Annotated in this window: 204 protein-coding genes, 1 tRNA gene and 2 riboswitches (1 of these 207 cut by a window edge); of the genes, 72 read left to right on the plus strand and 133 right to left on the minus strand. The window is 69.3% G+C overall.

Features of this window, described 5'->3' with window-relative positions; genetic code table 11:
* Positions 1-210, minus strand: the 5' portion of a protein-coding gene (locus LDO27_RS14065) for a rhodanese-like domain-containing protein (protein WP_224042306.1). It extends 204 nt beyond the left edge of the window; 210 of the gene's 414 nt are visible here — the first part of the coding sequence; its start codon is at positions 208-210; the stop codon falls past the left edge of the window.
* A 228-nt stretch (positions 211-438) separates the two neighbouring features.
* Here LDO27_RS14065 and gpmA point away from each other — a divergent pair, with 228 nt between their 5' ends.
* The 3 genes from gpmA (at position 439) to LDO27_RS14080 (ending at position 3,723) form a co-directional block, all read left to right on the plus strand.
* Entirely contained in the window at positions 439-1,185 is a 747-nt protein-coding gene (gpmA, locus tag LDO27_RS14070; RefSeq protein ID WP_222202443.1) for a 2,3-diphosphoglycerate-dependent phosphoglycerate mutase, read from the plus strand.
* Between the two features lie 140 nt (positions 1,186-1,325).
* Complete coding sequence (locus LDO27_RS14075; RefSeq protein WP_222202445.1) at positions 1,326-2,906, plus strand: S41 family peptidase; 1,581 nt, start codon at positions 1,326-1,328, stop codon at positions 2,904-2,906.
* A gap of 64 nt (positions 2,907-2,970) precedes the next feature.
* On the plus strand, positions 2,971-3,723 hold the full coding sequence (locus LDO27_RS14080) for a HesA/MoeB/ThiF family protein (protein WP_224042307.1): 753 nt from the start codon (positions 2,971-2,973) through the stop codon (positions 3,721-3,723).
* A 31-nt stretch (positions 3,724-3,754) separates the two neighbouring features.
* On the opposite strand, the gene mnmH is transcribed toward LDO27_RS14080, so the two are convergent.
* The 12 genes from mnmH to LDO27_RS14140 form a co-directional block, all read right to left on the minus strand.
* Positions 3,755-4,879 carry a tRNA 2-selenouridine(34) synthase MnmH gene (mnmH, locus tag LDO27_RS14085; protein WP_224042308.1) on the minus strand — a complete coding sequence of 375 codons (1,125 nt, stop codon included), beginning with the start codon at positions 4,877-4,879 and terminating at the stop codon, positions 3,755-3,757.
* Positions 4,879-5,925, minus strand: coding sequence for a selenide, water dikinase SelD (gene selD / locus LDO27_RS14090; RefSeq protein ID WP_224042309.1), 1,047 nt, complete (start codon positions 5,923-5,925; stop codon positions 4,879-4,881). Before selD ends, mnmH begins: the two co-directional genes overlap by 1 nt.
* Positions 5,926-6,096: 171 nt before the next feature.
* Positions 6,097-6,576: a bacterioferritin gene (gene bfr / locus LDO27_RS14095; protein ID WP_222202454.1), complete on the minus strand. Its 480-nt coding sequence runs from the start codon at positions 6,574-6,576 to the stop codon at positions 6,097-6,099.
* Between the two features lie 183 nt (positions 6,577-6,759).
* Complete coding sequence (locus LDO27_RS14100) at positions 6,760-7,065, minus strand: (2Fe-2S)-binding protein (RefSeq protein WP_222202456.1); 306 nt, start codon at positions 7,063-7,065, stop codon at positions 6,760-6,762.
* Between the two features lie 213 nt (positions 7,066-7,278).
* On the minus strand, positions 7,279-9,066 hold the full coding sequence (gene ptsP, locus LDO27_RS14105) for a phosphoenolpyruvate--protein phosphotransferase (RefSeq protein WP_222202458.1): 1,788 nt from the start codon (positions 9,064-9,066) through the stop codon (positions 7,279-7,281).
* 50 nt (positions 9,067-9,116) lie between these two features.
* Positions 9,117-9,386, minus strand: a complete 270-nt coding sequence (locus LDO27_RS14110) for an HPr family phosphocarrier protein (protein ID WP_222202460.1) — start codon at positions 9,384-9,386, stop codon at positions 9,117-9,119.
* Positions 9,355-9,810, minus strand: coding sequence for a PTS sugar transporter subunit IIA (locus LDO27_RS14115; protein WP_222202462.1), 456 nt, complete (start codon positions 9,808-9,810; stop codon positions 9,355-9,357). Before LDO27_RS14115 ends, LDO27_RS14110 begins: the two co-directional genes overlap by 32 nt.
* A gap of 53 nt (positions 9,811-9,863) precedes the next feature.
* Complete coding sequence (gene gshB / locus LDO27_RS14120; protein WP_224042310.1) at positions 9,864-10,817, minus strand: glutathione synthase; 954 nt, start codon at positions 10,815-10,817, stop codon at positions 9,864-9,866.
* Positions 10,818-10,895: 78 nt separating this feature from the next.
* The gene (gene gshA / locus LDO27_RS14125; RefSeq protein ID WP_222202464.1) at positions 10,896-12,191 is read right to left on the minus strand and encodes a glutamate--cysteine ligase; all 1,296 of its coding nucleotides are present in this window, start codon (positions 12,189-12,191) and stop codon (positions 10,896-10,898) included.
* 495 nt (positions 12,192-12,686) lie between these two features.
* Positions 12,687-14,183: an ammonium transporter gene (gene amt / locus LDO27_RS14130; protein WP_224042311.1), complete on the minus strand. Its 1,497-nt coding sequence runs from the start codon at positions 14,181-14,183 to the stop codon at positions 12,687-12,689.
* A 41-nt stretch (positions 14,184-14,224) separates the two neighbouring features.
* Complete coding sequence (locus LDO27_RS14135) at positions 14,225-14,563, minus strand: P-II family nitrogen regulator (RefSeq protein WP_017225134.1); 339 nt, start codon at positions 14,561-14,563, stop codon at positions 14,225-14,227.
* A 60-nt stretch (positions 14,564-14,623) separates the two neighbouring features.
* Positions 14,624-15,394 (minus strand): TorF family putative porin, encoded by a 771-nt coding sequence (locus LDO27_RS14140; protein WP_222202466.1) that lies wholly within the window; start codon positions 15,392-15,394, stop codon positions 14,624-14,626.
* Between the two features lie 379 nt (positions 15,395-15,773).
* Here LDO27_RS14140 and LDO27_RS14145 point away from each other — a divergent pair, with 379 nt between their 5' ends.
* On the plus strand, positions 15,774-16,082 hold the full coding sequence (locus LDO27_RS14145; protein ID WP_224042312.1) for an accessory factor UbiK family protein: 309 nt from the start codon (positions 15,774-15,776) through the stop codon (positions 16,080-16,082).
* 119 nt (positions 16,083-16,201) lie between these two features.
* Positions 16,202-17,731 carry a YifB family Mg chelatase-like AAA ATPase gene (locus tag LDO27_RS14150; protein ID WP_224042313.1) on the plus strand — a complete coding sequence of 510 codons (1,530 nt, stop codon included), beginning with the start codon at positions 16,202-16,204 and terminating at the stop codon, positions 17,729-17,731.
* Between the two features lie 25 nt (positions 17,732-17,756).
* Here the strand turns inward: LDO27_RS14150 and LDO27_RS14155 are convergent, their stop codons facing one another.
* The 4 genes from LDO27_RS14155 to LDO27_RS14170 all read right to left on the minus strand — a co-directional run bounded on the left by LDO27_RS14155 (position 17,757) and on the right by LDO27_RS14170 (position 20,626).
* On the minus strand, positions 17,757-17,933 hold the full coding sequence (locus tag LDO27_RS14155; RefSeq protein ID WP_224042314.1) for a hypothetical protein: 177 nt from the start codon (positions 17,931-17,933) through the stop codon (positions 17,757-17,759).
* Positions 17,934-18,014: 81 nt separating this feature from the next.
* Positions 18,015-18,653 (minus strand): LysE family transporter, encoded by a 639-nt coding sequence (locus LDO27_RS14160; protein ID WP_224042315.1) that lies wholly within the window; start codon positions 18,651-18,653, stop codon positions 18,015-18,017.
* Between the two features lie 63 nt (positions 18,654-18,716).
* Positions 18,717-20,018, minus strand: a complete 1,302-nt coding sequence (locus LDO27_RS14165) for an MFS transporter (protein ID WP_224042316.1) — start codon at positions 20,016-20,018, stop codon at positions 18,717-18,719.
* Between the two features lie 11 nt (positions 20,019-20,029).
* Entirely contained in the window at positions 20,030-20,626 is a 597-nt protein-coding gene (locus LDO27_RS14170) for a hypothetical protein (RefSeq protein ID WP_222202477.1), read from the minus strand.
* Between the two features lie 203 nt (positions 20,627-20,829).
* Between LDO27_RS14170 and LDO27_RS14175 the strand changes: the two genes are divergently transcribed.
* The 8 genes from LDO27_RS14175 (at position 20,830) to LDO27_RS14210 (ending at position 28,511) form a co-directional block, all read left to right on the plus strand.
* Positions 20,830-21,369: a thioredoxin fold domain-containing protein gene (locus tag LDO27_RS14175; RefSeq protein ID WP_224042317.1), complete on the plus strand. Its 540-nt coding sequence runs from the start codon at positions 20,830-20,832 to the stop codon at positions 21,367-21,369.
* An 88-nt stretch (positions 21,370-21,457) separates the two neighbouring features.
* Positions 21,458-22,006, plus strand: coding sequence for a TlpA disulfide reductase family protein (locus tag LDO27_RS14180; RefSeq protein WP_222202480.1), 549 nt, complete (start codon positions 21,458-21,460; stop codon positions 22,004-22,006).
* A 169-nt stretch (positions 22,007-22,175) separates the two neighbouring features.
* The gene (locus LDO27_RS14185) at positions 22,176-24,293 is read left to right on the plus strand and encodes an ATP-dependent helicase (RefSeq protein ID WP_224042318.1); all 2,118 of its coding nucleotides are present in this window, start codon (positions 22,176-22,178) and stop codon (positions 24,291-24,293) included.
* 234 nt (positions 24,294-24,527) lie between these two features.
* On the plus strand, positions 24,528-24,848 hold the full coding sequence (locus LDO27_RS14190; RefSeq protein ID WP_222202482.1) for a (2Fe-2S) ferredoxin domain-containing protein: 321 nt from the start codon (positions 24,528-24,530) through the stop codon (positions 24,846-24,848).
* A gap of 124 nt (positions 24,849-24,972) precedes the next feature.
* Positions 24,973-25,626, plus strand: coding sequence for an alpha/beta hydrolase (locus LDO27_RS14195; RefSeq protein WP_224042320.1), 654 nt, complete (start codon positions 24,973-24,975; stop codon positions 25,624-25,626).
* Between the two features lie 88 nt (positions 25,627-25,714).
* A complete protein-coding gene (locus LDO27_RS14200; protein WP_224042321.1) occupies positions 25,715-26,932 on the plus strand; it encodes a D-alanyl-D-alanine carboxypeptidase family protein in 1,218 nt (405 codons plus the stop codon).
* Positions 26,933-26,947: 15 nt separating this feature from the next.
* Complete coding sequence (locus LDO27_RS14205) at positions 26,948-27,247, plus strand: DUF493 family protein (RefSeq protein ID WP_222202485.1); 300 nt, start codon at positions 26,948-26,950, stop codon at positions 27,245-27,247.
* 70 nt (positions 27,248-27,317) lie between these two features.
* Entirely contained in the window at positions 27,318-28,511 is a 1,194-nt protein-coding gene (locus tag LDO27_RS14210; RefSeq protein ID WP_224042323.1) for a class I SAM-dependent rRNA methyltransferase, read from the plus strand.
* 209 nt (positions 28,512-28,720) lie between these two features.
* On the opposite strand, the gene LDO27_RS14215 is transcribed toward LDO27_RS14210, so the two are convergent.
* Positions 28,721-29,683, minus strand: coding sequence for an Rpn family recombination-promoting nuclease/putative transposase (locus LDO27_RS14215; RefSeq protein WP_224042325.1), 963 nt, complete (start codon positions 29,681-29,683; stop codon positions 28,721-28,723).
* A gap of 320 nt (positions 29,684-30,003) precedes the next feature.
* Between LDO27_RS14215 and LDO27_RS14220 the strand changes: the two genes are divergently transcribed.
* Positions 30,004-30,981: an NAD(P)H-dependent flavin oxidoreductase gene (locus LDO27_RS14220; RefSeq protein WP_224042326.1), complete on the plus strand. Its 978-nt coding sequence runs from the start codon at positions 30,004-30,006 to the stop codon at positions 30,979-30,981.
* Positions 30,982-31,061: 80 nt separating this feature from the next.
* Entirely contained in the window at positions 31,062-31,529 is a 468-nt protein-coding gene (locus LDO27_RS14225) for a YbaN family protein (protein ID WP_224042328.1), read from the plus strand.
* Here LDO27_RS14225 and LDO27_RS14230 read toward each other — a convergent pair.
* The 7 genes from LDO27_RS14230 to LDO27_RS14260 all read right to left on the minus strand — a co-directional run bounded on the left by LDO27_RS14230 (position 31,520) and on the right by LDO27_RS14260 (position 40,251).
* On the minus strand, positions 31,520-32,767 hold the full coding sequence (locus tag LDO27_RS14230) for a phenylacetate--CoA ligase family protein (RefSeq protein WP_224042330.1): 1,248 nt from the start codon (positions 32,765-32,767) through the stop codon (positions 31,520-31,522). The two genes, LDO27_RS14225 and LDO27_RS14230, sit on opposite strands and share 10 nt — an antisense overlap.
* A 51-nt stretch (positions 32,768-32,818) precedes the next feature.
* On the minus strand, positions 32,819-33,634 hold the full coding sequence (locus tag LDO27_RS14235; protein WP_222202492.1) for an ABC transporter ATP-binding protein: 816 nt from the start codon (positions 33,632-33,634) through the stop codon (positions 32,819-32,821).
* A gap of 181 nt (positions 33,635-33,815) precedes the next feature.
* Positions 33,816-35,153, minus strand: a complete 1,338-nt coding sequence (locus LDO27_RS14240) for an ABC transporter substrate-binding protein (protein WP_222202495.1) — start codon at positions 35,151-35,153, stop codon at positions 33,816-33,818.
* Between the two features lie 87 nt (positions 35,154-35,240).
* Positions 35,241-36,317, minus strand: coding sequence for a branched-chain amino acid ABC transporter permease (locus LDO27_RS14245; RefSeq protein ID WP_222202497.1), 1,077 nt, complete (start codon positions 36,315-36,317; stop codon positions 35,241-35,243).
* 33 nt (positions 36,318-36,350) lie between these two features.
* A complete protein-coding gene (locus LDO27_RS14250; protein WP_222202499.1) occupies positions 36,351-37,265 on the minus strand; it encodes a branched-chain amino acid ABC transporter permease in 915 nt (304 codons plus the stop codon).
* 76 nt (positions 37,266-37,341) lie between these two features.
* The gene (locus tag LDO27_RS14255; protein ID WP_377747196.1) at positions 37,342-38,268 is read right to left on the minus strand and encodes an ABC transporter ATP-binding protein; all 927 of its coding nucleotides are present in this window, start codon (positions 38,266-38,268) and stop codon (positions 37,342-37,344) included.
* Between the two features lie 15 nt (positions 38,269-38,283).
* On the minus strand, positions 38,284-40,251 hold the full coding sequence (locus LDO27_RS14260; RefSeq protein ID WP_224042333.1) for an AMP-dependent synthetase/ligase: 1,968 nt from the start codon (positions 40,249-40,251) through the stop codon (positions 38,284-38,286).
* 245 nt (positions 40,252-40,496) lie between these two features.
* Here LDO27_RS14260 and LDO27_RS14265 point away from each other — a divergent pair, with 245 nt between their 5' ends.
* Complete coding sequence (locus LDO27_RS14265) at positions 40,497-41,165, plus strand: Crp/Fnr family transcriptional regulator (RefSeq protein WP_222202503.1); 669 nt, start codon at positions 40,497-40,499, stop codon at positions 41,163-41,165.
* Between the two features lie 61 nt (positions 41,166-41,226).
* On the opposite strand, the gene LDO27_RS14270 is transcribed toward LDO27_RS14265, so the two are convergent.
* From LDO27_RS14270 to icmF, 5 genes are all read right to left on the minus strand, one after another.
* Positions 41,227-42,966 (minus strand): leucine-rich repeat domain-containing protein, encoded by a 1,740-nt coding sequence (locus tag LDO27_RS14270; protein ID WP_224042334.1) that lies wholly within the window; start codon positions 42,964-42,966, stop codon positions 41,227-41,229.
* A gap of 91 nt (positions 42,967-43,057) precedes the next feature.
* Positions 43,058-46,039, minus strand: a complete 2,982-nt coding sequence (locus LDO27_RS14275) for a hypothetical protein (protein WP_224042337.1) — start codon at positions 46,037-46,039, stop codon at positions 43,058-43,060.
* 184 nt (positions 46,040-46,223) lie between these two features.
* Entirely contained in the window at positions 46,224-47,078 is an 855-nt protein-coding gene (locus tag LDO27_RS14280) for a 3-hydroxybutyryl-CoA dehydrogenase (RefSeq protein ID WP_224042338.1), read from the minus strand.
* A 64-nt stretch (positions 47,079-47,142) separates the two neighbouring features.
* On the minus strand, positions 47,143-47,568 hold the full coding sequence (locus LDO27_RS14285) for an HIT family protein (RefSeq protein ID WP_224042339.1): 426 nt from the start codon (positions 47,566-47,568) through the stop codon (positions 47,143-47,145).
* 245 nt (positions 47,569-47,813) lie between these two features.
* Positions 47,814-51,149, minus strand: coding sequence for a fused isobutyryl-CoA mutase/GTPase IcmF (gene icmF, locus LDO27_RS14290; RefSeq protein ID WP_224042341.1), 3,336 nt, complete (start codon positions 51,147-51,149; stop codon positions 47,814-47,816).
* 262 nt (positions 51,150-51,411) lie between these two features.
* On the opposite strand from icmF, the gene LDO27_RS14295 reads away from it, so the two are divergent.
* The gene (locus tag LDO27_RS14295; protein ID WP_224042342.1) at positions 51,412-52,467 is read left to right on the plus strand and encodes a hypothetical protein; all 1,056 of its coding nucleotides are present in this window, start codon (positions 51,412-51,414) and stop codon (positions 52,465-52,467) included.
* Between the two features lie 26 nt (positions 52,468-52,493).
* Here the strand turns inward: LDO27_RS14295 and LDO27_RS14300 are convergent, their stop codons facing one another.
* Positions 52,494-52,832 carry a DUF2917 domain-containing protein gene (locus LDO27_RS14300; RefSeq protein WP_224042344.1) on the minus strand — a complete coding sequence of 113 codons (339 nt, stop codon included), beginning with the start codon at positions 52,830-52,832 and terminating at the stop codon, positions 52,494-52,496.
* 156 nt (positions 52,833-52,988) lie between these two features.
* Between LDO27_RS14300 and LDO27_RS14305 the strand changes: the two genes are divergently transcribed.
* The gene (locus tag LDO27_RS14305; RefSeq protein ID WP_222202524.1) at positions 52,989-54,389 is read left to right on the plus strand and encodes an aminotransferase-like domain-containing protein; all 1,401 of its coding nucleotides are present in this window, start codon (positions 52,989-52,991) and stop codon (positions 54,387-54,389) included.
* A gap of 21 nt (positions 54,390-54,410) precedes the next feature.
* Here the strand turns inward: LDO27_RS14305 and LDO27_RS14310 are convergent, their stop codons facing one another.
* Positions 54,411-55,799: an amino acid permease gene (locus LDO27_RS14310; protein WP_222202525.1), complete on the minus strand. Its 1,389-nt coding sequence runs from the start codon at positions 55,797-55,799 to the stop codon at positions 54,411-54,413.
* A gap of 341 nt (positions 55,800-56,140) precedes the next feature.
* Here LDO27_RS14310 and LDO27_RS14315 point away from each other — a divergent pair, with 341 nt between their 5' ends.
* From LDO27_RS14315 to LDO27_RS14330, 4 genes are all read left to right on the plus strand, one after another.
* Positions 56,141-56,821: a response regulator transcription factor gene (locus LDO27_RS14315; protein WP_222202531.1), complete on the plus strand. Its 681-nt coding sequence runs from the start codon at positions 56,141-56,143 to the stop codon at positions 56,819-56,821.
* Positions 56,814-58,052 carry a sensor histidine kinase gene (locus LDO27_RS14320; protein WP_222202533.1) on the plus strand — a complete coding sequence of 413 codons (1,239 nt, stop codon included), beginning with the start codon at positions 56,814-56,816 and terminating at the stop codon, positions 58,050-58,052. The genes LDO27_RS14315 and LDO27_RS14320 overlap by 8 nt, the downstream gene beginning before the upstream one ends.
* A gap of 111 nt (positions 58,053-58,163) precedes the next feature.
* Complete coding sequence (locus tag LDO27_RS14325) at positions 58,164-59,870, plus strand: phosphoethanolamine transferase (protein ID WP_224042345.1); 1,707 nt, start codon at positions 58,164-58,166, stop codon at positions 59,868-59,870.
* A gap of 3 nt (positions 59,871-59,873) precedes the next feature.
* On the plus strand, positions 59,874-60,581 hold the full coding sequence (locus tag LDO27_RS14330) for a phosphatase PAP2 family protein (RefSeq protein ID WP_222202537.1): 708 nt from the start codon (positions 59,874-59,876) through the stop codon (positions 60,579-60,581).
* A 55-nt stretch (positions 60,582-60,636) separates the two neighbouring features.
* Here the strand turns inward: LDO27_RS14330 and LDO27_RS14335 are convergent, their stop codons facing one another.
* Both LDO27_RS14335 and LDO27_RS14340 read right to left on the minus strand, forming a co-directional pair.
* Positions 60,637-62,154, minus strand: a complete 1,518-nt coding sequence (locus tag LDO27_RS14335) for a CoA-acylating methylmalonate-semialdehyde dehydrogenase (protein WP_222202539.1) — start codon at positions 62,152-62,154, stop codon at positions 60,637-60,639.
* Positions 62,155-62,211: 57 nt separating this feature from the next.
* Positions 62,212-63,543 carry an aspartate aminotransferase family protein gene (locus LDO27_RS14340; protein WP_224042347.1) on the minus strand — a complete coding sequence of 444 codons (1,332 nt, stop codon included), beginning with the start codon at positions 63,541-63,543 and terminating at the stop codon, positions 62,212-62,214.
* 338 nt (positions 63,544-63,881) lie between these two features.
* On the opposite strand from LDO27_RS14340, the gene LDO27_RS14345 reads away from it, so the two are divergent.
* Positions 63,882-65,339: an aminotransferase-like domain-containing protein gene (locus tag LDO27_RS14345; protein ID WP_224042349.1), complete on the plus strand. Its 1,458-nt coding sequence runs from the start codon at positions 63,882-63,884 to the stop codon at positions 65,337-65,339.
* A 27-nt stretch (positions 65,340-65,366) separates the two neighbouring features.
* Here LDO27_RS14345 and LDO27_RS14350 read toward each other — a convergent pair whose 3' ends face one another.
* The 6 genes from LDO27_RS14350 to LDO27_RS14375 all read right to left on the minus strand — a co-directional run bounded on the left by LDO27_RS14350 (position 65,367) and on the right by LDO27_RS14375 (position 72,277).
* Entirely contained in the window at positions 65,367-65,945 is a 579-nt protein-coding gene (locus LDO27_RS14350; RefSeq protein WP_222202544.1) for an acyloxyacyl hydrolase, read from the minus strand.
* A gap of 368 nt (positions 65,946-66,313) precedes the next feature.
* On the minus strand, positions 66,314-68,059 hold the full coding sequence (locus tag LDO27_RS14355; RefSeq protein ID WP_224042351.1) for a putative bifunctional diguanylate cyclase/phosphodiesterase: 1,746 nt from the start codon (positions 68,057-68,059) through the stop codon (positions 66,314-66,316).
* A gap of 157 nt (positions 68,060-68,216) precedes the next feature.
* A complete protein-coding gene (locus LDO27_RS14360; protein ID WP_224042566.1) occupies positions 68,217-69,098 on the minus strand; it encodes an alpha/beta fold hydrolase in 882 nt (293 codons plus the stop codon).
* A gap of 14 nt (positions 69,099-69,112) precedes the next feature.
* On the minus strand, positions 69,113-69,790 hold the full coding sequence (gene leuD, locus LDO27_RS14365) for a 3-isopropylmalate dehydratase small subunit (protein ID WP_224042353.1): 678 nt from the start codon (positions 69,788-69,790) through the stop codon (positions 69,113-69,115).
* Positions 69,783-71,216, minus strand: a complete 1,434-nt coding sequence (leuC, locus tag LDO27_RS14370; RefSeq protein ID WP_224042354.1) for a 3-isopropylmalate dehydratase large subunit — start codon at positions 71,214-71,216, stop codon at positions 69,783-69,785. The genes leuD and leuC overlap by 8 nt, the downstream gene beginning before the upstream one ends.
* Before the next feature lie 29 nt (positions 71,217-71,245).
* The gene (locus LDO27_RS14375; protein WP_224042356.1) at positions 71,246-72,277 is read right to left on the minus strand and encodes a tripartite tricarboxylate transporter substrate binding protein; all 1,032 of its coding nucleotides are present in this window, start codon (positions 72,275-72,277) and stop codon (positions 71,246-71,248) included.
* A 148-nt stretch (positions 72,278-72,425) separates the two neighbouring features.
* Between LDO27_RS14375 and LDO27_RS14380 the strand changes: the two genes are divergently transcribed.
* Complete coding sequence (locus LDO27_RS14380) at positions 72,426-73,343, plus strand: LysR family transcriptional regulator (protein ID WP_222202550.1); 918 nt, start codon at positions 72,426-72,428, stop codon at positions 73,341-73,343.
* A gap of 51 nt (positions 73,344-73,394) precedes the next feature.
* On the opposite strand, the gene chrA is transcribed toward LDO27_RS14380, so the two are convergent.
* Entirely contained in the window at positions 73,395-74,771 is a 1,377-nt protein-coding gene (gene chrA / locus LDO27_RS14385) for a chromate efflux transporter (RefSeq protein WP_224042357.1), read from the minus strand.
* 179 nt (positions 74,772-74,950) lie between these two features.
* On the opposite strand from chrA, the gene dmeF reads away from it, so the two are divergent.
* Complete coding sequence (dmeF, locus tag LDO27_RS14390) at positions 74,951-75,943, plus strand: CDF family Co(II)/Ni(II) efflux transporter DmeF (RefSeq protein WP_224042359.1); 993 nt, start codon at positions 74,951-74,953, stop codon at positions 75,941-75,943.
* 33 nt (positions 75,944-75,976) lie between these two features.
* On the opposite strand, the gene LDO27_RS14395 is transcribed toward dmeF, so the two are convergent.
* From LDO27_RS14395 to LDO27_RS14405, 3 genes are read right to left on the minus strand one after another with little or no spacing between them, the layout of a single operon-like run.
* Entirely contained in the window at positions 75,977-76,621 is a 645-nt protein-coding gene (locus tag LDO27_RS14395; RefSeq protein WP_222202556.1) for a flavin reductase family protein, read from the minus strand.
* A gap of 35 nt (positions 76,622-76,656) precedes the next feature.
* Complete coding sequence (locus tag LDO27_RS14400; RefSeq protein ID WP_224042360.1) at positions 76,657-77,529, minus strand: GntR family transcriptional regulator; 873 nt, start codon at positions 77,527-77,529, stop codon at positions 76,657-76,659.
* Positions 77,530-77,533: 4 nt separating this feature from the next.
* Positions 77,534-78,565 (minus strand): polysaccharide deacetylase family protein, encoded by a 1,032-nt coding sequence (locus LDO27_RS14405; RefSeq protein WP_224042362.1) that lies wholly within the window; start codon positions 78,563-78,565, stop codon positions 77,534-77,536.
* A 270-nt stretch (positions 78,566-78,835) separates the two neighbouring features.
* Between LDO27_RS14405 and LDO27_RS14410 the strand changes: the two genes are divergently transcribed.
* The 3 genes from LDO27_RS14410 to LDO27_RS14420 all read left to right on the plus strand — a co-directional run bounded on the left by LDO27_RS14410 (position 78,836) and on the right by LDO27_RS14420 (position 83,713).
* The gene (locus LDO27_RS14410; RefSeq protein WP_224042363.1) at positions 78,836-80,023 is read left to right on the plus strand and encodes an ABC transporter substrate-binding protein; all 1,188 of its coding nucleotides are present in this window, start codon (positions 78,836-78,838) and stop codon (positions 80,021-80,023) included.
* Between the two features lie 205 nt (positions 80,024-80,228).
* On the plus strand, positions 80,229-81,107 hold the full coding sequence (locus LDO27_RS14415; protein WP_224042365.1) for a branched-chain amino acid ABC transporter permease: 879 nt from the start codon (positions 80,229-80,231) through the stop codon (positions 81,105-81,107).
* Complete coding sequence (locus LDO27_RS14420) at positions 81,104-83,713, plus strand: branched-chain amino acid ABC transporter ATP-binding protein/permease (protein ID WP_224042367.1); 2,610 nt, start codon at positions 81,104-81,106, stop codon at positions 83,711-83,713. Before LDO27_RS14415 ends, LDO27_RS14420 begins: the two co-directional genes overlap by 4 nt.
* Positions 83,714-83,782: 69 nt before the next feature.
* On the opposite strand, the gene LDO27_RS14425 is transcribed toward LDO27_RS14420, so the two are convergent.
* A tRNA-Cys gene (locus LDO27_RS14425) sits at positions 83,783-83,857 on the minus strand.
* Between the two features lie 167 nt (positions 83,858-84,024).
* Between LDO27_RS14425 and LDO27_RS14430 the strand changes: the two genes are divergently transcribed.
* The 4 genes from LDO27_RS14430 to LDO27_RS14445 all read left to right on the plus strand — a co-directional run bounded on the left by LDO27_RS14430 (position 84,025) and on the right by LDO27_RS14445 (position 91,798).
* The gene (locus LDO27_RS14430; RefSeq protein WP_224042369.1) at positions 84,025-85,263 is read left to right on the plus strand and encodes an exonuclease SbcCD subunit D C-terminal domain-containing protein; all 1,239 of its coding nucleotides are present in this window, start codon (positions 84,025-84,027) and stop codon (positions 85,261-85,263) included.
* Complete coding sequence (locus LDO27_RS14435) at positions 85,260-89,102, plus strand: AAA family ATPase (protein WP_224042371.1); 3,843 nt, start codon at positions 85,260-85,262, stop codon at positions 89,100-89,102. Before LDO27_RS14430 ends, LDO27_RS14435 begins: the two co-directional genes overlap by 4 nt.
* A gap of 305 nt (positions 89,103-89,407) precedes the next feature.
* On the plus strand, positions 89,408-90,742 hold the full coding sequence (locus LDO27_RS14440; RefSeq protein ID WP_222202577.1) for an MFS family transporter: 1,335 nt from the start codon (positions 89,408-89,410) through the stop codon (positions 90,740-90,742).
* 129 nt (positions 90,743-90,871) lie between these two features.
* On the plus strand, positions 90,872-91,798 hold the full coding sequence (locus LDO27_RS14445) for a YihY/virulence factor BrkB family protein (protein ID WP_222202578.1): 927 nt from the start codon (positions 90,872-90,874) through the stop codon (positions 91,796-91,798).
* Positions 91,799-91,810: 12 nt separating this feature from the next.
* Here the strand turns inward: LDO27_RS14445 and LDO27_RS14450 are convergent, their stop codons facing one another.
* Entirely contained in the window at positions 91,811-92,635 is an 825-nt protein-coding gene (locus LDO27_RS14450) for a FadR/GntR family transcriptional regulator (protein ID WP_222202583.1), read from the minus strand.
* Between the two features lie 346 nt (positions 92,636-92,981).
* Here LDO27_RS14450 and LDO27_RS14455 point away from each other — a divergent pair, with 346 nt between their 5' ends.
* The 7 genes from LDO27_RS14455 (at position 92,982) to LDO27_RS14485 (ending at position 100,563) form a co-directional block, all read left to right on the plus strand.
* Positions 92,982-94,184: an ABC transporter substrate-binding protein gene (locus LDO27_RS14455; protein WP_222202586.1), complete on the plus strand. Its 1,203-nt coding sequence runs from the start codon at positions 92,982-92,984 to the stop codon at positions 94,182-94,184.
* A gap of 112 nt (positions 94,185-94,296) precedes the next feature.
* The gene (locus tag LDO27_RS14460; RefSeq protein WP_222202588.1) at positions 94,297-95,154 is read left to right on the plus strand and encodes a branched-chain amino acid ABC transporter permease; all 858 of its coding nucleotides are present in this window, start codon (positions 94,297-94,299) and stop codon (positions 95,152-95,154) included.
* A gap of 17 nt (positions 95,155-95,171) precedes the next feature.
* On the plus strand, positions 95,172-96,194 hold the full coding sequence (locus LDO27_RS14465) for a branched-chain amino acid ABC transporter permease (RefSeq protein WP_224042373.1): 1,023 nt from the start codon (positions 95,172-95,174) through the stop codon (positions 96,192-96,194).
* Positions 96,191-96,970: an ABC transporter ATP-binding protein gene (locus tag LDO27_RS14470; protein ID WP_224042374.1), complete on the plus strand. Its 780-nt coding sequence runs from the start codon at positions 96,191-96,193 to the stop codon at positions 96,968-96,970. Before LDO27_RS14465 ends, LDO27_RS14470 begins: the two co-directional genes overlap by 4 nt.
* Positions 96,967-97,671 (plus strand): ABC transporter ATP-binding protein, encoded by a 705-nt coding sequence (locus LDO27_RS14475; protein ID WP_224042376.1) that lies wholly within the window; start codon positions 96,967-96,969, stop codon positions 97,669-97,671. Before LDO27_RS14470 ends, LDO27_RS14475 begins: the two co-directional genes overlap by 4 nt.
* Before the next feature lie 46 nt (positions 97,672-97,717).
* The gene (locus tag LDO27_RS14480) at positions 97,718-99,007 is read left to right on the plus strand and encodes a Zn-dependent hydrolase (RefSeq protein ID WP_224042377.1); all 1,290 of its coding nucleotides are present in this window, start codon (positions 97,718-97,720) and stop codon (positions 99,005-99,007) included.
* Positions 99,008-99,057: 50 nt separating this feature from the next.
* Positions 99,058-100,563: a M81 family metallopeptidase gene (locus LDO27_RS14485; protein ID WP_224042379.1), complete on the plus strand. Its 1,506-nt coding sequence runs from the start codon at positions 99,058-99,060 to the stop codon at positions 100,561-100,563.
* Here LDO27_RS14485 and LDO27_RS14490 read toward each other — a convergent pair.
* Positions 100,558-102,192 carry a TerC family protein gene (locus LDO27_RS14490; RefSeq protein WP_224042381.1) on the minus strand — a complete coding sequence of 545 codons (1,635 nt, stop codon included), beginning with the start codon at positions 102,190-102,192 and terminating at the stop codon, positions 100,558-100,560. The two genes, LDO27_RS14485 and LDO27_RS14490, sit on opposite strands and share 6 nt — an antisense overlap.
* Positions 102,193-102,447: 255 nt before the next feature.
* Here LDO27_RS14490 and LDO27_RS14495 point away from each other — a divergent pair, with 255 nt between their 5' ends.
* On the plus strand, positions 102,448-103,962 hold the full coding sequence (locus LDO27_RS14495; RefSeq protein WP_224042382.1) for a J domain-containing protein: 1,515 nt from the start codon (positions 102,448-102,450) through the stop codon (positions 103,960-103,962).
* 76 nt (positions 103,963-104,038) lie between these two features.
* Here the strand turns inward: LDO27_RS14495 and glmS are convergent, their stop codons facing one another.
* Both glmS and glmU read right to left on the minus strand, forming a co-directional pair.
* Positions 104,039-105,877, minus strand: a complete 1,839-nt coding sequence (gene glmS, locus LDO27_RS14500) for a glutamine--fructose-6-phosphate transaminase (isomerizing) (RefSeq protein WP_222202600.1) — start codon at positions 105,875-105,877, stop codon at positions 104,039-104,041.
* A gap of 116 nt (positions 105,878-105,993) precedes the next feature.
* Positions 105,994-107,361, minus strand: a complete 1,368-nt coding sequence (glmU, locus tag LDO27_RS14505) for a bifunctional UDP-N-acetylglucosamine diphosphorylase/glucosamine-1-phosphate N-acetyltransferase GlmU (protein ID WP_222202606.1) — start codon at positions 107,359-107,361, stop codon at positions 105,994-105,996.
* Between the two features lie 263 nt (positions 107,362-107,624).
* On the opposite strand from glmU, the gene LDO27_RS14510 reads away from it, so the two are divergent.
* Positions 107,625-108,512: a DUF6279 family lipoprotein gene (locus tag LDO27_RS14510; RefSeq protein WP_224042384.1), complete on the plus strand. Its 888-nt coding sequence runs from the start codon at positions 107,625-107,627 to the stop codon at positions 108,510-108,512.
* A gap of 80 nt (positions 108,513-108,592) precedes the next feature.
* Here LDO27_RS14510 and ttcA read toward each other — a convergent pair whose 3' ends face one another.
* The 3 genes from ttcA to LDO27_RS14525 form a co-directional block, all read right to left on the minus strand.
* Positions 108,593-109,537, minus strand: a complete 945-nt coding sequence (gene ttcA, locus LDO27_RS14515) for a tRNA 2-thiocytidine(32) synthetase TtcA (RefSeq protein ID WP_222203268.1) — start codon at positions 109,535-109,537, stop codon at positions 108,593-108,595.
* Between the two features lie 206 nt (positions 109,538-109,743).
* The gene (locus LDO27_RS14520) at positions 109,744-110,139 is read right to left on the minus strand and encodes a dihydroneopterin aldolase (RefSeq protein ID WP_222202610.1); all 396 of its coding nucleotides are present in this window, start codon (positions 110,137-110,139) and stop codon (positions 109,744-109,746) included.
* A gap of 60 nt (positions 110,140-110,199) precedes the next feature.
* A complete protein-coding gene (locus LDO27_RS14525) occupies positions 110,200-111,045 on the minus strand; it encodes an SDR family oxidoreductase (RefSeq protein WP_224042385.1) in 846 nt (281 codons plus the stop codon).
* Positions 111,046-111,060: 15 nt separating this feature from the next.
* Here LDO27_RS14525 and LDO27_RS14530 point away from each other — a divergent pair, with 15 nt between their 5' ends.
* Together LDO27_RS14530 and LDO27_RS14535 are read left to right on the plus strand one after the other, a co-directional pair.
* On the plus strand, positions 111,061-112,236 hold the full coding sequence (locus LDO27_RS14530; RefSeq protein WP_224042386.1) for a class I SAM-dependent methyltransferase: 1,176 nt from the start codon (positions 111,061-111,063) through the stop codon (positions 112,234-112,236).
* A gap of 19 nt (positions 112,237-112,255) precedes the next feature.
* The gene (locus tag LDO27_RS14535) at positions 112,256-112,450 is read left to right on the plus strand and encodes a DUF2905 domain-containing protein (RefSeq protein WP_222202618.1); all 195 of its coding nucleotides are present in this window, start codon (positions 112,256-112,258) and stop codon (positions 112,448-112,450) included.
* A gap of 66 nt (positions 112,451-112,516) precedes the next feature.
* Here LDO27_RS14535 and LDO27_RS14540 read toward each other — a convergent pair whose 3' ends face one another.
* From LDO27_RS14540 to LDO27_RS14560, 5 genes are all read right to left on the minus strand, one after another.
* Positions 112,517-114,700 carry an RAD23 family protein gene (locus tag LDO27_RS14540; protein WP_224042388.1) on the minus strand — a complete coding sequence of 728 codons (2,184 nt, stop codon included), beginning with the start codon at positions 114,698-114,700 and terminating at the stop codon, positions 112,517-112,519.
* Positions 114,701-114,875: 175 nt separating this feature from the next.
* Entirely contained in the window at positions 114,876-116,126 is a 1,251-nt protein-coding gene (locus tag LDO27_RS14545) for a multifunctional CCA addition/repair protein (RefSeq protein WP_224042390.1), read from the minus strand.
* An 8-nt stretch (positions 116,127-116,134) separates the two neighbouring features.
* Positions 116,135-116,824, minus strand: coding sequence for a glutathione S-transferase family protein (locus tag LDO27_RS14550; RefSeq protein WP_224042391.1), 690 nt, complete (start codon positions 116,822-116,824; stop codon positions 116,135-116,137).
* Positions 116,825-117,012: 188 nt separating this feature from the next.
* Entirely contained in the window at positions 117,013-118,035 is a 1,023-nt protein-coding gene (locus tag LDO27_RS14555; protein WP_224042393.1) for a complex I NDUFA9 subunit family protein, read from the minus strand.
* 73 nt (positions 118,036-118,108) lie between these two features.
* Positions 118,109-120,055, minus strand: a complete 1,947-nt coding sequence (locus tag LDO27_RS14560) for a lytic transglycosylase domain-containing protein (RefSeq protein ID WP_224042395.1) — start codon at positions 120,053-120,055, stop codon at positions 118,109-118,111.
* A 109-nt stretch (positions 120,056-120,164) separates the two neighbouring features.
* Between LDO27_RS14560 and LDO27_RS14565 the strand changes: the two genes are divergently transcribed.
* Positions 120,165-120,800, plus strand: coding sequence for a 5-formyltetrahydrofolate cyclo-ligase (locus LDO27_RS14565; protein WP_224042397.1), 636 nt, complete (start codon positions 120,165-120,167; stop codon positions 120,798-120,800).
* A gap of 21 nt (positions 120,801-120,821) precedes the next feature.
* Here LDO27_RS14565 and LDO27_RS14570 read toward each other — a convergent pair whose 3' ends face one another.
* From LDO27_RS14570 to ahcY, 4 genes are all read right to left on the minus strand, one after another.
* A complete protein-coding gene (locus tag LDO27_RS14570) occupies positions 120,822-121,577 on the minus strand; it encodes a Mut7-C ubiquitin/RNAse domain-containing protein (RefSeq protein ID WP_224042399.1) in 756 nt (251 codons plus the stop codon).
* A gap of 64 nt (positions 121,578-121,641) precedes the next feature.
* Positions 121,642-122,472 (minus strand): methylenetetrahydrofolate reductase [NAD(P)H], encoded by an 831-nt coding sequence (gene metF, locus LDO27_RS14575; RefSeq protein ID WP_222202634.1) that lies wholly within the window; start codon positions 122,470-122,472, stop codon positions 121,642-121,644.
* Positions 122,473-122,533: 61 nt separating this feature from the next.
* Positions 122,534-122,887 (minus strand): phage holin family protein, encoded by a 354-nt coding sequence (locus tag LDO27_RS14580; RefSeq protein WP_222202635.1) that lies wholly within the window; start codon positions 122,885-122,887, stop codon positions 122,534-122,536.
* 207 nt (positions 122,888-123,094) lie between these two features.
* Positions 123,095-124,513 (minus strand): adenosylhomocysteinase, encoded by a 1,419-nt coding sequence (gene ahcY, locus LDO27_RS14585; protein WP_222202636.1) that lies wholly within the window; start codon positions 124,511-124,513, stop codon positions 123,095-123,097.
* Between the two features lie 145 nt (positions 124,514-124,658).
* A riboswitch (S-adenosyl-L-homocysteine riboswitch) is annotated at positions 124,659-124,793 on the minus strand.
* 138 nt (positions 124,794-124,931) lie between these two features.
* On the opposite strand from ahcY, the gene thiD reads away from it, so the two are divergent.
* Positions 124,932-125,747 carry a bifunctional hydroxymethylpyrimidine kinase/phosphomethylpyrimidine kinase gene (gene thiD, locus LDO27_RS14590; RefSeq protein ID WP_224042400.1) on the plus strand — a complete coding sequence of 272 codons (816 nt, stop codon included), beginning with the start codon at positions 124,932-124,934 and terminating at the stop codon, positions 125,745-125,747.
* A gap of 25 nt (positions 125,748-125,772) precedes the next feature.
* On the opposite strand, the gene LDO27_RS14595 is transcribed toward thiD, so the two are convergent.
* From LDO27_RS14595 to LDO27_RS14620, 6 genes are all read right to left on the minus strand, one after another.
* Entirely contained in the window at positions 125,773-126,231 is a 459-nt protein-coding gene (locus LDO27_RS14595) for a PaaI family thioesterase (RefSeq protein WP_222202641.1), read from the minus strand.
* 22 nt (positions 126,232-126,253) lie between these two features.
* The gene (locus LDO27_RS14600; RefSeq protein WP_222202643.1) at positions 126,254-126,466 is read right to left on the minus strand and encodes an acetyl-CoA carboxylase biotin carboxyl carrier protein subunit; all 213 of its coding nucleotides are present in this window, start codon (positions 126,464-126,466) and stop codon (positions 126,254-126,256) included.
* Complete coding sequence (locus LDO27_RS14605; protein WP_224042402.1) at positions 126,466-127,887, minus strand: acetyl-CoA carboxylase biotin carboxylase subunit; 1,422 nt, start codon at positions 127,885-127,887, stop codon at positions 126,466-126,468. The genes LDO27_RS14600 and LDO27_RS14605 overlap by 1 nt, the downstream gene beginning before the upstream one ends.
* Positions 127,884-129,983, minus strand: a complete 2,100-nt coding sequence (locus LDO27_RS14610) for an acetate--CoA ligase family protein (protein ID WP_224042403.1) — start codon at positions 129,981-129,983, stop codon at positions 127,884-127,886. The genes LDO27_RS14605 and LDO27_RS14610 overlap by 4 nt, the downstream gene beginning before the upstream one ends.
* A gap of 13 nt (positions 129,984-129,996) precedes the next feature.
* The gene (locus LDO27_RS14615; protein ID WP_224042405.1) at positions 129,997-131,007 is read right to left on the minus strand and encodes a tripartite tricarboxylate transporter substrate binding protein; all 1,011 of its coding nucleotides are present in this window, start codon (positions 131,005-131,007) and stop codon (positions 129,997-129,999) included.
* Between the two features lie 65 nt (positions 131,008-131,072).
* Complete coding sequence (locus LDO27_RS14620) at positions 131,073-132,620, minus strand: acyl-CoA carboxylase subunit beta (protein WP_224042407.1); 1,548 nt, start codon at positions 132,618-132,620, stop codon at positions 131,073-131,075.
* A gap of 173 nt (positions 132,621-132,793) precedes the next feature.
* Between LDO27_RS14620 and LDO27_RS14625 the strand changes: the two genes are divergently transcribed.
* Positions 132,794-134,527: a sigma-54 interaction domain-containing protein gene (locus tag LDO27_RS14625; protein ID WP_222202650.1), complete on the plus strand. Its 1,734-nt coding sequence runs from the start codon at positions 132,794-132,796 to the stop codon at positions 134,525-134,527.
* A gap of 176 nt (positions 134,528-134,703) precedes the next feature.
* On the opposite strand, the gene LDO27_RS14630 is transcribed toward LDO27_RS14625, so the two are convergent.
* The 5 genes from LDO27_RS14630 to thiC form a co-directional block, all read right to left on the minus strand.
* Positions 134,704-135,852, minus strand: a complete 1,149-nt coding sequence (locus LDO27_RS14630; protein WP_224042409.1) for a thiamine phosphate synthase — start codon at positions 135,850-135,852, stop codon at positions 134,704-134,706.
* The gene (locus LDO27_RS14635; RefSeq protein WP_224042410.1) at positions 135,849-136,685 is read right to left on the minus strand and encodes a thiazole synthase; all 837 of its coding nucleotides are present in this window, start codon (positions 136,683-136,685) and stop codon (positions 135,849-135,851) included. The genes LDO27_RS14630 and LDO27_RS14635 overlap by 4 nt, the downstream gene beginning before the upstream one ends.
* Before the next feature lie 4 nt (positions 136,686-136,689).
* A complete protein-coding gene (thiS, locus tag LDO27_RS14640) occupies positions 136,690-136,887 on the minus strand; it encodes a sulfur carrier protein ThiS (protein ID WP_222203269.1) in 198 nt (65 codons plus the stop codon).
* Between the two features lie 16 nt (positions 136,888-136,903).
* Positions 136,904-138,088, minus strand: coding sequence for an FAD-dependent oxidoreductase (locus tag LDO27_RS14645; RefSeq protein WP_222202665.1), 1,185 nt, complete (start codon positions 138,086-138,088; stop codon positions 136,904-136,906).
* 117 nt (positions 138,089-138,205) lie between these two features.
* A complete protein-coding gene (gene thiC / locus LDO27_RS14650) occupies positions 138,206-140,098 on the minus strand; it encodes a phosphomethylpyrimidine synthase ThiC (RefSeq protein ID WP_224042411.1) in 1,893 nt (630 codons plus the stop codon).
* Between the two features lie 124 nt (positions 140,099-140,222).
* A riboswitch (TPP riboswitch) is annotated at positions 140,223-140,324 on the minus strand.
* A gap of 232 nt (positions 140,325-140,556) precedes the next feature.
* On the opposite strand from thiC, the gene LDO27_RS14655 reads away from it, so the two are divergent.
* Complete coding sequence (locus tag LDO27_RS14655) at positions 140,557-142,254, plus strand: acyl-CoA dehydrogenase family protein (RefSeq protein WP_224042413.1); 1,698 nt, start codon at positions 140,557-140,559, stop codon at positions 142,252-142,254.
* A gap of 67 nt (positions 142,255-142,321) precedes the next feature.
* Here LDO27_RS14655 and LDO27_RS14660 read toward each other — a convergent pair whose 3' ends face one another.
* Complete coding sequence (locus tag LDO27_RS14660) at positions 142,322-144,001, minus strand: GMC family oxidoreductase (protein WP_224042414.1); 1,680 nt, start codon at positions 143,999-144,001, stop codon at positions 142,322-142,324.
* A 184-nt stretch (positions 144,002-144,185) separates the two neighbouring features.
* The gene (locus LDO27_RS14665; protein WP_222202671.1) at positions 144,186-145,169 is read right to left on the minus strand and encodes a Kdo hydroxylase family protein; all 984 of its coding nucleotides are present in this window, start codon (positions 145,167-145,169) and stop codon (positions 144,186-144,188) included.
* Positions 145,170-145,449: 280 nt separating this feature from the next.
* On the opposite strand from LDO27_RS14665, the gene LDO27_RS14670 reads away from it, so the two are divergent.
* On the plus strand, positions 145,450-145,965 hold the full coding sequence (locus tag LDO27_RS14670; RefSeq protein ID WP_222202673.1) for an Hsp20/alpha crystallin family protein: 516 nt from the start codon (positions 145,450-145,452) through the stop codon (positions 145,963-145,965).
* Positions 145,966-146,046: 81 nt separating this feature from the next.
* Positions 146,047-146,454: an Hsp20/alpha crystallin family protein gene (locus tag LDO27_RS14675; RefSeq protein WP_222202676.1), complete on the plus strand. Its 408-nt coding sequence runs from the start codon at positions 146,047-146,049 to the stop codon at positions 146,452-146,454.
* A 110-nt stretch (positions 146,455-146,564) separates the two neighbouring features.
* Here the strand turns inward: LDO27_RS14675 and LDO27_RS14680 are convergent, their stop codons facing one another.
* Complete coding sequence (locus LDO27_RS14680) at positions 146,565-147,338, minus strand: TorF family putative porin (protein ID WP_224042416.1); 774 nt, start codon at positions 147,336-147,338, stop codon at positions 146,565-146,567.
* Between the two features lie 211 nt (positions 147,339-147,549).
* The gene (gene metK, locus LDO27_RS14685; protein WP_222202678.1) at positions 147,550-148,713 is read right to left on the minus strand and encodes a methionine adenosyltransferase; all 1,164 of its coding nucleotides are present in this window, start codon (positions 148,711-148,713) and stop codon (positions 147,550-147,552) included.
* A gap of 267 nt (positions 148,714-148,980) precedes the next feature.
* Here metK and LDO27_RS14690 point away from each other — a divergent pair, with 267 nt between their 5' ends.
* The 4 genes from LDO27_RS14690 to LDO27_RS14705 are packed head-to-tail and all read left to right on the plus strand — an operon-like array spanning position 148,981 to position 152,525.
* Positions 148,981-149,862, plus strand: a complete 882-nt coding sequence (locus LDO27_RS14690) for a lysophospholipid acyltransferase family protein (protein WP_224042417.1) — start codon at positions 148,981-148,983, stop codon at positions 149,860-149,862.
* Positions 149,859-150,752: a lipid A biosynthesis lauroyl acyltransferase gene (locus tag LDO27_RS14695; RefSeq protein ID WP_224042419.1), complete on the plus strand. Its 894-nt coding sequence runs from the start codon at positions 149,859-149,861 to the stop codon at positions 150,750-150,752. Before LDO27_RS14690 ends, LDO27_RS14695 begins: the two co-directional genes overlap by 4 nt.
* Positions 150,753-150,801: 49 nt before the next feature.
* Positions 150,802-151,668, plus strand: a complete 867-nt coding sequence (gene dapF / locus LDO27_RS14700) for a diaminopimelate epimerase (protein ID WP_222202685.1) — start codon at positions 150,802-150,804, stop codon at positions 151,666-151,668.
* A 47-nt stretch (positions 151,669-151,715) separates the two neighbouring features.
* A complete protein-coding gene (locus LDO27_RS14705; RefSeq protein WP_224042420.1) occupies positions 151,716-152,525 on the plus strand; it encodes a polyphosphate kinase 2 family protein in 810 nt (269 codons plus the stop codon).
* An 8-nt stretch (positions 152,526-152,533) separates the two neighbouring features.
* On the opposite strand, the gene pyrE is transcribed toward LDO27_RS14705, so the two are convergent.
* Complete coding sequence (gene pyrE / locus LDO27_RS14710) at positions 152,534-153,211, minus strand: orotate phosphoribosyltransferase (protein ID WP_222202689.1); 678 nt, start codon at positions 153,209-153,211, stop codon at positions 152,534-152,536.
* 29 nt (positions 153,212-153,240) lie between these two features.
* On the opposite strand from pyrE, the gene LDO27_RS14715 reads away from it, so the two are divergent.
* From LDO27_RS14715 to LDO27_RS14725, 3 genes are all read left to right on the plus strand, one after another.
* Positions 153,241-154,017: an exodeoxyribonuclease III gene (locus LDO27_RS14715; RefSeq protein WP_222202692.1), complete on the plus strand. Its 777-nt coding sequence runs from the start codon at positions 153,241-153,243 to the stop codon at positions 154,015-154,017.
* A gap of 159 nt (positions 154,018-154,176) precedes the next feature.
* On the plus strand, positions 154,177-155,124 hold the full coding sequence (gene argC, locus LDO27_RS14720) for an N-acetyl-gamma-glutamyl-phosphate reductase (RefSeq protein ID WP_222202693.1): 948 nt from the start codon (positions 154,177-154,179) through the stop codon (positions 155,122-155,124).
* A 157-nt stretch (positions 155,125-155,281) separates the two neighbouring features.
* Positions 155,282-156,319 (plus strand): alpha/beta fold hydrolase, encoded by a 1,038-nt coding sequence (locus tag LDO27_RS14725; protein ID WP_224042421.1) that lies wholly within the window; start codon positions 155,282-155,284, stop codon positions 156,317-156,319.
* 7 nt (positions 156,320-156,326) lie between these two features.
* On the opposite strand, the gene LDO27_RS14730 is transcribed toward LDO27_RS14725, so the two are convergent.
* Positions 156,327-157,247 carry a M48 family metallopeptidase gene (locus tag LDO27_RS14730; protein ID WP_222203271.1) on the minus strand — a complete coding sequence of 307 codons (921 nt, stop codon included), beginning with the start codon at positions 157,245-157,247 and terminating at the stop codon, positions 156,327-156,329.
* A gap of 161 nt (positions 157,248-157,408) precedes the next feature.
* Here LDO27_RS14730 and LDO27_RS14735 point away from each other — a divergent pair, with 161 nt between their 5' ends.
* Positions 157,409-158,665, plus strand: coding sequence for a muropeptide transporter (locus tag LDO27_RS14735; protein ID WP_224042422.1), 1,257 nt, complete (start codon positions 157,409-157,411; stop codon positions 158,663-158,665).
* Positions 158,666-158,687: 22 nt separating this feature from the next.
* On the opposite strand, the gene LDO27_RS14740 is transcribed toward LDO27_RS14735, so the two are convergent.
* The 6 genes from LDO27_RS14740 to argB form a co-directional block, all read right to left on the minus strand.
* Positions 158,688-159,509, minus strand: coding sequence for an acyl-CoA thioesterase (locus tag LDO27_RS14740; RefSeq protein WP_224042423.1), 822 nt, complete (start codon positions 159,507-159,509; stop codon positions 158,688-158,690).
* A 108-nt stretch (positions 159,510-159,617) separates the two neighbouring features.
* Positions 159,618-160,241: a methionine biosynthesis protein MetW gene (gene metW, locus LDO27_RS14745; RefSeq protein ID WP_377747199.1), complete on the minus strand. Its 624-nt coding sequence runs from the start codon at positions 160,239-160,241 to the stop codon at positions 159,618-159,620.
* Positions 160,238-161,407 carry a homoserine O-succinyltransferase MetX gene (gene metX, locus LDO27_RS14750; RefSeq protein ID WP_224042424.1) on the minus strand — a complete coding sequence of 390 codons (1,170 nt, stop codon included), beginning with the start codon at positions 161,405-161,407 and terminating at the stop codon, positions 160,238-160,240. The genes metW and metX overlap by 4 nt, the downstream gene beginning before the upstream one ends.
* Positions 161,408-161,750: 343 nt before the next feature.
* The gene (gene slmA, locus LDO27_RS14755; RefSeq protein ID WP_222202700.1) at positions 161,751-162,416 is read right to left on the minus strand and encodes a nucleoid occlusion factor SlmA; all 666 of its coding nucleotides are present in this window, start codon (positions 162,414-162,416) and stop codon (positions 161,751-161,753) included.
* The gene (locus tag LDO27_RS14760; RefSeq protein WP_377747200.1) at positions 162,413-163,384 is read right to left on the minus strand and encodes a pyrimidine 5'-nucleotidase; all 972 of its coding nucleotides are present in this window, start codon (positions 163,382-163,384) and stop codon (positions 162,413-162,415) included. Before LDO27_RS14760 ends, slmA begins: the two co-directional genes overlap by 4 nt.
* Positions 163,385-163,428: 44 nt before the next feature.
* Positions 163,429-164,346 (minus strand): acetylglutamate kinase, encoded by a 918-nt coding sequence (argB, locus tag LDO27_RS14765; RefSeq protein WP_222202703.1) that lies wholly within the window; start codon positions 164,344-164,346, stop codon positions 163,429-163,431.
* Between the two features lie 262 nt (positions 164,347-164,608).
* Between argB and LDO27_RS14770 the strand changes: the two genes are divergently transcribed.
* Together LDO27_RS14770 and LDO27_RS14775 are read left to right on the plus strand one after the other, a co-directional pair.
* Positions 164,609-164,830 (plus strand): cysteine-rich CWC family protein, encoded by a 222-nt coding sequence (locus tag LDO27_RS14770; protein WP_224042425.1) that lies wholly within the window; start codon positions 164,609-164,611, stop codon positions 164,828-164,830.
* 72 nt (positions 164,831-164,902) lie between these two features.
* Positions 164,903-165,838, plus strand: coding sequence for a LysR family transcriptional regulator (locus LDO27_RS14775; protein WP_224042426.1), 936 nt, complete (start codon positions 164,903-164,905; stop codon positions 165,836-165,838).
* Here LDO27_RS14775 and LDO27_RS14780 read toward each other — a convergent pair.
* On the minus strand, positions 165,802-166,029 hold the full coding sequence (locus tag LDO27_RS14780; RefSeq protein ID WP_222202709.1) for a hypothetical protein: 228 nt from the start codon (positions 166,027-166,029) through the stop codon (positions 165,802-165,804). The genes LDO27_RS14775 and LDO27_RS14780 overlap by 37 nt on opposite strands.
* A 47-nt stretch (positions 166,030-166,076) precedes the next feature.
* Entirely contained in the window at positions 166,077-166,577 is a 501-nt protein-coding gene (locus LDO27_RS14785; protein ID WP_222202711.1) for a copper chaperone PCu(A)C, read from the minus strand.
* Between the two features lie 292 nt (positions 166,578-166,869).
* On the opposite strand from LDO27_RS14785, the gene LDO27_RS14790 reads away from it, so the two are divergent.
* Both LDO27_RS14790 and LDO27_RS14795 read left to right on the plus strand, forming a co-directional pair.
* Positions 166,870-168,177 carry a sensor histidine kinase gene (locus tag LDO27_RS14790; protein WP_222203274.1) on the plus strand — a complete coding sequence of 436 codons (1,308 nt, stop codon included), beginning with the start codon at positions 166,870-166,872 and terminating at the stop codon, positions 168,175-168,177.
* 14 nt (positions 168,178-168,191) lie between these two features.
* Positions 168,192-168,800, plus strand: coding sequence for a response regulator transcription factor (locus LDO27_RS14795; RefSeq protein ID WP_224042569.1), 609 nt, complete (start codon positions 168,192-168,194; stop codon positions 168,798-168,800).
* 18 nt (positions 168,801-168,818) lie between these two features.
* Here the strand turns inward: LDO27_RS14795 and LDO27_RS14800 are convergent, their stop codons facing one another.
* From LDO27_RS14800 to LDO27_RS14830, 7 genes are all read right to left on the minus strand, one after another.
* Entirely contained in the window at positions 168,819-169,073 is a 255-nt protein-coding gene (locus tag LDO27_RS14800; RefSeq protein ID WP_222202712.1) for a hypothetical protein, read from the minus strand.
* 298 nt (positions 169,074-169,371) lie between these two features.
* Positions 169,372-169,575, minus strand: coding sequence for a CsbD family protein (locus tag LDO27_RS14805; protein WP_222202715.1), 204 nt, complete (start codon positions 169,573-169,575; stop codon positions 169,372-169,374).
* Positions 169,576-169,707: 132 nt separating this feature from the next.
* Positions 169,708-170,292 carry a hypothetical protein gene (locus LDO27_RS14810; RefSeq protein ID WP_222202718.1) on the minus strand — a complete coding sequence of 195 codons (585 nt, stop codon included), beginning with the start codon at positions 170,290-170,292 and terminating at the stop codon, positions 169,708-169,710.
* Between the two features lie 263 nt (positions 170,293-170,555).
* The gene (gene hslU, locus LDO27_RS14815; RefSeq protein WP_222202720.1) at positions 170,556-171,887 is read right to left on the minus strand and encodes an ATP-dependent protease ATPase subunit HslU; all 1,332 of its coding nucleotides are present in this window, start codon (positions 171,885-171,887) and stop codon (positions 170,556-170,558) included.
* An 89-nt stretch (positions 171,888-171,976) separates the two neighbouring features.
* Positions 171,977-172,513 carry an ATP-dependent protease subunit HslV gene (gene hslV / locus LDO27_RS14820; RefSeq protein WP_222202722.1) on the minus strand — a complete coding sequence of 179 codons (537 nt, stop codon included), beginning with the start codon at positions 172,511-172,513 and terminating at the stop codon, positions 171,977-171,979.
* 223 nt (positions 172,514-172,736) lie between these two features.
* Positions 172,737-173,726 (minus strand): tripartite tricarboxylate transporter substrate-binding protein, encoded by a 990-nt coding sequence (locus tag LDO27_RS14825; RefSeq protein WP_222202724.1) that lies wholly within the window; start codon positions 173,724-173,726, stop codon positions 172,737-172,739.
* Between the two features lie 295 nt (positions 173,727-174,021).
* Positions 174,022-174,921 (minus strand): alpha/beta fold hydrolase, encoded by a 900-nt coding sequence (locus LDO27_RS14830; RefSeq protein ID WP_224042427.1) that lies wholly within the window; start codon positions 174,919-174,921, stop codon positions 174,022-174,024.
* A 129-nt stretch (positions 174,922-175,050) separates the two neighbouring features.
* On the opposite strand from LDO27_RS14830, the gene LDO27_RS14835 reads away from it, so the two are divergent.
* From LDO27_RS14835 to LDO27_RS14860, 6 genes are all read left to right on the plus strand, one after another.
* Positions 175,051-175,554 carry a Fur family transcriptional regulator gene (locus tag LDO27_RS14835; RefSeq protein ID WP_222202728.1) on the plus strand — a complete coding sequence of 168 codons (504 nt, stop codon included), beginning with the start codon at positions 175,051-175,053 and terminating at the stop codon, positions 175,552-175,554.
* Positions 175,555-175,641: 87 nt separating this feature from the next.
* Complete coding sequence (locus LDO27_RS14840) at positions 175,642-176,715, plus strand: CobW family GTP-binding protein (RefSeq protein WP_224042428.1); 1,074 nt, start codon at positions 175,642-175,644, stop codon at positions 176,713-176,715.
* 610 nt (positions 176,716-177,325) lie between these two features.
* Positions 177,326-177,745, plus strand: a complete 420-nt coding sequence (dksA, locus tag LDO27_RS14845; protein WP_222203275.1) for an RNA polymerase-binding protein DksA — start codon at positions 177,326-177,328, stop codon at positions 177,743-177,745.
* 194 nt (positions 177,746-177,939) lie between these two features.
* Positions 177,940-179,235 carry a zinc metallochaperone GTPase ZigA gene (gene zigA / locus LDO27_RS14850; RefSeq protein ID WP_224042430.1) on the plus strand — a complete coding sequence of 432 codons (1,296 nt, stop codon included), beginning with the start codon at positions 177,940-177,942 and terminating at the stop codon, positions 179,233-179,235.
* Positions 179,225-179,635, plus strand: a complete 411-nt coding sequence (locus LDO27_RS14855) for a hypothetical protein (protein ID WP_224042431.1) — start codon at positions 179,225-179,227, stop codon at positions 179,633-179,635. Before zigA ends, LDO27_RS14855 begins: the two co-directional genes overlap by 11 nt.
* Positions 179,636-179,775: 140 nt before the next feature.
* Positions 179,776-181,905, plus strand: coding sequence for a TonB-dependent receptor (locus tag LDO27_RS14860; protein ID WP_224042432.1), 2,130 nt, complete (start codon positions 179,776-179,778; stop codon positions 181,903-181,905).
* Between the two features lie 24 nt (positions 181,906-181,929).
* On the opposite strand, the gene LDO27_RS14865 is transcribed toward LDO27_RS14860, so the two are convergent.
* A complete protein-coding gene (locus LDO27_RS14865; RefSeq protein WP_224042434.1) occupies positions 181,930-182,895 on the minus strand; it encodes an SOS response-associated peptidase family protein in 966 nt (321 codons plus the stop codon).
* A gap of 213 nt (positions 182,896-183,108) precedes the next feature.
* Between LDO27_RS14865 and gdhA the strand changes: the two genes are divergently transcribed.
* Both gdhA and LDO27_RS14875 read left to right on the plus strand, forming a co-directional pair.
* On the plus strand, positions 183,109-184,452 hold the full coding sequence (gdhA, locus tag LDO27_RS14870) for an NADP-specific glutamate dehydrogenase (protein ID WP_222202741.1): 1,344 nt from the start codon (positions 183,109-183,111) through the stop codon (positions 184,450-184,452).
* 167 nt (positions 184,453-184,619) lie between these two features.
* A complete protein-coding gene (locus tag LDO27_RS14875; RefSeq protein ID WP_224042435.1) occupies positions 184,620-186,200 on the plus strand; it encodes an ABC transporter substrate-binding protein in 1,581 nt (526 codons plus the stop codon).
* Between the two features lie 81 nt (positions 186,201-186,281).
* Here the strand turns inward: LDO27_RS14875 and LDO27_RS14880 are convergent, their stop codons facing one another.
* From LDO27_RS14880 to LDO27_RS15010, 27 genes are all read right to left on the minus strand, one after another.
* The gene (locus tag LDO27_RS14880; RefSeq protein WP_224042437.1) at positions 186,282-186,872 is read right to left on the minus strand and encodes a GNAT family N-acetyltransferase; all 591 of its coding nucleotides are present in this window, start codon (positions 186,870-186,872) and stop codon (positions 186,282-186,284) included.
* Complete coding sequence (locus LDO27_RS14885) at positions 186,856-187,785, minus strand: MBL fold metallo-hydrolase (protein WP_224042570.1); 930 nt, start codon at positions 187,783-187,785, stop codon at positions 186,856-186,858. Before LDO27_RS14885 ends, LDO27_RS14880 begins: the two co-directional genes overlap by 17 nt.
* Positions 187,785-188,051, minus strand: a complete 267-nt coding sequence (locus LDO27_RS14890) for a DUF1289 domain-containing protein (RefSeq protein WP_224042439.1) — start codon at positions 188,049-188,051, stop codon at positions 187,785-187,787. Before LDO27_RS14890 ends, LDO27_RS14885 begins: the two co-directional genes overlap by 1 nt.
* Before the next feature lie 107 nt (positions 188,052-188,158).
* Positions 188,159-188,605 (minus strand): thioesterase family protein, encoded by a 447-nt coding sequence (locus LDO27_RS14895; protein ID WP_222202746.1) that lies wholly within the window; start codon positions 188,603-188,605, stop codon positions 188,159-188,161.
* On the minus strand, positions 188,602-189,114 hold the full coding sequence (locus tag LDO27_RS14900) for a YbaK/EbsC family protein (protein WP_222202747.1): 513 nt from the start codon (positions 189,112-189,114) through the stop codon (positions 188,602-188,604). Before LDO27_RS14900 ends, LDO27_RS14895 begins: the two co-directional genes overlap by 4 nt.
* Before the next feature lie 36 nt (positions 189,115-189,150).
* A complete protein-coding gene (locus tag LDO27_RS14905; RefSeq protein ID WP_224042441.1) occupies positions 189,151-190,086 on the minus strand; it encodes a hydroxymethylglutaryl-CoA lyase in 936 nt (311 codons plus the stop codon).
* A 93-nt stretch (positions 190,087-190,179) separates the two neighbouring features.
* Complete coding sequence (locus LDO27_RS14910) at positions 190,180-191,121, minus strand: 2-hydroxyacid dehydrogenase (protein ID WP_224042442.1); 942 nt, start codon at positions 191,119-191,121, stop codon at positions 190,180-190,182.
* Positions 191,122-191,226: 105 nt separating this feature from the next.
* Positions 191,227-193,260 carry an acetyl/propionyl/methylcrotonyl-CoA carboxylase subunit alpha gene (locus tag LDO27_RS14915; protein ID WP_224042444.1) on the minus strand — a complete coding sequence of 678 codons (2,034 nt, stop codon included), beginning with the start codon at positions 193,258-193,260 and terminating at the stop codon, positions 191,227-191,229.
* Positions 193,261-193,420: 160 nt separating this feature from the next.
* Positions 193,421-194,491, minus strand: a complete 1,071-nt coding sequence (gene bioB, locus LDO27_RS14920) for a biotin synthase BioB (RefSeq protein WP_224042445.1) — start codon at positions 194,489-194,491, stop codon at positions 193,421-193,423.
* A 7-nt stretch (positions 194,492-194,498) separates the two neighbouring features.
* On the minus strand, positions 194,499-195,287 hold the full coding sequence (gene bioD / locus LDO27_RS14925) for a dethiobiotin synthase (RefSeq protein ID WP_224042447.1): 789 nt from the start codon (positions 195,285-195,287) through the stop codon (positions 194,499-194,501).
* Positions 195,284-196,504 carry an 8-amino-7-oxononanoate synthase gene (bioF, locus tag LDO27_RS14930; RefSeq protein WP_224042448.1) on the minus strand — a complete coding sequence of 407 codons (1,221 nt, stop codon included), beginning with the start codon at positions 196,502-196,504 and terminating at the stop codon, positions 195,284-195,286. The genes bioD and bioF overlap by 4 nt, the downstream gene beginning before the upstream one ends.
* Positions 196,494-197,963 (minus strand): adenosylmethionine--8-amino-7-oxononanoate transaminase, encoded by a 1,470-nt coding sequence (bioA, locus tag LDO27_RS14935; protein ID WP_377747220.1) that lies wholly within the window; start codon positions 197,961-197,963, stop codon positions 196,494-196,496. The genes bioF and bioA overlap by 11 nt, the downstream gene beginning before the upstream one ends.
* A gap of 207 nt (positions 197,964-198,170) precedes the next feature.
* Complete coding sequence (locus LDO27_RS14940) at positions 198,171-198,959, minus strand: enoyl-CoA hydratase/isomerase family protein (RefSeq protein ID WP_222202759.1); 789 nt, start codon at positions 198,957-198,959, stop codon at positions 198,171-198,173.
* A 28-nt stretch (positions 198,960-198,987) separates the two neighbouring features.
* Complete coding sequence (locus LDO27_RS14945; protein WP_224042451.1) at positions 198,988-199,977, minus strand: alpha/beta hydrolase family protein; 990 nt, start codon at positions 199,975-199,977, stop codon at positions 198,988-198,990.
* 3 nt (positions 199,978-199,980) lie between these two features.
* Positions 199,981-201,588, minus strand: a complete 1,608-nt coding sequence (locus LDO27_RS14950) for a carboxyl transferase domain-containing protein (RefSeq protein ID WP_224042453.1) — start codon at positions 201,586-201,588, stop codon at positions 199,981-199,983.
* Positions 201,589-201,661: 73 nt separating this feature from the next.
* Positions 201,662-202,381 (minus strand): glutathione S-transferase family protein, encoded by a 720-nt coding sequence (locus LDO27_RS14955; protein ID WP_224042454.1) that lies wholly within the window; start codon positions 202,379-202,381, stop codon positions 201,662-201,664.
* 11 nt (positions 202,382-202,392) lie between these two features.
* Positions 202,393-202,809, minus strand: a complete 417-nt coding sequence (locus tag LDO27_RS14960; protein WP_224042456.1) for a YchJ family metal-binding protein — start codon at positions 202,807-202,809, stop codon at positions 202,393-202,395.
* Entirely contained in the window at positions 202,806-203,516 is a 711-nt protein-coding gene (locus tag LDO27_RS14965; protein ID WP_222202769.1) for an HAD family hydrolase, read from the minus strand. The genes LDO27_RS14960 and LDO27_RS14965 overlap by 4 nt, the downstream gene beginning before the upstream one ends.
* Positions 203,513-204,169, minus strand: coding sequence for a 2-hydroxychromene-2-carboxylate isomerase (locus LDO27_RS14970; RefSeq protein ID WP_222202771.1), 657 nt, complete (start codon positions 204,167-204,169; stop codon positions 203,513-203,515). The genes LDO27_RS14965 and LDO27_RS14970 overlap by 4 nt, the downstream gene beginning before the upstream one ends.
* A gap of 71 nt (positions 204,170-204,240) precedes the next feature.
* Positions 204,241-205,371, minus strand: coding sequence for an acyl-CoA dehydrogenase family protein (locus LDO27_RS14975; protein ID WP_224042458.1), 1,131 nt, complete (start codon positions 205,369-205,371; stop codon positions 204,241-204,243).
* Positions 205,372-205,377: 6 nt separating this feature from the next.
* Complete coding sequence (locus LDO27_RS14980; protein ID WP_224042459.1) at positions 205,378-206,058, minus strand: SDR family oxidoreductase; 681 nt, start codon at positions 206,056-206,058, stop codon at positions 205,378-205,380.
* A gap of 40 nt (positions 206,059-206,098) precedes the next feature.
* Complete coding sequence (locus tag LDO27_RS14985; RefSeq protein WP_224042460.1) at positions 206,099-207,280, minus strand: acetyl-CoA C-acetyltransferase; 1,182 nt, start codon at positions 207,278-207,280, stop codon at positions 206,099-206,101.
* Between the two features lie 93 nt (positions 207,281-207,373).
* Positions 207,374-208,045: a carbonate dehydratase gene (gene can / locus LDO27_RS14990; protein ID WP_222202778.1), complete on the minus strand. Its 672-nt coding sequence runs from the start codon at positions 208,043-208,045 to the stop codon at positions 207,374-207,376.
* Entirely contained in the window at positions 208,042-209,883 is a 1,842-nt protein-coding gene (gene aceK, locus LDO27_RS14995; RefSeq protein WP_224042462.1) for a bifunctional isocitrate dehydrogenase kinase/phosphatase, read from the minus strand. Before aceK ends, can begins: the two co-directional genes overlap by 4 nt.
* 144 nt (positions 209,884-210,027) lie before the next feature.
* Positions 210,028-211,209, minus strand: coding sequence for an isovaleryl-CoA dehydrogenase (locus tag LDO27_RS15000; RefSeq protein ID WP_222202782.1), 1,182 nt, complete (start codon positions 211,207-211,209; stop codon positions 210,028-210,030).
* A 76-nt stretch (positions 211,210-211,285) separates the two neighbouring features.
* Entirely contained in the window at positions 211,286-211,753 is a 468-nt protein-coding gene (locus tag LDO27_RS15005) for a PaaI family thioesterase (protein WP_224042463.1), read from the minus strand.
* 141 nt (positions 211,754-211,894) lie between these two features.
* A complete protein-coding gene (locus tag LDO27_RS15010) occupies positions 211,895-212,374 on the minus strand; it encodes a MerR family transcriptional regulator (protein ID WP_222202788.1) in 480 nt (159 codons plus the stop codon).
* 251 nt (positions 212,375-212,625) lie between these two features.
* Here LDO27_RS15010 and LDO27_RS15015 point away from each other — a divergent pair, with 251 nt between their 5' ends.
* A complete protein-coding gene (locus tag LDO27_RS15015) occupies positions 212,626-213,717 on the plus strand; it encodes an MBL fold metallo-hydrolase (protein ID WP_224042465.1) in 1,092 nt (363 codons plus the stop codon).
* A 55-nt stretch (positions 213,718-213,772) separates the two neighbouring features.
* Here the strand turns inward: LDO27_RS15015 and LDO27_RS15020 are convergent, their stop codons facing one another.
* From LDO27_RS15020 to argS, 5 genes are all read right to left on the minus strand, one after another.
* Entirely contained in the window at positions 213,773-214,606 is an 834-nt protein-coding gene (locus tag LDO27_RS15020; RefSeq protein ID WP_224042467.1) for a helical backbone metal receptor, read from the minus strand.
* Positions 214,606-215,406 carry an SDR family oxidoreductase gene (locus LDO27_RS15025; RefSeq protein ID WP_222202790.1) on the minus strand — a complete coding sequence of 267 codons (801 nt, stop codon included), beginning with the start codon at positions 215,404-215,406 and terminating at the stop codon, positions 214,606-214,608. Before LDO27_RS15025 ends, LDO27_RS15020 begins: the two co-directional genes overlap by 1 nt.
* Before the next feature lie 119 nt (positions 215,407-215,525).
* The gene (locus LDO27_RS15030) at positions 215,526-216,164 is read right to left on the minus strand and encodes a thiol:disulfide interchange protein DsbA/DsbL (protein WP_222202791.1); all 639 of its coding nucleotides are present in this window, start codon (positions 216,162-216,164) and stop codon (positions 215,526-215,528) included.
* Between the two features lie 87 nt (positions 216,165-216,251).
* Positions 216,252-216,947, minus strand: a complete 696-nt coding sequence (locus LDO27_RS15035; protein ID WP_222202793.1) for an SPOR domain-containing protein — start codon at positions 216,945-216,947, stop codon at positions 216,252-216,254.
* A gap of 111 nt (positions 216,948-217,058) precedes the next feature.
* Positions 217,059-218,846 (minus strand): arginine--tRNA ligase, encoded by a 1,788-nt coding sequence (argS, locus tag LDO27_RS15040; RefSeq protein WP_222202795.1) that lies wholly within the window; start codon positions 218,844-218,846, stop codon positions 217,059-217,061.
* 250 nt (positions 218,847-219,096) lie between these two features.
* Between argS and LDO27_RS15045 the strand changes: the two genes are divergently transcribed.
* Positions 219,097-219,414, plus strand: coding sequence for a DUF1840 domain-containing protein (locus LDO27_RS15045; protein ID WP_222202797.1), 318 nt, complete (start codon positions 219,097-219,099; stop codon positions 219,412-219,414).
* Positions 219,415-219,625: 211 nt separating this feature from the next.
* Here LDO27_RS15045 and LDO27_RS15050 read toward each other — a convergent pair whose 3' ends face one another.
* The 4 genes from LDO27_RS15050 to LDO27_RS15065 all read right to left on the minus strand — a co-directional run bounded on the left by LDO27_RS15050 (position 219,626) and on the right by LDO27_RS15065 (position 221,314).
* On the minus strand, positions 219,626-220,264 hold the full coding sequence (locus tag LDO27_RS15050; protein ID WP_222202799.1) for a ferritin-like domain-containing protein: 639 nt from the start codon (positions 220,262-220,264) through the stop codon (positions 219,626-219,628).
* Between the two features lie 119 nt (positions 220,265-220,383).
* A complete protein-coding gene (locus LDO27_RS15055; RefSeq protein ID WP_222202801.1) occupies positions 220,384-220,821 on the minus strand; it encodes a glycine zipper domain-containing protein in 438 nt (145 codons plus the stop codon).
* Between the two features lie 73 nt (positions 220,822-220,894).
* Entirely contained in the window at positions 220,895-221,062 is a 168-nt protein-coding gene (locus LDO27_RS15060; protein WP_222202804.1) for a DUF1328 domain-containing protein, read from the minus strand.
* Between the two features lie 75 nt (positions 221,063-221,137).
* Positions 221,138-221,314, minus strand: coding sequence for a DUF1328 family protein (locus LDO27_RS15065; protein WP_222202805.1), 177 nt, complete (start codon positions 221,312-221,314; stop codon positions 221,138-221,140).
* Positions 221,315-221,589: 275 nt separating this feature from the next.
* Here LDO27_RS15065 and LDO27_RS15070 point away from each other — a divergent pair, with 275 nt between their 5' ends.
* Positions 221,590-222,987, plus strand: a complete 1,398-nt coding sequence (locus LDO27_RS15070; RefSeq protein ID WP_222202806.1) for a CHASE3 domain-containing protein — start codon at positions 221,590-221,592, stop codon at positions 222,985-222,987.
* 108 nt (positions 222,988-223,095) lie between these two features.
* Here LDO27_RS15070 and LDO27_RS15075 read toward each other — a convergent pair whose 3' ends face one another.
* The 3 genes from LDO27_RS15075 to LDO27_RS15085 all read right to left on the minus strand — a co-directional run.
* Positions 223,096-223,239: an entericidin A/B family lipoprotein gene (locus LDO27_RS15075; RefSeq protein ID WP_222202808.1), complete on the minus strand. Its 144-nt coding sequence runs from the start codon at positions 223,237-223,239 to the stop codon at positions 223,096-223,098.
* Positions 223,236-223,706: a response regulator gene (locus LDO27_RS15080; RefSeq protein ID WP_224042469.1), complete on the minus strand. Its 471-nt coding sequence runs from the start codon at positions 223,704-223,706 to the stop codon at positions 223,236-223,238. The genes LDO27_RS15075 and LDO27_RS15080 overlap by 4 nt, the downstream gene beginning before the upstream one ends.
* Before the next feature lie 108 nt (positions 223,707-223,814).
* Positions 223,815-224,246: LuxR C-terminal-related transcriptional regulator (locus LDO27_RS15085; RefSeq protein ID WP_224042471.1), on the minus strand; the 432-nt coding region annotated here is incomplete at its 5' end.

Below are 224,246 nucleotides of genomic sequence, written 5' to 3' on the forward strand. Positions count from 1 at the left end.
GGCCTGCGGCAGATGGCCCTTGGCGTACTCGGCCGTATCGCGAATATCCACCACCACCGCGCCCCGCCGGTTGATCAGTTGCGTCGCCGCGGCCGGATTCACGCTCTTGCCGCCCGCGCCGCGCGAGATGGTGGGCCACGCCAGCAAGCCGCCGGACACGATGGCGACGGCGATCAGGGCGAGGTTGTTGTAATCGGTGAAGAAATTCACGTTGGGTTTCCGATGGGTTGAGTCGGCGGCATTATAAAATAGCTCCCTTTGCGCTCGGGATAGGACGGAAACGACGCCTGCATGGCGTCCGCCGTGACCTCGAACCGACGCCGGAACCGATGCCGCCCTGGGGGCAGCGAGCCGCCCGACGGCCGCCATTGTCCCCCACATGGCGAATTCCGGCTGGCCGCGGCCGCGCACGCCGGTTATTCACTCTCTGGAAGCAGCATGTACAAGCTCGTTCTCATCCGCCACGGCGAATCGACGTGGAATCTCGAAAACCGCTTCACGGGCTGGGTCGACGTGGACCTGACCGACACCGGCGCCGAACAGGCCCGGCTCTCCGGCAAGCTGCTCAAGGAGGCGGGATTCGCCTTCGATATCGCCTACACCTCGGTGCTCAAGCGCGCCATCCGCACGCTGTGGCACGTGCAGGACGAAATGGACCAGATGTGGATTCCGGTGCGGACCGAATGGCGCCTGAACGAGCGCCACTATGGCGCGCTGGCCGGCCTGAACAAGGCCGAGACGGCCAAGAAGTACGGCGACGAGCAGGTACTGGTCTGGCGCCGCAGCTACGACACGCCGCCCCCGGCGCTGGAGCCGACCGATCCGCGCGCTTCGTTCGACGATCCCCGCTACGCCAACGTGCCCCGCGAGCAGATCCCGCTGACCGAATGCCTGAAGGACACGGTGGCCCGCGTGCTGCCGCTCTGGAACGAATCCATCGCCCCCGACATCAAAGCCGGGAAGCGCGTGGTGATCGCCGCCCATGGCAACAGCATCCGCGCGCTGGTGAAATACCTCGACCAGATTTCGGATGACGACATCGTCGGCCTCAATATTCCCAACGGCACCCCGCTCGTCTACGAACTGGACGCCGATCTCAAGCCGCTGCGCCACTACTACCTCGGCGACCAGGACGCGATCGCCGCGTCGCTGGCGGCCGTCGCGAGCCAGGGCAAGGCGCGCTGATCCGGCGATAGCGCCGCCGGGCCGAGCGCCCGGCGGGCTTCTTTCGGCCGCCGCTCTTATACTGTCGGACATGTCAGGCCGGCGACCCGCTCCGCGCCCTGACCAAACCGGCGCAATCTTCAATCGTTCAGGCAGCCCACATGCGTAAGACGCTCAAGAACATCAGCCTTGTCACCGCAGGTCTCGTCGCCGGCGTGCTGGCCACGCTCCAGCTATCGGCCACCGCGCAGAACGCCTCCGGGCCGCTGCCGCTGGACCAGCTGCGCCTGATGGCTGACATATTCGGGCAGATCAAGCGCGAGTATGTCGAGCCGGTCGACGACAAGAAGCTGTTGACCGAAGGCATCAAGGGGATGGTGGCAAGCCTCGATCCCCATTCGTCGTACCTCGACGCCAAGGACTTCAAGGAACTGCAGGAAGGCACCCGCGGCCGCTTCGCCGGCCTGGGCATCGAGATCTCGCAGGAGGAAGGACTGGTCAAGGTCATCAACCCGATCGAGGACACCCCGGCATTCCGCGCCGGCATCCAGCCGGGCGACCTGATCACCCGCATCGACGACAAGCCCGTGCGCGGCCTGCCGCTGGAGCAGGCGGTCAAGCGCATGCGCGGCGAGCCGGGCACCAAGGTCACCCTGACCATCTACCGCAAGAGCGAGGAACGCACCTTCCCGGTCTCCATCACCCGTGCCGAGATCCGCGTGCAGTCGGTCAAGGCCAAGATGCTGAACCCGGACATCGGCTGGATCCGCCTGACCAGCTTCCAGGAGCGCACCGTGTCCGACCTGGCGCGGCGGCTGACCGAGCTGGCGCAGAAGAACCCGAACATGAAGGGCCTGGTGCTGGACCTGCGCAACAACGGCGGCGGCGTGCTGCAAGGCGCGGTCGGCGTGGCGGCGGCCTTCCTGCCGGAGGACGCGACGGTGGTGTCCACCAACGGCCAGGTGCCCGATGCCAAGCGCGTCTACAAGGCGACCTACAACAACTACCGCCTGTCCTCGCTCGAGGACGATCCGCTGAAGGATCTGCCGGCGCTGTACAAGAAGATTCCGCTGGTCGTGCTGACCAACGCCTACTCGGCCTCGGCGTCCGAGATCGTGGCCGGCGCGTTGCAGGATCACAAGCGCGGCCTGCTGATGGGCAAGACCACCTTCGGCAAGGGTTCGGTGCAGACCGTGCGGCCGCTGACCAACGACACCGGCATCAAGCTGACCATCGCGTACTACTACACGCCATCGGGCAAGTCGATCCAGGCCAAGGGCATTCGCCCCGATATCCCGGTCGACCAGAATCCCGAGGGCGATCCGGACGACGCGCTCATCACGCGCGAGATCGATACCGAACGCCACCTGCACAACAAGCAGGAGTCGGAGGAAGCCGAGATGACCGAGCGCGAACAGCGCCGCGTCGAGGAACTGCGCCGCCTGGAAGAGGAAAACGCGAAGAAGACGCCGGAAGAGCGCGAAAAGGACCGCAAGAAGAAGCCGGTCGAGTTCGGCTCGGCGGACGACTTCATGCTGCAGCAGGCCATCGCGCAGCTGGAAGGCAAGCCGGTCAAGCGCTCGCGCTCCAAGCTCGAGGCCGCGCCGCTGCCCGACAAGACGCCCAAGGGCCCGGTGAAGTCCGGCGCCAAGAACGGCCCCGGTCCGGCCTCCAAGCCCGCGGCTCCGGCTAGCGCGCCGGTCGGCAAGCCGCTCGGCACCCCGACGGGCAAGGCACCCTAGGCCCACACGGCGCGACGGGGCGGCCCACAGGCCGCCCCGTCTTTTTCATGCCCCCGCAACTCGCATGAACGATGATCAGCTGCTGCGCTATTCGCGGCATATCCTGCTGGACGAATTCGGCATCGAAGGCCAGGAGCGGCTGCTTGCCGGGCATGCGCTGGTGATCGGCGCCGGCGGGCTGGGCACCGCCGCGCTGCCGTATCTGGCCTCGGCCGGGGTCGGCACCATTACGGTGGTGGACGACGACGAGGTCGACCTGACCAATCTGCAGCGCCAGATCCTGCATACGACCGCCAGCGTCGGCCGGCCCAAGGTCGAGTCCGCGCGCGAGGGCATGCTGCGCATCAACCCCGGCATCGCCGTGCGCACGGTCGCGCGGCGGGTGGAGGACCAGGCGTTGCACGAACTGGTCGAGGGGGCCGATGTGGTGCTCGACTGCTGCGACAACTTCGCGACCCGCCATGCGGTAAACCGCGCCTGCGTGGCGCACCGCGTGCCGCTGGTCTCCGGCGCCGCGCTGCGCTTCGACGGCCAGGTCAGCGTGTTCGACGCGCGCCGGGACGACGCGCCGTGCTACGCCTGCCTCTTCCCCCCGTCGGAACAGGCGCCCGAAGCCGCCTGCGCGACGATGGGCGTGCTGGCGCCTCTGGTGGGGATGGTGGGCACCGTGCAGGCCGCCGAGGCCCTGAAGGTGCTGACCGGCGTGGGCGAGACCCTGGCCGGCAAGCTGCTGATGGTCAATGCGCTGACGATGGAATGGACGACGATGCGGCTGGCGCGCACGCCCGGCTGCGAGGTCTGCGGCGGCCGGCACTGACGATCCGCGCGCGCCGCTGTGCCGCGCCTTCTCAGGCCGCCACGCGCTCCCGCAGGTAGGCCAGCACCGCGGCCCGCTCTCCGCGAAACACCACGCGCGAGCCGTCCTGCGCCTGCTCGCGGCGGGCCTGCTGGTAGGCGTACATGGGGTCGTAGTAGTCCGTCAGCAGCGCGGCGATCCACAGCCGGTGCTGATCGACCACCCCGTCCCGCTGCTGGCTCGCCAGCGCCTGCTCCAGCAAGCCGGACAGCCGGGCATGGCGGTCGCCACCGAGCCTGCGCTCGATCTGGGCCAGCGCCTGCCGCAGACGGCCGGCGTAGGCATCGAACCCGGCCGGGCTGCCCAGCGCCGCGACGAATTCCGCTTCGAGTCCGACCACATAGTCGCGCAGCACGCGCTCCACGCGCGCCTCGAACGGTTCGTCGATCCAGACCAGCGGGCTTGCCTGCATCCGCGCATAGAGGCTCTGCGGCACGTCCCGGCTGCCGATGAAGCGGCCCTCGTCCTCCACGGCCAGCACGCGCCGGCCCGGCTCCCGCTGGCGCAGCAGGTCGACGGCCAGACCGTTCTCGAAATCGATCTGCGCAGGCTGCGCCGTGGCGCGCGCGCCGAAGCTTGAGCCGCGATGGCGGGCGTGACCTTCCAGGTCCACCGCGCCCGGACCCAGGGCGGCGAGCAGTTCGGTCTTGCCGCTGCCGGTGAGGCCGCCCACCACCAGCCAGTCGCACTCGCGCGCGGCCGCCTCGAGCGTGTCCAGCAGGAAGGTGCGCATGCCCTTGTAGCCGCCGATCACGCGCGGATAGGCAATGCCCGCCTCCTCGCGCAGCCATTGCTGCACGATCTGCGAGCGCAGACCGCCGCGGAAGCAATACAGGCAACCGCCGGGGTTGGCGCGCGCGAACGCGGCCCATGCCTCGATGCGGGCGGTGCGGGTGTCGCCGGAGACCAGTTGATGGCCCAGCGCGATTGCGGCCTGCTGGCCTTCGTCCTTGTAGCGCTTGCCGACGTATTCGCGTTCGTCGTCGACCATCAGCGGCACGTTGCGCGCCCCCGGCAACGCGCCGCGCGCGAATTCCACCGGCGCACGCACGTCCATCAGCGGCACGCCCTGCACGAGCAGCCGGCGATAGTCCGCGGTATTGGCCGTGTCCGCCATCAGCGCACCGTCACGGCAGCGGGGCCGCGTTCGGCCATCACGCCGATCGGCGCCAGCGTCAGCCCCAGTTCGCCCGCCACCGCCAGGAATTGCGCTTCGCCCGCCGGCTCCACCGCGACCAGCAGGCCGCCGCTGGTCTGCGGATCGCACAACACCGCGCGCTGCAGGTCGGTCAGCGTGCCGCCGATGCGATGGCCATAGCTGTCGAAGTTGCGCTGCGTGCCGCCCGGCACGCAGCCGGCCTCGATATACGCTGCCACGCCCGGCAGCAGCGGTACGGCCCGATAGTCGAGGGCGGCGGTAAGCTTGCTGCCGTCGGCCATCTCGACCAGATGGCCGAGCAGACCGAAGCCGGTGACATCGGTCATGGCGCGCACGCCGGGCAAGCGCCCGAAGCGGCTGCCCGGCCGGTTCAGCTTGCACATCCAGTCGCGGGCGAGGTGCGCATCTTCGGGGCGAAGCCTGCCCTTCTTTTCGGCGGTCGTCAGCACGCCGATGCCCAGCGGCTTGGTCAGGTACAGCACGCAGCCCGCCTCGGCGGTGTCGTTGCGCTTCAGGTGCTCGCGCTCCACCAGGCCCGATACCGCCAGGCCGAAAATGGGTTCCGGCGCGTCGATCGAATGTCCCCCGGCCAGCGGAATGCCCGCGTCGTCGCAGGCCTTGCGGCCGCCGGCCACCACTTCGCGCGCGAGTTCGGCGGGCAGCTGGTTCACCGGCCAGCCCAGGATGGCGATGGCCATTACCGGGTCGCCACCCATCGCATAGATATCGCTGATCGCGTTGGTCGCGGCGATGCGGCCGAAGTCGAAGGCGTCGTCGACGATGGGGGTAAAGAAGTCGGTCGTCGACACCAGCCCGCGGCCGCTGTCCAGTCCGTCCAGGGCGTACACGGCCGCGTCGTCGCGCGATGCGTTGCCGACCCACAGGCGCGGATCCAGGTGCTGCGCGCCGCTGCCGGACAGGATCACGTCCAGCACCTTCGGAGAAATCTTGCACCCGCAGCCGGCGCCATGGCTGTACTGGGTCAATCGGATGGGCTCGCTCATGGACGTGTCCTGGAAGGGCGATCGGGGGGTGAAAAGGCGAATCGGAATGAGAGGAGTTAATGCCTGCAGCGCCAGTGCGGCGGCGGCCCGGGGAGCGGCGCCGCGCTGGCCGACCGAGCGGTCGGCGTCAACCGCCGGCCAGCGTGGAGAACGCGGCCGACTTGTCCGGGCTTATTGCTCGCCCGGCTCCATCTGCGACTGCAGATAGTTCTGCAGGCCGACCTTGTCGATCAGGTCGAGCTGCGTCTCCAGATATTCGATGTGTTCCTCGGTATCCGTCAGGATATCGACGAGGATTTCGCGGCTGACGTAGTCGCCGACGGACTCGCAGTAGGCAATGCCTTCCTTCACGGTCACGTGCGCGGTCTGTTCGAGCTTCAGGTCGCACTTGAGCATTTCGGGCGTGTCTTCGCCGAGCAGCAGCTTGTGCAGGTCCTGCAGGTTGGGCAGACCGTCAAGCATCAGAATGCGTTCGATCAGCCGGTCGGCATGCTTCATCTCGCCGATGGATTCCTTGTACTCGACGTCGCCGAGCTTCTTGAAGCCCCAGTGGCGATACATGCGGGCATGAAGGAAATACTGGTTGACCGCGGTCAGCTCGTTGGTGAGCTGCGCATTCAGATACTGGATGACTTTCTTGTCACCTTTCATTGAGAGCTCCTGATGCAAACGGGGCCCGCAAGGCGCGATACGGCGCATTGACGCCGCATGCAGTCATGGGTGGAAAAACACAAACGCCGCGATCGGATCGATCGCGGCGCTTTCAAGCCTTGCATCAGCCGCCCGGAGCAAGACCGGGGAAGATCTTGCGGGCGATCCGATAGGGTGGCCGGATCAGGCCACCAGCTCGCTGCGTTGGTCGTTCGCGACTGCCGGGTCCCGGGTGTCCATTATGGCACGCGAGGTAGCAGAGGAACAGGAAGAAATGTCGACGAACTGGACCACGGAAGTCATCGGCACGGCGGCAGGAGCGGCCTTGGCGACGCTCTCGCACAGCACCTCGTGCGCGCATTCGCGGCAACGGCCGCAGCAAGTTCCGACGCCCAGCGTCTCGGCCAACTCATCGAGCGTCGAAACGCCCAGATGGACAGCGCCGCGGATCTCGCGGTCGGTAACCTGGTTGCAGATGCAGACGTACACAAATCCCTCCTGGGCCCGGGTGACACCGGCATGTCACCCCTTTGATGAGCGCCAGAATAACAGAGATCAAAAATGATAACAATTCCCATTAAGTTCCGTGATGTAACCGCCACGAAATAGGAACATTCCAATGAAATCAAGGGCTTGTGGCGTCACCTCAGGGCTGTCGTGTAGCCCTTGAAGCGCTTTTTTTGCGCTGTAACCCTGATCGTGTCAGGGTTGTGACAACAGCGCGAGGGCGCGGGCGACCTCGTCCGGCTCGTAGGCCTCGAGCACATGATCGACCGCGCGCTCCAGGCTTGCGCAATCGCTGTGCAGGATCTCCTGCTTGACGCGCAGCAGTTGCGCCGGATGCATCGAGAACTCGCGCAGCCCCATGCCGAGGAGCAGCCGGGTCATGGCAGGGTCACCCGCCATCTCGCCGCACACCGCCACCGGCACGCCGGCATGGTGGGCCTCGCGTATCGTGCGGGCGATCAGCTGGAGCACGGCAGGATGCAGCGGGTCGTAGAGGTGCGCCACGGCGTTGTCCGCGCGATCGATGGCCAGCGTGTACTGGATCAGGTCGTTCGTGCCGATCGACAGGAAATCCATGCGCCGCAGGAACACCGGCAGCATCAGCACGGCAGCCGGAATCTCGATCATCGCGCCGACCTTCATCTGCCTGTCGAACGCGATGCCGCGCTCGTCCAGTTGCTGTTTTGCCTGGGCGATCAGTTCCAGCGTCTGGTCGATCTCGCGCGCATGCGCGAGCATGGGGATCAGCAACCGGACCGGGCCGAAGGCCGATGCACGCAGCAGTGCCCGCAGCTGGGTCAGGAACATGGTGGGCTCGGACAGCGACCAGCGGATCGCGCGCAGGCCCAGCGCCGGGTTCAGCGCCGTCTCGAATTCGTCGCTGCGTCCGTCTCGTCCGTCGCGGCCATCGCGCACGTCGAGCGGCTTGTCCGCGCCGATATCGATGGTGCGGATCGTGACAGGCAGGCCGTGCATGGCTTCCACGGTGCGCCGGTAGGCCTCGAATTGCTCGTCCTCGCCCGGCAGTTCGCCGCGGCGGTTCATGAACAGGAATTCCGAGCGGAACAGGCCCACGCCGACCGCGCCCGCGGCCAGCGCCGCGGCGGCATCCTCGGCCATCTCGATATTGGCCAGCAGGTCGATCTCCATGCCGTCCAGCGTGACCGCCGGCGTATGGCGCAGCCGCTGCAGGCGCTTTTTCTCCAGCGCCCGCTCGCTCTGGCGGTGACGGTATTCCTCGAGGATGATCGAGGTCGGGTCGACGATCACCAGCCCGGCGTCGCCGTCGATGATGACCCAATCGTCCTGGCGGATCAGCTCGCTGGCGTTCTGCACGCCCACCGCCGCCGGAATATCCAGGCTCCGCGCCACGATGGCGGTATGCGAGGTGCGCCCGCCCAGGTCGGTGACGAAGCCGTGGAACACGGTATGCCGGAACTGCAGCATGTCGGCCGGGGAAATGTCGTGGGCCACCACGATCACGCCCGGCGCCGGTTCACCGTCGGGCGCGATCGCCGGCACCGGCGCGGGGGACAGCACCGGCGCGCCGGCCAGCACCTTCAGGATCCGTTCGACCACCTGCTGGATGTCGGCCTTGCGCTCGCGCAGGTATTCGTCCTCGATCTCGTCGAACTGCCGCATCAGCTCTTCGAGCCGCGTGGTCAGCGCCCATTCGGCGTTGTAACGGCGGGTGCGGATCAGCGCCTCGGGCTCGCGCGCCAGCATCTCGTCGTCGAGGATCATGGCGTGCACATCGAGGAAGGCGCCCATTTCCTCGGGGGCCTCGCGCGGCAGGTCGCGCTTGAGCGCCACCAGTTCCGCCCGCACGGCCGCGCGCGCCCCGCGCAGCCGCTCCACTTCGTCCTCCAGGCGGTCTTCGTCGACGAGGTAATGCGAGACATCGAGGGCGGCGGGCGCGAGCAGGTGCGCGCGGCCGATGGCGACGCCGCGTGAGACCGGGATGCCGTGCAGGGCGAAAGGCATGAAACCGCTCCGTTCAGGAACGTTGATGAATATCCGGCAAGGCCGAGGCCTTATTCTCCTTCGCCGAAGCGATTGGCAATCAACGCCAGCAGCGCATCCATCGCCTGCTGTTCGTCCGGCCCCTCGATCTCCAGGGTAACCGTCGAACCGATGCCCGCGGCCAGCATCATCACGCCCATGATGCTCTTGGCGTCGACCTGGCGCCCATTGCGGGACATCTTGATCTGGCTGACGAAACTGCCCGCGAGTTGCGTCAGCTTGGCGGAGGCGCGGGCGTGCAGCCCGAGCTTATTGATGATGGTGACGTCCCTCTGCAGCATATTTATCGGGATGGTTGGCTATCTGATTCTGGACGGTGGTGGAACCGATCTGCAGCACGCCCTGCGAGCCGCCGGCCAGCGCCTTGGTGGCAAGCTGGTCGAGCTTCTCGCCGCGGTAGCAGATCGCGCGGACTAGCATCGGGAGATTGACGCCGGCGAGGACCTTGACGCGGCCCGGCTCGGCGAGCCGCGCGGCGATATTGGCCGGCGTGGCACCAAAGATATCGGTCAGCACCAGCGCGCCGTTGTCTTCGGCGACCATTGACAGGCAGCGTTTCGCCTCTGCCAGCACCGCCGCCGGGTCGGCGTCGGCACCGACGTCGATGGCTTCGAGTCGGTGTGGCTGGCCACAATAGACGTGCGTCGCGCAGTCGCGCAGCGCCGATGCCAACGGGGCGTGCGCGATGATGAGAATGCCTGCCATGGTGGTGAATCCTCTGGGTTGCCGCGATTGTAGCAGGCAGCCCGTGCGGCACTTCAGCCCTTTGCGGCCCGCACCGCCCCCTCCAGCGCGTCGATGAACATGCCCGCCACGTTGAAGCCGGTCTGCTGGGCGATTTCCTGGAAGCAGGTCGGGCTGGTGACGTTGACCTCGGTCAGGAAGTCGCCGATCACGTCCAGGCCCACCAGCAGCAGTCCGCGCTGCCACAGCACGGGCGCCAGCGTCTCGGCGATCTCGCGGTCGCGCGCGCTCAGCTCCTGCGCGCGGCCCACGCCGCCGGCGGCCAGATTGCCGCGGATTTCGGTGCCCTGCGGCACGCGCGCCAGCGAATAGGGCACGGGCTTGCCGCCGATCAGCAGCACGCGCTTGTCGCCCTCCTTGATGGCGGGGATATAGCGCTGGACCATCAGCGAACGCGCGCCGTTCTCGCCCAGCGTCTCCACGATCGAGCCCAGGTTCATGCCGTCCGCGCCGACGCGGAACACGCCCATGCCGCCCATGCCGTCCAGCGGCTTGACGATGATGTCGCCGTGCTCGGCGTGAAAGGCCCGGATGCGCGCGGCGTCGCGCGTGACCAGCGTGGGCGTGACGAACTGCGGGTACTGGGCGATCGCCAGCTTCTCGGAGTGGTCGCGGATCGCCCGCGGCTTGTTGAAGATGCGCGCGCCCTGCGCTTCGGCCAGCTCCAGCAGCCAGGTGCTGGTCACGTACTCCATGTCGAACGGCGGATCCTTGCGCATCAGCACCGCGTCGAACGCGGTCAGCGCCAATGTGGTCTCGTCGCCCGTGCGGTACCAGTCGTGGCCGTCGCCGGTCAGTGTCAGCGGCTGCACGGCGGCCTCGACCCGGTCGCCTGACAACGTCAGCCGCGATTGCAGGCAGAAGAACAGCTCGTGGCCGCGGCCGGCGGCCTCGGTCATCATCGCGTAGGTGGAGTCCTTGTACGTCTTGAAGGTGTCGAGCGGATCGGTGATGAACAGAATGCGCATGGTGGCTGGTCTCGTTCGCTGGGGGCCGCACGCGGGCATGCGGTGGCGGGCCGCCGCCCGGGGCGGCGGCGGGGCGGATCAGACGATCGGATTGGGGTCGGTCTTCTCGAGTTCCAGCGAGGCGGCCAGCAGGGCGAGCCGCGCGACGACGCCGTACATGTAGAAGCGGTTCGGCACCGCGGCGCCGGGCTTGGCGTGCGCGTCGGGAATGCCGTTGGGGGCGAAGGCCAGCGGCACGAAGTGCATGCCCGGCGCGTTCAGGTTCTCGTCGAAGCCGCGGCCGGTGTGCACGCGGTAGAAGCCGCCCACCACGTAACGGTCGATCATGTACACCACGGGCTCGGCCACCGCCTCGTTGATCTTCTCGAAGGTATGCACGCCCTCCTGGATGATCACGTCGTTGACCTCGAGGCCCTCCTTCACGACGCTCATCTTGTTGCGCTCCTTCCGGTTCAGGCCCTTGACCTCGGAGGGATCGCGCACGGTCATCACGCCCATGCCGTAGGTGCCGGCGTCCGCCTTGACCACCACGTACGGCGTTTCCTTGATGCCGTACTCGCGATACTTCTTGGCGATCTTCTTGAGCACCGCCTCGACCGAATCGGCCAGCGCCTCCTCGCCCACGCGCTCGTGGAAATCGATGCCCGAGCATTTGGCGAAGTACGGGTTGACCATCCAGGGGTCGACGTCGATCAGCTTGGCGAACTTCTTGGCCACCTCGTCGTAGGCGGCGAAGTGGGCCGACTTGCGCCGGGTCGACCAGCCCGCGTGCAGCGGCGGCAGCAGATACTGCTCGTGGATGTTCTCGAGGATCGGCGGCACGCCGGCCGACAGGTCGTTGTTCAGCAGGATCGAGCAGGGATCGAAGTCCTTCAGCCCCAGGCGGCGGTCCTTGGCGCCCAGGCGCGCCAGCGGCTCGACCACCAGGGTCTGGCCGTCGGGCAGCTCGATGGGCGTGGGCTCGGTGATGTCGTCCGACAGCGAACCGAGCCGGACATTGAGCCCCGCCTGGCGCATGATCAACGACAGGCGCGCCACGTTCTGCAGGTAGAACATGTTGCGCGTATGGCGTTCGGGGATCAGCAGCAGGTTCTTGGCGTCAGGGCAGATCTTCTCGATCGCGGCCATCGCGGCCTGCACGGCCAGGGGCAGCATCTCGGGCGCCAGGTTGTTGAAGCCGCCCGGGAACAGATTGGTGTCGACCGGGGCCAGCTTGAAGCCGGCATTGCGCAGGTCGACCGAGCAATAGAACGGAGGCGTATGTTCCTGCCATTCCAGCCTGAACCATCGCTCGATGGACGGAGTGGCGTCCAGGATCTTCTTTTCGAGTTCGAGCAGCGGGCCGTTCAGTGCGGTGATCAGATGCGGGACCATGTCCATCCTAATTGAGCGTCTTTATCGTCCGCCCCGATTGTAGAGGAACGGCCAATAGCATGCAGATGCGCCGGTCATATGGGTATGACACGGCGGCATAAAGGAGGACGATATGGGGATTGCCGCCCGATTTCAAAGGGCATCACGCAATCCGCGGCCCGCCGCGGTGCGGGGATGGCGGATAATGCGGGCGAAAAAAAACGCGGCAGCGCCGCGTTTAAATGGCCTGACAGATACGGGGAGCGTTTCTGCAGGTGGAGGAAACTGCCTCAGGTGCACTTTATGTGTGCGGTCCACCGAACACAACTGAAGCTTTTTTAGATCGGTATTAAGCAGTCTGCGAAATAAACGGACAGCCGCGGCCCGCAAGGCTTTGCGGCCCGCTGCGCAACGGGCGCGCCAATGAAAAAAGCCCGGCACGAGGCCGGGCAAAACTCCTGAGAGAAGATTCCCAATCAGCTCTCCAGCACAACTCCTTGGCGTTGCGGGCGAATATCAGCCCTCATACGCGGTCTCACCATGCGAGGTGATATCCAGACCCTCGCGTTCCTCGTCTTCCGGCACGCGCAGCCCGATCAGCAGGTCCACCAGCTTGTAGGCGACGAAGGCGACCACGGCGGACCACACCACGGTGGTCAGCACGCCCTCGAACTGCACCCACAGCTGGCCGGCGATCGAGTACTCGTCCGACACCTTGTTGGCCACGTAGTCGTAGATACCCACGCCGCCGAGGCTCGGGGCCGCGAACACGCCGGTCAGCAGCGCACCGACGATGCCGCCCACGCCATGCACGCCGAACACGTCCAGCGAGTCGTCGGCGCCCAGCATGCGCTTCAGGCCGGACACGCCCCACAGGCACAGCAGGCCAGCGACCAGGCCCATCACGATGGAGCCCATCGGGCCGACGAAGCCCGCACCCGGGGTGATCGCCACCAGGCCGGCCACCGCGCCGGACGCGCCGCCCAGCATCGAGGGCTTGCCCTTGGAGATCCATTCGCCGAAGGTCCAGGCCAGCACGGCGGCGCAGGTCGCCAGCAGCGTGTTGACGAAGGCCAGCGCGGCGCCGCCCGTGGCTTCCAGGCCCGAGCCCGCGTTGAAGCCGAACCAGCCGAACCACAGCAGCGAGGCGCCGACCATGGTGAAGGTCAGGCTGTGCGGGCGCAGCGCCTCACGGCCGAAGCCGATGCGCTTGCCGAACATATAGGCCCCGACCAGGCCGGCCACGGCCGCGTTGATGTGGACCACGGTACCGCCCGCGTAGTCGAGCGCGCCCTTCTGGAACAGCCAGCCAGCCTTGGCGGTGGCGGCGGCGCCGGCGGCGGCGTCGGTGTACGCGTCAGGGCCAGGCCAGAACCAGACCATGTGGGCGATCGGCAGGTACGAGAACGTGAACCAGATGACGATGAACACCAGCACCGCCGAGAACTTGGCGCGCTCGGCGAAGGCGCCGATGATCAGGCCGCAGGTGATCGCGGCGAACGCGCACTGGAAGGCGAAGAAGCCCAGTTCGGGGATGACCACGCCCTTGCTGAACGTCGCCGTCACGGCCTCGGGCGTCAGGCCCTTCATGAACAGCCGATCGGTGCCGCCGAAGAAGGCATTGCCCTCGGTGAAGGCAAAGCTGTAGCCATAGATGGCCCACAGCAGCGATACCAGCGAGAAGATCACCAGGCACTGCATCAGCACCGACAGCATGTTCTTGGAGCGCACCAGGCCGCCGTAGAACAGCGCCAGGCCGGGCAGCGTCATCAGGATGACGAAGGCCGTGCAGACCAGCAGCCAGGCCACGTCGCCCTTGTTGGGCGTGGGCGCCTCGGCGGCCGGTGCGGCGGCCGCGGGCGCAGCCGCGGGGGCGGTGGCTGCCGCCGGGGCCGAGGCTTCCGCCGCCGGCTTGTCCTGCGCCACGGCAGGGGTCGACAGGACCGCGCCTGCCGTACCGAGGGCAAGCGCCATGGCGCCCGCCGTCAGAATTCGCTTGAACCAGGATGTCATTTCAATAGCCTCTGTTCGTCTCTTGTCGTTTTGCCGACGCGTTACAGTGCGTCGCCGCCGGTCTCGCCGGTACGGATGCGAATGACCTGCTCGATGGGCGCGACGAAGATCTTGCCGTCGCCGATCTTGCCGGTGCGGGCGGACTTCTCGATGGCCTCGATGGCGCGCTCCACCACGTCGTCGGGCACGGCCACCTCGATCTTGACCTTGGGCAGGAAGTCGACGATGTATTCGGCGCCCCGGTACAGCTCGGTGTGCCCCTTCTGCCGTCCGAATCCCTTGACCTCGGTAACGGTGATGCCGGACACGCCCACGTCCGACAGCGCTTCACGCACCTCGTCGAGCTTGAACGGCTTGATGACGGCGATGATCAGTTTCATCCGATTTCTCCTGATGGCGCGCGCCGGTCGCTGCCGTGCGCGCCCTGCTCTGACGCTGGATTAAAAAGTCTTGGTGATCGAAGCCCAGGCCGTGGCCTTGCCCACGTAGCGGCCCGAGGTGTTGGTGTAGACCGAGCGGTCGGCGTTGGTGTCGATGTAGGCCACCGCCAGCGCGAAGCCGTTGCCCAGGTCCTTGGTCAGCCCAAGCTTCCAGTCGGTGTACGAGGCGTCGCTGAAGTTCTGCACCTTCTGGTAGCCCACGTGCGCGTTCAGCGTCAGGCCCCACACATTGAGCGGGACGTTGGCGGCCAGGTCGGCGTACCAGCTGTTCTTGCTGTCGGCGAAGCCGAACAGGTTGGTGGGCGCGTAGGAATACTTGAAGAAGACCGGGCCGTAGCCGATGCCGGCATAGATCTCGGTGGTGTACGGGCGGGTGTAGCCGGCCGGGTAGTCGCCAGGGTAGTAGTACTGCAGCACGCCGACGTCGTAGCTCCAGTCGCCGCCGCCGAAGGTGTTCTTGAAGCCGGCGTAGAAGTCCATCTCGATCGGCGCCGACACATCGTCGTTGCTGTCGCCGAGCCAGCTGATGCTCGAATTCCAGTTGCCGGCGTAGAAGCCGCTGGAGTGCGCATAGTCGAAGCCGCCCTGGATGGCGGGACGGCGGTTCGTCTGCATCAGGCCCCGATAGCGGTATTCCGTGGCCAGCGTCACGTTGGCGGTGAGGGTATGCGGCGAGGCTTCCGCCGCGGCTGCGGGCGCGGTCTGCGCCAGGGCGGACGCGGCGGAACCGCACAATGCGACGGCGCTGACTGCAAGGGCCAACTTGTTCATGGACTTCTTCTCCTTTTCCTCTGGCTCGGGGAACGCTGCTGTATCGGGCGGTATTGATATCTGTACGCCCGGCCCAATACTGCAACTGCCGTGCCAGCTGTCGCGGAGCGAATTTCTGCGCGGGAATCGGCGCGCGGGCCGATATAAGGCGGGCTTGGATCTGCCTTGCGAGGCCCGCCAGATCGTTAAAAGGTGTCGCCGGGGGCCGCCGGCGCTTTCGTCGGCCGGCCCGACGCGCCATAATCGGCCCATGCCGGTGGACGGCCGCGCTGGCACGCGGCGGGTGCCCGCGCACCAATATCGTGCGGCGCCATGCCTCCCATCGCGCCCGGCCACCCCCGACTCGCGCACCCGGACGGTGCATACAAGGAGAATCACGATGAAACCGAGCGACATCTTCAATGACCTGCAGAGCAAAGTCAGCGAAGCCCTGCGCAACTCGCCCGCCAAGGACATCGAGAAGAACGTGCGCAGCATGATGACCCAGGGCTTTTCGAAACTGGACCTGGTCACCCGCGAGGAATTCGACGTGCAGTCCCAGGTGCTCGCCCGCACCCGCGCGCGCCTGGAAGAGCTCGAGGCGCGCGTGATCGAGCTGGAGCGCAAGCAGGCCGCGGCAGCGGCCGGCATCAGCCCCGCCGTCAGCCCCGCGGCCACCACCGGCAATCCCACCGGCCTGGCCGGCTGAAGGCGCTCGATGGCCCCCGGCCGCCGGCGAGGCTTCCCGCCGGCCCACCCGGCTGAAGGGTCCCCCAGGGCCGCCGCACTCCGGCGGCCTTTTTCGTTAACGCTCCCGTTGCGATCGCCATGAGCCTGGCCGTGCTGCGCAGCCGGGCGCTGACCGGCATCGACGCCCCGCTGGTCAGCGTGGAGACACATCTGGCCAACGGACTGCCGGCCTTCGCCATCGTCGGGCTGGCCGAGACCGAGGTGCGGGAAAGCCGCGAGCGGGTGCGAGCCGCCATCCTGAACAGCGGACTGGAATTTCCCAACCGCCGCATCACCGTCAACCTGGCGCCGGCGGACCTGCCCAAAGAGTCGGGGCGTTTCGATCTGGCCATCGCGCTGGGCATCCTGGCGGCGAGCGGCCAGGTACCGGCGTCAGCGCTGGAGGCCTACGAGTTCGCGGGCGAGTTGTCACTGTCCGGCGAAGTGCGGCCGGTGCGCGGCGCGCTTGCGATGGCGATGGCGATGAGCATGGCCCGCGACGCCGCCGACGGGCACCCGCGGGCCTTCGTGGTCGCCGCGGGCAACGGCCCGGAAGCCGCGCTGGTGGACAGCGTGACCGTGCTGACCGCGCGCACGCTGCTGGAGGTCTGCGCACACCTTGGCGCGGACTCCGCGCAGCGTTTGCCCAGGGCGCAGGCGGCGATGCGGCTGGCGCCCGGCGGCGGCGGCGCGGACATGCGCGACGTGCGCGGGCAGGTCCAGGCGCGCCGCGCCATGGAAGTGGCCGCGGCAGGCGGCCACTCGGCGCTGCTGGTCGGGCCGCCGGGCACCGGCAAGTCCATGCTGGCGCAGCGCTTTCCCGGCCTGTTGCCGCCGATGACGCTGCAGGAAGCGCTGGAATCGGCCGCCGTGCTGAGCCTGACGCCGGCGGGCTTCCAGGCCGCGCGCTGGGGGGAGCGGCCGTTCCGCTCGCCGCACCACACCGCGTCGGCCGCCGCGCTGGTCGGCGGCGGCGGCAATCCGCGCCCCGGCGAAATCTCGCTGGCACATCACGGCGTGCTGTTTCTCGACGAACTGCCCGAGTTCGAGCGCAGGGTGCTGGAGGTCCTGCGCGAGCCGCTGGAGTCGGGCCGCATCACGATCTCGCGCGCCGCCCGGCAGGCCGATTTCCCGGCGCGCTTCCAGTTCGTGGCCGCGATGAACCCCTGCCCCTGCGGCTACCTCGGCCATCCGACGCGCCCATGCCGCTGCACGCCGGATCAGGTGCTGCGCTATCAGTCGCGCATCTCGGGGCCGCTGCTGGACCGCATCGACCTGCAGATCGAGGTCCCGGCCCAGCAGCAACAGGACATGCTGGACGGCCCGCCCGGCGAGGCCAGCGCCGACATCCGCGTGCGCGTGCTGGCCGCGCGCGAGCGGCAGCTGGCGCGCCAGGGCAAGCCCAACGGCGAACTGGCCGGGCGCGAGATCGACCGGCATTGCCCGCTGACCGATGCGGCGCGCGGCGTCCTGCAGGGTGCGATGGGGCGGCTGGGCTGGTCGGCGCGTTCGTACTTCCGGGTGCTGAAACTGGCCCGCACGCTGGCCGACCTGGAAGACGCGCAGGTTCTGGAGGCGCACCACGCGGCCGAGGCGGTGCAGTACCGGCGCGCGTTGCGCACGCCGTGAGGCACCGCCCTGACCGACGCGTACGTCAGCGGCCCGCTACCGGGGGCTCGCCGGGCGGCGGCGGCGGTTCTTCGATGGGAGGCAGATCGGGAGGCACGCCCGGCGCCGGCGGCTCCTCGATCGGGGGCACGGTATGGCCCGGGTGGCGGGCGACGGCAAGGCCGGGGCCGGATCGGGCAAGGGGCGGGAAGGACTTCGGCATGGCAGCACTCCGCGTCATGGGTCTTCCCATTGAAGCAAAGCGGCGCGTCCGGCGCCAGCCCGGACGCCGGTGCGGGGCGCCTCAGCCCGGCTGGCGCCGCACGAAGAACAGCGCCGCGCCCACGGCCATCAGCACGCTCCCGAAGAAGCGGTTCTGCCAGCGTACCGCGCGCGCATCGCAGAACAGACCCTGCATGCGCGAGGCCAGCAGCGCATAGCCATGCATCACGATCAGGTCGACCGCACACATGGTGGCGGCCAGGATGGCCAGCTGCGGCGCGAGCGGGCGGGCCGGATCGATGAACTGCGGCAGCACCGCCACCATGAAGACGATGCCTTTGGGATTGGTCACATTGGTCAGCAGCCCGGTGGCGAAACGCCGGCGAGGGCTCATCGCCGCCACGCGCGGCGCGTCCGCGCCGGCCTCGCCGCTCTCCACGCGGCTGCGCCATTGCTGGATGCCGAGATAGATCAGGTACAGCGCGCCCACCGTCTTGACCGCGGCGAACGCGGTTTCGGACGCCAGCAGCAGCGCGCCAAGGCCGCCACCCGCCACCAGCAGCACAATCAGCAGCCCGGTCTGCAGCCCGAGGATGGTGGTCGTGGTCCGGCGCAAGCCATACGACAGGCCATGGCTCATGGACAGCACTGCGCCCGAACCCGGCGACACCGCGATGACCCAGCAGGCGGCGAAATAGGCCAGCCACACTTCCCAACGCATTGCATTCTCCTTATGCGATCTACGAAAACATCCTGACGGCATGGCGACCGCCGCGCCCCACCTTCACTGCCCGGGCGCCGCACGGGGCCGCCACAGGCGCGGCACCAGCAGGTACCACGCAAACCCGATGCACTGCAAGCCCAGCAGCACGCCGAAGGCCGCGCGGAATGCCGCGGGCAGCGGCAGCCCGGTGTCGCGGAAGGCGTCGATCCCCACGCCCAGGCCCCACTGGATCAGGAAGCTGCCGCCAAACACCACGAGGTTGTAGGTCGTGTTGGCGCGGCCGGCCATGTCCTCGGGAAAGGCCTGGCTCAGCGTGCTAAGGATCAGCGACAGGCAGCTGGCGCTGAGCGCCAGCAACGGCCACAGCAGCCACGCCGACGCAGGCGTGGCGAGCGCGATCCCGGCCTGCAGCACGAGCGCCAGCGCGCCGCCCGCCATCACCAGGCGCGAGGTCTCCGGCACGGTGCGGGCCATGCGCGGGGCGAGCCAGGAGAGGATCAGATAGCCTCCCAGCAGCGCCAGATTGAACACGAACAGGATCTGCGCGGTGGCAACGGCGCCGAAGCCGAGCACGTCGCGCATCCAAGGGCCGGCCCATAGGGTGTGCAGCGCCATGAAGCTGGCCTGATTGAGCAGGCCGAACAACAGCACGCGCACGAAGGCGGGGTGGCGGAACAGCGCGCGATATGCCGCGCCCACACCCACGCCGCCCGTGGTCCGCGCCGCGGACGGCGCCGCCCGCAGGATCCGCCCGGTGCGCCGCTCGACCTTGGCCAGGCCGCGGTACAGGGCCAGCGCCGCGAGGAACAGCAACCCTGCCATGACATAGAACACGCCGCGCCAGCCCAGCCACGGCAGCACGGCCTGCACCGGCAACGTCGTCGACAGCGCGCCAGCGCTGCCGGCCACCAGCATCCACACCGACAACTGGCTCTGCCGCGAGGCCGGATACCAGACGCGATAGGTGGTATAGGCGCCCATCAGGCAGGCCGACACGCCGGCGCCGATCAACGCGCGCCCCAGCCACAGCGTGCTTGCGGACTGCGCGGTGGCGAACACCAGCGCTCCTACGCCGGCCACCACCAACAGCACGGTCTCGACCTTGCGCGCGCCGCGCCGGTCCAGCCACCATCCCAGCGGCACTTGCATGGCGGCGAACGACAGGAAGTACGCCGAGGACAGCAGCCCCAGGTCGGCGTTGCTCAGCCGCAGGTCCGCCATCACGTCGGGGCCGATCACCGCATTGATCGATCGCACCGCGTAGGACAACACGTACGCCGCGGCGAAGCACGCGAACACGCGCGCGCCCTCGCCACGCCTGAGCAGCGCGCGCTGGCCGCGCAGGCTCAGCCCCCGGGACACCGCGCCCGCCCTCAAAACGGATGGAAGCCGGTCAGGAACTGCTCGATCTGCTCGGCCTGCCGATGATCGCGGGCAGCGTCGCCCGCCTCGAGCACCACCACCTGGTAGACGCGCGTACCGGTGCCGACCAGCCGCGCGGTCATCCGCCGCGGCGAATTGTCCTGCGCCGACACCGCGGCCACCCGCAGTTCCACGCCGGGCAGCGGCACGGCAGGCTGGGCGGCTGACATGATGGTCACGGCCCGAGTCTGCACGGGTTCGGTCGCCGCGCCGCCCAGGTTGGCCAGCAGGCCGGCCTGCATCGCCTCGAGCGCCTCCCGGCGCTGCGCGGGATCGTCGGAAGGCAGCGTGACCACGCCGACCGCGAACAGCGTTTCGCCGACGCGGGCGGCCTCCATGGTCATCGGGAGCCGGCGTCCGGCGATGGCGACATCGCGCCCCGCGCTGGTCGGCTTGCCCGGATAGAGCGCGGCATAGGCGCCGTCGCTGGACTGGATGGTGCGCCAGTCGTAGCGCGGCGAGCAAGCCAGCACGCCGGCGAACGCGAGACAGGCGCACGCCAGGCGGGCGGCACGCAGCGGGCGAAAGGAAAGACGGGAGAGCGACATCGGTCGAGGTGGGAGCGGCGCGCCAGGGGGACGGCCCGCGCGGGCGGCCGTGGCAAGGTGCCGGTTGAAACGATAGCCCGACCAGGCGGGCACGGCGCGGCCTTCGCCGCGAGCCGCTATTATCCGGGAAACGGGACGGGCTGCCTGCACGGCGTGCCCAGCCAAGCGCGCCGGCTCCCGCCCCTTGCCATACCGAGATCCCGATGCCCCTTCCAGCGCTCCGCGCCGTGCCATTCATCCATCTCCGCGCGCGTTTCCGGTCGGGCGCGTGCGCCGCCGCGCTGCTCGGGATCGCCGCGATCGCCACGACCGCGCCATGCACCGCTTCGGCCGCGACCGCCGGCGTAGCGCATCTTCCCTCCGTCACCGACCTTGCCGCCGACACCGCGGCGGCGGCCCGCCGCGGCGAGCCGCTGGTGGTGCTGGTAAGCCTGCCCGACTGCAAGTACTGCGACGCGGTGCGGCGCAGCTACCTGTCCCCGCAGGCCGCCGCCGGCGAGATCGTGGCGCGCGAACTGGACATGAGCGCGGCCACGCCGCTGCGCGACGCCGACGGGCGCATGACGACCGCGCGCGACTGGGCCCGGGCGCGCAATGTCCGCGTCGCGCCCACCGTCATGTTCCTGGACGCCCGCGGTCGCCCGGTGGCCGCGCCGCTGCTGGGCATGCAGCCAGACTTCTACGGCGCCTATCTCGAACAGGCGCTGGACCAGGCCCGTGCCGCCATCGCCGCGGCGCGCTGAGCCCGGGGCCGGCGGATCGGGCGCCCGCGCCGATGCGGCGGTAAAATGGCCGCCCAGTCCGTATCGACCGGTTCCGCCGGCCTTCGCCATGACGACCTCCCCGCCTTCCTCTTCCCGTCCCGCGCCCGCGGCGCGCAAGCGCTGGCCGCTCATCGCGGCGCTGCTCGTGGTCGCGCTGCTCGCCTGGTTCGGCTACCGCGCGCTGTCGCCCGCGAAGTCCGCCCCGCCGGCCACGTTCGTGCTGCTGTCGGGCGAGAAGGTCACCACGGCCGACCTGAAGGGCAAGGTCTACATGGTGAACTTCTGGGCCACGAGCTGCGTCACCTGCGTCAAGGAGATGCCCGACATGGTCCGCACCTACGAGCGCTTCAAGGGCCAGGGCATGGAATTCATCGCGGTGGCCATGAGCTACGACCCGCCGATGTACGTGGCGAACTTCACCGAGACGCGCAAGCTGCCGTTCAAGGTCGCCCTGGACTCCCAGGGCTCGGCCGCCAAGGCGTTCGGCGACGTGCAGCTCACCCCCACCACCTTCGTCGTCGACAAGGAAGGACGCATCCTGAAGCGCTATGTGGGCGAGCCGGAATGGGACGCCCTGCACAAGCTGCTGGATGAGGCGCTGGCCAAGACCGTATAACCGGCGACGCGGTCAGCCTCTCAAGGTGCCCTTTGCGGCACCTTTTTTGTTGTCGGCCGGACGCGTCCACCGTTTCGGCTTGCGGTGTGTCGCTGTATGGATATACAGTCGTGTCCAATTTTTTGTTTCCGTGACGCCACCGCCCTGGCGCCCACCGCTTCCCCGCCCCGTGTCCCTGGACCTCGCCCCCGCTCCCACGCTGGAGACCCCGCCCGAGCCGGCGCCCTATCTGGCCAAGCTCAATCCACAGCAGCGCGCCGCCGTCGAGCACGACTGCGCCGATCCGCTGCTGATCATCGCGGGCGCGGGCTCGGGCAAGACCAATACGCTGGCGCACCGGGTCGCGCACCTAGTGCTGGGGGGCGCCGATCCGCGCCGCATCCTGCTGCTGACGTTCTCGCGCCGCGCCGCCGCGGAGATGGGCCGCCGGGTGGAACGGATCGTCGACCAGGCCTTCGGTGCCCAGGGCGGCGCGCAGGCTGGCACCAGACCCGGCATCGGCCGCGCCGCGCTGCACTGGTCCGGCACCTTCCACGCGATCGGCGCGCGGCTGCTGCGCGAATACGCCGAAACGCTGGGACTGTCGCCCGCCTTCACCATCAGCGACCGCGGCGACGCCGCCGACCTGATGCATGTGGTGCGGCACGATCTGGGCCTGTCCACGCAGGCGGCGCGCTTTCCGCGCAAGGAGACCTGCCTGGCCATCTACTCGCGCGTGGTGAACACGCAGGCGCCGCTGGAGGAGGTGCTCAAGCGCCAGTTTCCGCGCTACGCCATGTGGGCGGAGGCGCTGCGCACGCTGTTCGCCGGCTATGTCGAGGCCAAGCAGAAGCAGCAGGTGCTGGACTACGACGACCTGCTGCTGTACTGGGCCCAAGCGCTGACGGAGCCGGCGCTGGCGCAGGACATGGGGGCGCGCTTCGACCATGTACTGGTGGACGAGTACCAGGACACCAACGCGTTGCAGGCTTCCATCCTGCTGGCGCTCAAGCCCGACGGGCGCGGCCTGACGGTGGTGGGCGACGACGCGCAGTCGATCTACGCCTTCCGCGGCGCCAACGTGCGCAACATCCTGGACTTTCCCACGCGGTTCGCGCCGCCCGCGCAGTGCGTCACGCTGTCGCAGAACTACCGCTCCACGCAACCCATCCTGGCCGCCGCGAACGCGGTGATCGGCCTGGCCGCCGAGCGCTTTACCAAGGACCTGTGGTCCGAGCGCGAGTCCGCCGAAAAGCCGGGGGTGGTGGTGGTCAACGACGAGGCCGAGCAGGCCCGCTACGTCGTCGAGCAGATCCTCGCGCGGCGCGAGATGGGGCTGTCGCTGATGTCGCAGGCGGTGCTGTTCCGCGCCGCCGACCACAGCGCCCAGGTCGAGATCGAACTGGTCCGGCGCAACGTGCCGTTCGTGAAGTTCGGCGGACTGAAGTTTCTCGAATCGACCCACGTCAAGGACGTGCTGGCGGTGCTGCGCTGGATGGAGAATCCGCGCGACCGCATGGCGGGTTTCCGCACGCTGCAGCTGCTGCCCGGCATCGGTCCCAAGACCGCGGCGCGCGCGCTGGACGCGGTGCTGATCGCCACCGAGCCGCTGTTCGCGCTCGAGACCTTCGAGGCGCCGCCCGCCGCCGAGGCGGCCTGGCCGGACCTGCTCGCGCTGGCGCGCGTACTGATGGCCCCCGCGGCGCCGTGGCCTTCGGAGTTCGAGCAGGTGGTCGCCTGGTATCAGCCGCATCTGGAGCGCATGCACGACGACGCCGCCGCACGCCAAGCGGACCTGCAGCAACTGGAACGCATCGCCGCCACCTACGGCGCGCGCGAGCGCTTCCTGACCGAGCTGACGCTGGACCCGCCCGACGCCTCCAGCGACGAATCGGGCGTGCCGCTGCGCGACGAGGACTACCTGATCCTGTCGACCATCCATTCGGCCAAGGGCCAGGAATGGAAGGCGGTCTACGTGCTCAACGCGGTCGATGGCTGCATGCCGTCGGACCTGGCCACCGGCACCACCGAGGAGATCGAGGAGGAGCGCCGGCTGATGTATGTCGCGATGACGCGCGCGAAGGACCATCTGGATATCGTCGTGCCGCAGCGCTTCTACGTGATGCAGCAGACCGGCTTCGGCGATCGCCACGTCTATGCCTCGCGCACGCGCTTTCTGCCGAACCGCGTGATGCCGCTGTTCCACAGCCGCGCGTGGCCGCCTCCGCCGCCGCTGGGCGAGCTGCCGGCCAAGGCGCCGTTGCCGGCCGTGGATCTGGCGGGCCGCATGCGCAGTATGTGGAAGTAGCGCGCCGGCAGAGCCGCCCGCTGGCGCCCTCGCCCGCCGCGAGGTGCGCGGCGCGCCACCTCATGCCTGCGCCAGCGCGCCCGCGCCACGCAAAGTCGGCGCGCAATGCCGCCGCACAGGCGCGCAAGCGTCGAATCGGACGCCGGCTCCCCGTATAATTCCGAGCTTCCCTCGGTTCCTATCGGCGCTCCGGCGCGAATGGCGTTCCCTTGCCTTCGCCGCGCCCCATCCAGCATGAGCAGCTACTACCAGCACCACGTCTTCTTCTGCCTGAACCAGCGCGAGGGCGGCGAGTCCTGCTGCGGCAACTACAACGCCGCGGCCATGCAGGAATACGCGAAGAAGCGCTGCAAGCAGCTTGGCATTGCCGGTGGCGAAGGCCGCGTGCGCATCAACAAGGCGGGCTGCCTGAACCGCTGTGAACTCGGTCCGGTGCTGGTGGTCTACCCCGAGGCCGTTTGGTACACCTTCGTCGACGAGCAGGACATCGACGAGATCATCGACAGCCATCTGGTGCGCGGGCAACCGGTCGAACGCCTGATGGTCGACCGCTGATTCCGGCGGGCAGGCGCCGGAGCGCAGGCGAACGCGAGTCCACCGCGTCCGCCGCCGTAGCGCGCTTCCCGCATTGCGCCCGTTTTTTTCCCGTCTTTCCCGTCTTCCTCGTCCTCCTGCCACGATGAACGCGCATACCCAGGTTCTTACCCTTGCCGGCCCGGTCGGCGCCATCGACGTGTCGGTCGATCTGCCGCCGTCGGCGTCCGGCCAATCGCCGCGCGGCCTGGCCCTGGTCGGCCATCCGCATCCGCTGTTCGGCGGCACCAAGGACAACAAGGTCGCGCAGACGCTGGCGCGCGCCATGGTGCAACTGGGCTATGCCACCGTGCGGCCGAACTTCCGGGGCGTGGGCGGGACCGCGGGCGAGCACGACCAGGGCATCGGCGAGCAGGACGACCTGCTCGCCGTGATCGACTGGATGCGCGCGCAGACCGCGTGGTCGTCGCAGGCCGCGACGCTGCCGCTGGCGCTGGCCGGCTTCTCGTTCGGCAGCTTCGTCGTGAGCCAGGTGGCGCGGCGCCTCGCCGAAGCCGGCACGCCGGCCCAGCGGCTGGTGATGGTCGGCGCCGCGACGTCCCGCTGGGACGTGGCGACAGTGCCGGCCGACACCATCGTGATCCACGGCGAGCAGGACGAGACCGTACCGCTCGCGAGCGTGCTCGACTGGGCCCGGCCGCAGGAACTGCCGGTGATCGTGATCCCCGGCGCCGATCATTTCTTTCATCGCAAGCTGCATCTGATCAAGCAGCTTGTCGTCAACGCGTGGGACCGGTGAGCACGGCGCGAGCGCCCCGCACCGATGGCACGCCGCGACAACTCCTCATCATCCCTTCGCGACCTTCTTTTTGTCGGAATCTGAAAATATGCTGAATCCCGCTTCGCCGCTTTTCGTCACGCGCCTGACCGCGCCCGTTGCCCAGGCCGTGGTGGCCAGCGCCGCCGCGCTGGCGCTGCTTGCCGCTCCCGCATCGGTACGGGCGCAAGGCGTGCCGCTGCCGCAGGTCGCCGCCAAGTCGTGGATGCTGTACGACGTGACCAGCGGCCAGGCACTGGGCTCGCAGAACGCGGACCTGCGCATCGAGCCGGCCTCGCTGACCAAGATCATGACGGCATACCTGGCCTTCCAGGCGCTGAAGGAAAACCGGCTGACGCTGGACCAGGCCGTGGTGCCCACCAACCTGGTGCTCAAGGTCAAGAGCGACGAGTCGCGGATGTTCATCGAGCCGAACAAGCCGGTCACCGTGCGCGACCTGCTGCTGGGCCTGATCGTGCAGTCGGGCAACGACGCGGCGCTCGCGCTGGCCGAAGCCGTGGGCGGCTCCGAGGAAGGCTTCGTCGCGATGATGAACCGCGAGGCCCAGCGCTTGGGCATGAAGAACACGCACTATACGAATACCGACGGCATTCCCGACCCGAACCACTACACCACCGCGGTGGACCTGGCGACGCTGACCACGCGCCTGATCAAGGACTTCCCCGAGTACTACGGGATGTACTCGCAAAAGGAGTTCACCTATAACAAGATCAAGCAGCCCAACCGCAACCGACTGCTGTATATCGATGCCACGGTGGACGGTGTCAAGACCGGCCACACCAAGTCGGCCGGCTACTGCCTGATCTCGTCGGCCAAGCGCCCGCTGAGCAATGTGCCCAACGGCTCGCGCCGCCTGATCTCGATCGTGATCGGGACCACCAGCGAACAGGTGCGCACGCAGGAAAGCCTGAAGGTGCTGAACTACGGCTTCCAGTTCTACGACACGCTGCGCCTGTACGACAAGGGCCAGGTGCTGGCCACGCCGGATATCTACAAGGGCAAGAACGACACCGTGAAGATCGGCGTCAAGGACGAGACCTTCGTCACGGTGCCCAAGGGCGTGGCCGGCCGCCTGAAGCCGGTGCTGGAGCGCCAGGAGCTGCTGGTCGCGCCGCTGGCCGCGGGACAGCAGGTCGGCATGGTCAAGCTGATGGACGGCAACACCAAGGTGGCGGAATTCCCGGTAGTGGCGCTGGAGGAAGTGCCCGAGGCGGGCCTGTTCGGGCGCCTGTGGGATACCATCCGCCTGTGGTTCAAGCGCAAGTAAGCGAGGGGAGCAGACATGAGCGCCGATACGCCAGACGGCACCGGGAACGGCAACGAGCAACCCTCGCTGATCGAGTACCCCAGCCACTTTCCCATCAAGGTGATGGGTGCGATGCAGGACGGCTTTGCCGAGGCCATCGTCACGCTGGTCCAGCAGTTCGACCCCGACTTCCACGCGGGCAAGATAGAGATGCGTCCGTCGCGCAATGGCAATTACCTGGGCCTGACCGTGACGGTCTGGGTCACCAGCCGCGAGCAGCTCGACGATCTGTACCGCGCCCTGACCTCGCACCCGATGGTCAAGGTCGTGCTGTAATCCCCGCGGGGCCGCCAAGCCGGCCCCGCTCCCTGCGGGCGGCGATCGCGCCGCCCCTCCTCCTGTCATCATGAACACCCTTACCCTGAAGCCCGGCAAGGAAAAGTCGCTGCTGCGCCGGCACCCGTGGATCTACGCGACAGGCGTCGCGCAGGTGGAAGGCCGCTGCGAGCCCGGCAGCACCGTCACGGTGCGCGCCGCCGACGGACGCTTTCTCGCCAAGGCCGCGTACAGCCCGGAATCGCAAATCCGCGCGCGCGTGTGGACCTTCGACGAGAACGAACCGGTGGACCACGCGATGATCAAGCGCCGCGTCGCCGCGGCCGCCGCGCATCGCCGCCAGTGGGTCGACGGCAGCAACGCGGTGCGGCTGATCTTCGGCGAGGCGGACCGCCTGCCCGGCCTGGTCGTGGACTACTACGGCGAAGGCGCGACGGGCCAGCTCGTGTGCCAGTTCAACGCCGCCGGCGTGGAGCAATGGAAGGCCGCCATCGTGCAGGCCCTGATCAAGGAAACCGGCTGCCCCAACGTCTACGAGCGCTCCGATGCGGCGGTGCGCGAGCGCGAGGGCCTGGCGCTGGTGACCGGCGTGCTGGCTGGCGCCGAGCCCGATCCCGAGCTGTCGGTCACCGAGCACGGCGTGCGCTACTACGTCGACGTCAGGAACGGCCACAAGACCGGCTTCTATGTCGACCAGCGCGACAACCGCAAGCTGGTGGGCGATCTGTCCGCCGGCCGCGAGGTGCTGAACTGCTTCTGCTACACCGGCGGCTTCTCGCTCGCCGCGCTGCGCGGCGGCGCGACCTCGGTGGTTTCGATCGATTCGTCCGGCGAGGCACTCAAGACCGCCGCCGGCAACGTCACGCTCAACGGCTTCGACCCGGAGCGGGCCACCTGGATGGACGCCGACGTGTTCAAGTCGCTGCGCCAGTTCCGCGCCGAAGGACGCCAGTTCGACCTGATCGTGCTGGACCCGCCGAAGTTCGCGCCGTCCTCCCAGCATATCGAGCGCGCCGCGCGGGCCTACAAGGAAATCAACCTGGTGGGCATGCAGCTGCTTCGGCCCGGCGGCCTGCTGTTTACCTATTCGTGCTCCGGCGCGATCAGCATGGAGCTGTTCCAGAAGATCGTCGCGGGCGCGGCCACCGACGCGCGCGTCGACGCGCGCATCCTGCGGCGGCTTTCCGCCGGCGTCGACCACCCGATGCTGGCGGCCTTCCCCGAGGGCGAATACCTGAAGGGACTGTTGCTCGAGAAAGCGTGAAGGGCTGGCCCCGCGCCCTTTCACCGATGCGTCACCACGGCGTCGTCGAACCGTAACAATGGCTCGCTATAGTGCGCTCAGCGGCTGCGGCATTGGCAGGTGCCCACCGCCGATTTATCAGTCTTCGTGGTAATTGCCCCGCTATATCGCGGGGCATTTTTTTGGCGCGCCACGCTCGCCGACCGGCCGGCTCTGGCGAGCGGGCGACACTAGTCATGCCCGACGATGTCATGCAGCGTTTCCGCGCGCAGCACCCGGCTTAACCAGACATCGATCTGCTGCACCGAAGCCGCATCGATCCGTGCGTCGAGCTCCGGGGCCAGGCGACCGAAGCGCTGGCTCAGCAGCTGGCGCAGCGCGGTGGCCTTCCCTTCCTTCAGTCCTTCCTTCAGCCCCTCATCCAGCCCTTCCCGCTTGTAGTTCTGCTTCCACGTTTCGAAACGTTCATGCAACGACATTTGCATCTCCTGTAGATTGCCCGCCGGCGAAAGCGCGAAATAGCCGCCCTCTTTGCGGGACAGTACCGCATGGATGAACTGCACGAAGGTCTGCTTCAGTTCCTCCTTGCCCGCCAGCATCTCGTCGAGCTGGCCAACGAGGTCGACCATCGCCCCGTCGCTTTGCGGGCGCTCGAAGCGGATCACCCACGCCATCAGATTCTGCATGCGCGCCAGGTCCGCGGGCTCGAACTGGTTCTGGTCGATCAGCAGATACGAAAGTCTGGGCTGATATCGGCCGACAGGCCCGGGGATCCTCGGCAGCAGCGCCGCAATATCGGTAGCGGCAGTCCATGGGCGTTCGCCGTTGTACAGCACGATGGGCAGCACCGGAGGCAGCGCTCCACCGCCCTGCGCCACCCTGCCGCGCACCACGTCCTGGTACAGCAGGCCCAGATAGGTCATCACGCGTAGCGCCATGTACCGGTCCACCGTGCTCTGGAACTCGATGAGCAGGTACAGATACACCCACTCCTCGCTGGCCTTCACACGCCAGACGACATCGTTGGCGCGTTCGCGCAGGCAGTCGGTGACGAAGTTGCCCGAGACTTTTTCGAGCGTATCGAAGTCAAGGGTATGCAGCCATGCGTCGGGAATAAAGCCCAGGATCAGATCGCGCACCAGATCCGGGGACGAGAACAGCAATTTGTAGGGGGCATCGAATGCTTTGGTCATGGGAGCGGCCGGAAGTGGCGTGAACGCCGAAGCCGCGAGGATCGGTCGGGAGCGTACGGCGGGATTTCATGGAAGTTGCCGCCCTATCGTTTTGTTACTCGAGTCACGAAAGTGTGTCGGCTGAGACGCCGTTGCGTCGGCGCGCCCCGGTCAAGGCGCCCGTGTTTGCGCCGCGGCCGTTCGAGGGGGGCGGACGACGTCCGACTTGGACGTCCGCATGGAGTGCCCGCTCTACCGAGGCCTCGCCGAAACTCCCTATAATCGGTCGATCGTTCAGAACATCGATGCCCCAGGCATCCGACCGTGGTCCAGGAGACGCCATGCCCGCCGCCAAATTCATTCCGCCCGCCCTGCAAGGGCTGACGCTGCCCGTCATTTCCTCGCCCATGTTCATCGTCAGCTATCCCGAGCTGGTGCTGGCGCAGTGCAAGGCGGGGATCGTCGGCTCCTTTCCCGCGCTGAACGCGCGTCCCGCCGAACTGCTCGCCGACTGGCTGACGCAGATGCAGGAGGAGCTGGCAGGCTTCCAGGCGGCGAATCCGGGCGCCAGGGTGGGGCCGATCGCGGTGAACCAGATCGTGCACGCGTCCAACGTGCGGCTCGAGCAGGACATCCGCGTCTGCGTCGATCACAAGGTGCCGATCTTCATCACCTCGCTGCGCGCGCCGATGAAGGAGATGATCGACGCGGTGCACAGCTACGGTGGCATCGTGCTGCACGACGTGATCAACCTGCGCCATGCGCAGAAGGCGATCGAGGCTGGCGTGGACGGCCTGATCCTGGTGGCCGCGGGCGCCGGTGGCCATGCCGGCACGCTGTCGCCGTTCGCGCTGGTGGGCGAAGTGCGCAAGATCTTCGATGGCCCGATCGCGCTCTCCGGCTCCATCGCCACTGGCGACGCGGTGCTGGCGGCGCAGGCGATGGGCGCCGACTTCGCGTACGTGGGCACGCGTTTCATCGCCTCGCAGGAGGCGCATGCCAGCGAATCGTACAAGCAGTCGATCACCAGCGCGGCCGCGGCGGACATCGTCTACACCAACCTGTTCACCGGCGTGCACGGCAACTACATCCGCGAAAGCATCCTGAACTCCGGCCTGGATCCGGACAATCTGCCGGCGGCCGACAAGAGCAAGATGGATTTCTCCAGCGGCACTTCCAAGGCGAAGGCGTGGAAGGACATCTGGGGCGCGGGCCAGGGCGTGGGCCAGATCCACGATATTCCGACGGCCGGCGAGATCGTCGCGCGCATGAAGGCGGAGTACGATGCGGCCAGGGCGCGGCTGCTGGCCGGCGCCTGAACGCCGCTCTCGCCCAATCACTCACCGCATCGGTTCCCATCATCGACCCGCACCAAGGAAACCCGCTGGACAAGCTGCCCGTGCGCACGGCCCGCCCGCTTCCCCGCAGCCGCCGCGAGCGCGTGCTGCGCGCGGTATGGGCCGCGCTCGGCGTCTTCTTCCTGCTGCTGGGATTCATCGGCATCTTCCTGCCGGTGCTGCCGACCACGCCATTCGTGCTGCTGGCGGCCGCCTGCTTCGCACGCGGGTCGGAGCGCTTCCATGGCTGGCTGATGGCGCATCCCCGCCTGGGGCCGCTGGTGCATGACTGGCATGTCCATCGCAGCATTCCGCTGCGCGCCAAGTGCTTCGCGATCGCCACGATGTGGGTGTCGATGGGCACCACGGCGTGGCTGCTGCGCGGCAAGCCGCTCGCCGCGGTGGCGCTGCTCGCGATAGCCGCCGCCGTCACCGCATGGCTGCTGTGGCTGCCGACGCGCCCCCGCGGCGGCTATCGCGAGCCCGCGGCCGGCGGCGCGCGGGCCGAACGCGGGCCGCGTCAGTCGTAGCTGCGCGCGTCCTCGACGGCGCGGCCGTCCTGCGGCAGCGAGCCCGCCGCCACGAAGCGAACCTCTCCGCGCAGGCGCATCACCTCCCGTACCGAATCCGCGATCGCCTGCTTCAGGCCGTCGTCGTCGCGCGTCGCGTCGCAATGCAGCGTCATCACGTCCGCGCCGACCGCGCCGGTCACGACCAGCCGGGCTGCGCGGATTTCCGGATGGCGCCGTACCACCTCCGCGACCTGTCCCGGATGCACGAACATGCCCTTGACCTTGGTCGCCTGGTCGGCCCTGCCAAGCCAGCCGCGCAGCCGGATATTGGTGCGTCCGCACGGGCTCGGCCGGCTCGCCGATTCCGCCACGATGGCCGACAGGTCGCCGGTGCCGAAGCGGATCAGCGGATAGTCGCCATTGCCCAGCACCGTCACCACGACCTCGCCGATCTCGCCGTCCGGCACCGGTTGCGTGCCGCCGGGCTCGACGATCTCCACCAGCACGCCCTCGTCCACCACCCAGCCGTCGCCGCCATCGGTCTCGTAGGCGATCAGCCCCACATCCGCGGTGCCGTACATCTGGTGCACCTTGACGCCGCGCTCGCCGAACCACGCCCGCAGCGACGGCGGCAGCGCCTCGCCGGAGACCAGCGCCTTGGCCACGGTGCACGACTGGCCCAGTTCGCTCGCCTTCTCCATCAGGATCTTCAGGAACGACGGCGTGCCCGCGTAGGCGGCCGGCCTGAGCATCGCCATGGCCTGCACCTGCGAGTCGGTCTGGCCGACGCCGGCCGGGAAGACGCAGCAGCCCAGCCGGTGGGCGCCCGTCTCCATCATCATGCCGGCCGGTGTGAAGTGGTAGCTGAAGGTGTTGTAGACCAGCTCGCCCGAGCGGAAGCCGGCGGCGAACATGGCGCGCGCGGTGCGCCACCAGTCCGGCCCGTGGCCGTCCGGCTCGTGGATGGGGCCGGGCGACTGGAACACATGGCGCAGCCCGCCGAGCGGCGTCGCGTTGAGGCCGCCCAGCGGGCTCGCGCTTTTCTGCAGCACGCTGACGTCCGCCTTGCGCGTGACCGGCAGCGCGGCCAGCGCCGCGCGCGTGGTCAGCGCGGCCGGATCGACGGCGCCCAGTACGTCTGCGAAGTACGGCGCATGCGCCCGGGCATGCGCGACCTGGCGCGACAGCGCCGCCATCAACGCCTGCTCGCGGTCCTGCGGCGAGCGCGTTTCCAGGGAGTCGAAGTGTTCGGACATGAGCGCGGATGAGTTCGTTGACGTCGGATGTCGGTGGTGGTCGGCACGGTGCTAGGCCAGCCAGCGCTTGCGGCGCCGGTAGCTCTTGACGTCGCGGAAGGACTTGCGGGCGCCGCCGTCGGCATCGTTGGCGGCCACGCCGAGGTAGAACTCCTTGACGTCCTCGTTGGTGCGCAGCGCCTCGGCCTCGCCATCCATCACCACGCGGCCGTTCTCGAGGATGTAGCCGTAGTCGGCGTAGCGCAGCGCCACCATGGTGTTCTGCTCGGCCAGCAGGAAGCTCACGCGCTCGCGCTGGTTCAGGTCGCGCACGATCTCGAAGATTTCCTCGACGATCTGCGGCGCGAGGCCCATCGACGGCTCGTCCAGCAGCACCATGCGGGGACTGGCCATCATGGCCCGGCCGATCGCGCACATCTGCTGCTCGCCGCCCGAGGTATAGCCGGCCTGCGACTTGCGGCGCGTCTTCAGGCGCGGGAAATAGGTGTAGATGCGTTCCAGTTCCTCGCGCGTGGCGGCGCGCGACAGGCCGCGGGTGTAGGCGCCGGTCAGCAGGTTTTCCTCGATGGTCAGGTGGGCGAAGCAGTGCCGGCCCTCCATGACCTGGATCACGCCACGCCTGACCAGGTCGTTGGGCGTGAGCTGGTCCACGCGCTTGCCCTGGTATTCGATCGAGCCCTTGGTCACATCGCCGCGTTCGGCGCGCAGCAGGTTGGAGATGGCCTTCAGCGTGGTGGTCTTGCCCGCGCCGTTGGCGCCCAGCAGCGCGACGATCCTGCCCTCCGGCACATCGAGCGACACGCCCTTGAGCACCAGGATCACGTGGTCGTAGATGACTTCGATATTGTTGACGGATAGCAGGGTCATGGTGGGCTTCTGGTCTATTGGGGGGTGGGGCTCCGGGGACTCTCACCCCCACGCCCGCCCCTTACCCGCTGGCGGGAGAGGGGCGAACACAAAAGGCATCACCCAGCCCGAGGTCTCCCTCTCCCGCAAGCGGGAGAGGGGCCGGCGGTGAGGGGTGACCGCCCGCGGCCGCGACAACACATCAAGACTTCATGCAGGCCGGCGTGATCCCCTTCTCCTTCGCGTACTGGGCGGCATTGGCCTTGAACAGCGGATGGATCAGGCTCTTGTTGCCCTCGATCCAGTCCGACACCACCACCCACTTGGCGCCGTCCCACTGCTGGATCTTCACCTTGCCCGAGCCCTCGTGGTTGTCGCAGCTGGTCTTGATCTCCGGCAGCAGGCCGGTGGCGCCCAGCTGCTGCAGCCGCGCGTTGGTCACGTTCAGGTTCTCGAAGGCCCAGCGCATTTCCTCGCCGCCCATGGGCTTGCCCTTGCCGAACTTGTTCTGCGCCACGCGAATGGCCTCGACCGTGACCACCGCTGCCGACACCCCGCGGTTGTAGAGCACCGAGCCGACTTTGTTGCGGTCCTGCATATTGCCCTTGCCGGCGCCGTAGACGACCTTCTCGATATCGGCGATCACCGGCACGTTCTTGCCGGCGACGTTCCAGGTCGCGCTCATATAGCCCTTGGCCGCGTCGCCCGCGGGCACGGTGTCTTCCTCCGAACCCGCCCACCAGGAACCGATCATCTTGTCGCGCGAGAAGCCCACCTTCTGCGCGGCCTTCAGCGCGGTCTGGTTCATCACGCCCCAGCCCCAGAAGATCACGTAGTCGGGGTTCTCCTGCCGGATCTTGAGCCATTGCGCGCCCTGCTCGTTGCCCGGATGCGCGACGGGAATCTCCACCAGGTTGAACTTGCCCAGCTTTGCCTCCGCCTGCAGCGCGACGATCGGCTCCTTGCCGTAGGCGGAGTCGTGATACAGGTAGACGATCTTCTTGCCGGCGAGCGAGCCGCCGCTCTTGCCGGCCAGGTATCTGGTGATGGCCGACACTTGCATCTGGTAGGTGGTCACCAGCGGGAACGCATACGGGAACACCGAGCCGTCCACCGCATCGGTGCGGCCGTAGCCCATCATCACCAGCGGCACCTTGTCCGCCGTCGTCTTGTCGATCAGCGCGTACGAAATGCCGGTCGACATGGTGTGGTAGGCCGTGCCCTTGGTGGTGCCGTTCTTCGACTTCAGGCGCTCGTAGCACTCCACGCCCTTGGCGTTGTTGTACTCGGTCTCGCACTCCTCCCACGACAGCTTGACGCCGTTGACCCCGCCCTCCTTCAGGTTGACGTAGTTCAGGTAGTCGATGAAGCCGCCGTAGAACGACTGGCCGTTGGCGCCATACGGGCCCACGCGGTAGCTGGGCAACGCGACGAACTGGTCCCCGCTCTGCGCCTGTGCCGGCACCATCGGCGCCAGCAGCGCCGCGGCGATGCCGACCGCGAGGCCGGCGCGCTGCATCTTGCGAATCAGGATGGTCATGACAGTCTCCTTCACCTTCACAGGCGTTTGTTATGGGTTACCCGTTTGCTCGGTCCCGCTGTACCGGCCGGCCACGCCCGCATCTCATTAATGCGGGAACGGCCACAGCCGCAACTTCTCCTTGGCGATCTGCCACAGCCGCGCGAGGCCATGCGGCTCGACAATGAGGAAGAAGATGATCAGGCCGCCGAATACCATCATCTGGATGTGGGACACGGTGGCATTGGTGAACGGCAGGTGCAGCAGCGCGGCCAGCGGCGGCAGCACGTTGTCCAGGAAGATCGGCAGCAACAGGATGAACGCGGCGCCGAGGAACGATCCGAGGATGCTGCCCACGCCGCCGATGATGATCATGAACAGCACGCGGAACGACAGGTCCAGCGAGAAGCCGTCCGGCTCCACCGAGCCGAGGTAGCAGAAGGCGTACAGCGCGCCGGCGACGCCGCAGTAGAACGAGCTGACGGCGAAGGCCAGCAGCTTGGTGCGCATCAGCGGGATGCCGATCACCTCGGCCGCCACGTCCATGTCGCGCACCGACATCCAGGCGCGGCCGGTGGCCGAGCGCACCAGGTTCTTGGCGATCACCGCCATCACGGCGACGATGGCGAGCACGAACAGGTACTTGCGCACCGGCGTATCGATCGGCATGCCGAACAGGTCCAGCCGCTGCGCGGTGATCACGCCCGACGAGCTGTTGTTGGAGAACCAGGGAAATTTGGTCAGCGCCCAGACCACGAAGAACTGCGCCGCCAGCGTCGCCACCGCCAGGTAGAAGCCCTTGATGCGCAGCGACGGCAACCCGAAGGCGACGCCCACCAGCGCCGCGGACAGGCCGGCCAGGATAAACGTCAGCAGCACCGGCAGGCCGTCGATGCGCAACTGGAAGTTGTAGGCCGCGTAGGCCCCCACCGCCATGAACGCCGCGGTGCCCAGCGACAGCTGCCCCGCGTAGCCGGTGAGGATATTGAGGCCGAGCGCGGCCAGCGAGAAGATCAGGAACGGCACCAGGATGGCCGAGAACCAGTACTCCGAGGCGACCAGCGGCACGCCGACGAAGGCCACCGCCAGCAGCACGGCAAAGCCGATGCGGTCCTGGCGGATCGGAAAGATCTGGCTGTCGGACTCGTAGCTGGTCTTGAACTGCCCGGCTTCACGGTAAAGCATGGGGAAATCTCCAGTGGCGAAGGCGAGCTTCGGTCAGACCCGGTCGATATGCTTCTCGCCGAACAGCCCCTCGGGCCGCACCAGGAGAAACAGCAGCGCGAACACATACGGGAACCAGCCCTCGATGCCGCCGAAGTTGCCGCCGAACATCGACTGGAACACCGGCGGGATATAGATCTCGGCGAGCTTCTCGGAGGCGCCGATGATCAGCCCGCCGACGATGGCGCCCGGCACCGAGGTAAAGCCGCCCAGGATCAGTACCGGCAGCGCCTTGAGCGCCGTCAGCGTCAGCGCGAACTGCACGCCATTGCGCGAGCCCCACAGCATGCCGGCCACCAGCGCGACGAAGCCCGCCACGCCCCACACGATGGCCCAGATGTTCTGCAGCGGAATGCCCAGCGACAGCGCCGCCTGGTGGTCGTCGGCCACCGCGCGCAGCGCGCGGCCGACCTTGGTGTACTGGAAGAACAGCGCCAGCGTGGCGACAAGCAGTCCGGCGATGGCCGCGGCGGCGAGATCGAATTTGGACAGCACGATATTGAAGCGCGTGAGGATCGGCTCGATCGGCTCGTCGACGATGCCCACCTGGATCGGGCGCACCTCGTTGCCGAACAGCAGCGGCCCCAGGCCTTCCAGGAAGAACGACAGGCCGATGGTCGCCATGAACAGCGTGATCGGCGGCTGGTTGACCAACTTGCGCAGCACGAAGCGCTCGGTGCCCATGCCCACCAGGATCATGACGAGGAAGGCTCCGATCACCGCCGCCCACATCGGCAGGCCCTTGTCCATCAGACCCACCACGGCGAGCGCGGCGAAGTACACCATCGCCCCCTGCGCGAAATTGAACACGCCGGACGCCTTGTAGATCAGCACGAAGCCCAGCGCCACCAGCGAATACATCAGGCCGGACAGCAGGCCGCCGATCAGGATTTCGAAGAAGAAGGTCATGGTGCAATGATGTCGTGCGGTTCAGGGACGGCGTGCGGCATTCGATGCGGCGCCCGGTGCGGCGTCAGTACCGCATTCAGTGCGACGCGCCCAGATAGGCGCGGATCACGTCGGGATTGGCCTTGACCTCTTCCGGCGTGCCATCGCCGATCTTCTTGCCGTAGTCGAGCACGACCACGCGGTCGGAGATATCCATCACCACGCCCATGTCGTGTTCGATCAGCACGATGGTGGTGCCGAATTCGCGGTTCACGTCCAGCACGAAGCGGCACATGTCCTGCTTTTCCTCGACGTTCATGCCCGCCATCGGCTCGTCCAGCAGCAGCATCGACGGCTCGGCCGCGAGCGCGCGCGCCAGTTCCACGCGCTTTTGCAGGCCATAGGGCAGGCGCCCCACCGGCGTCTTGCGGATTGACTGGATCTCCAGGAAGTCGATGACCTCCTCGACCTTGCGCCGATGCGCGACCTCCTCGCGGCGGGCCGGGCCCCACCACAGCGCGTTGAGCAGGAAGCTGGAGCGGAACTGCGTATTGCGTCCCGTCATGATGTTGTCCAGCACGGTCATGCCCTTGAACAGCGCGATATTCTGGAACGTGCGCGCGATGCCCTGGCGCGCCGCGGCGGTCGGGTTCATGCGGCGCCGTTCCTCCCCGCGGAACACGATGCGGCCCTGCTGCGGGTGGTAGACGCCGTTGATCACGTTCAGCATCGAACTCTTTCCCGCGCCGTTGGGGCCGATGATCGCGCGCACCTCGTGCTCGCGCACATCGAACGAGATGTCGCTCAGGGCCTTGACGCCGCCGAACGCCAGCGAGATGTGCTGCAGGTCCAGGATCACCTTGCCGTGCTGGCGCGCCGGCATGCGCGGGACATCGTCGCCGTGCCTGTCCGCGACCCCGCCGCCTGCCGCCACGGCCACGCCCTCGCCCTCTCCGTGCGAGGCGCTCCACTCCGGTTGGCCTTCGGCGCGCCGGTCCACTGCCTGCCATGCCATCTGCGTCATCCTTCTGCCCCCGGCCTATGCCGCGCGCGCCGTCGACGGGCCCGGCGGAAAGCGTTTCGCGTCCACGAGCCTGAGCGTCGCCGACACACTGCCCTCGCGCCCGTCCTCGAACTTCACGCGTGTCTCGATGAACTGCTCGGACTTGCCCGCGTACAGCGCCTCCACCAGCACGCCGAACTTCTCCGCGATGAAGCCGCGGCGCACCTTGCGCGTGCGCGTCAGTTCGTCGTCGTCCGGGTCCAGTTCCTTGTGCAGGATCAGGAAGCGCGCGATCTGCGAGCCGGCCAGCATCGGGTCCGCCGCCAGGTCGGCATTCACCTGCTCCACGCACTCGGCGATCAAGCCGATCACCTCCTCGCGCCCGGCCAGGTCGATATAGCCGGCATACGGCAGATGCCGGCGCTCGGCCCAGTTGCCGACCGCGTCGAAGTCGATGTTGATAAAGGCGCAGACGCGGTCGCGGCCATTGCCGAAGGCCACCGCCTCCTTGATGTAGGGGAAGAACTTGAGCTTGTTCTCGATGTACTTGGGCGCGAATACCGAGCCGTCGGCGAGCTTGCCGACGTCCTTGGCGCGATCGATGATCTTCAGGTGACCGTCGGCATCGATCACGCCGGCGTCGCCGGTCATGAAATAGCCGTCGTCGTTGATGGCCTCGCGCGTCGCGTCCGTGCGCTTGTAGTACTCCTTGAGCAGGCCCACGCCGCGCACCAGCACCTCGCCGTTGTCGCCGATGCGGATCTCCATGCCGGGCGCGGCCGGCCCGACGGAATCGAACTTGACCTGGCCGTCCGGCTGCAGGCAGACATAGGCGCAGGTCTCGGTCTGCCCGTAGAACTGCTTCAGGTTGATGCCGATCGAGCGGTAGAAGCGGAACAGGTCGGGGCCGATGGCCTCGCCCGCGGTATAGGCCACGCGGATGCGGCTCATGCCGAGCACGTTGCGCAGCGGACCGTAGACCAGCGCCTCGCCCACCGCGTAGCGCAGGCGATCCGCCAGCGCGACCGGGCGCCTGTCCAGCATGTCGGCGCCGCAGCGGCGCGCCACGCCCATCGCCCAGCCGAACAGCCGGCGCTTGATCCAGCCGGCATCGTCCATGCGGATCATCACCTGCGTCAGCAGCCCCTCGTAGATGCGCGGCGGCGCGAAGTAGTACGTGGGGCCGATCTCGCGCAGGTCCGTCATCACGGTCTCGCGCGACTCGGGGCAGTTGACCGTGAAGCCGGCCACCATGGCCTGCGCATAGGAAAACAGGTTGTCCCCGACCCACGCCATCGGCAGGTAGGACAGCACGTCGTCATCGGCGGTGAGCCCGTCGAAGCCGCAGCCGTTGCGCGCGGCGCCGACCAGCCCGCGGTGCGAATGGCACACGCCCTTGGGCTTGCCGGTGGTGCCGGAGGTATAGAGGATGATCGCGGTGTCGTCGGGCGAGCCCGCCTCCACGGCCTCGTCGAAGAAGCCGGGATGGGCGCGGTCGTACTCGCGGCCCAGTTCCTGCAGGCGCCGATACGACATCAGCGCGGGATGGTCGTAGTCGCGCAGTCCGCGCGGATCTTCGTAGATGATGTGGCGCACGGCGCGGCCGTCCTCGGCCAGTTGCGCCTCGACCTCCAGCAGCTTGTCGACCTGCTCCTGGTCCTCGACGATGGCGAAATCGATCTCCGCATCCTCGAGCACATAGACCATCTCGGTGGCGATGGCGTCCTGGTACAACGGCACCGGGACGCCGCCCAGCGCCTGCGCCGCGGTCATCGCCCAGTACAGGCGCGGCCGGTTGTCGCCGATCACCGCGAGGTTCATGCCGCGGCGAAAGCCCAGCGCGGCGAGTCCGCAGGCCAGCGCGCGGACCTGCGCGGCCGCCTCCCCCCAGCCATAGGTCTGCCAGATGCCAAGGTCCTTCTCGCGATACGCCGGATGCTCCGGCCGCTGCCGGGCATGCGCCAGCAGGCATCGCGGAAAGGTCGTCGCCGACGTTTCCTGCATCGCTGTCTCCTGTCCTCCGGCGAGGGAATCCCCGCTGGTGTCAAGCGACGGCCTCGCTCGTTATACTTGGCCTGCCTCGCGGCGACGTCCGTGGTCGTCGTCTGCCGCAGCGCAACAAGCCCGCCGCGCCTTGTCTTGTCTGGCGCCCGAGGGTCCGTGGTGACCGTAAGATAGCCCATGCCCCACCGCCCGGTTGTCACGTCGATGACAATTCCGGGTTAATCCCTACGGAGTGCTTGCGAGCGATGCTCAACGATTTTGTCGACCGCTGCGTGTGGGCAGCCAACCTCGATGCCGACCAGCGCGAGCGCGTGCGGCAGGCCATGTTCGTGCGCGACTACAGCCCCGGCGACTATGTCTGCCACAAGGGGGAGATGGCCGAGCACTGGCTCGGCGTGCTCGAGGGCATCGTCAAGATCACGACCGTGTCGCCATCGGGCAAGTCGGTCACCTTCACTGGCGTTCCCACGGGGGGATGGTTCGGCGAAGGCGCCGCGCTCAAGCACGAGATCCGCAAGTACGACGTGATGGCGCTGCGGCGCTCGCGCATCGCCTTCCTGCCGCGCGAGACGTTTCAATGGCTGCTCGATACCAGCCTGCCCTTTACGCGCTTTCTGCTGACGCAATTCAACGAACGGCTCGGCCAGTTCATCGCGGCGGTCGAATACGAGCGCCTGCTCGATATCGACTCGCGCGTGGCGCGCGCTGTCTCGTCGCTGTTCAACGAACATCTGTATCCGGGACTGGGCACCACGCTCGAAATCTCGCAGGAGGAAATCGGCCTGCTGGCGGGCATCTCCCGCCAGCGGGCCAACCAGGCGCTCAAGGTGCTGGAACAGCAGGGCCTGGTGCGGGTGGACTACGGGGTGATCGAGGTGCTGGACCTGGAGGGGTTGCGGCAGTATGGCGAGTGAAGCTCGGCGGCCGCTACGCCTTGCGCCACGCTGACGCTGGCGCGCGGCGTAGCGTGGCGGTTCAGGCGACAGCGGCGTCGGCCGGGATTGGCGCCGGCAGAGCGGCCGCGGCCGGCAGGGTGTCCCCTTGCCGGCACCATTGGGCAAAGCCGTGCTCGCCGCCGGTCCGATAGGCGCGATATGCCTGCCGGCATAGCTGGCCGAATTCGGCGCTGGACGCCGGCCGGCTCGCCCGCACCAACGCCTGCCATGGCGCCCACTCCGCCATGAAGGCATCGAGCCGTGCATGGTCGTTCGCCGCTTCCCAGCGCAGCACCGTGTCGCGCACCGCCGGGAAATCCTCTTCCATGACGGTCCACTCGTAATGCGGCATGTCGGGCCCGATGGGCCGCACCTCGATCGGCAGCGCCAGGTCGCGTGCCAGTCGCATGCGAAAGGCCACGACGATATCGGCGGGAGGCGGGCCGGCGCGGCGCATGGCGGCGAGCGCCTCCGACACCAGCTGCAACCGCAGCACGCCCCGCCCGAGCGACGCCAGGCGCTCCACCGGTGCGGCGGTCCGCACCAGCAGCGACTGCACGACGGCGAGCTCGACGTCGTCCAGCGCGTTCAGCAGGGCCTGTGGCCCTGCCCCTAGCCCGGCGCGCACCAGCGGAAGGCTGGCACGATACAGACCTTCATCGGCGGCGAGGTGGCGCTCCAGCAAGTCGATGCGGTAGTCCATCACACGCGCCGGTCGCTGGTTGTACCTTGTCCGCGCATCGGTGTCCTGCTGGTCGACGAAACGGGCGCGCACGGCCCGGAACAGCGCACGGCCCTCGGGTGCGAGCTCGCCGGACCACTGCGCGCCCGCCGTCGGCGGACTCGCTGGCACGAACGCACCATCGTGGACGAATACCGCCAGCCGGCCGTCCTGGCGCGCCGCCGCCGCCGAGATCGCCGTGGGGACTGCACCGGCGTTCCAGCCATCCAAGGCCTCATGGTGGATGGGCGCATTCGGGAACAGTCCAACGGCCTGCGCCAGATCCGAACGCGCGCCGTCGGAGAGCGGGTTGCCTCGCGCAAAGAGCTCGAATCCCTGGGAACGCCATCCGCAGTGCTTGCCCAGTTCCGTCAGGCCGTTGCCCTCCACCCAGACGAATGCCAGTCTGGGCAAGCCCTCGATGACGGCGGGCCATGCGGTCAGGCGATTGCCGCTCAGGTTCAGCACCTGCAGGGCATGCAGACGGCCGATCCATGCCGGCACCGAAGCCAGCTTGTTGCGATCCAGTTCGAGTACGCGCAGCTGGCCCATGGCTCCGATGCCGTCCGGCACGGATTCGAGGGCATTGCCGCCCAGGCGCAGCGACTGCAGATGGGTCAGCCACGCCAGCCCCGGGGGCAAGACCGCGAGGCCAAGATCGCGCAAATCCAGCTCCGGCTGCCGGTCGCGGTAGCAGGCGAGCATGCGCGCCACCGCCGTGGTGGCGGCCGGCCCGGGGTGTTCGGCAAGCCAGGCGTTCATGGTGCCGGCCAGGCATTGCAGACGGAGCTCCGGACTGGCGCACACGTGCGCCGTCAACCGGTCCGCATACGCGGACAGCGAGCCCTCCGCCAGCCGGTGCGTAATGAATTCAAGGCAGGCGGAACCCGCGCGCCCCTCCCGCGCGACACGCGGGCCGCCGTCCGTATAGTGGATCCGGTACAGATTGCCCTTGACCCGGAACGAGCCCGCGGCGCAGAGCCGCCGCGCGCCCTCCACCGTGGCCATTGCGCTGGCAACCTGCTTCAAAGACTGGAACGATAGTTCGCCGATCGTCATGCCATGCTCCTGGAAATACAGACTGCGGGAAGGCCCCGCGAAGCCGTCTCGCATCAGCGGGAGAGCCGCGCGGGGATAGTCTCGGTCCGAGTCATTCGGGCCGCCGTCTGCCGCCGAGTGCGGCGGGCATGCTGTGCGTGCGCCGTATGACGTCACGCGATAGATTCTCGATTCCCTTGCCGCGGTAGATGCCGTGCACCTCCTTCAGCTGCTCCAGCGGTTGCCCGCCGGATGCGGGCGCCACCGGCGGCTGCGCCGCCTGCGGCGCAGACGCAGCCGCGCCCTCGTCGGCCGCCCCGGGCGCCGGGTCGTCCAGACCATTGAGCAGCCTGGCCAGATGGTGCGTGACACCCGCCTCTTCGCTGTCGAATTCGACCGGTCCGGGCGCGTTGACATTGCGCACCGCTTCGGCCTGCACGGCGTTGGCATCCGGCGCCGGATTGGCGCGGGGACCGCCGTTGGCGGCGCCCGCAAGCGACCAGGCAAAATCGATTTCGCCCTTGGTCCAGCGGTTGAATTCGCCAAGCGTCGCGCGACCTATCACCGTCAGGTCCAGGCGTTCGCGCAGCGCCCGATCGCGCCTGTCGAGCACCGCTTCGACCTCGCTCACGTTGGCGAGAATGGCCTGCGCCGCGCCGCGGGCATGCGTGTAAGCCTTCCTTTCGCTGGCGTCCGCGCCGGGCACTTCGCCGTCGAGCGGAGGCCGTACCCCCATCGCTTCGCCAATGGCCTGCATGAAAAGCGTCGCCGTCTGGACCGGCACACCTTCGTCCCTGCACCAGCCTTCGATGCCGCTGATCAGAATCCCGACCCTCTTCTGTGCCGCGCCGCGCTGCGCACGCGCATCCGCCCCGGCCGCAACAGCGGTCTGCATGGCCTTGAGGCGACCATTCTCGAGCGAAGCGCCTCCCGCCTCGACGAGGCGTTCCCACGCCTCGATGCGGGGCCGCATGGCGTTGTCGAAGTCCGCGGCGCGCCGGGCCTGATGATGAGCCTCGGCAAGCCCGATCAGCTTGCGCCCGAACTCGATCGTCTGCGCCCTGGTCAGCGGAAGCTCGGACAGATGCGTCATCGCTTCCCTGCGATCCAGGAAGGCAGGGCGTCGCAGACCTTCGCCGAACGCCCCGTGCAGCGCGTAGGCAAATCCGTCGGCTTGTTGCTGCCCCGCCTCGCTCGCCAGCGCCGCGAAGGCCGCCAGGCCGGCCTTGTGCGCCATCGAGCGAGCTTCGCGCATCCTGGGCGCTGCGACCACCGGGGGCAGCGGCTGGCCATTCAGGCCGGCAGAGAAGGCCGCCTGCAATTCGTCTCGGTGGGACACGGTCAATGGCGCGTCGCCGCCGAGGAAGGCGTCGCAGGCGGCAGCCGCGTCGAATGCATGATGGATGGCCTCGCGCAGCGGCGGTGGGAACGCGTTTTCGCCCGAACCGCAAAGCGCATCGACGCGCGCCAGCCGGCTGTCGGCCGCCAATTGCGCATGCAGTTGCTCGCGTCCCTTGATGCGCATCGCCGCGGCGTGCTTGTCCACTTCCTGCCGCACGTCGGCAACCACCTCGTGCATGCGATTGTCGTGCACGGTCTGGAAGAGATCCCGTGACAGGCTGTCCAGCCCCGTGTATTTGCGTGACGCGGCCACCGCGGCCATATCGGAGCTGCCCTGCAACCTCGCCCCCCCGGGATGGAAACGCAGGCACGGCGGAAACTTGTTGACCCACAACTTGCACAGCCGACGCGGAGCGAAGGATTGCTGGGTGCCGACCACCGCGCTGTTCGACGGCGGCACATCCGCCTCCTTCAGGCGCGACGGCGGCGTTCCCCGCAACGTGCGCCACAGGCGCTCCCCGAAACCGAGCTTGACGAAGAAGCGCGCGACATCGGTTCCCGGTGGCGACGGTTCGTTCGGGCGGATCAGGACCTGGCGCTTGCCAACGGCACCGTCCAGCCTCAGCGCCGTATCGTTGCCGAACTCCCGATGCCGCTTTCGGATGATCTTGGCATCCGCGTCGGATACGCCGAACTCGTTGCGCACGCTGGCACAGAAGGCAGCGCGTTCGTGCTTGTGCAGGCGCGTCGACAGGCATTGGTGTATGCCGGCAAGCGCGCGGTTGGTATAGGTATCGAGCACGCTCCTTTCTTCCACCTGGGCCGCTTCCCTTGGCAAGGCGAACCGGGACATCGCCGCCTCGGCGGCCCGCAGCACGTCGGCCCTGCACGCTCGCATCGCCATGTCGGCCGCGAGCCGGGTCTCGGGTACCTGCCCTTCGCCGTCGGCGCGCCATGGCAAGAAGGGTACCGACTCCGCCCGGCCTTCGGCGGGCAACAGCCCGTCGGTGACGGCCGCCATTTCGGCGGTGGCCTCCTCCACCACCGAGGCGGCCATGAATACCGCCATCATGTCGCGCGCGTTGGCGAACCGGCCGAACCGATCGGCGTAGTGGCCATTCAGTACCCGCTCCATCCGTGCGAGATCGCGTTCGGCGCGCTGCCGTTCCTCTGCTTCGCCGCCGTCGTACTTTCTGAATTGCAGCCTCTGTCTATGCTTGCCGATCGTGAATACGGCGGTCAGCACGCCGTCCGCCATGCTGACGCTGCCCGGCACAAGGCCATCCTGCCGAAGACAGCCGTTGCGCTCGGGGCTGTCCAGCCAGGGCAGCACTTCGCGGGCATCGAGCCGGACAGGAGGGTTGACCAGCGCCTGGGCCAGGTCGGCGTTCCACTGGCCCCTCACGATATCGGGCAGCGCCGCGCGCAGGCGGTCGGCGATCTGGTTGGCCATGCCCGCCACATTCGCCAGCGAGGCCTTGATGCGGCCGACGTCCGTGCAGCCCAGGTTCTCCAGCGCCGAGCGCAGCAGCACCGTTGGCCGCCATTCGCCCTGCGTGGGCACGCGCGTCATGGACAGCTTCATGACGCCCCCGACATCGCCATAGGCGATCACGTGATCGCTGCCATCGGTGAGTTTCAGGCGGCCGTCGTGGCGCCCGATCAGGTGCTGGAGCTCTTCGGTTCGGTTGGTTTCCAGGGCCAGCAGAAATTCCTGCGGGCGGATTCGGGTGGCATAGTCGAGTGGTGGCATGGGATTCACGGCAATGGATGACCGCGCAATCTATCCAGCCGTTTCGCCGCTGGCTTTCACAAATTCTCTCCAATGCACGGGCAACGCCGATCGTGCCCTCACGCATTGGCGGCACGCAAAAAGAAACCGGCACCGCAATACGGTGCCGGCTGCATTTGTTGCCGCGAATAATGCCCGCGATTCTCTACTTGCTATAAACGTACACGCCCCGCCCCGTCTTCCGGCCCAGATACCCGGCGGCCACCATTTCGCGCATCAGCATGGCCGGACGGTATTTCGGATCGCCGAATTCGCCGTACAGCACTTCCATCACCGCCAGCATGGTGTCCAGCCCGATCATGTCGGCCAGCGCGAGCGGTCCGATCGGATGGTTGCAGCCCAGCTTCATGCCCTCGTCGATCTCCTCCGGCGAGGCCAGCCCTTCGCCCAGCACGCAGAACGCCTCGTTGATCATCGGGCACAGGATGCGGTTCACCACGAAGCCCGGGCTGTTCTTGACGGTGATCGGGTACTTGCCCAGTTCGCGGGACAGGGTTTCCACCAGCCCGTGCGTTTCGTCGCTCGTCTGCAGGCCGCGAATCACTTCGACCAGCGCCATCATCGGCACCGGATTGAAGAAATGCATGCCGATGAAGCGCTCGGGCCGCGTGACCACGGCCGCGAGCTTGGTGATGGAAATCGACGACGTGTTGGAGGCGATGATCACGTCGTCGCCGACAAGGTCGTTCACCTGCTTGAGGATCTTGACCTTGAGCTCGAGATTTTCGGTCGCCGCCTCGATCACGATGTCGGCGCCCTTGAGCGCATCGTAGGACGACGATCCCTGGATCAGGCCCAGCGCCGCCTGCTTCTGCGCCTCGGTCAGCTTGTCCTTCTTGATCAGCCGGTCCAGGCTGCCGGCCACGGTGGCGATGCCTTTCTGCACCGCGGCGTCGCTGATGTCCACCATCACCACATCGAGTCCGACCACCGCGCACGCCTGCGCGATGCCGTTGCCCATGGTGCCCGCGCCGATGATGCCCACTTTCCGGATTGCCATCTTGTCTCTTCCTCCTCATTGCTGGTTGGATGTCGGTTGAATGCCGGGATGCCGTCCCGCCCGTTCAGTCGGGCGCGGCGAGCGCCTCGACGATGCGCTGCGCGTGCCGGGCGAGCGTCTCGGGGTCTGCCATGTCGCTGGCGTGGCCGCGCAGCGACTTGTCGGCATGGCGCGGCACGATATGGAAATGCACGTGCGGCACGGTCTGCCCGGCGGCGGCGCCGTTGAACTGGCCGATGGAGACGCCATCGGGCCGGAACGCCGCGCGCACCGCCCGGGCGACGCGCTGGGTGGTCGCGATCGCGGCCCGCGCGCCGGCTTCGGACAGCTCGAACAGGTCCGCGGCGGGCTCCTTGGTCACCACGAGCACATGGCCGTCCGACTGCGGCATGATGTCCATGAACGCAATCGTATCGGCGTCCTCGTACACCTTGTGGCAGGGCAGCTCGCCGCGCAGGATTCTGGCGAAGATGTTGTTGGGGTCGTACACGGGAATTCCTCGGTGAAAAGGGGCGGCGGCGCTGGCGCGCGGGCGGCCGAACCGCGGCGCGCGAAGCCGGTTGCCCCGGGGCGTCATGCCAGTCGGCGAGTTTAACCCAGGGGCGTTACGCGGCTTCCCGCGCGACCGCGACGAGGTGCGCAAGCGACCGTGGCGCCGGTCCGTCGCTGCGGACGCTGCTCCAGGCCCGCTACGATGCGAGCCTGCGTGTCCGCACCAGCCGGCCAGCCCCGGCGCTACATGTTGCGGCGATACTGCCCGCCGACCTCGAACAGCGCGTGGGTGATCTGCCCCAGCGAGCAAACCCGCACGGCGTCCATCAGCACGGCAAACACGTTCTGGTTGTCGATCACGGCGCGACGCAGCCGCTCCAGCATGGCCGGCGCCTCTTGCGCGTGGCGCGCATGGAAGTCGGCCAGCCTGGCGAGCTGGCTCTGCTTCTCGTCTTCGCTGGAGCGCGCCAGCTCCAGGGTCCTGGGTACCGGGTCGCCGTCCGGATTGCGGAAGGTATTGACGCCGATGATGGGCAGCGAGCCGTCGTGCTTGCGCTGCTCGTAGTACAGCGATTCCTCCTGGATCTTGCCGCGCTGGTAGCCGGTCTCCATCGCGCCCAGCACGCCGCCACGCTCGGCGATGCGTTCGAACTCCTGCAGCACGGCCTCCTCGACCAGGTCCGTCAGTTCCTCGATCAGGAAGCTGCCCTGGTTCGGGTTCTCGCACTTGGCCACGCCCCACTCCCGGTTGATGATCAGCTGGATGGCGAGCGCGCGCCGCACCGATTCGCCGGTGGGCGTGGTGATGGCCTCGTCGTAGGCGTTGGTGTGCAGGGAATTGCAGTTGTCGTAGATCGCGATCAGCGCCTGCAGCGTGGTGCGGATGTCGTTGAAGTCGATCTCCTGCGCATGCAGCGAGCGGCCCGAGGTCTGGATGTGGTACTTCAGCTTCTGGCTGCGTTCGTCCGCACCGTACTTGTCGCGCAGCGTCACCGCCCAGATGCGGCGGGCCACGCGGCCGAGCACGCTGTACTCCGGATCCATGCCGTTGGAGAAGAAGAACGACAGGTTGGGCGCGAAGTCGTCGATGTGCATGCCGCGCGCCAGATACGCCTCGACATAGGTGAAGCCGTTCGCCAGCGTGAAGGCTAGCTGCGAGATCGGATTGGCGCCCGCCTCGGCGATGTGGTAGCCGGAGATCGACACCGAGTAGAAGTTGCGCACGCGGTGGTGCACGAAATATTCCTGGATGTCGCCCATCACCTTGAGCGAGAACTCGGTGGAGAAGATGCAGGTGTTCTGGCCCTGGTCTTCCTTCAGGATGTCCGCCTGCACGGTGCCGCGCACGTTCTGCAGCACCCACGCGCGGACCTTGGCCTCCTCGTCGGCCGTCGGCTCGCGGGCGTTGTCGGCGCGGAACTTGTCCAGCTGCTGGTCGATGGCGGTGTTCATGAACATCGCCAGGATGGTCGGGGCGGGACCATTGATGGTCATCGACACCGAGGTGGCGGGGCTCGTCAGGTCGAAGCCGTCGTACAGCACCTTCATGTCGTCCAGCGTGGCGATCGACACGCCGGAGTTGCCCACCTTGCCGTAGATGTCCGGGCGCAGGTGCGGGTCCTCGCCGTACAGCGTGACCGAGTCGAAGGCGGTGGACAGGCGCTTGGCGTCCATGCCCTCGGACACCAGCTTGAAGCGCCTGTTGGTGCGGAAGGCATCGCCCTCGCCGGCGAACATGCGGGTGGGGTCCTCGTTCTCGCGCTTGAAGGCGAACACGCCGGCCGTGTAGGGAAAACTGCCGGGCACGTTCTCGCGCATCAGCCAGCGCAGCACCTCGCCGTCGTCCTCGAAGCGCGGCAGCACCACCTTGCGCAGCTGCGTGCCGGACAGCGTGGTGAACACCAGGCCGGTGCGGATCTCCCGGTCGCGGATCTTCACCACGTATTCGTCGCCGCCATAGGCCTCGCGCATGCGCGGCCACTGGTCCAGCAGCCGGCGCTCGGCCGCGCCCAGCTGGGCATCGCGCCCGTCCTCCAGTTCCCGCAGCGCCCCGTCGCCGCCGCCCGCGTGCCCCGCTTCGCCCAGCATGCGGCGCGCGGCGCGCAGCTGCTGGCGCTCGCGCGCGATGCGGCACTGCTCGGCGACGCGGCGGTGATAGGCCCGCACCACGTCCGCCAGCTCCGCCAGGTAGCGGCTGCGCGCCGCGGGCACGATGACGTTCTGCCCCGTGCAGATACGCCCCTCCAGGCGCGGCAGCACGCCGGCCTGCAGCTTCAGGCCCCGCCCGGCCAGCGCCGCGCCGATGCCGTGGTACAGCATGGTCACGCCATCGTCGTTGAAGCGCGACGCCTGCGTGCCATAGACCGGCATGTCTTCCGCCGTGGCGTGCCACTGCTCGCGGTTGCGCTGCACCTGCTTGGCGACATCGCGCCATGCGTCGCGCGCGCCCTTGCGGTCGAACTTGTTGATGGCGACGAAATCGGCGAAGTCCAGCATGTCGATCTTCTCGAGCTGGCTGGCCGCGCCGAACTCGGGCGTCATCACGTACAGCGACAGGTCGACGTGCGGCACGATCGCGGCGTCGCCCTGGCCGATGCCGGAGGTCTCGACGATGACCAGGTCGAAGCCCGACGCCTTGCACGCGGCCACCACGTCCGGCAGCGCCTGCGAGATCTCGCTGCCCGCCTCGCGCGTGGCCAGCGAGCGCATGAAGATGTGCGGATGGTTGATGGCGTTCATGCGGATGCGGTCGCCCAGCAGCGCGCCGCCAGACTTGCGCCGCGACGGGTCGATGGAGATGACCGCGATGCGCAGCGCGTCGCGCTGGTCCAGCCGGAAGCGGCGGATCAGCTCGTCGGTCAGCGAAGACTTGCCGGCGCCGCCGGTGCCGGTGATGCCGAGCACCGGCGTGCCCGACGCGCTGGCCACCTCGTGCAGCGCGGCCAGGCGCGCCGCATCGGCCCGGCCGTTCTCCAGCACGGTGATCCACTGCGCCAGCGCGCGGCGATCGCCGGCGCGCAGCACGTCCAGCGTCAGGTCGGCCTGCGCGGCCGGATCGAAATCGCAGCGCCGCACCATGTCGGCGATCATGCCGGCCAGGCCCATGCGCTGCCCGTCCTCCGGGCTGTACACGCGCGTCACGCCATAGTCCTGCAGCTCGCGGATCTCGTCGGGCACGATCACGCCCCCGCCGCCGCCGAACACGCGGATATGGGCACCGCCCTTCTGCCGCAGCAGGTCGATCATGTATTTGAAGTACTCGACGTGGCCGCCCTGGTAGCTGGAGATGGCGATGCCCTGCACGTCCTCCTGCAGCGCGGCTTCCACCACTTCCTCCACGGAGCGGTTGTGCCCCAGGTGGATCACCTCGCAGCCGTGTGACTGGAGAATGCGCCGCATGATGTTGATGGACGCGTCGTGCCCGTCGAACAGCGAGGCCGCGGTGACGAAACGCACCTTGTGGGCCGGGCCGGCGGCGGGTGCGGAGGCTTCGGGGCGGGCGGGGCCGGTGGCCGTGGCGGCCGGGGTAGCCGGGTTCGCCGCGCCGCCGGCGTGATGCACGTCGGATAGATCGGTCATTGTCTCCACCTGGTTGGGGTGTGCATCCTCGGGGATGTTTTTTATTGCCCTGGCCGGCTGGTGCGCGTGCGCAGGGTGCCTGGAACGCCGGACGATTGTATGCCGCGTCGCGCCCACCGGCCAGAAGGGGGATCCCCGACGTGACGCCACATGCCTTCGGCTACAATCGATCAACCCGCCCCCGTGAGTCGCCTCCTCCGGTCGGCAAAACCACCACAGAGCACGGACGACCGTGCCGGCCACTACCTCTTGGGAGATCCCTATGCGCCAACGCGTGCGGGTGCTGCTGTCTTCGGCGGCTTCAGCGCTGGCCTGCCTTGCGTGCCTTCCCGGCCAGGCCCTGGCATGGGACTACACGCCCACCGTCATCTCCAGCCTGGCCTCGGTCTACGGGTACCTGACCAGCCAGTCGATCACGCTGGAGCGCGCGGCCGAGCAATATCCGTCGATGCGCCCCGAGATCGAGCGCACGCGCGCCGAATTCGACCGCCAGTTTCCCGACGCGCTGGAAAGCGTGACAAGGCTGTTCCAGGGCATTCCCTTGCCGGCCACCGACCGGGCGCGTCTCGCCACCAAGGTGCTGGAGATGGACCGCGACTCCATCCAGGCCGCCCTGGCCAACCAGCAGGCGGTACGCGACTTCCTGGACCGCGTGCGGGGAACCGCGCGCGGGGAGATGGAGCCCGATTCGCTGCAGTTGCTGCTGGCCGCCGTCTACGACGAGCGGCCCGCGGCGGAACTGGATACGCCCATGGCGCGCGTGCTGCGCACCAAGGGCACGCCGGCGGCGGGCAACGCCGACGTGTCGCTGCGCATGCCGCTGTCCTGGGAGCGCAACACGGCGCGGGAAAAACTGCGGGAAGACGCCACCATTTTCGCGTTCAACAGCCAGGGCGGCAGCGGGCTATCGACGATCGACCTGCTGACGCGGCCGCTGACGCAGGCGGCGGCCAACGCCGCGGAGGGTGCCACGGCCGCCGCGGCCGGCAAGGCGGCCGCCGGCGAGGCCGAGCGCCTGGCCAACGCGCTGCGCTTTGCCACCGGCACCACGCCGAAGCTCCTCGGCCAGGGCACCACGCGGCTGAAGCAGCGGACGATGACGTGGGTCAGTTTCTCCATCGCCGGCGAGGGCAGCGGCGGACGCACGCTGCAGTACGGGCGCATGTGGCTGCTGCCGCTGCGAGAGCACGAGCAGACCATGATGCTGCTGTGCCGCACAGGCGCGGTGCCGGAGGCCATCGCCGAGGCCGAGCGCAAGCGGCTCATGCCGCTGTGGGAGGCGGTGGCGGGCTCGATCGCCGTCTCGTCCGCACGCTGAAGCGCCCCCCGATGAAGCGCCGGCTCTCAATGGCCGGTGGTCCAGCACGCCGCCGGCAGGCCGGCGGGGCGGCCCGTCGCCCGGCGGACCACGGTACGGGCCACCTTCGCCAGCCGGCGCACCGACCACGGCGAGGCGGCCTGCGCCAGCGTGAAGCTGGCCCCCGGCGCATCGCCGGACAGCCACACCCGCTGCCCCTCGGGCAGCACGGCGACATCGCCCGGCACCAGCCAGATATCGGCGTGGTGCCCCTCCACCGTCAGCCATAGCCGGCCCTGGCGGGCCGTGATGGTCTGCCCCTCGCGGGCCCGCCAGCTCACCGGCCGCCCGCTTCCATCCAATTCGAAAGTCCTCAGTTCACGCATGGCATCGCTCCTGGTGGGGCCCGCGCAAGTGCCCCGGGCCACGCTTCCATTATTCATAGGGGCGCTTACAATCCCATGAACACTTCCGAACAGTTTTCCATGAACTGTTCAGTGGTTTTTCCTGACACTTGGACACTTCGATTCGCAGAGGCCGCGATGAAGCTCACCCTCGACACCTCCACCGGCATTCCGCTGACCGACCAGATCGTCCACGAGGTCAAGGCCTGGATCGCCTCGCGCGGCGCCCGCCCGGGCGCGCGGCTGCCCTCGATCCGGCAGCTGGCGGCCGAGCATGGCATCAGCCGGTTCCCGGTCATCGAGGCTTATGACCGGCTGGTATCGCAGGGACTGCTGGACTCGCGCCAGGGCTCCGGCTTCTTCGTCGCGCACAGTTCCTTCGCCGGCCAGCACGCCAAGGGATGGTCCGACCCGAGCCTTGCCGAGGACCTGTCCGACCACATCCTGGAGCAGTTCAACCATCCCAGCGCCACGCTCAAGCTGGCGGGCGGCTTCGTGCCGGAGGCGTGGCGCGATGTGGAGGGGCTCACGCAGGCGATCCGCCACGTCTCGCGCAACGAGATCGACAGCGTGATCCACTACGCCACGCCGCTCGGGCATCCCGAACTGCGGCGGCAGGTGCTGACGCGCGTGCGCCAGCTCGGCATCGAGGCGGAACTGCCGCAAGTGCTGATCACCGCCGGCGCGAGCCAGGCGCTGGACCTGGTGGTGCGCCATCTGCTGCGCCCGGGCGACACGGTGTTCGTCGAGGACCCGGGCTACTACAACCTGTTCGGGCTGCTGCGCCTGCACGGGGTGAAGCTGGTGGGTGTGCCGCACACGCCGACCGGCCCGGACCCGGATGCGGCCGAGGCGCTGCTGCGCGAGCACAAGCCCAAGCTGTTCTTTACCAACAGCGTGCTGCAGAACCCGACCGGTTCCACGCTCGCGCCGCAGATCGCATTCCGCCTGCTGGAACTGGCGCGGCGCCACGGCTTTCGCTTCGTCGAGGACGACATCTTCTCGGACTTCCAGCCGCACGCGACGGACCGGCTCGCTACGCTCGACCAGCTCGAGCACGTAATCTATATCGGGGGATTTTCCAAGACGGTGTCCGCATCGCTGCGGATCGGCTATCTGGTCGCCGACAAGGCGCTCGTCAAGGATCTGGTCGACGTGAAGGTGCTGACCAGCGTCGCCGGTTCGCATTTCGCCGAGGCGGTCACCGCCACGCTGCTCGAGCGCGGCCAGTACCGCAAGTACGTCGAACGGCTGCGCCTGCGGGTGCGGCAGGCCACCGCCAATGCCGTCAGGCGGCTGGCGGAGGCCGGATGGGAGATTTTCTGCGAGCCGGCGGGCGGCAATTTCCTGTGGGCGCGGTGCCCGCACGTCGACGATTCGCGCCAGCTCGTGGCCCTTGCCGAGCGCCACGGCGTGACGCTCGCGCCCGGCAACTACTTCCGCCCCGCCGGCGAGACCGCGCCCTGGATCCGCATCAACTCGGCGTATATCGAGGAGCCGCGCGCGCTGGCGTTCCTCGCCGAGGCGGGCCGGACCTGAGGCCCGGCCCGCCGGCGAGCCCTAGCGGTGCAGCACCGCGTTGCGGCGCGCGTAGAGAAAGTAGATCGCCAGGCCGATCGCCAGCCAGGTCAGGAAGGCGATCCACGTGCGCAGTTGCAGATGCGCCATCAGGAACAGGCAGAACGCCACCGACAGCAACGGCACCACCGGCACGCCGGGGCAGCGGAACGCGCGCGGCAGGTCCGGGCGCGTTCTGCGCAGCACCAGCACCGCCACCGAGATCAGCGCGAAGGCGGACAGCGTGCCGATATTGATCAGCTCGGCCAGCACGTTCAGCGGCACGAAGCCCGCGATGGACGCGAACACGATGCCCACCGTCCAGGTGGCGACGAACGGCGTCGCGTGCACCTTGTGCACCGAGGACAGCCGCGCCGGCAGCAGGCCGTCGCGCGACATCGCGAACAGGATGCGGGTCTGGCCGAAGGTCATCACCAGGATCACCGTGGTCATGCCCAGGATCGCGCCCAGGTCGATGAAGCCGGCCACCCAGTTCTGGCCGGCGTACTGCAGCGCCAGCGACACCGGGTGATCGACCCCGGCGAACTTCGCGAACGGCACGATGCCGGTCATGATTGCCGCCACCACCACGTACAGCACGGTGCAGACGGCCAGCGAACCGATGATGCCGATGGGCAGGTCGCGGCGGGGGTTGCGCACTTCCTCCGCCGCCGAAGTCACCGCGTCGAAGCCGATAAAGGCAAAGAACACCAGCGCCGCGGCATTGAACACCCCGGTGAAGCCGAACGGCGTAAACGGCTGCCAGTTGGCGGGCTGCACGTGCCATACGCCCACCGCGATGAACAGCAGCACCACGCCGACCTTGATCGCCACCATCACGTTGTTCACGCGCGCCGACTCGCGCACGCCGTAGGACACCACCCAGGTGATCGCCAGCATGATGAGCATCGCCGGCAGGTTCAGTACGGTCTCCACCCCGGGCACGGACCCCGGCGCCGCGGTCAGCGCCGCGGGCAGCCGGATGCCGAAGCCGCCGATCAGCGACTGGAAATAGCCGGACCAGCCCACCGACACCGCGGAGGTGGCCAGCCCATATTCGAGCAGCAGGTCCCAGCCGATCATCCACGCGACGATCTCGCCCAGCGTGGCGTAGCTGTAGGTGTAGATCGAGCCGGACACCGGAATCGCCGTGGAGAATTCGGCGTAGCACAGCGCGGCAAACCCGCACGCCAGCGCCGCGATCACGAAGGACAGGGTCAGCGCGGGCCCGGCCGTCAGCGCCCCGGTGCCGGTCAGCACGAAGATGCCGGTGCCGATGATCGCGCCGATGCCCATCAGCACCAGGTCCACGGGCCCAAGCACCTTTCTGAGGCCGTCGTCGCGGGCTTCGGCCAGCATCGTTTCGATGTTCTTCGTGCGGAATAAGCTCATGGAGGACTCTCCGGGAAAGCCTGAGCACGTCGGGGCGGTCAGGCGCGGGTATGCAGAGGGAAAGGGCGCTGCACGGCGTCGCGGCTGGCGGCCGTGGCATGAGGGCGCCCCGGAAAAATGGGCCGTAGTGTAGCGCGGCGGTTGCGCGAAACCGTCACATATATCCGCGGGCCTCCGCTTTTGGGGGATGCGCTGTTCCTGCTTCGCGGGCGCGCCGAAGGGGGGCGAAGCCCGGTGCCCAACGGGCGCGCATGAGGCGCGACGGAAGCTGATAGGATGCCTGCCGTGCCACCTCGTGGCATCCGTCAGCCGAGTCTCCAGCCCTACTGCCTGCCCCTGCCATGCGTATTCTGCTCGTCGAGGACGACGCCGAAATCTGTGCGAATCTGTACGAGTACCTGACCGCGCGCGGCCATCACGTCGATGCCGCGCCCAACGGCCTGGTGGCGCTGCACCTGGCCACGTCCGCGCCGTTCGACGCGGTGGTGCTCGACCTGGGCCTGCCGGGCATGGACGGCCTGACGCTGGCGCAGCGCCTGCGGCGCGACGCGCGGCTGTCCACCCCCATCCTGATGCTGACCGCGCGCGATACGCTGGACGACAAGCTGGCGGGCTTCGACGCCGGCGCCGACGACTATCTGGTCAAGCCGTACGCGATGAAGGAGGTCGAGGCGCGGCTGCTCGCCCTTGCCAAGCGTGCGCAGGGCCGCGTCGTGGACGAGCGCATGCGGCTGGGCGGTATCGAATACGATCCCGGCAGCGGCGAACTGCGCTGGGAAGGCCGGCCGGTGGCGCTGCCGCCCAAGGCCATGCGCCTGCTGGTGGCGATGCTCGGGCGCCCGGGACAGTTGTTCAGCCGCGCCGAACTGGAGGTGCTGATCTGGGGCGAGGAGCAGGAAACCAGCGATGCGCTGCGGACCCAGATTGCGCAGTTGCGCCGGGTGCTGACCCGCGCCGACGGGCGCTGCCCCCTGCTGACCGTGCACGGGCGCGGTTACCGGCTGGCCGATCCCGATGCGTGAGTCCGCCCGCCGCAGCCTGCGCGCGCGCCTGGTATGGGCGTTCTTCCTGCTGACCACCTTCGTGCTGGTTGTCCTGATCGCGGCACTGTTCGCCATCGGCGAGGCGCAGGAGGCGGACCTGATCGACGAGGTGATCGATTCCGCGCTGGACAGCGTCATCGTGCAGGGCATGAGTTCGCCGCGCGGCGTGCTGGGCGAGAACCTGACGGTCTATCGCGCTCCCATCGGCGCGATACCGGCGGGCATGCCGGCGCCGGTGGCCGCACTGCCGGCGGGCCTGCACGAGTGGGTGACGGGCGGCACCGAATACCACATCGGCATTCGCGAGCACGACGGCGAGCGGTTCTATCTGTTCTACGACGAGACCGGCTATGCGAGGCGCATGGCGTGGCTGTACTGGTCGCTGGGCATCGGCGGCGTGCTGCTCTCGCTGCTGTCGCTGACGCTGGGCTATCGGATCGCCCGCTCGCTGCTGCGCCAGTTCGAACACCTGACCGCCGGGCTGGCGCAGGGCGAAGGACCGCTTTCCCGGCCCGATCAGGACCGCGAGGTGGCGTTGCTGGCGCGGGCGCTGGACGACTATCGCGCCCGCAATGCGGCCCTGATTGCGCGCGAGCGGGAATTCACCGCCAACGTCAGCCACGAGCTGCGCACGCCGCTCACCCGCATCCGCACCAGCGCCGAGTTGCTGGCCGAAGGCGTGCAGGACGATGGCAGCCGTGCGCAGCGCATCGTGCTCGCCGTCGACGAACTGGAGCGCCGGCTCAAGGGCCTGCTGTTCCTCGCGCGCGGCGACGCGACGCCGCCGTTGCGCACCGTCGATCTGCGGCCGTTCGTGGATGGCCTGCTGGAGCCTTACCGCGAAAGCTGCGAGGCGCGCGGCATCGCGCTGGACAATTGCATTCCGGCGCAGGCGGCAGTCGACGTCGCCCCCGATCTGCTGGCCCTGCTGCTGGACAACCTCGTGCGCAACGCGGTCCAGTACACCGAGCGCGGCAGCATCGTCACGCGCTTCGACGACGGCTGGCTGTCGGTCCGCGATACCGGCATCGGCATTGCGCAGGACCAGCAACAGCGCGTGTTCGAGCGCCATTTTCGCGCCGGCAACACCGGCGACGGTTCCGGGCTTGGCCTGGCCATCGTGCGGGAAGTCGCGGCGCGCTGCGGCTGGCGTTGCGAGATCGACAGCCATCCGGGCAAGGGAACGGAAGTCCGCGTGCGCATCAGGTAGACGCAGCGCCCACGAAGCGCCGCACCACACAAAACCCTCACAAAGCCCGCGCAGTTTCCTCACGCCCGCATTGTTAGCTTGTCGGCTGCCCTTTTCGCCTGCCGACTCGCCATGCTGGACTCCCGCCTTGCCAACGCCGGCCACCGCCGGCGGCCACCGCTGCGCCCGGAATGGATCACGCTCTCCATCGCGCTCTTTCTGCTGTTGTTCTGCAATACCGGCTTCTGGCGACAGCTGCTGTCGGTGCATCCGCTGACGGCCGCCAGCGCGCTCGGCCTCGCCGCGGCCTTCGGCTTCCTGCTCGTCATGCTGAACCTGGCGCTGACCATGCTGGCATGGCCCTGGGTGCTGCGTCCGCTGATCACGGTGCTGCTGGTGGCCACGGCACTCGTGTCCTACTTCATCAACGAGTACGGGGTCATGGTGGATGTGGGCATGGTCCGCAACGCTTTGCAGACCGACTACCGCGAAGCCCGTGACCTGCTGACGGTAAAGCTGTTCGCGCACGCGCTGCTGCTGGGGGCCCTGCCCGCGTGGCTGCTGTGGCGTGTCCCGATCCGCTGGCGCCCGCCCGGGCGGGAGGTCGCCAGCAAGGCGCTGGTGGCGCTGCTGTCATTGCTGCTGTTGGCCGGCATCGCGCAGGCCTACTACCAGACCTTTGCGTCGGTGGCGCGCAATCATCGGGAACTGCGCTTTCTGCTGACGCCGCTGAACTATATTCAGGCGGCCGGCAGCTACGTGCGGCATCGGTCCATCGGTCCGCGTACCGTCGCGCCCTATGGCACCGACGCCCGGCTCGGCGCGTCCTGGCAGCACCGTCCACGCCCGTCGCTCACCGTGCTGGTGATCGGCGAAACCGCGCGCGCCGACCACTTTTCGCTGAACGGCTATGGGCGCGACACCAACCCGCTGCTGGCGAGGCAGCCGGGACTGGTCAGCCTGCGCAACGTCTGGTCGTGCGGCACCGAAACGGCGGTCTCGCTGCCCTGCATGTTCTCTGGCTACGGGCGCGACGCCTTCAGCGTGGAGAAGGCCAGCCAGCGTGAGGGCCTGCTGGACATCCTGCAGCGAGCCGGGCTGGCGGTCGAGTGGCACGACAACCAGTCCGGCTGCAAGGGCGTGTGCGACCGCGTACCGTCGAGCACGATCCGCACTTCCCGCCAGCCCGGCGTATGCGGGGCCGACGGCTGCCTGGACGAGGCGCTGCTCGACGGGGTCAAGGAACGACTGGAGCGGCTGGCCGCACCGGACCCGCTGCACCACGTGGACAATGCGAGCCGGACGGAACGGCGCGGCGACAACGCGGTGCTGGTGCTGCATATGATGGGCAGCCACGGACCGGCTTACTACAGCCGCTATCCCGCACGCGTCGCAGCCTTCGGCCCGGCGTGCAGGACCAGCCAACTCGACCAGTGCTCCCGGCAGCAGATCGTCGACGGCTACGACAACTCCCTGCGGTACACGGATGCCGTGCTGGCCGGACTCATCGAGATGTTGCGCGACTACGCCGACCGCGTGGATACCGCGATGATCTACGTGTCCGACCACGGCGAGTCGCTGGGCGAGCACGGCCTGTACCTGCACGGCACGCCGTATCTGGTCGCACCGGACCCTCAGAAGCACGTGCCCATGCTGATGTGGTTCGCCGACGGCTATCGCCGCGACTTCGGCATCGATGGCGAGTGCCTCTCGCGTGCGAGCGCTACGCGCTACTCCCACGACAATCTGTTCCACTCGATGCTTGGCCTGCTCGATGTGGATACCGCCGTCTACGACCGCGCGCAGGACATGTTCGCCAACTGCCGCAGGCCGGTGTAAGACATGGGCAATCCCTTCAACCGGCATCCGGCCCGCTTCTGGCTATGGCATCTCGCGCTGCCGCTGGCGGGCGGCCTGCTGCTGTGGCTGGTGTTCCCGCGTACCGGACTGGATCACCGCATCGAGGGATGGTTCTACGATCCGGCGGCCAGGGCGTTCCCGCTGCGCGAGGCCGTCTGGCTGACGGCGGGCCTGCACAGCGGGCTGAAGATGGCGGTGATCGTAATGGCCGCTCTGGCGCTGTGCGGCTGGCTGATGTCGTTCTTCGACCTCGGCCTCAGGCCCGAACGGCGCAGGCTGGGCTGGATCGCGGCCACTGTCGCGCTGGCCTCGCTGACGGTGGCGCTGCTCAAGCACGGCAGCATCCACCATTGCCCCTGGGATATTGCCGCCTACGGCGGTTATGCGCCCGACATCCCCCTGTTCGGCGAACTGCCGCACGGCATCGCGCCGGGCCGCTGCTTTCCCGCCGGCCATGCGTCGGGAGGCTTTGCGCTGATGGCCCTGTACTTCGGCATGCGCGATGACCGGCCCGGCGCCGCCAGGTACGCGCTGACGGGCGCGCTGTTGCTCGGCTCGCTGATGGGCTGGGGGCAGACCATGCGCGGCGCGCACTTCCTGTCGCACACGCTGTGGTCGGCCTGGGTGGTGTGGATGGTATTGCTGGCGGCCTATGTTGCGTATCCACCGGCGGCGGGCGCGACACGCTGAGGCCGGGGGATGCGGGCCGGCCATGGCGGCCATGGCCCGGCCCGATCGGGGCGGCTTACTTCGCCACCGGCATCGTGAACTCGGCGCCCTTGGCGATGCTGTCGGTCCAGCGCTGCATCACGCTCTTGTAGCGCGTGTAGAAGCGCACGCCTTCCTCGCCGTAGGCGTGGTGGTCGCCGAACAGCGAGCGCTTCCAGCCGCCGAACGAATGCCACGCCATGGGCACCGGGATGGGCACGTTGATGCCGACCATGCCCACCTGGATCTGCCGCGCGAAGGCGCGTGCGATGCCGCCGTCGCTGGTGTAGCAGGACACGCCGTTGCCGTACTCGTGCGCGTTGATCAACTGCACCGCCTCCGCGAAGTCGTGCACGCGCACCACCGACAGCACCGGCCCGAAGATCTCTTCCTTGTAGATCGTCATGTCGGGCGTGACGTGGTCGAACAGCGTGCCGCCGACGTAGAAGCCGTTCTCGTGCCCCTGGACCTTGTGGCCGCGGCCATCGGTCACCAGCGTGGCGCCTTCCTCGACGCCCTTGGCGATATAGCCCTCGACCTTGGCCTTGTGGGCGCCGGTGACCAGCGGTCCCATCTCGGCGTCGGGCTCCAGACCATTGCGGATCTTCAGTGCCTTGGCGCGCTCCGCCAGCCGCGGCACCAGCTTGTCGGCCACCTCGCCCACCGCCACGGCGACCGAGATCGCCATGCAGCGCTCCCCGGCCGAGCCGTAGGCCGCGCCGATCAGCGCGTCGACGGCCTGCTCGAGATCGGCGTCGGGCATCACCACGAGATGGTTCTTGGCGCCGCCCAGCGCCTGCACGCGCTTGCCGTGCTTCGTGCCTTCCGTATAGATGTACTCGGCGATGGGCGTGGAGCCGACGAAGGACAGCGCCTGCACGTCGGGGTGGCGCAGCAGCGCGTCGACGGCGACCTTGTCGCCCTGTACCACGTTGAACACGCCGTCGGGCAGGCCGGCCTGCTTGAGCAGGTCGGCGATCAGCAGGCTGGGCGACGGGTCGCGCTCCGACGGCTTGAGCACGAAGGTGTTGCCGCAGGCCAGCGCCACCGGGAACATCCACATGGGCACCATCACCGGGAAGTTGAACGGCGTGATGCCGGCCACCACGCCCAGCGGCTGGCGCAGGTTCCAGTTGTCGATGCCGCCGCCGATGTTGTCGGTGAAGTCGGTCTTGAGCAGGTTGGGAATGCCGCAGGCGAACTCGACGATCTCGATGCCGCGCGTGACCTCGCCGCGGGCGTCCGACAGGACCTTGCCGTGTTCGCGGGTGATCAGCGCGGCGAGATCGTCGTGATGCTTGTCCAGCAGTTCCTTGAACTTGAACAGGATGCGCGCGCGGCGCAGCGGCGGGGTCTCGGACCATGCCGGGAACGCGGCCTGGGCGGCCGCCACGGCGTCCGCCACGTCCTGCTCGGTGCCGAGGCCGACCCGGCTGCCGACTTCGCCGGTGGCGGGATTGAAGACGTCGGCAAAACGCTCCGACGACGCGCGGCGGACCGTGCCGCCGATGTAGTGCTGGATTTCGGCGATCTGCCGGTTTTCTGCGATGTTCACTGCTGTCTTCCTCGCGTGTTCGTGGTCGGGCGGGACGGGGCGGCGCCCCGCGCCCGCTTACCGGATTTCCTTGAGCACCTGTCTGACGGTGTCGAACATCTCGCCGATCTGCGCCTCGGTGATGATCAGCGGCGGCGAGAAGGCCAGGATGTCGCCCGTATAGCGCACCAGCACCCCTCGCTCCAGGCACTTCAGGAAGGCTTCGTAGGCGCGCGCGCCGGGCTCGCCCGCGCGCGGCTCCAGTTCGATGCCGGCCACCAGGCCCAGGTTGCGGATGTCCTTGACGTTGGGCGCGTCGCGCAGCGCATGCACCGATTCCTCGAACAGCGGCGCCAGGCGGTTGGCGCGGCCGAACAGGTCTTCGCGCTGGTACAGGTCCAGCGTGGCGATCGCCGCGGCCGCGGCCAGCGGGTGCCCCGAGTACGTGTAGCCGTGCGGCAGCTCGATCGCGCCTGCGGCGGCCGCGTTGATGACCGTGTCGTGCACCTCGCGCCGTACCGCGACCGCGCCCATCGGCACCGCGGCGTTGTTGATGGCCTTGGCCATCGTGATCAGGTCGGGCGTCACGTTGAAGCGCTCGGCCGCAGTGGCCGCGCCCAGGCGGCCGAACGCGGTGATGACCTCGTCGAAGATCAGCAGGATGCCGTGCTTGCTGGTGATCTCGCGCAGCTTTTCGAGATAGCCCACCGGCGGCACCAGCACGCCGGCCGAGCCTGCCAGCGGCTCGACGATGACGGCTGCCACATTGGACGGATCGTGCAGCGCGAGGATGCGCTCCAGGTCCTCGGCCAGATGGGCGCCCCATTGCGGCTGGCCCCTGGAGAAGCCCGCCTCGGCGATATTGAGCGTGGCGGGCAGATGGTCCGTGCCCGGCATCAGGTTGGCCGAAAACGCCTTGCGGTTCGGGCCGATGCCGCCCACGGCCATGCCGCCGAAGCCCACGCCGTGGTAGCCGCGCTCGCGGCCGATGAAGCGGGTGCGCTGGCCCTCGCCGCGCGCGCGGTGGTAGGACAGCGCGATCTTCAGCGCGGAGTCCACCGCCTCGGAACCCGAGTTGGTGAAGAAAATGCGGTCCAGCCCGGCCGGCATGATGTCCGCGACCTTGGTGGCGGCCTCGAACGACAGCGGGTGGCCCATCTGGAACGGCGGCGCGTAGTCGAGCGTCTGCGCCTGGCGCATCACCGCCTCGACGATTTCGGTGCGGCAGTGGCCCGCGGCCACGCACCACAGGCCCGCGCAGCCGTCCAGCACCTTGCGGCCGTCGTGGGTCGTGTAGTACATGCCGCTGGCCGAGGCGAGCAGGCGCGGCGCCGCCTTGTACTGGCGGTTGGCCGTGTAGGGCATCCACAGGGCGTCGAGATCGGGAATCACGGTCTTGGCGGCGTCCATACGTCCTCCTTGGGAAGTGCTATCCGGGTCGTGGGAATGGCCGGCGCGTCGCCGGCGGTCGATATCCCCACTGTAGCGGGCCGGTATGGCCGACAAAATATACGGTCGCGAAGAGATTGCCTGACCGTACAGGTGGCGATGGGCGAACCGTACAGGCTGCGTGGCGTTGCACACCTCTCCAACCGTGCTGCGCGCGCCGCCTCGCAACGCCGCGGTTGCCCATAGCATGGCGCCGCGACGGCAAACTGCCCCCGAACCGGACGGCGTGCGCGGCGGGCTCCAACTGCACAGTCGCGGAACGCTTGAACTGTACAGGTTTCCCGCCGACAATCCCGTCCATGATTGCACTGGACCTGACCCGCAGCCGCCGCGGCGGCGACACCCTGACCGAGCAGATCGTGGCCGGCATCGCCGGACTGATCGACCGGCGGGTGCTGCGCCCCGGCGCCGCCATCCCCTCGGTGCGGCGTCTCGCGGCGCAGCACGATGTCAGCACCTTCACCGTGGCCGAGGCCTATGGCCGGCTGACGGCGCTGGGTTACCTGGCCGCGCGCGCCGGCTCCGGCTATACGGTCGCCCACCGGCAGGCGCCCGCGGGCCAGCCGCCCGCGGCGCGCCGCGAGACCCCCGGGCTGAACGCGGCCTGGCTGTTGTCCGACGTGTTTGCCGACCATTCGGTGCCGATCAAGGCCGGCGCGGGTTGGCTGCCCGGCGACTGGCTCAACGAGGAAGGGTTGCACCAGGCCATGCGCGCGGCCTCGCGCGTACCGGCCGCGCAGGTGTCCGGCTATGGCCACCCCTACGGCTTCGCGGCGCTGCGCGAGCACATCGCGGCGGGGCTGGCGCAGTACGGCATGCCGGTGCAGGCACAGCAGGTGGTGCTCACGCAGGGCGCGACACAGGCGCTGGACCTGGTGGTGCGCACGCTGCTGCGCCCCGGCGACACGGTGCTGGTCGAGGATCCGTGCTACTGCAACCTGCTGCAGATCCTGCGGCTGGCGGGGCTGCGCGTCGTCGGCGTGCCGCGCACGGCCACCGGGCTGGATACCGACGCGCTCGATCTTGCGCTGCGCACGCATGCGCCGCGCGCTCTGTTCGTCAATACGGTGCTGCAGAATCCCACCGGCGGCACGCTGTCCAGCATGAACGCGCACCGCGTGCTGCAACTGGCCGAGCAGCACGGCATGCTGGTGGTGGAGGACGACATCTACCGCGAGCTGGCGCCCGCGGGCTCGCCGATGCTGGCGGCCATGGACGGGCTGTCGCACGTGATCTACGTGAACGGGTTTTCCAAGACCATCGCGCCGTCGCTGCGCGTGGGCTACCTGGCCGCCAGCCCGGAGATCGCCAAGGCGCTGGCGCGTACCAAGATGGCGGTGGGGCTGACCTCGTCCGAGGTGACGGAACGGCTGGTGTATTCGGTGCTGACCAGCGGCCACTACGGCCGCCACGTGACCGCCCTGGCCGCGCGGCTGCGCGCCCAGCAGGATCTGGTGACCGACAGGATGGAGGCGCACGGGCTGGAGGTGCTGCTGCGCCCGGAAGGCGGCATGTTCGCCTGGGCGCGCGTGCGCGATGTGCAGGCCGCCGAGCCCGCGCTGCATGCGAACCAGCTCGCCACGCAGGCGCTCGCGCATGGCATCTGGCTGGCGCCAGGGTCGTACTTCGATCCGGGCGAGGCGGACTCGCCGTGGATCCGCTTCAACGTGGCCACCACCGACGCGCCCGCGCTATGGGCGTTCTTCGATGCGCTGGCGGCCGGCGGGACCGGCACGGCGGCGCGCCGCCCGGCCTGACCGGAGCCGGGCCGGGCGCCGCGGCGCTCAGAAGCGGTAGCGCACGTAGCCGGTGTAGAAGTCGGTACCCGGGTTCGGACGCTTGATGCTGGCGTTCGAGATGTGCTGGTAGCGGAAGCCCACTTCGGCGCGCTGCTGCGGGCCGAAGGCCACGCCGATGCCGGCCATGTCCGAGAACTGGAAGGCCGTACTGTAGCGGTGCTCGTCGGACGTATGGGTGCTGCTCATCAGGCGCAGGCCCACCGACAGCTCCGCGAACGGCACCCACGAGGCGCCGCGCTTCTCGATGCGCAGGATCGGCGACAGGCCGAATTCCGTGACGTCCTGGCGATTGGTGCCGCGGCGGGCGTTCCAGCGCGCCAGTTCCACTTCGTACTGCAGCTTGGCACCCCAGCCGTTGGGATTGCCCCAGGCGAAGCCCGAATCCCAGTTCAGGCCGATCTCGTACTTGTTCAGGCCGTTGTCGGTATCACGGCCGAAGGCCACGTGCACGGCGGGATCGGCCTGGGCGGGCGCGGCGATCAGGGTCGCGGCCGCGGCGGCGGCCAGCAGCCAGGCATTGCGGAACTGGCGGGCCGGCGTCGCGCGTTGTTGTTCTGAAGTCATGTCGAGGATAAGGAGGTTGGGGAGGAGAAGACGGGCGCAGGCGAAAGGCATGCCGGCGCGGGCGCAGGGGATTCGTTTCGGGGCCAGGTTCAGGCCCACAGCCGTTCGATCACCCAGCCGACAGTGGCGCAAAGCCCCAGCCAGCAAGTGATGCAGCCGGCGATAAAGCGGTAAGTCATGGCGAAATCAACAGCGGAAAAGTGCACAACTCTGCAACGAGAGCCGCATGATACATCCACTGATGAATGTATGTTGCAGGCGCGTCGCTCGGGGGCGGGCACTGTGGCGCGGGCGCCAACATGCCTCGTCCGCCGCTGCGCCCCCTTGCAGCACCACACCGCGGGAGGGGTTCCGCTTCGCGCGGGCGCTCAGTCCGGCCGGAACGCCGCCCGGTCGTGGCTGGCCAGCACGAAAGCCGCGAAATCGCCGGCCGGCAGCGGCCGGCTGAACAGATAGCCCTGCGCCACGTCGCAGCCCTCCTGCGCCAGCACGCGCCGCTCCGCCTCCAGCTCCACGCCCTCGGCCAGGCTGCGCATGCCCATCGAGCGGGCGAGCCCGATGACGCCGCGCATCACCGCCAGCGCGTTGGGCGAGCGGCCCAGCGCATGCACGAACGAGCGGTCGATCTTCAGGGTGTCGACCGGCAGCCGGATCAGGTAGGACAGGCTGGAATAGCCGGAACCAAAGTCGTCCAGCGACGTACTCAGGCCCTGCGATTTCAGTTCGTGCAGCACGGCGGCGGCAGACTCGAAGTCCGTCATCAGCGAGTCCTCGGTGACCTCCACGTCCAGCATGCCCGCCGGCACCCCGTACTCGCGCGTGAGCCGGGCGACGGTCGCGGGCAATCCCGGCGACATCAGCTGCCGGGCCGACAGGTTCAGCGAGATCTTCGGCACCGGCACGCCGTCGCGCAGCCATTCGCCGAGCTGGCGGCACACGGCGCGGATCACCCATTCGCCGACCGCGGTCTCCAGCGGCGAGTCGAGGACGACGTCGAGGAATTCGCCCGGCGCAAGCAGCCCGCGCGCCGGATGCTGCCAGCGCAGCAGCGCTTCGGCGCCGACCAGGCTGGCCTCGGCCAGCGCCACCTGCGGCTGGAAATGCAGCACGAACTGATGGTCGGCCAGCGCCGCGGGCAGGTCGCCGCGCAGCGCGAGCTTCTCGCGCATGCCGCGCGCCAGTTCCGGCCGGAACACGCGGCACTGCAGCCGCCCGGCGGATTTGGCCGCGTACATGGCGACGTCCGCCTGGTCCAGCAGCGTCTCGGCCGTGACGGCCGGATCGTTGGCGGGCAGCACGGCAATGCCGACGCTTGCGCCCAGCGTCACCGTGCGCCCGCCCACCTGCATCGGCTCGGACACCCTTGCGATCAGCTGGCGCGCAAACGCTTCGGCGTGCGTCACCGCATTGCCCCGCAGCACGAAGACAAACTCGTCGCCGCCCACGCGGGCGACGAACACGGGCGGCGTGGTCAGCTCGCGAATGCGCCGCGCCACCTCGCGCAGCACGCTGTCGCCGGTGGCATGGCCGAACGCGTCGTTGACCTCCTTGAAGCGGTCCAGATCGACGAACAGCACCGCGAGCGCCGCCTCGCCGCCGCTCAGCGGCAGCGGCGCGCGCGCGAAGCCCACCGCGTGGCTGAGCACCTGCATGCATTGCCGGCGGTTGGGCAGCCCGGTCAGGTAGTCGTGCCCGGCCTGGTACTCCAGCTGGGTGGAATGGTCGTGTTCGCTGGTGACGTCGCGAAACAGCACGCTGAGCCCCGCCACGTGCGGAAACGCGCGCGCCTCGAACCAGCTTGCCAGCGGCGCATAGTAGGCGGTGCAGGCGCGCGGCTCGCCGCTGGCGGCCGCCTGCTGGTAGGCGTGATAGTAGTCCGAGCCGATCAGGTCGGGATAGACCTCCCACAGGCGGCGCCCGGCAAGGTCTTCCCAGTTCTTGCGCAACAGCCGTTCCGCCGTGCGGTTCACGTAGGTCAGGCGCCAGTCGCGGTCCAGCGAGAGGAAGCCGTCGGTGATGCTGTCGAGCATGGCGCCGAGGTGGGCCGTGGGCACCTCCATGTCGGCGGCCCGGTCGTGCCCATGCTGGCCGGGCGGGGTGAAGGGGTCATCCATTCCAAGCAGCTCCATAGCGGCGGTGCGCCAGGAACTGGCCAGCGCCCCGGGTCACCGCTTGCACCCATTCTAAAACGGATCGGTGCGCGGGCCGCCGCGCCGTGGCTTTCACGGTACGCGACGGGGCATGCCGCGGGCCGCGGCAGTCAGCGCCCGCTCATGCGCCCAGCAGGAACGGCAGGGCCTCCTCGAGCAGCCGCTCGGGCATTTCCTCGGCGATATAGTGCCCGCACGGCAACGCCCGGCCCCGCACGCGGCGCGCGACCTTGCGCCATTCCTCCAGCGGCGCGAAGCACTTGCCGACCGCGCCCTGCTCGCCCCACAGCGCCAGCATCTCGCACTCCACCTGGCGCCCCGCCGCCAGATCGGCGCGGTCGTGCTCCAGGTCGATGGTGGCGCTGGCGCGGTAGTCCTCGCACAGCCCGTGCGCGGCGCCGGGGCTCTTGAGGCAGCGCAGGTATTCGGCCAGCGCCGCGTCGGTGAAAGGCGCCATGCCCGCGCTGCGCCCGCCCATGGTGCTGCGCAGATAGAGTTCGGGGTCCGCCTCGATCAGGGTCTCCGGCACGGGCGCCGGGCGGATCAGGAAGAACCAGTGGTAGTAAGCCAGCGCAAAGGCGAGGCTGGTCTGCTCGTACATCGCCAGCGTCGGCGCGATGTCCAGCGTCACCAGCCGCTGCACGCGGCCGGGATGGTCCACCGCCAGCCGGTGGGCCACCCGCGCGCCGCGGTCGTGCGCCAGCACGCCGAAGCGCTCGAAGCCGAGCGCTTCCATCAGCGTCACCTGGTCCCGCGCCATGGTGCGCTTGCTGTAGTTGGCATGGTCCGGATCGCCCGCGGGCTTGTCGCTGTCCCCGTAGCCGCGCAGGTCCGCGGCCACCACGGTGAAATGCCGCGCCAGCGTGCCGGCCACCTTGTGCCAGATCACGTGCGTCTGCGGATGGCCGTGCAGCAGCAGCAAGCCAGGGCCCTGGCCGCCCCCGCGCGCATGGATGGTGACATCGCCACAGCGCACGCGCCGCGTCTCGAATCCTTCGAACATCGTTGCTTCCTTCGTCATGCCGGTTCAGCGCGCCGCAGCCGCCCCATGGTCTTGCGCGCGACATCGTGCAGCCACGGCTGGGCGCGGTGATGGGCCGCGGCGAACGCGGCGATCGCCTCCGCGTGCGTCAGCGTCAGGCCGATCACGTCGAGCCCCTGGCGGAACATGCTGCGATGGCGCTCGCTCATCGTGAACGCGCCCTCGTAGGCGCCGGCGCTGACGCGCATGGTCCGCAGATCGATGCGGATGCGGGCCGGCTCGCCACGCTCCTCGCCGACCTCGCGCAGCAGCGCATCGACATCGGCCTGCGGCAGCATCACCAGCAGCAACTGGTTGTTCATCGCGTTGGAGTAGAAGATCTCGCCGAAGCTGGGCGCGATCACCGCGCGGATGCCGTACTGCTGCAGGCCCCAGACCGCATGCTCGCGGCTGGAGCCACAGCCGAAGTTCGGGCCGGCGACCAGGACGCCGGTGTCCCGGTAGCGCGGCTGGTTCAGCACGAAGCCGGCGCGCGGGCGGCCCTCGCCGTCGAAGCGCATGTCGTACAGCAACCCCTTGTCCAGGCCCGCCTTGTCGATGATGCGCAGGAACTGCTTGGGCATGATCTGGTCGGTGTCCAGGTTCGCCACCGGCAGCGGCGCGCCGATGCCCTCGATGACGTCGATGGTGGGGACGGTGTGGTTTTCAGGCATGGGCGGGCTCCAGTGCGCGCACGTCGGTGATCCGGCCGCACAGCGCGGCGGCGGCGGCCATGGCGGGACTCATCAGGTGGGTGCGACCGCCCCGCCCCTGCCGGCCCTCGAAATTGCGGTTGGTGGTGGACGCGCAGCGCTCGCCCGGCGCCAGCATATCGTCGTTCATGGCCAGGCACATCGAGCAGCCCGGCTTGCGCCATTCGAAGCCGGCATCGATCAGCACGGCGGCGATGCCCTCGCGCTCGGCCTGCTCGCGCACCGCGCCGGAACCCGGCACCACCATCGCGCGCACGCCGCTGGCCACCTTGCGGCCGCGGACGACGGCGGCCACCGCACGCAGGTCCTCGATGCGGCCATTGGTGCAGGAGCCGATGAACACGCGCTGCACCGGCAGCCCATGCAGCGAGTCGCCCGGCGCGAGGCCGATATAGTCGAGCGCCTTGGCGGCCGCGGCGCGCGCGATGTCGTCGGCGGCGTCGGCCAGCCGCGGCACCGGCGCGTCGATCGGAATGGCTTGGTCGGGACTGGTGCCCCAGGTGACGTAGGGCGCGACCTCGGCGGCGTCGAAGCGAAGTTCGGCGTCGAAGCGCGCGCCGTCGTCGCTGTGCAGCGTCTGCCAGTGCCGGCGCGCGGCCGCGGCCATCGTCGCGTCGATATCGGCCGCGCGCGCCAGCACGTATTCCGTCGTGGCCTCGTCCGGCGCGATCAGCGCGCCGCGCGCGCCCGCTTCCACCGTCATGTTGCACAGGGTCATGCGCGCCTCGACCGACAGCGCGTCGACGGCCGGGCCGGCGAACTCCACCACATAGCCGCGCGCGCCCTGGGCGCTGATCCGGCTGATGATATGCAGGATCAGGTCCTTGGACGTGGTGCCGCGCGGCAGCGCACCGTCCACGCGGATCCGCATGTCGCGCGCCAGCCGGTAGACCAGCGTCTGCGTGGCGAGCACGTGCTCGACCTCGGAGGTGCCGATGCCGAAGCCCAGCGCCCCCAGGGCGCCGTAGGTGGTGGTATGGCTGTCGCCGCACAGCACCACCATGCCGGGCCGGATCATGCCGTGCTCGGGCGCGATCACGTGCTCGATGCCCTGCAGCGGATCGTTGGTGTCGAACAGGGGGATGTCGTGCAGTTCGCAGTTGCGCTTCAGGTTGCGTGCCTGCAGCGCCGACGCCGGGTCCTGGATGCGGCGCGGCGACTCCGCATGGGTCGGGATGATGTGGTCCACCACCGCCACCTGCTGGCCGGGCTCGGGGACGGCGCGGCCTTGCGCCGCCAGCCCGGCGAAGGCCTGCGGGCTGGTGTATTCGTTCATCAGGTGCAGGTCGGCGTAGAGCAGCACGTTGTCCGCGTCGAGCGCGGTGACGGTGTGCGCATCCACCAGCTTGCGGTACAGCGTGCGGGCTTGCGGGGAATCGGATGTCATGGGAGGTAAAGGGATAACGGGGCGGCGGCTTACTCGGGCGTGATGCCGGCCTGTTTGATCTGCGCGGCCCAGCGCGTGATTTCCTTGCGCAGCATGGCGTCGGCCTGCGCCGGGCTGCTGCTCCAGGGCTCGAAGCCTTCCTTGATCAGCCGCGCCTTGAGCTCCGGCGTGGCCAGCGCGGCGTTCAGCGTCTGGTTCAGCTTCGCGACGACGTCCTTCGGCGTGCCGGCCGGCGCGCTGACGATGAACCACGTCTCGAAGGCATAGTTGGGCAGGCCGGACTCGGCCACCGTCGGCACCTCGGGCATCAGCGGGGATCGCTTCGGCCCGGTCACGGCCAGCGCGCGCAGCTTGCCGGCCTGCACCTGCTGCTGCGCGGCGGACAGCACAGGAAAGCTCATCTGCACCTGTCCGGCGATGGTGTCCAGCATGGCGGGGCCGCCGCCCTTGTACGGCACGTGCAGGATGGAGGCGCCCGACTCCGACTTGAACAGCTCCGCCGCCATATGGAAGGTGCTGCCCGTACCCGCCGAGCCGAAGGTCAGCTTGCCCGGCTGCGCCTTGGCCAGCGCCACCAGCTCCTGCACGTTCTTCGCGGGCAGGCTGTTGGTGACCACCAGCACGTGCTGCGACGTCGCCACCGTGCCCACCGAGGTGAAGTCCTTCGCGGTGTCGAACGGCAGCCTGGCGAACAGCGCCGGATTGACGGCCAGCGCCACGTTGTTGATCGCCAGCGTGTAGCCGTCCGGCTTGGCCTTGGCGACCTGGTCCATGCCGATATTGCCGGAGGCGCCGGCGCGGTTGTCCGCCACCACCGGCTGGCCCAGCTGCTTCGCCCACGCATCGCCGATCAGGCGCGCGGCGATATCGACGCTGCCGCCGGGCGCGAACGGCACGATCAGGCGGACGGGGCGGCTGGGGAAGGTGTCGGCCTGCGCCGCCGGTGCGGCGACGAGGCCGACCAGCGGCACCGCGGCCAGCGTCGCGCACGCGCGCAGCAGGCGGCGGGCCGCCGCGCGGCCGCGCATGACGGTGGAAGTCTGGGTCAAGATCGGGTTCATGGCTGTCTCCTGTGGATTCGCGGTCCCGGGCGATGCCGGGCGCGGCTGGCGTGTCGGCGCCTTGTTATGGTGGCCCGAGTTTAACTATGGAACCCGCCGCTATAATTTCGCGCAAAGACTTTCATTAGTTCCCCGTATTCACGAATCCATGGACGGCTTTTCCGATCTCGCCTTCTTCGTGCTGCTGGTCAAGCAGGGCAGCCTGGCCGGCGCCGCGCAGCAGATGGGCATTACGCCGTCGGCGGCCAGCAAGCGTCTGGCCGCCCTCGAGGCGCGCCTGGGCGTGCGCCTGCTGAACCGCACCACCCGGCGCCTGAGCGTCACGCAGGAAGGCGAGGCATTCCTCGCGCGCGGCAGCCGCATCCTGGCGGAGCTGGAGGAACTGGAGCAGGAACTGGGTGGCAGCCGGGTCGCGCCGCGCGGGCTGCTGCGGGTCAACGCCACGCTGGGCTTCGGGCGGCGCTACGTGGCGCCGGCGGTCAGCGCTTTCCTGCTGGCGTGCCCCGACGTCGAGGTGCAGTTGCAACTGACCGACCGGCCGGCCAACCTCGCCGAAGAGGGCTACGACGTGGGCATCCGCGTCGGCGACCTGCCCGACGCGCGCCTGACCGCCCGATTGCTGGCCCACAACCAGCGCGTGCTGTGCGCGTCGCCGAACTACCTGGCCCGGCATGGTGAGCCGGCATCGCCGCGCGAGTTGCACCAGCACCGCTGCATCGTGATCCGCGAGAGCGATGCCACCTATGGCACCTGGCATCTGCGCTCGGCCAGCCGGCAGGAGACGGTCAAGGTGCGCGGACCGGCCGCCACCAACGACGGCGAGACTGCGGTGGGATGGGCCCTGGACGGCCACGGCATCGTGATGCGCTCGCAGTGGGATATCGCGCCGCTGCTCAAGTCGGGCCGGCTGCGGCAAGTACTGCCGGACTGGAGCGCGCCGCCGGCCGATGTGTCCGCGGTATTCCTCACGCGCGACAACCTGTCGGCGCGGGTGCGCGCGTTCGTGGACTTTCTGGTGGAGCGCTTCGAGGGGCAGCGGGGCGGCGGGGTGTATGGCGGTTGGTAGGAGCCCGCCTCGGCTCGCCTCTCCCGCGGGCGGGAGGGGCAACGAACACCGTTAGTATCCCCAGACCAGTCGCACCACCAGCCCCACCGCGCCGCAGGCGAGGATCACCTTCACGACCCCGGCCTTGAAACGGAACAGCGCGATCCCCGCGCCCACGCCCAGCAGCGCCGCCACCCAGTCGAACCTGCCCGCGATCCCCTGCGGCCACAGCACGTGGTAGGCGAAGAACACCGCCAGGTTGACGATCACGCCGACCACCGCGGCCGTGATCGCCGTCAGCGGCGCCGTCAGCTTCAGGTTGCCATGCGTGCTTTCCACGAAGGGGCCGCCCAGCAGGATGAACAGGAACGACGGCAGGAAGGTGAAGAAGGTCACCACGCACGCCGCCGCGATCGCGGAGGCGAGCAGCGCCTCGGCGCCGAACACCGCATGGGTCCAGCCGCCGACGAAGCCAACGAAGGCCACCACCATGATCAGCGGCCCCGGCGTGGTCTCGCCCAGCGCGAGTCCGTCGATCATCTGCGGCCCCGTGAGCCACTGGTGGTGGTCCACCGCGCCCTGGTACACATACGGCAGCACCGCATACGCGCCGCCGAACGTCATCAGCGCGGCCTTGGTGAAGAACCAGCCCATCTGCGCGAGCGTGCCGTGCCAGCCGTAGCGCCAGGCCAGCGCGCCGAGCACCAACGCCCATAGCAGTACGAAGGCCGCGAGCACCCGCAGGAAGTGGCCCCAGGTAAAGCGCGCGTGCGCGGGCGTCGGCGTGTCGTCGCCGATCAGCGCGAGCCCCCCGGCGGCGGCAGGGGCACCATGCGCGGGCCCGGCGGCGAAGCGATCCGGAGCAAGGCGCCCGCCCGCGTAGCCGACCAGCGCGGCGGCGAGCACGATGGCGGGAAACGGCACGCTGGCCGCGAAGATGGCGACGAAGGAGGCCGCCGCGAGCGCGCGCAGCCAGTTGTTCTTCAGCGCCCGCGAGCCGATGCGCCAGGCGGCGAACGCGACGATGGCGGTGACCGCCGGCTTCACGCCCTGCAGCGCGCCGGCCACCGCCGGCACGTCGCCGAAGCGCAGGTAGATCCAGGACAGCAGCATCAGCAGCGCGAGCGACGGCAGCACGAACAGGCCGCCGGCAACGATGCCGCCCCACGTGCGGTGCATCAGCCAGCCGATGTAGGTGGCGAGCTGCTGCGCCTCGGGGCCGGGCAGCACCATGCAGTAGTTCAGCGCATGCAGGAAGCGCCCTTCGGAGATCCAGCGCTTGCGCTCGACCAGGTCCTCGTGCATCAGCGCGATCTGGCCGGCCGGACCGCCGAAGCTGACGAAGCCCAGTTTGAGCCAGTACCAGAACGCCTCGCGCAGCGTCACGTCGGCCGGCGCGGCATGGTCTTCGTTGGGGCGGGCATCGGCGCCCTCCGTGGAGCTGTGCATGGCAGGAGGCATGGAGGTGGATGGGGAGCCCGGCAGCGCGGGCGCGCCAACGATAGCAGAACCATGCGACGGGCCGACCATCCCGCCGGCAGGGACGACCCCCGCCGCCGCGCCGCGGTTTGCTACCCTTGCGCGAGCGGCGGTGCTCGCCGCCCTTCCCGTTTTCCGCCCATTCCCCTATGCATTCTTCCGACCTTTCCCCGTGGACCCACAGCCACGTGTTCGACACCGGCAACCGCGCCGCCGAACGCCGCACCCGGCTGGTGCTGGTCATCACCGCCGCCACCATGGTGGCCGAGATCGCGGCCGGCCTGTGGTTCCACTCGATGGCCCTGCTGGCCGATGGCTGGCATATGAGTTCGCACGCCTTCGCGGTCGGCCTGTCGGTCTTCGCCTATGCCGCCGCGCGCCGCTTCGCCACCGACGCCCGCTTTACCTTCGGTGCGTGGAAGATCGAGGTGCTGGCCGGCTTTGCCAGCGCCATCCTGCTGACCGGCGTCGCCGCGCTGATGGCCTGGGCGTCGGTGGAACGGCTGTTCGACCCGCAGACCATCCACTACTGCGAGGCGATGGTGGTCACGGCGCTCGGGCTGGCGGTCAACCTGGGCTGCGCGCTGATCCTGGGCGGCGCCCACCATGGTCACGATCATGGCCACGATCATGGCAACGACCACGGCCATCACCACGGCCATGACCATGGGCACGGCCATGCCGGCCACCACCATGCGCACGACCTGAACCTGCGCTCGGCCTACCTGCATGTGCTGGCCGACGCCGCCACCTCGGTGCTGGCACTGGTCGCGCTCGCCGGCGGCTGGTGGCTGGGCTGGAACTGGCTCGACCCCGTGATGGGCATCGTCGGCGCGATGCTGGTCAGCCACTGGGCCTACGGCCTGATGCGGCAAACCGGCACGGTGCTGCTGGACCGGGAGATGGACCACCCGGTGGTGGACGAAGTGCGCGAGGTGCTGGCCACCTTCGACGACGGCCCGGAAGGCACCAAGGTCGCGGACCTGCACGTGTGGCGCGTGGGCAAGGACAAGTTCGCCTGCATCGCGGGCCTGGTGACCCACGACGCGGCGCTGACGCCCGCGCGCGTCAGGCATGCTCTCGCCGTGCACGAGGAACTGGCGCACGTCACGGTCGAGATCGTCCACTGCGCCCGTCACTGATCCGGCGCGCACGCGCCGCTCGCGCTTGCCGCGCTACATCTCGTCGACCGCCGTCGACGCCGTGACCGCGCCGCCCTCGCCGCCCTCGCGCTCCAGCGAGAAGCGGTCGCGCGTGGTCACGTAGAAGCTCGCGCCGAACCGCCCCACCGGGAAGTAGTTCTGCAGCCGCACCCGCCAGCGCTCGGTGTCGATCAGTTCGTCGCGCGCATGCAGCCGGTGCACGCGGCCGATGAAGATGTGCCGGCTCGCGGTCTCCAGCGTCTCCCACAGCCGGCATTCGAAAGCGACCGGCGCCTCGGCGATACGGGGCGGCGCCACGAAGGTGCTGGCCACCGGCGTCAGGCCGAAGCGCGCCAGCTCGCTTTCGTCCGGCGGCAGGCGCTCGCCGCAGCGGTGCATCTTCTCCGCCATCGCTTCGTCGCTCAGGTGCACGACGAATTCGCCGGTGCGCGCGATATTGGCCGCGGTGTCCTTGAGTGCGCCGTCGCCCAGTCGGTTGATGCTGATCATCACGATGGGCGGCTCCTCGCCCAGCATGTTGAACATCGAGAACGGCGCGGCGTTGACGGTGCCGCCGGCCGACAGCGTGGTGACCAGCGCGATCGGGCGCGGCACGATCAGGCTGGCCATCAGCTTGTAGCGCTGGTATTCGGTGATGGCGTCGAAGTCGATTTCCATGGTGTCCTGAGGTCTTGCCGGGGTGGTGGGGCTGCTCAGCGCGCGTCGCGCCGCCCCGGCGGGGTCAATCCCAGCATCTGCGCGAGGCTCTTCTCGCCCTGCATGCGGGAGGTTTCGATGCGCTCTTCGAGCTGGCGCAGATGCGCCTCCATGCGCGCCACCGCGCCGGCCGCGTCGCGGCGCTCGATGCAGTCGACGATCTCGGTGTGCTCGTCGTGCTCGCACGGCGCATGTCCCGGCGGCTCGTACAGCCCGACGATCAGCGAGCAGCGCGACACCAGCTCGGTCAGGTAGCGCTGCAGCACCGGATTGCGCGCCAGCGCGGCGATGCGCAGATGGAAGCCGCTGGCGAGCCGCGCCCACGAGGGCTGGTCGAAGCGGTGCATGGCCTCGTGCTCCTCGGCCAGCTGGCGGCGCAGCACGCGCACGTCGGCGGCGGTCGCGCGCTGCACCGCGAGCTCGACCAGCACGCGCTCCATCGCGCGGCGCGCCTCGAAGATCTGCCCGGTCTCCTCGGGCGTGGGTTCGGCGATGACCGCGCCCTTGTTCGGGCGCAGCGCCACGATCCCGTCGTGCGCGAGCTTCTCCAGCACCCGGCGCACCACCGCGCGGCCCACGCCGAACAGCTGGCACAGCTCCGGCTCGGGCAACTTGGTGCCGGGGGTCAGGCGATGGTTCAGCACGCCGTCGAACACGGCCCGGTAGATGCGCGCATCGGCGTCGCTGCCCGCGCCGTCGTGCTCGCGCACCGCGCTGGCGAGCGTGTCGGCGGCGGGGGCGGCGCGCTTGTCGCGTGCGGTCTTGTCCGGGGCGGTCTTGTGGCGTGCCGGCTGGGCATCGTTGGCCTTCGCGGCGGCACTGGAGGCGGCTTTCGGCGGCATGGCGTCGGGCAGGAAATGGACGGCCATGATGTTAGCGCGAAGCGGTGGCGGTGACCGCGGCCGGCGGCATGGCCGGTTGCGCGGGATGGGCCCCGGACGCCGGCAGCGGCGCCACGCGCTCCATATGCGTGCAGATCTCGCCCGGCGTGGTGAACCACACCCGGCCGGCGTCGCGTTCCGCCGCGATATGCGCCAGCGCCCGGCGCAGATGGCGCAGGCGGTATGGCTGGCCGACCAGATAGGGATGCAGCGCGATGCCCATCACCAGCGGCTGCACGCGCGGTCCTTCCGGTCGGGATCGGTACGCCTGCGCGAGCATCTCGTCGCACTGGTCGATGATCATGTCGGCGAAGTCGCGGCCATCGAGCTGGCGGCCGATGATCATCGGAATGTCGTTCAGCTCCTGCGGATACGGAATCGACCACAGCGGGCCGCCGCGCGTGTCCATGCGCACCGGCCGGTCGTCGTGGCACCAGTTCAGCGTGTAGCGGTAGCCCGTTTCCGCCAGCAGGTCCGGCGTCAGCATGGTTTCGGAGATCCATGGCGAGAGCCAGCCGGCCGGCGCGGTGCCCGCGTGCGCGGCGATGCGGTCGCGGCAATGGATCAGCAGCGCGCGCTCGCCGGCCTCGTCGTACTCGCTCTGGCGCCGCGCATTGGTATGGCCGTGGCCGATGAGCTCGTCGCCGCGCGCGAGGCAGGCATCGAGCAGCTCGGGGCAATGATCGTACAGCGCCGTGTTCAGCAGCACGCCGGCGGGCATGCGCATCTCGTCGAACAGTTCCAGGCAGCGCCACGCGCCGACACGGTTGCCATATTCGCGCCAGCTGTAGTTGAGCACGTCCGGCTGCGGCGAGACCGGCCCCAGGTTCGCCCCCAGGCCCTCGCCGAAGGCGAAGTGCTCCACGTTGAAGCCGAGGTAGACGGCCAGGCCCGCGCCATTCGGCCAGGCGTAGTCGTCGGCGTCGGTGATGGGACGGTACGGAAAGCGTCCGTGCGAGCGCAGCGGGCCGAACACCGGCTCGGTGCTGTTGGCGTGAGGGGGAACGATCTTGACGTCGGTCATCGTGGCGAGGGTTCGGCGCGTGGCGCGGTTCGGCAATGCACGGGATGGGGCAACGCGCCCCGCTTTGGCGCCGCCGCGCACCGGCTTCGGGCGTGCGGCTGCATGGCGCGTTCGTCTGCATGCATGGCGAAGGATCGTTCGCAAGACACGTACCAGATCGTCTACATATAGGCAGTCGGATCGCATCGTGCTGCGGGTCCGTGGTGTCGACGGATGGCACAGCTCTTGCGAGCCATAGCAGCAACTTCCTCGCACACCCGGAGATTCGCCATGACCCAGATGTCCCGCCGTACCCTGCTGGCCACCGCGGCCGCCCTCTTCGCGGCGGCGGCCCTGCCCGCCGTGCCCGCGATGGCGGCGGACACCATCAAGATCGGCCTGGTCACCGCACTGTCGGGCCAGTCGGCGCGCGCGGGCGACGCCATCACGCGCGGCATGACGGTCGCCATCGACGAGATCAATGCCAAGGGCGGCCTGCTCGGCGGCCGCAAGCTGGAGCTGGTGCGTCGCGACGACGAGGGCAATCCGGCCAAGGGCGTGCTGGCCGCGCGCGAGCTGATCTACAAGGAGAAGGTCGCGGTACTGTTCGGCGGCCTGGACACGCCGGTCTCGATGGCCATCGTGCCGATCGCCAACCAGGAGAAGGTGCCGTTCATGGGTCCGTGGGCGGCCGGCACGCCGATCACCCGCAACGGCGCCAATCCCAACTACGTGTTCCGCGTCTCGGCGGTGGACGAGGTCGTGGACAAGGCCATGCTGCAGTACGCGCAGAAGACCTTCGGCGCGAGCAAGCCGGGCCTGATCCTGGTCAACAACCCATGGGGCGAGTCGAACGAGAAGGGCATCGTCGCCGCGCTGACCGCCAAGGGCATGAAACCGGCGGGCATCGAGAAGTTCGAGGGCAACGATGTGGACATCACCCCGCAGCTGGGCCGGCTCAAGGCGGCGGGCTCGGACGTGCTGCTGATGGTGGGCAACGTCGGCCCGTCGGCGCAGGTCGTCAAGTCGCTGGACCGCATGGGCTGGAAGGTGCCCATCGTGTCGCACTGGGGCCCGGCGGGTGGCCGCTTCACGGAGTTGGCGGGACCGAACGCGAAGAACGTCCATTTCGTGCAGACGTACAGCTTCTTCGGCACGCCGTCGCCGGTCGGCACGCGCGTGGTCAACGCCCTGAAGGCGCGCTACAGCGACGTCAAGGGACCGGACGACATCACGCCCGCGGTCGGCGTGGCCAACGCCTACGACGCCACGCATCTGGCCGCGCTGGCCATCGCGCGCGCCGGCTCCACCAAGGGCGACGCGGTGCGCGAGGGCTTCTACAAGATCGATCGCTACGAAGGGCTGATCAAGACCTACGTGAAACCGTTCACGCCGGACACGCATGACGCGCTGTCGGAAAACGACTATGTGTGGGCGCAGTTCATCGACAACCGCATCGTGCCGGTGAACGGGAAGTAGTTGGTTTGCGTGCGGGCCGGCGGGCTTCGGCTGGCGGTCACCCTCACCCCCGGCCCCTCTCCCGCGGGCGGGAGAGGGCGCGAACCGATGGCGTTTGATGTGTCGCGTGTGTTCTCCCCTCTCCCGCCCGCGGGAGAGGGGAGGGGTGAGGGTAAAGGCCCGCGGAAGCCACCACCACCCGACCGAATGAAACAAGGAAAACACCATGCTTTGGATATCGGCCCTGATCAGCGGCCTGGGCCTGGGCAGCATGTATGGGCTGATGGCGCTGGGTTTCCACATCACCTATACCGTCTCGGCCACCGTCAACTTCGCGCAGGGCAGCTCCATGATGCTGGGCGCCGTGCTGACCTATACCTTCGCGCAGACGCTGGGCTGGCCGATGGCGCTGGCGGTGCTGCTCGCGCTGGCGCTGTGCGCGCTGTACGGGCTGGCCGTCGAATTCCTCGCGGTGCGGCCCTTTGCCAGCCGCAATTCCAATGCGTGGCTGATGGCCACCGTGGCGCTGGGCATCGTGCTCGACAACGTCGTGATGCTGACCTTCGGCACCGAGCCGCGCAGCCTGCCGTCGCCGCTGGCGGTGTCGTCGGTGCAGATCGGCGACACCGGCGTGGGCGTCTATCCGCTGCAGCTGCTGATTCCCGTCGTGGGCCTGGCGCTGGCCGCGCTGCTGCACCTGGTGCTGCGCAAGTCGCGCTGGGGCGTGGCCATGCTCGCCGTGGTGCAGAACCGCGATGCGGCGCGGCTGATGGCCATTCCGATCCGCCGCACCATCGCGGTCGCGTTCGCGCTGTCGACGCTGCTGGCCGGCATCGCCGGCGTGCTGATCGCGCCGCTGTTCAACGTGCAGTCCGACATGGGCACGGTGTTCGGGCTCAAGGCGTTCGCCGTGGCGATTCTGGGCGGCCTGTCCAGCGCCTGGGGCGTGATGATCGCCGGCCTGATCTTCGGCATGGTCGAGGCGCTGGTCACCGCGTCGCTCGGCTCGAGCTACACCCAGATCATCACCTTCGCGCTGGTCATCGTGCTGCTGGCGCTGCGGCCTGACGGTCTTTTCGGGCGCGCGGAGGTGCGCAAGGTATGAACGATTCCACGTTGCTCGCCAACATCATCAAGAACGCCACCGCCGCGCCACCGGCCGCCGGCCGCCGCCATGCGCCCACGCTGCTGGGCATGGGCACGCCGCTGCAGGTGGGCGTGCTGACGCTCGCGCTGCTGGCGGCCGCGGCCGCGGCGCTGTGGGTGAACGGCTACTTCGTCTTCGTGATCGCCGGCGTCGCCATGCTGGCGATCTGCGGCGTGGGCCTGAACCTGCTGCTCGGGCTGACCGGGCAGGTCTCGTTCGGCCATGTCGGCTTCTACGCCATCGGCGCGTATGCCGTCGCCATCCTGACCGGCCAGGCCGGCTGGAGCTTCTGGGCCGCCTGGCCGGTCGGCGCGCTGATCGCCGCGGCCACCGGCGCGCTGCTCGCGTTGCCGGCGCTCCGCGTGAAGGGCCCGGGTCTGGCGATGGTCACGATCGCCTTCGGCTTCATCGTCGAGCACGGCGCAGTCGAATGGCGCGCGCTGACCGGCGGCCAGAACGGCCTGATGGGCTTTCCGCAACCGGCGCTGCCCGGCGTGGACGGCGGCGAGCGCGCGCTGGCGCTGATCGCCATCGCGGTGCTGGCGGTGGCGCTGGCCGCGTATGCGCGCGTCTCGCGTGGCAGCTGGGGCGCCGCCATGCGCGCGGTGCGCGACAGCGAAACGGCCGCCGCGTCGATCGGCATCGACCCGCTGCGCGTCAAGACCGTGGCGTTCGCGGTGTCGGCCGCGCTCGCGGGCCTCGCCGGCGGCCTGTTCGCGCCGCTGCAGGGCATGGTCACGCCGGGCATGTTCTCGTTCCTGCAATCGATCCTGTTCGTGCTGGTGGTGATCGTGGGCGGCGCCGGCACCGTCGCCGGCCCGCTGGTCGGCGCGGTGGTGGTTGGCCTGCTGCCGGAGCTGCTGTCCAGCCTGGAGAACCTGCGCCTGCTGTTCTTCGGCGGCCTGCTGCTGCTGGTGCTGTGGGTGGCCCCGGAAGGCATGGTGGGCGTGGTCACGCGCCTGTTCGCCCGGCGCGCCGCCGCCGCCGCGCCCGCGGGCCAGCCGGACGCCGTCTTCGCGCAACCGGAGCTTGCGCCGCTGCCGCAGGCCGCGCGGCGCGGCCTGACGGCCTCCGGTCTCACCATGGTCTTCGGCGGCGTGCGCGCGGTGGACAGCCTGTCCTTCACGCTGCCGCCCGGCGCCGTCACCAGCCTGATCGGCCCCAACGGCGCGGGCAAGTCCACCGTGCTCAACATGCTGTCGGGCTTCTACCAGCCGCAGGCCGGCACGCGCCGGCTCGGCGCGGACGACATTGCCGCGCGCGGGGCCTGCGACAGCGCCCGCCGCGGCATCGCTCGCACCTACCAGACCTCGCAGCTGTTCGGCGGCATGAGCGCCGCCGACAACGTGGCGATCGCGCTCTCGCGCGGCCGGCTGGGCCCGCTGCTGGGCATCTCGGGCTTCACCGCTCCCGCGGTGCGCGCCCAGGCCGTGGCGCTGCTGCGCGGCTGCGGCTATCACGGCGATCCGCAGGCCCGCGCCGCGGACCTCGCGCACGTGGACCGGCGCCTGGTCGAGATCGCACGCGCGCTGGCCACGCAGCCCGCGGTGCTGCTGCTGGACGAGCCCGCGGCGGGCCTGTCGCGCGAAGACAAGGCGCGGCTCGGCGCGCTGCTGCGGCGCATCGCCGCCAGCGGCGTCGCGGTCGGACTCGTCGAACACGACATGTCGCTGGTGATGGAGGTCTCCGACGGCATCGTGGTGATCGACGCGGGGCAGCATCTGGCCACCGGCACGCCGGCCGCCGTGCGGGCCGATCCGCAGGTACGGCGCGCCTACCTGGGCGAGGCCGGCGAACAGGTGGCCGCGCGCACGGAAGGCCGCGCCGCCGCGAACGGTCATGCGCAGGAAGTGCTGGGAGTGGGCGCGCTGACGGCGGGCTATGGCGCCGCCCCCGTGCTGCACGGCGTTTCGCTGCAGGTACGCGAGGGCGAGATGGTGGCGCTGCTGGGCGCCAATGGCGCCGGCAAGTCGACGCTGATGCGCGCGCTCGCCGGGCTGCACCGCCCGGTGCAGGGCGGCATCACGTTCAACGGCACCGATCTCGCCGGACTGGATGCCGCGCGCATCGCGGCCATGGGCATGGTGCTGGTGCCCGAAGGCAGGCAGGTGTTCCCCGAACTGTCCGTGCTGGACAACCTGCGGTTGGGCGCCTTTCCCTCGGGCCGGCTGCCGCGCGCGGAGGTGATGCGGCGCGTCGAGGTCATGTTCGCGCGCTTTCCTCGCCTGCGCGAGCGGCAGCACCAGCGCGCGGGGCTGTTGTCCGGCGGCGAGCAGCAGATGCTGGCGGTGGCGCGCGGCCTGATGTCGAACCCGCGCGTGCTGCTGCTGGACGAGCCGTCGCTCGGCCTGGCGCCCAAGGTCATCGCGGACCTGTTCGCCTCGCTGGATCGCCTGCGCGCCGAGGACATCACCATCGTGCTCGTGGACCAGATGGCGGCGCTGGCGCTGGCGCTGGCCGACCGGGCTTATGTGCTGGAGGAAGGCCGCGTGGTGGCGAGCGGCGGCGCCGACGAACTGGCGCGCGATCCGGCGCTGGTGCAGGCGTATCTGGGCGGGGATTGAAGCGGCCGAGGTCTTCAGGCGCCGAGGTCTTCAGGCGCCGAGGTCTTCAGGCGCCGAGGCCGGGGAGACTGGAGGCGGGGGAACGGAATCGAACCGTCGTGCACGGCTTTGCAGACCGTGGCATCACCACTCTGCCACCCCGCCAGTCATGCCGGGCGAGCCACCCTTGCGGGCGTTCTCGTCGGCGCGGGCCGCAGTGTAGCCGCATTCCGCGATTCGTGCACGGCGCCGCGCCGGGCGCGGCGCCACCGCTGCCCGGCTTGCCCCGCGATCTCTGCTATCGTCACGCCTGTTCTCCACAGGCATGACGCATGCGACTGCTGCACACCTCCGACTGGCATCTCGGCCAGACGCTGCACGACTTCGACCGCACCCACGAACATCAGCACTTCCTCGACTGGCTGCTCGACACGCTCCAAGCCGAGCGCACCGAACTGCTGCTGATCGCCGGCGACATCTTCGACAACGCCAATCCCTCCGCCGCCTCGCAGCGCCAGCTCTACCGCTTCCTGGCCGACGCGCGCGCACGCATGCCGCGGCTGGCCATCGTGCTGGTCGCGGGCAATCACGATTCGCCCGGCCGGCTGGAAGCCCCCGTGCCCTTCCTGGGCCACTTCGGCGCGACCTGCGTGGGCGGCGTGCAGCGCGGCGCGGACGGCACCATCGATGTCGAGCGCATGGTGGTGCCCGTGCGCAACGGCGACGGGGCGATCGCCGCGTGGTGCCTGGCCATTCCGTTCCTGCGCGCGGGCGACGTGCCGCGCATCGAGACGGACGGCGACGCCTACCAGGCCGGCGTGGCCCGCCTCTACCGCGACGCGCTGGACCTGGCGCTGGCGCGGCGCGAGCCGCACCAGCCCATCATCGCGCTGGGCCATTGCCATATGCGCGACGGCCTGACGTCCGAAGACTCCGAGCGGCGCGTGGTGGTGGGCGGCGCCGAGGCGCTGCCCGCCGGGATCTTCGATCCGGCCATCGCCTACGTCGCGCTGGGCCACCTGCATCTGGCGCAGACCGTCGGCAAGCACGCGCATATCCGCTACAGCGGCAGTCCGCTGCCGATGTCGTTTTCCGAGATTCACTATCCGCATCAGGTGCTGGGCGTCGATATCGAGGACGGCGCGTTGCGCGACGTGCGGGCCATCGCGGTGCCGCGCCCCGTGCCCCTGCTGCGCGTGCCACCAACGCCGCGGCCGCTGGACGAGGTGCTGACCGCGCTGCGGGCGCTGGCATTGCCGGACTTGCCCACCGAGCGCCAGCCCTATCTGCAGGTGCGCGTGCGGCTCGACGCGCCCGAGCCCGCGCTGCGCGCGCGCATCGAGGCCGAACTCGACGGCAAGGCCGTGCGGCTGGCCCGCATCGAGGTCTCGGCCAGCGCGGCGACCGGCGACGCCGCCGTGCCGGTGCTGTCGCTGGACGAACTGGGCCGGCTCGATCCGGCCGCGGTGTTTGCGCGACTCTATCGCGAGCGGCACGACGGCGATGCGCCGGCCGAACTCGCGGCCGCGCTCACCGCGCTGATGAACGTGGCCGACGAGGCGACGCCATGAGGATCCTTGCCATCCGCGGCAGGAACCTCGCCTCGCTGGCCGGCGAGTTCGAGGTCGACTTCACGCGCGAGCCGCTTGCCTCCGCCGGCCTGTACGCGATCGGCGGCCCCACCGGCGCGGGCAAGAGCACCCTGCTCGACGCGCTGTGCCTGGCGCTGTACGACGAGACCCCCCGCGTCGCGCGCGTGGGCCCGCGCGGCGCCGGCCTGCCCGACGTGGGCGAGGAAACCGTCGGCGCGCACGATCCGCGCACGCTGCTGCGACGCGGCTGCGCCGAGGGCTACGCCGAAGTCGACTTCGTGGGCGGCGACGAGCTGAGCTACCGCGCCCGCTGGAGCGTGCGGCGCGCCCGCGCCAGGGCGAGCGGCAAGCTGCAGGAAACGCAGATGGCGCTGTCGCTGCTGCAGGCGGACGCCGGCACGCAGCCGGTAGGCAGCGCCCTCAAGACCGAGGTCAAGGCCGCCATCGTGCAGCGCATCGGCCTGACCTTCGAGCAGTTCACCCGCGCGGTGCTGCTCGCGCAGAACGAGTTCTTCGCCTTCCTGAAGGCCGGCGACGACGACCGCGCCGCGCTGCTGCAGGCGCTGACCGGCACGGATCGCTTCGAGGCCATCTCGCGGCGCGCCTTCGAGCGCAACAAGGCCGAGCAGGACACGCTGCGCGGGCTCAGCGAAGCCGCCGCCGCGCACCAGCCCTTCGATGCCGACACGCGGGCGCACTGGGAAGCGCAGCGCGCCGAGCGGCAACGGACGGGAGACGCGCTGCAGGCGCGCTGCCGGCAGCTGGAAGACCATCTGCGCTGGCACACCGCGCACCAGCAGGCCGTGCGCGCGCAGGCCGAGGCCCAGCAGGGATGCGCCGCCGCGCTGGCACGGCGCGACGGCGCCGAAGACCGGCGCCGGCATCTGGCCGCGGTGGAGGCCGCGCAGTCGGCGCGGCCGCTGCTCGAAGCGGCCGACCGGCTGGAGGGCGAGGCCCAGCGTGCGCTGGCGCTGGCGGAACAGGCCGGCGCGGCGCTCGCCACCGCGGCGGCCACCGCCGCGCACGCACGCGCCCTCGAAGCGGATGCGGCAGCGCGCCGCGACGCCGCGCGCGCCACCCAGGCTGCGCTGGCGCCCGCCGTGGCCAAGGCGCGCGAATTCGATGCCGCGCTGACCGCGCTTGCGCCGGAGCATGCGCGCGCCGTGCGCACGCGCGACGAGGCGACCGCATCGTTGGCGCAGGCCCGGCATGCCAGCGACGGCAGCACGCAGGCGCACCGCGAGGCCGTCGCCGAGCATGCGGCGGCGGCGCGCTGGCTGGCCTCGCACATGCACCTGGATGCGCTCGCGCGGCAGTGGCAGCGTTGCGATACGCTGCTGGCGCAAGCGGCCGACTTGCTGACCCACCAACGGCAGGCCGAGTCCACGGGCGCCGACGTGGTGCGGGCGCTGGCGCGCTCGCGCGAGGCGGCCGGCGCGGCGCAGGCGGCGGCAGATCGCGCCGCCACCGGCCTGCGTGAGGCCGAGGCCGCGCTGGCCGGATTGCAGCGCGAGCAGGCCGCCTGCGACGCGGACGCGCTGGCGGCGCGCAAGCAGGCGGCCGACCGGCGGCGCGAAGCGTTGCAGATCGCCGGCGCGCTGTGGCGCGAGTGGCTGGCCGCGGGCGCGCACAGCGCTGAACTGGACGGCCGGCACGCCGATCACGAGGCCAAGCTCGCGGCATGCCGCGCGCAACTGGACGAAGCCAATGCGCGCCGGCCCCAGGCACTGGCCGCCGAACAGCAGGCCGAACGTTCGTGGCGGCTCGCCTACGCCGCGTGCCAGCAAAGCGTCGAAGCGCTGCGCGACGGGCTGCAGCCGGACGCGCCCTGCCCGGTCTGCGGCGCCACCGACCATCCCTACGCCCATACGGGGGAGCCGCTGCGCGACGCGCTGAACCAGGCGCTGCATTCGCTGGAATCCGAGCATCGCGCACGCCAGGCCGAACTGGCGACGCTGACCGCGGCCATTGCCACGCAGGGCGCGCTGGTGGCATCGCACACGCAGGCGGTGGAAGCGCTCGCGCAGCAGCGCGCGCTTGCCCGTCGGCGGCTCGAGGCCGCCGAGCACGCGTGGTCGCTGCACGCTGGCGCCACCGAACTCGACGGCATCGCGGGCATTGCCGACGCGCAGCGTCTGGCATGGCTGGACGAGCGGCTGGCGCAGGCCGAGGCGCAGCAGCAGGCCGCCGGCGCGCAGGAAGCCGCCTGGCGCGAGCTGCAGCGGCGCGCCCATGCGGCCCGTGCCGATGTCGACGCCGCTCGCGCGCAGCAGGCGCGGGCCTCCGACGCGCTGCGCGCGCTGCAGTCCGAAACGGACGCGCTGGTGCTGCGGCAGCAGCACGCCGAGGCGACCGCCGCTCAGCAGCGCGAACGGCTCGCCGGCGTGCTGGCCGAACTTGATGCGGGCGGGCTTGGCGCGGCCTGCGGCCCCTCATGGCACGAAGCGTGGCAACGGGATCCCGCCGGCTACCGCGCCGCGCGCCGCGCCGAGATCGAGGCGGTGCTGAAGGCCGAGGCCGATGCGCAGGCGCTGCGCCAGCGCATCGATCGGCTCGCGGCCGCGCTGACGGCGGCGGCCGAGGCGCTGGAGCGCGCCGGCATCGCGCATCGCGACGCGGCGCAGTCCTTCGCCGAGGCGGAGGCGGGCCGCGTCGCCCGCCAGCGCGAGCGCGATGCCCTGTTCGCCGGGACGCCGTACGCCGGCCGCCCGGTACGCGACATCGAGACCGCGCTCGAGCAGGCCGTGGCCGACGCGCAGGCCGCGCTGGAGGCCGCACAGGTGCGCTGCCGGCACGCCGCGCACGACGAGGCGCGCGCCGCCGAGACCGACCGGCAGGCACGCGAACGGCTGGTGGCGGTGCAGTCCGAAGCCGCCGACGCGCGGGCCCGGGTCGCCGCATGGCTGGCCGCGCACCGCGAACGCAGGGCAACGGCCGCCATGACCGACGGCGGCAGCGACGAAGCCGGCGACGACAACGGCGGTCTGCAGCGCCTGCGCCAGTGGCTGGCCCATGGCGCCGACTGGCAGGCGGCCGAGCGCGAGGCCCTGCATGGACTCGACCGCGCCGTCGCGGAGGCCCGGGCCGTGGCCGCCGAGCGCAACGCCAAGCGCGAGCAGATCGAGGCGACGTGCCCCGGCCCCGAATCCGCCGAGGCGGTGCGCGGCCTGCTGGACGCGGCGCTCGCCGCGCACGCCGACGCCAAGCAGGCCATCGCGGAGGCCGAGTTCGCGCTGCGCCGCGACGACGAGCGCCGCGCGGCCGCCAGCGATGCCGTCGCGCGCATCGCCGCGCAGCAGGAACGCGCGCGCGTCTGGGCCCGGCTCAACGAACTGATCGGCTCGGCCGATGGCCGCAAGTTCCGCAACTACGCGCAGCAGCTCACGCTGGACATCCTGCTCGGTTACGCCAACCGCCATCTGGCCACGCTGTCGCGTCGCTACCGGCTCGAGCGGGTGAGGGGCAGCCTCGCATTGCTGGTGGTGGACCAGGACATGGCGGACGAAATGCGTTCGGTGCATTCGCTGTCAGGGGGCGAGTCCTTCCTGGTGTCGCTCGCGCTGGCGCTGGGGCTCGCGTCGTTGTCGTCGCACCGGGTCCGCGTCGAGTCGCTGTTCATCGACGAGGGCTTCGGCAGCCTGGACGCCGACACGCTGCGCGTGGCGATGGACGCGCTCGACAGCCTGCAGGCGCAGGGCCGCAAAGTGGGCGTGATTTCGCACGTGCAGGAGATGACCGAGCGCATCGGCACGCGCATCGAGATCCGGCGCCTGGCCGGCGGCCAAAGCCGGCTGGTGATCGAAGGAGCGCCGGGCTAGCCGCGGGCGTGGCCGGCTCGCGGGATACACCGTTCGGCTGATTGGACAATCGCCCGCGCTGCCCGCGGCGGCGCGCCCGCGCGCGGCGGCCGCGCCGGCCATCGCACCGCGCCGCCGTGCAGCCAACGGAAAATGGGGTTACCCTAGCCCGGCATCAGCGATCCTGCCAGCCGCGCCATCGCGCGCGGCCGGCCGCAAGGGCCGGACCGTGGCCGCGGTATCCCCCACGCCCCCTGCGAGCCCGGCGACTTCCCGGTCGCCTCACAGAGCAAGGACGCAACGTCTCAACCCTTGCGATCTCTCCGATGACACAACTATCGACGACAACGACAGCTACCGGCACCGCCCCCGGCATTCCCCCCATCGGCTCCCATGAAGACAGCCGCCGCCGCGTGTTCGCGATCGTGGCGGCCTCGTCGGGCAACCTGGTGGAATGGTTCGACTTCTACGTGTACGCGTTCTGCTCGATCTACTTCGCGCACCTGTTCTTCCCGCAGTCCAATCCCACCGTGCAGTTGCTGAACACCGCCGGCGTGTTCGCCGCGGGCTTCCTGATGCGTCCCATCGGCGGCTGGATCTTCGGCCGCATCGCCGACCGCCACGGCCGCAAGAACTCCATGCTGATCTCGGTGCTGATGATGTGCGCCGGCTCGCTGCTGATCGCCTGCCTGCCCACCTACGACAGCATCGGCGCCTGGGCGCCCGCGCTGCTGCTGGCCGCGCGCCTGCTGCAGGGCCTCTCGGTAGGCGGGGAGTACGGGACCACCGCCACCTATATGAGCGAGGTGGCGCTCAAGGGCCGGCGCGGCTTCTTTTCGTCGTTTCAGTACGTGACGCTGATCGGCGGCCAGTTGCTGGCGGTGCTGGTGGTGGTCGTGCTGCAGCAGCTTTACACCGAGCAGGAGCTGAAGACGTGGGCGTGGCGCATTCCGTTCGTGATCGGCGCGATCACGGCCGTGGTCGCGCTGCTGCTGCGCCGCACGCTGCACGAGACCTCGTCGGCCACCACGCGCAACAGCAAGGAGGCCGGCAGCGTCGCCGAGCTGTTCCGCAACCACAAGGCCGCCTTCCTCACCGTGCTGGGCTATACCGCGGGCGGCTCGCTGATCTTCTACACGTTCACGACGTACATGCAGAAGTACCTGGTCAACACGGCGGGCATGTCCATCAAGACGGCCAGCTACGTGATGACTGGCTGCCTGTTCGTCTACATGTGCATGCAGCCGCTGTTCGGCGCGCTGTCCGACCGCATCGGCCGGCGCAACAACATGCTGATGTTCGGCGCGCTGGGCGCGCTGATCACGGTGCCGATCCTGACCGCGCTGCACTCGGTGACCAGCCCCGCCGTGGCCTTCGTACTGATCGCGGTGGCGCTCGCGGTGGTGAGCCTGTACACCTCGATCAGCGGCATCGTGAAGGCCGAGATGTTTCCGCCCCATGTGCGGGCCCTGGGGGTGGGCCTGGCCTACGCGATCGCCAATGCCATCTTCGGCGGCTCGGCCGAATACGTGGCGCTCGGCCTGAAGTCTATGGGCCACGAGACCGCCTTCTACTGGTACGTGACCGCCATGATGGTGCTCGCCTTCCTGGTCAGCCTGCGCCTGCCGCGCCAGGCCAAGTACCTGCACCACGACGACTGAGGGCGTCGTCCCCGCGGGCGCGGGGATGGCGGCGCCGCGCCCCAATGTAGGAGAGGCGCCGATAGTGACGGGGCCCGGGCAGGCACAAGATGGCTTCCATCCGCTCGCCATTCCCCGGAGGACAGGAACATGACACTCCGCGCGCCCCACGCCGCCTCCCCTGGCATCGGCCAGTGGTTCAAGCTGTTCAAGGACACCGTCAGCGCCTGGAGCGACGACTACGCGCCGAGCATGGGCGCGGCCATCGCGTACTACACCGTCTTCTCCATCGCCCCGCTGCTGCTGATCGTGATCTCCGTGGCGGGCATCGTGTTCGGCGCGGAGGCCGCCCGGGGCGAGGTGGTGACCCAGTTGCAGGGGCTGCTCGGCACCGATGGCGCGGAGGCCGTGGAAGACATGCTGGTCGCCGTCAGCGAGCCGGGCACCAGTACCCTGACCACCCTGCTCGGCTTTGCGGCCCTGCTGGTCGGCGCCACCACCGTCTTCGCGGAACTGCAAAGCGCGCTGGACCGCATCTGGCGCGTGCCCGAGCGCCTGCAGTATTCCGGCATCTGGGGCCTGCTGCGCGCCCGCGTGCTGTCCTTCGGCATGATCCTGGGCATCGGCTTCCTGCTGATCGTTTCGCTGCTGGCCAGCGCGGGCCTGTCGGCGCTGGGCCGCGTGTGGGCACCGCTGTTCGGCGAGGGCGAGGTCATCGCCCACGTGGTCGACTTCTTTGTCAGCCTGGCCATCATCACCACGATCTTCGCGATGATCTACAAGTTCATGCCGCGGGCGCACATCCGCTGGCATGACGTGTGGCTGGGCGCGCTGGTGACCGCGCTGCTGTTCGCCATCGGCAAATTCCTGATCGGGCTCTATATCGGCAAGAGCGGCGTGGCATCGGGCTACGGCGCCGCCGGTTCGCTGGTGATCCTGCTGCTGTGGGTCTACTACTCCGCGCAGATCTTCCTGCTCGGGGCCGAATTCACCTGGCTGTACGCACACCGCTTCGGCTCGCTCCGCGGCCGCCCGGAGGGAGCAGCCGCAGGCATCCCGAACAGGCGACCGGCCTAGCGCGCGGCCCCGCTAGTCGCCGTCGTCCTCGCGCACCAGCCGGCCGCGCCGCGGCATCTCCGAATCGAGCACCAGCCTGCCGTGCACGCGGCCGTTCATGCGCGTGACATGGCGCGTGCAATCCTCCATATGCGCGGCCATCAGCGCGCGCACCTTGTCCGCATCGCGCGCGCGCGCGGCCGCCACGATCTTCTTGTGGAACTTGACGTTGGCCGCGCCGAACTTCTCGTGCTCGCATGACGGCGTGTCGTTGCCGAACACCACCAGCTGCCGCAGCATCTCGTTGATCAGCTCGCAGCAAAAGCGCAGCATCGGGTTCGGGTTCGCCTCGGCCAGGATGTCGTGGAAGCTGAGGTCTTCCTGGCGCTGGTCCAGCGGCGCCGCGGCGGCCTCCGACGCGGGATCGCACAGGTCGATGGTGTGCTCCAGCGCGCGCAGGTCCTCTTCCGTGAGATGCGGCACGGCGCCGGCGGCCAGTTCCGGCTCCAGCAGCCGGCGCACCGTGTAGATGTCGGCGATCCCTACGTCCTTGAAGAACAGGTAGTTCTGCATCAGCTGGAAAGTGCGGTCCAGCGGCACCTCGACGATGGTGCCGCCACCAGCCGGGCCGGTGCTGACGCTGATCAGGCCCTGCACCTCCAGCGATTTGAGCGCCTCGCGGATCGTGCTCTTGCTGACCGCGAACGTCTGCTGCAGCTTGACCTCCTGCGGCAGCCTGTCGCCCGGCTTCAGGTTGCGCTGCGTGATCAGCCGCTTGAGCTCCTCCGCGACTAGGTCGGCGCGCTTCTGCTTGCGGATGCCGATTGCCGCCGTCTTGCCGCTTCTAAACATTGCCATTGCCCCGATTCCTCGTTCCGGCCACCGCCCGCGCGCGGTGCACGCAGGCGCATGCCTGCACCGCATTGTGCCCCGCCTCGTGCCGCGCGCACCGCCGGCGGGAGCGGAACGCGCCGACTTGCCTCTGCGTAAACCCTAGCGGCGCCGACGTTGACAGCCGCGCGAGGCGGCCCCTATGATGATTTCACCAGTTTATACGTATAAATAGAATAAACGGGTTCGAATCTTGCTCGTGGTCGACCTGGCCGCCGGGCAGGACAGACGGCCGCGTCCTGGCAGGGCGTGCGGACATCCGGCTCGCGCGTCGCACTTGCCGTTTTGATGTCCCACACACGAGGAGTGAGCTTTGAATCGTCGAGACCTGCTGAAACTGGGCGCGCTGTCCGCCATCCCCGCATCGCTGCTGCACGCCCGTTCGGTGCTGGCCGCCGACGACGCGATCGAGTTCGGCTGTCCCGTGCCGATGTCCGGCCCCTTCGCCGCCAATGGCAAGTTCGCCGACCAGGGCATGGCGCTGGCGCTGGAGCAGTACGGCAAGGTTCTCGGCAAGCCGCTGCGCTACACCGTGCTGGACACCGAGGGCAAACCCGCCACCGCGGTGCGCAAGGTACAGGAACTGGCGCAGCAGAAGAACGCGCGCTACTTCGCCGGCGGCATCCTGTCGTCCGAATCGCTGGCAATGGGCAAGGAAGCGGAGAAGTTCAACGGCGTGTTCGTCACCACCGCCGGCGCCGACGAGATCACGGGCAAGGACTGCAACCGCGCCACCTTCCGCTGGTCGGTGCCGACCTACGGCGCGATCGAGCGCACCGTGCGCCCGCTGATCGAAGCCAATCCCAAGGCAAAGCGCTGGTACACCATCACGCCGCAATACGTGTTCGGCGACGGCCTGCTGTCCGCGGCCAAGAACATCTTCAAGGAAAAGGGCATCGAGCACGTGGGCAACAGCTACCACGCGCTGACCGAGAAGGAATTCAGCGGCTACCTGACCAACGCGATGGCCGCCAAGCCAGACGTGCTGCTGATCCTGAACTTCGGCTCGCAGTCCGCCGACACGCTGCGCCAGGCCATCAGCTTCGGCATGAAGAAGAACACCACCATCCTGCTGGCCTGGGCCTCGGGGCTCGAGCAGTTCGAGTCGCTGGGCGCGGACCTGTGCGATGGCGTCTATTTCGGCGCGCAGTACTGGCACGGCGTCGATACGCCGCTGAACCGCGACCTGGTCAAGCGCGCCAACGCGAAGTTCAAGGCCAATCCCAACTACAGCCTGGCCGGCTCCTATATCTGCACCAAGATCATGCTCGACGCCATGATCAAGGCCGGCAGCGCCGACCCCAAGGCCGTGGTGGCCGCGATGGAGGGCCTGAAGTACGAGGGCCTGACCGGGCCCGAGGAAATCCGCGCGGGCGACCACCAGGTGCTGAAGAACTACTACCTGCTCAAGGGCAAGGCCAAGAGCAAGATGAAGGACAAGGACGACTACGCCGACGTGGTGAGCGTCGGCAAGGCCTTCCTGCCGCTGGAACAGACGCAGTGCAAGATGGCCTGACGGCCTCCGGCATCACCGCACCGCCGCGCCCGCGCGGCGTACTTACCGAAGCCGCACGCCGCGCCCCGCCCGGGACGCGCGGCGGGCCGCTGCCATCCCTCCTGGCGAGTTCATGAACGTCTATCTGCTGCAGGTCATCAATGGCGTCGGCGTCGGCATGCTCTACTTCCTGCTGGCGGTAGGGCTGTCCATCGTCTTCGGCCTTCTGCGCTTCGTCAATTTCGCGCACGGGGCCTTCTACGCGCTGGGCGCCTATCTGTGCTTCCAGGCGCTGCAACTGGGCCTGAACTTCTGGGCGGCGCTGGTGCTGGCACCGCTGATCATCGGCGCGCTGGCGTGGTTCATCGAGAAGCTGATGCTGCGCCACGTCTACGCCCAGGCACACGAGTTCCACATCCTGGTGACCGTGGGCCTCGCGCTCGCGGTGCAGGAACTGATCATCGTCGCATGGGGCCCGCTGGGCGTCGACGTGCCGCCGCCGGACGCGCTGCAGGGCGTGGTGATGTGGGGCGACTTCATCTACCCGAAGTACCGGCTGTTCGTGATCGGCTTCACCGCGCTGCTGGCGGTGGGGCTGTGGTGGCTGCTGGAGGGCACGCGGCTGGGCAGCGCCGTGCGCGCCGGCAGCGAATCGACCGAGATGGTGTCGCTGCTGGGCATCAACGTGTTCCGCCTGTTCAGCCTGATGTTCGCGCTGGGCGCCTCCACCGCCGCCATCGCCGGCGTGCTGGCTGCGCCTATCCGCGGCGCCGAGCCCTTCATGGGGGTCGAGGCGCTGGGCGTGGCCTTTATCGTGGTCGTGGTCGGCGGCATGGGCAGCTTCTCCGGCGCGCTGATCGGCGGGCTGCTGGTGGGCATCGTGCAGAGCCTGATGAGCACGCTGTGGCCGGAAGGCGCGCGGCTGATGATCTATGTCGCCATGGCGGCGGTGCTGCTGCTGCGCCCGCATGGCCTGCTGGGGAGAGGCTGATGGCACGGGAAAACACCATGTTCGGATCCGTCACGCGCTCGCTCGCACGCTACCGGCTGTGGTGGCTGGCGCTGGCGGTGACGCTGGTGCTGCCGCTGGCAATGCGCTCGGGCACGCTGGCCACCGAAGTGCTGGTCTACGGCATGGCGGTAATGGCCTGCAACCTGCTGCTCGGCTACACCGGCCTGCTGTCGTTCGGCCAGGGCATCTTCTTCGGGCTGGGCAGCTACGCGGTGGGCATCGCGCTCACGCGCACCGGCCTGCCCGTGCCGGTGGCACTGCTGCTGGCCATCGTGATGGGGGCCGCGGCGGCGGCGCTGGTGGGCTGGTTCGCCATCCGCCAGCGCGGCACCTACTTCGTGATGCTGACGCTGGCCTTCGCGCAGATGTTCTACTTCCTCGCGTACACCACGCCGTCGATCACCGGCGGCGACAACGGCCTGCTCGATATCCCGCGCCCGGCGCTGTCGATCGGCTCGCACGAGCTGGTGGCGCTCGCCTCGCCGTGGCAGTTCTACGGCTTCGTCGCGGCGCTGTTCCTGGTGGTGTTCTTTCTGGTGCTGCGCGTCACCGACTCGGTGTTCGGCCGCACGCTGCTGGCCATCCGCGACAACGAGGAGCGCGCGCTGGCGGTGGGCTACAACGTCAAGACCTTCAAGCTGCTCGCCTTCGTGATCTCCGGCGCGGTGACGGGGCTGGCCGGCGCGCTGCACGCGATGCTGACCGGCATCGCCTCGCTGAGCAATATCGACTACCACATCAGCGAGATGATCCTGGTGATGACCGTGATCGGCGGCACCGGCAACGTGTTCGCCTCGGTGCTCGGCGCGGCCTTCTACGTGCTGCTCTCCGACTGGCTCTCGACGCTGTGGCCGCGCTGGCTGATGCTGCTGGGCTTCCTGCTGATCGCCGTGAGCCTGTTCATGCAGCGCGGGCTGTGGGGGCTGGGCGAGACGCTGTGGGACCGGTTGCGCGGCGGCCGGCGCAACGCCGGACCGGAGCCTGGCCCGCAGCCCGCCCCGCAGGAGGAACGCGCATGACCGCCACCGCCGCCGCTCCCATCCTGCAGGCCACCGGCATCGTCAAGCAGTACGGCAAGTTCGTCGCGCTCGGCGGCGTGGACCTGCGCGTGATGCCCGGCACCGTGCATTCGGTCATCGGCCCCAACGGCGCCGGCAAGACCACGCTGTTCCACATGCTGACCGGCACGCGCACCGTGACCAGCGGCTCCATCGTGTTCGACGGGCACGACGTCACGGACGAGACCGACTTCCAGCGCGTGCAGCGCGGCATCGCGCGCTCGTTCCAGGTCACCAGCCTGTTTCCCAACCTCACCGTGCGCGAGAACCTGCGGCTCGCCGCGCTCGGCACCGCGCCGCGGCGCGCGCTGAACTGCTGGCGGCTGCCAGTGGGCGATCTGGCGCGCGCGGAAGTCGTCGACCGCGTGCTGGAGCGGCTGGAACTGACCCGCGTGGCGGGGGCCGCGGCCGGCGTGCTGTCGCACGGCCAGCAGCGCCGGCTGGAGGTGGGCATGGCGCTCGCCGCGCGGCCGCGCGCGATCTTCCTGGACGAGCCCACCTCGGGCATGGGCATCGACGACCTGGGCTCGATGAAGCGGCTGATCCGCGGCCTGGCCGAAGACCACACCGTCGTGCTGATCGAACACAACATGGACATCGTGATGGACATCTCCGACACCATCACCGTGATGCAGCAGGGCAAGGTGCTGATGGAGGGCCCGCCCGCCACGGTGCGCGGCGACCCGCGCGTGCGCGCCGCCTATCTGGGCAACATGATCACCGGAGGCGCGCAATGATGCTCGAAGTCCGCGACATTCATGGCTACTACGGCAAGAGCCACGTGCTGCAGGGCGTCTCCCTGTCCGTGGGCGAAGGCGAGCTGGTCACGCTGCTGGGCCGCAACGGCGCCGGCAAGTCGACCACGCTCAAGGCCATCGCGGGCGTGGTGACGCCCCGCGGCGGCGGCGTGCAGCTGCGCGGCAAGAATCTGGCCGGCATGCCCGCGCACCGCATCGCCGCCGAAGGACTGTGCCTGGTGCCCGAGCATCGCGGCATCTTCCGCCTGCTCACCGTCGAGGAGAACCTCAAACTCGGCGCGCGGCGCGAGTCGCCGTGGCAGCTGGCCGACATCTACCGCATCTTCCCCCGCCTGCGCGAGCGCCGCACCAACGGCGGCGCGCAGCTGTCCGGGGGCGAGCAGCAGATGCTGGCCATCGGCCGCGCGCTGATGAACCACCCGCGCCTGCTGATGCTGGACGAGCCGGTCGAGGGGCTGGCGCCGGTGATCGTGGAGGAAATCGTCGCGCAGCTGAAGATGATCAAGGCGGCCGGCGTGCCCATCCTGCTGGTGGAGCAGAACCTGGAGGTGTGCACGCAGCTGGCGGACCGCCACGTGGTCATCGAGCAGGGCAAGGTGGTCTACACCGGCAGCAACGACGAGTTCCGCGCCAACGACGCGGTCAAGGACCGCTATCTGGGCGTCGGCCTGGCGGCATGATTCCTGCGTACCTGCGCCGCGAGCCAACCGACAACGAGGACCAGGCATGAATACCGTGGCAGCAAGCCCGACAACGACTCCGGCAACACCCGCATCGCACGACCTGCGCATCGACGGCACGCGCCTGTGGGACACGCTGATGCAGCTGGCCACCATCGGCGCCACGCCCAAGGGCGGCGTGTGCCGCCTGGCGCTGACCGAGCTGGACCGGCAGGGGCGCGACTTCTTTATCGCGCAGGCGCGCGCCGCTGGGTGCACCGTGCGCGTGGATGCCATCGGCAACATCTTTGCGCGCCGCGCCGGCCGCGACGACGCGCTGCCGCCGGTGATGACCGGCAGCCATATCGATACGCAGCCCACGGGCGGCAAGTTCGACGGCAACTACGGCGTGTTCGCCGGCATCGAGGTACTGCGTACGCTCAACGACGCCGGCATCGTCACCGATGCGCCGATCGAGGTCGCGGTGTGGACCAACGAGGAAGGCTCGCGCTTCGTCCCGGTAATGATGGGCTCGGGCGCCTTCATCGGCGAGTTCGCGCTGGACGACGTGCTGGCGCAGCGCGACCGCGACGGCATCAGCGTCGCGCAGGCACTGGGGGAGATCGGCTTTGCCGGACCCGAGCCCGTGGGCGGGCGGCCGGTGGCCGCCTACTTCGAGGCGCATATCGAGCAGGGCCCGGTGCTGGAGGCCAACGACACCACCATCGGCGTGGTCACCGGGGCGCTCGGCCAGCGCTGGTACGACGTGGTGCTGACCGGCATGGAAGCGCACGCGGGCCCCACCCCGATGTCGCTGCGGCGCGATGCGCTGCTGCCGGCCGCCGAGCTGGTGGGGCTGGTCAACCGCATCGCGCTGGCGCACGCCCCGCACGGGCGCGGCACGGTGGGCTGCCTGTCGGTGCATCCGGATTCGCGCAACGTGATTCCCGGCCGCGTGTCGATGACCGTGGACCTGCGCGCCGCCGACGACGCCGTGCTGTCGGCGATGGACGCCGAACTGCGCGACGCCGCGGCCGCGCTGGCAGCGCGCACCGGCATCGGCATCGACGTGCGGCAGGTCGTGTACTTCGCGCCGCAGCCGTTCGATGCGCGGCTGGTCGGCGCGGTGCGCGACGGCGCCACGCGGCTGGGCCTGTCGCAGATGGACGTGATCAGCGGCGCCGGCCACGACGCCGTCTACCTGGCGCGCGTGGCGCCGACCGCGATGATCTTCGTGCCCTGCAAGGACGGCATCAGCCACAACGAGATCGAGGACGCCAAGCCCGAGCACCTGGAGGCCGGCTGCAACGTGCTGCTGCACGCCATGCTCGACGCCGCCCGGCGTCCGCAGCCCTGACCGCAACACACCACCGCGCCGCAACCGCCCGAATCCGCCCGAGTCCGCCGATGAAAATCCTGATCGCCCGCCTGAACCACGAGACCAACACCTTCTCGCCCGTGCCGACGCCGCTCGCGTCGTTCGACCCGGTCTACGGCGACGAGGCCTACCGCGCGGCCAAGGGCACGCGCACGGCCGCCGCGGCCTTCATCGACCATGCGGAGGCCGCGGGGGCCGAGATCGTGGTGCCGGTGATCGCCGGGGCCAACCCCAGCGGCCGCGTCGCGGCCGAGGCCTACACCGCGCTGTGCGATGCCATCGTCGGCGCGGCGGCGGGCTGCGACGCGGTGATGCTGGACCTGCACGGCGCGATGGTCGCGGAGAACAGCGACGATGGCGAGGGCGACCTGCTCGAACGCCTGCGCGCCGTGCTGCCCGATGCGCCGATCGCCGTGGCGCTGGACCTGCACGGCAACATCTCGCAGAAGCTGATCGACCATGTCGACGTGGCGGTCAGCTTCAAGACCTATCCGCACGTGGACATGTACGAGACGGGCGATCACGCCGGCCGCCTGCTGATGGCCCGCATTGCCGGGCGCAGCAACCCGGTGGTCGCATGGCGGCGGTTGCCGCTGATCACGCATACGCTGTGCAGCCGCACCGACCAGGGCGCGATGCAGCGGGCGGTGGCGCTGGCCCGGCAGGCCGAGGACGAGGACGGCATGCTGGCCGTGTCGATCCTGGCCGGCTTCGGCCTGGCCGATATCGCCGCGCCCTGCCTGTCCGTGATCGTGGTGGGCGACGGGGACGCGCAGCGCGCCGACGCCATCGCGCAGCGCATCGCCGGGCAGATCTGGGAGGATCGCGCCGGCTTCGTCTACGAGTCCGAGCCGCTGTCCGCGTCGATCGCGCGCGCCGCCGAACTGGCCGCCGGCCCCGGCGCCGGCCCCGTGCTGCTGCTGGACCACGGCGACAACTGCATGTCGGGCGGCACCTGCGACAGCATGAGCGTGCTGCACGAGGCGCTGGTGCAGGGCCTGAGCGGCATCGCGGTGGGCCCGGTGTGCGACCCGGAGGCGGTGACGACGCTGATCGGCGCGGGCGTGGGGGCGACCATCACACTGCCGGTCGGCGACAAGGTCGCGCTGGCGCAGCTCGGCCAGTATCCGGTGTCGCGGCCGCTGACCGGCAAGGTCGCCGCGATCAGCGACGGCGAATACACCATCACCGGCCCGACCTACACCGGCCAGCGCATCCGCATGGGCCGCACCGCGCTGCTGGACATCGGCACCGCGCAGGTCATCGTCACCGAGACCCCGCAGGAGCACTGGGACCTTGGCATCTTCACCCATATCGGCGTCGATCCGCACGCCGCGCGCTTCCTGCTGCTGAAGTCGCGCATGTACTGCCGCCCGGTGTTCGTGCCGATCGCGAAGGCGGTGGTCGAGTGCGACGGCGAAGGGGTAACCAGTTCGCGCTACGAGCGCTTCCCGTTCCGCAACGTGCAGCGGCCGGTTTATCCGCTGGATGGGCAGGTCGGCTGGCAGGTGCAGGCAAGCCCGCCTGCCTCATGAACCCTGCGCGCCCGCGGCATCGGCCGGCACGGGCCGCCGGTCGGGACCGTCGGGACTGTCTCCGGTGGCCGCCTGCTCGTCCTCGGGGCCGATGCGCGCGACATCGATCCGTTCGATGCGCCGCTCGGTCACTCCTGCCACGGTGAAGCGATAGCCGTCCAGGTCGAGCCGCGCCCCGGGCGGAGGCAGCACGCCGAAATGGCTCAGCAGCAGCCCGCCCAGCGTGGCATAGCCGCCCTCCAGCGCCTCGGCCCAGGCATCGCCGATCTCCAGCGTCTGCGCCACCGCGCGCAGGTCGGCCGCGCCGTCCATCCGCCAGCGCCCCTCGCCCATCGCAACGATGGTCGGGGTCTCGTCCTCGTCGGGAAACTCGCCCGCGATCGCCTCCAGGATGTCGACCGGGGTGACGACGCCGAGCAGCGCGCCATATTCGTCGGCCACCAGCACCAGCTGGCCGCGCGAGGCGCGCAGGGTGTCCATCAGCCGCAGGATGCCGATCGACTCATGGACGATGATCGGCGGGCGCAGGCTTGCCGCCTCGTCGATACGGCCCAGCCGGTGCAGGTCGCCGATCAGGTCCTTGCCGCGCGCCACGCCCACGATATCGTCCAGCTGTCCCCGGCATACCGGGAAGAAGCTGTGCGGCGCCTCCAGGATCTGCGCGAGCAGCGTGTCGGCATCGTCGTCGATATCGATCCAGGACAGCTCGGTGCGCGGCGTCATCACCGAGCGCACCGAGCGTTCGGCCAGCGACAGCACGCCGCTGACCATGCTGCGCTCCTCGGGCGCGAAGGCGGGCGCCGGCGCGGGTTCGTCCGCCGGGTGCTCGTCGGCGCCTGCCTCGCTGGCGCGGCGCGCGCCAAGCAGGCCGAGCACCGCGTCGGCCGTGCGTTCGCGCAGCGGCCGGCGCGCCTGGCGGCGCTGGAAGTTGCGGCGGGCCACCTGGTTCAGGAACTCGATCAGCACGGAAAAGCCGATGGCCGCGTACAGATAGCCCTTCGGAATATGGAAGCCAAAGCCCTCGGCGACCAGACTCAGGCCGATCATCAGCAGGAAGCTCAGGCACAGCACCACCACGGTGGGGTGCGCGTTGACGAAGCGGGTCAGTGGCTTGGAGGCGAACAGCATCACCCCGATGGCGATCACCACCGCGGCCATCATCACCGGCAGGTGGTCGACCATGCCGACCGCGGTGATGACCGAGTCCAGCGAGAACACGGCGTCCAGGATCACGATCTGGAGGATCACCATCCAGAAGCCGGCGCTGGCCGGTTTCTCGTCCTGCTCGTGCGCCACGCCCTCGATGCGCTCGTGCAGCTCCACCGTCGCCTTGAACAGCAGGAACAGCCCGCCCAGCAGCAGGATCAGCTCGCGCCCGGAAAAGTCCAGCGGCCCGATGGAGAACAGCGGCTTGTGCAGCGAGACCAGCCATGAAATGACCGACAGCAGGCCCAGCCGGGTCAGCAGCGCCAGCGACAGGCCGATCACCCGGGCCTTGTCGCGCTGCGCCGGCGGCAGCTTGGACGAGAGGATCGCGATAAAGATCAGGTTGTCGATGCCGAGCACGATCTCGAGCACGACCAGCGTCGCCAGGCCGACCCAGATCGACGGGTCCGTCATCCATTCCATCGTTGCCATTCCGGTGAGAGCATCAGCGGGACGCCGCGTCGCGGGCACAAGGCGTGAAGACGCGGCCTCGCGCGGGCGGGAGAGGCCATCTTAGCGCAGCGCCCCCGGCCGCCGATGTCCGGCGGCGGACGACTCCCGTGTGGTGTAATGGCATCTTTTTCGCCATCCCCCCTTTTGTCGGGTCAAGGTTTGCCGCGGGCGGCCGACAACCAATGGATCAGCACAAAAAGGTACTGTCCTTGTATTGAGCGCAACATGACCTCACGCGATCCCCGCGGCTACTACGCGATCCTTGGCGTACCGGTTACCGCGACTGCCGCGGAAATCCGCAGCGCCTTTCGCCGCCGCGCGATGGCACTGCACCCGGACAGGAACAAGGCGCCCGGCGCCACCGCCAAGTTCCAGCGCCTGACCGAGGCCTATTCCGTCCTCAGCAACCCCGAGTCCCGCGACGACTACGACGCGGGCATGGCGGAGCCTGCGCGCGGTGCCGGGCCCAAGGGCAGCGCGGGGGCCGGCGCCGGGGCCGGCGCGGGAACGGGCGGCGGACCGGCCGGCGCAGGTGCCGGCGGAGCGGGAGGAGCCGGGGGAGCCGGGGGAGCCGGCACGGAGCCCCCGAAGCGGGAGCAGTCTCGCGCGCGGCTGCCGGAGCCGGTGGTGTGCTCCTGCTGCGGCAAGGTCACCGCGCAGCCGCGCTACGCCGTCTATCACGAGGTCAAGAGCTTTCTGCTGATCAGCAAGCGCACCCCGGTGCAGGGCGTCTTCTGCAGCCACTGCGCCGGCAGCAAGGCGGTGCGCGCCTCCGCCGTGACCTGGCTGATGGGCTGGTGGGGCCTGCCGCTGGGTCCGGTCTATTCGGTCCACGCCATCCTGACCAACCTGTTCGGCGGCAAGCGGCCGCCGCTCGCCAATGCCCGCCTCGCGGCCTCGCAGGCGACGTACTTCGCGGCCACCGGCAATGCCGAAATGGCGCGCGCGGTCGGCCTCGATGCGCTGGATCTGGTCAAGACCATCCGGCCGGACCCGCCCCCCGCGGGCATCCGCCACCGCGACGAAGCGCTGGAGATCCGCCGCCAGGTCGAGACCCTGCTCGCATCGCTCAGCACCACCGGCAAGCCGGTGCGGCTCAAGGATTCCTGGGCGCTGTTCAAGCGCCCCTTCCACCTGCAGCTCGGCCTCGCGCTGTGCGTGGTCGGCGCGGGCGCGTATGCGCTGCCGGACCATGGCGGCCCGTTCTACCGGCGCATGGTCGAGGAAGCGACCACGCTGGCGGCCGAGCCGTTGGCGGCTTTCGCGCCCGAACGCGTCCCCGTCGTCGAAACGCTGACCAACCGCCGCGCGCTCGCGCCGGCGCCCTACAAGCGGCCCGCGACCGCGCCCAACGGACAGCCCTGGCCGCTGCAGGGCGGCTACGTCGAGGGCTACCCGCGCCTGAACAGCAGCGGCCTGTCGACGGTCACCGTCGACAACACCCGCACCGACGACGATGTCTTCGTCAAGCTGGTGCTGCTCACCGGTCCGCAGCCACGCCCGGTGCGCGTCTTCTACGTACCGGCCGGCGGCTCCTTCACCGTCGAGCGCATCACCGAGGGTACTTACGACCTGCGCTACCGCAACCTCGGCAACGGCCAGCTACGCCGCTCCCAGCCCTTCGATCTGCGCGAGGTCAAGACCATGGAAGGCACCGAGTACAGCATCACCTCGCTGAACCTGTACAAGAGCCTGAATGGCAGCTCGCAGATGACGGCGATGTCGGAGGCTGAGTTCTAGCAGGGCGCTTGCGGCGGCGGGAAAAAAGGAAAGGCCCCGAAGGGCCTCTCGATTCTTGCCGCACGCCGAAAGGCGCTCACTCCACCGTCACTGACTTCGCCAGGTTCCGCGGCTTGTCCACATCGGTGCCGCGCGCGCAGGCGGTGTGATACGCCAGCAATTGCAGTGGCACCACATGCAGGATCGGCGACAGGTCGCCGTAGTGCTCGGGCAGCCGGATGACCTGGATGCCGTCCGACGACTGCATGTGCGAGTCGCTGTCGGCGAACACGAACAGCTTGCCGCCGCGCGCGCGCACTTCCTGGATATTGGACTTGAGCTTTTCCAGCAGCGCGTCGTTCGGCGCGACGGTGACCACCGGCATCGCCTCGGTGACGAGCGCCAGCGGGCCGTGCTTCAGTTCGCCGGCCGGATAGGCCTCGGCGTGGATATACGAGATTTCCTTGAGCTTGAGCGCGCCTTCCAGTGCGATGGGGTAATGCAGGCCGCGGCCGAGGAACAGCGCGTTCTCGCGGCGGGCGAATTCCTCGGACCACGCGATGATCTGCGGCTCCAGCGCCAGCACGCCGTGCAGCGCGGCGGGCAGGTGGCGCAGGTTGGCGAGCGCGCGGTCCTGGCTCTCCGGCGACAACGTGCCGCGCACCTTGGCCAGCGCCAGCGTCAGCATGTACAGCGCGGCGAGCTGGGTGGTGAAGGCCTTGGTCGACGCCACGCCGATCTCGGTGCCGGCGCGGGTAATGAAGCGCAGTTCGGTCTCGCGCACCATCGCGCTGCTGGCGACGTTGCATACGCATAGCGTGTGCGTATGGCCCAGCGCCTTGGCGTGGCGCAGCGCGGCCAGCGTATCGGCGGTCTCGCCCGATTGCGAGATCACCACCACCAGCGCGCGCGGATTGGGCACGGTCTCGCGGTAGCGGTATTCGCTGGCGACCTCGACCTGGGTCGGGATGCGGGCGATCGCCTCCAGCCAGTACTTGGCCGTGCAGCCGGAGTAATAGCTGGTGCCGCAGGCCAGGATCAGCACGCTGTCGATGCCGGCCAGGATCTCGGGGGCGCGTTCGCCGAACAGGTCCGGGGTGATGGCGTCGATGCCTTCGAGCGTGTCGCCCAGCGCGCGCGGCTGCTCGAAGATTTCCTTCTGCATGTAGTGGCGGTACGGGCCGAGGTCGACCGCGGCGGCGTGGGCCTCGACCACACGGACCTCCCGCTCCACGGCGTGATCGTCGGCGTCGTGGATGGTGATGCCGTCGCGCCGGATTTCCACCACATCGCCCTCTTCGAGATAGATGATGCGGTTCGCGGTGCCGGCCAGCGCCAGCGCGTCGGAGGCGAGGAAGGCCTCGCCCTCGGCCAGCGCGGCGATCAGCGGCGAGCCGGCGCGCGCGCCCACCACCACGTCGGGCTGGTCCTTGGCGACGACCGCGATCGCATAGGCGCCGCGCAGGCGCTTGGTGATCGCGCGCACCGAGGCGAACAGGTCGCCGCGCGTGGCGCTGCTCGGATAGCTGTAGGCCTGGTGCACCAGATGCGCCACGACCTCGGTATCGGTCTGCGACTCGAAGCCGTAGCCCGCGGCCTTCAACTCGTCGCGCAGCGGCTCGTAGTTCTCGATGATGCCGTTGTGCACCAGGGCGATGGTTTCGCCCGAGAAGTGCGGGTGGGCATTGGTGGTATCGGGCTTGCCGTGGGTGGCCCAGCGGGTGTGGGCCACGCCCAGCGTGCCGGCCAGGCCCGAGCCGCGGGTCTGTTCGTCCAGGTCCGCCACGCGCGACACGGTGCGCGCGCGCTCGAGCACCTCGTCGCGCACGACCGCGACGCCGCAGGAGTCATAGCCGCGATATTCGAGGCGGCGCAGACCTTCGATCAGGACCGGAACGATATTGCGCGTGGAAACCGCGCCGACGATGCCACACATGGTGTTGCTCCCTGGAAACCCGCGGCGTGGGGCCGCATCGTATTGATTCTTGAAATGCGGCACGGGCCGCATTCTGTTTTTCCTGGCTGGCCGCCCGGCTCTGGGCGGCCTTCATCTTACTTCTTGGCCGGCTGCTTCACCGGACGCTGCCAGGCGTCGATGGTCATCTGTTTGGCGCGCGACAGCGTGAGCTTGTCGGCGGGCGCTTCCTTGGTCAGCGTGGTGCCGGCGCCGATGGTGGCGCCGCGGCGAACCGTCACCGGGGCGACCAGCTGCGTGTCCGAGCCGACGAACACGTCGTCCTCGATCACGGTGCGGTGCTTGTTGACCCCGTCATAGTTACAGGTGATGACGCCGGCGCCAATATTCACCCGCGCGCCGACTGTGGAGTCGCCCACATAGGCGAGGTGGTTGGCCTTGCTCTGGGCGGCGATCCGGCTGTTCTTGATCTCGACAAAATTACCGATATGCACGTCCTGGGCCAGCTCAGTACCCGGGCGCAGCCGCGCATAGGGCCCGATCCGGCCGTCCGCGCCCACGCTGGCGTCCTCCAGATGGCAGAACGGGTGCACGCGCGAGCCGGAACCGATCTTGCTATTACGGATCACACAGTGAGCACCGACTTGAACGCCGTCCTCCAGATGCACGCGTCCTTCGAACACGCAACCGACGTCAATGGTGACGTCCCGGCCACATGTCAGTTCGCCGCGCACATCGATGCGGGCGGGGTCGAGCAGCGTCACACCGGCCTCGAGCAGCCGTTGCGCCACGTTGCGCTGATGCAGGCGTTCGAGTTCGGCCAGTTGCACCTTGCTGTTGACGCCGAGGGTTTCCCATTCGGCGCCGGGCTGGGCCGACACCACGCGCAGGCCGTCGGCGACGGCGCGCTCGACCGTGTCGGTCAGGTAGTACTCGCCCTGGGCATTGTCGTTGCGCAGGGTCGAGAGCCACTGGCGCAGCGCGCCGGTGGGGCACACGATGATGCCGGTATTGATTTCATGGATGGCGCGTTCGGCGGCGCTGGCGTCCTTCTGCTCGACGATGCGCACGATCGCGCCGCCCGCATCGCGCACGATGCGGCCATAGCCGGTCGGATCGGCCATCTCCACGGTCAGGATGCCGAAGCCGTCGGCGCCGGCCGCGTCCAGCAGGCCCCTGAGCGTGGCGCCGGTGGTCAGCGGCACGTCGCCGTACAGCACCAGCGTGGGCTGCGATTCATCCAGCAGCGGCAGCGCCTGCATCACGGCATGCCCGGTGCCCAGCTGCTGGGCCTGCAACGCGAATTGCACGTCGTCGGCCGCCACGGCGGCGCGCACCTGCTCGGCGCCGTGTCCCACCACCACCACCAGCCGCGTCGGCGACAGCGTGCGGGCGGTGTCCAGGACATGGGCGAGCAGTGGGCGCCCGGCCAGCGGATGCAGTACCTTGGGCAGGTCGGAATGCATCCGCTTGCCCATGCCCGCGGCGAGAATGACGATATTCACGAGGAGGTTCCTAAGTGACGATGCTCGAGATGATGTCCCGATGTGCTTTGCGTGCGCCGCGCCGGGAAACCGGCCGTGCGGCCGGTCGTGCGCGACCCTGGATCCGGCCGTCTGCAATGGCCGGGAAGGCTTGTCCAGCCTGGGCTGGCGGGGGACGCCCGGGGACCGCTGACATGCGCGGCGATTCTAACATGGGGGGTTTGCGCCGCTTGCGCGCCGTTACCGTTTTTCACGATCGAGGGGGCCTGCGCAAGGCGGCCGCCATGGTCGCCGCGCTCGCGCTCGCGCTGCTGGCGGGCTGCAACGCGATGAAGCTCGGCTACCAGCAGGGCGACCATCTGGCCTACTGGTGGATCGACAACTACGTCGATGTCACCGACGACCAGGAAGCGCAGACGCGCGACGCCATCAATCGCTTCTTCGCCTGGCACCGCAAGGACCAGTTGCCGGAGATCGCCACCGCCCTGCGCCGCGCCAAGGCCCAGGTGCAGCAGCCGGTGACCGCGGCCCAGGTCGAGCAGATCCAGGACGAGGCCCAGCGGCTCGGCCGCGAGGCCTACGACCATGCGCTGCCGGACGTGGCCGACCTGCTGGTCACCCTGACGCCCGAGCAGATCACCCGCATGGAGCGCAAGTTCGCCGACGGCAACGCCAAGTACCGCAAGAAATTCCTGCGCGGCTCGCCCGAGCAGCGGCTCGAGGCCCGCTACGACAAGGTCATGGAGTACGCCAAGCTGATCTACGGCCGGTTCTCGCGCGAGCAGGAAGCCGCCATCCGGGAAGCGGTGCGGCCGGTGGTCGACGGCGCCGACACGCGCTTTGCCGAACGCGAGAAGCGCCAGCAGGCGTGGCTCGCGCTGGCGCGCCAGGTTCAGGCCGAGCGGCCGCCCAAGGCGCGCGTGATGGAGTTGCTCAAGCGCTTCGGCGACCAGTGGCAGGCGCCGCCCAGCCGCGACCGGCAGAGCACCTACGAAGCCAACAACAATGCCGGCGTGGCGCTGGCGGTCACCGTGGCCAACCTGACCACGCCCGAGCAGAAGCGCCATGCCGCCGACCGCTTCCAGGGCTGGATCGACGACACCAACGCGCTGATGCGCGAGGCGCCGCGCCAGGGCACGGCGGCGGCGGCCGGGTCACGCGCGTCGAACTGACGTCGCCCGGGGGCGGCCGGCATGCAGAACGCCCGCGAATGCGGGCGTTTTGCATCGTTCGACAGCGATGGTGCGGCCCGCTATTCCGCGGCCGCCGGCGCGGCGGCGCCCGTCACGCCGGGCTTGTCGAAGCGCACGAATTCCATGCGGTTCTCCGCGCTGCCGCCCGCGAACACCAGCGGCTGCTGCGAGAACGTCGTCTCGCCAAACAGCGAAGCCTCGTCGACCTTGGCCAGCCCCGTGGCCAGGCCGTTGAAATCGAACAGCTCGGTATCGGCCAGGTGCGACGGCACCACGCTGCGCAGCGCGGCGAAGATATTGTCGATGCGTCCCGGGTTCTGGCGCTCCCACTCCAGCAGCATCTCCTTGACCTTCTTGCGCTGCAGGTTCTCCTGCGAGCCGCACAGGTTGCACGGGATGATGGGGAATGCCATCGCGCGCGCATAGGCGGCGATGTCCTTCTCCGAGCAGTAGGCGAGCGGGCGGATCACGATGTGCTGGCCGTCGTCGGTGGCCAGCTTGGGTGGCATGGCCTTCATCTTGCCGCCGAAGAACATGTTGAGGAAGAAGGTCTGGACGATATCGTCGCGATGGTGGCCCAGCGCGATCTTGTTGGCGCCCAGCTCCTTGGCCGTGCGGTAGATCACGCCGCGGCGCAGCCGCGAGCACAGCGAGCAGGTGGTCTTGCCCTCGGGCACCTTCTCCTTGACGATCGAATAGGTGTCGGCCTCGACGATCACGTATTCGACCCCGACCGATTCCAGGTAGGCCGGCAGCACATGCTCCGGAAAGCCCGGCTGCTTCTGGTCCAGGTTCATCGCGATCAGCTTGAACTTGACCGGCGCGCGCTTCTGCAGCGCCATCAGCACCGACAGCATGGTGTACGAGTCCTTGCCGCCCGACAGGCACACGAGCACGGTGTCGCCGTCCTCGATCATCTTGAAGTCGCCGATGGCGCGGCCGGTCTGCGACTGAAGATAGGTCTCGAGCCGGTAGAAATTCTTGGAATGGCTGGTGTCGTTCATGACGGTCATGCTGTTCTTGCCGCGCGTGGTGGGGGTGGGCCCGCGTGCGCCCCGGGGGCGCGCGCGGCTGCCATCGCGGCGTGGCAACGGCATCACAAAAGAGGCGATGCGGCGCGAAAAGGCCGGCGTGGGCGCCGGCAAGCCCGCTATTTTAGCGTGGCAGGCGCAGGTTCACGCGGGCGCGGCCGAGCCCAGGCGCGCCCGCCTCAGGCGCCCTTGATCCGAAACACCTCGACGCCGACCGAATCGCAGTCCGGATAGACGTCGGGCTTTTCCGTCGATACGCGCACGGCGCGCACCTTGGGATGCTGCAGCATGGCGCTCGCCACGTCGTCGCACAGCGTCTCCTGCAGGTGGACATGGCCCTGCGCCATGCGGGCGGCCACGGTGTTGCGCATGAAGTCGTAGTCCACCACTTCGTGCAGCTTGTCGTCGTGCGGGGTGCTTTCCGCCAGCGGCACATACAGGTCGATATTGATCAGCACGCGCTGCTCGCCCTTCTTCTCGAAGTCGTGCACGCCGATATTGATCTGCACTTCGTAGTTGCGCAGGAACATGCGGCGGCAGTCTTGCAGGCTGGGATGGGAAAGGGCGGCAAACATGGTGGAAGCAGGCCGGGGGCCGGAAAGAGAAACGTTGGAATGAGGGGCCGGTCGCGCGGCCTACTCGGTCAGGAACATCACGTCGCGCGCCAGCGGCATCAGGTGCTGGCCGCCGTCGACGTAGAGCGTGGTGCCGGTGACGGCGCGCGCCTCGGCCAGGTAGGCCACGGCCTGCGCGATATCGTCCGGCGTGGAGGACTGGCCGAGCGGCGTCACGCGGTGTGCGCGCTTGAAGCCGTTGCTGGACTGGTCGCCGGACACCATGGTGATGCCCGGCGCCACGCCGACCACGCGCAGCTTGGGCGCCAGCGCCTGGGCCAGCTGCAGCGTCGCGGTCTGCAAGGCGGCCTTGGACAGCGTGTACGACAGGAAGTCGGGATTGAGGTTGTCCAGCTTCTGGTCCAGCAGATTGATCACCACGCCGCGTGCATCCGCGGCCAGCGCCCGGTGCATCTCCCGCGCGAGCAGCAGCGGCGCGGCCACGTTGGTGCGCATGTGCGTATCGAGCGAGGCGTAGGAGAAGCTGGTGGCGACGTCGTACTGGAACAGCGAGGCATTGTTGACCAGGCACGTCGGCACGCCCAGCGCCGCGCTGCACGCGGCGACCAGGCCGCCGGTGGCCGCCTCGTCGGCCAGATCCGCGCGCAGCACAGCGGCGCGGCGGCCCTGCGCGCGGATTTGGCTGGCCAGCGCCTCGGCCTCCTCGACCGAGCGATGGCAATGGATGCCCACGTCCCAGCCGCGCGCGGCCAGCTCCAGCGCGATGGCACGGCCGATGCGGCGAGCGCCGCCGGTGACGAGCGCAATACCGCGCGCGGCGGTCGATGCGCCGGCGTCGGACGAGCGGTCGGCGGCGGCGGAGGCAGTGGCGGCGGAAGGGGCGGCGGAGGCGGCGTTGTCGGGCATTGCTACAATCGCGGGATGCAGAAAGCCGCTAGTCTACCCCTTCCCTCCGCCGAAGCGCTGGCGGCCTCTGCCGCGCTGTCGGCGCGCATCAGCGAGGCCATCGACGCCGCCGATGGCTGGATCGGCTTCGATCGCTACATGGCGCTTGCGCTGTACGCGCCCGGCCTGGGCTATTACAGCGGCGGCGCTGCCAAGTTCGGCCGCGACGTGCGCGATGGCAGCGACTTCATCACCGCCCCCGAACTGTCCCCCTTCTTCGCCCGCACGCTGGCACGCCAGCTGATGCAGTGGCTCGGCCAGGGCCTCGATACCGTGATGGAATTCGGCGCAGGCACCGGCCGCCTCGCGGCCGACCTGCTGCTGGCGCTGGAGGCCGCCGGGCAATTGCCGGCGCGCTACCTGATCGTCGAACTGTCGGGCGAGCTGCGCGCCCGCCAGCAGGCCACGCTGGCCGCGCGCGCGCCGCAACTGGCATCCCGCGTGCAATGGCTCGACGCCCTGCCCGCGCAATTCGCCGGCGTGATCGTCGGCAACGAGGTGCTCGACGCCATGCCGGTGCGGCTGTACGCGCGCCTGGGCGGCCACTGGCACGAGCGCGGCGTCGCACGCCAGGGCCAGGGCTTCGGCTATGTCGACCGCGCGCTGGCCCCGGCCGACGTACCACTCCCGCTGCGCACGCTGCCGGGCGACCAGGATCTGGTCACCGAGACCCATGCCGAGGCCGAGGGCTTCGTCCGCTCGCTCGGCGCCATGCTGACCCGCGGCGCCGCGCTGCTGATCGACTACGGCTTTCCGGCGGCCGAGTATTACCACCCGCAACGCACCGGCGGCACGCTGATGTGCCACTACCGCCATCACGCCCACCCGGACCCCTTCCTCCATCCGGGCCTGCAGGACATCACCGCGCACGTGAACTTCACCGGCATCGCGGAAGCGGCCGTGGACGCCGGGCTCGAAGTCGCCGGCTTCACCTCGCAGGCGCGCCTGCTGATGAATGCCGGCATCGGCGAACTGCTGATGACGCTGGACCCGGCCGACACGGCGCACTTCCTGCCGGCAGCCAACGCGGTGCAGAAGCTCCTCTCCGAGGCCGAGATGGGCGAGCTGTTCAAGGCCATCGCCCTGGTGCGCGGCATGGACGACAGCCTGCCGCTCGGCTTTGCCGCGGGCGACCGCAGCCACACCCTGTAGCCGCACTGGACACCCGCCGATGTTGCGCTGGACGCTGACCATCTTCCTCTCCGTGATCATCCTGTCGTCCGCGCTGCCGTGGCTGCAGAAGATCGGTCTCGGTCGCCTGCCCGGCGACGTGCGCTTCCGGCTGTTCGGGCGCGAATTCGTGCTCCCTTTCGCCTCGACGGTGCTGCTGTCGCTGATGGTGCTGGTGGTCGGACGGCTGCTGTAGGCAGCGGCGGCGCGCAAAAGCCGGCGGCGGAGCGCGCAAGAGCGGGGCGACGCCCGCTGCATCCCCTTATGCGAGCCTTGCCCGCTTGCCATCGCCACCGCGGTGGCCGTCTTCGTCGTCCTCTGCGTCCACCGGACGGTCGCAATGCGGCACGCCCTCCAGCAGTCCGCGCAGATCGCGCCGGCCATGCGCGCCGAGCGTGTCCTTCAGCCGCGCCAGCAGTTCCTGCATCGCCGGCAGCATCGGGGCGCGATGGCGGGCGGGAACCGCCCCGCCCGCCACCACCAGGCCGATCCAGAGGCCGCGCGCGAGATCGGCGGAGCATCTGGCGTAGTGCGCTCCCCAGTTGGCGAGCACGGCCAGCGGCCCGGCCCGCATCCAGGCGGGCACCGCTTCAAGGCAATCCACCAGCCAGAGCGCGGCATGGACATCGTCCACGGCCGAGGCGGCCGCCTGCAGCCATTGCAGGCGCTGCGCCGACGGCCAGCGCGCCAGCATCGCGCCCATGCCGCGCGCGCTGCCGGGGTCGTGCGCGGCGAGGTGGACGGCCGCGCCGGCACGCGCCAGCGCAAGGCCCGGCGCCACCTGGAGCGGGAGCGGCAGCGCGGCGATCGCGCGCAGCATGTCGTTGCAGGCGACGGTGCGACGCCCGGGATACGGCAGCAGGCGCAGCCTGAATGCCAGCGCCGCCAGCGCTTCGGCGCGCTGCCCATCGGACAGCGAGGGATACGTGCGCAGGTGCGAGCCCCACAGTCCTTCGGCCGCGACGGCATCCGACATGAACTCCACCAGCAGCAGCGCCTGTTCCCGAGGCGCCAGCGTTTGTGCACAGGCCCCGAGGGCGGTCCAGCGATCGTCGTCATTGGCAGACTGGCGTGCCACCAGCACCGTCGCCAGCATCTGCAGCAGTCGGGCGCGGGCGAGCGATGGCAGCGCCGGCGCCCGTTGCAGCAGGGATGCCCAGCGCGCGTTGCAGGCGTCGTCGGCGGGCACCGCGCGCAGCGAGCGCGCCAGCCCCCGCAGCGGCGCCGCCTGGCAGGCCGGGGGCAGACCCTCGATGCCCGTCAACACGCGCGTCCACCGTTCCTCGCGGATGGTCTCCGCGCTGGCGTGGCGCGCCAGCTTGGCCAGCCAGGTCGCGGCCTGCTCGGGGCTGCGCGTCCTGGCCCCGCCGCTGTTCCACAGACGATCCCAGCACGTGTCGCCGGCCGCGGCGTGCCGGCCCAGTTCCCCCGCCAGTTGGGCCAGCACGAGGGTTTCCCCCTCCACCGGCAGGCGCTCGGCGGCCTCCAGCACCGCCAGCCAGCGAGGCAGCGTCTGATCGCCGCTTTCGCCGCCCTCGCCGCCCTCGCCGCCCTCGCCGCCCTGGCCGCTGACGCCGACAGCGCGCTGCATCAGCCGGCCGAAGTGCGCCGCCAGGGCGCACAGCACGGGCACGCGCTCGGCGCTGGGCAAGGCGGCCACGATGGACAGCAGGCGGGCATCCGTTTCGGCCGGCGCGGGCCCATCGAACACGGACCGGCTTGCCACCAGCGACGCGAGCAGCCCGCCGCGCCCGCGTTCGGGCAGGACGAGCGTGTGCTCGGTCCAAGCCACGGCCGCCACCGGATCGAGTTCGCCCACCGGCATCAGGTCCAGATACACGCCAAGGGGCCCGGTCTGCAGCGCGGGCGGCAACGCCCTGATGGCGTCGGCGATGCGGTCCCGCAAGCCGTCCCACGCGTCCAGTGTCCCGTTCAGCGACATGCCCTGCATCAGCCGGATCAAGGGCTCGGCGCGCAGCGTCAACGGCAGGCGCCCGATGCCGGCAAGAAGGAGCGCCGCGGCCGCTGCGCGTGGCTGCACCGACGGCAGCCGCGCCGCGAGCTGCTCGAGGCTGTGGGCGCGCTGCTCGTCCGACAGCAGCGGGTGCGCGACATCCCGCATGGCATCGCGCAGCGTCGACAAGGTCGTCGCCCGCGCGATCCTTTCGACGAGCCGGCTACGCCGGACTTCGCGCGACACGTGCTCGTGCATCTGCCGGCCGGCGCGCACGAGCGCGTGCCGCGCATCGGGCGGCAGGTAGCCGACGATGTGGGCCAGCACTTCGGTGGGCAGCGCGTCGAGGCTGAGAACCGGCGAAGGCGCCGGAGCGGTTTCGGGCACCGCGTCGGCAGGCGTTCCCGCGGGCGCGCCCGACACCGGGTCAGGCATGGAAGGCGTGGGCTGCGGGGTGCTGGCGCCGCGTGGCGCAGGGGCGATGGCGAACATGGGCGGGTCTCCGGCGGAAGAGGATGCGCCAAAGGCCAGGTCCATGGTCGGAATCCACAGCCGGTGCGGCGCAAGGCGTGGCACCGGGCGTGTCACGTCGTGCGCAGTGTCCCGGCCAAGGAAATCGCTGCTTTAGGTTTGCGGCGCCGGTTTTGCCGATCGGCCGCACGGGCCGCTAGCCGCCGCCGGAGCCGGTCGCCAGCAGCGCCTCGACCGCCGCCACCCGCGCGGCATGCACGCGCTCGCGGATGCGCTCCGGCTGGTCCGCGCATGCGCGGGCGATGGCGCCCGCATCGATACCCGCGGCCGCCTCGCGGGCGGCGAGCAGGCGCGCGGCCTGCGGATAGTCGCGCTGCTCGAAGCCCAGGCGCCCGCGCGCATCGGCCTCGCACGCCTGCAGCGCCTCGCGGAAGCGGTCCGGCTTGCGCAGCGCATCGCAGCGCTCCAGCAGCCGCGTCAGCGCCGCTGCGCCGAATTCGCCGCAGCGGTGGATATTGCCGTGCTCGCGCGCCACCACTACCGCGAGATCGCGGCAGTCGTTGGGCACGCGCAGGCGCCTGCACACCTCCTCCAGCAACTGCACGCTGCGCTGCTCGTGGCCGATATGGCGCGGCAGCACGTCGGCGGGCGTGGTGCCTTTGCCCAGGTCGTGCACCAGCGCCGCGAAGCGCACGGTCAGCGGCCAGCCCATCGCGGCGGCGGTGTCGAGCACCATCATCACGTGCACGCCGGTGTCCACTTCGGGGTGGTATTCGGCGCGCTGCGGCACGCCCCACAGCCGGTCCAGCTCGGGCATCAGCCGCGCCAGCGCGCCGCATTCGCGCAAGACCTCGAACATGCGCGACGGCCGTGCCTCCATCAGGCCGCGGGCCAGTTCCTGCCACACGCGCTCGGGCACCAGCGCGTCGACCTCGCCGGCCTGCACCATGCCGCGCATCAGCGCCATGGTGTCCGGCGCCACGCCGAAATCGTGAAAGCGCGCCGCAAAGCGCGCCAGGCGCAGGATGCGCACCGGGTCCTCGGCAAAGGCTTCGGAGACATGGCGGAACACCCGCGCGGCCAGGTCGCGCTGGCCGCCGTGCGGATCGATGACGGGACCGGTGAGCGCGCCATCGTCGTCCAACGCCTGCGCCATCGCATTGATGGTCAGGTCGCGGCGCACCAGGTCGTCTTCCAGCGTGACGTCGGGCGAGCAGTAGAAGGAAAAGCCCTTGTAGCCTGCCGCGGTCTTGCGCTCGGTGCGCGCCAGCGCGTATTCCTCGCGGGTGCGCGGATGCAGGAAGACCGGGAAGTCCTTGCCCACCGGCATGTAGCCGGCCGCCTCCATCTGCGCCGGCGTGGCGCCGACCACCACGTAGTCGCGATCCTGGCTCGGCTTGCCGAGCAGCTGGTCGCGGATGGCGCCGCCGACGGCGTAGATGCGCATGGCCATGCTCAGCGCACGGTCCCCGACGCGGCGTCCCAGTCCGGCGCCGTGCGGTACGGCTCGTCGGCCGCCACGAAGTCGCGCTCGGCGCGCGCGGCCTCCACCCACTGCTGCATGGACGGCAGCGACAGGATGAAGTCCGCATAGGGCTTGGCGGCGTCCGGCAGGTGCACCCCGTAGGTGGCGAAGCGGCTGACCACCGGCGCGTAGAAGGCATCCGCGATCGAGAACTGGCCGAACAGGAAGGGGCCGCCCGCGCCGTGGCGCTCGCGCGCATCGGTCCAGATGCGTGCTACGCGGTCCACGTCGCGCTGCACCGCGACGTTCCAGCCCATGCCGGGCAGCACGGCCGTGACATTCATCGGCATCTGGCTGCGCAGGTCGCCGAAGCCGGAATGCATCTCCGCGCAGATGGCGCGGGCATAAGCGCGCGCCGCGCGGTCGGCCGGCCACAGCTGGCGCTCGGGAAAGCGTTCGGCGACGTATTCGCAGATGGCCAGGGAATCCCACACCGTCACGTCGCCGTCCACCAGCACCGGCACCTTGCCGGCTGGCGAGTAGCGCGCGATCTCCGCGGCGAAGCCCTCATGGAACAGGCGGACGTTGATCTCCTCGAACGGGATGCCGGCCTGGGTGAGCAGCAGCCACGGCCGCAGCGACCAGGAGGAGTAATTCTTGTTGCCGATCACTAGCTTCATCGCGGATTCCTTGGGAGGCGGGGCCTGGCACAGGCCGGTTCACGGCACCGTCCGGCCTCTGGGCGGGCCGGACGTAACGTGCCTGGGAAGCCGCTCATTGTAGCCAGCGGCGCACGGCGGTCCAAACGAATTGGACTGGCAAGCCATGTGAATCCGCATCACATGGGCGGCGCCGGAGAGACTACGAATCAGCGATGCACGCTGCCTCGCAGCGTGCGCATGCGCGCCTCGCGCGCGCCGGTGCCGAAGGCGTCCGTCATCACCGCTTCGACGCTGGCCGGGTGGATGCCCAGCTCCGGGGCGATGGGGCCGTCCAGCACGGCATCGACGCGCATCGAATCGAGATTGTCCCGCGTCAGCAGCGGCGCGCCGGGCAGATGCTCCAGCACCGCGGCCTGGAAGCGTCCCATGCCCTCGGGCAGGGCGACCACCGGGCGCGGATGGCCCGAGGCGCGGCCGGCGAAGCGGACCAGTTCCTCGAGGGTGTACACCTGCGGGCCGCCCAGATCGTAGGCGCGCCCGATGGTGGCCGGCGTGGCCATCGCGTTGACGAAGGCCTGCGCCACGTCCTGCACGAAGATCGGCTGGAAACGCGCATGGGCGCTGGCCAGCGGCACCATCGGCGCCAGCTGCTGCATCTGCGCGAACATTTTCAGGAAGTGGTCGTCCGGGCCGAACACCACCGATGGGCGGAAGATGGTCCAGTCCAGGCCGCTGTCGCGCACCACGCGTTCGCCGTCGCCCTTGCTGCGCAGATACATCGACGGGCCGGCGCTGTCCGCGCCGAGCGCGCTCATATGCAGCAGGCGCCGGACGCCCGTGCGCCGCATGGAGGCGACGAGACGGGTGGGCAGGTCGACATGGGCGGCGGCAAAGGCGGCGCCATAAGGGTTGGCGCGCTCGCCGTGGAGCACGCCGACGAGATTGACCACGATGCCTTCCAGGCCGAGTTGGCCGATGGCCGCATCGAGCGCGGCGTCGTCGGCCGTATCGAGCACCAGCACCTCCACGCGCGGCAGGGCCAGCATGTCGCGCGCGTGGTCTTCGTTGCGGGTGGCCACGATGATCCGTTGCGGATCGAGGGGTGGCTCGGTGATGGTGCCCGGTTCCAGCGGCGGCGCCGAGGCGCCAGCCACGGCGGCGAGCTTGGCGACGATATGGCTGCCGATGAAGCCGGCGCCGCCGATCAACAGCACGTTGCTGGTATGCATGACTACCTCCGGACGAAGCTGTGCCAACGCTGTCGCCGCGCAGGCGCCGCCGCGCGGGCGGCGCTCCCTTCCGTTACGGCAGGCTGGTGGTGGTCACCTGCGACGGCGCCACCGTACCGAGCCGTGCCTTCAGCGACTGCGGATGACCGTTGATCAGAGCAGCATAGTACGTAGCGTTCGAAAGCACATTCTTGACGTAGTTCCGCGTCTCCGTAAACGGGATGGTCTCCGCGAAGATCGCGCCCTCCACCGGCCGCGACAGCGTCGAGCGCCAGCTCTTGGGACGGCCCGGCCCGGCGTTGTAGGCCGCCGAGGCCAGCGTCTGCGAGCTCTCCAGGTCGGTCAGCACCATGTTCATGTAGCTGGTGCCGAGCTGGATGTTGACCTGCGGGTCGCTCATCATCGACGGCGAGAAGTCGGTCATGCCGATCTTGCGGGCGACGAACTTCGCGGTGGCGGGCATCACCTGCATCAGCCCCTGCGCGCCGGCGGACGAGCGGGCGTTCATGATGAAGCGCGACTCCTGGCGGATCAGGCCGTAGGTCCAGGCCATGTCCAGGCCCTGCTCATCGGTGGCGCGCTGCATCAGGTCGCGGTACGGCATCAGGAAGCGCAGCGCGAAGTCGTGCTCGACGCGGGTGCGGTCCGCCGAGTTGACGGCGCGGTCCAGCAGTTCGGTGCGGCGCGCGAATTCGGCGGCGGCCAGCAGCTCGCGGTCGCTCATGCCGCGCAGCGTCCAGTTCCATTCGCGGTTGCCCTCGAAGCGCAGGTTCATGTCGTAGAACTTGCGCGCGCGCTGGAAGCCGGCGCGGGTGCGCATGGCGTTCGCCTCGGCATCGCTGACGACGGTGCGCGCCGGCAGCGTGATGCGGTTGCCCAGTTCCTCGGTGGCCAGCTGCCCGTAGAAATTGAACTGCGTCGCGATGGACTCGAACTGCTGCTGCGCCTCCTTGTCGCGGCCGTCGGCCTTGAGCGCGCGGCCCAGCCAGTAGGTCCAGGCCGCATCCTTGGCGCGCAGCTCCGGCGGCATCGCCTCGACCGCCTGCTGGATCGACTTCCAGTCGCCCTGGCGCAGCAGCGCGCGCACGCGCCACTCCTGGGTCTCGGTCGAGAGCCAGTTGTTGCCGCCCAGTTCGAGCTGGCGGCGGAAGTAGCCGGCCGCATCGGGCAACAGCTTCTTGGCGGCGTACTGGCCGACCACGCCCCACGCCGCGCCCTGCTCCTCGCGCGGCAGCACCGAGCCGCTGGCGTTCAGGTAGGCGGCGGCCTGCGACGGGTCGCTGCGGGCCATCTTGACGACGGTGGCCAGCATGTCGCCGTCGGCGCGCATGTCGGGCGCCGTGGCGGCGATGCGGCCGGCCACGGTCGACAGGTTCTGCTCCAGCGCCAGCCGTGCCTGGAAGGCGACGTCGCCGCGCGTGATCTGGCGGCTTTGCACCAGATAGCCGATCAGGTCGATGCAGCCCTCGCCGTAGTACTTCGGATCGACCAGCGTGGCGCGCGCGTCGGCCGCCACGTTCTCGCCCTTGAGCGCGCGCGACAGCAGCGCGTAGCAGGCCACCTGCGTGTCGTCCTTCAGCGCGAAGCGCGGATATTCGGCGTCGAACTGGGCCCAGTCGCGGCGCTTGCCCAGCACCAGCAGCCAGTCGTTGCGCATGCGGTCGGCGATGGCCTCGCCGTCGTAGCGGCGCAGGAACGCCCGCACCTGGTCGTCCGGCGCATCGACGCGGGCGAGGCCGCTGGCGTCGAACAACTGCGGCTTGATGCGGAAATACTCGACGTAGGAGGGAATGGGGTAGTCGACCAGCGTGGCGGAGATGGCGTAGGCGCGCTCCACGTCGTTGCGGCGCGCCGCCTCGCGCAGCGCGAGGAAGGCATCGTCGGGCGAGCTGGGGATGACGGTCGCCTGGGACTGGACCTTGATTGCTTTCTGCGCGTGGGCCGGCGTGGCGAGCCACGCGCAGGCCAGCGTAGTCAATGCGATCTGCGCTGCACGCTGCAGATATACTCCCTTGGGCATGTACTGTTCCTTGTTGTCGCGCCTCGGCCTGGACCGGCTCGATGTGCCCGCCGCTACGCTTGATAACCAATATGTCGCGGCCATTATCCCACGCACGTGATACGTGAAAATGCCGCAATTCACCGATATTCCGGGCCCTATTCCGGCCGACGGCAACGCCGGCCCCGGCGGCACCGCGCCAGCGCCGGACCCCGAGGCACGCCACGCGCTGCGCAAGGCGCTGCTCGCGCGCCGCGCCACGCTGCCCGGCCGCGCCGAGGCCGATGCCCGCCTCGAGGCGGCGCTGGCCGAACTGCTGGACCGCCTGACCATCCATTGCCTGGGCTTCTACTGGCCGATCCAGCAGGAGTTCGATGCGCGCGCCGCGATGACGCGCTGGCTGGCCGCGTCGCCACTGCGCAGCGCCGCGCTGCCCTCGGTCAGCCGCCCCGGCGCGCCGCTGGACTTCCACCGCTGGGAGCCCGGCGCGCCGATGCGCGAAGGCCGCTACGGCATCCCGGTTCCGGCCGATGCCGCGGCAGCCACGCCCGATGCCCTGCTGATTCCCTGTGTCGGTTTCAGCGCCGGGAAGTTCCGCCTGGGTTACGGCGGCGGCTTCTATGACCGCACGCTGGCCGCGCTGGCCCAGGGCCCGGCGCGGCCGCTGGCGATCGGCATCGGCTACGAAGCCTGCCGCGTGGCGCTTGCCGCCGAGCCGCACGATGTGCCGATGGACTGGATGGTGACCGAGGCCGGCGCGTTCTGAAGACGGCGCCCGACGCGGACCTCAGTCCGCACCGCCACGCGGTCCGGTCAATGCATCGACCAGCGCCCGCATGCGGCGCCAGTGCGAGCCCTCCCAAAAGACGCGCTCGCACACATCGCAGGTGGAAAAGCGCTCGTGCCGCTCGCGCACGGCGGGCGGCAGCCGCGCCAGCACCGCGTCCTTGCCGATCGCGCGCAGCGGCGCATTGCAGTCCAGGCACAGCGTGAAGGGCCGCGCCTGGCGGTGCAGGTCGAGCCGGTCGAAGATCTCGAACAGCTGCCGCTGGGGCTTGAGCGCCCGCACATAGCAACCGTGCGTGATGCCGCCCCGCTTGAGCAGCTCGCGGTCCCGCGTCAGCACCACGCGGCCCTCGCGCGCGGCGATGCGCTCGATCTCGCTGTCTTCGTAGTGGTTGTCGTACAGGGTGTCGTAGCCGGTCATCCGCAGCACGTGGGCCAGGCCGCCCAGATGCGCGTCGGCGACGAAGCGCGTGACGCGCAGCGGGGCCTCGCGCACGCGCAGCAACGGCGTGATGTCCAGCGCTTCGAACTTGGGATAGACCGAGACGCGGTCGCCGTCGGCTAGCAGGCGGCCGAAACCGGTCGATTCGCCGTTGACGAGAATCAGCTCGACCTCGGTGTGCGGCACGCCCAGCGCCTCGATCATGTGCTTGACCGTGGCGGCGCGGGCGCAGGGGCAGGTGCAATCCCTGCCGCGCATGGCGGGCGCGAGAAAGTCGTTCAGTTCCTGATAGAAACGAAACGTCGCGGTGACCATGGCCCGCAGTATGACACCGCGAAGCCATGGCACCAAACGGCGCCCAAGGACGCCGGCCCGCCGCTTACAGCTTCAGCCGCTGCCAGATCGCCTTGGTCGCGCCGGCTGCGTTGAGCGTGTAGAAATGCAGGCCCGGCACGCCGGCCGACAGCAGCCGCTCGCACAGCGCGGTGACCACGTCCAGCCCGAACGCGCGGATCGATTCGCGGTCATCGCCGAAGCCCTCCAGGCGCTTGGCCACCCAGCGCGGCACCTCGGCGCCGCACATCTCGGAGAAGCGCATCAGCTGCGAATAGTTCGTGATGGGCATGATGCCCGGCACGATCGGCACCTCGACGCCCAGCGCGCGCGCATCGTCGACGAAGCGGAAATACGCATCGGGATTGAAGAAGTACTGCGTGATCGCGGAGTCGGCGCCGGCGTTGACCTTGCGCACGAAGTTCTCCAGATCGTGGCGCGGCGACTTCGCCTGCGGGTGGTATTCCGGGTAGGCCGCCACCTCGATATGGAACCAGTCGCCCGTTTCGGCGCGGATGAATTCGACGAGCTCGTTGGCGTAGCGGAATTCGCCGATCTCGCCCATGCCGGACGGCATGTCGCCGCGCAGCGCGACGATATGGCGGATGCCGTTGTCCTTGTAGGTGGCGAGGATCTGGCGGATGCCCTCGCGCGTGGAACCCACGCACGACAGGTGCGGCGCCGCCTCGATGCCCTCGCGCTGGATTTCCAGCACGGTGTCGAGGGTGCCCTGTTGCGTGGTGCCGCCCGCGCCGAACGTCACGGAGATGTACTTGGGACGCAGCGTAGCGAGCTGCGCGCGCGTGTTGCGCAGCTTTTCGGTGCCCTCGGCGGTCTTGGGCGGGAAAAACTCGAAGCTGAAATAGCGCTCTTGCATGATGAAGGCGCCGCCTCGCGGCGGCGCTTGGATAGTGGCCACGACGGGCCGGCGAACCGCCTCAGGCGGCGGAGCGCTCGCCCAGCAGCAGGCTGGACAGGAGCCAGGAAATCACGCTGTACAGGATGGAGCCGAGCAGCGCCGCCCAGAAGCCGTCCACCGTGAAGCCCGCCAGCAGGTTGCCGACGAACAGGAACAGCAGGGCGTTGATCACGAAGATAAACAGGCCCAGCGTCAGCAGCGTGACGGGCAGCGTCAGGATGACAAGGATAGGCCGGATCAGCGTATTGACCAGTCCCAGCACCAGCGCCGCGATCATCGCCGCGCCGAAGCTCCTGATCTGGATCGACGAGACGATATAGGGCAGCACGAACAGCGATACGGCGTTGATGACCCAGACGATCAGCAGTCTCATGAGGGCTCCTTGGTGGTGTCTTCAAACAGGTGGCACTGGCTGGCGGTCACCCTCACCCCCGGCCCCTGTCCCGCGCGGGAGAGGGGAGCAAACCACCGGTGTTGGCAACGCCTGCGGTGTTCTCCCCTCTCCCGCCAGCGCGAGAGGGGCGGGGGTGAGGGTGACCGCCCGCAGGAGCCAACGACGCCAGCCCCCGCGAGCAACAAATCAATACCGGTAATGATCCGCCTTGTACGGACCTTCCTTCTTCACCCCGATATACGCGGCCTGCTCGTCGGTCAGCTCGGTCAGCTGCGCGTTCAGCTTCTTCAGCTGCAGGCGCGCGACCTTCTCGTCCAGGTGCTTGGGCAGCACGTAGACGCCGACCGGATACTTGCCGCTATCGCGTTCCTGCCACAGCTCGATCTGGGCGATGGTCTGGTTGGCGAACGAGCTGCTCATCACGTAAGACGGGTGGCCGGTGGCGCAGCCCAGGTTCACCAGGCGGCCCTTGGCCAGCAGGATGATCTTCTTGCCGTCGGGGAAGATCACGTGGTCGACCTGCGGCTTGATCTCGTCCCACTGGTACTTCTCGAGCGAGGCGATATCGATCTCGTTGTCGAAGTGGCCGATATTGCAGACGATGGCCTGGTCCTTCATCCTGGCCATGTGGTCGTGCGTGATCACATGGTAGTTGCCGGTGCAGGTCACGAAGATGTCGGCCTTGTCGGCCGCATAGTCCATCGTCACCACGCGGTAGCCTTCCATCGCCGCCTGCAGCGCGCAGATCGGATCCACTTCGGTGACCCACACCTGCGCCGACAGCGCGCGCAGGGCCTGGGCGCTGCCCTTGCCCACGTCGCCGTAGCCGCAGACCAGCGCGACCTTGCCGGCGATCATCACGTCGGTGGCGCGCTTGATGCCGTCCACCAGCGATTCGCGGCAGCCGTACAGGTTGTCGAACTTGCTCTTTGTCACCGAGTCGTTGACGTTGATGGCCGGGAAGCGCAGCTCGCCGCGCTGGGCCATCTGGTACAGGCGGTGCACGCCCGTGGTGGTTTCCTCGGTCACGCCCCGGATCGCTTCGAGGTTGCGGCTGTACCAGGTCTTGTCCTTGGCCAGCTTTTCCTTGATGGCCGCGAACAGGAACGTCTCTTCCTCGCTGGTCGGGTTGCCGATCACCGAGATGTCCTTCTCGGCGCGGGCGCCCAGGTGCAGCAGCAGCGTCGCGTCGCCGCCGTCGTCCAGGATCATGTTGGGCGTGCCGCCGTCGGCCCAGTCGAAGATGCGGTGCGTGAAGTCCCAGTATTCCTTCAGCGATTCGCCCTTGAAGGCGAACACCGGCGTGCCGCTGGCGGCGATCGCCGCGGCGGCGTGGTCCTGGGTCGAGAAGATGTTGCACGAGGCCCAGCGCACGTCGGCGCCGAGCGCCTTGAGCGTCTCGATCAGCACGGCGGTCTGGATCGTCATATGGAGCGAGCCGGCAATGCGGGCGCCCTTGAGCGGCTGGGTCGCGGCGAATTCGTCGCGGATGGCCATCAGGCCGGGCATTTCGGTTTCCGCGATGGCGATTTCCTTGCGGCCCCAGGCGGCGAGGCCGATGTCGGCCACGAGGAAGTCGTTCTTGATGTCTGTCACTGCGTTCATGAGTCACTCCGGTGAAGAGTGGGCGCAGATGACGGGTCGGGAGGACGCGCACTTCGCGGCCAGGCGCCTGGATCGGATGCGGGGCATCGATGCAGGGACAAGGCGCGACGCGGACAGGGGTCGACTCGCCACCGTGCGAACCACGGATCAGCGAGCGCCGTTGAAACAGTCCGAGCCTGGCGGATGGCACAATGCAGCCCTTGCGGCTGTCGGCGTGCGGCCCTTGCTGTCGAAGGACCCGCCGGCACTGCGCCCAACCGTTGCAACGCTCCTCGGAGTGGCGGTATTGTACCCGCCCCGCGAGCAGACTCAACAGCGCGCGACGATTTGTTTTACCCGCCATTTCCCCGGATCGGTCCCTGGATCGCCCCGGGAATCACCGCATACGACCGCCCCTTGCCGGCATCCCGCTCCTGACATGACCGCCACTCCACCTCGCACGCTCACCATCGCCGGCTCGGACTCGGGAGGAGGCGCCGGCATCCAGGCCGACCTGAAGACTTTCGCCGCGCTGGGCTGCTTCGGCATGAGCGCGATCACCGCGATCACCGCGCAGAACACGCTCGGGGTGACCGGCGTGCATGCCATTCCGGCCGACATGGTGGCAGCGCAGATCGACGCGGTGGCCGGCGACATCGGCGTGGATGCCGCCAAGACGGGCATGCTCGGCACGGCCGCCATCGTGCAGGCGGTGGCCGACGCGGTGGACCGGCACGGCCTGCGCAAGCTCGTGGTGGACCCGGTGATGGTGGCCACCTCCGGCGCCACGCTGTCGGACGACGCCACCGCGCGCGCCATGGTCGAGCAGCTGTTTCCGCGCGCGATCCTCGTCACGCCCAACCTGCCCGAGGCGTCCTATCTGCTGGGGCGGCCCATCACGCGCCGCGCCGAGATGGCCGACGCCGCGCGGGCGCTGATCGCGCTGGGTTGCCCGGCCGTGCTGCTCAAGGGCGGGCATCTGGAAGAAGCGGCGCTGGAAGACCTGCTGATGCTGCGCGACGGCCGCACGCGCATCTTCACGCATCCGCGCATCGATACGCGCAACCTGCACGGCACCGGCTGCACGCTGGCGGCCGCCACCGCGGCGGGTCTGGCGCGCGGCCAGGCGCTGGAAGACGCGGTCGAAGGGGCGCTGGACTATGTGGCCAGGGCTATCGCCGCCGGCGCGGGGCTGCGGCTTGGCGCCGGCAACGGCCCCCTGAACCACGCCCACGCCCCACGCACGCTGGGCTGAGATTCCGGCCGCGGGCCGGCCCGACTCAGTTGCCGCCGGCCGACAGCGGCACCAGCTTGAACGCCGCGCGCGCCACGCAGACCACGGTGCCGCTGGCGTCCTTCACTTCGGCCTCGCAGAAGGCGATGCGCGCGCCGCGGCGCAGGCAGCGCGACTCCAGCGTCAGCTCGCCGCGCGCGGCGGCCAGGAAATGCGTGGACATGTCGATGGTGATCACGCCCGTTTCCAGCGGCGCATGCGAGCGCGCCGCGCCGCTGAGCGTGAAGTCCAGCGTGGCCATCAGCGTGCCGCCGTGCACATCGCCGCGGCTGTTGACCAGCGCGGGATTGGCCGGCAGCCGCGTGCGGCACAGGCCCTCCTCCATATGCACCGGCTGCAGGCCGAGATGGCGCATCAGCGGCACGTCGATGCCGAAATAGGGCCGCTCGGGGGTGCCCGGCGCGGCCGGGACGATCTCGGGTTGAAACTGCGCGCTGCTGTCCAAAACCGCTTCCTCAGTGAAGTCCTCAGACTAGTTCCATGACGACCTGGCCCTCGGCCACGGCGTCGCCGGGCTGGACCAGGATGGCTTTGACGACGCCCGCGTGCTCGGATTCCAGCGGAATCTCCATCTTCATCGATTCGATCATCATCACGGCGTCGCCGGCCGCAATGGTAGCGCCAACCGCGACATCGACGGCACAAACATGGCCGCTCACGACGGCTTCGATCTGGATCATCAGGCAACCTCTCTGGAATGGGGAATGGTGGAAAGGGCGGCGTCGGCGGGCGCCGGCGCGGCCAGCACGCGCTGCGCGAGCGCGGTATCGATGCGGCCCGCGCGGAAGTCCTCGTGCGCCAGCACGCGCTGGATGAACGGGATATTGGTCTTGACGCCGGCGACCGCGAAGTCGTCCAGCGCCGCGGCCAGGCGCGCGATGGCGTCGGCGCGGTCGGCGCCGGTGGCGATGACCTTGGCCAGCATCGGGTCGTAGAACGACGTGACGGCGGCGCCTTCGCCATAGCCGGTTTCCACGCGCACGCCCTCGTGCGCGGGCGGGCGGAACACCGTCAGCGGTCCCGGCGACGGCAGGAAGCGCACCGGGTCCTCGGCATAGACGCGCGCCTCGATCGCGTGGCCGCGCGCGGGAATCTCGGCGGGCAGCACCGCGTCGATGCGTTCCCCGCGCGCCAGCCGGATCTGCGCGGCGACGATGTCGATGCCGGTGACCTGCTCGGTGACCGCGTGCTCGACCTGCAGCCGCGTATTGAGCTCGAGAAAGGCAAAGCCGGTCTCGGGCGTGTAGAGCATCTCGACGGTGCCGATCACGTCGTAGCCGATGCCGCCCAGCAGCGTGGCCAGCTCCGCGCCCATGGCGCGCACCGCCTCGTCGGGCAGTCCCGGCGCGCGCGCCTCCTCGATGACCTTCTGGTGGCGCCGCTGCACCGAGCAATCGCGCTCCCACAGGATGCGCACGCCGCCATGGCGGTCGGCCAGCACCTGGAATTCGATATGCCGCGGCCGCTCGACCAGCCGCTCCAGATAGAGCTCGGCCTGGCCGAAGCTGCGCTGCGCGACCGAGCGCGCGCGCTGCCAGGCCGCGGCCAGCTCCGCGGGCGCGTGCACCGGCAGCATGCCGATGCCGCCGCCCCCGCCGGCCGGCTTGATCAGCACCGGGTAGCCGATCTCGGCCGCCGCGCGCGCCACCACGTCCATGTCGTCGGGCAGCACCGGCGAGCTGCGCGCCATCGGCATGCCGTGCGCGGCCATCAGCGTGCGCGCCTCGGTCTTGTGGCCAAGGCGCCGGATCCAGTGCGGCGACGGGCCGATGAAGCAAAGCCCCGCGGCCTCGACCCGTTCCGCGAAGCCGGCGTTCTCGGACAGGAAGCCATAGCCGGGATGCACGCCGTCGGCGCCGTGCTCACGCGCGATGCGCAACAGCTTGTCCTGGTCCAGATAGCTCTGCAGCGGCGCGGACGCGCCCAGCGGCACGCTGACCGTGGCCCTGGCCAGATAGGGCAGGCCGGCATCGGCGTCGGCGTAGACCGCGATCGATTCGATGCCCAGCGCATCGAGCGCGCGGATCACGCGCGCGGCCACCGCGCCGCGGTTGGCGACCAGCACGCGGCGCAGCGTCGTCGTCCTCGTCGGTGCGTTCATGCCGCCTCCCCATGCGCGATCACCACGGCATCGACCAGCACCGGCGCGGCATCGCCGCGCGGCACGATCACCGGGTTGGCGTCCACCGACGCGACGCGGCCGTTCGCACCCGCGAACCAGTCGCCCAGCCGCACCAGCAGCGCGGCGAGCCGGTCCACGTCGACCGCCTCCATGCCGCGCACCGGACCGAAGGCGCGGGCGATATGCAGCCGGCCGATGGCCTCGCGCGCCTGCGCGACGGTGAAGGGCGCGAGCAGGAACTGCACGTCGTCCAGCGCCTCGACCAGCACGCCGCCGTGCCCCACCATCACCACCGGACCGTAGATGGCGTCCAGATGCGCCCCCACCGCCAGCTCGAAGGCGCCTTTGTGCTGGCGCGCCAGCAGCACGCCGCCGTGGCGCACGCCCAGCCGGTGCAGGATGGCCTCCATCTCGGCAAAGGCCGCCAACGCCTCGCCCTCGCTGTTCACGTTCAGGCGGACCAGGCCATGCTCGGACTTGTGCGTGAGGTCGGACGACACGCCCTTGACCACCAGCGGAAAGCCCAGCTCCGCCACCGCCCGCCTGACCTCGCGCTCGTCGCGGCAGCAGCGGTGCGCCACCGCCGGCAGCCCGGCGTCGGCCAGCAGCGCGAGGCTGTGGACCTCGTCCAGCGCACGGGCTTCGCCTGCGTGCGGGACGGCCGCGGCGGCCGCACGCGGCGCGCCTTGCAGCGCGGCCTCGCGCGCCTGTGTGTACTGCGCCAGCATGCCCAGCGCGCGCATGGCCGCGCCTTCGCTCTCGAACACCGGCACGCCCTGCTTGCGGAACGCCTGCGCGACCCAGTCCTGGTTGGCGGCCACCGCCACCGGCACCCCGCTTTGCTGCGCGAAGCGGCCCGTCTGCGCCGAGAAGTCGTCGAAGTCGTAGCCTTCGCCGCCAATCGGGAAGCCGACGAAGATCATGTCCGCCTGGCGCTGCGCCGCGACGGCGTCGAGCGTGCGGCCGTAGATCTGCGGCTGGCCCAGCAGCGCCGTGGTCATGTCGATGGGATTGCGCGCGGACACATAGGCCGGCAGCACCTCGCGCAGCGCGGCGACACCCGGGGCGTCGAACTCGCACAGCGCCAGGCCCCGCTCCTCGGCGGCATCGGCGGCCAGGACGCACGTCGCGCCCGAATTGCTGATCGCCACCACCTTGCGCCCGCGCGGACGCTGCCCGCCCAGGAAGATCTGGCTGTACTGCGCCAGGTCGCGGAAGTCGGACACGCGCACGATGCCGTGCTGGCGCAGGAAGGCGTCGGCCAGCGCGTCCTCGCCGGCGAGCGCGCCGGTGTGCGAGCTGGCGGTGAGCTGACCGGCGCGCGTGCGCCCCGCCTTGACGGCCAGGATCGGCAGGTCCCGCTCGTGCGCGAGCCGCGCGGCCTCGGCCAGCACCTCCGGGTCCTTCAGCGATTCGATATACAGCAGCATCACGCGGATATCGTCGTCGTGCGCGATCGCGCGCAGCATCTCGGCGGCGGTGATGTCCGCCTCGTTGCCGGTGGCGACCATGTAGCGCACGCCCACGCCCATGCCGCGCAGGCCGCCGTAGACGATGGACGAGCCGGCGCCGCTCTGGCTGACCACGGCCACCGGGCCGTCGAGCCCGGGCGCCTCGTTGATCATCGTCGAGAAATGCAGGATGGCGCCGCTGCGGAAGTTCGCCACGCCCTGCGTGTTGGGCCCGAACAGCCGCAGCCCCCCGGCGCGGGCGCGCTCGACCAGCCGCCGCTGCTGCGCGGCGCCCTCCTCGCCGAGTTCGGCGAAGCCCGAGGAGTAGATCACCGCGGCGCGCGCGCCCACCGCCAGGCACTGGTCGATGGCGCCCTCCACCTCCTGTCCCGCCACGCTGATCACCACCACGTCGGGCGCCTCGGGCACCTTGGCCAGTTCGGCGAAGGCCGGCAGCCCCTGGATCGTCGCGCGGTTCGGGTTGACCGGGTAGATGCCGCCGGCAAAGCCGTGGCGGCGCATGTAGTCGATGGGCCGGCCGCCCGCCTTGATGGCGTTGTCCGAGGCGCCGAGGATGGCCACCGAGCGGGGCGAGAGCAGCTGCAGCAGCGCGTCGGGTTGCATGTGGCTGGCCATCTCAATCCACCTTGACGTTGGCTTCGGTGGCCACGCGCTTCCATTTCGCGAGTTCGGATTGCACGAACGTGCCGAACTGGTCCGCCGTCATGGTGCCCGGCGAGGTGCCGCTTTCGGCGAGATTGGCCTTCGCCTCCGCGGTGTTCATGCTGGCCACCGCGGCGCGGTTGAGCCGCTCGACCATGCCCTTGGGCAGGTTCGCCGGGCCGTAGAAGCCGATCCACGTGATGGCCTCGTAGCCGTTCACGCCCTGCTCCGCGATGGTCGGCACATTGGGCAGCGCCTCGCTGCGCTTGGCCGAGGTCACGCCGATGGCCTTGACCTTGCCCTCCTTGACCAGCGGCGCCATCGTCATCACGTCATGGAACAGCGCCGGGATCTGGCCGCCCAGCAGGTCGGCCATCGCGGGCGTCGCCCCCTTGTACGGGATATGCACGATGGGCGCCTTGGTCATCAGCTTGAGCAGTTCTCCGGACATGTGCGTCGCGCCCCCGATGCTGGACGAGCCGTAGGACAGCCCCTCCTTCTGCTTCTTCGCGTAGGTCAGGAACTCGGGCAGGTTCGACGCCGGCACGTTGTTGTTGACCACCAGCAGATTGGGGGTGGTAGCCAGCAGCGCGATCGGCGTGAAGTCCTTGGCCGCGTCGTACGGCAGCTTCGCCCGCACCGCGGGGTTGATCACATGGTGGGTGGCCGAGACCAGCAGCGTGTAGCCGTCCGGCGTCGCGCGCGCGGCCATCTCGGTGCCGATCTGGCCGCTGGCGCCGGCGCGGTTTTCCACCACGAAGGACTGCTTGAACTGCGTCTGCATGTCCCTGGCGATGCGGCGCGCCAGCACGTCGGTCATGCCGCCGGCGGGAAACGGCACGATGATCGTGACGGGCTTCTGCGGCCAGTTGTCCTGCGCGAGCGCGCTGGCGGAGGGAGCCAGCGCGGCCGCGGCCACGATGGCGGCGGCAAGGGCCGCATGGCGCGGGCGACGGATGAAGCGGTTGGCGTGTTGGTTGGACAAGATGGTCTCCTCTGTTGTTATGTGTGCGCGGATGCGTACCGTGCGTGGGCGCATCCGAGCGTCCGCTACGGACGGATGCCGAACTTGCGCACGCCCGGTTCGCGCAGCGGCGCGGCCAGATTGGCGAACTCGCACAGCAGCGAGCGCGTCTCCCGCGGATCGATGATGTCTTCCACCACGAACGCCTCGGCGCTGCGGAACGGCGAGGTCAGGCTGCGCACGCGCTGCTCGATCTCGGCGCGCTTTTGCACCGGATCGTCGGCGCCTTCGATCTCGGCCTTGTAGGCCACCTCCAGCCCGCCCTCGATGGGCAGCGAGCCCCAGTTGCCGGAGGGCCAGGCGTAGCGGAAATTGAAGCGCCCCATGTGCTGGTGGCCGGCTGCAGCCACGCCATAGGCGCGGCGCAGGATGATCGAGCACCACGGCACGGTGGCCTGGTAGACCGCCGCCAGCGCGCGCACGCCGTAGCGCATGGTGCCGGCCTTCTCGGCCTCGAGGCCGATCTGGAAGCCCGCGATATCGACCAGGTTCACCACCGGCAGATGGAAGACCTCCGCCAGGTCGACGAAGCGCGTGAATTTCTCCGCGGTGGGGCCGTCCCAGCCGCCGCCGTAGAAGTACGGGTCGCTCGCCACCACCGCCACCGGCCAGCCGTCGATGCGGGCCAGACCCGTGACGATGGCACGGCCCCAGTGCTTGCCGACCTCCAGGAAGGAATCGGTGTCCACCAGCGACTGCACGATGGGGCGGATCTTGTAGACCGCGCGCGGATCGCGCGGAATGGCCGACAGCAGCCATTCGTCGCGCCGCCCGGGGTCGTCCGTGGGTTCGCGCCGCGGCGGCAGTTCGTGCACCGAGCTGGGCAGATAGGACAGGAACTGGCGCGCGCGCGCGAAGCCCTCTTCCTCGCTGGCCACCTCGTCGTCCACCACACCGTTGCGCGTATGGATATGGCTGCCGCCCAGCTCGTTCTTCTCCAGGTGCTGGCCGATGCGGGCCACCACCGGCGGCCCGGCGTTGAACAGTTGCGCGGTGCCCTTGACCATCAGCGAGTAGTGACTGGCCGCGACGCGCGCCGCGCCCATGCCGGCCACCGAGCCCAACGCCAGCGACACCACCGGCACCACCGACATGTTCTCCACCACGTGCTGCCACACCTTCATGGTCGGGATCAGCGTATGGCCCTTCGTCTCGATATTGCGCACCGAGCCGCCGCCGCCGGTGCCGTCCACCAGCCGCACCATCGGCACGCGCAGGTCGCGCGCCATCTTCTCGGCATGGATGAGCTTGTCGCCGACCGCGCCGTCGTTGGCGCCGCCGCGCACGGTGAAGTCGTCGCCGACCAGCACCACGGGGCGGCCCTCGACGCGGGCGCGGCCCATGATCAGGTTCGACGGCGTCAGATCGACCAGCTTGCCGTTGCTGTCGTAGTGGCCGCTGCCGCTGAGCGCGCCCACCTCGCGGAAGCTCCCGGCATCGGCCAGCGCGTCGATCCGCTCGCGCACGGTCAGCTTGCCGGCCGCCTTGTGGCGCTTGACCTTTTCCTCGCCGCCAAGGCGGGCGGCCAATTGCTTGCGATAGGCCAGTTCATCGATTTCGGGCTGCCACGACACGGGTTGTCTCCTGCATGTAGTTGTGTCCGCGCCCACCGGGCGCTCGGATATGGGCCATCACAACGCACCATCCGTGCCACGCCGCAAACCCTTGCCGGCATTGAGGTTTGCGGCGATGGCTGTTACTGTGACCGCGACAAGGACACAAGAATGTCCACGGTGGAGACAGCGATATGTCGTCAACAACGACACATGGGGGCGGCGGACCGAGTGTGCCGCCCCGGATCGGCGTGGTGGTGCTGACGCACGACGGCGCCCAGGTCGCCGCGTGCGGGGCCGGCGCCGACCCGGCGGTCGCCCATGCCGCGGTGGCGGCGTGGCAGCACGCCGCGAGCGTCGCGGCGGGGAACGGGAAGGCGGACGACGGCGCGGGCCGGCTGTTCGAGGTGCCCGCGTCCGCGGCGGGCCAGGGCTACCTGGGCCTCGCGCTGGAGGACGAGGCGCACCGGCTGCTGCTGCTGCATCCCGCCGGCAACGGCACGGCGCTGTTCGATTTCCTCGCGGCGGTGCCGTTTGCCGGGGCCATCCTCGACCATTTCATCACCAACCCCTACCAGGCCATCACGGTGGCGGACCGCGACGGGCGCATGCGCTATATGAGCCCGGTCCACGAGGCATTCCTCGGCCTGCGCCCGGGCGAGGGGCGCGGGCTGCCCGCCGAGCAGGTCATTCCCAATTCGCGGCTGGCGCAGGTGGCCGCCAGCGGAAAGGCCGAGATCGGCCAGTTGCAGCGGATGAACGGCGTCACGCGCGTGGTCAACCGCATTCCCATCGTGCGCGATGGCGAGGTGCTCGGCGCCATCGGCCAGGTCCTGTTCAAGGAGCCGGAGGCGATTGCCCGCATGCACCGCGAGGTCACGGAGCTGCGCTCGCAGGTGGCGCACTACCGCCGCGAGCTCGACGGCCTGCGCGGCCGCGACAGTGCCACCGGCATGCTGATCGGCGACAGCGCGCCGATGCAGCGGCTGCGGCGCGAGATCGAGACGGTGGCGCGGCTGGACGTGCCGGTGCTGGTGCTGGGCGAGAGCGGCACCGGCAAGGAACTGGTGGCGCGCGCCATCCATGGCGCGAGCCGCGCGCTTGACGGCAAGCCGCTGGTCAGCCTGAACCTGGCCGCGCTGCCGGCCACGTTGATCGAAGCCGAACTGTTCGGCCATGTGGGCGGCGCCTTTACCGGCAGCCACCGCAACGGCCAGGTCGGCAAGCTCGAACAGGCGGCCGGCGGCACGCTGTTTCTCGACGAGGTCGCCGATATCCCGATGGAGATGCAGGTCAAGCTGTTGCGGGTGCTGGAGGACCATCTGGTCGAGCGCCTGGGCGCGCGGCAGGCGCGGCGCGTGGAGTTCCGGCTGGTGGCCGCGACCAATCGCGATATCCAGGCGCTGATCGACGCCGGGCGCTTCCGGCTGGACCTGTACTACCGGCTCAGCGGCGTGGTGCTGCGCATTCCGGCCCTGCGGCAGCGGCGCGAGGATATTCCGGCACTGCTGCACCATTTCGTGCGGGGCTTTTGCGAGCGCAACGGCGTGCCGGTGCCGTCGATCGCGCCGGAGGTGGCGCGCCATCTGGCCGAGCGGCCATGGCCGGGCAATGTGCGGCAGTTGCGGCAGAAGATCGAGGAAGCGCTGGTGTTCTGCGATGGCCGCGCGCTACGGGCGGCCGACTTCGCGCGCGGCGAGGAGTTGCCGGCCCCCGCCGAAGCCGGGCGGCATTTTCCGCTGGCGCCGGTGGCGCAGCCGGACGACGAGGCGATATCGGGCGCCCCCGCCGGGTTGCGCGATCTGGCGTATGACGCGGTGGTGGAGGCCGTGGCGCGCCACGGCGGCAACAAGAAGCGGGCGGCGGAGCAACTGCGGATCTCGCGCTCGCACCTTTACAAGATTCTGGAGAGGGGGCGCGGGGGGTAGGGTGTGCGGGCGGCGGGAGGATGGCGGGCGGTCACCCTCACCTCCGGCCCCTGTCCCGCGCGCGGGACAGGGGAGCGAACCCGCAGCGATTCCACATCCGACGGTGTGCTCCCCTCTCCCGCCAGCGGGAGAGGGGGGGTGAGGGTGAGGGCGAAAGCCCGCCATCCCCAAGACATTCAAACCGCGACAGCATCCCCCGGAAACAACGCCAGCAAACCCTCCACCGCGGCCGGCACGTCGCTCGCCTCGGTGATCGCCCGCACCACCGCCGCGCTGCCCACGCCTTCGGCCAGCACCTGCGGCAGATTGTCCGCGTTGACGCCCCCAATGCCCACCAGCGACGGCACCTGCCCACGCATCAGCCGCGTATAGGCATGAAAGCGCCCCAACCCCTGCGGCGCGGTCGGCATCACCTTGGTGGTAGTCGGGAAGATCGCGCCCAATGCCAGATAGCTGGGCCGCAGCGGCGCCACGCGCAGCATCTCGGCATAGCCGTGGGTCGATACGCCCAGCCACAGCCCGGACTTGCGCAGCGCGGGCAGGTCGGCCTCGTCCAGATCCTCCTGTCCCAGATGGATGCCGTCGATGCCGCTGCCCGGCCCATGCTCGGCGTGATAGTCGAGCGCGGCGCGCCAGTGGTCGTTGATGAACAGCCGCGACCCGGTGCCGCGCACCGCCCGCGCCGCGCGCGCGATCTGCTCGCGCACCGCGTTGGGGTCGTCCGACTTGAAGCGCAGCTGCAGCGTCGGAATGCCCAACTGCGCCACCCGCTCGATCCAGTCCGCGTTCGGCAGCACGGCATAGAGGCCGAGGCGCTGCGGGCACGGCGGGAACGGTTCGGCCCGCGCCTCGGGCGCGACCAGCGCGGCATGGCGCACGCGCGGAAAGCGCGCGAATTCGTCCGGCCAGTCCAGCGTGCCCGAACGCCATGCGCGGGCCAGGCACAGCGCGTCGTGCGCGGGGAAATGCAGCGACAGGCAGGCCAGCAGCACCGCGACGAAGGCGGGGGAATGCGGGGTGTCGCCGTCGGCCGCACCGCCGAAGACCCAGGTGCCCATTGGCGAGCGCACGGTGTCGATCCACTGGCCGCCTTCGCGGTCGGTCTCGATCAGCGTCGCGCCGGCCGCGGCCACGCGGTCCAGCGCCGCGCCGTCCGCCTCGCCGTCGAGCAGCAGCACATCGGCCGCGCCCAGGGTGGCGGGCGCATCCGGCAGGCGCCAGGCGCGCCACGGCGTCTCGTTGGCGCCGAAGGTGGCGGCATGGCGGGCCAGCACTTCGGCGTGCAGCGCCGCGTCGGCGGCGGCGGGCACGGGCTGGCGCGTCATGCGTGGCCCTCCTGCGTCTCGGCGTGCCAGAACGGCATGCCGACCACCGGCGTGCTGGCCTGCGCGATTTCGCGCTCGGGCATCGGACCGGCGAGGAACGCGGTGCGCCCGGCCTCGACCGCCTGCGCGAACGCGCGGGCCATCTGCACCGGATAGGCGGCCTGCGCGACCGCGGTGTTCAGCAGCACGCCGTCGTAGCCCCATTCCAGTACCTGGGCCGCGTGCGACGGCAGGCCCAGGCCCGCGTCGACGATCAGCGGCGTATCGGGCAGGCGCTCGCGCAGCACGCGCATCGCGTGCGGATTGACCGCGCCCTTGCCGGTGCCGATCGGCGCGGCCCACGGCATCAGCGCCTGGCAGCCCACGTCCAGCAGGCGGCGGCACAGCACCAGGTCCTCGGTGCAGTACGGCAGCACCTTGAAGCCTTCCTTGATCAGCACCTCGGCCACCGACGGCAGGTTCAGCGTATCGGGCTGCAGCGTGTAGTCGTCGCCGACCACCTCCAGCTTGATCCAGTCCGTCTCGAACACCTCCCGCGCCATCATCGCGGTGGTGATGGCCTCCTGCGGCGCCATGCAGCCGGCGGTATTGGGCAGCACCGGCACGTTCAGGCGCTTGAGCATCTGCCAGAACGCCTGGCCGCCCTCGCCCTCGCCCACCGCGCCCTGGCGGCGCAGCGCCACCGTCAGCATGGCAGGGCGCGAGATCTCGACCGCCGCCTGCAGCGTGGCCAGAGAGGGATAGCGCGCGGTGCCCAGCAGCAGCCGCGAATCGAACGACTGGCCGTACAGCACGAACGGATCGCGCGCTGCATCGGAGGGTTGGAATGTCATCGGATCAGCCTCCGGTCACGGGTTGTACGAGGTCCAGCCGATCGCCGTCGGCCAGCGGGGTCGCCGCGTGCGCCGCGCGCGGCACGAACTGGCCGTTGAGCGCGGCGGCGAAGGGCGGCGGGATGTCGGCCGCCGCCACCGCCTCCGCCAGCGTGGCGGTATCGGCAAGGGTCAGCGGGCGGCCATTCAACAGGATTTCCATGGTCTCGGTATTCATCTCAATGCAAGACGGCACCGCCGCTCACCGGCGCGATCATGCCGGGCCAACGCGTGGCGGCGGGCACCATATGGGCGGCGGGGTCGTTGTCCAGCAGGGCCTGCACCACCTCGCACGCGGCCTCGGTGACCGCGGGGGCGATCAGGAAACCGTGGCGGTACAGGCCGTTGACGCGCACGATGCGGGCCTCCTGGTCGATATGGATGGCCGGCAGGTGGTCCGGGAGCGTCGGCCGCCGCTGCACGTTCAGCTCCAGCACCCGCGCCTCGCCGAAGGCGGGGTGCAGCGAATACGCGGCCGACAGCAGCTCCAGCGCGGAGCGCACGCTGACCGGCGAATCGTCCTCGCTCTCCAGTTCGGTGGCGCCGATCACGTACAGGTCGTTGGGCTTGGGCGCGATATAGATCGGATAGCGCGGATGGAGCATGCGCACCGGCCGGTGCAGCTTCACGTCGGGCGCATGCACGCGCACCACCTCGCCGCGCAGGCCGCGCAGGGCCGAGGCCGGCGGCGCATCGGCCGCGCCGGGGACGCCGGCCTGCCGCGCGGGCCATGCGGCGCGCGCACCCAGGCCGCGGCAATCCACCACCACGCCGGCGCGCACGCCAAGCCGCGGCAGGTCGCCGGCCTCGACCGCCCCGGCTTCCCAGACGCAATGCACGCCGTGGCCGACCACGCAGCTGAGCAGGGCGCGCAGCACCCCGCGGTTGTCCAGCTGCCCTTCCCCGGCCAGCAGCAGTCCCTGCGGGAAACGGCCGGCCAGTTCAGGCTCCAGCTGCGCGACGCCCGCGGCATCGAGCGCGCGCATGCGCGCGGCCACCAGTTCGGGCGGCGCCACCGCGCGCACGCGGCTGGTGAACATCGACATTTCGCCGCGGTCGCGCGCGTGCCACACCACCAGCGTGCCGTCCTCCTGGAAGAAGACTGGCTCGGGCAGTTGCGGAATCCACGCCCGCCACAGGTCCACGCTGGCGATGCCCAGATCTACGATGCGGCGCTCGGCAATGGCCGATTCGGCCAGCGGAGCCAGCATGGCGGCGGCCACATGGGCCGCCGCGCCGCTGCCGTCCGGCCCGGCCCGCTCCACCAGCGCCACGCGCTGGCCCTTGCGGGCAAGGAGCCAGGCCAGAAGGCGCCCCGACAGGCCTGCGCCGAGAATGGCGACGTCGAAAGACTGCTGTGTCATAGGGTGGATTGTGCCAGCCCCGGCGACCACGCCGCCAAAGGCCGGCCTGCGCTCCCTCGAAATGGCGGCCCGCGCCGGTCCGCCGCGCCTCGCGGCGGACCGTCTGCGCGGTGCGCGTCAGGAGTAGATCTTGCTGCCCTGCCGGACGAACTCGATCGACTTCTCCTGCATGCCCTGGGCCGGATCGGCCTTGAGCGAGGCGGCGTAGTCCCGCACGTCCTGCGTGATCTTCATCGAGCAGAACTTGGGTCCGCACATCGAGCAGAAGTGCGCGATCTTGGCGCCCTCGGCCGGCAGCGTGGCATCGTGGAAGGAACGCGCGCGCTCCGGATCGAGGCCCAGGTTGAACTGGTCCTCCCAGCGGAACTCGAAGCGCGCCTTCGACAGCGCGTTGTCGCGCAGCTGCGCGCCGGGCCAGCCCTTGGCCAGGTCCGCCGCGTGAGCCGCGATCTTGTAGGTGATGATGCCCTCGCGCACGTCTTCCTTGTCCGGCAGGCCCAGGTGCTCCTTGGGCGTGACGTAGCACAGCATGGCCGTGCCCATCCAGCCGATGTTCGCCGCGCCGATGCCGCTGGTGATGTGGTCGTAGCCCGGGGCGATATCGGTCACCAGCGGCCCCAGCGTATAGAAGGGAGCCTCGTAGCAGTGCTTCAGTTCCTCGTCCATGTTGGCCTGGATGCGCTGCAGCGGCACGTGGCCCGGACCTTCGATCATCACCTGCACGTCGTGCTTCCACGCCTTGGCGGTCAGCTCGCCCAGCGTGCGCAGCTCGCCGAACTGCGCCTCGTCGTTCGAGTCGGCGATGCAGCCGGGACGCAGGCCGTCGCCGAGGCTGAACGACACGTCGTAGGCCTTCATGATTTCGCAGATCTCGTCGAAATGCGTGTACAGGAAGTTTTCCTTGTGGTGGGCGAGGCACCACTTGGCCATGATAGAACCGCCGCGCGAGACGATGCCGGTGACGCGGTCGGCGGTGAGCGGCACGTAGCGCAGCAGCACGCCGGCGTGGATGGTGAAGTAGTCCACGCCCTGCTCGGCCTGCTCGATCAGCGTGTCGCGGAACATCTCCCACGTCAGGTCCTCGGCGATGCCGCCGGTCTTGTCCAGCGCCTGGTAGATCGGCACCGTGCCGATGGGCACCGGCGAATTGCGCAGGATCCATTCCCGGGTTTCATGGATGTGCTTGCCGGTGGACAGATCCATGATGGTGTCCGCGCCCCAGCGGATCGACCACACCATCTTCTCGACTTCCTCGGCCAGCGACGACGTCACCGCCGAGTTGCCCAGGTTGCCGTTGATCTTCACGCGGAAATTGCGGCCGATGGCCATCGGCTCCAGTTCCGTGTGGTTGATGTTGGCGGGGATGATGGCGCGGCCCGCGGCGACTTCCGCGCGCACGAACTCCGGCGTGATGTCCTCGGGTCGCAGCGGCAGGCCCGCGCCCAGCGCGTTGCCGGGATGCTGGCGCAGCAGCGCCTTGTACTCGGGCTTGTCGTACAGGGCCTGCAGGTTCAGCGATTCGCGCAGCGCCACGAATTCCATCTCGGGCGTGATGATGCCGCGGCGGGCATAGTGCATCTGCGAGACGTTCGCGCCCGCCTTGGCGCGGCGCGGATTGGTCAGCTGGGCAAAGCGCAGGTGGGCGGTGGCCGGGTCGTTGGCGCGGTCGCGCCCGTACTCGGACGACAGGCCGGGCAGCACCTCGGTGTCGCCCCGCTCCTCGATCCACTTGGCCCGCACCGGCGCCAGCCCGGCCTTCAGGTCGATATGCACGTCGGGGTCGCTGTACGGACCCGAGGTGTCGTACACGGGGATCGGCGGATTCGCCATCTCGCCCTGCTCGGTGCGCGTGGAGGTCTGCAGGATGGTGCGCAGCGGCGCGCGGATGTCCGGGCGGCTGCCGACCAGATAGGTCTTGCTCGATGCGGGATAGGCGAACTTCTGGTCCAGATCGCTGGCGAGCGATTCGAAGGAAGCGGCGGGGGCGTGGTTTGCGGTATTGCGGGCCATGGATGTCGTCCTCTCTCTTGCGGGGATGGACGAAACCAGGAGTTCTGGGAGCATGTCCGGGCCGGATTGCGCGCGAGGTGCAAGGTGGCCGCGCCGGAAGCATGTGCCTGGGAAGGCAGAACTGTGCGGTCTTCATGAAACTTCCCACGCCGGTACTAACCGGATCGGGTTCGAAGGGACTCTCTCAGCCGCGCGGCCCATCCGCACGGCACCCCTGTTTCATCCAACGGGGTGAATTTAAGCACAAGCCCCTGCGCCGCGCCAGCACGGATTGACGCACGACAGCGATGCATCGGCGTAAGGAATCGGCTTGCTGCGCCGCACGATCGGCAGCCCGTGGGCACGCCGGCGCACAAATTGGTCCGCATGGGCGCGCATCCAAGGGCACACCACCCTGCCCGCGAGGCGGCCGTTGCCCTACCATGCAGCCAGGGCACCAGACCCGGCAAGGAGACTCCATGACCAGCGCATCCTTCGCAGACCCCGCCGACCAACCCGCCACGCACCGCGTCTTCAACCAGGTGCCGGACCTGTCCGGCTACAACCTCTTCGACATCGACGCCGCGCTGCGCGGCGCGCTGGAGCGCCTGGGCGGCGGCTGGCATGCCGGCGCGCTGCACCGCTTCGGCGCGACGCTCGGCCAGCCGGAAGTGATGGCGTGGGCCGCGCGGGCCAACCGGCTCGAACCCGAGCTGCATACGCACGACCGCACCGGCGAACGCGTCGACCGGGTGGACTTCGACACCAGCTGGCACGCGCTGCTGTCGCTGCTGCGCGGAGAACAGCTGCAGGCGCTGCCGTTCGCGCAGCCGCGCGCCGGGGCATGGGCCGCGCGCACCGCCGGCTACTTCCTGCAGGCGCAGATCGAGTCGGGCACGCTGTGCCCCACCACCATGACCTTCGCCAGCATCCCGGTGCTGCGCCGCGAAACGTCGCTGTTCGCCGAGCTCGAGCCCCGCCTCTATGGCACCGTCCACGACCCCCGCGACCTGCCCTGGCGCGACAAGCGCTCGGTGCTGATCGGCATGGGCATGACCGAGAAGCAGGGCGGCTCCGATGTGCGCGCCAACACCACCGTCGCGCGCGCCGTGCGTGGCGAGGGCCGCGGCGCGGAATACGCGCTGACGGGGCACAAGTGGTTCTTCTCCGCGCCGATGTGCGACGCGCATCTGGTGGTGGCGCGCATGGGCGCCGAGGACGGGCCGCTGTCGTGCTTCTTCGTGCCGCGCTTTCGCGACGACGGCAGCCGCAACGCGGTGCAGATCCAGCGCCTGAAGAACAAGCTCGGCAACCGCTCCAACGCCAGCAGCGAGGTGGAATTCCGCGGCGCCACCGGCATCCTGATCGGCGAGGAAGGGCGCGGCATCCCGACCATCATCGAGATGGCCACCAATACCCGGCTGGACTGCGTGATCGGCAGCGCCGCGCTGCTGCGCGCGGCGCTGGTGCAGGCGATCCACCATGCGCGCCACCGCATGGCCTTCGGCCGCCTGCTGGCGGACCAGCCGCTGATGCGCAACGTGCTGGCCGACCTCGCGCTGGAGAGCGAGGCCGCCACGCTGCTGACGATGGAACTGGCCCATGCCTTCGAGCATGCCGAGGGCGAGGCGGCCGATCCGGTCGCGGCGGCATGGAAGCGCATCGTCACCCCGGCGGCCAAGTTCTGGATCTGCAAGCGCACGCTGGAGGCCACCGGCGAGGCGATGGAAGTCTGGGGCGGCAACGGCTACGTCGAGGAAGGCCCCATGGCCCGCTTCTATCGCGAGGCACCGGTCAATTCCATCTGGGAGGGCTCGGGCAACATCATGTGCCTGGACGTGCTGCGCGCCATCCAGCGCAACCCGGACGACGCCATGCGGCTGCTGCACGATCTCGGCCAGCGCGCCGGCGGCCATGCGGCGGTACGCGCGGAACTGGCGTCGCTGCAGGCCATGCTGCGCGCCGCGCCGGAGGAGCAGGAGACGGCGGCCCGCCGCTTCGCGCAGGGGCTGGTGCTGACCGCGCAGGCGGCGCTGCTGCTGGCGCATGGCGATGGCGAGGTGGCGGAGACGTTTATCGCCAGCCGGCTGGGGCGGCAGCATGGGCGCGTGTTCGGCACGCTGGACGGCGGTGCGGCGGCGCTCGGGCGGCTGGTCGAGCGCGCGTGGCCGGTGTAGGGGCGCCGTGGGCGCCCGGTGGCCGCCCGGTCAGTACCCGGTAAGCCCGCGCCGCGCAAGGGCGCGCTCAGGCCAGCGCCGGCTCGCCGAGCCGCAGGGTCACGCGCGGTCCGTAGCGGATCAGGTCGTGGGCGCGCTCGCCGATCATGATGGCGGCCGCGTTGGTATTGCCCCCGATCAGCGTGGGCATGATCGACGCGTCGACCACGCGCAGGCCCTGCACGCCGCGCACCCGCAGCTGCGGATCGACCACGGCGCCCGCATCGACGCCCATGCGGCAGGTACCGACCGGGTGATAGATGGTGTCGGCCCGCGCGCGGACCAGTGCGCGCAGTGCCTCGGTGTCGTCGCGCTCGATGCCGTCGCGCAGATGCCCGGGACACAGCGTCTCGCCGCCGAACGCCGCCAGCGCCGGCTGCGCGAAGATCCGGCGCACGACGCGCAGGCCGGCCACCATGTCGTCCAGGTCGGCCGGATCGCTCAGATAGCCGGGATCGATGCGCGGCGCGCGGCGCGGATCGGCCGATGCCAGCCGCACCATGCCGCGGCTGCGCGGACGCAGCACGCAGACATGGCAGGAATAGCCATGGCCGCGATGCAGCGTGCGCAGGTGATCGTCGGCCATGCCGACGACGAAATGCAGCTGCAGGTCCGGCTCGTCCAGGTCCGGGCGGCTTTTGACGAAGCCGCCCGCCTCGGCGAAATTCGACGTCAGCATGCCCGTGCGCGCGCGCCGGTAGCGCGCGATCTCGCGCAGCAGCCGCAGCGCGCCCGCCAGCGACAGGCCGAACAGCGCCGGTGCGCGCGCCTGCGCCGGCAGCCGCTTGTGCAGGGCGATATCGAGATGGTCCTGCAGATTCGCGCCGACGCCGGGCAGCTCGTGCACCAGGGCCATGCCGTGCTCGCGCAGATGCGGGGCCGGGCCCACGCCCGAGACCATCAGCAATTGCGGCGAGCCGATCGTGCCGGCCGACAGGATGACTTCGCGGCGGGCGTGAATCACCTGCTCCCGCCCGTCGCGCCAGACCAGCACGCCGGTGGCGCGGCGCCGCGCGAACAGCACGCGCAGCACGCGCATGCCGGTCAGCACGTGCAGGTTGTCGGGAGCGAGCGTGCCGTCGCCGCGCAGATAGGCGCGCGCCGCGTTCCAGCGCTCGCCCGCGCGCTGCGTCACCTGATACCAGCCCACGCCTTCCTGCACCTCGCCGTTGAAGTCGCGGTTCGGCGGCAGGCCCGCCTGCACGGCTGCCTCGATGAAGTGCCGCGCGAAGGCGTTCGGGGAGCGCAGGTCCGAGACATGCAGCGGGCCGGTGCCGCCGTGCAGCGGATCGTCGTCCCGGCCGGCCACGCGTTCGTTGCACTCGCTGCGCCGGAACACGGGCAGCACGTCGTCCCAGGACCAGCCGTCGCAGCCGCCGCTCGCCCAGCCGTCGTAGTCGCCGGGCGTGCCCCGTGTGTAGATCATCGCGTTCAGCGACGAGCTGCCGCCGAGCCCGCGCCCGCGCGGCTGGTAGCCGCGGCGGCCGTCCAGGCCGGGCTGCGGCGCCGTCAGATAGCCGTAGTTGCGCCTGCCGGCGCGCGGCAGCATCAGCGCGCCGGCCGCGGGCGTGGTGACCAGCGCGTGGTCATCGCTGCCGCCCGCCTCGATGATCGCGACGCTGTCGTCGCCGCTCGCGGCAAGCCGTCCGGCCAGCGCGCACCCGGAGGAGCCGGCGCCGATGACGACGAAATCGAAGGTGGTTTCCATTGGTCTCCTCGCCCAGTCCAGGGTCCGGCGCCGGCCTGTTGCGCATGGCGTCGTGGGACGCGCAGCGTGTGGCCGGTTCTATCGAGAAAACCAGTGTAGGCGCTTTGGCGGGGGCTGGAAACGACGGGCAATCACCAGTGCGGCGGACCGCCCGGCCGCCCCGGGGCGGCCGCCGCGTCCGCGCTCAGTCGGCGAGCATGGGGCGGCCCAGCATGCGCGAGAGCACGGCTTCGGGCGAGTGGGTGTGATCCGCGATGGCCTTCGGATCGAGGTAGAAGGTCTGCTCCATCATCGCGCGTCCGCGCATCGCCGCGTGCAGCACCTGGTCGCTGAAGACGATCCAGGTGGACCCCGGCGGGAAATGGAATTCCTGCTGCGGCACCGCGGCCTGATAGTCCAGGTCGGCCTTGGCCAGGTCGTGCAGCTGCAGCATGCGATGGTCGTACTCCGAGCGCTCGCGCTTGGTGATGTGCAGCTGCTTCATCAGCCACGCCTGCCCGGGCCACATGCCGCGCGTCTGCGGCACGAAGCGGCGCGCGAAATCGCCGAAGGGCTCGCCCACGCGCCACACGCGCGGCGCCTGCGGGTCGATATTGTGGAACACGCGCAGCAGCCGCTGGCCGCGCAGCGGGTTGGAGGGAAACGAATCGACATGCAGGCGCGTATCGTCCTTGCGCCAGCTCACCGGCCGCCCCGCGATCTCGCTCGGGCGCAGCGACGTGCCGGCGCGCTGCATGTGCGGGCCGTACTCGGGAAACAGCGTCAGCACCAGCGACTCGCTCAGCTGCGCGTAGCGCCGGATCAGCGCGTACAGATCGGACAGGTCCTGCGGGCTGCCCATGGCGCCGCGCACCGCCGTGTCGTTGGCGCGCAGGTTGATGTTCTTGCTCTTGCCGTCGGACCAGCGGCTGTCGAGAAAGCGCTCCTCGCCCGGGGCGAAGCGGAAATGCAGGTCGGGGAAGAACAGCACCGCGCCCTGCTCGAGCTGGCGGCGCAGCGTGGCGGCGGTCTCGGCCGTGACGCGCGGCTCCCACTCGGTGTACGGCTGCGGGCGGATCAGGTCCAGCGGCGCCGGCGCGGCCGCGGTCGGCGCGCCGGCGGCGACCGCCGCGGCGGTCCCGGCTGCGGCCTCGGTGGCGGAGCGGCTGGCGGTGGATTCGGTGTTCATGGGCAACCTCGGCATGAGCGGCGCGGACGGCGTTGGCACGCCACGCCGGTAAGCGGTTCTGGTACGCGGTATCGGTACGCGCGGGTGCGCGCCATGGCCCGGATTCTACCCCCTGCCGAGACTCGATTTGCGACCTCTTGAAGTCGCAGCGGGCAGCCCTACATTCGAAACGAAGCGCCAGCCGGCCCCGCCCCGCGGAAGGCCCGGACGCGGCGCGAAGCGGGTGCGGCCGCCGCGTGGCGCCGCCACGGTTCGACGATTCATTGGAAGGAGATCGGCCATGTACACATCATTGCTCAGTGCTCCGGGCGGGCTGTTTGCCGAGTTCGATCGGCTCCAGCGCGAACTGCAGCAGGCATTCGCCACCCCCAGCAGCATCCGCGCGGTCGCGCGCGGCAGCTTCCCCGCCGTCAACATCGGCTCCACGCCGAACAGCATCGAGGTCTACGCGTTCGCACCCGGCATCGATCCGGCCACGCTCGAGGTCAACGTCGACCGCGGCGTGCTGAGTATCGCCGGCGAACGCACGGCGCAGGGCGCGGGCGAGACGCAGGCCGCGGGCGCGGATGGTGGATCGCAGCAGGACTCGCAGCAGGCTGCGCAGCAGACCGCGCCGGCACGCCAGGACACCAACGTCTACGTGCGCGAACGCTTCACCGGCCGCTTCCGCCGCGCGGTGAGCCTGCCCGAAGACGCCGACCTGTCGCGCGTCGAGGCCACCTATCGCGACGGCGTGCTGCGCATCTCGGTGGCGCGCCGCGAGGCCGCGCAGGCCAAGCGGATCACGGTGCAGTAAATGGACACGCAAGCGGACAACGCAAGGCAATCAGCCACGACATCGGACAGCAAGCGCTCCGCATTCTTTGGGAGAAGGATCATGAACGAACAAGCCATTGCAAAGCGCGACGACAGCAAGCGTGAGGACACCCGGCGCGACGAGGCCGACCGCCAGGCCACGCCCCTGGTCCCGCGCGTCGACGTGTCTGAGGACGCCACCGGCATCACGCTGCTGGCCGACCTGCCCGGCGTGTCGCGCGAGGCGCTGCAGGTGCGCGTCGATCACGACAGCCTGACCGTCGAGGGCGAGATCCGCCCCGATCTGCCCGAAGGGCTGGAACCGGTCTACGCCGAGGTTCAGGTCGCGCGCTACAAGCGCGTCTTCACCCTCAGCCGCGAACTGGACACGAACGCCATCTCGGCGGTGCTCAAGGATGGCGTGCTGAACGTGCGCATTCCGAAGCAGTCGCACGCGCAGCCGCGCCGGATCGAAGTCCGGGTGGCATGACGCGGACGGGACGCGCCCGCCCGGGCGCCGTCCCGCTGGCCACACCCCGGGCGCCGGACCTCGTCCGGCCCCGGGGTGTTTTGCTTTTCGGGCCCCCGGCGGCCCCGGGCTCAGAAGGTCCTGGTCAGCGACGCCCAGGCGGTGGCGCGCCCCATGTAGCGGCCGCGGGCGTTGGTGTACACCCTGCGGTCGGCATTGGTGTCGATATAGGCCACCGCCAGCGTGAACTGGTGGCCGAGGTCCTTGCTCAGGCCGATCTTCCAGTCCGCATACGAGGCGGACGCGACCGGCACGCGCTGATAGCCCGCATGCGCGTTCAGCGTCAGGCCCCACACGTCGAGCGGCACGTTGGCCGTCAGGTCGACATACCAGCTGCCCTTGCTGTCGGCGAAGCCGAACAGGTTCGTCGGCGCGTAGGAGACCTTCAGCGTGACGGGCCCGTGACCCACGCCCGCGTACAGCTCCGTGGTATGCGGCCGCGTATATCCGGCCGGATAATCGCCGGGGTAGTAGTACTGCAGCACGCCGAGATCGTAGGACCAGTCGCCAGCCGCCGCGCGCAAGCCACCGTAAAAGTCCATCTCCGCCGGTGCCGACACCTCGGCACGGCTGTCTCCAAGCCAGCTGATGCTGGAATTCCAGTTGCCCAGGTAGAAGCCGCTCGCATGGCTGTAGTCGAAGCCGCCCTGCACGGCGGGCCGGCGATTGGTCTGCATCAGGCCGCGATAGCGGTAGTCGCTCACCACGGACAGATTGGCGGTGAACGCGTGCGGCGACGCGCCGGCGTCGGGCCCGGACTGGGCCAGGACCGGCGCGGCGGCGGTAGCGAGCACGGCGGCGGCGGACCACGCGAGCAGCGTGGGCACGGGAGAACGGACGGTCATCGGTGTCATCACAAGAGTGGAGAAAGCTCCTCGCCGGAGCCTCTGCACGATATGACCGGGCGTCTAAAAACGGCATCAAAAGGCGCCGCGCGCGTATGTGGATTGCGTAAAGACGTCCCCCCGGAGGGCGCCGCGAATGCGGCGCTCATGAAAAAAGGGCCGGGCCCTTTCGGACCCGACCCTCTTGCGGCCGTTCGCCTCGCGGGGGGTGTTACAGACCGGCGGCGGCGCGCAGCGCGGCGGCCTTGTCGGTCGCCTCCCACGAGAATTCTGGCTCCTCGCGGCCGAAGTGGCCGTAGGCGGCGGTCTTCTCGTAGATGGGACGCAGCAGGTCCAGCATCTGCACGATGCCCTTCGGGCGCAGGTCGAAGTGTTCCATCACCAGCTTGGCGATGGCCTCGTCCGAGATCTTGCCGGTGCCTTCGGTGTAGACCGTCACGTTGATGGGACGGGCCACGCCAATCGCGTAGCTGACCTGCACCTGGCACTGGCGCGCCAGGCCGGCCGCGACGATGTTCTTGGCGACATAGCGGGCCGCGTAGGCCGCCGAGCGGTCGACCTTGGACGGGTCCTTGCCCGAGAACGCGCCGCCGCCGTGCGGCGCCGCGCCGCCGTAGGTGTCGACGATGATCTTGCGGCCGGTCAGGCCGCAGTCGCCCTGCGGGCCGCCGATGACGAAGCGGCCGGTCGGGTTGACCAGATACTTGGTCTCCTTGAGCATGGCCGCCGGCAGCACCGGCTTGATGATCTCCTCGATCACGGCCTCGCGGATCTGCTCCTGGCTGATGTCCGGCGCGTGCTGGGTCGACAGCACCACCGTGTCGACGCTATGCGGCTTGCCCTCGACATAGCGCACCGTGACCTGCGACTTGGCGTCGGGACGCAGCCAGGGCAGGCGGCCGTCGCGGCGCAGCTGCGACTGGCGCTCGACCAGGCGGTGCGAGTAGTAGATCGGGAACGGCATCAGTTCCGGGGTCTCGTCGCAGGCGTAGCCGAACATCAGGCCCTGGTCGCCGGCGCCCTGGTTCAGGTAGTCGTCGGAGGCGCGGTCCACGCCTTGCGCGATATCGGGCGACTGCTTGTCGTAGGCGACGAGCACGGCACAACCCTTGTAGTCGATGCCGTAGTCGGTATTGTCGTAGCCGATGCGCTTGATGGTGTCGCGGGCGACCTGAATGTAATCGACATTCGCGGTCGTGGTGATTTCGCCGGCCAGCACCACCAGGCCGGTATTGCACAGCGTTTCCGCGGCGACGCGGGCGTATTTGTCCTGGGCCAGGATGGCGTCGAGGACCGCGTCCGAGATCTGGTCGGCGACCTTGTCGGGATGGCCTTCGGAAACGGATTCCGAAGTGAACAGGAAGTCGTTTGCCACGAACTTATTCTCCAGGTTGGCTATTGCGCGCCAACCTCTTCAGTCCGGGCGGCGACGCTTTAGCGGTATTTTCAGGCCGTCCGCAAAGGACGGTATCGCCCCGCAAGTTGTCAGTTAACTCGGCGATGCGCGGTATTATACGCGGCTACGCGGCATGGCACAGCCCGCGCGCGGCAAGGCCCGATGCCTCGGGACCTGGCTGGATAACGGCAAAATCCGCGACAAATAAAACCCGCCGGCCCCCAGCGCCGGCCCTTGTCGGACTCCATGACCTTTCTCGCCTGGCTGATCTCCCGTGTTCCCCTGGTCTTGCTCGAGATCGTCGGCGGCTGGCTCGGCGTGCTGGCGGCGCGCCTGCCCGGCCGCTATGGCCGCCGCCTCAAGGAGAATTTCCGCCAGGCGTTTCCCGATGCGACCGACGCGATGATCGTCGAAGCCGCGCGCTCGACCGGACGCATGGTCATCGAGATGCCGTATTTCTGGAGCCGCAAGCGGCTGACGGCGAAGCTGGCGGGGTTTTCCGAACACACGTGGCCCGAACTGGACCGGCTGCTGGCCAAGGGCAAGGGGCTGATCATCCTGGTGCCGCACCTGGGCTGCTTCGAAGTGTTGCCGCAGGCCTACGCGCAGCGCGGCAAGAGGGTCACCGCGCTGTACAAGCCGCCGCACCAGCCGTGGCTGCGCGACTGGATCGAAAAAATGCGCACGCGGCCGAACCTGACCATGGCCCCCGCCACGCCCCGCGGCGTGCGCACGCTGGTCAAGGCCCTCAAGCGCGGCGAGTCCATCGGCATCCTGCCGGACCAGGTTCCTACCGGCGGCGACGGCGTGTGGGCGCCGTTCTTCGGCAAGCCCGCGTACACCATGACGCTCGTGCAGCGGCTGCAGCAACTGAGCGACGCGCCGATCGCCCTGGTGTTCGCCGAGCGCATCAAGCATGGCTCGACCTACGTCGCCCACATGCGGGTGATCGAGGAGATGCTGCCCGAGGACCCGGTCGCCGCCGCCACCCTGCTGAACCGCACCATCGAATCGCTGATCGCGGAGGCACCCACGCAATACCTGTGGGGCTACAACCGCTACAAGCATCCGGCCGGTGCCGAATTGCCGCCGCAAACGATCGCGCAAGGCGCCACTGAAACCCCATGAGCCGTCTATTCACCTGGCTGGGCATCGGTCTCCTGACCGTGCTCGGCAAGCTGCCCTATCCCTTTGTCGCGCGCTTCGGCGAGGCGCTAGGCAGCGTGCTGTATCTGATTCCCAGCGGACGCCGCAATGTGGTGCGCGCCAATCTGCGGCTGTGCTTTCCGGAGAAATCGGACGCCGAAATCGAGGCGCTGGCACGCGCCTCGTTCCGCGAGGTCTTCCGCAGCTTCGCCGAGCGCGGCATTTTCTGGACGGGCAGCGAGGCGCAGATGCGCCGCTGGGTGCAGATCGACGACCAGGCCGACCTGGTGGCGCTGGACGGCACGCCGCATATTCTGGTCACGCTGCACCTGTCGGGCGTCGAGGCCGGGTCGGTTCGCCTGACCATGCACCTGCGCGACCATGTGGGCCGCTCGGGCGCGTCGCTGTACACCACGCAGAAGAACCCGATGTTCGACGACTTCCTGAAGAAGGCGCGCGGACGCTTCGGCGCGAACCTGATCTCGCGCAACGACAGCGTGCGGGAGGTGGTCCGCACCCTGAAGAAAGGCGAGGCGCTGCAGTTGATCGCCGACATGGACTTCGGCGAGCGCGATTCGGAGTTCGTGCCGTTCTTCGCCACCTCGGCGCTGACCCTGACCTCGGTGTCGCGGCTGGCGCGCCTGACCGGCGCCAAGGTCGTGCCGATCTATACCGAGCAACTGCCCGACTACCAGGGCTACGTGCTGCGCATGCTCCCCGCCTGGACCGACTATCCTGGCGAGAGCGTGTGGGACGACACGCGGCGCATGAACGCCTTCTTCGAGGACTGCATCCGTCCGCGCATTCCCGAGTACTACTGGGTGCACAAGCGGTTCAAGCGGCGCCCGCCCGGCGAACCCGCGATATATTGAAGTGCTGTCTGCCCGCGGACCGACCGCAACCGCCACTACCATCGCCGCCATGAAACTGAAATTCACCAAGATGCACGGCGCCGGCAACGACTTTGTCGTGCTGGACGGCATCAACCAGACGCTGGACCTGTCCACCGAGCAATGGCGCGCATTGGCGAGCCGGCATTTCGGCGTGGGCGCGGACCAGATCCTGATCGTGGAGAAGCCCACGCGCGACGACGTCGACTTCCGCTATCGCATCTTCAACGCCGATGGCGGCGAGGTCGAGCACTGCGGCAACGGCGCACGCTGCTTCGTGCGCTATGTGACCGAGCACGGCTTCACGGACAAGCGCTCGGTCCGGGTGCAGGTGATGAACGGCGTCATCACGCTGACGCTGCAGGACGACGGCCAGGTCACGGTCGACATGGGGCCGCCCGAATTCGAGCCGGCCCGCATCCCGTTCGATCCGCAGGGGCTCTCCAGCCGCGCCGATGGCGACGACACCCTGTACGGCCTGGAGGTCAACGGCCGCACCGCGTGGATCTCCGCCGTCTCCATGGGCAACCCGCACGCGGTCCAGGTGGTGGACGACACCGAGCTGTTCCCGGTGCGCGAGGACGGGCCGGTGATCGAGAACCACCCGAGCTTCCCCAATCGCGTCAATGCCGGCTTCATGCAGGTAGTGGACCGCCATACCATCCGGCTGCGCGTGTTCGAGCGCGGCGCCGGCGAGACGCTGGCCTGCGGCACCGGCGCGTGCGCGGCGGTGGTGGCCGGCATCCGGCGCGGGCTGCTGGATTCGCCGGTCAGGGTGCACACCCATGGCGGCGACCTCAATATCGCCTGGCACGGCGCGGGTTCCCCGGTCGAGATGACCGGCCCGGCCACCACCGTGTTCGAAGGCACTATTGACCTCGCCGCGCTGCCGGCCTGAGCATAGGGGCATCGCAATCCGGGCCGCGAGGCCCGCACGGAGCCCCCATGTCGCTGGATGACTATCGCATCGAGGCCGGCAAGACCTTCAGGCTGGCGGATTTCGACCCGGGCGCCAAGCCCTTTTCCAGCGGCGACAAGGAGGCGGACCGCACCCGCATCGCCCAGCTCAGCGAGCAACTGGACGCGGTCCAGGACATCTTCTACGCCGAAGGCAGACGCAAGCTGCTGGTGGTGCTGCAAGGCATGGACACCAGCGGCAAGGACGGCACGGTGCGGGGCGTGTTCCGCAGCTTCGACCCGCTGGGCATCCGCGTGGTCAGCTTCAAGGCGCCGACCTCCGAGGAACTGGCGCGCGACTACCTGTGGCGCATTCACGCGCAGGTGCCGCGGCGGGGCGAGATCGTCGTGTTCAACCGCAGCCAGTACGAGGACGTGCTGGTCACGCGCGTGCACGGCTGGATCGACGAGGCCGAATGCCGGCGGCGCTACGCCCAGATCCGCGCGTTCGAGACCATGCTGGCCGAAACCGGCACGGTCATCGTCAAGTGCATGCTGCACATCTCCAAGGACGAGCAGAAGTCACGGCTGGAGGTGCGCCTGGCGGATCCGCACAAGCACTGGAAGTTCGATCCCAAGGATCTGGAGGAGCGGCGCTACTGGAACGACTATATGGATGCCTACCAGGACGCCATCGCGGCAACCGCGACGCCGCAGGCGCCCTGGTATGTGGTGCCCGCCGACTCCAAGACGCACCGCAACCTGATGGTCGCGCACATCCTGGCCGACGTCTTCGCCCGTCTCAAGCCGGACTATCCGCCGCCCCAGCCGGGGCTGGCGAAGCTGAAGGTGGTGTAGCGGGACGCTCAGACGCCGTAGCGCTGGCGGTAGGCGGCCACCGCATCGCGCGAGGCGGCCAGCGACGCGTCCTGCGACGCATCCAGGTACGCCAGCAGATCGGTGAGGCTGGCGATGGCGATCACCGGCACGCCATATTCGCGCTGCACGTCCTGCACGGCCGAATGCGCGCCGATCTGGTCGGCGGTGCCGCTGCGCTCCATCCGGTCCAGCGCGATCAGCACGGCCGCCGGTTCGGCGCCGGCGGCGCGGATCAGCTGCATCGATTCGCGCACCGAGGTGCCGGCGCTGATCACGTCGTCGATGATCACCACCTTGCCCTGCAGCTTCGCACCGACCAGCGTGCCGCCCTCGCCATGGTCCTTGGCTTCCTTGCGGTTGTAGGCGAAGCCCACGTCACGCCCCATGCCGGCCAGCGCCACCGCCGTGGCCGACGCCAGCGTGATGCCCTTGTAGGCGGGCCCGAACAGCACGTCGAACTCCACGCCCGAGGCCAGCAGGGTTTTCGCATAGAATTGCGCCACCTGACCGAGCATCGCGCCCTGGTTGAACAGGCCGGCGTTGAAGAAATACGGCGACTTGCGGCCGGCCTTGGTGACGAACTCACCGAACGACAGCACCCCGGCGCCCAGCGCAAAGCGGATAAAGGTCTGGCTCAGTCCTTCCCCGCCGTCTTTCTGCGTCATCTTTTCTCTCTTTAGCAAAATTTCCCGAGATGTTACGGATTATCAGCGCCAACCTCAACGGCATCCGCTCCGCGTCCAAGAAAGGCTTCTTCGACTGGATGGGCAAGCAGGAAGCGGACATGGTCTGCGTGCAGGAGCTCAAGGCCCAGGCCGCGGACATGACCGAGGCCTTCCTGGCGCCGCACGGCTACCACGGCTTCTTCCATTACGCGGAGAAGAAGGGCTATAGCGGCGTCGGGCTCTACACCCGCCATGCACCCGAACGCGTGGTCACGGGCTTCGGCAACGCCGAGTTCGACAGCGAGGGCCGCTATGTCGAGGTGCAGTACCCGCACCTGGCCGTGATCTCCGTCTATGTGCCCTCGGGCTCCAGCGGCGAAGAGCGGCAGCTGGCGAAATTCCGCTTCATGGAGGCGTTCCTGCCCCACCTGCTGCAGCTCAAGGCGAGCGGGCGCGAGATCGTGCTGTGCGGCGACGTCAATATCGCCCACAAGGAAATCGACATCAAGAACTGGAAGGGCAACCTGAAGAACTCCGGCTTCCTGCCCGAGGAACGCGCCTGGATCGGGCAGCTGTTCGACGTGCACGGCTATGTGGACGTGTTCCGCAAGCTGGACCCGCGCCCGGACCAGTACACCTGGTGGAGCAACCGCGGCCAGGCCTACGCGAAGAATGTGGGCTGGCGCATCGACTACCACCTGGCCACGGCGAAGATCGCCGACACCGCGCAGGCCTGCGCGATCTACAAGGACGAGAAGTTCAGCGACCACGCGCCGCTGTCGATCGACTACGACTTCCCCCTGTAGGCCCTGCCCACGTTTTGCTGCGACGCGGGGGCAACCTCGCTACAATGCAGGGTCGCCGCCCCCGCGGGCGGCGTTGTCATTTGGAGCGCGGTGCGCCGCCGTGGCGCGCTCCAGAATCACTTTCCCGTATTGCAGTTCGATTCACCGAGCGAGTTCACCATGGCATTCAAAGTGTTCGTCGACGGCCAGGAAGGCACCACCGGCCTGCGCCTGCTCGATTATCTGTCCGGCCGCACCGACGTGGAGCTGCTGCGCATCGACGAGGACAAGCGCAAGGACCCCGCCGAGCGAGCACGGTTCCTGAACGCCGCCGACGTCGCCTTCCTGTGCCTGCCCGACGTGGCTTCGCGCGAGGCGATGACCCTGGTGACCAACCCGACCACCTGCGTGATCGACGCCAGCACGGCGTTCCGCACGTCGAACGACTGGGTCTACGGCCTGCCGGAACTGGCGCGCGGCCACCGCGAGAAGATCCGCGCGAGCAAGCGCATCGCGGTGCCTGGCTGCCACGCCAGCGCGTTCGTGCTGGCGGTGCGTCCGCTGGTCGATGCCGGCGTGATGCAGCCCGACTACCCGGTCACGGCCTTTTCGCTGACCGGCTACAGCGGCGGCGGCAAGAAGATGATCGCGGAGTTCGAAGCCGGCGGTAATCCGCGCCTGGACAGCCCGCGCTCGTACGCGCTGGGCCTGGAGCACAAGCACCTGCCGGAGATGCGCGTGCAGACGGGCCTCGCGCAGGCGCCGATCTTCAGCCCCATCGTCGGCAAGTTCTACAAGGGCCTGGCGGTGACGGTGCCGGTCTATCCCGACCGCCTGGCGCGCAAGGTCTCGCCGGAGCAGATCGCGGACATCTACCGCAAGCACTACGAAGGCGAGCAGTTCGTCCGCGTGATGCCGGTGGCCAGCGACGACAACCTGGACGACGGCTTCTTCGACGTGCAGGCCAACAACGACACCAACCGCGTGGACCTGTTCGTGTTCGGCTCGGCCGAGCGCATGGTGCTGATGGCCCGCCTGGACAACCTGGGCAAGGGCGCGGCCGGCGCCGCGGTGCAGTGCATGAACGTGGTGGTGGGCGCGGACGAGGCGACCGGGCTGAACGCCTGATCGCGCCGCGCCGTGCCGAAGGCCCATGACCGCCGTCATGGGCCTTTTCTTTTGGGGCATGACGGTGCGGCGCGGGAACCAAGCCGGCGCACGGGGGTCCGTTTCACGGGTGTGCCGTGCTGCACCAGATCACCCCCCTTCCGTATGGAGCCGTCGCGTGAAACCCGTTCTCCCCACCGTGGCGCTGGCCGCCACCCTCGCCGCGTCCTTCGCCTCGTTCTCCGCCGCCGCGCAGTCCGGGCAGGCCGCAGACCGGCCCGCCTATGGCGCGCAGCTCGAAGGCTTCTCCTATCCGCACCCGATCCAGCACTTCACGTTCCAGTCGCAGCGCCAGGACCTCTCGATGGCCTATATGGACGTGGCACCGACCGCCAACGCCAACGGCCGTACCGTGGTGCTGCTCCACGGCAAGAATTTCTGCGGCGCGACCTGGCAGGACACCATCGAGACGCTGACCCGCGCCGGCTACCGCGTGATCGCGCCGGACCAGATCGGCTTCTGCGCGTCCACCAAACCCGCCGCCTACCAGTTCAGCTTCGGCCAGCTGGCGGCCAACACCCGCGCACTGCTGCAAGCGAAGGGCATCGAGCGTGCGATCATCGTCGGCCATTCGATGGGCGGCATGCTCGCCGCGCGCTTCGCCGTGCAGTACCCGCAGGCGGTCGAGCAGCTGGTGCTGGTCAACCCGATCGGGCTGGAGGACTGGCAGGCCGAGGGCGTGCCCTACGCCACCATCGACCAGCTGTACCAGGGCGAGCTGAAGACCAGCTTCGATTCCATCAAGGCGTATCAGCTGCGCTTCTACTACAACGGCAAGTGGAAGCCCGAATACGACCGCTGGGTCGCGATGCAGGCCGGCATGTACGCCGGCCCGGGCCGGGAGGCGGTGGCCTGGAACCAGGCACAGACGTCGGAGATGCTGTTCTCGCAGCCGGTGGTGCACGAATTCGGCCGCATCGCCGCGCCCACGCTGCTGCTGATCGGCGGCAAGGACCGCACCGCGCCAGGGGCCAACCGCGCGTCGCCCGAGGTGGCGAAGCGGCTGGGCGACTATCCGGAACTCGGGCGCAAGGCGGCCCGCGCGATTCCGAATGCGACGCTGGTCGAATTCCCCGAACTGGGCCACTCGCCGCAGGTGGAGGCGCCGGGCCAGTTCCACGAGGCGCTGCTGCGGGGCCTCTCCGCGCGGCGCTGAACGGGCCTTACCGGGGCAGCGGCTTGGTGCGGTTGTCGTCGCCGCTGTCCACCGGCGCGCCGCCCAGGTTCGCCATGTTGGCGCGGTAGGGCGGCAGCTTGTCCACCGTGGTGTTGATCGAGCGGGCGTAGAGCGGCAGCACCTGCGGCATGTGCTTTTCCAGCTCGGCGATGCGGGTGCGGCCGGACGGGTGTGTCGACAGGAAATCGACCGAGGCGCGCGAGGACGAGGCCGTCTCCGACGCCTTGCCCATCTTCTGCCACAGCGTGATCGCCGCCCGCGGGTCGTAGCCCGCGCGCGCGGCGATGTCCATGCCGATCAGGTCGGCCTCGGTCTCGTCCGAGCGCGAGAACTTCAGCGACAGCAGCTGCGCGCCGGCGCCCAGCGCGATATTGCCCAGGTTGCCGAAGCCGAACAGCTGCGACACCACGTTGGCGCCCAGGTTGGTGATCTCCGACTTGGCGGCGCGCTCGCGCGCATGCTCCTGCAGCGCGTGGGCGATCTCGTGGCCCATCACCATCGCGACTTCATCGTCGGTCAGCTTGAGCTGGTCCAGCAGCCCCGTGTAGAAGGCAATCTTGCCCCCGGGCATGCAGAACGCGTTGATCTCCTTGGACCCGATCAGGTTGATCTCCCACTTCCAGTCCTTGGCACGGTCGTTCCAGCGCGAGGTCTGCGGCAGGATGCGCTTGGCGATGGCGCGCAGGCGGATCAGCTGCGGATTGCTGTCGCCGGCCAGCGCGCGCTTGGCGCGCGCCTCGTTCTTGAGCTGCTCGTACTCCTGCACGGCCTGCTGCTCGATGGCCTCTGCCGGCACCAGCTTGCGCACCGCGGCACCGCCGCGCTGCAGCTCGATGCCGTCGGACTGCGCGGCCGCGGGCGGCACGTAGGCGGCCGCCGCGCCCGCGAGCAGCATCGCCGCGAACATCGGCAAGCGCGCTGCGCGGTGTGCGACCGGTACGGGGATGGAGGAGCCTTTGGCGCAAGTCGCGGTCATTTTCGGCGGCATGGAAAAACGGTGATGCAATAATACACGGCGCCGTTTCCGCCAATCCGCCGGAAGCCGGACGCCGAACCGCCCGCGCCTTCATGACCTTCCAAGCCTATCTCGATATTTTCCGCAACCGCCGCGTCGGCGCCATGCTCACACTGGGCTTCGCCTCCGGGCTGCCCCTCGCCCTGACCTCCGGCACCTTGCAGGCCTGGATGACGGTCGAGGGCCTGGATATCAAGACCATCGGCTTCTTCTCGCTGGTCGGCCAGGCCTATATCTTCAAGTTCCTGTGGGCCCCTCTGATGGACCGCTACACCCCGCCGCTGCTGGACCGGCGGCGCGGCTGGCTGCTGCTGACGCAGCTGGGGCTGGTGCTCGGCATCGGCGCGATGGCATTCTTTCCGCCGCGCGAGGCGCTGTGGACGCTGGCGGCGCTGGCCACGCTGGTGGCCTTCCTGTCCGCCTCGCAGGACATCGTGTTCGACGCCTACAGCACCGACGTGCTGCGCCCCCCGGAGCGTGGGGCCGGCGCGGCGGTCAAGGTGCTCGGCTACCGGCTGGCGATGCTCGTCTCGGGCGGCCTCGCGCTCTGGCTGGCCGACCGCGTGCTGGGCTGGCAGCAGACCTACCTGCTGATGGCGGCGCTGATGTTCGTCGGCCTGCTGACCTTGTGGTGGGCGCCGCAGCCAGAGGCCCCGGCGCGTCCGCCGCGCAGCCTGGAGGAGGCCGTGCTCGGGCCGCTGCGCGACTTCTTTGCGCGCCGCGGCGCCTGGTGGCTGCTGCTGCTGATCGTGCTGTACAAGCTGGGCGACGCCTTCGCCGGGAGCCTGTCCACCACGTTCCTGATCCGCGGCGTGGGCTTTTCGGCCGGCGAGGTAGGGCTGGTCAACAAGACCATGGGGCTGGCCGCGACCATCGTGGGCGCGCTCTTCGGCGGCACGCTGATGGTCCGGCTCGGCCTGTACCGCTCGCTGATGCTGTTCGGCGTGCTGCAGGCGGTGTCGAACTTCGGCTACTGGGTGCTGGCCGTGACGCCGGCGCATCTGTGGACCATGGGCGCGACCATCGCCATCGAGAACCTGTGCGGCGGCATGGGAACGGCCGCCTTCGTCGCGCTGCTGATGGCGCTGTGCAACCGCTCGTTCTCGGCCACGCAATACGCGCTGCTGTCGGCGCTGGCCTCGGTGGGGCGCGTCTATGTGGGGCCCACCTCGGGCTTCGCGGTCGCGTCCGTGGGCTGGGCGCCCTTCTATCTGGGGACGGTGCTGGTCGCGGTGCCGGGCCTGGTGCTGCTGTACCTGATGCGCAATACCATCGACCGCTACGAGGCGCAGGCCCGCGCCGGCAATTGAGCGCGGCGGGGCCGGCCCCGCCCTACTGCTTGTAGTAGACGATCTGGTGCGAGCTGGCGATCAGCTCGCCGGCGGCGCTCCACATCTGCGCGCTCTGGTCGAAGAATCCCTGGCGGAACACCTGGGCGCGGGCGCTGCCCAGCACGTGCTGATCGCCCAGCGCGGCCAGCGTCGCCGCATCGGCATGGAAGTAGGTGGTCATCGACACCGTCCCGGCCGGCACGAAACCGGCGCGCTTGAGGAAGATGCGCGGGTAGAAGCTGTCGCACCAGCTGGCCACGGCGGCATAGTCGGGCGTGCGCGCCGGATGGTCGCGCAGCCAGAACTGCGTGATGCTGTCGGGATGCTCGGTGCCGGGCTCGGCGGACGGCTTGGCGCCGCGCACCGGCCGCATGTCGTAGGCGCCGAGCCAGCGCACCGGCGCGAAGCCCGCGGGCAGCGGCGGCACGGCGTCCGCCGGCGGCACGTCGGGGAACACCGCCTCGCCGCAGCCCCAGGTCTCCCGCCGCACCGCGAACACCGCGCTGGCGGTGGTCGCGATCTCGCCGTTCTGGGTCAGGGTCAGGTTCCAGTGCTGCGTCGACCGGTTGGTACGGGTCGGACGCGCCTCGATCGCGAACGGGCCCTCGGCGATGGGCCCGGCGAAGTTGACCGTCAGCGCGATCGGGTCGCCCAGCCGCGCCGGATGCGACAGCGCGGCGTTCAACAGCGTCGCGGCGGTGATGCCGCCGAACGGGCCGATCATGTTCCAGTAGTGCGAGGTGGTCGCACCCTCGTACACATGCTCGCCGGCGGGCCGCAGCCCGATGGCTTCGTCGAAGGGATGGAGGGACGGTGCGGTCATGGGATAAATAGAACGGTCGTTCGATAAACCATGACGGTAGCCGCGCCGCCGGTTCGCGTCAATCCGCGGGTATTCCCGCCCCGCGGCCCGCTCCCTCCCGTTGCGCCCCTACCGGCCGCAGACCCGGTACACCGCCAGGCTGCCGCGCCAGTTGACGCCCCAGTTCACCGTCACCCCCTCGTGCATCACGACCCGGTCCACGATGCGCAGGCCCACCTTGGGCGCCAGCGCCTCGAAGTCGCTGATGGTCAGCACGCGCACGTTGGGCGTGTCGTACCACTGGTAGGGCAGCGCCTCGGAGACCGGCATGCGGCCGCGGAAAATCGACATCCGGTGCGGCCAGTAGCCGAAGTTGGGGAACGACACGATGCATTCGCGCCCGACCCGCAGCGTCTCGCGCAGGACCTGGGCGGTGTTGTGGATGGTCTGCAGCGTCTGCGACAGGATCACCGTGTCGAAGCTCTTGTCCTCGAACAGCGCGAGGCCGCCCTCCAGGTCCTGCTGGATGACATGCACGCCCTTCTGCGCGCAGGCCAGCACGCCCTCGTCGCGGATCTCGATGCCATAGGCCTGCACGTCGAGCTCGTCCTGCAGCACGCGCAGCAGGCTGCCGTCGGCGCAGCCCAGGTCCAGCACGGTGGCATTGGGTTCGATCCAGCGCGCGATGGCGCGAAAGTCCGGGCGCTGGGCCAGCACGCCGCTGGCCGCGGCCGACATTGCCTTGGCGTTCATGCGCCCACCTCCTCGGCGATGCGGTTGTAGTAGGCGCGCATCAGGTCGTGATAGCGCGGATCGTCCAGCAGGAAGGCATCGTGTCCGTGCGGCGCGTCGATCTCCGCGTAGCTGACCGGGCGCTTGTTGTCGAGCAGCGCCTTGACCAGCTCGCGGCTGCGGCTGGGGGCGAAGCGCCAGTCGGTGGTGAAGCTGGCCACCAGGAAGCTCGCGCGGGTCTGGGCCACCGCGCGCGTCAGGTCGCCGCCAAAGGCCAGCGCGGGATCGAAGTAGTCCAGCGCGCGGGTGATCAGCAGGTAGGTGTTCGCGTCGAAGTACTCCGCGAACTTGTCGCCCTGGTAGCGCAGATAGCTCTCGACCTGGAACTCGACGTCGAACGAGAAGCGGATGTCCTCGGTCTTGAGCGTGCGGCCGAATTTCTCCGCCATGTCCTCGTCGGACAGATAGGTGATGTGGCCGATCATGCGGGCCACGCGCAGGCCGCGCTTGGGCTTGACGTTGTGCGCGTAGTAGTTGCCGCCGTGAAAGTCCGGGTCCGACAGGATGGCGCTGCGGGCCACCTCGTTGAAGGCGATGTTCTGCGCCGACAGCTTGGGCGTGGACGCCACCACGATGCAGTGGCGCAGCCGGTCCGGGTACATCAGGCTCCAGGCCAGCGCCTGCATGCCGCCGAGGCTGCCGCCCATCACCGCGGCGAACTGCGCGATGCCGAAGGCGTCGGCCACGCGCGCCTGCGCGTTGACCCAGTCCTCCACCGTGACCACCGGAAACGCGGCGCCGAAGGGCTGCCCGGTGGCCGGATTGAGGCTCATCGGCCCGGTCGAGCCGAAGCACGAGCCGAGGTTATTCACGCCGATCACGAAGAAGCGGTCGGTATCGAGCGGCTTGCCCGGACCGACCATGTTGTCCCACCAGCCGAGCTCGCCGCCCTCGGCGTAGATGCCGGCGACATGGTGGGAGGCGTTCAGCGCGTGGCAGACCAGCACGGCATTGCTGCGGTCGGCGTTCAGCGTGCCGTAGGTCTCGACCATCAGGTCGTACCCGGCGAGGGAAGAGCCGTTGCGCAGCGGCAGCGGCTCGGCGAAATGCATGCGCCGCGGCGCGACGATGCCGACCGAGTCGGGCGGCAGGTCCAGCGCGGCGGGCGGCGAAGCAACGTCAGTCATGAAGGAGGCCGTCGGCAAGGGGTACTGGATACAGGGACAAAACGGGCATGAAAAAACCCGACCGGCATTTGCGTGTGTCCACGCAGCCAAATCGGGTTGTTCACGCGAGCCGGTTCGTTCTTCCGTTCCTCGCCGCGCGCCGCCGCCTGTGCCGAAAATTCGGGGATGGGCGCCGACCACCTCTTTAGCCGCATTTATAGTGGCAGCCGGCGATCCCTCCAGGAGTCTCCGCTGCCGCGCGCCCGCAAGCCAGTCATCAAATCGGCGCGACCGGCAGATTATAGTGCAAAGCGGCGCACCGCCGCCATTGCCAGGTGCGCACGATGGCGGCCCGTCGTCCGCGCTACCCCAGCAATACCCGCAGCTGCGCATCGATCTGCTCGCCGGGCAGCTTGCGAAAGCCGCTCTTGACGAAGCGATGCCAGTGGCCCTGGACCGCGGCGACGATCAGCGCGGCCCGCATGCCCACCTCGGCCTCCGCGGCGAACGCGCCCTGCGTGACCGCCACCTTCAGGCACTGCCGGATCGAGGCTTCGAGCCGGTCCACCATCTGGTTGATGCGCTCCTGCAGGCGTTCGTGCTCGCCCACCAGCGCCTCGCCGGTCAGCACGCGCGTCATGCCGGGATTCTTCTCGGCGAACGACAGCAGCATCCGCACGATGGCGTGGACCTGGCGCAGGCCGTGGTCCTCCTGCGCGGTGATCTGGTTCACCAGCCCGAACACCGTCTGCTCGCTGAACACGATCAGGCCCTCGTACATCTGCGCCTTGCTGGCGAAATGCCGGTACAGCGCGGCCTCGGAGACGCCAAGGCGCGCGGCCAGCGCGGCGGTCGTGATCTTTTCCCAGCGCGGGTGTTCCAGCATCGCGGCCAGCGTCTGCAGGATCTGCTCGCGCCGCTCGCCGGGACGCGGCCGCTTGCGCCCGGCCTGCGGGCCTTCCGCGGGCGCGCCGCCCTCGCCCGCGTCCGCGATGGCAGCCCCCGGCTGGCTAACGTTGCTTTGCGTCATGACCCGATTCCCCGCATTCGTCGTAGCAGTTGATGCGTGGATTGTACTTTTACGCTCACATAGCCGGGACGATGGACGGGCCTGAGCCGGGTGGAGGGACCCTGGGCGGTTTCGGCCGGAGCGGCGGGGGAGGACTGCGCCTCCGCGGCAACCAGCGTGACCGCGGTTTCCTGGATCGCGGGCGCGGCATGCTGCGCGCTCTCGGCCGCGAGCGTCTCGCGGACCGCGGCATCGGTGGCCGCGCCGGCGACGCCGGCCTCCGCCGTCGCCAGCGCCTGCGGGCGCGACGGGGCGAAGCTGCGCAGATAGCCGGTGACCCACGCGGTGCGGATGCCCAGGCCCGCATAGCGCTGCAGATGCGAGACCGTGTCCTCCACCAGCACCGCGCGCGACGGCGCGACGTCCAGTTCGGCCAGCAGCCGGCGCAGCATGCGGCGGTCGGGCTTGGGACGCAGATGCCCGTGCACCCACATCTGCTCGATCGCGATCACGCGCTCGAAATGGCGATCGATGCCGGCGATGCGCAGCACCGCCCGCGCATAGGCCTCGGGCGCATTCGTCAGCAGGATCTTGCGGCCAGGCAAACCCGCCAGCAGCGGCGCCAGCCCGCGCCGCACGCGCACCATGTCGGCCAGTTCGGGAAAGTCGTGCGCCTCGTGCAGGAACTCGGCCGGGTCCACGCCGTGGTGGCGGATCATGCCGAGCAGCGTGGCGCCATAGCGCTTCCAGTAGTCGGTGCGCACGCGGCTGGCGGTCTCGAGATCGCTGCCCAGCACGCGCGCGACATAGGCGGTCATGCGGCGGTTGATCGCCGGAAAGATCGCGTGCGAGGCGTCGTGCAGGGTGTTGTCGAGATCGAACAGCCAGACGGTCTGGCCGGTGCGGTTGCCCACGGGAGCGCGCAGCAGGCGGCGCGAGGGACGAAGGCGCGGGCGCGCCGAAGCGGTGGAACTGGGGGAGGCGGCCACGAGGAAGTCGGTGAGCGGCGCGCCGGGCGCGCCGCTGGGCCCGCTCAGTGCGAGCGGATCATCGTGCCGAAGGCCTGTTCGGTCAGGATTTCGAGCAGCAGCGAGTGTTCGATGCGGCCGTCGACGATATGGACCGAATTGACGCCGCTCTTGGCCGCGTCCAGCGCCGACGAGATCTTGGGCAGCATGCCGCCCGAGATGGTGCCGTCCGCGAACAGCTCCTCGATCTCGCGGGCCGACAGGTCCGTCAGCAGATTGCCCTTCTTGTCCATCACGCCCGGGATATTGGTCATCATGACCAGCTTCTCGGCCTTCAGAATCTCGGCCATCTTGCCGGCCACCACATCGGCGTTGATGTTGTACGCCTGGCCATCGTCGGAGAAGCCGATCGGCGAGATCACCGGGATAAAGGCGTCGTCCTGCAGCGCCTTGACCACGGCCGGGTTGATCGCCTCGATATCGCCCACGTAGCCGATATCGATGAAGGCGCCCGGATTCTCGCGGTCCGGCATCTTCAGCCGCTTGGCGCGGATCAGCCCGCCGTCCTTGCCGGTCAGGCCCACGGCCTGGCCGCCGTACTGGTTGATCAGCATCACGATGTCCTGCTGGACTTCGCCGCCGAGCACCCACTCGACCACTTCCATGGTCTCCTCGTCGGTCACGCGCATGCCCTGGATAAAGGTGCCGACCTTGCCGACCTTCTTCAGCGCCTCGTCGATCTGCGGGCCGCCGCCATGCACCACCACCGGGTTCATGCCGACCAGCTTCAGCAGGATCACGTCGCGGGCGAAGCCGTGCTTGAGCTTCTCCTCGGTCATCGCGTTGCCGCCGTACTTGACCACGATGGTCTTGCCGTGGAACTTGCGGATATAGGGCAGCGCCTCGGCCAGGATCTCGGCTTTCAGAGCGGGGGCGATGGCGGCCACCGTGGTAGCGGCGGGCCCGGAGGTATCGGAGTTCATGGCAATCCGTGAGGTTCGACAGGTATCATGGCAACGCGCCCCGGCACCGGCGGACAGCGGCAGGATGGCTGTTCCGGCCAAGGCAGGCGCCGATTTTACAAGAAACCGCGACCCGCGCTAGCGCAACGCCACCGGCGCGCCGCGCGCCGCCGCGACAAGCCGGGTACGGGCCACGGCGCCGTTCGATTCTCGCAACAGTGCGCCCGTCATCGGCCGCCTTTCGCCATCCGTGCCATCCGCGCCATCCGCCGCCGCAGCCGTCATGACCCAGCCAGTCCGACCACCCGCCGCCGTACTGACCGGCCAGCTCCGGCCCGTCGAGCGCTGTTCCCGCTGCGGCACGCGCTTCGTGTGCGGGCACGCCGCCGGCCTGCCCACCTGCTGGTGCGCCTCGCAGCCGTTGCTGCCCGCACGCCTGATCGTGGCGGGCGCGCATTGCCTGTGTCCCGCATGCCTGGAGCACCGGCGCCAGGAGCGCGGCTGAACGACCGCGCTTGCGCGCGCGGATCGCGAAATGAATTTCCCATTCTGACGTCGGCCGTTTAACATTCGTCCGATGAATGATCTACGCGGTATCGACCTGAACCTGCTGGTGGTGCTCGAGGCGCTGCTGGCCGAACGACATATCTCGCGGGCGGCGCTGCGCCTGCATCTGAGCCAGCCGGCGGTCAGCCACGCGCTCGCCCGCCTGCGCCAGTTGCTGGACGACCCGCTGCTGGTGCGCGGCCAGGGCGGCCTGGTACTGACCGAGCGCGCCCACGAACTCGCCGCGCCGCTGGCCGAGGCGCTGGCCCAAGTGCGCATCCTGCTCGGGCCGTCGGGCTTCCAGCCCGCCACGGCCCGGCGCAGCTTCCGGCTGGCGATGTCCGACTACGGCACGATGGTGATGCTGCCCCGGCTGCTGCGCGCGGTCCGCAAGGCGGCGCCCGGCATCGAACTGGTGGTGACGCAGGCCAGCCGCGAGGCGATGGTGGCGCAGGTGGCGGACGGCGAAGTGGACCTCGCCATGGGCGTGTTCGGGCAACTGCCCGACAGCGTGCGCGGCGAGACCCTGTTCGAGGATGGGTATGCGTGCGTGGTGGACGCCGCCACGGTGCGCGACACCGGCCGCCTGGACCAGGTCGCCTATCTGGCCCGCTCCCATGTGCTCGTGTCCGCTGACCGGGAGCGCGTCGATCCCATCGACGCCGTGGTCGCCAGGCAGGGCGGCCGCCGCAAGATCGCCTGCGCGCTGCCCCACTACAGCGTCGCGCCGACGCTCATCGCGGGCACCAACCTGGTCCTGACGACCGCGCGCCGCAGCCTCGCGGCGTTGGCCGAAGACCCGCGCTTTGCCATCTTCGCGCCGCCGTTCGCGGTGCCCGATTTCGCCTTCGGCGCGATCTGGCAGCAGCGGGTGGAGGCCGACCCGGGACACACGTGGCTGCGCGCGCGGGTTGCCGCCGTGGCGGCCGGTCAGGAACCCGACGAGTCGATCAGCTTGCGCAGCTGACGCCGGGCCGCGGCGCGTTGGGCCGCGCTGTCCTTGCGATGCGCACCAGCCTTGCGCGCCTTGGCCAGCGTTGCCAGCGGATTGCGCGGCTTGGCCGCGGGAATGGTGATCGAGATGGTGTTGCGCGACGGGTTGTCCCGGTTCGCGCGAAAGACCTGCTTCTGGCGGGTTCCCTGCGTCTTGTTGGCCATGGCGCCTCCGCTATCGTCGATGGGACGGCGCCGGCCACGGCGCCGCCTCAGTGCTTGTGATGCCCGCCGCCGGCCGTGCCGGGGCCCATCGCGGTCAGATCGCGCACTTCCGCCTTGACCACCTGCTCCGTGCGCTTGCCGCCTTGCTCGATGGTCAGCGTTACCGGCACCACCTCGCCGGCCTTCAGCGGCGCCTTCAGGCCGCTGAGCATCACGTGGTAGCCGCCCGGCTTCAGTTCCACGTCCTTCATCGCGGGCAGCTCGATGCCGTCGACCGCCCGCATCCGCATCACGTTGTTCTCCATCTTCATCTCATGCAGTTCGGCCGTCGCCGCCGCGGGCGTCGCCACGCCGACCAGGCGGGCCGCCGCGTGGGCATGCAGCGTCATGAAGACGCCGGAGGCGGTCTGCGCCGGCACCGTGCCGCGCGCCCAGGCATTGCTGACGGTGACCTGCGCCAGTGCCAGCGGCGAGAACAAGGCTGCGGACACCGCGAGGCACGCGGCTGCGCAAGCGGCCGGCATGGCGGCGCGAATCCTGACTGTCATTTCTAAGTCCCTCTGTCGGAAAGCAATCATTAGACCATGAGGTCACGCGGGGGCGCATGGCGGTGCGGCGCCGGGGGAAGGCGCAGTCTGGCAGCGGCGTGCGGCCGGACCAATGCGTCACGGTGTCGCATCGGCGATGCGGGCGCGGCGTCGCCGGTGACCCATTGCTACACTGCCGCCCATGGAATCCGCCCTTACCCTGTCCGCCCTGCGGTCCCGACTGGCCGCGCGCCTGCGCGCGCGCGCCGCGGCCGCCCCGGCCGGCGCACCCGCCGTCCCCCCGCATGCCGGGATGCCAGCGGGCCACGGGCGCGTGAGCCTGCGCCGGCTGTTCTGGCTGCGCTGGGCGCTCCTGGGCGGCCAGGCCGTGCTCCTGGCCGCGTGCGAGGCGGTATTCGGCGTGGTGCTGCCCTTCCCCCCGCTGCTGACGGTGTTCCTGCTGCAGGCGCTGTTCAATGTGCTGACCGGGCTGCGGCTGCGCCAGCATGCGGCGCGCGGCTCGTCGCCGGGCGACGGAGAGCTGATGGGCCAGCTGATCGTCGATCTCACCGCGCTGTCCGCGATCCTGTTCTTCACCGGCGGGGCCACCAATCCCTTCGTCTCGTTCTATCTGCCGGCGCTGGCGATCGCGGCGGCCATCCTGCCGTGGCGCCTGGTTGCCGCGCTCGCGCTGTACGCGCTGGCCTGCTATTCGCTGATGCTGTTCGAGTACGTCCCGCTGAACCTGAGCAAGCCCGAGAACGCGGTGAACTATCACCTCGCCGGCATGTGGCTGAACTTCGTTGCCAGCGCCATCATGATCGCGGTGTTCGTCACGCGGCTGTCCGGCGTGCTGCGCCAGCGCGAGGCGGAACTCGGCGAGGCGCGCGAGCGGCTGCTGCGCGAGGCGCGCGTGGACGCGCTGAACGCGCAGGCCGCGGCGGTGGCGCACGAGATCGGCACGCCGCTGGCCACGCTCGCGGTGCTGGCCGGCGAACTGCGGGCCGACGCCGCCGATGGCTCGCGCGACGGCACGCCCGTGCGCGCCTATCTGGCGGATCTGCAGACGATGGAGCAGCAGGTCGCGCTGTGCAAGTCCATCCTCGCGCGGCTGCGCGACGACAGCGGCGGGACCGGACCGCGGCCGCTGGGCGAGTGGCTGGGCGCGTTCGCCGACAACTGGCAGCTGCGCCATCCCGCCAGCGGCCTGACGGCGGCGGTCGCGCCGCCCGCGCGCGCGCTGCCCGTCGATACGGTGCGCCTGGGGCAGATGCTCACCATCCTGCTGGACAACGCCGCGCGCAGCCAGCAGGCGGCGCAGCGCGGCGCCGAGGCGCTGGAGCTGACGGTGGCCGTGGAGCCGGGCGAGACACGGCAGCTGCTGTTTCGCGTCGCCGACCGCGGCACGGGCATTGCGCCGGCGCTGCGTGCGGCGCTCGGGCAGGCGCCGGTCGCGAGCACGCATGGCGGCCAGGGCATCGGCGCCTATCTCGCACAGAGCGCGGCTCAGCAAAGCGGCGGGCGGCTCGCCTGGCACGACCGCCCGGGCGGCGGCACCGTCGCCGAACTGCGGCTGCCGGCAGCGCCGGCTGCGAATGCGTTTTCCACGAGCCCGCCGTGAACCTTCACCGAACCATGACCGAGACCCAGACCTCTTCGCGCAACGACGCGCCCGCGGGCACGCCCTTCCTGGTGATCGACGACGACCCCGTCTTCGCGGGCGCGCTGGCGCGTGCGCTCGCACGGCGCGGCTATGTCGTGCAGACCGCGGCCAATGGCAGGCAAGCCATGGCGCTGGCCGCGCAGACCGACTTTGCCTTCATCACGCTGGACCTGCATCTGAGCGCGCCGGCCGAAGGCGGCGGCACGGCGCCGGCGGAATCCGGCCTGCATCTGGTGGCCCCGCTGCGGGCGGCGCTGCCGCAGGCGCGGATCCTGGTGCTCACGGGTTACGCCAGCATCGCGACCGCGGTGGCCGCGGTCAAGCAGGGGGCGGACGAGTACCTGGCCAAGCCGGCCAACGTGGATTCGATCCTGTCGGCGCTCACGTCGGGGGTATCGGAGGGGGTGGCGCAAGCGGCGATGGAAGAGCCGATGCCGCTGTCGGTGGCGCGGCTGGAGTGGGAGCACATCCAGCGGGTGCTGTCCGAACACGGCGGCAACATCTCCGCGACGGCGCGCGCGCTGAACATGCATCGGCGCACGCTGCAGCGCAAGCTCGGCAAGCGGCCGGTGGCGCGCTAGGCGCCGATGGCGCGGCGCTTACAGGCGCAGCTGCACGTAATCCCAGCCCATCTCGTCTTCATTGCCGCGCTGTACCGACACGCGCATCGCGTCCGCGGCATGGCGGTCCGCCCGCGTGCGGAATTCGGCGGGCTCGACGGCCAGCACGATATTGCGCGCGGCGTCCGGCACGGCCTGCACGGCCGGCGCGGCATCCGGTCTTGCGCAAAGGAAGGCGGTTGCCGCGGCCAGGCCGCCGAGCAAACCGATCGATGTCAGTGCGATGTGTTTCATGTTTGGACCTCCCGGTCAGCCCCGCGCATCACGGGCCTACAGCTTGTTGGACGAATACGGTGGCTCCCGCATCGGCTTGAGGCAACCACGGCGTCCGGGGGCATGACAGTCGGCCGGGGCGAATGGCGCAAGGCGGGATCTATCGCGGAAAAAGCATCATGCTGTGATATCAATCCTTTTCGATACATCCGCCGAGGACCAATTCGTAATGACTGCGGCCCCGAACCCCGGGTTCAGGGCCGCAAGGTTGGCATCGGCGTGGCAAGCGCGCCAGCGCGCTTACCATCGCTTACGAGGCTTACCAGCGGGTGTCACGCTCCCAGGTGTTCATTTCTTCTTCCACCTGTTCCTTGGTATAGCCATAGCGCTCCTGGATACGGCCCGCGAGCTGGTCGCGCTTGCCGGCGATCTGCGTCAGATCGTCATCGGTCAGCTGACCCCACTTTTCCTTGACCTTGCCCTTGGCCTGGTCCCACTTGCCTTCGATTTGATCCCAGTTCATGGTCGACTCCTTGGGTTGTGGTGATGGACTATGGGACCGGTCCCCGCGCTCGCGGGGACCGGCCCTCTGTGTCCGCTGCCCATACCAGGCAGCGGACACAGAGCTCAGGGCGCGCGCGGCGCCCCTGGCCGCTTACTTGCCGTACTTCGTCTTCACGTTGGCTTCGCACTTGTCCTTGGCATCGCCCGACATGGCATCGCACTTTTCCTTGTCGGCCTTGTAGGCGGCGTCCTTGGTGTCCTTGGTCACGTCGGCACGCTTTTCGGCGACATCGGTCGACGTGCCGGTGGCGGCGGACTTGCTCACTTTGGATTCGCCGACGGCCTTCTCGTGGGCGGCCTTGGCTTCCTTGGTGCAGACGTCCTTGTCGTTGCCCTTCTTGTCGTCGCACATTTCCTTGGCGACGTCGTAGTCACGGTCGGCCTTGGTCTTCATGGCCTTGGCCTGAGCCTTGTCGGTGCCGTCGCGCTTGGCTTCGGCGTTGGCCTTGGCGACATCGCGGTCGCGCTTGGCTTCGGCCTGGCACACGTCCTTGGCGTTGTCCTTCAGGGCATCGCACTTGGTGCGGGCGTTCTTGTAGTCCGCATCTGCCTGCTTGACCGCGGCATCGTAGTCGGCGCGCGAGCCGGCGGCGTTGCTGGTCTGGGCCAGCGCATAGCCGGCCGGGGCGGCAACCATCATCGAACAAACTGCTGCAGACAGCCATTTCTTCATCATGTCGTGCTCCTTTCAGGTCGATCTTATCGGGGGCTCGAATCGGCTCGCCGGGTGGCTTGCCGCTGTCGCCACGTTGTATGGAAAGGTTATGCGTGCACGGGAATGGCAAGCAGGCGCTGGGCTCCGAAACGGGAGTAAGACAATTCCCACATGCAGCGAACGCCGCAGCGCAGAAGCGTTTGCGGCCGGCGCGCGGCCAGCAAAGAAAAAAGGGCACACGAAACCGTGTGCCCTTTTCCTCGCAGCCGGCGCGGCCGGCGCGCTTACAGGACGTAGCGCGAAAGATCCTCGTTGCCCGACAGGTCGCCCAGCCGTTCCTCGACATAGGCCGCGTCGATGGTGACCGTCTCGCCGGAGGACTTGGTGGCATGGAACGACAGGTCTTCCAGCAGCCGCTCCATCACGGTGTAAAGGCGACGCGCACCGATGTTCTCGACCTTCTCGTTGACCGAGAAGGCGATCTCGGCAAGTCGGCGGATGCCGTCCGGGGCGAACTCGAGCTGCACTTCCTCGGTCGCGAGCAGGGCCTGGTACTGCTTGGTCAGGCTCGCATCCGTCTGCGTCAGGATGGCTTCGAAATCCGACACCGACAGCGATTCCAGCTCGACGCGGATCGGGAAGCGGCCCTGCAGCTCCGGAATCAGGTCGCTGGGCTTGCTCAGGTGGAACGCGCCCGAGGCGATGAACAGGATATGGTCGGTCCGGATCATGCCGTACTTGGTGTTGACCGTGGTGCCCTCGACCAGCGGCAGCAGGTCTCGCTGCACGCCCTGGCGCGACACCTCGCCGCCGCCCACATCGCTGCGGCTGGCAATCTTGTCGATCTCGTCCAGGAACACGATGCCGTTCTGTTCGACGTTGGCGACGGCCTTGTGCTTCAGGTCCTCGTCATTGATGAGCTTGGCGGCTTCCTCGTCGACCAGCAGCTTGAAGGCTTCCTTGACCTTCATCTTGCGGCGCAGCTTCTTGCCCTGGCCCAGACCCGCGAACATGCCGCGGATCTGCTCGGTCATGTCCTCCATGCCCGGGGGACCCATGATGTCCAGGCTCGGCGCGTTGGCCGCCACTTCCAGCTCGATCTCCTTGTCGTCCAGCTCGTGCTCGCGCAGCTTCTTGCGGAAGACCTGGCGGGTATTGGAGTCCTTCTCCTCCGGCTGGGCGAAGCCGATATCGCGCGGCGGCGGCAGCAGCACGTCGAGCAGCCGGTCTTCCGCGGCGTCCTCGGCCCGGGCGCGCACCTTCTTGGTCTCGGATTCGCGCGTCTGCTTGATGGCCATCTCGGCCAGGTCGCGGATGATCGTGTCGACATCGCGGCCCACATAGCCGACCTCGGTGAACTTGGTCGCCTCGATCTTGATGAAGGGTGCGTCGGCCAGCTTGGCCAGGCGCCGCGCGATCTCGGTCTTGCCCACGCCGGTGGGCCCGATCATCAGGATGTTCTTGGGGGTGATTTCCTGGCGCAGCGGGTCGGCGACCTGCTGGCGGCGCCAGCGGTTGCGCAGCGCCACGGCCACGGCTTTCTTGGCCTTGTTCTGGCCGATGATGTGCTTGTCGAGTTCGGAAACGATTTCCGACGGTGTCATGGTGTGCGACATGGTATCCGTTCAGTCATGAAGGACCGGCGAGGCGGCCCGGCCCTGGCAACCGCGCCCGCCGTGCGCGACGGCGGCGCGGCGACGCGCGCTCACTCGAGCGTCTCGATCACGAAGTTGGTATTGGTGTAGATGCAGAGTTCGCCGGCGATGCCCAGCGCCTTCTCGACGACGTCCCGCGGCGGCAGTTCGGTGTTTTCCACCAGCGCCTTGGCGGCCGACTGGGCGTAGGCGCCGCCCGAGCCGATCGCGGCGATGCCGCCCTCGGGATCGAGCACGTCGCCGTTGCCGGTGATGACCAGCGTGGTGTCGCGGTCGGCGGTGATCAGCATGGCCTCGAGCCGGCGCAGCGCGCGGTCCGAACGCCAGTCCTTGGCGAGATCGACCGCGGCGCGGGTGAGGTTGCCCTGGTACTTCTCGAGCTTGGCTTCGAAGCGGTCCAGCAGGGAGAAGGCGTCGGCAGTGCTGCCGGCAAACCCGACCAGCACCTTGCCGTTGTAGATGCGGCGCACCTTGCGGGCGGTGCCCTTCATGACGATATTGCCGAGAGTGACCTGCCCATCACCGCCAAGGGCGACCTGGTTGCCGCGCCGGACGCTGACGATCGTTGTGCCGTGATACTGTTCCATGGTGACTCGCGTGTATGGTTCAGGAGGCTACTTGGCGACAGCCCCGGCCGAATTCAAGAGCCAGGCGGCGGGTCGAATCCCACCAATATAGGACGGCAGCGGCGCTTGGGCGAGCCGCGGACGGCGGCGCACCGCGCGCCGCCATGAAAAAAAGGCCACGCCTCGCGGCGTGGCCTTTTGCGTGCAGCGGACCGCCCCGGGGGGCGCCCCGCGGCGATGGCGATCAGTCGGCGTAGACGCCCGCCTTCTTGATCACCGGCGTCCATTTGTTGATCTCGCTGGCGAGGAACGTCTTCAGCGAGTCCGGCGTGGCGCGCTGGGCCGGGACGGCCTCGGCGCCCAGCTCCGCCATCTTGGCGCGGAAGGTCGGATCGGTGACCGACTTCTGCAGCGCCGCCGACAGCTTGTCGATCACGGCCTTGGGCGTGCCCTTGGGCGCGTACATCGCGTGCCAGATCTTCACCTCCATGCCCGGCAGGCCCTGTTCGGCGGCCGTCGGGATGTCCTTGAACGCTTCCACGCGGCGCGACTGCATGGCCGCGTAGGGCTTGAGCGAGCCGGCCTTGAGCTGGCCGGCGATATTGGTGGTCTGGTCGCACATCAGGTTGACCTGGCCGCCGAGGATGTCGGTCAGCGCGGGCGCCGTGCCCTTGTACGGCACCGTGGTCAGCTCGGTCTGGATGGCGGACATGAAGAGCAGGCCGCACAGGTGGGAGGCCGAACCGATGCCGGCGTTGGCCAGCGACAGCTTGCTGGCGTTGGCCTTGATGTACGGCAGCAGGTCCTTGAAGTTGTTCGGCGGCAGCGACTTGTTGCCGACCAGCACCATCGGCACATCGGCGATCTCGCCGACGAATTCGAAGTCCTTCAGCGGATCGAAGCCGAGGTTGCGGTACAGCGCGGGCGCGGTGGACATGCCGATATGATGGATCAGCACGGTATGGCCGTTGGGGCTGGCCTGGGAAACCTTCTTGGCGCCGATGGTGCCGCCGGCACCGCCCAGGTTCTCGATCACGATGGTGGTGCCCAGATGCTTGGACATGATCTGCACCAGGTCCCGGGACACCTTGTCGGTCGGGCCGCCCGCCGCGAACGGCACCACGGCGGAGACCGGCTTGCTGCCGGGATATTCGTCGGCGGCGTGGGCGCCGGCATGCAGGCCCATGGTGGCGACGGCCGCTGCGGCCGCGATCATACGTACAACTTGTTTCATCACTCTCTCCTGATTTCCCTGCCTGTTCCCGTCCAAGGGGTGCCCGGCCACTGGAGAACATCCGTGGCGGACATTCCTCCATCCCGCCATAACGACCCAGCCGTCCTATCCGTTCACCGGGGTTTTCCCGTGCCGGCGAACGTCGCCGCGTGTCCGGCTCTGACCGGTGGCGGCGGCCATGACGGCCCCGGCATTCGTCGACTTCCGAGGTCGCGGGCCGGAGCGCCATGCTATCAGCGGGTATTTGGCGCAAATATCAGGAATAACCCGTGCAAATTGCGATAAGGCGCCGCGATCAGCGAAAGAATTCGAGCATCTCCTGGCGTAGGACGTCGGGCGCCTCCTCGGGGATGTAGTGGCCGCACGGAACGGCCCGGCCCGACACCTCGGCGGCCACCTCCTGCCAGAGCGCCAGCGGCTCGAAGCAGCGCGCCACCACGCCGTGCTCGCCCCACAGCACCCGCAGCGGACAGGTCAGGCGGCGCCCTGCCTCGCGGTCGGCGCGATCGTGTTCCAGGTCGATGGTGGCCGCGGCCCGATAGTCCTCGCACATGGCGTGCACGTGGGCGGGATCGCGCATCGCCGCGGCGTAGGCGGCCATGGCGTCCGGGGCGAAGGGCGCGAGGCCCGCATGCCGCAGGCCCATCAGCTTGCTCAGGTAGAAGTCCGGCTCGGCATTGATCAGCGTCTCCGGGAACGGCGCCGGCTGGATCAGGAAGAACCAGTGCCAGTAGGCCGTGGCGAAGTCCATGCTGGTGCGTTCGTACATCGCGAGCGTCGGCGCGATATCGAGCAGCATGGCCCGCGTGACGCTGCCCGGATGATCGATGCACAGCCGGTGCGCGACGCGCGCGCCGCGGTCGTGGGCGCACAGCGCGAAGCGCTCGTAGCCCAGCTGCGCCATCACCGCGACCTGGTCCTGCGCCATCGCGCGCTTGCTGTAGCGCTCATGCCGCGCGTCGCCCGGCGGCGCCGCGCTGCTGCCGTAGCCGCGCAGGTCGGTGGCGATCACGGTGAAGCGGTCGGCCAGCGCGGGCGCGACCTTGTGCCAGATCAGGTGGCTCTGCGGATGGCCGTGCAGCAGCAGCAGCGGCGGCCCCGATCCGCCCCTGACGCCGGCGATCTCGATATCGCCCGCGCGCAGGCGGAAGGGCTCGAAGTTGGGAAACAGCAAGGCGCTGGCATCGTTCTGCATCGATCGTCTCCGTCTGTGCGTTGGCGCTGAGGCGATGATAGGCCCGGGCGCCGAAAGGCCGAAGTCCCGCCGCTCGGGCGCTGACGCAACTCAATTGCATCACCATGGCGGCTATGGTTAAATCGGCCCATGTCTTCGTCGATTCCCTTCCCGCCCGACGCGCTCGAAGCCGCCCAGGAACGCCTGCGCGAACTGGGCGCGCGCGTGACCCAGCCGCGCGTGGCCATCCTGGCCTGCCTGATGCGGACCGAGGCGCCGCTGACCCACCAGGCCGTGATCGACCGGCTGCCGGGCCAGGGCGAGGCGATCGACCGCGTGACCGTTTATCGCGTGCTGGACTGGCTCGTCGAGCACGGCGTCGTGCAGAAACGGGCCGGCAACGACCGCGTATTCCGCTTCAGCCTGGTGGAGCACGAGGCCGCCCGCGCCCAGGTCCACCGCCAGCATTGCCACTTTCATTGCAGCCGCTGCGACCGCACCTTCTGCCTCGACGCGGCCAGCACGCCGGATGCCGAGGCCACGCCGGCGGTGCCCAGCGGCTTCGCGGTCGAGCACGTCGAGCTGACCGTCAATGGCGTCTGCGCGGAGTGCGGCGCGCGTCCGTCCACGGCCCGCGCGCCGCAGCGCGCCTGAGCGACGCCGTGTCCGCCCCGCCCGCCACGCCTTTCCCGAATTAGCGGCGGCAGCCCTGCCGCCCCACCCTCCCGCGGAGATCCATCCATGTCCAAACTGATTCCGGTCACGATCCTGACCGGCTTCCTCGGCAGCGGCAAGACCACGCTGCTCAAGCGCATCCTCAACGAGCAGCACGGCATGAAGATCGCCGTGATCGAGAACGAGTTCGGCGAAGAGAACATCGACAACGAGATCCTGGTGCAGGACGGCCGCGAGCAGATCGTGCAGATGAGCAACGGCTGCATCTGCTGCACGATCCGCGGCGACCTGGTGCAGGCCCTGTCGGACCTGATCGCCCGCCGCGACGCCGGGGAACTGGACTTCGACCGCGTGGTGATCGAGACCACCGGGGTCGCGAACCCCGGCCCGGTGGCGCAGACGTTCTTCATGGACGACGAGATCGCGACGCGCTACCTGCTGGACGCGGTGATCACGCTGGTCGACGCCAAGCACGGCAACATGCAGTTGGACAAGCAGGAGGAGGCCCAGCGCCAGGTGGGCTTCGCCGACGCCATCTTCATCACCAAGTCGGACCTGGTGACGCCGGACGACGTGGCGGCGCTGCGCCACCGGCTGCTGCACATGAATCCGCGCGCGCCGATCGCCACCGCCAACTTCGGCGAGGCGCCGATCGAATCGATCTTCGACCTGCGCGGCTTCAACCTGAACGCCAAGCTCGAACTCGATCCGGAATTCCTCAGCATCGACGAGCACGAGCACGGCCACGATCACGCGCACGGCGACCATTGCGCCGACGACTGCGGGCACGATCACGATCACGGCCACGGCCATGCCCACGACCATCACCACCATCATCACCACACGGACCGCATCGCCTCGTTCGTCTTCCGCAGCGACAAGCCCTTCCACTACGCCAGGCTGGAGGAATTCCTGTCCGGCATCCTCAGCGTCTACGGGGAAAAGCTGTTGCGCTACAAGGGCGTGCTCTATATGGAGGGGGTGGACCGCAAGGTGGTGTTCCAGGGCGTGCACCAGCTGATGGGCAGCGATATTGCGGGCAAATGGGAAGACGAGACGCCGGGCACCAGAATGGTGTTTATCGGTGTGGATCTGCCCCGCGATGCGATTCTGAAGGGGCTGGCCAACTGCCTGGCCTGATCGGGGAAACCCGGATGCGTCGGCCGGCAGTGCGTCAACCGCCATGCCGGGACGCATGTCCCACGCTTTTGTCCGGTTTTCTCCCGTATCTCCTAAAAAATTGTTCAAGTACAATAGTCCGGATGTGATGCGGGCAACGCGGTATCGAGCCGTTCCTCCGCATCGTATGCAGGGCGGCAGTCGTCGTCAGCATGAGACGGGGTCGCCCGCCAGGTGCGACCGCAGGCGTTTCATGCGATGACCGTCTTCCGCCGGGACCCGCCACGCGCCGCACCGCCGGGCTGATCGAACCGACAGCCAAGGACGAGGACAGGCGTAACAGCACGCGAAAGAAAGGGGTCCCATGGTAGCCGCAACAAAAACCAAAGAAGGCCGCAGCAAGACCGCCAGTGCTGCGACGCAGGCACTGAAGGCGCAGGTGGAGGAATCTGCGCCCACCCCAAGCGACGGCACGGTGCCAGCCGACGCGTCGGGGACCAAGGGGGGCACGCGAAGCAGCAAGTCTGCAGCCAGCCAGAGTGAAACGTCCGCGCCGCGCAAGCGCCCGGACACCGCATCCGAGCGGCCCGAGACGCCGCCGGTCGCATCAACAAGAGAATCAGCAGCAACCATGAGCAGCAAAAAACTTCTGACTGAAGCTGAAATCCTGAAGATGGACGACAAGGATTACATGAACGAGGCGCAATTGGCCTTTTTCAAGAATCGCCTTGAACAGCTGCGGGACGACATCCTCAAGAACGCCGACCAGACCACCGAGCACCTGCGCGAAACGGTCATCGTGCCGGACCCGGCCGACCGGGCGACCATCGAGGAAGAACACGCGCTGGAGCTGCGCACGCGTGATCGCGAGCGCAAGCTGCTGAAGAAGGTCGAGCAGTCGCTGTCGCGCATCGAGTCGGGCGACTATGGCTGGTGCGAAGAGACCGGCGAGCCGATCGGCGTGCCGCGCCTGCTGGCCCGTCCCACCGCCACGCTGTCGCTGGAGGCGCAACAGCGCCGCGAACTGCGCCAGAAGCTGTTCGGCGACTGAAAGCGCGGCGGCCCGGCACGGCCGCCACGCCGGCACGATTCGTACGGCCCGGACTTCCGGGCCGTTTTTGCGTCCGCGCGGCATGGCCCGCCGCGCCCCGCCGGTGTGCTCAGCCGGCGTTGTTTCTGATACAGTCGCAACCTTGTTGCAATAACCCCAACCACCAATCGCGCCGCGTCCGCCGGCGCCATGCCATGGCCGACCGCCGTCTTCCCGTCACCGTCCTGTCCGGCTTTCTCGGGGCCGGCAAGACCACGCTGCTGCAGCACCTGCTGGCCAATCGCGAAGGCCGGCGCGTCGCCGTCATCGTCAACGACCTGGCCGACGTCAATATCGACGCGCGGCTGCTTGGCGACGGCATCGTGGCCCAGCGCAGCGAACGGCTGATCGAGCTGACCAACGGCTGCATCTGCTGCACGCTGCGCGAGGACCTGCTGGGCGAGATCGGCAAGCTGGCGCGGGAAGGACGGTTCGACTATCTCGTGGTGGAATCGACCGGCGTGGCCGAGCCGCTGCCCATCGCGGAGACCTTCACCTTCGAGGACGAGCACGGCCAGGCGCTGGACGCCGTCGCCCGGCTCGACACCATGGTCACCGTGGTCGACGCGGCCCACTTCCTGCGCGACTACAGCGACGCGGACTTCCTGCGCGAGCGCGGGCAGGCGCGCGACGACGAGGACGACCGCACCGTGGTGGACCTGCTGATCGAGCAGGTCGAGTTCTGCGACGTCATCGTGCTGAACAAGCTGGACCTGATCGACGAGGACGCCCGCGCCCGGCTCACCACGCTGCTGCACGCGCTGAACCCGCGCGCCGACATCGTGCCTGCCTCGTTCGGCAAGGTGCCGCTCGAGCGCGTGCTGGACACCGGCCGCTTCGACTTCGAGGCGGCGGCGGCCGCGCCCGGGTGGCTGGCCGAGCTGCGCGGCGAGCACGTGCCGGAGAGCGAGGAGTACGGCATCGGCAGCTTCGTCTACCGGCGCCGCCGCCCCTTCCATCCCCGCCGCTTCGCGGACCTGATCCATACCGAATGGCTGCGCGAGCACGGCACCGTGCTGCGCTCCAAGGGTTTTTTCTGGCTGGCCACGCGCATGGACACGGCCGGCACCTGGGGCCAGGCCGGCGGCGTGTGCCGCCATGGCGGCGCGGGCGCGTGGTGGGCTGCCATCGACCCGGCCGAGTGGCCAGACGATGACGAGACGCTGGCCGGCATCCGCGCCGACTCGGAGGAAAACGGGCAGCCCGCGCCCTACGGCGACCGCCGCCAGGAACTGGTGCTGATCGGCCAGGGCATGGACCGCGCCGCGCTCGAAGCCGCGCTCGATGCCTGCCTGCTGGACGACGCCGAGATGGCCGCTGGCCCGCAGGCCTGGGCCAGCTACGACGACCCGTTCCCGAGCTGGGAAGACGATCTGGACGACGGGCACGACGACGACCACGGCCACCACCACCATGGCGACTGCGGCTGCCATGGCGAGCATGACCACTGAGCGCCTGGCCGGCGCCATGCGCCGGCGCGGCCTGGGCTGGTGGCCGGCGCTGTGGCTGGTCCTGTGCCTGCTGCTGGCGCAGCACGCCGGCATCGTGCACCGCGTGGTGCATGGCGGCCTGCAGCAGGCGCCGATCGCTCCGGCTGCGACAGCAACCGCCGGGGGCGCGCCCGATGCCGCGCACGCGCACCGCGCCGATAGCCTGAAGCCGTCCGGACACTCCTGCGTACTGTTCGACGCCGCCACCGCGGCCGACACGCTGTGCGACGGCCCGCCCATGCCGCGGCTCGCGCATGGCAAACCCGTCCTGCCCCCCAGCATCACCTGGCGCTGGCCCCACCTTCCCCCCGCGCGCCCCTTCCTGTCGCGCGCCCCTCCCTCGCCGTTCGCCTTCGCCTGAGATCCCGCGGCGCCCTTGCGCCGCGGCGTTCCGTCGCCGCTACCGCCGCCCGCCCCGCCACGCGCCAGATCCGCGTGCCGGCAACGCGCGCGGCCGGCGCGACGGACCGACACCCATCGACGAAAAACGAATCGCGAGCCATGTCCTCCATCCAGAACACCGCCTTCCCGCGCCGCGCGCCGCTGGCCGCCGCCGCCCTGCTTGTCGCCACCAACGCCTTTGCGCAGGCCAACCCGTCCGCCCCAGCCCCGGCCTCCACCGCCGCGCCCGCCACGCTCAACGAAGTGGTGGTCACCGCCAATCCGCTGGGCAGCGCCCTCAACGAAATGGTCGCCCCGGTTTCGGTGCTGCAGGGCGACGGCCTGACGCTGCGCCAGGGCAGCACCATCGGGGAAACGCTGGACCGCCTGCCGGGCGTGTCGACCACTTACTTCGGCCCCAACGCGAGCCGCCCGGTGATCCGCGGCCTCGATGGCGACCGCATCAAGATGCTGCAGAACGGCGGCGCCACCATCGACGCCTCGACGCTGTCCTACGACCACGCCGTGCCCATCGACCCGCTGGTGGCCGAGCGCATCGAAGTGGTGCGCGGACCGGCCGCGCTGATGTACGGCGGCAACGCGCTCGGTGGCGTGGTCAACGTCATCGACAACCGCATCCCCAAGGAGCCCATCGAGGGCGTGACCGGCGCGCTGGACCTGGGCGCCACCATCGACGGGGACGCGGCCCGCAACGCCAGTGCGCTGATCGAGGCCGGCAACGGCCGCTTCGCCGTGCATGCCGATGCCTTCGCCCGCAAGACGAGCGACCTGCGCATTCCCGGCTATGCCCGCAGCGCGCGCCTGCGCGAGAGCCAGCCGCTGGCCGAAGGCGAGACCGAAGTCTCCGGCCGCCTGCCGAACACCAACGCCAACCAGGAAGGCGGCGCGCTGGGCGGCTCCTATACCTGGGCGGACGGCTTCGTCGGCGCCAACTACAGCACCTATCGCAACGACTACGGCACGCCGGCCGAGGAGGGCGTGCGCCTGGACATGAAGCAGGACCGCTTTGCGCTGGAAGGCGAGGCCCGCAACCTGTCCGCCAACACCCGCGGCCTGTTCGAATCGGTCAAGGCCAAGGTCGGCTTCACCGACTACGAGCACCGGGAGATCGAGGACGGGGAGACCGGCACGGTCTTCAAGAACCGCGGCTGGGATGCCCGTTTCGAGGCCCGCCACGCCAATATCGGCGGCATGTCGGGCGTGATCGGCACCCAGTTCGGCGCCACGCGCTTCTCGGCGCTGGGCGAGGAAGCCTTCGTGCCGAGCACCGATACCGACAACGCGGCGCTGTTCGTCTTCGAGGAACTGCCGCTGGACGCCAATGGCGACCTGAAGCTGAACCTTGGCGGACGCCTGGACCACAGCAAGGTCAAGGCGCGGGCGAACGGCAACGAGCGCTTCGCGGACGCCGAGCGCAGCTTCAACGCCACCAGCGCCTCCGCGGGGCTGCTCTACAAGCTGGCGCCGGCCTGGTCGCTGACGTCGAACGTCGCGTACACCGAGCGCGCGCCGACGTTCTACGAGCTCTACGCCAACGGCCCCCATGTGGCCACCGGCGCGTGGGAACAGGGCGATCCGAACGCGAACAAGGAACGCGCGACCTCGCTGGACCTGGGCGTGCGCTTCCGGCAGGGCGACCACAGCGCCGGCGTGTCCGGCTACTACAGCCGCTTCTCGAACTACCTCGCGCTGTCGAACACCGGCAATGCGCGCGACGAGGAGGGCAACCTGGTCGAGCCCGGCAGCGAGGGCGCGCTGCCCGAGCTGCGCTACCTCGGCGTACCCGCGACGCTGTACGGCTTCGAGGCCGAAGGCAAGACCCGCCTCGCCCGCCGGCTGCTGGGCAGCGGCGACACGCTGGACTTCGAGGCCCGGGCCGACTACGTGCGCGGCGAGAACCGCGAGACCGGCGAGCCGCTGCCGCGGCTGTCGCCGCTGCGGCTGGCCGGCGCGCTGGTCTATGGCGCGGGCGCGTTCGGCGCGCGCGTGGACGTGACCTGGTCCGCGCGGCAGAGCCGCGTGCCGGCCAACGACACGCCGACCGATGCCTACACCATGCTGGGCGTGGCGCTCACCTACAAGATCAAGAGCGGCCGCACACAGACGCTGCTCTATGTGCGCGGCGACAACCTGACCAACGAGGAGGCGCGCAGCGCCACCTCCCTGCTGCGCGACATCGCGCCGCTGGCGGGCCGCAGCGTCAAGATCGGGATGCGCACGACGTTCTGACCCGGTCCGGCACTGGCGGCCGCTTCAGGCGGCCAGCCGGTGCTCCAGCACGGCCGGCTCGCGGTCGGCGAGGATCGCATGCAGCGACGCCAGGTCGCGCGGATCGGGGTCGAGCCACGCGTCGAGGTTCTCGCGCCGGATCGGCACGATGCAGCGATCGTGGCCGGCCGCCGCCACTTCGGGCGGCGGCTCGTCGGTGATCGCGGCGAACGAGAACAGGTCCGGCTCGCCATCGCGCCCCTTGTGGAACGACCACAGGCAGGCCACCAGCATCTCGCGCGCTGGCCGCGGGCGGAATTCCAGCACCACGTTCTGCGGACGCTCGCCCTCGCGCAGCTCCCGGTGCTCGACCCGGTGGCGCGGGACGTTCTCGAAGAAGGCATTGACGACCAGGATGCCGTGGCGATAGCCGAACAGCTCCCGCCACGCGCCTTCCAGCGCGTCGCGCCGCGCGTTGTACGTGCCCGGCTTGCGCTTTTCCATCTCCTCGGTCCAGCCGGGCAGCCGGCACTGGTAGCGCATCGGTACCAGCTTGCGCTGGCCGTCCTTGACCACCATCACCGGGGCATAGTGGCCCGGAAAGATGCGCGCGTCGTCGGCCGCCGGCGCGGTGCGCCGCAGGTCGGCCAGGTTGCGCTGCGCCCGCGCGATCTTGTCGGCGGCGATCCGCCGGTCGTTTTCGGCCTTCTTCGTGATTCGCGCGGCCAGGGCTCGTTCGGCCTCGGCCAGCCGCGTGCGCTGCTGGAACAGTTCGGCCTCGAAGGCGTTGGCCAGCTCGCGGTCGCCGGCCTCCACGAGACCGGCGAGCTCGCGCTCCCGTTCGTCCCGCGGCTGGGCCAAGGCGGCGCGCATCGCCTTGGGAATGCGGTGCCATCCCCCGTCGCGGCGCCGGGTCCAGAACAGTTCGACGAAACGCTCGAAGCTGAGCACCGCGCCGTACTCCCGGGAGAACCGGCGGAAGTCGGCTTCGATCTGCGCGGAGTAACACATGGATGGCCTCCCTGGCGGCATGGGTGCTAACGCGGGCGCGCGCAACGCCATCATGCCATCGTCCACCGCCCTGCCGGCGGGCGCGCGCAAAGCCCGTGCTACAGTCGAACCTCCCAATCGGCCGGTGCCCGCCCCGCGCGGCGCCGCCTTCCGACGAGCAAACAGCCCGGCACGTACCGGGCGCCGTCGATAAACTTCAGCCAGATCATTCCCGTGACAGCACTTTCCCTCGACGCATTCCTGGCCGGCGTTTCCCGGCGCGACCCCGACCAACCTGAATTCCTCCAGGCCGTGAAGGAAGTCATGATGACCCTGTGGCCGTTCGTCGAGCGAAATCCGCGCTATGGCCAGCAGGCGCTGCTGGAGCGGCTGGTGGAACCCGAGCGGATCATCCAGTTCCGCGTCGCATGGGTCGACGACCGCGGCCAGGTGCAGGTCAACCGGGCGTTCCGCGTGCAGCACAGCTCGGCCATCGGTCCGTACAAGGGCGGCATGCGCTTTCACCCGACGGTGAACCTGTCGGTGCTCAAGTTCCTCGGCTTCGAGCAGACCTTCAAGAACGCGCTGACCACGCTGCCGATGGGCGGCGGCAAGGGCGGCTCGGACTTCGATCCCAAGGGCAAGTCGGACGGCGAGGTGATGCGCTTCTGCCAGGCGCTGATGACCGAGCTGCACCGCCACCTGGGCCCGGACACCGACGTGCCCGCAGGCGACATGGGCGTGGGGGCGCGCGAGGTCGGCTTCATGGCCGGCATGATGAAGAAGCTGACCAACGACGCGGCGTGCGTGTTTACCGGCAAGGGGCTGGCGTTCGGCGGCTCGCTGATGCGCCCCGAAGCCACGGGCTATGGCGCGGTCTATTTCGCGCGCGAGATGCTGCACCGCCGCGGGCGCGAGTTCGACGGGCTGCGCGTGCTGATCTCCGGTTCGGGCAATGTCGCCCAGTACGCCGCCGAAAAGGCCATCGAGCTGGGCGCCAAGGTACTGACGCTGTCCGACTCCGGCGGCGTGCTGCACTACCCGGACGGCATCGACGCCGAGCAGCTGGCGGAGCTGATGACCTTCAAGAACGAGCAGCGCGGCCGCCTGCAGGACTTCGCGCAGGCGCGCGGACTGCGCTTCGAGCCGGGCCGCACGCCGTGGCACGTGCCGGCGGACGTCGCGCTGCCGTGCGCGACGCAGAACGAGCTGAACGCCGACGACGCGCGCACGCTGCTGGCCAACGGCGTGTTCTGCGTGGCCGAGGGCGCCAACATGCCCTCCACGCTCGAGGCGGTGGACGTGTTCCTTGCCGCGCGCATCCTGTACGCACCGGGCAAGGCCAGCAACGCCGGCGGCGTGGCCACCTCGGGACTCGAAATGGCGCAGAACGCCATGCGCCTGTCCTGGCATCACGCCGAGGTCGACGAGAAGCTGCACGCGATCATGAAGGACATCCACCAGAACTGCATCCACCACGGCCAGAAGGAAGACGGCTATATCAACTACGTCGAGGGCGCCAACGTGGCGGGCTTCGTCAAGGTGGCCGACGCGATGCTGGCGCAGGGCGTCATCTAGCGCCCCGGCGCGCATGGGCGGCCCCGCAACCGCGGTGCGCCGCGCACCCGCGCGGGGCATCCGGAGCCTCGCCGCGGTGCAGCGCGGCACGCGGGTCTATCCGTCTTGACACCCCTGGAGGCCGCTCCCGACAATGCGGCCACACCACCACCTCACAGGGGTCTTCGATGCAATCCGTTCGTCGTTCGCTGCGTGCCGCGGCGCTGGCCACAAGCCTTGCCTTCGGCGTCGCCGCCCTGCCCGTGCAGGCGGCAGGGCTGACCATCGGCCTGTCCGGCGATATCACCTCCCTCGACCCGCACTATCACAACGTCACGCCCAACGCGAACGTGGCCGAGCACATGTTCGAGACGCTGATCGCGAAGGACGAGAAGATGCGCTTCAAGCCGGCGCTGGCGACGAGCTGGAAGGCGGTCGACGACACCACGTGGGAAGTGAAGCTGCGCCCCGGCGTGAAATTCCACGACGGCAGCGAGTTCACGTCGGCCGACGTCGTGTACTCGCTGAACCGGCCCGCCACGGTCAAGAACAGCCCCTCGCCGTACACCATCTACACCAAAGGCTTCAAGGACATCGCCGCAGTCGACAAGCTGACCGTGCGCATCACCACCAACGGCCCTTACCCGCTGGTGCCGAACGACCTGTCGACCATCTACATGGTGTCGAAGAAGGCCGCCGAGAACGCCAGCAGCGACGACTTCAACAGCGGCAAGGCGATGATCGGCACCGGACCCTACAAGTTCGCCGCGTTCCGCAAGGGCGATCGCGTGGAACTCACCCGCAACGACGCCTACTGGGGCAGCAAGCCGGAGTGGGATACCGTGTCGCTGCGCATCCTGACCAACGACGCGCCGCGCGTGGCGGCGCTGCTGGCCGGCGACGTGCAGGTGATCGAGAACGTGCCCACCTCGGACGTGCGCAAGCTCTCCGGCGATGCCAACGTCTCGGTGTTCAAGGTGCCGACGTTCCGCATGATGTACCTGCACCTGGACAGCAATCGCGACGTCTCGCCGTTCGTGGCCGACAAGAGCGGCAAGCCGCTGGCGAAGAACCCGCTCAAGGATGCGCGCGTGCGCGAGGCCATCTCCAAGGCCATCTCGCGCCAGGCCATCGTCGAGCGCGTGATGGAAGGCGCGGCAGAGCCCACCGGGCAACTCGTCAACAGCACGCTGTTCGGCCATGTGCCCAACCTCAAGCCCGACGCGCTGGACGCGGCCGGCGCGAAGAAGCTGCTGGCCGAGGCCGGCTATCCCGAAGGCTTCCAGCTGACGCTGCACGCGCCGAACAACCGCTACGTCAACGACGAGCAGGTGGCGCAGGCGATCGCCTCGATGCTGACCCGCATCGGCATCCAGACCCGCGTCGAGGCGATGCCGTCGGCGACGTTCTTCACGCGCGCCAACAAGCTGGAATTCTCCTTCATGCTGGCCGGCTGGGGCGCGGATACCGGCGAGGCCGGCTCGTCGCTGAAGTCGCTGCTGGCGACCTATGACACGGCCAAGGGCTGGGGCGCCTCCAACCGGGGCCGCTACAGCAATCCGGCGCTGGACGCCAAGCTGACCACGGCGCTGACGACCATCGACGACAAGGCACGCGAGAAGCTGCTGCAGGAAGCCACCGAGATCGGCGTCAAGGACTATGGCGTGATCCCGCTGTACTACCAGATCAACGTCTGGGCGGCCAAGAAAGGCTACAAGGTGATCCCGCGCCAGGACGAGCGCACCTACGCGTTCAGCATCACGCGCTGATGCGCGGGCGCCGTCGCGGCGCCCGCAGCGGTAAGGGCCGGTCCTTGGCGAGGGGCCGGCTTTTTTTACGCCCGTTACGCCTTACGCGCCGTCGCGGGCTCGCGTACCGAACGATTCCGGCACCAGCGAGTACACCGCGGCCGCGCACGGCACGCCATGCAGCACCAGCCGGTTGCGCGCGATGCATTCGAGCAGCGCGCCGGTTTTCTCGGCGACGCGCCGGCTCGCCGCGTTGTGCTCGGCGGCGATGATTTCCACGCGCGTCAGGCGCAGGCGGTGAAAGCCGTAGCAGGCCATCAGCACCGCCGCCCTTGTGGCCAGCCCCTGCCCCTGCCGGCTCTGCCGGATCCAGTAGCCCAGGTTGGCCATGCCGTGCTCGGGCGCGAGCTGGTTCAGCGCGACGCCGCCGAACAGCTCGCGGCCATCGGGCGAGAACACGCCGATATCGTAGGAATAGCCGGCCGCCAGGTTCTCGCCGCACAGCTCCACCCACAGCCGCGCATCGCGCACGCTGTAGTCGGGATGCGCCCACGGCATCCAGCGCGACAGCGTCGGCACCGACTCGCGCACCGCGGTGGCGAACTGGCCCGCGTCGGAATAGCGGAATGGCCGCAGCGAAAAGCCGGCGCCGTGCAGCGGCAGCATGCCGTGGCCCTCAGTCCCGGTTGACAACATCGTCGCCGTCCCTGGTAGCCGCGCCCGCCTTGTCCAGCGCGGCGATCACGTCGTCGGCGATCTGCGCCAGCGTGCGGTCCGCCATGTAGCGCGCCTGGATGCGCAGCATCAGCGGCGCCTGCGCCATCCACCCGAGCAGCGCGGCCCGCGTCATGCGGCGCTGCTCCAGCAGCTTGAACTTGACCAGCACCTTCAGCGCATGCGAGGCGTTGCGCAACGGATCGGCGCGCAGGTACGCCAGGCGTCCGCCGGCGCGTTCCAGCGCCGCGCCGACGTCGGCGAACGGGCGGCCATGGCCCGGAATCACCAGCCGCACATCGAGCGCCGCGATACGCTCGAGCACCGCCGCCTGCTCGGCGAAGCCGCTTTCGCCATCGAGCTCGGGAAAGATCACGCCGAAGCCGTGCTCCCACAGCGCGTCGCCCGAGATCAGCAGGCGCTCCTGCGGCGCGAACAGCATCACCGCGTGCGGATCGTGCCCCGGGGCGGCAATCACCTGCCAGTCGATGCCGGCAAGCCGCATCACGGCGCCATCCGCGAGCAGGCCGTCGAAGGTGAAGCGGTCGCACTGCTGGCCGGTGGCGCGATAGGTCAGCGCGTCGACGTCCCAGCGCGACACCGCGTCGGCTTCCGCGGCGGGAATCCAGGTGGAAGGCGCCCATTGCCGCTGCAGCAGCGCGTTGCCGCCGCAGTGGTCCGAATGCAGGTGGGTGTTGATCAGGCGCTCCAGCGGCCGGCCGGCGAGGCCCGCCTGCACCAGCGCCAGCGTCTGCGGGGCGTGCGACACGTAGCCGGAGTCGACCAGCGCCGCGCCGCCATCGTCGACGAACAGCACGTTGTTGGCCGACAGCCAGCCGCGTTCGAAGACCTGCATGCCGGCGGGCAGCGCAAGGGCGGAGGCGGTGGCCATCATCGCGAAGGGTCGACAGGGGATTGCACGGTGCCCGCGGCGCGCGCCGGCAGAGCCCGCCAGATGGCGCGTTTGTCCGCATCCGGGCGCGTGCCCCAGCCGGCGATCTCCTCCAGCGTGCGCAGGCACCCCTCGCAATAGCCGTTCGCATCCATGCGGCAGATATTGCGGCAGGGCGAAGGCACCGGGCTGGCGTGCTGCGCCGCGGCGGCGCCGCGCGTCAGGTCGGCGACGAGGTCGGCAAGAAAGTCGGGATCGGCGGGCATGGAGGTTGTGCTGGTGTCACCGCGAAGTGTAGCGCCAACGCGGCCCCGGAGCGGATATGGCGCCGCTTTTTGCGCTACGCCGTGCTGCCGTCTACCCGTTCCCCCGCTCAGCCGCGCGCGGATTCCTGCTGGCGCGCGACCTTGGCCGCCAGCCTGTCGTTGAAGCGGGCGGCATCGATCAGATGGCGCTCGTGCACGCCCTCGGAAATCTTGTCCTCGCCGTCCCACGCGCTCAGTTCGAAGCGCAGCTTGCGGCCCTCGATGGCGACCAGCTCGCCCTTGACCGTGATGGTCATGCCGGCGGGCGTCGGCGCCAGATGGGAGAAGCTGACCAGCGTGCCCAGCGACTGCTCGCGCGGCCAGTCCAGGTGTTCCAGCAGCATCTGCAGGCAGGCGCACTCCATGATGCCGACCATATAGCCGGTGGCGAGCACGTCGGGCATGTCGGCGCAGCCGGGGATGTCGTCGTACAGATTGGGCACGGTGGCCTTGGGCGGCACGGTGTACTGCCAGGTGAAGGTCTGGCCCGCGGCCAGCGGCGGTCTCGTCGTCATGCGCTCTCCTGCGCGACATCGGCCACTTCCGCGCCGGTCATGGCCTGCAATTGCTGCGGCGTGAGATTGAACACCGCGTGCGGATGCCCCGCGGCGGCCCACAGGCTGTCGTAGCGGAACAGGTCCCGGTCCAGCAGCATCACCGGCGCCACCGCATGGCCGATCGGGCAGACGCCGCCGATGGCATAGCCGGTCTTCTCGCGCACGAAGCGGGCGTCGGCCTTGCCCAGCGCCCCGACGCGCGCCGCCACCTTGGCTTCGTCGACGCGATTGCCGCCGCTGGCGATCACCAGCACCGGCGCATCGTCGGCCAGGCGCCGGAAGATGATCGACTTGGCGATCTGCTCGACCTGGCAGCCCAGGCCGGCGGCGGCCTCGGCCGAGGTCTTGCCGCTGGCGGGCAGCATCACGATGGGCCGGTCGTGGCCCAGGGCGGCCAGCAGGCCGGCCACGCGCCGCGCGGCGTCCGGAAGCGCTTCGCCGGCGGCATTCGCTGCGGGGTTCTGCATGCGGGAAGTCTCCTGTTCTCGTTTTCGCCGGCGCGCTCAGACGCAGGCGGGCGCGGCGTCCGCGGCGGACGCCCACTTGGTGAGCAGCGCGCGGCCCACGCGCGAGCTGTTCGGGCGGCCGATGGCCTGCGAGATATAGTCCCCGGCGCGCACGACCTTGTCCAGGTCGATACCGGTGCGCAGGCCCATGCCGTGCAGCATGTACAGCACGTCCTCGGTCGCCACGTTGCCGGTCGCGCCCTTGGCATAAGGGCAGCCGCCCAGGCCCGCGACGGAGGCGTGGAAGATGGCGATGCCGACATCCAGGCTCGCCAGGATATTGGACAGCGCCTGGCCGTACGTATCGTGGAAATGCCCGGACAGGCGGTCGAGCGGGAATTCCGCCGCGGCGGCGCGCATGACTTCCTGCACCCGCACCGGCGTGCCCACACCGATGGTGTCGGCGATATCGATCTCGTCGCAGCCGATATCGCGCAGGCGGCGCACCACGTCGGCCACGGCCGAGACGGGCACCTCGCCCTGGTACGGACAGCCCAGCGAACACGAGATGCTGCCGCGCACCCGCACACCCTTCTCCTTCGCGGCGGCCGCCACCGGCTCGAAGCGCGCGATCGATTCGGCGATCGAGCAGTTGATGTTCTTCTGCGAGAACGCTTCGCTGGCGGCGCCGAAGATCACCACCTCGTCGGCGCCCGCCGCGACCGCGCCCTCGAAGCCCTTCATGTTCGGCGTGAGCACCGAATACAGCGTGCCGGGGCGGCGCTGGATCGACGCCATCACCTGCGCGCCGTCGGCCATCTGCGGCACCCACTTGGGCGAGACGAACGAGGCCGCCTCGATATTGACGAAGCCGGCGTCGGTCAGGCGGTCGACCAGCGCCACCTTCACTTCGGTGGGCACCATCGTCTTCTCGTTCTGCAGTCCATCGCGCGGACCGACTTCGACGACTTTCACATAGTTCGGCAGATTCATGGCATTGCCTCGTCTCGTTGAGGCCGCGCCCGGACGACGCGGCCGTGATCTTGTCCGCCCGGATGTGTCCCCGGATCGGCCCGCACTGCGGTTTCAGTAGCCGCGCGCGATATCCACCACGCCGGCGATCGGCTGGCCCTGCTGCAGCGCGCGGATCTTGCCCGCGATCTGCGCGATACTGTCCTCGCGCAGGGTCAGCGCGGAGATATGCGGCGTAATGGTGATGCGCGGCTCGCGCCAGAATGCATGTTCGGCGGGTAGCGGCTCGGTGCGGAACACGTCCAGCGTGGCGCCGGCGAGCTGGCCCTGCTGCACCGCTTCGAGCAGATCCTGCTCCACCACGTGCGGGCCGCGCGCCACGTTGATCAGATAGGCACCCTTGGCCAGCTTGCCCAGCAGCCTGGCATCGATGATGTTCTCGGTCTCGTCCGTCAGCGGCAGCACGTTGACCAGCACCCGCAGGCCATCGAGGAAGGCGTCCTGGCGCTGCGCGCCGGCGTAGCCCTGCACGCCCTCAACGTCCTTGGGCGAGCGGCTCCACCCGCGCACCGGAAAGCCGAACGAGGCCAGCGTGCGGGCGATATGCGAGCCCAGCGTGCCGACGCCCATCACGCCGATGGTGAAGTCGCCGCGCCGATAGGGCTTGAGGAATTTCCAGGTGCCGGCCTGCTGCTGGCCGGCGTAGTCGTCGAGGCGGCGGAAGTAGCGCAGCACCGCCGCGGTCACGTACTCGGCCATCTGCGCGGCCATGCCCGCATCGTCCAGGCGCACGATGGGTACGCCGGCCGGCAGCGCCTGCGGGTCGTCATCGCGCAGCCGCAGGATGCCGTCGACGCCGGCGCCGAGGTTGAATACCGCGCGCAGGTCGGTGCGGCCCTTGAGCATCGCCAGCGGCGGGCGCCACACCACGGCGTAGTCCACCGGCTGGCCCTGCGATTCTTCCCACGTCACGCACTGCGCCTCGGGCAGGGCCTCGGCGAAGCCTTCGATCCACGGGGCATAGCGGCCGTCCGGCACGTACAACTGCAGCTTCATTGCATCTCCACCCAGGTGTCCTTGTTGATGTCGTATTGTCGCAGACGTTAGCGCCACGGTTGGTTTTGCTCCCCTCTCCGGCCGGCGGCAGAGGGGAGCGGACATTCACGCTTTCGCCTCGAACCCCAGCAACTGCTCGCCTTCGCCGACCTGTTCGCCCACGCCGTACAGCACCTCGCCCACCACGCCGTCCGCCGGCGCGCTGATGGTGTGCTCCATCTTCATCGCCTCCATCACCAGCAGCGGTGTGCCGCGCGTGACGCTGGCACCGGCCTCGACCATCACGGCGATGACCTTGCCCGGCATCGGCGCGGTCAGCTTGCCGCCCTCGCCCTCGGCTTCGCCGGCATGGGCGAGCGGATCGAGCCACTCCAGCGCGACATGGCGTCCGCCGACGAAGACGTGCAGCGTTTCGCCTTCCGCATGCACCTGGCCATGCACACGCCGCGTGCCCAGATCGATGCGGATATCGTCGTTGACGCAATGGGACGAGAACGGCGCGGCCTGGTCGGCGAAGGACAGCGTGCTGCCGCGCTCCTCGGCTTGCAGCGTGGCCTCCAGCGTCTGGCCGGCGATGCCGAACCGCAGCACGCGGCGCGCGCCGCCATTGAGCCGCCACGGGCCGGCATGGGTCCAGGGCGAATGGCGGTCGGCCGCATCGATGCGCCGCTCGCGCCTTTCGCTGTCCAGCACGGCCGCCACCGCCAGCGCGATGACCTCGATGCCGACCGGCGCCGGGGCCGGGAACAGCGCGTCGTGGTTGCGCTCGATCAGGCCCGTGTCGAGATCGGCGGTGCGGAAGGCCTGCGACGACACCAGGCGCTGCAGGAAGGCGATATTGGTGGACAGCCCGACCACGTGGTACGCGGCCAGCGCCTGGCGCATGCGCGACAGCGCCTCGTCGCGGTCGCGGCCCCAGACGATCAGCTTGGCGATCATCGGGTCGTAGTACGGGCTGATGGTGTCGCCCTCGCGCACGCCCGAGTCGATCCGCACGCCGGCCGGGCCATGCCCGCCGGTCTCGCCGGCGCCGCCGCGCATGAATTGCACCGCCGGCGGCGTGCGCAGATAGCGCAGCTTGCCGGTCGAGGGCAGGAAGTTGTTGTCCGGGTTCTCCGCGTAGATGCGCGCCTCAAGCGCATGGCCGTCGATGCGCAGCTGCTCCTGCGCGAGCGGCAGCGCTTCTCCCGCGGCTACGCGCAGCTGCCATTCGACCAGGTCCTGTCCGGTGATCATTTCGGTGACCGGATGCTCGACCTGCAGCCGCGTGTTCATCTCCATGAAGTAGAACGAGCCGTCCTGGTTGGCGATGAACTCGACGGTGCCCGCGCCCACGTAGCCGACCGCGCGCGCCGCGGCGACCGCGGCCTCGCCCATCGCGCGCCGCCGTTCCTCGCTCATCCCCGGGGCCGGCGCCTCCTCCAGCACCTTCTGGTGGCGCCGCTGCACCGAGCAGTCGCGCTCGAACAGGTAGACGCAGTTGCCGTGCGTATCGGCGAACACCTGGATCTCGATATGGCGCGGACGGGTGAGGTACTTCTCCACCAGCACCTTGTCGTCGCCGAAACTGGCCTGCGCCTCGCGCTTGACCGAGGTCAGCGCCGCCTCGAAGCCCTCACTCGCCTCGACCACGCGCATGCCCTTGCCGCCGCCGCCGGCGCTCGCCTTGAGCAGCACCGGATAGCCGATGCGGTCGGCCTCGCGGCGCAGCAGTGCCGGGTCCTGGTCCTCGCCGTGATAGCCCGGCACCAGCGGCACGGCCGCCTTCTCCATCAGCTGCTTGGCCGCGCTCTTGCTGCCCATCGCGCGGATCGCCGACGCGGGCGGTCCGATAAAGACCAGTCCCGCGGCAGCGCAGCCTTCCGCGAAGCCCTCGTTCTCGGACAGGAAGCCATAGCCCGGGTGGATGGCCTGCGCCCCGGTCTCGCGCGCCATCTCGATCAGGTGGTCCGCGCGCAGATAGCTGTCGCGCGCCGCCGCGCCACCGATATGCACCGCCTCGTCGCAGAAGGCCACATGGCGGGCGTCGGCGTCGGCGTCCGAGTACACGGCGACCGTGCGGATGCCGAGCCGGCGGCAGGTGGCCGCGACGCGGCAGGCAATCTCGCCGCGATTGGCGATCAGGATCTTGTTGAACATGGCTCCTCCTTGTGAATGGGGAACGGCGACGGCGCTACCGACCGCCTGCAAACCGGCCCCCCCGTCGCCCCCCGCGCAGGCCGGTGCCCGGCGACTTTCGGGAGCCACTGGGATCCCGCATGCGCGGGAACGACGGGGAGGACGAATCGGCTGCGCAAGGTCATCCCGCGTGTCCTTCCGCGCGGATGCCGAGCCGGTCCAGCAGCGCGCGGTCGCGCGCCGCCTGCGGGTTGGCGGTGGTCAGCAGCTTGTCGCCGTAGAAAATGGAATTGGCGCCGGCCAGGAAGCACAGCGCCTGCAAGGCTTCGTCCATGGCCTCGCGGCCGGCGGACAGGCGCACCATCGCGCGCGGCATGGTGATGCGCGCGACCGCGATGGTGCGGACGAACTCGAACGGGTCCAGCGGCGCCGTATCGGCCAGCGGCGTGCCCTCGACCGCGACCAGATTGTTGATGGGCACCGACTCGGGATACGGGTCCAGGTTGGCCAGCTGCGCGATCAGCCCGGCGCGCGCCTCGCGCGTCTCGCCCATGCCGACGATGCCGCCGCAGCAGACGTTGATGCCCGCCTCGCGCACATGGCCGATGGTGTCGAGCCGGTCCTGGTAGGTGCGCGTGCCGATGATCTTGCCGTAGAACTCCGGCGAGGTATCGAGGTTGTGGTTGTAGTAGTCCAGCCCGGCGTCCTTCAGCCGCTGCGCCTGCTCGGCGCGCAGCATGCCCAGCGTCACGCAGGTCTCCAGGCCCATGGCCTTGACCTCGCGCACCATGTCGATGACCGGCTCCAGATGGCGGTCCTTGGGGCTGCGCCAGGCGGCGCCCATGCAGAAGCGCGTGGCGCCATTGGCCTTGGCCGCGCGCGCGGCGTCGAGCACCTCGTCCAGGCCCATCAGCTTCTCGGCCTTGACGCCGGCATCGTGGTGCGCGCTCTGCGGGCAATAGCCGCAGTCCTCCTCGCAGCCGCCGGTCTTGATGGACAGCAGCGTGGACAGTTGCACGGCGTTGGCATCGAAGTGCTCGCGGTGCGCCTGCTGCGCGCGGAACAGCAGGTCGTTGAACGGCAGCGCGAACAGGGCGGCGACGCCGGCGACGGTCCAGGCGCCGGCGGCATCGGCGGCATCGGCGGCATCGCCCGAGTCTGCGAACTGGCGTGCGGTGCGGCGCAGCGCGTCGGCGGAAATGGTGGCGGTGGCGGTGTTCGCGGTCGTGTTGGTGGTTGCGGTGATGGTCATGATCGATTCAATTCGGTGTTGTCGCGGCGAGGCTGTGGGCCGGGGTGGCCGCCTCGTCGTGGCGATGTTCTGGATTGGCGGGCGCGGAGGTGGCAAGCAGCGCAGACAGGTCGAGCAGGCCGGCGGCATGCCGCGGGTCCGGACCGTCCTGCCAGGGCAGCGTGCCGAGGTGGGGCGCGTCGAAGGCGCCCAGCGCGTCGCGCAGCGTGGCGATGTTGTCGTCGGCAAGCGGCATGGCCGGATCGATGCGGTTGGCGACCCAGCCGGCCAGACGCAGGCCGCGCGCGCGGATGGCCTCGGCGCTCAGCATGGCGTGATTGAGGCAGCCAAGCCGCAGGCCCACCACCAGCACCACGGGCAGCGCGAGCATGGCGGCGAGGTCGGCGGTATCCCAGCCGTGCTCGCCGGTATCGAGCGGCACGCGAAAGCCGCCGACGCCCTCCACCACGACCGCGTCGGCCCGCGCGCGCAGCGTGTCGAACGCGGCGACGATCGGCTCGCGCGCGATACGCACACCGTCCGCCTCGGCGGCCAGGTGCGGCGAGCACGGCGTGCGCAGCAGGTAGGGACAGGTCAGCGCCGGGGGTACCGGCACGCTGCTGGCCGCGCGCAGTTGCGCGACATCGTCGTTGTGCCACGCCCCGTCGCGCCATTCGCAGCCGCTGGCGACGGGCTTCATGCCCACGGCGGCAAGGCCGGTGGCGCGCAGCGCATGCAGCAGCGCCGTGCTGACATGGGTCTTGCCCACGCCGGTGTCGGTTCCGGCGACGAAGCAGGCGAAGGATGCTGTCGTCATGCGGCGGCCTCCGTCGTCATCGCGGTAGCGGCCAGCGCCGACAGCAGGCGCTCGACATCGTCCGCGGCGTGCGAGGCCGACAGCGTGATGCGCAGCCGCGCCGTGCCGGGCGCCACCGTGGGCGGCCGGATGGCGCCCACGCGGATGCCCTGCGCTTCCAGCGCGCCCGAGAGCGCGAGCGCGGCGGCGTTCTCGCCGACGATCAGCGGCTGGATCGCCGTCGCGCTGTCCCCCAACTGCCAGCCGGCCCGCGCGCACAGCGGCGCGAGACCGCCACGCAGTTGCGCGATGCCGTGCGCGAGCCGGGCGCGCCGCGCCGCGCCTTCGTCGCCCTCGATCAGGGCGAGGCTGGTCAGCAGCGCATGGGCCGCGGCCGGCGGAGCCGCCGTGGTGTAGATATAGCTGCGCGCGGTATTGATCAGATGGTCGATCACCAGCGGATGCGCGGCCACGAACGCGCCCGCGACGCCGGCCGCCTTGCCCAGCGTGCCGATATAGATCAGCCGCTCGGACGACAGCCCGAAGTGTTCCAGCACGCCGCGCCCGCGCTCGCCGAGCACGCCGAAGCCGTGCGCATCGTCGACCACGAGCCAGGCGTCGTGCCGATCGGCCAGCGCAAGCAGTTCTGCCAGCGGCGCAAGATCGCCGTCCATGCTGAAGACGCTGTCGGTGACGATCAGCCGGAGCGGCGTGTCGCACTCCCGCAGCTGCGCGTCCAGCGCGGCCACGTCGGCATGCGGGTAGCGCCGCACCGCCGCGCGGGCGAGCCGAGCGCCGTCGATCAGCGAGGCATGGTTCAGCGTCTCGCAGAACAGCGTGGCGTCGCTGTCGCCCAGCGCGGTCAGCACGGCGAGGTTGGCCATATAGCCTGTGCAGAAGTACAGCGCCTGCGCGTGGGGCACGTGCGGCGCGAGCCAGCGCGCAAGTTCGCCCTCCAGCCGCTGGTGCGCCACCGAATGGCCGCTGACCAGATGCGAGGCGCCGCTGCCCGCGCCATAGCGGGCGGCGCCTTCGGCGAACGCGGCCACCACGGCGGGATGGCTGGCCAGGCCCAGATAGTCGTTGCTGCAGAAGGTCAGCAGCGGGCGCGCCTCGTCGCCCGGCGCGGCGCTCACGGTCTGGCGCGGTGCGCAGGCGCTGTGGGCAATGCGGCGCCGGCGCGTAAGCGCCTGCGCATCGCGGGCCGCCGCCGCGCGGGAAAGTCGCTCAAGCAGCATGGCGCACCTCCGCTTGCCGGGCCGGCGCAGGCCCGGCATCGCACAGCGCACCTTCGCCCAGTACGGCGTCGAGCGCCGCGTGCAGGCGCGCGCCCAGCCAGCGCGACTGGGCGGCGTCGAGCACGTAGGGCGGCATGGCGTACAGCGTGTCGCCGATCGGGCGCACCAGCACGCCCTCCGCGAGCGCGGCCCGATGGAAACGCGCGGCGAAACCGTCGACGGCGTGCTCCGGCCTGACGTCCGCGGCCCAGATCATGCCGCGCTGGCGCGCCCGGTGCAGCCGCGGATCCGCGGCCAGCGCGGCCATGCCTTCTGCCAGCCACTGGGCACGCAGGCGGTTGCCGGCCAGCACGTGCTCCCGCTCGAACACGTCCAGCGTGGCCAGCGCCGCGCGGCACGCGAGCGGGTTGCCGGTATAGGAATGCGAATGCAGGAAACTGCGCGCCAGATCGTCGGCCACGAAAGCCTGGTGGATGGCCGGGCGCGACAGCACCAGCGATAGCGGCAGATAGCCGCCGCTGATGCCCTTGGACAGGCACAGGAAGTCGGGCCAGTGCTGCTCGTGCAGCGGGTCGCCGCCGCGGGCCTGCTCCCATGCGAAGAAGGTACCGGTGCGGCCGCAGCCGACCGCGATCTCGTCGGCGATCAGGTGGACGCGATAGCGGTCGCACAGCGCGCGCACGCCGTCCAGATAGCACGGGTCATGCATCGCCATGCCCGCCGCGCACTGCACCAGCGGTTCCACGATCAGCGCGGCAATCTGGTTGGCGCGCGCCTGCAGCAGCGCCTCCAGCGCCGCCAGCGCGCGCTGCGCCACCGAGCGCGCCGTCTCGCCGTCCGCCGCCTGGCGTGCATCCGGCGACATCACGACATGCGCGCGCATCAGCAGCGGGTCGTAGGCATCGCGGAAGACCGCCACGTCGGTGACCGCCAGCGCGCCGACGGTCTCGCCGTGATAGCCGTCGCGCAGGCACACGAACTCGCGCTTGCCGGGCAGCCCGCAGTTGCGCCAGTAGTGGAAGCTCATCTTCAGCGCGATCTCGACGGCCGAGGCACCGTCGGACGCATAGAACGCATGGCCGAGCGCACCGCCGGTCAGCGCGGACAGGCGTTCGGCCAGCTCCACCGCGGGCGCATGTGTGCAGCCGGCCAGCATCACGTGTTCGAGCGTGTCGAGCTGCGCCTTGAGCGCGGCGTTGATGGCCGGGTGCCCATGGCCGAACAGGTTGACCCACCAGGAACTGGTGGCGTCGAGATAGCGGCGGCCATCGGCATCGATCAGCCAGGGCCCTTCGCCGCGCGCGATGGCCAGGGGCGGCTCGCCGGCACCGGGGCGCAGCGGCGTGCACGGATGCCATACCGCGCGCAAGCTGCGCTGGCCCAGCGGGATGTGTTCAGGGAAACGAGGATCGGACAGGTTTTCCAAGGAAGCCCTCCTGAGTTGACCGTCCGCGCGCATGGGCGCACGGCGGGAGCCGGGCTGGCATGCGGGAGCGGGCGGATTGGGGAGGGCCATGTTAGGAGGGTCCTTGTCGGCTTGGCAATCGACGAGCGGGACGGCATTTGCGCGCGTGTTGACGGCAGAAGACGACGCGCCGCGCAAGAATGCGGGCAAAATGCGCCGCACGCCGGTCAACGCCCCGCTTCTCGCGCGCTCGCGCGGCGCTTACGCCGGGCGCCAGGAGGGCGAGCGCTTCTCCAGGAAGGAACGCACGCCCTCGCGGCCCTCGTCCGAGGCGCGGATCGCCGCGATACGTTCGGCCGTATCGGCCAGCAGGGCGTCGTCCACCGCGCGGCCCGCGATGTCCTGCACCAGCCGCTTGCTCTCGCGCACGGCGTTCGGGCTGTTGGCCACCAGCGCGGCGGTCAGCTCCGCGACCTTGGCATCGAGCCCATCGGCCGGCACCACTGCATGCACGAAGCCCAGCCGCAGCGCCTCGGCCGCGTCGAACCGTTCGGCCGTGATGAAGTAGCGCCGGGCCGCCTGCTCGCCCATGGCGCGGATCACATAGGGACTGATGGTGGCCGGCAGCAGGCCCAGCTTGGCCTCGGACAGGCAGAAATGCGCGGCTTCGGCACTGACCGCGATATCGCAGGCCGCGACCAGGCCGACCCCGCCCGCATAGGTGTCGCCATGCACGCGGGCGATCACGGGCTTGGGACAGGCCCAGATCGTGTGGAGCATCTGCGCCAGGCCGAGCGCATCGGCGCGGTTCTGCTCGTGCGAGTAGCCGGCCATCTTCTTCATCCAGTTCAGGTCGGCCCCGGCGCAGAAGGCGGGACCGTTGCCGGCCAGCACGATGGCGCGGATCTCCGCGCTGTCGCCCAGCGCGCGGAACGCGCCGGTCAGCTCGGCGATCACCGTTTCGTTGAAGGCGTTGCGCACGTCGGGCCGGTTCAGCGTCACGGTGGCGACGTGCTGCGCGGCGGTCACGCTGAGCGTAGTGAATTCCATGATGTCTCCTTCAGTCCTTGTCGTTCGGTTACTTCGTCGTCTCGATGCCGTGCGCGCCGCCCGACGTGGCGTCCTGCGCCGGCGCATCGTGCCGCGGGTCCGCCGGCTTGTCGGCCGCAATGCCCGCCGCAGCGTCTGCCGCGGCATCGACCGGAACCTCGGCGTGGAAGCCGGCATCGCGCAGCACCTGCGCCACCAGCGGCTGCCACACCGGTTGCCCGCGCACGAACAGCCCGTGCCCATCGCGGCCGAACGGCGGCATCGCCTTGTACTGCCCGATGCCGCCCGCCGCACGGAAGGCCTCGAACCATTGCTCGGGGTACGTCCCCATGTAGCGGTCGTTGGCCGCGTAGATCCATACCGTCGGCACGCGCGCGGTCTCGCCGTATTCGGCGAACAGCGCCTCGAGCAGATGCGGCGAGCAAGGCTCGCCGGGGCGCACCTCGGGGTCGGCGCCGGCGCCGCCGGCAAAATTGACCGCCAGGCGCAGCCCCGGCGGATTCTTCGCGGCCAGCGCGATGCTCACGCCGCCGCCATACGACTGCCCCACCACCACGGTACGCGTGGCGTCCACATCGGGCCGCTCGCCGGCGGCCCGCATCACCTGCAGCACCTGCTGCGCCGCCGCCTCGTAGCCCGGCGCGTAGTGCTTGCTGGCGCAGTAGCCGCTCTCCTCCAGGTCGGCGCCGCCGCTGTCGCCGTAGCCGATGCGCGTAGGCACCATTACCGCGAAGCCGAGCGAGGCGAAGTAGCCCGCGGCCTGCGCGAAGCGCGCGCGACCCATGCGCCCGCGCTCGTAGGGATCGGGCGCGCGGCCGTGGTTGATCACCAGCAGCGGATAGCGCTCGTGCCCCGGTTCGCGGAACAGCGTCACCACGATGGGCTGCGCGATCGACCGGCCGTGGCGGTCGGTCACCGCCACCGGCACCGACAGCGTTTCCTCGACGGGTATCGCCCCTGCCTGCGTCCCGATGCCCAGCAGGGCGGCGGCCACGCAGGCGGTCAAGCCAGCACGCATCGCTTACATCCTGAAGACGCCGAACTTCATGTCGTCGATCGGGGCATTGAGGCTGGCCGACAGCCCGAGGCCGAGCACGGTGCGGGTCTGGGCGGGATCGATCACGCCGTCGTCCCACAGCCGCGCGCTGGCGTAGTACGGATGGCCCTGGTGCTCGTACTGGTCGCGGATCGGCTGCTTGAACTGCTCCTCCTCCTGCGCGCTCCACTGGCCGCCCCTGGCCTGGATGCCGTCCCGCCGCACGGTGGCCAGCACGCTGGCCGCCTGCTCGCCGCCCATCACCGAGATCCGCGCGTTGGGCCACATCCACAGGAAGCGCGGCGAATACGCGCGCCCGCACATGCCGTAGTTGCCCGCGCCGAAGGAGCCGCCAATGATCACGGTGAACTTGGGCACCTGCGCGGTGGCCACCGCGGTGACCATCTTGGCGCCGTTGCGGGCAATGCCCTCGTTCTCGTACTTGCGCCCCACCATGAAGCCGGTGATGTTCTGCAGGAACACCAGCGGAATCTTGCGCTGGCAGCACAGCTCGATGAAATGCGCGCCCTTGAGGGCCGACTCGGAGAACAGGATGCCGTTGTTGGCGATGATGCCGACGGGGTAGCCCCAGATCCGCGCGAAGCCGCACACGAGGGTGGTGCCGTAGCGCGCCTTGAACTCGTCGAAGTCCGAGTCGTCGACCACGCGGGCGATCACCTCGCGCACGTCGTACGGCTTGCGCGTGTCGGTGGGGATCACGCCGTACAGTTCCTCGGCCGGATAGCGCGGCGGCACCGGTTCGTGCAGGCGGATCTGGTCCGGCTTGCGGCGGTTCAGGTGCTGCACGATATTGCGCGCCAGCGACAGCGCGTGCGCGTCGTTCTGCGCGAAGTAGTCGGCCACGCCGGACAGGCGCGTATGCACGTCGGCGCCGCCCAGGTCCTCGGCGCTGACTTCCTCGCCGGTGGCCGCCTTGACCAGCGGCGGCCCACCCAGAAAGATGGTGCCCTGGTTCTTGACGATGATGGACTCGTCGCTCATCGCCGGTACGTACGCGCCGCCCGCGGTGCACGAGCCCATCACCACCGCGATCTGCGGAATGCCCTGCTTGGACAGGTTGGCCTGGTTGTAGAAGATGCGGCCGAAATGGTCGCGGTCGGGAAACACGTCGTCCTGGTTCGGCAGGTTGGCGCCGCCGGAATCGACCAGATAGATGCACGGCAGGTGGTTCTGCTCGGCGATCTCCTGCGCGCGCAGATGCTTCTTGACGGTCATCGGATAGTAGGTGCCGCCCTTGACGGTGGCGTCGTTGCACACGATCACGCACTCCTGCCCCGCCACGCGGCCGATGCCGGTGATGATGCCCGCGCCCGGCGCCGCGTTGTCGTACATGTCGTAGGCGGCCAGCTGCGACAGCTCCAGGAACGGCGTGCCGGGATCGAGCAGCTGCTGCACGCGCTCGCGCGGCAGCAGCTTGCCGCGCGCCAGATGCTTGGCGCGCGCGTCCGGCCCGCCCCCTTCGCCCAGCGCGGCGATCTTCGTCTTCAGGTCTGCGACCAGCGCCTGCATCGCCTCGGCGTTGGCCTTGAACGATTCGGAGCGGGCATTGAGCTTGGTGTCGAGCGTGGGCATCGGGTGTGTCTCTTCCTGTTCTGCTGTAGTGTCTGTCGGGATGGCGCGGTCTTGCGGCGGGCGCGAGCCGCCGCTATTGCGGGGCCTTCGGCACCGGATGCCCGGGCATCAGGTCGTAGGGATGCTTCCAGCCCGGCATCGCGCGCATGCGTTCCATCCACGCATGCACGTGCGGATATTCCTTGCGCCAGTGCACGCCGATCTCGTCGTCGAAGAAGACGTAGCCGGCCAGCGAAAAGTCGGCGATCGACGCATGCTCGCCCAGCACGAAGGCGCGACCGCCCAGGTGGGTGTTCAGCACGTTCCAGGCGCCTTCGCAGCGCGTGCGCAGAAACTCCAGCACCGCCGGGTCCGGCGCCTTGGCGAAGGCGCGCAGGAAGCGGTAGGTCGCGGTGTACGAGGTGAACTTGTGGTTGTCGAACAGCAGCCAGCGCAGCACCTCGTCGCGTTCGGCCTCGTCGGCGGGCGCGAAGGCACCGAGCCGCCCGGCGAGCTTCAGCAGGATCGCGCCGGACTGCGTGAGGCGAGTGCCGTCGAATTCCAGCACCGGCACTTCGCCCATCACGTTGATCGCGCGGTATTCGGGCGTATGGGTCTCGCCGTGAAAGTAGTCGACGAAGCGCGGCGTCCACAGCTTGCGGCCGCGCTGTACGCTGACCGTCTCCAGGAACTGCGCGACCTTGTAGGCGTTGCCGGACTGCGCGAAGCAGTACAGCAGGTATTCGGCAGCGTCCGCGGCGGCTTCCGCGCTGCTTTGCGCGGCGCCTTCCGCGGCGCCATCTCGTTGTGCCATCTGTTCTCCCGTCATGGTTCCCCCAGCATCTCTCCATCCAGATACAACCAGCGCGGCGCCTCGCCTTCGCGGCGCGGCTCGCGCACGAAGCGGCTGCGCTCGTGCAGCCGGTAGGCGCGCCCGCCGCGCTTGTAGCGGGCGACGAACTCCACCACCGCGTGGCTCTCGTCCTGCTGCGTATGCGCCTTGATCGCGAGGCCCAGCCAGCGCGACTCCAGGTCCGCCTCCAGGTCCGCCGGACAGCTGCCCGGATGCCAGGTCTCGCGCAGCCACGCCAGGTCGTTCAGCACATAGGCGCTGTAGCGCGAGCGCATCAGTTGCTCGGCATTGGCCGGCAACGCCTCGCCGCGATGAAAGCGCCCGCAGCAGCTGGCGTAGTCCGGACCGCCACAGGGGCAGCCCGGCGGCGCGGACGTCTTGCGTTTCACGCGACGAGCCCCGGCAGTTCGCGCATGTCGGCGAAGGTCAGGTGCGCGCCGGCGGCGCGCAGCATGGCGGGATCGTTGCGGCCGGCATAGCCGAACACCGTCATGCCGGCGGCCACGCCGGCGGTGATGCCGGCCGGACTGTCCTCGATCACCGCGCAGCGCTCCGGTGCCACGCCCATCGTGCGCGCCGCCAGCAGGTACACGTCCGGCGCGGGCTTGCTGCGCTCGACTTCCGTCGCCGAGAAGATGTGCTCGCGCTCGTCCTGCCGGAACAGCTCCACCAGCCCGGTGCGCGTGAGCTGCAGCTTGACCTTGATCCGGTCCGCGCCGGAGGCCACGCACAGCGGCATGCCGGTGGCGGCGATCGCGACGATGGCGTCGCGCACGTGGGGCACCGCCTCGACCTCCGACTCCAGCATCGCGTTGCGGCGCGCCAGCCAGTGCGACAGCCAGTTCTCCGGCAGCGGCGCGCCGCGCATGCGCTCGATATTGCCCAGCTCCTCGCGCACGGCGCGGCCGAGGAACATGGCGGTCGAGTCCGCCAGCGAGATCTCGATGCCGAGTTCGTTGAGCATCTGGTTCAGCAGCCGGTTGACGAGGTGCTCGCTGTCGACGAGCACGCCGTCGCAGTCGAAGATCACGCAGTCGAAGCGGCGGGCGGACCCGGCGGGCGACGACGAGGAGGTGGCGGTGAGGCTATCGGTCATGCAGGTTTCTTTTCCTTGGGTTCTTCGCGTGGTACGGCACGCAATCCGGTGGGCCGCTCGCTGGCCAGCCGTGCCTCGATCTGGTCGAAGCGGTCGAAGCCCCAGAACGGCTCGCCGTCGACCACCACGAAGGGCGAGCCGAACACGCCCTTGGCGATGGCCACGTTCATCTCGGCCTTGAGCTGGTCCTTGATCTCGGCGCTGGTCGCGCCGGCATCCATGGCGACCGCGTCGATGCCGAGGGGCGCGGCCAGCTTCATCACTTCGGCCGGCTCGGCGATGTTGATGTCGTCGACGAAGAAGGCGCGGTAGACCGCCTTCGCGAATTCTGTGGCAAGGTCGTTGCCGTGGTGGTTCTGGACCCACAGCATCGCGCGGGCGGCGTGCGTGGTGGGCAAGGGGAAACTGGACGGTCGCCGGTACGGGATGCCGTGATGGCGCGCGGTGCGCTCGAAGTCGAGCCACGAATACTCGCCCTTGAGCGGCACCATCGGCAGCGGCGCGGCGCCGGTGGTCTTGAACACCACGCCGAGCAGGATGGGATGCCACGCGACGATGCGGCCGTACTTCTGCGCCAGCGCGTCGATGCGCGTGCTGGCGAAATAGCCGTAGGGCGACGAGAAATCGAAGTAGAAATCGATGGCGGCGGTCATGGCGGTCTCCTCGTTGGTGTCGTCGGTATCGTCGGTATCGTCGGTGTCGTCGGTGCGGCGGATGCGCGGCGCTAGCCCAGCGCGCGGGCGATCAGGATCTTCTGGATATCGCTGGTGCCCTCGTAGATCTGGCACACCCGCACGTCCCGGTAGATGCGCTCGACCGGAAAGTCGCTGACGTAGCCATAGCCGCCGAACACCTGGATGGCGGCCGAGCAGACCTGCTCGGCCATCTCGCTGGCGAACAGCTTGGCCATCGCCGCCTCCTTCAGGCAGGGCCGGCCGGCATCCTTGAGCGCGGCCGCGTGCCAGACCATCTGGCGTGCGACCTCGATCCGCGTGGCCATGTCCGCCAGCCGGAACTGCACCGCCTGGTGCTGGAACAGCGGCTGGCCGAAGCTCTCGCGCTCCTTCGCGTAGGCCAGCGCCGCGTCGAACGCCGCACGCGCCATGCCGATGCTCTGCGAGGCGATGCCGATGCGTCCGCCCTCCAGCCCCGAGAGCGCCATCCGGTAGCCCGCGCCCTCTTCGCCCAGCAGGTTGGCCGCCGGCACGCGGCAGTCCTCGAACACGATCTGCGCGGTGTCCGACGAGTGCTGGCCCAGCTTGTCCTCCAGGCGCGCGACCACATAGCCGGGCGTGTCCGTGGGCACCAGGAATGCGCTGATGCCGCGCTTGCCGGCCGCCTTGTCGGTGACCGCCATCACGATCGCCACATCGGCGTGCTTGCCGCTGGTGATGAACTGCTTGACGCCGTTGAGCACGTAGCCGTCGCCGTCTCGCACGGCGGTAGTGCGCAGCGCCGAAGCGTCCGAACCCACGTGCGGCTCGGTCAGGCAGAACGCACCCAGCATTTCGCCGCGCGCCAGCGGCACCAGCCACTGCTGCTTCTGCGCCTCGCTGGCGAAGGCCATCAGCATGCTGCACACCGGGCAGTTGTTGACGCTGATGACGGTGGAGGTGCCGCCGTCGCCGGCCGCGATCTCCTCCAGGATCAGCGCGAGCGACAGGTAGTCGAGCCCCGCGCCGCCGTACTGCTCCGGCACCGCGACGCCGTAGGCGCCCAGCGCCGCCAGCTCGCGATGGACCGCCTTGGGAAAGGTCTTTTCCCTGTCCCATGCGGCGGCCTGCGGCGCGATGACTTCCTGCGCGAACTGGCGCACCGCGTCGCGGATCATCTCCTGTTCAGGATTCAGCAGCATGGTCGCTCACCAGGGCAGCGGGGTGCCGTCGTAGTTGTGGAAGGTGCCGTTGTCGCGGCGCGTGGCGTCGGCCAGCACGCGGCGCATGCCCGCCACGCTCTGCTGCGGCGTCAGGTCCGCGCCCGGGCCGCCCATGTCGGTCTGCACCCAGCCCGGATGGAAGGCGATGCAGGTGGCATGTCTGGCGTCGAGCGACACGGCCTTGAGCGCCGCGTTGGCCGCCGCCTTGCTGACCCGGTACAGCCAGCTGCGGTTGCTCTCCATCGCGCCGATGCTGCCCATGCGCGAGGACAGCACCGCCAGCACGCCGCCCTTGCCGCCGCGGCCGGTCTCGACGAACGGCAGGATCAGCGGCAGCGCCATCATCGGGCCCAGCACATTGGTATGCATCACGCCGTCGAAGTCCTCGCGCGAGATCGGCTGCGCGCCTTCGGTGCGCGGGCCGATCACGCCGGCGTTGTAGATCGCCACGTCGAACGATTCGCCGTCGAGCTTCCAGCCCAGGCCGGCGACCTGCCCGGCATCGGTCAGGTCGGCCCGATGGGCCTCGGCGCCGAGCGCCTGCAAGGCGGCGACGCCTTCGTCGCTGCGCGCGGCGGCGACCACGCGCCAGCCGTCGGCGCGGTACTGGCGCACGAACTCCAGGCCGATGCCGCGCGAGGCGCCGAGAATCAGGGCAGTAGGCAAAGCGGACCTCCTCGGTAAGTGGACTGCGTCGGGCGCGGGCTCACGCCAGTTCGATGCCGACCGCGGTGGCCTCGCCGCCGCCGATGCACAGGCTGGCGACCCCGCGCTTGCCGCCGGTCTTGCGCAGCGCGCCGATCAGCGTGGTCATGATGCGCGCGCCGGAGGCGCCGATCGGATGGCCCAGCGCGCAGGCGCCGCCGTGGATGTTGACCTTGGCGCGCGGAATGTCCAGGTCGTGCATGGCCGCCATCGGCACCACCGCGAAGGCCTCGTTGATCTCGAACAGATCGACGCTGGCGCTGGTCCAGTCGAGCTTGCGGTACAGCTTGGCGATGGCCTCGACCGGCGCCGTGGTGAACCAGCCGGGCGCCTGCGCGTGCGAGGTGTGGCCCAGCATGCGGGCGATGGGCACGAGGCCGAGCCGGCTGGCGGTGGACTCGCGCATCATCACCAGCGCGGCCGCGCCGTCGTTGATCGACGACGACGAGGCGGCGGTGATGGTGCCGTCCTTGGCGAACGCGGGCTTGAGCGACGGGATCTTGTCCACCTTGATGCGGCGCGGGCCCTCGTCGGTGTCGATCACCACGTCGCCCCCCTTGGCCGCAACCGTGACCGGCGTGATCTCCCAGCGGAAGTCGCCGCGCTCGGTGGCCTGCTGGGCACGCCGCACGCTCTCCATCGCGAAGGCGTCCTGCGCCTCGCGGGTGAAGCCATACTTGCTCGCGCAGTCCTCGCCGAACGTGCCCATCGCGCGGCCCTTCTCGTAGGCGTCTTCCAGGCCATCGAGCATCATGTGGTCGTAGATCATGCCGTGGCCGATGCGGTAGCCGCCGCGGCCCTTCGGGATCAGGTACGGCGCATTGGTCATGCTCTCCATGCCGCCCGCGACCGCGATCTCGAACGAGCCGGCCAGCAGCCCGTCATGGACGGTCATGGCCGCGCGCATGCCCGAGCCGCACATCTTGTTGACCGTCGTACAGGCCACGTCCAGCGGCAGCCCGGCGGCCAGCGCCGCCTGGCGCGCGGGCGCCTGGCCCTGGCCGGCGGGCAGCACGCAGCCGAACACCACTTCCTCGACCTGCTCGGGACGGATGCCGGCGCGCTCGACCGCCGCGCGGATCGCCGCGGCGCCGAGCTGCGGCGCGGTCACGCTGGCGAACTCGCCCTGAAACGCCGCCATGGGGGTGCGGGCCGCCGACACGATAACGATGGGATCCTGCATGTTGCTCTCCTTGCTCGAGGTTCACGCGCGCAAGGCGCGTGGGAGTCGATGGTGGATCGATGACAAGACGAGCGGCCCGTGCCGGCGCCGCGTTCAGCGGATCGCGGTCTGGGGCGGATCGCCGAACTGGCGATAGGCCGCCTCCAGCTGCGCGTGCAATTCCTCGTTGTTGCTGGCGGCCATGCCCAGTTCGCGCAGCAGGCCGTCGGAGACGCCGTAGATCCAGCCGTGCACGGTGATCGACTGGCCGCGCGCCCATGCGTCCTGCAGCACGGTGGTCTGGCACACGTTGTTGACCTGCTCGATCACGTTGAGCTCGCACAGCCGCGTGTGCGCGTCTTCCTCGCGCATGATGGTGCCCAGGTAGCTCTCGTGCTTGTCCGCAACGTCGCGCACGTGCCGTAGCCAGTTGTCCGCCAGGCCGATGCGCTCGCGCTTGAGCGCGACCTTCACGCCGCCGCAGCCATAGTGGCCGACCACCGTGATATGGCGCACCTTCAGCACCTCGACGGCGAACTGGATCACCGACAGCGCGTTCAGGTCGCTGTGCGCGATCACGTTGGCGATATTGCGGTGGACGAACACCTCGCCCGGCGCGAGGCCCAGGATCTGGTTGGCCGGCACGCGCGAGTCCGAGCAGCCGATCCACAGGTATTCGGGCGCCTGCTGGTTCGCCAGGCGCATGAAGAAGCTCGGGTCCTCGGCATTGACGCGGTCGACCCACTCGCGGTTGTTGCGGAACAGTTGAGCGATGGCGTCAGTCATGCCGCCCTCCTTGCGCTTGCGGATGGTTGTTCAGCGGCGCCGGCAGCGGCCGCGCCATAGCGATGGATGAAACGATCGGAGGCTTGGTAGGCATAAAAATCATGAACATGTCCGGCGAGGAGCCGGTCCTTATGGCTCTGCCACATGGCAGGGTCGAAAAAATCCGCGTGGTGACACAGGAAGGCGGCGCGCACGCGCGCGTCGCCCAGCAGAAAGGTGCGGTAAGTCTCGGGAAAGATGTCGTGGCGCCCGACGCTGTACCACGGCTCGCCCGACATCTCCTCTTCCTCGTTGCGCGGTTCCGGCACGCGGCGGATATTGCAGTCGGTCAGATACTCGATCTCGTCGTAGTCGTAGAACACCACGCGGCCATGGCGGGTCACGCCGAAGTTCTTGTACAGCATGTCGCCTGGAAAGATGTTGGCGGCGATCAGTTCCTTGACCGCATTGCCGTACTCGACGATGCCGTGCTCCACCTGCGCGTCGCTGCCCTCCTGCAGCCAGATATTGAGCGGGGTCATGCGCCGCTCGATATAGACGTGGCGCACCACGATCTCCTCGCCGCCGTCCTTGCCGCGCTGGTATTCGATCATCGACGGCGCCTGCTCGTGCAGCTCGCGCACCAGCGCCTCGTCGAAGCGCGACAGCGGAAAGGCCACGTCCGAATATTCGAGCGTATCGGCCATGCGCCCCACCCGGTCGTGCTGCTTGACCAGCTGGTATTTCGCCCGGACCAGCTCGCGCGTGGTCTCCTTCGGCGCCGGGAACGTGTCGCGGATCACCTTGAACACGTACGGGTAGGAGGGCAGCGTGAACACCAGCATCACCATGCCGCGGATGCCCGGCGCCACGATGAACTTGTCCGACGAATGCTGCAGGTGGTGCAGGAAGTCCCGGTAGAACAGGTTCTTGCCCTGCTTCTGCAGGCCCAGCGAGGTATAGATCTCCGCGCGCGGCTTGCGCGGCATCAGGTCGCGCAGGAAGGTCACGTAGGCCGACGGGATCTCCATGTCGACCATGAAATAGGAATGCGTGAACGAGAACAGGATAAGCAGCTGTTCCTTGCGCAGCAGCGCGGTGTCCAGCACCAGCTTGCCCGATGTCCCGTGCAGGATCGGAATCGCCAGCGGGTAGACGCGGTCGCCGTTGAGCACGCGGCCGACGATGAAGGCGGCCTTGTTGCGGAAGAACAGCGACGACAGCACGTGGACCTGGAAATTCGGCGCGATGCGCACGTCGCCGAAGTACTCGAAGTGCTCCAGCACCGCGCGGACCACGTAGGTGGCATCGCGCTTCAGGTCCTCGAACGGGCGCTCGAGCTGGAAGTTGTGGACGATCCGCTCGAAGCAGGCGGCCATGCCCTCGCGGCTGCCCGGATAGTAGGCGCGGAAGGTCGGGCGCGTCGGCGACTCCTCGTTCTCGATGTATTCGGTCGAGATCGCCGGGCGCACGAAAATGAAATCGTTGTTGAAGTACGAGCGATGCAGGATGCGCGTGAACACCGAGTTGAAGAACGTCTCGGCAAGCTCGGGCTGGTGATGGTTGGTCAGCAGGCCGATGTAGTGCAGCTTGATCTGCTGCCAGATGCCGTCCTCGATATTTTCCGCGTCGTACTCGTCCTCGAGGATGACGCGGGTTTCCTGCACGCGCTGGTTATAGAAATCGATGCGGTCGCGCTGCAGCTGCCGCAGCCCGTGCCAGTCGCCGGCCTCGTACTTGATCTTGGCCTGCAGGCTCACCTCGCGGAACAGCCGGTAGTGCCTGTCGAACCCGTCGAGCATGGTCCTCGCCACATCGTAGGCGATCTGCGAGGACAGCAGTTTCGGGAAATGGGACATGGCGCGCGGCGGATGGGAGCGGATTCGGCGTCTGCGGTGGCGTCCGCGGTGAGCGAACGCAGTATGTGATTGTAAGGGCTTCGATGGCGGCAGGCTTGGCCCGCGGCGTGGACCGGCGGGCGCCCGCGGGCGCCCCGGCCCCGGCTACATGGTTTCCGAGAACAGCTCGCGCCCGATCAGCATGCGGCGGATCTCCGAGGTGCCGGCGCCGATCTCGTACAGCTTGGCGTCGCGCCACAGGCGGCCCACCGGATACTCGTTGATATAGCCGTTGCCGCCCAGGATCTGCACCGACTCGCCGGCCATCCAGGTCGCCTTTTCGGCCGTGTACAGGATCACCGCGGCGCAATCCTTGCGCACCTGGCGGACATGGTCGCTGCCCAGCGCATCGAGGTTCTTGCCGACCGTGTACAGGTAGCTGCGCGCCGCCTGCAGCGTGGTGTACATGTCGGCCACCTTGCCCTGGATCAGCTGGAATTCGCCGATGCTCTGGCCGAACTGCTTGCGGTCATGGATATAGGGCGTCACCACGTCCATGCAGGCCTGCATGATGCCGACCGGCCCGCCCGAGAGCACCGCGCGCTCGTAGTCCAGCCCGCTCATCAGCACCTTCGCGCCGCCGTTCTCTGCGCCCAGGATGTTCTCTACCGGCACCTCGACGTCCTGGAACACCAGCTCGCCGGTATGCGAGCCGCGCATGCCGAGCTTGTCCAGCTTCTGCGCCACGGAGAAGCCCTTCATGCCCTTTTCGACGATGAACGCCGTCATGCCGCGCGCGCCCAGATCCGGCTCGGTCTTGGCGTAGACCACCAGCACGTCGCAGTCGGGGCCGTTGGTGATCCACATCTTGGTGCCGTTGAGCACATAGCGGTCGCCCTTGAGCTCGGCGCGCAGCTTCATGCTGACCACGTCCGAGCCGGCGTTGGGCTCGCTCATCGCCAGCGCGCCGATCCATTCGCCGGACACCAGCTTGGGCAGGTACCTGGCCTTCTGCGCGGCCGTGCCGTTGCGGTGGATCTGGTTCACGCACAGGTTCGAATGGGCGCCATACGACAGGCCCACCGAGGCCGACGCCCGGCTGATTTCCTCCATGGCGACCATATGCGCCAGATAGCCCATGTTGGCGCCGCCGTATTCCTCCGCGACGGTGATGCCGAGCACGCCGAGATCGCCCATCTTGCGCCAGGCGTCCATCGGAAACTGGTCGGTGCGGTCGATCTCGCCGGCGCGCGGCGCCAGTTCGGCCTGCGCCCAGGCGTGCACCGACTCGCGCAGCATCTCGATGTCTTCGCCCAGGTCGAACTTCAGGCCAGGCAATGCGTTCATGTTGGTCTCCTGTCGCGATCCCGTGGATCGATGATGTTGGTTGGCTGCGGACGCCGGGTTCGCGCCCGCAGCCGGCTCAGACGTGCGCCAGCGAGCGCACCACGCACAGCGTCATCAGCATGGTGGCCACGGCCTTGCGCTCGCCCGCGGTCTCGGTAAAGACATCGCCCTGCGCTACGATCAGCGTGCGCCCCGGCTTGAGCACCCGCCCCACGGCCACCAGGCGCTCGCCCCGGGCGGGGGACAGCAGGTTGATCTTGTATTCGGCGGTCAGTCCCGCCTCGCCCTCGCCGACCAAGGACAACGCCGCATAGCCGCAGGCGGTGTCCGCCAGCGCGCCGACCACGCCGCCATGGAAGAAGCCGTGCTGTTGCGTGACCGCGGGTGTCCAGGGCATCGCGATCTCGACTTCGCCGCGCGCCACCCGGGCCAGCGTCGCGCCGAACGTGGCCATCAGGCCCTGCCGGGCGAAGCTGGTGGCGATGGCGTCGGCCCGGGCGGGGTCCAGGGCGGGGGCGGCGATGTCGTCGCGGGCGTCGGACATGGGGAATTCCTTTGGCGTCGGGCGAAGCGGAAGCGACTCGAAGCGAACCGGAAGGCAAGGCGGGCAGGAACGGCCCGTCGAGGTATTTTATTGACGTTTACGTAAACGTCAATCTAATTCCTCGGCCGGCCGGCGTCTGTGTCAGCCCGCACGCTCCGCGCGGGCCTTGCGCGCCGGCTGCCTGGCGCCGGCCCGGTGCGCTTCCAGCAGCGCACGGCATTGCTGTTCGTGCTGGTCGACCTCGGCCAGCTGCGCCTTCAGGTCCTCCATCTGCCGCTCCAGCGCCTGCCGGTGCTGGGCGAGCGCATCGAGAAAGCGCTCCAGCTGCGGCGCGGTATCGCGCGGCGATTCGTACAGGTCGAGGATCTCCCGGATCTCCGTCAGCGAAAAACCCAGCCGCTTGCCGCGCAGCGTCAGGCGCAGGCGCGTGCGTTCGCGGCCGTTGTAGACGCGCTGGCGTCCGCCCGCGCCCGCCCGCTGCGGCGACAGCAGGCCGTGGTCCTCGTAGAAGCGGATGGCGCGCGGCGTGATGTCGAACTCGCGCGCCAGCTCGGTGATGGTGTACGTCCCCGGGCCGGACGCGGCGACGGTGGGTTCGGCGGAGGGTGCGGCAGACGGCATGGCGGTCGGGTGGGTCGGCAAAGTGAACGGCCGTTCCAAAGCGAATGGAGATTTCGCTTAATATGGCAACAGGCCGCGGTGATTGACGTTTACGTTAGCGTCAACCGCGGTGACTGGCAACCGCGAATTCGCGGATCGCCGCGCCGGGTGTGCCGACCGGCCCAGGTCGCCACCCAGCACCAGAAAGCCCGCCCATGCCGGCACGCGAGCGCGTCCCCTGGGCAAAAGGCTTCGCATCACAGAGACCCCCGATGAACGCACTCGAACACCAACTCCAATACCCCTACGGCGACGCCATGCCCGAGCCGGGCACCCGGCAGCAGGTGGCGCCAGGGATCTACTGGCTGCGCATGCCGCTGCCGTTCGCGCTGGACCATATCAACCTGTGGCTGGTGCGCGATCGCCTGGACGGGCAGGATGGCTGGACCATCATCGATTGCGGCATCACCAACGACGCGATCATGGCGCACTGGGAGACCATCTTCGCGAACGAGCTGGAGGGCCTGCCGGTATTGCGCGTGCTGGTGACGCACTGCCACCCGGACCACGTGGGCCTGGCGCACTGGCTGTGCAAGCGCTGGAACGTGCGCCTGTGGATGAGCCTGGGCGACTACATGACCGCGCGCGTGATGGGCTATGGCGCCGGCTCCGGCGCGGGCTCCAGCGCGGGCGGCGACATGGCGGCCAGCCATTTCGCGCGCCACGGCCTGAACGACCCCGACAGCCTGGAGAAGCTGCGCGCGCGCAAGACCTACTATCCGTCGCTGGTGCCCGACCTGCCGACGCAGTACCGCCGCCTGATGGACGGCGACACCATCGCGATGGGCGCCGTGGGGACCAACCCGGCGAGCGCCGACTGGCGCCTGATCTCGGGCCATGGCCACTCGCCCGAACATATCGCGCTGTACAACGCGGCGCTGAACGTGCTGATTTCCGGCGACATGGTGCTGCCGCGCATCTCCACCAACGTCAGCGTGTTCGACATGGAGCCGGAGGCCAACTCGCTGGCCCTGTACCTGGCCTCGCTGGACAAGTACGAGGACCTGCCCGAGGACGTGCTGATCCTGCCCTCGCACGGCCGCCCGTTCCGCAACCTGCACACCCGCATCCGCCAGCTGCGCGAACACCATGTCGACCGCCTCGCGGAGACGCGCGCGGCGTGCGCGGAGAAGGCCTGCAGCGCCCACGATATCGTCGGCGTGATCTTCAACCGCAAGTTCGACATCCACCAGATGACCTTCGCGATGGGCGAGGCGCTGGCGCATCTGCACGTGCTATGGCACGCGGGCGAGGTGGTGCGGGAGACGGGCGCGGACGGCGTGATCCGCTTCCGGGCGGCCTGACTCGCCCGCTGCGGGGCCGCCTGAAGCGACGGCACCCACCCCTGCAACGGGCCGCTCAGAACTCGCCGGCGATGCGGCCCAGATAGGCGATGCCGTCGATGGCCCGGCTGCCGTACCACGACAGCATTTCCCCATCGACCAGCAGCACCGGCTTGCCGAGCTGGCGCTCCAGCGCGTCGGCATGCTCCTCGGTGAAGCGGTACGGCTCCGTGGAGAGCAGCACCACGTCGAGCTCGCGCACCAGCGCCTCGCTCCAGCGGAAGGTGGGATAGCGCTCGCCGGGGGCGTTGGGCCGGCTGCATGCGCCGCCCTCGCAGGCCGCGGCCTCGCCGGCGTCGGCGGGCCAGGTCTGCCAGTTGGCCAGCGCCAGCATGCGGCTGATATAGGTGTCGCGCGACACCGTCATCCACGGGTCCTGCCAGATCGCGTACAGCACGCGCCGCGCGGGCCAGCGCCGCGCGCGGATCTGCTGCATCTGCGCGTCGAGCGCCGCGCACAGCGCCGCCGCCTGCGACTCGCGGTCGAAGATGCCGCCCAGCAGCCGGTACAGCGACAGGTTGTCCTCCGGCGCGCACGGGTGGGTGACGATCACGTTTGGCACGAAGGCGCGCATCGCCTCCACCGTGTCTCGCCGGTTCTCGTCGATATTGACGACCACATGGGTCGGGGCCTGCGCGCGCAGCTTGTCGAGGTTGACGTCCTTGGTGCCGCCGACCTTGGGCACGGCTCGCACCGCCGGCTCGGGATGAATGCAGAAGCCGGTGCGCGCCACCAGTTGCGGCGCCAGCTCCAGCGCGAACAGCAGCTCGGTGACCGAGGGCACCAGCGACGCGATGCGCGCATCGGCGCCCGCCCGCGCGTGCGGCTGGCCGAGCGCGTCGCGCCACATTACAGCGCCTCGCCGGGCTTGCGCGGCTTGCGCGGCGCGCGTCCGAACAGCGCGTCGTACAGCCAGCGCGGCATGGCATGCAGCACCGCCGCCACCACGCGCATCTGCCACGGCACCACGGCGAAGCGCCGCCCCGCCGCGATCGCCTTCGCCGCCCGGCGCGCGAACACGTCGGCGTCGGTCAGGAACGGCATGCGGTACGGGTTGTGGGCGGTCATCGGCGTGCGGATATAGCCCGGTGCGATGGTCACCACGCGGATGCCGTGGGGACGCTCCTCCAGCCGCAGGCTCTCGAGCAGCTTGATGGCGGCCGATTTCGACGCACTGTAGGCGCCGGCCCCGGGCAGGCCGCGCACGCCGGCCACGCTCGCGATGCCCACCAGCGTGCCGCGCCAGCGCCCGCCCGCGGGTTCGCGCGCGCGCATCGGCGCCAGAAACGGCTGGAACGTGGTCAGCATGCCGAACCAGTTGGTGTCCATCACCGCGCGGAAGGCGTCCAGATCCTCGCGCTCGCTGGCGACGGTGCCGACCGACACGCCGGCATTGGCGATCACGATATCGGGACAGCCGAAATGGTCGAGGAAGTCCTCCGCCGCGGCGGCCATCGCATCGGCGTCGCGCACGTCTGCCGCGTAGATGCGTACCGCGTTGGGATTGGGCAGGCTTGCCGCCAGCGCGCGCAGCGCGTCCGGGCGGCGTCCGACCAGGCCGAGGATGGCGCCCTGGCGCGCGTATTCGCGGGCGAGGGCCTCGCCGATGCCGCTCGATGCGCCGGTAAGGAAGACTTTGAGCGCGCGCATGGGCGGGGGCCGGAGGAAATGCGGTGGGGAGGGAGAGGCGGCGAAAGCGCCGGCAAGGCAGCGGGCGAACGGCGCGGCGGGACCGCCGGGCGGCCCGCCGCCGCGCCATCAGGCCCGCATCACAGCTTCTTGTCGCGGACCTGCGTCACCAGATAGTCCATGGTCTGCACGGCCACCGGCTTGCTGCCGGCGATGGACGGCGAGGTCACGTACTTGCCCTGCACCACGATGGTGGGCACGCCATCGATCTTGTAGGCGTCGGCGATCTTGTTGGCGCGCTGCGCGTTGGTGGTGACCGAGAACGAGTTGTAGGCGTCGACGAAAGCCTTGCGGTCGATGCCGTTCTTGGCCATGAAGTCAGCGATCTCGTTGGGATCGAGCAGGCGCTTGCGCTCCACGTGGATGGCCTGGAACACCTTGCTGTTCATCGCCTCGAGCTTGCCGATCGATTCCAGCGCATAGAAGATCTTCGTATGCGGCATCAGGTCGTCGCGGAAGGCCACCGGCACGCGCTTGAACACCACGTCCTTGTTCTGCTTCTTGACCCACGCCTCGAGCTCGGGCTCGAAGTCGTAGCAGTGCGGGCAGCCGTACCAGAAGAACTCGGTGACCTCGATCTTGCCCGGCGTCACCGGCTGCGCCGCCTTCAGGACCTGGTATTCCTTGCCCTCGGTCGGCGCGGCGGCCTGGGCCGGCGCGGTCATCAGGAAACCGGCCACGGTGGCGAGGGCGGCGAACATAGCGGCGAATGTCTTCATTGCGCGTGTTTTCAAGGTTGAACGACTAGCGTATGACATCGGGGCGGCGAAGCGGTTCAGTGCGCGCCGTCCCCTCTGCCGGGGATGCTACTGCTTGGTGAAGCGGATGACCGAGGCCTCGAAGCCCGCCGACTGCAGGCGGTCGCGCGCGCGGTTCATGTCCTCGATCTTGCTGTACGGGCCGAGCCGGACGCGGTACAGCTTGGTGCCGTTGACATCCCGGTCGGTGATCCGCGCCTCGAATCCCTGCATGGCGAGATTGGCCTTCTGGCGGTCTGCGTCTTCCTGCGACCGGAAGGCGCCCACCTGCAGCAGGTAGCCGACCTTGTTGGCATCGGCCTGGGCGATCTCGGCGATGGGATCGGCCACCGGGCGCTCGGCCGGCGCGGCCTTGTCGCCCGGCTTCTCTGCCGGCTTCTCGGCGGTCTTCGGCGGCGTCGGCTCGGCCGGCTTGGCGGGCTTGACGGTGGGGGCGGGGCCGACCGGCTGCTCGGGCTCGGCCGGGCCCACCGGCTTGGCGGGGGTGCGGCTCCACAGCGGCTTGTTCGGGTCGGAGGGCGGCTCCTGCTGCGTATTGGGCAGCGGCGTGACCACATTGCCCGGCTCGGCGGGCTTGGCGCCGCCCTTGCGCTGGAACGGCGCGGGCGACTTGGTGATGTACAGCGCCACCACCACGGCGATCGCCAGACCGATGATCAGGCCGAGCACCAGTCCCAGAACCGTACCGCCGCGCTGCGGCGCGCGGCTGGTCTTGCGCGTGGCGCGCTTGCGTTGCTGTTGCATGAAGTCCTCTTGGATGATGGCGCGATTATAGTGCGAGTCCTCGTGCCGACCCACCGCTGGCGGCGCCGGCGAGGCGGCGCGCCGGCCCGGTAGGCGCGGGAGCGGGCAGGCTCACATGCGGCGCGGCGCCGACACCCCGATCACGGCCAGGCCGTTGCGCAGCACCTGCCGCGTGGCCGCCAGCAGGGCCAGGCGGGCGAGCTTGACCGGCTCGTCGTCCACCAGCACGCGGTCGGCGTTGTAGAACGCGTGGAAGTCGCCCGCCAGGTCGCGCAGGTAGAACGCCACCGCGTGCGGGGCCAGCTCGGCCGCGGCGCCGGCCAGCATGGCGGGGAAGTCCGCCAGGCGCTGGCCCAGCGCCAGCGCCTGCGGGCTCGCGTCGGCGCCGGTCACCGGACCGAGGTCCGCCCCTGCCAGCTCCGCGAGCCGGCCTTCCCAGTCCGCCCCGCCCCACGATTCGAAGATCGAGCAGATCCGGGCATGCGCGTATTGCACGTAGTAGACCGGGTTCTCGTCGTTCTGCTGCAGCGCCAGGTCCACGTCGAACACGAACTCGGTATCGGCCTTGCGCGACAGCAGGAAGAAGCGCACCGCGTCGCGCCCGCGCGTGAAGTGCGCCGGCCAGTCGGCCACGCCCGCGTCGAGGCAGCCCTTGATGGTCTCGTCCCCGCCGTTGCTCCACTCGATCAGGTCACGCACCGTGACATAGGAACCGGCCCGCTTGGAGATCTTGACCTCCTCGCCGTTCTTCATCACGGTGACCATCTTGTGCAGCACGTAGTCGGGATAGCCCTTGGGAATGCCGATGTCCAGCCCCTGCAAGCCGGCGCGCACGCGCGCGATGGTGCCGTGGTGGTCGCTGCCCTGCACGTTGATCACCTTGGCGAAGCCGCGCTCCCACTTGGTGGTGTGGTAGGCCACGTCCGGCACGAAATACGTATAGGAGCCGTCGCCCTTGCGCATCACGCGGTCCTTGTCGTCGCCGTCGTCGGTGGTGCGCAGCCACAAGGCGCCCTCGTGCTCGTAGGTCTTGCCCCTGGCGACCAGGGACTGCACCGCGGCCTCCACCTTGCCGTCGGTGTACAGCGACGACTCGAGGTAATAGCGGTCGAACTTGACGCCGAAGGCCTGCAGGTCGATGTCCTGCTCGTTGCGCAGATAGGTCACCGCGAAGCGGCGGATCGACTCCATGTCCTCGGCGTTGCCCGAGGCGGTGACCGGCTCGCCGTCGGAGGCGCGCACCGTCTTGCCGGCCAGGAAATCGGCGGCGATCTCGCCGATGTAGTCGCCGTTGTAGGCGGCTTCGGGCCAGCCCGCGTCGCCCGGCTTCAGGCCCCGGGCGCGCGCCTGCACCGAGACGGCGAGGTTCTGGATCTGCACGCCGGCATCGTTGTAGTAGAACTCGCGGTGCACGGCGAAGCCCTGCCACGACAGCAGGTTGGCCAGCGCGTCGCCCAGCGCCGCCTGGCGGCCGTGGCCGACGTGCAGCGGCCCGGTCGGGTTGGCCGAGACGAACTCGACCAGCACCTGCCCGCGCGCGCCCTCGGCCTGGGCGCCATAGCGGTCGCCCTCGCCCAGCACCGCGCGCAGCGCGTCGGCCTTGGCGGCGGGCGTGAGCCGCAGGTTGATGAAGCCCGGGCCGGCGATATCGAGCGCTGCCACCAGGGCGGCGGCGCGCGGGTCCGCCTTGACCGCCTCCACGATCCGCTGCGCCAGTTCGCGCGGATTGCTCTTGAGCGCTCGGGCCACCTGCATCGCGATGTTGCAGGCAAGGTCGCCGTGGGCGGCGACCTTCGGACGTTCGAAGGTCACGGCGGGCAACGTCGCATCGGCCGGGGCAAGCGCGCGCACGGCATCGGTGAACGCCGCGGCAAGGGTGGAGGTCTGAACAGGCAGCATGAAGAAATCTCGGGGCACTGGGGCGGTTGTCCGGCGTCGCCCCGGCCTGGCCGCTGTGGCGACGCCGTCACGGTGGGCATGGGAATGCCGCGACGCGTGGCAGGGCGATGAATTGCAGAACGCGGATTTTATCAGGTGCTATGCTGACACCATGCGCTGGCGCCACATCTTTTGCGCGGCCGCGGACGCCCCCGCCCCGGGACGCACAGCACGCCGGCAACCCTTTCAAGAGGACCGAAGAGGAAACGATATGCTGATTACCTTCAAATCCCACGCGGCACAGGACCTGATCATGATGCGGGACCTCGCTGTCACCCTGCTGGGCATCATCGGCAAGCAACTGGGCGAGCGCGGGGTGATCACGAAGGAAGAACTGCCGCACGCGATCCACCGGCTCGAATCGGCGGTGATCGACGACAAGTACGCCCACCACGGCGACACCGGCAAGTCCGGGCGCGAGGACGACGAGGAAGAGGAGCCGCTGCATCTGGGCCAGCGCGCCTTCCCGCTGCTCGACATGCTGCGGGCCTCGCAGCGCGAGGGCTGCGACGTGTTGTGGGGCGTCTGAGCGGCGGACAAAAGAAAGCGCCCGGCCGGGAAAACCGGCAGGGCGTGACGGATCAGGGCGACCCAAGGGGGAGAACTGCAGATATTGCGGCGTCGGGGGAGAGCACCGCAACCCGGGGGCCGCGGCGCCCGCAGGCGCCGCGACGGCATCGATGCGCGGCGCCCTTCGCAGGGCCGCCGTCGCGGCAAATCAATCCAACGGCAAAGGCGTCCTAGCCTTCGGCCAGCATGTCGGCCAGCTCGTCCGCATGCTCTTCTTCCACCGCCAGAATCTCTTCCAGCATGCGCCGCGTGGTGGGGTCGCGGTCGCCCAGGTACTGCACCATCTCGCGATAGCTCTCGATGGCGATCCGCTCGGCGACCAGGTTTTCCTTGATCATTTCCTCGAGCGAGCCGGCCTCGACATATTGCGAATGGCTGCGCGCCGACAGGCCGTCGGGCGAGAAATCGGGCTCGCCGCCAAGCTGCACGATGCGCGCGGCGATGCGGTCCGCATGGGCCTGCTCTTCGTCGGCATGCACTTTGAACTCGGAGCTGACCGACTCGGCGTGAATGCCCTTGGCCATGAAGTGGTGGCGCCGATAGCGCAGCACGCACACGAGCTCGGTGGCAAGCGCCTCGTTGAGCAGCTTGAGCACGGTCTCGCGGTCGGCACCGTAATTCTCCGTGACCGCGCCATCCTCGATATGCCGGCGGGCGCGCTCGCGCAGCGTGGCGATATCCGACAGGAAACCGCCCCCGGGCTGGGTCGCGGTGCCGCCGCCCGAAGCGGAAGCGGAGGTACTGCCGGGTTGACCGGATTGGGCACCGGCCTGCTGGCCGGCGACCCGATCCTTGACTGGGATATCCATGTTTGAACGACTCCTGTGGGGACTGGCTCGGCGCCTGCGCCGGCCGGTCTTATCGTATTGGTGCGCGCGCCCCGGCGACGTGGCGCCGGGAACGGCCGGGCGAACCCGGCATGGCGCGCTTACTCCTGGTCGCGGTGGCTAGAGCCGGCGCACATCACGCCGATCAGCGCGCCGATCGCCGCGGCAATGGCGATCGCCTTCAGCGGCGATTCCTGGACGCGGTGCTGCACCCCTTCGACGGCGTAGTCCATGCGCTCGCGGGCGCGTTCCGCACCGGCGGCGGTCATGTTGCGCGCCTGGTCGGCGAGCGTGCGGGCACGGTCCTGCAGCCTGCGGGTGGCCTGCGCGGCCTCGGCGGAACCCTCGCGGGTCAGCACGTCGATGGTCTGCTGCAGCTGGTCGATCAGACCTCGGACCTCGGTCACCACCGGGGCCACCGCATCACGCGCGGCGCTGCGCGTATCGCGGCCAGCCTGGGCCATGGTGCGCACGGTGTTGCCGGCGCTGTCGGCCAGGTCATGCACTTGCGAACGGACTTTCGGATTGCGAGTCAGCATGCTGTTTCTCCTTCAAGCTGGCGCCGGACCGGCGCGAAGGCCGGTCCGGCGCTGTTGGGGCAGGGGGCGACTCTCACCGGCCCTTTCGGACCAGACTCATCACGAAGGTCACCAGCGCCACCACGAGGAAGATGAAGAACAGGATCTTCGCGATTTCCACCGCGCCGGCGGCGATGCCGCCAAAGCCGAATACCGCGGCAACCAGAGCGATGACGAAAAAGACCAGTGCGTAATACAACATGATGAGGCTCCCTTGATGGATCTGACTGTAACGAGGCTGTGACCCGCGGCCCAGGCCGCGGCGGCTGTCACCGCGTCATCGCTTTACCGCCTTGAAGACCGTGACGCCCAGCACCAGGAACAGTACGAAGAGCACCAGGAAGACGAAGAACAGCACCTTCGCAATGCCTGCGGCACCGGCCGCGATGCCCGTGAAGCCGAGCAGGCCGGCCACTACCGAAATCACCGCGAAGATCAGTGCCCATTTCAGCATTGCAGTTCTCCTTCATCCCGTGCGGGCTTGCGCGACAGTGCGCAAGGTCATGGAAGCATGGTAGAAATGTGCACTTCCAGCAGACACCCCTGCGCCACCGATTCCCCTGTCAGCCAATTCCTACGCGCCGCGCGAGCCCGGCGGGTACCGACCGCGGCGTAGGAAAACGACGTGTTGACCCGGTCCTGCCGTTGTGATTCCATCGTCGCGGATGTGGCGCACTGCCCGCTTGCCCGAGCCGAGCGAGCACGCCGCATCGACCACGGGAAGCGAACATGTTCAAGCAGTTGTCATTGCGATCGTTGAAGTCCACCCTGCTGCTGGCCAGCGGCATCATGCTTACGGTGGTGGTGCTGATCGCGTCCGAGGCGGGCAATATCCGGCTGCGCCAGGGCTATTCCAACGTGATCCAGTCCCAGCACGTGCAAAGCGAGATCAGCGCGCTGATGGCCGAACTGGTCAACGCCGAAGCCGGACAGCGCGGCTATCTGCTGACCGGCAAGGAAAGCTACCTCGAGCCGTACCACCGCGCCATTCCGCGCATCAATGCGCTGATGAGCGAGATTCGCGCGCGTTACGCCAACGACGGCGAGGCGCTCAAGCTGTTCAGCGAGACGTCGCTGCTGATCAGCCGCAAGCTGACGGAGATGGAGCTGACCCTGATCTACGGCAAGCGCGACGTGGAGATCGCGCTGGACCTGGTGCGCACGGACTTCGGCAAGCAGACCATGGAGCGCGCCCGCGCCGGCCTGGAGACGCTGCAGGCGCGTTCGGCCGCGTCGGTGTCGCGCAGCCTGGAGAACGCCGATCGCGATATCAGCCTGTCGCGCTACGGCATCGGGCTGCTGACCGCCATCAACATCGTGCTGCTGGTGATCGTCGGGCTGCAGCACTCGCGGCGCCTGGCCATCGCGGAGGCCGAGCGCACCGAGCTGGAGGAGGAAAGCGCGCGCCTGGACCGCATGGTGCGCTCGCGCACACGGCAGCTGTCGGCGCTCGCCACCCACCTGCAGCGCGTGACCGAGGACGAGAAGACGCGCCTGGCGCGCGAGCTGCACGACGAACTGGGCGCCATCCTCACCGCCGCCAAGCTCGACATGCACTGGGTACGGCGCCGCCTGCAGGGCACCCACCCGGAGATCGAGGAAAAGATCACCCGCGTGATGCTGCACGTGGACCAGGGCATCCAGATCAAGCGCCGCCTGATCGAGGATCTGCGGCCCACGGTGCTGCTGAACCTGGGCCTGAAGGAGGCGATCATCCAGCTCGCGGAGGAGGTCAGCACGCGCAACCACTGGGAGGCGAACGTACGGGTCGACGACAACGTGCCGCAGCTGCGGGATGCCGCCGCCATCGCGCTGTACCGCATCGCCCAGGAGGCGCTGACCAATGCCACGAAGTACTCCGAGGCCACCGAGGTGTCCGTCACGCTCGAATGCGCCGACAACGTGCTGGTCATGCAGATCCAGGACAACGGCCGCGGCCTGCCGCCCGACTACGAGAGCCGGCGCGTATCGGGCCACCACGGCCTGCTCGGGATGGAGCAGCGCATGACTGCGCTCAATGGCACGCTGGACATCCAGTCCGCCCCGGGCCAGGGGGTGACCATCCGCGTCGAGGTGCCGCTGACAGACGAGATCGTCGCGCCCCCGCTGGTGGAGGAAGAGGAATAGAAAAGGCGCCGGGCGCGGACCGCGCGGCGCCGAGGCAACGGTCCAGACGGAAAGAGGGGCTCCCGCGGGAGCCCCTCTTTCACGATCGGAACGGGCCGACCGCGTGGCTTACATCTTTTGCTTGGTGTTTTCGGCGGCGCCCTGGACCTTCTCGCCACCCCGCTCGATGTCCTTGCCGGCACCGGCCATGGTGTTGCAGCCGGTCACAAGCACGACACCGGTCAGGGCAAACAGCGCGATCAGCTTCTTCATGTCAATCTCCTTGCGTGGTGTTGTTGCGGCAGCGTGCCGCTGCGATAAAAAACCGGGCCTTCAATTCGGCTTTGCGCATGCTCCTCGATTACGCGGAACACCTGTTCGAGCTCCAGCGATTTATCGAAGAAATAATCGGCGCCGGCCTCGGCGCATTGGCGCCGGTAAGTCGACACCTGAGCGTGATTCGTATAAACGATGCGGATACCGCTGACCTCGGATTTCTGCATGGCGCGCAGCACATTGATCCCATTGCCCTGGCGCAGCTGCAGGTCCACGATGACGACCTCGTACGTGCCCCTCTCCAGGAGGCGAATTGCTGCGCTCTCGGTATCCGCCCAATCCACCGACTCGACAAAGGAGAATGCGTTCAGATACTCCAGCAACATACTCCGCAGGACCGCCGAGTCCTCGATTAGCAGGACCCGCAGCGCCCGGTATGAAGTAGCCGCGGCTTGATCCAACATGGTTCGATAATAGCAATGGGGTATGGGGCCAAGTATCCGGGTCCGTCCTACAGCAGACACGGGGCGCGGGGTATTTGCCGATGCGGTTGCGCTGCCGCCGTGCCGGCGTTATTCGACCAGGCCGTTCTTGATGGCGTAATAGGTCAGATCGGCATTGGTCTTCATGCCCATCTTTTCCAGAATGCGCGAGCGGTATGTGCTCACGGTCTTGACGCTCAGGAACAGCTCGTCGGCGATGACCGACACCGACTGTCCGCGCGAGAGCTTGCAGAAGATCTGGAATTCGCGCTTGGACAGCGTCTGGTGCAGCGGCTGGTCGGTCGGCTTTTCCAGGCCGCCGATCAGCAGCTCGGCCACGGTCGCGCTGACATAGCGCCGGCCCTGGGCCACCGTGCGGATCGCCTTGACCAGGTCGTCCGGCGCGCTTTCCTTGGTCAGGTAGCCGGACGCGCCAGCGCGGATCAGGTTGATCGCGTACTGGTCCTCCGGGTAGGTGGACAGGATCAGCACGGGCAGGTCGGGGTAGCGTTGGCGGATCAG

The sequence above is a fragment of the Cupriavidus respiraculi genome (assembly GCF_914271545.1).
Taxonomy (GTDB): Bacteria; Pseudomonadota; Gammaproteobacteria; order Burkholderiales; family Burkholderiaceae; genus Cupriavidus; species Cupriavidus respiraculi.

Coding starts and splice junctions, on each gene's coding strand:
- LDO27_RS14460 (WP_222202588.1), top strand. CDS start 94,297: ATGAACGTCTATCTGCTGCAGGTCATCAATGGCGTCGGCGTCGGCATG.
- LDO27_RS14160 (WP_224042315.1), bottom strand. CDS start 18,653: ATGCGTTGGGAAGTGTGGCTGGCCTATTTCGCCGCCTGCTGGGTCATC.
- LDO27_RS14245 (WP_222202497.1), bottom strand. CDS start 36,317: ATGCTTTACCGTGAAGCCGGGCAGTTCAAGACCAGCTACGAGTCCGAC.
- LDO27_RS14240 (WP_222202495.1), bottom strand. CDS start 35,153: ATGACCATCCTGATTCGCAAGATGCAGCGCGCCGGCCTCGCGGTCGGC.
- dmeF (WP_224042359.1), top strand. CDS start 74,951: ATGCATTCTTCCGACCTTTCCCCGTGGACCCACAGCCACGTGTTCGAC.
- LDO27_RS14315 (WP_222202531.1), top strand. CDS start 56,141: ATGCGTATTCTGCTCGTCGAGGACGACGCCGAAATCTGTGCGAATCTG.
- LDO27_RS14110 (WP_222202460.1), bottom strand. CDS start 9,386: ATGCTGCAGAGGGACGTCACCATCATCAATAAGCTCGGGCTGCACGCC.
- LDO27_RS14490 (WP_224042381.1), bottom strand. CDS start 102,192: ATGGAATGGATGACGGACCCGTCGATCTGGGTCGGCCTGGCGACGCTG.
- LDO27_RS14175 (WP_224042317.1), top strand. CDS start 20,830: ATGCCCCTTCCAGCGCTCCGCGCCGTGCCATTCATCCATCTCCGCGCG.
- LDO27_RS14600 (WP_222202643.1), bottom strand. CDS start 126,466: ATGATCCAGATCGAAGCCGTCGTGAGCGGCCATGTTTGTGCCGTCGAT.
- LDO27_RS14075 (WP_222202445.1), top strand. CDS start 1,326: ATGCGTAAGACGCTCAAGAACATCAGCCTTGTCACCGCAGGTCTCGTC.
- LDO27_RS14320 (WP_222202533.1), top strand. CDS start 56,814: ATGCGTGAGTCCGCCCGCCGCAGCCTGCGCGCGCGCCTGGTATGGGCG.
- LDO27_RS14835 (WP_222202728.1), top strand. CDS start 175,051: ATGTCTTCGTCGATTCCCTTCCCGCCCGACGCGCTCGAAGCCGCCCAG.
- LDO27_RS14695 (WP_224042419.1), top strand. CDS start 149,859: ATGAGCCGTCTATTCACCTGGCTGGGCATCGGTCTCCTGACCGTGCTC.
- LDO27_RS14625 (WP_222202650.1), top strand. CDS start 132,794: ATGTCGTCAACAACGACACATGGGGGCGGCGGACCGAGTGTGCCGCCC.
- dksA (WP_222203275.1), top strand. CDS start 177,326: ATGAGCAGCAAAAAACTTCTGACTGAAGCTGAAATCCTGAAGATGGAC.
- ahcY (WP_222202636.1), bottom strand. CDS start 124,513: ATGAACGCAGTGACAGACATCAAGAACGACTTCCTCGTGGCCGACATC.
- LDO27_RS14915 (WP_224042444.1), bottom strand. CDS start 193,260: ATGTTCAACAAGATCCTGATCGCCAATCGCGGCGAGATTGCCTGCCGC.
- LDO27_RS14830 (WP_224042427.1), bottom strand. CDS start 174,921: ATGCAGAACGATGCCAGCGCCTTGCTGTTTCCCAACTTCGAGCCCTTC.
- LDO27_RS14560 (WP_224042395.1), bottom strand. CDS start 120,055: ATGCCCAAGGGAGTATATCTGCAGCGTGCAGCGCAGATCGCATTGACT.
- LDO27_RS14195 (WP_224042320.1), top strand. CDS start 24,973: ATGAACGCGCATACCCAGGTTCTTACCCTTGCCGGCCCGGTCGGCGCC.
- LDO27_RS15045 (WP_222202797.1), top strand. CDS start 219,097: ATGCTGATTACCTTCAAATCCCACGCGGCACAGGACCTGATCATGATG.
- LDO27_RS14940 (WP_222202759.1), bottom strand. CDS start 198,959: ATGGAATTCACTACGCTCAGCGTGACCGCCGCGCAGCACGTCGCCACC.
- LDO27_RS14210 (WP_224042323.1), top strand. CDS start 27,318: ATGAACACCCTTACCCTGAAGCCCGGCAAGGAAAAGTCGCTGCTGCGC.
- LDO27_RS14345 (WP_224042349.1), top strand. CDS start 63,882: ATGATTGCACTGGACCTGACCCGCAGCCGCCGCGGCGGCGACACCCTG.
- dapF (WP_222202685.1), top strand. CDS start 150,802: ATGAAACTGAAATTCACCAAGATGCACGGCGCCGGCAACGACTTTGTC.
- LDO27_RS14260 (WP_224042333.1), bottom strand. CDS start 40,251: ATGCAGGAAACGTCGGCGACGACCTTTCCGCGATGCCTGCTGGCGCAT.
- LDO27_RS14310 (WP_222202525.1), bottom strand. CDS start 55,799: ATGAGCTTATTCCGCACGAAGAACATCGAAACGATGCTGGCCGAAGCC.
- LDO27_RS14645 (WP_222202665.1), bottom strand. CDS start 138,088: ATGACACAGCAGTCTTTCGACGTCGCCATTCTCGGCGCAGGCCTGTCG.
- LDO27_RS15030 (WP_222202791.1), bottom strand. CDS start 216,164: ATGAAGACATTCGCCGCTATGTTCGCCGCCCTCGCCACCGTGGCCGGT.
- LDO27_RS14805 (WP_222202715.1), bottom strand. CDS start 169,575: ATGAACTGGGATCAAATCGAAGGCAAGTGGGACCAGGCCAAGGGCAAG.
- bfr (WP_222202454.1), bottom strand. CDS start 6,576: ATGAAAGGTGACAAGAAAGTCATCCAGTATCTGAATGCGCAGCTCACC.
- LDO27_RS14795 (WP_224042569.1), top strand. CDS start 168,192: ATGACCGAGACCCAGACCTCTTCGCGCAACGACGCGCCCGCGGGCACG.
- selD (WP_224042309.1), bottom strand. CDS start 5,925: ATGAGCGAGCCCATCCGATTGACCCAGTACAGCCATGGCGCCGGCTGC.
- LDO27_RS14140 (WP_222202466.1), bottom strand. CDS start 15,394: ATGAACAAGTTGGCCCTTGCAGTCAGCGCCGTCGCATTGTGCGGTTCC.
- LDO27_RS14705 (WP_224042420.1), top strand. CDS start 151,716: ATGTCGCTGGATGACTATCGCATCGAGGCCGGCAAGACCTTCAGGCTG.
- LDO27_RS14410 (WP_224042363.1), top strand. CDS start 78,836: ATGACCCAGATGTCCCGCCGTACCCTGCTGGCCACCGCGGCCGCCCTC.
- aceK (WP_224042462.1), bottom strand. CDS start 209,883: ATGTCCCATTTCCCGAAACTGCTGTCCTCGCAGATCGCCTACGATGTG.
- LDO27_RS14435 (WP_224042371.1), top strand. CDS start 85,260: ATGAGGATCCTTGCCATCCGCGGCAGGAACCTCGCCTCGCTGGCCGGC.
- LDO27_RS14780 (WP_222202709.1), bottom strand. CDS start 166,029: ATGGCCAACAAGACGCAGGGAACCCGCCAGAAGCAGGTCTTTCGCGCG.
- LDO27_RS14325 (WP_224042345.1), top strand. CDS start 58,164: ATGCTGGACTCCCGCCTTGCCAACGCCGGCCACCGCCGGCGGCCACCG.
- LDO27_RS14305 (WP_222202524.1), top strand. CDS start 52,989: ATGAAGCTCACCCTCGACACCTCCACCGGCATTCCGCTGACCGACCAG.
- LDO27_RS14660 (WP_224042414.1), bottom strand. CDS start 144,001: ATGGAAACCACCTTCGATTTCGTCGTCATCGGCGCCGGCTCCTCCGGG.
- LDO27_RS14200 (WP_224042321.1), top strand. CDS start 25,715: ATGCTGAATCCCGCTTCGCCGCTTTTCGTCACGCGCCTGACCGCGCCC.
- LDO27_RS14250 (WP_222202499.1), bottom strand. CDS start 37,265: ATGACCTTCTTCTTCGAAATCCTGATCGGCGGCCTGCTGTCCGGCCTG.
- LDO27_RS14400 (WP_224042360.1), bottom strand. CDS start 77,529: ATGGCCGTCCATTTCCTGCCCGACGCCATGCCGCCGAAAGCCGCCTCC.
- LDO27_RS14115 (WP_222202462.1), bottom strand. CDS start 9,810: ATGGCAGGCATTCTCATCATCGCGCACGCCCCGTTGGCATCGGCGCTG.
- LDO27_RS14570 (WP_224042399.1), bottom strand. CDS start 121,577: ATGGTCACCGCGACGTTTCGTTTCTATCAGGAACTGAACGACTTTCTC.
- LDO27_RS14825 (WP_222202724.1), bottom strand. CDS start 173,726: ATGAAACAAGTTGTACGTATGATCGCGGCCGCAGCGGCCGTCGCCACC.
- LDO27_RS14860 (WP_224042432.1), top strand. CDS start 179,776: ATGTCCTCCATCCAGAACACCGCCTTCCCGCGCCGCGCGCCGCTGGCC.
- LDO27_RS14300 (WP_224042344.1), bottom strand. CDS start 52,832: ATGCGTGAACTGAGGACTTTCGAATTGGATGGAAGCGGGCGGCCGGTG.
- LDO27_RS14875 (WP_224042435.1), top strand. CDS start 184,620: ATGCAATCCGTTCGTCGTTCGCTGCGTGCCGCGGCGCTGGCCACAAGC.
- LDO27_RS14080 (WP_224042307.1), top strand. CDS start 2,971: ATGAACGATGATCAGCTGCTGCGCTATTCGCGGCATATCCTGCTGGAC.
- can (WP_222202778.1), bottom strand. CDS start 208,045: ATGACTGACGCCATCGCTCAACTGTTCCGCAACAACCGCGAGTGGGTC.
- LDO27_RS14565 (WP_224042397.1), top strand. CDS start 120,165: ATGCCGCAATTCACCGATATTCCGGGCCCTATTCCGGCCGACGGCAAC.
- LDO27_RS15020 (WP_224042467.1), bottom strand. CDS start 214,606: ATGTGGCGCGACGCGCTCGGCCAGCCGCACGCGCGGGCGGGCGCCGAT.
- LDO27_RS14605 (WP_224042402.1), bottom strand. CDS start 127,887: ATGAACGCACCGACGAGGACGACGACGCTGCGCCGCGTGCTGGTCGCC.
- LDO27_RS14530 (WP_224042386.1), top strand. CDS start 111,061: ATGCAGAAAGCCGCTAGTCTACCCCTTCCCTCCGCCGAAGCGCTGGCG.
- LDO27_RS15070 (WP_222202806.1), top strand. CDS start 221,590: ATGTTCAAGCAGTTGTCATTGCGATCGTTGAAGTCCACCCTGCTGCTG.
- ptsP (WP_222202458.1), bottom strand. CDS start 9,066: ATGCCTTTCGCCCTGCACGGCATCCCGGTCTCACGCGGCGTCGCCATC.
- LDO27_RS14450 (WP_222202583.1), bottom strand. CDS start 92,635: ATGGCAATGTTTAGAAGCGGCAAGACGGCGGCAATCGGCATCCGCAAG.
- LDO27_RS15000 (WP_222202782.1), bottom strand. CDS start 211,209: ATGAACGCATTGCCTGGCCTGAAGTTCGACCTGGGCGAAGACATCGAG.
- metX (WP_224042424.1), bottom strand. CDS start 161,407: ATGACTGACGTTGCTTCGCCGCCCGCCGCGCTGGACCTGCCGCCCGAC.
- LDO27_RS14970 (WP_222202771.1), bottom strand. CDS start 204,169: ATGACCGCCGCCATCGATTTCTACTTCGATTTCTCGTCGCCCTACGGC.
- LDO27_RS15060 (WP_222202804.1), bottom strand. CDS start 221,062: ATGTTGTATTACGCACTGGTCTTTTTCGTCATCGCTCTGGTTGCCGCG.
- LDO27_RS14440 (WP_222202577.1), top strand. CDS start 89,408: ATGACACAACTATCGACGACAACGACAGCTACCGGCACCGCCCCCGGC.
- gshA (WP_222202464.1), bottom strand. CDS start 12,191: ATGGTCCCGCATCTGATCACCGCACTGAACGGCCCGCTGCTCGAACTC.
- LDO27_RS14275 (WP_224042337.1), bottom strand. CDS start 46,039: ATGCCACCACTCGACTATGCCACCCGAATCCGCCCGCAGGAATTTCTG.
- LDO27_RS14535 (WP_222202618.1), top strand. CDS start 112,256: ATGTTGCGCTGGACGCTGACCATCTTCCTCTCCGTGATCATCCTGTCG.
- icmF (WP_224042341.1), bottom strand. CDS start 51,149: ATGACCGATCTATCCGACGTGCATCACGCCGGCGGCGCGGCGAACCCG.
- LDO27_RS14360 (WP_224042566.1), bottom strand. CDS start 69,098: ATGTTCGAAGGATTCGAGACGCGGCGCGTGCGCTGTGGCGATGTCACC.
- LDO27_RS14580 (WP_222202635.1), bottom strand. CDS start 122,887: ATGAGACTGCTGATCGTCTGGGTCATCAACGCCGTATCGCTGTTCGTG.
- LDO27_RS14555 (WP_224042393.1), bottom strand. CDS start 118,035: ATGCATACCAGCAACGTGCTGTTGATCGGCGGCGCCGGCTTCATCGGC.
- LDO27_RS14955 (WP_224042454.1), bottom strand. CDS start 202,381: ATGGCACAACGAGATGGCGCCGCGGAAGGCGCCGCGCAAAGCAGCGCG.
- LDO27_RS14635 (WP_224042410.1), bottom strand. CDS start 136,685: ATGACATTCCAACCCTCCGATGCAGCGCGCGATCCGTTCGTGCTGTAC.
- LDO27_RS14235 (WP_222202492.1), bottom strand. CDS start 33,634: ATGACCCTGCTATCCGTCAACAATATCGAAGTCATCTACGACCACGTG.
- LDO27_RS14540 (WP_224042388.1), bottom strand. CDS start 114,700: ATGTTCGCCATCGCCCCTGCGCCACGCGGCGCCAGCACCCCGCAGCCC.
- LDO27_RS14885 (WP_224042570.1), bottom strand. CDS start 187,785: ATGGCCACCGCCTCCGCCCTTGCGCTGCCCGCCGGCATGCAGGTCTTC.
- hslV (WP_222202722.1), bottom strand. CDS start 172,513: ATGGAACAGTATCACGGCACAACGATCGTCAGCGTCCGGCGCGGCAAC.
- LDO27_RS14855 (WP_224042431.1), top strand. CDS start 179,225: ATGACCACTGAGCGCCTGGCCGGCGCCATGCGCCGGCGCGGCCTGGGC.
- ttcA (WP_222203268.1), bottom strand. CDS start 109,537: ATGAACGACACCAGCCATTCCAAGAATTTCTACCGGCTCGAGACCTAT.
- metW (WP_377747199.1), bottom strand. CDS start 160,241: ATGAACGCCAAGGCAATGTCGGCCGCGGCCAGCGGCGTGCTGGCCCAG.
- argS (WP_222202795.1), bottom strand. CDS start 218,846: ATGCTGCCTGTTCAGACCTCCACCCTTGCCGCGGCGTTCACCGATGCC.
- LDO27_RS14690 (WP_224042417.1), top strand. CDS start 148,981: ATGACCTTTCTCGCCTGGCTGATCTCCCGTGTTCCCCTGGTCTTGCTC.
- thiD (WP_224042400.1), top strand. CDS start 124,932: ATGACCGCCACTCCACCTCGCACGCTCACCATCGCCGGCTCGGACTCG.
- hslU (WP_222202720.1), bottom strand. CDS start 171,887: ATGTCGCACACCATGACACCGTCGGAAATCGTTTCCGAACTCGACAAG.
- LDO27_RS14475 (WP_224042376.1), top strand. CDS start 96,967: ATGATGCTCGAAGTCCGCGACATTCATGGCTACTACGGCAAGAGCCAC.
- LDO27_RS14350 (WP_222202544.1), bottom strand. CDS start 65,945: ATGACTTCAGAACAACAACGCGCGACGCCGGCCCGCCAGTTCCGCAAT.
- LDO27_RS15055 (WP_222202801.1), bottom strand. CDS start 220,821: ATGCTGACTCGCAATCCGAAAGTCCGTTCGCAAGTGCATGACCTGGCC.
- LDO27_RS14520 (WP_222202610.1), bottom strand. CDS start 110,139: ATGTTTGCCGCCCTTTCCCATCCCAGCCTGCAAGACTGCCGCCGCATG.
- LDO27_RS14610 (WP_224042403.1), bottom strand. CDS start 129,983: ATGCAACCCGACGCGCTGCTGCAGCTGCTCTCGCCCCGCTCGGTGGCC.
- glmS (WP_222202600.1), bottom strand. CDS start 105,877: ATGTGTGGCATCGTCGGCGCGGTTTCCACGCGCAATATCGTTCCGGTC.
- LDO27_RS14405 (WP_224042362.1), bottom strand. CDS start 78,565: ATGACCGACGTCAAGATCGTTCCCCCTCACGCCAACAGCACCGAGCCG.
- LDO27_RS14525 (WP_224042385.1), bottom strand. CDS start 111,045: ATGCCCGACAACGCCGCCTCCGCCGCCCCTTCCGCCGCCACTGCCTCC.
- LDO27_RS14510 (WP_224042384.1), top strand. CDS start 107,625: ATGGTCGCCGCGCTCGCGCTCGCGCTGCTGGCGGGCTGCAACGCGATG.
- LDO27_RS14465 (WP_224042373.1), top strand. CDS start 95,172: ATGTTCGGATCCGTCACGCGCTCGCTCGCACGCTACCGGCTGTGGTGG.
- LDO27_RS14170 (WP_222202477.1), bottom strand. CDS start 20,626: ATGTCGCTCTCCCGTCTTTCCTTTCGCCCGCTGCGTGCCGCCCGCCTG.
- LDO27_RS14655 (WP_224042413.1), top strand. CDS start 140,557: ATGACCAGCGCATCCTTCGCAGACCCCGCCGACCAACCCGCCACGCAC.
- LDO27_RS14230 (WP_224042330.1), bottom strand. CDS start 32,767: ATGTCCGAACACTTCGACTCCCTGGAAACGCGCTCGCCGCAGGACCGC.
- LDO27_RS14895 (WP_222202746.1), bottom strand. CDS start 188,605: ATGACGACGAGACCGCCGCTGGCCGCGGGCCAGACCTTCACCTGGCAG.
- LDO27_RS14255 (WP_377747196.1), bottom strand. CDS start 38,268: ATGACGCAGATGGCATGGCAGGCAGTGGACCGGCGCGCCGAAGGCCAA.
- LDO27_RS14420 (WP_224042367.1), top strand. CDS start 81,104: ATGAACGATTCCACGTTGCTCGCCAACATCATCAAGAACGCCACCGCC.
- LDO27_RS14395 (WP_222202556.1), bottom strand. CDS start 76,621: ATGGAAATCGACTTCGACGCCATCACCGAATACCAGCGCTACAAGCTG.
- zigA (WP_224042430.1), top strand. CDS start 177,940: ATGGCCGACCGCCGTCTTCCCGTCACCGTCCTGTCCGGCTTTCTCGGG.
- LDO27_RS14910 (WP_224042442.1), bottom strand. CDS start 191,121: ATGAAGCTGCAGTTGTACGTGCCGGACGGCCGCTATGCCCCGTGGATC.
- LDO27_RS14280 (WP_224042338.1), bottom strand. CDS start 47,078: ATGGCAATCCGGAAAGTGGGCATCATCGGCGCGGGCACCATGGGCAAC.
- LDO27_RS14675 (WP_222202676.1), top strand. CDS start 146,047: ATGAACGAACAAGCCATTGCAAAGCGCGACGACAGCAAGCGTGAGGAC.
- chrA (WP_224042357.1), bottom strand. CDS start 74,771: ATGCACAGCTCCACGGAGGGCGCCGATGCCCGCCCCAACGAAGACCAT.
- bioB (WP_224042445.1), bottom strand. CDS start 194,491: ATGACCATCACCGCAACCACCAACACGACCGCGAACACCGCCACCGCC.
- LDO27_RS14445 (WP_222202578.1), top strand. CDS start 90,872: ATGACACTCCGCGCGCCCCACGCCGCCTCCCCTGGCATCGGCCAGTGG.
- LDO27_RS14480 (WP_224042377.1), top strand. CDS start 97,718: ATGAATACCGTGGCAGCAAGCCCGACAACGACTCCGGCAACACCCGCA.
- LDO27_RS14785 (WP_222202711.1), bottom strand. CDS start 166,577: ATGACAGTCAGGATTCGCGCCGCCATGCCGGCCGCTTGCGCAGCCGCG.
- LDO27_RS14790 (WP_222203274.1), top strand. CDS start 166,870: ATGCCAGCGGGCCACGGGCGCGTGAGCCTGCGCCGGCTGTTCTGGCTG.
- LDO27_RS14295 (WP_224042342.1), top strand. CDS start 51,412: ATGCGCCAACGCGTGCGGGTGCTGCTGTCTTCGGCGGCTTCAGCGCTG.
- thiS (WP_222203269.1), bottom strand. CDS start 136,887: ATGGAAATCCTGTTGAATGGCCGCCCGCTGACCCTTGCCGATACCGCC.
- LDO27_RS14340 (WP_224042347.1), bottom strand. CDS start 63,543: ATGGACGCCGCCAAGACCGTGATTCCCGATCTCGACGCCCTGTGGATG.
- LDO27_RS14840 (WP_224042428.1), top strand. CDS start 175,642: ATGTCCAAACTGATTCCGGTCACGATCCTGACCGGCTTCCTCGGCAGC.
- LDO27_RS14545 (WP_224042390.1), bottom strand. CDS start 116,126: ATGCGCATCTACGCCGTCGGCGGCGCCATCCGCGACCAGCTGCTCGGC.
- bioF (WP_224042448.1), bottom strand. CDS start 196,504: ATGCTGCTTGAGCGACTTTCCCGCGCGGCGGCGGCCCGCGATGCGCAG.
- argB (WP_222202703.1), bottom strand. CDS start 164,346: ATGAACTCCGATACCTCCGGGCCCGCCGCTACCACGGTGGCCGCCATC.
- LDO27_RS15080 (WP_224042469.1), bottom strand. CDS start 223,706: ATGTTGGATCAAGCCGCGGCTACTTCATACCGGGCGCTGCGGGTCCTG.
- argC (WP_222202693.1), top strand. CDS start 154,177: ATGGCATTCAAAGTGTTCGTCGACGGCCAGGAAGGCACCACCGGCCTG.
- gshB (WP_224042310.1), bottom strand. CDS start 10,817: ATGCGCATTCTGTTCATCACCGATCCGCTCGACACCTTCAAGACGTAC.
- LDO27_RS14265 (WP_222202503.1), top strand. CDS start 40,497: ATGCTCAACGATTTTGTCGACCGCTGCGTGTGGGCAGCCAACCTCGAT.
- leuD (WP_224042353.1), bottom strand. CDS start 69,790: ATGCCTGAAAACCACACCGTCCCCACCATCGACGTCATCGAGGGCATC.
- LDO27_RS15050 (WP_222202799.1), bottom strand. CDS start 220,264: ATGGATATCCCAGTCAAGGATCGGGTCGCCGGCCAGCAGGCCGGTGCC.
- LDO27_RS14355 (WP_224042351.1), bottom strand. CDS start 68,059: ATGGATGACCCCTTCACCCCGCCCGGCCAGCATGGGCACGACCGGGCC.
- LDO27_RS14485 (WP_224042379.1), top strand. CDS start 99,058: ATGAAAATCCTGATCGCCCGCCTGAACCACGAGACCAACACCTTCTCG.
- LDO27_RS14965 (WP_222202769.1), bottom strand. CDS start 203,516: ATGACCGATAGCCTCACCGCCACCTCCTCGTCGTCGCCCGCCGGGTCC.
- LDO27_RS14145 (WP_224042312.1), top strand. CDS start 15,774: ATGAAACCGAGCGACATCTTCAATGACCTGCAGAGCAAAGTCAGCGAA.
- LDO27_RS14665 (WP_222202671.1), bottom strand. CDS start 145,169: ATGAACACCGAATCCACCGCCAGCCGCTCCGCCACCGAGGCCGCAGCC.
- LDO27_RS14380 (WP_222202550.1), top strand. CDS start 72,426: ATGGACGGCTTTTCCGATCTCGCCTTCTTCGTGCTGCTGGTCAAGCAG.
- metF (WP_222202634.1), bottom strand. CDS start 122,472: ATGCAAGAGCGCTATTTCAGCTTCGAGTTTTTCCCGCCCAAGACCGCC.
- LDO27_RS15075 (WP_222202808.1), bottom strand. CDS start 223,239: ATGAAGAAGCTGATCGCGCTGTTTGCCCTGACCGGTGTCGTGCTTGTG.
- gpmA (WP_222202443.1), top strand. CDS start 439: ATGTACAAGCTCGTTCTCATCCGCCACGGCGAATCGACGTGGAATCTC.
- bioD (WP_224042447.1), bottom strand. CDS start 195,287: ATGACGACAGCATCCTTCGCCTGCTTCGTCGCCGGAACCGACACCGGC.
- LDO27_RS14900 (WP_222202747.1), bottom strand. CDS start 189,114: ATGCAGAACCCCGCAGCGAATGCCGCCGGCGAAGCGCTTCCGGACGCC.
- LDO27_RS14375 (WP_224042356.1), bottom strand. CDS start 72,277: ATGAACCCGATCTTGACCCAGACTTCCACCGTCATGCGCGGCCGCGCG.
- LDO27_RS15035 (WP_222202793.1), bottom strand. CDS start 216,947: ATGCAACAGCAACGCAAGCGCGCCACGCGCAAGACCAGCCGCGCGCCG.
- LDO27_RS14180 (WP_222202480.1), top strand. CDS start 21,458: ATGACGACCTCCCCGCCTTCCTCTTCCCGTCCCGCGCCCGCGGCGCGC.
- LDO27_RS14415 (WP_224042365.1), top strand. CDS start 80,229: ATGCTTTGGATATCGGCCCTGATCAGCGGCCTGGGCCTGGGCAGCATG.
- LDO27_RS14975 (WP_224042458.1), bottom strand. CDS start 205,371: ATGCTGCTGAATCCTGAACAGGAGATGATCCGCGACGCGGTGCGCCAG.
- LDO27_RS14800 (WP_222202712.1), bottom strand. CDS start 169,073: ATGAAACACATCGCACTGACATCGATCGGTTTGCTCGGCGGCCTGGCC.
- LDO27_RS15005 (WP_224042463.1), bottom strand. CDS start 211,753: ATGTCCGACGCCCGCGACGACATCGCCGCCCCCGCCCTGGACCCCGCC.
- LDO27_RS14670 (WP_222202673.1), top strand. CDS start 145,450: ATGTACACATCATTGCTCAGTGCTCCGGGCGGGCTGTTTGCCGAGTTC.
- LDO27_RS14205 (WP_222202485.1), top strand. CDS start 26,948: ATGAGCGCCGATACGCCAGACGGCACCGGGAACGGCAACGAGCAACCC.
- LDO27_RS14775 (WP_224042426.1), top strand. CDS start 164,903: ATGAATGATCTACGCGGTATCGACCTGAACCTGCTGGTGGTGCTCGAG.
- LDO27_RS14135 (WP_017225134.1), bottom strand. CDS start 14,563: ATGAAACTGATCATCGCCGTCATCAAGCCGTTCAAGCTCGACGAGGTG.
- LDO27_RS14730 (WP_222203271.1), bottom strand. CDS start 157,247: ATGTTCGCGGCGATGCTGCTCGCGGGCGCGGCGGCCGCCTACGTGCCG.
- LDO27_RS14680 (WP_224042416.1), bottom strand. CDS start 147,338: ATGACCGTCCGTTCTCCCGTGCCCACGCTGCTCGCGTGGTCCGCCGCC.
- LDO27_RS14740 (WP_224042423.1), bottom strand. CDS start 159,509: ATGACCGCACCGTCCCTCCATCCCTTCGACGAAGCCATCGGGCTGCGG.
- amt (WP_224042311.1), bottom strand. CDS start 14,183: ATGACATCCTGGTTCAAGCGAATTCTGACGGCGGGCGCCATGGCGCTT.
- LDO27_RS14985 (WP_224042460.1), bottom strand. CDS start 207,280: ATGCAGGATCCCATCGTTATCGTGTCGGCGGCCCGCACCCCCATGGCG.
- mnmH (WP_224042308.1), bottom strand. CDS start 4,879: ATGGCGGACACGGCCAATACCGCGGACTATCGCCGGCTGCTCGTGCAG.
- LDO27_RS14150 (WP_224042313.1), top strand. CDS start 16,202: ATGAGCCTGGCCGTGCTGCGCAGCCGGGCGCTGACCGGCATCGACGCC.
- LDO27_RS14715 (WP_222202692.1), top strand. CDS start 153,241: ATGTTACGGATTATCAGCGCCAACCTCAACGGCATCCGCTCCGCGTCC.
- LDO27_RS14770 (WP_224042425.1), top strand. CDS start 164,609: ATGACCCAGCCAGTCCGACCACCCGCCGCCGTACTGACCGGCCAGCTC.
- LDO27_RS14270 (WP_224042334.1), bottom strand. CDS start 42,966: ATGACGATCGGCGAACTATCGTTCCAGTCTTTGAAGCAGGTTGCCAGC.
- LDO27_RS14190 (WP_222202482.1), top strand. CDS start 24,528: ATGAGCAGCTACTACCAGCACCACGTCTTCTTCTGCCTGAACCAGCGC.
- LDO27_RS14735 (WP_224042422.1), top strand. CDS start 157,409: ATGACCTTCCAAGCCTATCTCGATATTTTCCGCAACCGCCGCGTCGGC.
- LDO27_RS14155 (WP_224042314.1), bottom strand. CDS start 17,933: ATGCCGAAGTCCTTCCCGCCCCTTGCCCGATCCGGCCCCGGCCTTGCC.
- LDO27_RS14945 (WP_224042451.1), bottom strand. CDS start 199,977: ATGCGTGCTGGCTTGACCGCCTGCGTGGCCGCCGCCCTGCTGGGCATC.
- LDO27_RS14430 (WP_224042369.1), top strand. CDS start 84,025: ATGCGACTGCTGCACACCTCCGACTGGCATCTCGGCCAGACGCTGCAC.
- LDO27_RS15015 (WP_224042465.1), top strand. CDS start 212,626: ATGAACGCACTCGAACACCAACTCCAATACCCCTACGGCGACGCCATG.
- LDO27_RS15065 (WP_222202805.1), bottom strand. CDS start 221,314: ATGCTGAAATGGGCACTGATCTTCGCGGTGATTTCGGTAGTGGCCGGC.
- LDO27_RS14215 (WP_224042325.1), bottom strand. CDS start 29,683: ATGACCAAAGCATTCGATGCCCCCTACAAATTGCTGTTCTCGTCCCCG.
- LDO27_RS14865 (WP_224042434.1), bottom strand. CDS start 182,895: ATGTGTTACTCCGCGCAGATCGAAGCCGACTTCCGCCGGTTCTCCCGG.
- pyrE (WP_222202689.1), bottom strand. CDS start 153,211: ATGACGCAGAAAGACGGCGGGGAAGGACTGAGCCAGACCTTTATCCGC.
- LDO27_RS14550 (WP_224042391.1), bottom strand. CDS start 116,824: ATGAAGCTAGTGATCGGCAACAAGAATTACTCCTCCTGGTCGCTGCGG.
- LDO27_RS14220 (WP_224042326.1), top strand. CDS start 30,004: ATGCCCGCCGCCAAATTCATTCCGCCCGCCCTGCAAGGGCTGACGCTG.
- LDO27_RS14330 (WP_222202537.1), top strand. CDS start 59,874: ATGGGCAATCCCTTCAACCGGCATCCGGCCCGCTTCTGGCTATGGCAT.
- LDO27_RS14890 (WP_224042439.1), bottom strand. CDS start 188,051: ATGCCCGCCGATCCCGACTTTCTTGCCGACCTCGTCGCCGACCTGACG.
- LDO27_RS14905 (WP_224042441.1), bottom strand. CDS start 190,086: ATGAATCTGCCGAACTATGTGAAAGTCGTCGAAGTCGGTCCGCGCGAT.
- LDO27_RS14495 (WP_224042382.1), top strand. CDS start 102,448: ATGACCTCACGCGATCCCCGCGGCTACTACGCGATCCTTGGCGTACCG.
- LDO27_RS15025 (WP_222202790.1), bottom strand. CDS start 215,406: ATGCGCGCGCTCAAAGTCTTCCTTACCGGCGCATCGAGCGGCATCGGC.
- LDO27_RS14470 (WP_224042374.1), top strand. CDS start 96,191: ATGACCGCCACCGCCGCCGCTCCCATCCTGCAGGCCACCGGCATCGTC.
- LDO27_RS14950 (WP_224042453.1), bottom strand. CDS start 201,588: ATGCCCACGCTCGACACCAAGCTCAATGCCCGCTCCGAATCGTTCAAG.
- LDO27_RS15010 (WP_222202788.1), bottom strand. CDS start 212,374: ATGCCGTCTGCCGCACCCTCCGCCGAACCCACCGTCGCCGCGTCCGGC.
- LDO27_RS14810 (WP_222202718.1), bottom strand. CDS start 170,292: ATGATGAAGAAATGGCTGTCTGCAGCAGTTTGTTCGATGATGGTTGCC.
- leuC (WP_224042354.1), bottom strand. CDS start 71,216: ATGACATCCGATTCCCCGCAAGCCCGCACGCTGTACCGCAAGCTGGTG.
- LDO27_RS14630 (WP_224042409.1), bottom strand. CDS start 135,852: ATGACGCGCCAGCCCGTGCCCGCCGCCGCCGACGCGGCGCTGCACGCC.
- bioA (WP_377747220.1), bottom strand. CDS start 197,963: ATGCGCGCGGACGGTCAACTCAGGAGGGCTTCCTTGGAAAACCTGTCC.
- slmA (WP_222202700.1), bottom strand. CDS start 162,416: ATGACGCAAAGCAACGTTAGCCAGCCGGGGGCTGCCATCGCGGACGCG.
- thiC (WP_224042411.1), bottom strand. CDS start 140,098: ATGGCCCGCAATACCGCAAACCACGCCCCCGCCGCTTCCTTCGAATCG.